Origin of the sequence: Rhodococcus sp. Leaf278, from assembly GCF_001426085.1 — a bacterium.
GTDB lineage: Bacteria > Actinomycetota > Actinomycetes > Mycobacteriales > Mycobacteriaceae > Rhodococcoides.
In genome coordinates, this window is sequence record NZ_LMRR01000001.1 from 169563 (window position 1) to 398088 (window position 228526).

The window sequence follows — 228526 nt, forward strand, 5'->3', positions numbered from 1 at the left end:
CAACACGCCCAACAACCCACCCTCGCAACCGGATTGGCAGCGCTGGGAGCTCGAGCACGGGTTCCCGCAATCCGGCCCGGAGCTGGAGCCGATCGCGCGACCGGCACCGGTCGACGTGGAGACGGCTCGCCATCTGTGGTGGGGAGTGGCGCTGATCGGTGCTCTCTCGGCGCTGTATTCGGTTTGGACTTTGTTCGGGGCGCGTGAGGAATTTGCGCAGTCTCTTCTCGACGAACTCGCGGCGCAGGACGCGGCAGCGGACATGACCGTCGAATCCACGCAGTCGATGGTGACGGTGATGCTGGTCGTCACCATGTTCGTCGTGATCGGGTTCGGGGCGTTGTTCCTGTTCTGGGTCAAGCGGATGCGTGCAGGCAAGATGTGGGCCCGGATGCTGCTGACCGTCATCGGCTCGTTCATCGTGTTCACCACGATCCTCGATCTGTTCGCCATGGCATCGACGTCGGGCGCGATGAACATCGTGATGGGCGTCCTCAGTATCGGCCAGGGTGTACTCGCCGCCGGGGCGATCTACCTGATGCATCGACGTGAATCCAACGAATACTTCTTCGCGTCCAAACGGGCGTAGTTGTCGGAACTCGGTAGTTTCGGGCGTGTTCTCGGCTACCAGCACGGCTGTGTGACTAGCATCACTCTCGATATCTTTTCGAGTGATCGGATCCGACATGGCAGAGAACACCCCTGCAGCAGCGAGCGTCGCCCAGACAGTCGACCCTGAGGCCTGTCCCCGGGAGAGCGGCCGACCCGGTTGGGCTCTGCTCGGGTTGCTCCTTGCCGTCTCGGCCGCAATCGCCATCATGGCGCTGGGGATTTCCGCCGGCTGAGTGCTCGGTGACCGTCCGGAATTTCTGCCGGCGGAACTCTGTGTCACCCCGCGGTGGCAGGATGTCTGACGTGAGCGCAGACACAAACGGATCGATCGTCCGTCCTCGGGTGGTCTCGGCCGCCTACTGGCTGTGGCTTGCCTCGGCCGTGTTGCTGATCGTCGTCTGCATGATCGCCCTGACGCTCCCCGCCGATCAGATTCGCGCCTCGTTCAGCTCGGAGGCGCAGGGCAATTCGTTCCTGACCGTCTTTCGCGGTCTCGGCGTGATCTCCGGAGTGGTCGGATTGGCCGTCGGGCTGATGTCGAGCCACGTCCGCGGCGGTGATCCCAGATTTCGACGCGCTCTGGTGACGCTGTCGGGAATTGCCGCTCTGCTGCTGATCTTCGCGGCACTGGTGTTCCCGTTCGTTCCGCTGGTGATCACCATCGGCCTCGTGCTCGCCGCTGTTCTCGTCTACCGACCGTCGGCGCGGGAGTGGTTTCAGCGTGAGCAGTGAGATGTCGACGAGCGAGACCGTGCTGTTCCACGAACCCGGTGGTCGCTGGCGCATGCTGGCGTGGGGGCCCGTGTTCTGTCTCGTGGTCCTGGCCGTCGAGATCGCGTCCGGTCCGGTGATCCACTGGTTCGCGCTGGTGCTGTTCTCGCTCATCCTCGTCGGTCTCACCTATGTCCAGCTGCGCGCCGCTCGCATGCACGTCAGTGTCGAACTCACCACCCGGGCGCTGCGCCAGGGAACCGAGACGGTCGACGTCGCCGATATCCACGAGATCTTCCCTCCGGCCGAATACGCAGACGACGAGTACGAGCCGAAGAGGTGGGAGACGGCGCGAGTGCTCGGGGAGCTCTCGGGTGTGCCGCGTAAGCGCCACGGCATCGGTCTGCGGCTGGTGGGCGGTGGGATGGTTCAGGCCTGGGCCAAGGACGACGACGGGTTGCGCGCGGCCCTCGAAACGGCCAAACGGGAGTACCTGTGAGCAAGTCCGTCGGCTGGGTGGAACTCGTGGTTGCGCTGCTGGCGGCAATCGGAGCCGTGGCGTGCTGGAACGTGGGCGTGCGAACCACCGAGTTCCCCGCGGTTCCCGACGTGTCTCCGGCATATCAGGGGACGTTCTACTCGGGGTCCTGGATCGCGCTCGGTGCGCTTGCCGTCATCGTCGCGGGTTTGCTGTTCGTCGACGGTGTGCGCCGAGTACGGACGGACGAGACACCCCCTACCGGGTAGGGGTATCGTTGGCGGTATGAGCAGCTACACCGCAGAGCAGGACGACCTGCTGAAGCGACTGCGTCGCATCGAAGGTCAAGTAGCCGGGATATCCCGCATGGTCGCCGACGACCGCTACTGCATCGACGTTCTCACCCAGGTCTCTGCCGCAACCAAAGCGCTGCAGTCGGTCTCGTTGAAGTTGCTCGATGCCCACCTCGCCGGCTGCGTGGTGGAGGCCGCCAGGCAGGGCGGGCCGGAAGCAGACGCAAAAGTGAAAGAGGCGTCCGAGGCCATCGCGCGTCTCGTGCGCTCCTGACGACGGAAGGGGAGTCGACGATGCACACGACATATTCGGTCGAGGGCATGACGTGCGCACATTGTGCTGCGTCGGTGAAGGAAGAAATATCGGAGATCTCGGGAGTCACCGGCGTCGACGTCGATGTGGATTCCGGTGCGGTCGTGGTGAGCAGCGATTCGACGCTCGATACCGCGGCGGTGGACGCCGCCGTCGCCGAAGCCGGGTACCGACTGGTGTCGTGAACACCACCGCCCTCCGACGGTGGTTCGGAAACGGCGAAAACGGTGATACCGGAGAAATGGGACTCACCGAAAATCGTCAGGAGGGCTCGTGAAGAAACCGGTCACCGGCGCAGCGGTCATCGCTATGAGCGTCGCCCTGGTAGCGGCCTGTTCGGCGGACACCACCGAACAGGAAGGTAGCGCAGAGTCGGCTACCTCATCGTCGCAGGGATCTGTTTCCGAAGATGCCCCCTCACAGGCCGCGCCTGCCGGGCCGCTGCCGAACCTGTCGGTCACCACTGTGCTCGACGGCCTCGACAAACCGTGGGACGTGGTGGTTGCTCCCGATGGCACGGTGCTGACCGGGGAGCGCTCCGGCCGGTTCGTCATCCGCGACTCCGCAGGAGTGCAGCGTGAACTGGACGCGGACCTGGGCGATCTCTACGCCGCCGGGGAGACCGGACTCATGGGAATCGCACTGGCTACCGATTTCGCCGCGTCGCGAACGATCTACACCTGTCAGGGTGTGCGCGGCGACGCAGGCAACCGCATCGGCGTGATGTCGTGGACCGTGGACCCGGAGTGGACTCGGCTCTCTCGAACCGGAACCATCGTCGACGACATTCCCGTCGCCGACGGCGGGCGGCACGGTGGCTGCCGCATCTTGGCCCACCCCGACGGCACGCTGTACATCGGCACCGGTGACAACGCGAAACCGACCTTTCCTCAGGATCGGAACTCGCTGGGCGGCAAGGTGTTACACGTCAACGCCGACGGCACCGCCGCAGCCGACGCACCGGATCGCATCTTCACTCTCGGTCATCGCAACGTGCAGGGACTGGCGATCCGTCCCGGAACCGATCAGATCTTCGAGGTCGAGCAGGGAACGAGCCGAGACGACGAGCTGAACCTGTTGGTGCCGGGCGGCAACTACGGCTACAGCCCCGATCGACGCGCGTCGGTGTACGACGAATCGGTCCCTATGACCGACCCCGACCGGGTTCCCGGTGCTCTGCCTGCAGTGTGGAGTTCGGGTGATCCGACCATCGCCACCCCCGACGTCACCTTCACCGACGGTGAGCAGTGGGGCTCCTGGAACGGTGCCGCGGTGATCTCGAGTCAGCAGGGTGAGAAGCTCGTCTTCCTGGCACTGTCGGAGGACGGAACCGAGTACGTCGCCGAGGCGGAGGCGCTGAACGGCACCTACGGCAGGCTGCGTTCGCTCACCCCCTTCGGAAGCGACGGCGGCTTCCTGCTCACCACCGACAACGGATCCGACGATCAGGTACTGCTCGTCACGCCCGAGATCGGCTGAACCGAGGTTGCCCTGACCGCGCGTGACAGCTGGTGCGGTCGGTGGGTGAGCTGGCGGTTCACCTCCCGAGTGTGTTTAAAATCATGTGATACCGGTCATATCGGGCTGGTCGCGGACCGTCAGGAGTGCCGATGAACAAGCTGGTGTCCAGTTCCGGAGTAATCGCCGCCAGCGTCCTTCTGACGCTTGCCGGTACGACCACCGCCACGGCTCAGGGCGATCCCCTCCCCGGCCTGACGGTCACCACGGTCATCGACAAACTCGCGAAGCCGTGGGACGCGGTGGTCGCGCCGGACGGAACGGTGCTGACCGGGGAGCGGTCCGGCCGGTTCGTCATCCGCGCCGTCGACGGGACCATCCGCGATCTCGACGCGGACCTCGACGATCTCTACGCGTCCGGCGAGACGGGCCTCATGGGCATTGCCCTCGCGACGGATTTCGACACGTCCAGAACGATCTACACGTGCCAGGGTGTTCAGGGCAGCGGCGGCGGCACCGGTAGCGCCGGAACTGGAAGTGCGGGCGGTGGCAGCGACAACCACATCGCCGTGGTCTCGTGGACCGTCGACCCGGGGTGGACGGCGCTGACGCGCACCGGCACGCTGATCGACGACATTCCCGTCGCCGACGGTGGCCGCCACGGTGGCTGCCGCATACTGGCCCACCCCGACGGCACCCTGTACGTCGGCACCGGGGACACTGCAACGCCGACGGTGCCGCAAGATCGAAACTCGTTGGGCGGCAAGGTTTTGCACGTCAACGCCAATGGTTCACCGGCGGCGGGTTCACCGGATCGCATTTTCACTCTGGGACATCGGAACGTGCAGGGGCTGGCGGTTCGTCCCGGGACCGGGCAGATCTACGAGGTGGAGCAGGGCACGACCCGAGACGACGAGCTGAATCTGCTGGTGCCCGGCGGCAACTACGGCTATCGCCCCGATCGACTTCCGGTCATCTACGACGAATCGGTACCGATGACCGATCCCACCCGGGTGCCCGGTGCGCTCGAGGCGGTTTGGAGTTCGGGTAGCCCCACCATCGCGACGCCCGGCCTCACTTTCGCGAACGGTGCGGGATGGGGCTCGTGGAACGGTGCAGCCGTGGTGTCGAGTCAGCAGGGCGAGAAACTCGTGTTCCTGAAGCTGTCCGAGGACGGCACCGAATACGTCGACGAGGCGGATGCACTGGTCGGCACGTACGGACGCCTGCGTTCGCTGACCAGCTTCGGCAACAACGGAGCCTTTCTGCTCACCACCGACAACGGATCCGACGACAAGGTCCTGCTCGTCACTCCCGCTGCCCGCTGATGTGTGGCCCCGAGGTCGTCGAGACGGTTCACCGCAGAATTGGCCGTAGGGCTTTGTTCGGATCGTTGGGGGCGGCTGCGCTCACGGTCGCGGCGAGCGGACCGGTGCGTGCCGAACCTGGTGTCGCCGCTGCTGTTCCGGCCGGTCGACTGGTCGACCTGACGCATACCCTGAGCCCCACGTTTCCGGTGTGGCCGGGCAACGAACCGTTCTCGATGCGCCCGGTCGCGGCCTACGAGCTCGGCGGATTCCTGGTGAACAAGCTCTCGTACTGGGAGCACACCGGCACGCACATCGATGCCCCTGCGCACCGTGTTCGAGGCGGGGCGACGGCCGACGTTCTGCCGCTGGAAGATCTGATTGCCCCGCTCGTCGTCCTGGACATATCGGCGCGGGCCGAAGTCGATCCGGAAGCTGTGGTGACACCCGAGGACATCGACCGGTGGGAGCGCGAACACGGCCGGATACCCGAACGAGCGTTGGTTGCGATGCACAGTCGGTGGCAGACCCGACTTGCCGAGCGTGCCGCGCCCGGCTTCGGCGCAGACGCGGCCCAGTTGCTGGTACGCGAGCGCAACATCGTCGGAATCGGGGTCGACACATTGAGCCTCGACCGAATGAACGACCGCGAATACCCAGCGCACACAGCGGTTCTCGGCGCAGGCCGGTACGGCATCGAAGCGCTGGCCAATCTCGATGATGTGCCCCCGGCAGGGGCGACGGTCGTCGTCGGCGCGCCCAAGCACGCCGGCGCGACCGGAGGCCCCTGCCGGGTTTTCGCGATCGTCCCCTAGGGGGTTTCGATCCCGCTACGCGTCAGTGCGCGTGACTGGGGTTGGCAGCGGGCTCTTCCTCGGTTCCCGCTCCAGGCTCACCGAGCATCGCCGCACCGACCAACGCGTCGGGCACCCCGAAACCGTCGACGAGCAATTCCGCGTGCGGACGCAGCGTGCGGCAGCGCTCGTTGATGGCGCGGGTGACGGCCTTGGACCGCTCGGTCGACAGGTAGCGGTGCTCGATGAACCAGGCCTTGTCCTTCTCGATCACCGACAGGGCGTACAAGTCGCAGACCTCTTCGAGGAGATCCTGGGTGGTGGGATCCTCGCACGATTCGATGCCGGCGATGAAGGCCTCGAAGATGATGCGATCGATGTGTGCGCTCGCCGCGTGCAGCACGTGATCCTGCACCGCATTGAACGCTTCGAACGGAGTGGTCTCCTTGGACTTGGACTGCAATCGCCGCGCAACGGTGGAGAGCAGGTACTCCTCGCGATCCTCGAACATCTTGACCTGAGTACCGCGGTTGAACAACGAGCCCTCTTCCTCGTTGTCCTGACGGCGGTCCAAGATGGTCTGCATGATCGCTTGTGCTGCAGTGCGTTTGACCACTCGGTCGCCGACCATGTCCGCGGCGAACTTGACCCATTCGACCGGGCTCATGGACTTGACGTCGTCGGCGTACGCGGTGAGTAGTTCCTTGGCCACCAGCTGGGTGAGCACATGGTTGTCACCCTCGAATGTGGTGAACACATCCGTGTCGGCCTTGAGCGAGATCAGCCGGTTCTCGGCGAGATAGCCTGCACCGCCGCATGCTTCGCGGGCTTCCTGAATTGCGGCGGTCGCATGCCAGGTGTTCGCCGCCTTGAGGCCGGCCGCACGCGCCTCGAGTTCGCGCTGCTCCTCGGCGTCGGGGCTGTCCGCGGTCTGCAGCTCGTGCATCTTCGAGACGAGCTCGTTCTGCGCGAACTGCAGGGCGTAGGACTTGGCGATGAGCGGGAACAGTCGACGCTGATGCACCAGGTAGTCCATGATCAGAACTTCCTGATCGGAATCGGGTGCAGCGAACTGCCTGCGCTGCAAGGCGTATCGCGTCGCGATGTCAAGAGCGACTCGCGCTGCAGCGGCGGCACTGCCGCCCACCGTGACACGGCCGCGGATCAACGTACCGAGCATCGTGAAGAACCGTCGAGACTTGTTCTCGATGGGGGAGGTGTACGTGCCGTCGTCGGACACGTCTGCGTACTTGTTGAGCAGGTTGTCGCGCGGGATGCGGACGTGATCGAACATCAGGCGGCCGTTGTCGACGCCGGGGAGACCGCCCTTGTACTGGCAGTCCGACGTGGTGACACCGGGCAGATCATCACCGTTCTCGTCTCGGAGCGGAACGAAGAAGCAGTGGACGCCGTGGCTCTCGGGCTCCTCGCCCGGGCCTGCGGTGATGAGCTGAGCGAACACCGCAGCGACGGTCGCGGTTTCGGCGGCACCGCCGATGTAGTCCTTGCGCGACGAGGGCGTCGGGGAGTTGATGACGAACTCGTCCGTCTTCGGGTCGTACGTTGCCGTGGTCTCGAGCGACTGCACGTCGCTGCCGTGACCGGTCTCGGTCATCGCAAAGCAGCCGAGTAGATCGAGGCTGATGATCTTGGGGACGTAGGCCTCGTGGTGACGTTCGGTGCCGAGATTTTCGATGGCGCCGCCGAACAGTCCCCACTGGACGCCGGCCTTGACCATCAGCGACAGGTCGCTCATCGCGAGCATCTCGATCATCGTCACCGCGGCCCCGACGTCGCCGGTGCCGCCGTGTTCCTTCTTGAAGCCGTTGTCGGCAGCACCGGCAGCAGCGAGCAACTTCATTTGCTCCATTGCTTTGGTGCGGGCGATGACGGTGTTCGGCGTGTAGTGCGGTCGGAACTCTTCGCGTGCAAGTTGCTGCCGCGCCTGGTTCTTCACATCTCGCCAGCGGCCGTCCAGAGTGTTCCGAAGGTGATCCGTTGTGGTTGCCATACTCGACGGTAACCTTTTGCCGCCGCCCGTGAGGGCCGGAAACTCAGACCGGCCAGACGAATTCTCTGAAGATCGCTCCACAGGTGCGCCAGAAGCCCGTTTTCGCGTAGGGACCGTCACGGAACAGCGATGCGCAGTTGTCCTCCAGAGCCCTGTCGACCAGGGGGCTGAAGTCGGTGAATTCGCTGACCAAGAACTCTTTGAAGCCCGACGGCCATGCGTGCTGGGCTGGTTCGTGTTGTGCCTCCACGACCGCGAGTGTAATGCAGCAGTAACATCGATGTTACAAATCACACCTACTTCAGGAGCGCGAATGCTTCCTGAGCGATGAGGAACGCGTAACTGGACGGAATCAGGTCTATCGCTCCGTCGGCCTGAAATTGTTCGGTGACGATCCAGTCCTGACCGGACGCATCGGTGGCCAGAAATGCGCCGGCGAGGTCACCGGGTGCATTGCCACCCTTGAAGCCGGAGTACGGCCACAGCGCCGGGTCCAACTGCACGCCCGGAGTGATCGCCAGAATCCTGCGGTTCTCCTCCGCTGCCGGACCCGAGGCCAGGTAACCCATCGCCGCACAGACGTCCTGCGCATTGGCAAACCACTCGACGCCGTCGGCCGACGCCGGATTGTCGAGGAAGTTCTCGAAGTCGATCTCGAGCGGCCGCGCGTCCGCCTGCTCGAGCAGCTCGACCCGTGCGTCCGGATCTGCACCGGACCACTCGGCCCGCATGTTCGGATCGCCGAATCCGATGACGAAGAACTGCCGGGTGTCCATCATCGGCGTCATGACCGAGGGATCGTGATGTCCCATGACGCTGAGCTGGCGTTCGACTCTGTCGCGGCCGAGTCGTTCCATCAGCAGATCCGTTGCGGTGTTGTCGGACAACGAGATCATCTTCTCGGCAGCCTCCCGAACCGACACCGCGGTGCCGTCGGGCAGATTCTGTAACTCGCCGGACGGCGCGCTCTTGGTCGCATCGCGAACGGTGAGCTGCTCGTCCCACCGGACCGTGCCCGCCTCGATCTCGTCGGTGAGCGCGCCGAGGACGTACAACTTGAACACCGACCCCAGCGGGAGCACGGCGTCCGCATCGGTGGAGTAGACGGCCTCGCAGTCACCACCGTTGAGACGAGACGCACTGTAGGAGTACTTCGGGGCCACCTTCGACAGCGCCGCATCGAGGTCGTCGAACGACGAGATCTCGGGGGTGTCGGGTCTGGCCAGGAATCCGTCGAGCTTGCCATCGGCACCGACGGAGGTGGAAATCGTGGCCGGGATACCCGCGGTGGTGAAGCGCAGGACGCCGGTATCGGGGCCGGCCTCGAAGCCGGTGGCCACGTTCGGTGCACCGGCGCGCAGTTGTTCGAGTGGGGTGACGAGTCCGCCGAGCGGAGCGACCGCCTCGGTCAACTCGGGGCCGACGACAGCCTCCACTTCGGTGGGATCGGGTGCATTCTCGCCGTTGATCCACTGCAGAATCCGGTCGTTGAGCGCACCCAGTGGAGTAGAGGTATCGACGACGAAGGCCGGTGCGTCGGTGGTGCTCGTGGGCGACGGAACCTCGGCTGCACCCCCGCAGGCAGCGAGTGTCAGAGTTGCCACCAGGGCGGCACCTGCGAATCTCGTCGGCGTCATCATGTCGCAATGCTAACGGATTCGGACATTTCGCCTTCTGCGGTGAGGGAGTCGGTACGGCTCGGCCGCTGTGGCAGGGTGCTGTGGCGTGCTGACTCCCCACGACGTCCGTCGAATCGATTCCGACCACCTGTGGCATCCCTACAGCCGGTTTCCGGCGAGCGCGACGCCGCTGGTGGTCGAGAGTGCATCCGGCGTGCGACTGAGCCTCGCCGACGGCCGGCAGCTGATCGACGGGATGAGTTCGTGGTGGGCGGCGGTGCACGGCTACCGCCACCCGGTGCTCGACGCCGCCGCGCACGACCAGCTGAGCAGGATGAGTCACGTGATGTTCGGTGGACTGACTCACGCTCCAGCCGCGAGATTGGCCGAGCTGCTGGTCGAGATCACTCCCGCAGGGCTCGACAAGGTGTTCCTCGCCGATTCCGGATCGGTCTCGGTCGAGGTCGCGGTGAAGATGGCGTTGCAGTACTGGCGTGCCCGCGGCGAGCACGGGCGCACACGTCTGTTGACCTGGCGGGGCGGATATCACGGCGACACGTTCGCTCCGATGAGCGTGTGCGATCCGGACGGCGGGATGCACACTTTGTGGACCGACGTGCTGGCGAAGCAGGTATTCGCGCCTGCTCCGCCCGCGGAGTTCGACGCCGGCTACGTCGCCGAATTCGAGCGGGTACTGAGCGAACACTCCAGCGAACTTGCGGCGATCATCGTCGAGCCGATCGTCCAGGGTGCGGGCGGGATGCGGTTCCACGATGCGCGCTATCTACGAGAGCTGCGCCGGCTGGCCGACGAGTACGGCATTCTGCTGATCTTCGACGAGATCGCCACCGGTTTCGGCCGCACCGGGGAGCTGTTCGCCGCCGATCACGCCGGTGTTGCGCCCGACATCATGTGCGTCGGCAAAGCTCTGACCGGAGGATATGTGACCCTCGCGGCGACGCTGTGCACCACCGAGGTAGCCGAAACGGTGTCGGGTGGCGAGGCTGGAGGCCTCATGCACGGGCCGACGTTCATGGGTAATCCACTCGCGTGCGCGATTGCGGTGGCCTCGGTGGAACTGTTGCTCTCACGCGACTGGCGAGCCGAGGTCGCAGGTTTGGCATCGGGGTTGGCTCAGGGGTTGGCACCTGCTCGTTCGCTGCCGGGGGTCGCCGACGTCCGGGTCCTCGGCGGGATCGGGGTGATCGAGATGCACGCTCCGGTGGACATGGCACGGGCGACCGCCGCGGCCGCCGGGGCGGGAGTGTGGCTGCGTCCGTTCGGTCGTCTGGTGTACGCGATGCCGCCGTTCATCTGCACCGATGCGGAGGTGGCTGCCATCGCCGAAGCCCTGGTGGCGGTGGCGCAGCACCATACTTGAACGGTGTTCAAGTATGGTGCTGCCATGACCGCTCTGGAATGGCTCGACGCCGCCGCGCACGCCCGACGCGAGGCCGGCCTCGAGCGCATCGTGATCCCCCGCACCGCCGAGGACGCGGTCCTCGATCTGGCGTCGAACGACTACCTCGGTCTGGCCCGGCACCCGGCCGTCATCGAGGGGGCCTGCGCGGCGGTGCGCCGTTGGGGCGGTGGATCCACCGGGTCTCGTCTGGTCACCGGCACCACCACGGCACACGAGCGCCTCGAGGAGGATCTCGCGGATTTTGTCGGGGCCGAGTCCGGGCTGGTCTTCTCCTCCGGTTACACCGCCAATCTCGGTGTCGTGTCGGCACTGGCGGGACGCGACGCGCTGGTGATCTCCGACGCCGCGTCGCACGCGTCGTTGATCGACGCCTGTCGTCTCTCCCGAGCTCGGGTCGCTGTCGCGCGACACTGCGATCCCGAGCACGTCGATCGACTTCTTGGCGAGCGAACCGAGACGCGGGCCCTGGTGCTGACCGACTCGGTGTTCAGCGCCGACGGCGATCTGGCTCCGCTGGCCGAGTTGTACGCCGTGTGTCGGAGACGGAGCGCGGTGCTCGTCGTCGACGAAGCACACGGACTGGGTGTACGTGGGGACGGCGGCCGGGGAGCTGTTCACGAAGCAGGCCTGGCCGGTGCGCCGGACCTGGTGATCACCGCAACGCTGTCCAAGGCGCTCGGATCGCAGGGTGGAGTGGTGCTCGGGTCGGCAGCGGTTCGCACTCAGGTGCTGCACGGTGCGCGCACGTTCGTGTTCGACACCGGGCTCGCCCCGGCATCGGTGGGTGCAGCATCGGCCGCGCTGGAAGTTCTGCGCGCCGAACCCGATCGCGTGGCTGCAATCGGTTCTCGGGCAATACAGTTGGCCTCTGCAGCGGGAGTGGAACCGACTGTATCGGCGGTCGTTCCGGTGATACTCGGCGATGCCGAGCGTGCCGTCCGCGCAGCCGGTGACTGTCTGAACCTCGGCGTGCACGTCGGGTGCTTTCGGCCGCCATCGGTTCCCCCGAACGCATCTAGGCTGCGATTGACCGCCCGCGCCGACCTCACCGACGCCGACATCGACCGTGCCACAGTCGTTCTGGCGACGGTGTTGAATGCTGCGGTGCTGAGATGACCGTGCTGCTTGTCACCGGAACGTCGACCGGCGTCGGCAAGACGGTGATCACCGCTGCACTCGCGGCGGCAGCGCTGGCAGGCGGACGGTCCGTCGCGGTATGCAAGCCCGCGCAGACGGGCGTCGGAGATGACTGCCTGGACGAAGCTGATATCGATGTGGTGCAACGTCTTTCGGGGGTACCGGGAGTCGAGTTGGCGCGGTACCCCGAGCCGCTTGCGCCCGATGTCGCCGCCCGTCGATCGGGTCGGCCGATGCTCGAACTCGCCGCCGTGGTCGACGCGGTTCTGGCACTCGACGAGACCCACGACCTCGTTGTGGTCGAGGGTGCGGGCGGAGTGGCAGTGCGCTTGGGTGCCGGAGGGTTCACTGCGCTCGACATCGCCGGTGCCGTCGGAGCATCGGTGCTGGTCGTTGCAGGGGCCGAGTTGGGGACGCTCAATCACAGCGCATTGACTGTCGCGGCCGTTCGCGCCTCGGGTGTGACATGTTCCGGCCTGGTCGTCGGGTCGTGGCCGACCGAACCGAGTCTGGCGGCGCGGGTCAACCTGGACGAGTTGCCGCTCGTGACGGGCGTCGAGCTGATCTCGAGTATGCCTGCCGGGGCCGCCGCGTTGGACGAGAAGGAATTCGGTGCGCTCGCTTGCACGATGTTCGGCGAGTTTACTGAATCGTTACTCGGGTAAGCGGTCGGGAACGTCTGCCGCTTCGGCATTCGAAACAGATCGGGAGTTCCAATTATGAGTACCGCAGTGTGGATCATTGTTGCAGTAGTCGTCGTAGTGCTGGTCGTTGCCGTCGCCATGGTTGTGGCGCGCAAGGGCAAAGAGCGTAAGAGGTTGGAAGCGAACGACATTCGCGAGAAGGCGGCCGATCAAGCGGCCATCGTAGAGGAGCGTGAGCTGCTGGCCCGCGAAAGTGAGGCCAAAGCGCGTCGGGCGCAGGCCGAGGCCGACGTCAAAGCCGCCGAGGCGGAGAAACTTGCGCAGCAGGCGCAGTCTCATCAGGGTGTCGCCGCGTCGTCCCGCGACGAGGTCGACTCGGAGTTCGAGCGCGCGAATCGGATCGACCCGGACGTGAAGAACGGCCGGAAGATGACACACGACCGCGACGTGCGAGATGACCGGAACGTCGCAGACGACCGCGACGTTGTGGGCGACCGCACTGCGACGGGCGATCGGAACGTCGTGGGCCGCAATGCAACAGATGACCGGGACATCGCAGGCGACCGCACTGTGGCGGACGACCGCAACGTCACAGGCCACCGGAACGTCCTGGGCGATCCGGACGTGCCCCCGGCAGCACCCCGGCACGAGCGAAACTAGTCGGTCGAATTGTGAGGTAGTTCGAGTTCGACTACCTCGTGTTCGCCCAGGTTCGGCCGCTCGTTGGTGATCTTGGCCTTGGCGTACGCCATGAGATTCGAGACCTTCGATCCGGGGGTCGACCAGTATTCCGCCCCCTCGGCGGCCACGTGTATCAGTGCCACCTCACGGGAATCAGGGTTCTTCTCGAACCACGTGGCCGCCCGGGTGTTCCACAGTTCTTCGGCCTTCGTCCGATTCTCGACCACAGCCGCGGTGCCGGACAGGGACACCCAGCCTTCGCCGGACTGAAACGAGACGTTGACCGTCGGATTCGCCGCGATGTCGGCCACCTTGCGTGAGTCGTGCGCGGCGAAGAACCACAGGTCGCCGTCGAACTCGGCTTCCTGCAACGCCATCGGACGTGAGATGAGGTGGCCGTCTCGGCCGACCGTGGTGAACATGCAGAGTCCGGCTTCGGAGATCAATTCAGCGACCTTGGTGACGCCGTCCGCGGAGTTGTCGATGTTCGTTCTATCGGTGTTCGTCATCGAAACCAACTACCCGGTGTGCAGCTCACCCAACCTTTGAGGTGACACAACATCCGATGGACCTGCGCGTGAGCAACGAACTGTGATCCCTCGGCATGTGGGCCATCGTCGTTATCGCGATGGTGACCATGCCCGATCGAAGAAAACCGACACTGACCGACGCCGTCGGGCGAGCGCATTATTACGCCCTGTAGTTGGCGATTTCGCCGAACCTGGGACACTGGAAGTCGTGACTGCTTCTACCGGCGACGACGCCCCCGTATCGGCCCAACTCTTCGCTCGCGCGAGCACGGTGATCCCCGGCGGCGTGAACTCGCCTGTGCGGGCCTTCGCGTCGGTCGGCGGAACGCCCCGCTTCATCACGCAGGCCAGCGGATACACGATGACCGACGCGGACGGGAAGTCCTATGTCGACCTCATCTCGTCCTGGGGTCCGATGATCCACGGACACGCCCATCCCGCCATCGTCGAAGCCGTCCAGAAGGCAGCGGCAACCGGCCTGTCGTTCGGTGCACCAACCGAGCGCGAAATCGAGCTCGCCGAGGAAATCGTCCGTCGAGTCGGCCCCGTCGACCAGGTTCGCCTTGTGAATTCGGGCACAGAGGCCACCATGAGCGCGGTGCGCCTGGCTCGCGGCTTCACCGGCCGCACCAAGATTCTGAAGTTCTCTGGCTGCTATCACGGCCACGTCGATGCGCTCCTCGCCGACGCCGGTTCGGGTCTGGCCACCTTCGGACTCCCCACTTCGCCGGGAGTCACCGGCGCACAGGCGTCGGACACGATCGTCGTTCCCTACAACGACCTCGCCGCCGTCACCGCCGCGTTCGAGGCCAACCCCGGCCAGATCGCCTGCATCATCACCGAGGCCGCCGCGGGCAACATGGGCGCGATCGCCCCGGTCACCGGCTTCAACGAGGGGCTGCGCCGTCTTGCGACCGAGCACGGCGCGCTGCTGATCATGGACGAGGTGATGACCGGGTTCCGCGTCAGCGCCGCCGGTTGGTACGGCATCGACGGTGTCGCAGGCGACCTGTACACCTTCGGCAAGGTCATGTCCGGTGGACTGCCCGCTGCCGCTTTCGGTGGCCGAGCGGACATCATGGCCTACCTCGCGCCGGCCGGACCGGTGTACCAGGCGGGCACGCTCAGCGGTAACCCCGTGGCCGTCGCAGCCGGTCTGACGAGCCTGCAATTGGCCGACGCAGCCGTCTACGAGAAGTTGCAGGCGAACTCGTACCGGCTCGGAACGCTGCTCGGAGATGCCCTCACCGCCGAAGGCGTCACCCATCAGGTGCAGTTCGCGGGCACTATGGTGAGTGTGTTCTTCGCCGATGGACCCGTCACCGACTATGCGCAGGCCAAGGCCGCGCAGACGTGGCGCTACCCGGCGTTCTTCCACGCTTTCCTCTCGCGCGGTGTGTACCCGCCGCCGAGCGCGTTCGAGGCCTGGTTCGTCTCGGCCGCGCTCGACGACCGAGCCTTCGAGATCATCGCCGACGCGGCCCCGGCAGCAGCGAAAGCTGCAGCAGCCGCTACCGCACCGCACTGATCACCCCGACCACCCGACTAGCGAGAAACAGGACCCCGACGTGACCGAGGCCCCCGCAACACATCCGCACTCGACGACGCGCACCATCGTGCACGTCCTCCGGCACGGCGAGGTGCACAACCCCAAGGGCATCCTCTACGGGCGGCTGCCTGGCTTCAAGCTCTCGGTGACCGGCCAGTCGCAGGCCAAGGCAGTGGCGGACGCGCTCGCGGGCCACGACATCACCCACGTCGTGGCATCACCGCTCCTGCGTGCTCAGGAGACCGCCGGACCCATCGCGGCGGCTCACGGCCTGACCATCGCCGAGGACGAGAACCTCATCGAAGCAGGAAACGAATTCGAGGGGCTGCGCGTCGCCGTCGGTGACGGAGCGTTGCGTCGTCCACGGCACTGGTGGAAACTGCGCGATCCGTTCACGCCGTCCTGGGGCGAGCCGTACCTGCAGATCGCCCACCGCATGCTCGCCGCTGTCAACGCAGCCCGCGTCGCGGCCGTCGGGCACGAGGCCGTCTGCGTCAGCCACCAACTCCCGGTGTGGACGCTTCGCCGCTTCCTGCAGGGCGATCGGCTCTGGCACGACCCGCGGAACCGTCAGTGCGGGCTCGCGTCTCTGACGTCGCTGGTCTACGAGGGGGACCAGCTCGTCGACCTCGTCTACTCCGAGCCTGCAGGAGCGTCCGACCCGAGGATCTCCGGTGCGTAGGTTTCTGCTCGCGGTTGCCGCTGTGGCCCTCGTCGCCGGTTGTTCGACCGGCACCGACGCGGTTGCTCAAGGCGGTACCTTCCAATTCGTCTCGCCGGGCGGGAAGACCGACATCTTCTACGATCCGCCGTCCGAGCGCGGTGCCCTCGGCGAACTGTCCGGGCCCGACCTGATGACCGAGGGCAAGACGACCTCGCTGTCGGACTACGACGGTGACGTCGTCGTGCTCAACGTCTGGGGTCAGTGGTGCGGCCCCTGCCGCGGTGAAGCCGACGATCTCGAGAAGGTCTACGAGGCCACCAAGGCCTCGGGTGTCGAATTCCTCGGCATCAACGTGCGCGACGAATCACAAACTGCCGCACAGGATTTCGTCGTCAGCAACAACGTCACCTACTCCTCGATCTACGACCCGCCGATGCGCACCCTGACCGCGCTCGGTGGCGTTCCCACCTCCGTCATTCCGACGACCGTCGTGCTCGACCGACAGCACCGCGTCGCCGCAGTGTTCCTGCGTGAACTGCTCGCCGAGGATCTGCAGCCCGTCGTCGAACGGATAGCAGCCGAGGAGCCAGTGCAGCCGTGAACGAGATCTACCTTGCCGGGGTCGGCGCGAGTTTCCAGGAAGCCGCGGCCTCCGGGCCGCTCGTCCTGGCGCTCGGAGCGTGCGTCCTGGCCGGTCTCGTCTCTTTTGCGTCCCCGTGTGTCGTACCGCTGGTGCCGGGCTATCTCTCCTATCTCGCCGGAGTCGTCGGGGCCGACGCCCCGGCCGTCAGTGCCGACGAAGCTGCCGTCAAGACGAAGGTGCGCAACGGCCGGGTTCGAGTAGCCGGAGCGGCGGGACTGTTCGTGCTCGGATTCACCGTGGTGTTCGTCCTCGCCACGGCGTCGGTGTTCGGGGCCATCTCGGTGCTGGCGATCAACCGCGAGCTGCTCATGCGCATCGGTGGCGTCGTCACCATCGCCATGGGACTGGTGTTCGTCGGACTGATCCCTGCGCTGCAACGCGACGTGCGCTTCGAGCCGAAGCAGATCGGTTCACTGGCCGGCGCGCCGTTGCTCGGCGGCGTGTTCGCACTCGGGTGGACCCCGTGCCTCGGGCCGACACTCGCAGGCGTCATCTCGCTCGCCGCAGGCACCGACGGTGCGACGGCAGCGCGCGGCGTCGTGCTGATCGTGGCGTATTGCCTCGGTCTGGGACTGCCGTTCGTGATCCTCGCGTTCGGTTCGGTCAGTGCGCTTCGAGGCGTCGGCTGGCTACGTACACACGCACGACAGATACAGGTATTCGGCGGAATCATGTTGATAGCGGTAGGAATTGCACTGGTCACCGGTGCCTGGGATCAGTTCGTCGGTTGGGTGCGCGACGCCTTCGTCTCCGATGTGGTGTTGCCGATATGACCGCCGACACCGAAGAGCGCACCGAGGCGTCGCCGCCCCACAAGCAGTCGGTCATGGGCAGGGGAGTGGCCCTGGTCCGCAACACCTGGCGTGGGCTGACCAGCATGCGCACCGCGCTGGTACTGCTGTTCCTGCTGGCGTTCGCCGCGGTGCCCGGTGCCCTGGTGCCGCAGCGCAGTCTCAACGCGGGCAAGGTCGACGAGTACATCGCCGACCGTCCGACTCTCGGTCCGATCATGGACAAGTTCGAGCTGTTCGACGTCTTCGGCAGCTTCTGGTTCACCGCGATCTACGCCCTGTTGTTCGTCTCGTTGATCGGCTGCATCCTGCCGCGGTGCATCGAGCACGCAAAGCAGTTGCGTACCAAGCCTGTTCGCGCGCCCCGCAATCTCTCGCGGCTGCCGCACCACAGTCGGTACGAGGTCGACGGCACACCCGAGGACATCGCCGGGCAGGTGCGTGCTCAGCTTCGCGGTTGGCGCGTGGCCCAGCGATCCGAGGACGGCGGAGCAGTGACGCTCTCGGCGGAGAAGGGCTACGTTCGCGAACTCGGAAACCTCGTCTTCCACCTCTCGCTCGTCGGGCTGTTGGCCGCGATCGCCATGGGCAAGCTGCTCGGCTACGAGGGAAACCGCATCGTCATCGCCGACGACGGCCCCGGATTCTGCACTTCCACACCCGCCAACTACGACTCGTTCCGGGCGGGCAACCTCGTCGACGGCACCGAGCTCGAGCCACTGTGCGTCCGCGTCAAGGACTTTCAGGCCGACTACCTGGACAACGGCCAAGCCGAGATGTTCACCTCCAACATCGAATATCAGGCAGGCGACGACCTGACCAACAACGTGTGGCGCGACGATCAGCTTCAGGTCAACCACCCGTTGCGCGTGGCAGGCGACCGCGTCTACCTGCAGGGGCACGGCTACGCACCGACATTCACCGTGACGTTCCCCAACGGTGAGACCCGCACCGACACCATCCAGTGGCAACCCACGGACGCCACGACCTTCCTGTCCAGTGGCGTACTTCGCGTCGACCCGCCCGGCGGTTTGTATCCCGATGCGTTGGATCGCCGGAAGAACCAGATCGCCATCGAGGGACTGTTCGCACCGACGGCGTCGTTCCACGGCAGCCTGCTGTCGTCGAGCTTCCCGGCCATGAACGACCCCGCCGTCGCGATCGACATCTACAAGGGCGACACCGGACTCGACACCGGACTACCGCAGTCCATCTTCTCGCTCGATCAGGAAATGATCGCCCAGGGTCGGTTGGTCAAGCAGGATCGCGTCAACCTGATGCCGGGAGAGTCCGCGACGCTGAGCGACGGCACCGTCGTCACGTTCGACGGGGCGAAGGAGTTCGTCAACCTCCAGGTCTCGCACGACCCGGCCCAGACCTGGGTGCTCGTCTTCGCACTCACGATGATGGGCGGCCTGCTCGTCTCACTGGTGATCAAGCGTCGCAGAATCTGGGTCCGGCTCACTGCCGACACTCAGGCACGACGTACTGTAGTAGACCTCGGCGGACTTGCACGCACCGATCAGGCGGGGTGGGGCGAAGAGTTCGACCGCCTGTGCACCCGCCTGCTCGGCGACACCTCGAAACAGGAGAACTGACCGATGCCGATCAATGAGACCCTCTCGCAGTACAGCGACTGGTCGTTCGAATCAGCGTTCACCATCTACGTGCTCGCATTCGTCCTGCTCATCGCTCAGTACGCGTCAGCCAAAGCCACGGCTGCCCAGGCCAAGGAACTCGTCGGCGCAGGTGCCCCGGTGGTCGAGACCCGGCCGGGTCGCGTCACCGAAGCGCCGAAGCGTCCGCTCTCCGAACGTCTGGCAGGCATGGGCTTCGCATTGCTCGCGCCGGCCCTCCTCCTGCACGTCACCGCGGTGGTGCTGCGCGGGTTCGCCACGCACCGCTTCCCGCTCGGCAACATGTACGAGTTCGTCACCATGGCCACCGCAGCCGCCGCTCTGACCTCGGTGATCGCCCTGCGTAAGAAGGTCATGCGTCCGATGCTGGTGTTCGTTCTCGCACCGATCATCGTGCTGATGTTCTTCGCCGCCACCAAGCTCTACGCCGACGCCGCCCCGGTCGTCCCGGCACTGCGCTCGTACTGGCTGCCCATCCACGTCACCATCGTCAGCGTCGGCAGCGGCATCCTGTTGGTCTCCGGCGTGGCGTCCCTGCTGTTCCTGCTGCGCATCAAGCAGCCCCTCGGTGAAGAAAGCATCGGGTTCTGGGGCAAATTCGCATCCAAGCTGCCCGACGCCCAAGCCCTCGACCGACTCGCGTACAAGACGACCATCGTCGCGTTCCCACTCTTCGGTGCAGGCGTCATCCTCGGCGCGATCTGGGCCGAGGCTGCATGGGGACGCTTCTGGGGCTGGGACCCCAAAGAAACGATGTCGTTCATCACCTGGATCATCTACGCCGCCTACCTGCACGCTCGCGCCACCTCCGGCTGGCGGAACACCCGCGCCGCGTGGATCAACGTTGCCGGATTCACCGCCATGCTGTTCAACCTGTTCATCATCAACATGGTGGTCTCGGGGCTGCACAGCTACGCAGGCCTGAACTAGCACTCGGCCTCTGCGCAGGCCGCTCAGCTGGTAGCGTCCGATCCGGCTCGATGGGGGAGACATCCGAGCCGGATTCACGGATGTAGGACGCGAACTGGGGGGATTCGGTCATGGCCGATCGGCATGAGAACAATTGGCAACCCGTCCGACCGTTGGACGACGATGTGCCTGACGACCGCAGTCCGGACCTGGTGGTGAATGGAGAGCCTCCTGCTCCTGCAGTAGCCGTCGACACTGCGCCGGTCCCTGACGCGAAGCCCGCGGTGCAGCGGGAACCGTTCCGTTCGATACCTATCGCTATGCCGCCCGAGAGCGCGGACAAGCTACCGGTAGCGCCACCCGAGGCCGTGCCCATTCCGCCGCCGGTTCCCTCTGAACCTGCGGCTGTGTCGACAGTCGATCCCGAAGTCATCAGCCCAGACGCGCCTCATACGGGTCCGGGTGTCGGTGAGGTGGCGGGTGTCGGTGAGCCGGCGGTCGTCGGTGAGGTGGCGGTTGTCGGTTCGGTGGCGGAGAGCACCAGTGGTAGAGCGGCGACGATGCCCGTCGTTCCACCGGCCGAGCCGAGGCCGATCCAGAGTCCTCCAGGACCGTCGGGGCCACCTCCGCCTGGACAGCGGATGCCGCAGAACCAAGCGCCGCCGCAGAACAATTGGGTCCCGCGAGGACAGATGGCACCTCCGGGGCAGATGCCGCCTTACGGGCAGGGTGGGCCACAGGGTCATTGGGGTCCGCAGGGTCAGTGGGGTCCACAGAATCAGTGGTCAGCGCAGCCAGGTCAGTGGCCGCAGCCTCCGTATCCCACCGCACCGCACCCGCCGCACCCACCGGGTCAGGTGCCGCCGTCGCCGCAGCAGACGCAGCAACGCGGCGCGGTCGACCCGCCGGTTCTGGTTCCCCAGGTAGTGGCGGTCGGTCAGGGCCTGCCCGCCGATCGTGCCATGCTGCAGCCGGTCTCCGCGCGCGATCTCGGCAACTCGTTGCTCGTCCGATCGGCAAATGTGCCACCGGTTTCCGGGTGGCGTCGGGCGTTGTATGTGATGTCCGGCGGCCGCATCGATGTCGGTAACAGCGCCGCGCAGCAGCGTCGGCTCGAGCTGACCGCACAGGTGGATCGGACACTGGTGGGGTGCTATCGCGTCGCGGTGCTCTCACTGAAAGGCGGTGTCGGCAAAACGACCACCACCGCGACGCTCGGCTCGACGTTCGCCCACATCCGCGGTGATCGAGTGATCGCGATCGATGCCAACCCCGACCGCGGAACACTGGGGCAGAAGGTTCCCTGCGAAACAACTGCAACCGTCCGAAACTTGTTGCGTGACATAGATTCTGTGGACCGCTACAGCGATGTGCGTGCCTACACGTCGCAGAATGCCAACCGATTGGAGGTGTTGGCATCCGATTCGGATCCGGCTGCGTCGGAGGCGTTCAGCGGCGAAGACTACGACCGAGCGGTCGCCATGTTGGAAAAGTTCTACAGCATCGTGATCACCGATTGTGGAACCGGCTTGATGCATTCGGCCATGGAGAGCATTCTCGAAGGCACCGACACTCTGGTGGTCGTCAGCTCGGCATCGGTGGACGGTGCCCGGAGCGCGTCGGCGACGTTGGACTGGCTGGATGCGCACGGGTATCGCACGTTGGTGGCCACGTCGGTAGCCGTGGTCAACGGAGTCAGACCCAGAGCGGGAAAAGTCGACTTGCAGAGGGTCATCGAGCACTTCGAGCAGCGATGTGCCCATGTACTGACGATTCCCTTCGACCCGCATCTCGAGGAAGGTGCGGAAATCGAGCTGGACCGCTTGCACGGACGTACTCGCACCGCGCTTCTGGAAGTGGCGGCGGCGGTAGCGGCCGGGTTTCCGGACTCGCCCACCGCCTCTGACCCCAGTTGAAACTGCCGAACCTCTACTCGGTCGGTTCGGTGCCGGCCTCGGTTCCGTCTTTCCCGCCACGGCGAGCTTCACGATTGATTCGCCAAAGAAAATCGGGATCGTCATCGGGTCCGACTGTGCGGGTCGGTGCAGCACCTGCGCTGGGTCCGAAGGCCTTCCAGAACAGAACCACTACTGCCACCAAGCCGATCAACGCCAATAGATAGATCACGACGCACCTCCTCCTACGAGGGTAGCCGCGATGCAACAAGCTCCGCACCCGTCGAGCGTCCAAGATTCCTGAGAATGTTCGATGAGTTCTTCCAGGTGCGGATATTGCGCGTGTTTCGGTTACGCAGGCGTCCGAATCAGTGGTGTGCGCCGGCTTCTGTCGTCAGGGAGGTCAGCAGCTGCATGACCTCGGTCTCACGGAATCGACGATGCCCACCGGGAGTGCGTAGCGATCCGAGGCGTCCGGCATGTGCCCACCGAGTCACGGTCTTGGGGTCGACGTGAAAAAGCGCGGCTACCTGACCCGGCGTGAGCAGTGAGTCCTGAGCCTTGTGGAATGTGGGTGCGCTCATCTGTCGTGTCCTCCTACGGTGCGGTTCGTCGCATGTGCAACGAATCGGAGATATCGGTCTGCTGCGTTCGAAGCCCATGGTTGCACTCGAACCCCTAGGTACTCGACTGATACAAGGTTGGTAAAGGGGAGGTAATGGACAAATCGGTCACTGCAGGGGCGGGTCGGAATGCCCGGCCAGCCCGGTAACCTGGAGGCCGTGAGTGAAGCGACGAATGCCGACAGCAGCGAACCGAGCAGCGGAAATGCCGTTCCAGCTAGGTCGGCCAAGAAGTCCCTCGCCGTGAACCTCGGCGTTTATACCTTTGCGCGGCTGGCGCTCGTCATCGTGATCGCTGTGGTCATCGTCGGCGTCGGTTTACTGTTCGGTGTGGAGGTTCCGGTTCTCGTCGCCGCGATTTTCGCAGTGCTCATCTCATTGCCACTGTCGCTGCTTCTGTTCAAGAAGATGAGGATCCGCGTCAACGAGTCCATCGCAGCAGTCGACGAGGACCGGCGCACCGCGCGTGCGGACCTTCAGTCGAAGCTGCGTGGTGAAGACGGCAAGAAATGACCGCAACGGTCGATCACTCGGCATCGCGAACATGGGTCGACAATGCAGTCCGGTTGATCGAGGCCGATTCGCAGCGCAGTGCCGACACGCACTTGTTGCGTTACCCCCTGCCACCGGCTTGGGGAATTTCGCTATATCTCAAAGACGAGTCCACCCACATCACCGGCAGCCTGAAGCATCGGCTGGCTCGGTCCCTGTTCCTCTACGCGATTTGCAACGGGTGGGTCACCGAGCGTACGACGGTGATCGAGGCATCGTCGGGCTCAACTGCCGTCAGTGAGGCGTATTTCGCTCGATTGCTGGGCCTGAAGTTCGTCGCAGTGATGCCGCGGAGCACCAGCCCGGCCAAGGTTGCGCTCATCGAGTCTCATGGTGGGAGTTGCCATTTCGTCGATCGACCGGGCGAGATGTACACCGAGGCGCACAGGCTCGCGGCCGAACCGGACTCCCACTACATGGACCAGTTCACCCATGCGGAGCGAGCTACCGACTGGCGCGGCAACAACAACATCGCCGAGTCGATCTTCGAGCAACTCCAGCTCGAGGAATGCCCCGTTCCCGATTGGGTGGTGGTGGGCGCAGGGACCGGTGGAACGAGCGCAACAATCGGTCGCTATATCCGATATCGCAGGCACGCAACGCAACTGGCTGTGGTGGACCCAGAGAATTCGGCGTTCATCGGTGGTTACGAGACCGGCGACGCAGGATTCGAGACCGGCTTGTCCTCCCGCATCGAGGGCATCGGACGACCGCGCGTCGAACCGTCGTTCGTCGGCCAGGTGATCGACCGCATGATCGCCGTTCCCGATGCCGCATCGGTCGCCGCTGCGAGATTCACCTCGGAGGCACTCGGAAAGCGGGTGGGCGGATCGACGGGCACCAACATCTGGGGAGCCTTCGGATTGATCGCGGAGATGATCGCCGCAGGTCGACGCGGCAGCGTGGTGACGTTGCTGTGTGACGGTGGAGATCGGTACTCGCAGACGTACTTCGACGACACCTGGGTCGCGGACCAAGGCATGGATCTCGACGAACCGACCGCCACTCTCGAAACGTTCATTCGTACCGGAGCGTTCTGATTCGGCGTTCGGTAGACCTACCTGCTCACCACCAACGATGCCACCGCAGTTGCAGCGGCGACCGTGCCCACAGCCGGCCACGCACCGATCTTCTTCGCAAGCGGGTGCGATGCGCCGAACGCGACGAGGTAGGTGCCGAGCAGTGCGCCGGCGCGAGCCGAGCCCGACGACTTCTGCCACTGCGCTGTGCACGCAACCCCGACCGCCGCAAGGACGGCTCCGCCGAACTGCCGGTTGCCCGATTGCCGGGCTACGGCGAAGCCGCCGAGCAAGCCACCTGCGGCGAGAGCAGAAGTGGCAATCGACCGTCGAGCATCGTGATCGGGCATGTTCGTCACCCTAGCCGGGCCTGGACGCGCAGACTCCGGGCCAGGTGGTCTCGCTGCTCGATCACCAACCGCCGTAGCGCAGCAGGTGCCCATTCGTGGTCGGCGAGCCACGCGTCCGCGGTGTCGGTCGACGACTGCTGCGGGAACAGGCGGACGACGATTCGACGTGCGATCTCGATACTGCGTGAGGTCCACAACGACGAAATGGACTCGAAGTATCGGACGTCGTAGGGCTGAGTGAGGTCCGGTCGGTGACCCGCCCCGAAGCCGGTGATGAACGCGTCGAGCACATCGTTGGAGATGTCCTCGCGTTCGGTGACGGCGGACCACGCGCTCGCCTTGACCGCGGCGTCGGGTATCGCCGTCGACGCCGCAGTATGAGCGGTGCGCCCCGACGAGGTGTCGTCCGAGGCCAGTTCACGATCGAGGTCGTCGGTAGTCGCGTGGCCGGTGGCGGCGAGTGCCAGCCAGAATGCCCAGCGGAGATCAGGATCGAGTCGCAGCCCCGCGATGGTGAGAGTTCCATCGAGAAGCGAGCGCAGATCCTCCGCCAAGAAGTCGTCGAGCGGCGCAGTCGATGCGACAGCACGCGCCCACACCAACTGTGCGTCACTCCCGGGTTCGCTCGACTGCAGTTGCGCCCACGACGCCTGCAGCCATTGCCGGGTGGGTTCGTCCCGCAGATCCTCGGGGAGGTAGTGCTCGAGGGTGTAAGCCACGTTGGCCGTGACCGCGGAGAGAAGGCCGATCTTGGGCTCGTTGGGCGCGAATCTGGTTGCGATATCGATGTATTCGAGTGGTGAGAGCTCGCCGTCACGGGTGGAGTTCCACAGCGCAGACCACACGAGCCCTCGCGCGAGTGGGTCGACGATGCGGTCGAGGTGAGCCCGCACGGTGGCGGTGGAGCGCTCGTCGAATCGGATCTTGGCGTAGGTCAGATCGTCGTCGTTGAGCAGAACCAGTGCGGCATCGTCGAAGTCGACCGGTGTTCGCGCCTCGGTGATGTCGAGTTCACGGCGGTGCGTTCGCGTCAGATTTCCGTCCTCGTCCAGGTTGTAGAGTCCGACGGCAATGCGGTGCGGACGCGGATCCGTCTGTTCGATGGCATCACCCGTATAGGACAGGGTGGACACGCCGGTGGTCTGCAGCCACGCGGCCGCCCAGGTGTCGAGATCGCGCCCGCTGGCGGTGGACATCTCGGTCAGCAGATCCGTCAGAGTCGTGTTGCCGTAGGCGTGGGTACGGAAATAGTTGCGAGAGGACGCGAAGAAGGCATCGGCACCGACGAATGCTCCCAATTGTTTGAGCACGCTCGCGCCCTTGGCGTAGGTGATGCCGTCGAAGTTGAGCTTGGCGGCCTCGAGATCGGTGATGTCGGCAACGATCGGATGAGTGGTGGGGAGTTGATCCTGCAGATAGGCCCAGGCTTTTCGGCGGTTCGCGAAACTGACCCAGGCATCGGTGAAACGAGTGGCCTCGGCCGACGCGTAGGCACCCATGTAGTCCGCGAACGACTCCTTGAGCCACAGATCGTCCCACCACTGCATCGTGACGAGATCGCCGAACCACATGTGCGCCATCTCGTGCAAAATCGTGTTGGCACGACCCTCGTACTGGGCTTCGGTTGCCGCCGAACGGAATACGTACGATTCGGTGAACGTGACGAGCCCTGGGTTCTCCATCGCACCGAGGTTGTACTCGGGCACGAAGATCTGGTCGTACTTACCGAACGGGTACGGATAGTCGAACTTGTCGTGGAAGAAGTCCAGGCCTCGCTTCGTGATGTCGAAGATGTCCTCGGCGTCGAAATGTTCGGCGAGTGAGGCTCGGCAGTATGCGCCGAGGGGAACGGTCAGTTCGCCTCGCGTCCATGATGATTCGACGCCGTGATACGGCCCGGCCGCGACCGCGGTGATGTAGGTCGATATGGGCAGGGTCGGGGCGAACGTAGTGACTGTGTCGTCGGTGACCCCCGCGCGGTTGGACAAGACCGTCCACGTCGATGGTGCCGTGACCGTCAGCGTGAACGAGGCCTTGAGGTCCGGCTGCTCGAAGTTTGCGAACACTCGGCGCGCATCGGCCGGCTCGTATTGGGTGTAGAGGTACACGCTGTCGTCGGCGGGGTCGACGAACCGGTGCAGCCCTTCACCCGACCTGCTGTATCGGCCGCGTGCACGTATCCGAACGGTGTTGTGCTCGGTGAGTCCGATCAGCTGGATGCGAGCGCCGTCGTAATCGACCTGACAGTCGGTGCCGTTGACGGTGACCTCATCGACAGCGGCACCGATGAAGTCGACCCATGTCGCGGCGGTGGTGGCGTCGAACTCGATCGTCGTGACCGTCTCGAAGGTATCGACATCCATGTCTTCGGCCCGCAGGAGATTCAGATGGACGAGATACTTCACCCCGTCGATGTGTCGGGATCGCCTGCGAGTTTCGGTCCGGGTCAGATTTGCGGTGCTCACCGAATCAACCCTAGGTGATTCATTTTCACAGGGCTGGCGGGGTGAAGTAGTGATTTCCGAGTGGATCGACTATGTGTAGGACTCCTTCCGGGAGTAGTTCGGTGCGCCACAGCTTCCGCGTTTTGAGGTTGTGGTGGAGCCGACAGCGCGGACCGATGTTCGTGAAGATCGTCCAGCCGCCTTTCTCGGGTTGTTGTCTGTCGAATTCGACGATGTGGTCGAGGTCGCAACGTTCCGAAGGCACGTTGCAGCCAGGATGAAGGCAGTACGGCTGTTCGGCACGAACTCGAGCCGAAAGTGCTCGACTGGGCGCGTAGCTCAGTGCGCCCGGAGGCGGAAGTTTCATGCCCCCATGGCCGTCGGGGTACAAGGCATGGACGCCGATGGGGTCGTCCCCGACGATGGCACGCCACCGTTCGATCAGCGTTCCTCCGCCCGGCCGCGAGCGCGGCACTGTATCTGGGTCTGCAGCATCGGGCGCAGCAGGTTTGGGTGGAGGCACGGCCGGTGCCATTCTCTTTGCAGTGGGACTCGAACTGTCGCTTGATGTTTCATCGGCGGCGTCGCACTCTGTGCCCGAGGGCTCGACTGTCTCCGAGCTCGGAATCCCGTGCTCGTGCGCATCAGGAACTTTCTGATCCGTCACATCTTCGCGAGACACCTGGCACGTGGGGCACTCGCACAGCAGCGCCTCCCCCCGCATCAATGCAGTCTGCGCGTCGCCTCGCCGTTGGTCGTCCGAACGCGGATCCTCCGGGTGCAGGCGCGTGACCTCGGCGTCGATCCGCGAAAGCTGTTCGTCGGCCTCGCCGTCGGTCATCAGCGTGGTCAGGCTCGACAGCCCGCGCGCCCGGCGACGAAGGCGGATTCGCTTCTCGGTGCGCGCAGCATGCTTGCGCACCGCGCGGTCCCAGTCGGCGTCGGCCTCGATGAGCAGTCGGTCGATCTCGCGACCCAAGGTACCCGGAGCCATCTCCTTGGCGGCTTTGAGTATTTCGGACTCCAGAGCGACGACTGTCTCCGGCCGGGCATGAAGCAGATGATCGTGGATCGTCCTGACTCGCTCCAGATCGAGCGCGCCGTCGATGAAACCCTGCCGTACGAGAGGGCGAAGCTGACGCCACATCTGCAGCTTGTTGTTCACAGCGGCGAAGGTGGACGACAGCGCCGCCGCCAGTTCACAGATCGCCGAGCTGTACAAGTCTTTCTCGGTCACCCCGGAGTCCCACGGAGATGCGGAAGCCGTTCGGCTGCGGACGTACTCGTCCATGAATGCAAGTTCCGACGCCACGGAAGCGTTGACAGCGCGGCGCGCGCCCAGAACGTCGGTCAGCGCAGAGTGGTGCTCGGTCACCCACGCCACTTTTCGTAGCCCCATGTCACCCCCCAGCGACAGAAGATCGAACACGTATTCGACCTCGTTGCCACGAGCGTAGACCAAGGCACCGACACATTCTCCGGCCCTGGTGGACGGCCTTCAGGGCCTCGATCACCCCGACCGATCGGCGAAAGCGCGTTGTCGACGAGGTCTTCCCTCGCGAACTCGATGCTCATGGACGAGTGTTCGACGCACCGGGTGCGCAACGGACCCGTGTTCTCGAGTCCTTGACCACTCTCGCCGAGTCGATGGAGATCGGTCTGTCGTCGCAGTGAGCCCCCCGTCGACATGAACCCGGGGGGCTACGCTCGCCATCAAGTGCGGGGAGTGATCTCGGAGGTGGGCTTGATGAACACATTTCAGAAGTCGGCGGCAGCGTTCAACAAAGTCTTCATGGTTCTGATGAAGGCACCTGTACTCGACAGGGTGCTCGGGCGGTCGATGGGCATCTTGACCTACACCGGCCGAAAGTCCGGCAAGAAGATCTCACTGCCGGTCGCGATCAGCCGGAAAGGTGACCACCTGAAGATCGGGGTTGCGATTCCCGACAAGAAGAACTGGTGGCGAAACTTCATGAACGATGGCAGTCGGGTCGACGTCGACCTGGGTGGAGTTCGGTACACAGGCTTCGCGAAGGCGACCCGCGACGATCGCGGGCGAGTGTTCGTCGACATCGCCGTGGATCACTGAGCGACGCGAGCATCCCCGGCTCCGGCTGAGATGAGCGCTGCTCGTTCGCGCGCCGTAGCCGCCCAACGCCGCGAACCCTACGATGGCGGCCATGAACTTTCTGATCAGGCTCGTGATCAACGCTGTTGCCATTTGGGTCGCCAAGGAATTCGTCGACGGGATCACCGTCACCAGTTCGGGTCGCGGTGACGGGTGGGACATCGTGGTGCTGCTCGGTATCGCGGCCGTGCTCACGATCGTCAACGCGTTCATCAAGCCGATGGTGAAGCTGCTGTCGCTACCGTTGCTGATTCTGACTCTCGGACTGTTCACTCTCGTGATCAATGCGCTGATGCTGCTGTTGACGGGTTGGTTGTCGTCGCAGACCGGCTACGGTCTCGAGATCGTCGGATTCGCGGCTGCGTTCTGGGGCGCGATCATCATCTCGATCGTGAACTTCCTACTCGGCGCGTTCGTGCCCGAGAAGCGTTAGGCGAACAAGCGTCAGGCGAAGGCCAACGCAACACCCGTGCTCGCTCCCCAGACGAGCATCGCCAAGCCCGAATCGCGCAGTGCGGGAATCAATTCGAACCCGTGGGCACCCTTGCGTACCGGGGAGTTCGCGCGGGCGGCGAAGGGGAGTGCCAGCAAGCCCACCAGGGCCCACGGAGTTCGGGCAATGAGAACCACTGTCATCGCGAACGGCACCACCAGCAATGCGAGATGCAGGTAGCGAGTGCGAGTGTCACCCAGTCGCACTGCGAGCGTGAGCTTTCCGGATTCGGTATCGGTGGGGATGTCTCGCAAGTTGTTGGCGACGAGTACCGCGCTCGAGAACGATCCGACGGCCACCGCGGCCAGCACGCCGGCCCAGTCGATCTGCTCGGCTTGCACGAACTGCGTGCCGAGAACCGCGACGAGCCCGAAGAACACGAATACTGCGATCTCGCCGAATCCGCTGTAGCCGTACGGTTTCGAGCCGCCGGTGTAGTACCAGGCACCGGCAATGCAAATCAGTCCTACGACGACCAACCACCAGGCACTTGTGGCAGCCAACACCAATCCGGCCACCGCACCGACGGCGAAGCAGCCGATGGCGGCCCTTTTGACCGCGACTGCGGAGGCCGCCTTGGAGCCGACCAGTCGCAAAGGTCCGACTCGATCGTCATCGGTGCCGCGGATTCCATCCGAGTAGTCGTTGGCGAAATTGACGCCGACGATCAGGGCCAGCGAGACGATCAGGGCCAGCAGCGCCTTCCACCACACTCCGGCGTCCAGTGACACAGCTGCACCGGTACCGACGAGGACGGGAGCGATCGCATTCGGGAGTGTGCGCGGTCGCGCACCTTCGATCCATTGCGCAGTGGTGGCCATGAGCGACGATCTTTCCGTATGTGTTCGACGGGTGAGGACGCGGCCGGTCAGAACGGCAGGCGCGGCAATACCGGCAAGGGAATGACCGGCATCTGGACGCCGGGAATCTGCGGCAGCGGCACCGTGGGAGCGGGTGCAGGTGCCGGTGGGTAGTAGTGCGGTTGGTACTGAACATACGGGGCCGGGTCGGCCGCGGGTGCCGGCGCGGCGGTCGTCGTAGGGGCCGGCGGCGGCACGTCCGGCGTGGGTGCCGAGGTCGAAGCCGAAGTCGAGGTCGAGGTCGTCGTGTTGCCGGCCGCGGGCGATGTGGTCTGTGAAACGCGCTCGCCGACGCTGGCGGGCGTGCTCAGCGGTTGGTCCCCCTCGCTGGACCCGAGCGCGGTGAACAGCCCGATGACCGCGATGACGCCGACGATCGGCAGCGCGATCATGGCCAGTCGCGTCAATGCCGGTCGGTGTGAGACGAGGGGCGGCACGTGGGCCGCGTCCACGCGGGTGGCGTGCACGGCCGCGCCACCGGCGACCACCAGCTCGGGCCGGTCCGGGACGATGACCGGGAGCTGCAGAAAGCGTTCCAGCGTGGCCCGGACCAGCGGAACATTGGATGTTCCACCGATCGCGACGACCGCGTCGGGATAGAACTCGGCCTCGAGACCGAGTTGGCGCACCGTCGCGGCGGCCTGCTCGGTGGAGCGCGCAATCGACAGCTCGAAGATGTGCCGTTCGAGGAGCACGTGCTCGCCGTCGGGTGTGCTGGTGGTCTGGTGGGAGGACAGCGCTTCCTTGATTCCCCGGCAGAATGCCGTCAGGGCAGCGTCCTCGTCGTGGGTGTGTGGCTCCCGCACTATGCCGAGGCCCAGAATGTGCTCGCGGACCACCGCATCGAACGACGCGCCGCTGATCGCCGTGGTTCGGGTCGAGCCGTAGGAGCGGCCCGATTCGACGTCGACGATGTCGATGTCCACGCCGGTCTCGCCCGCGTCGAACAACGCGATCGTTCGGTGGTGGGTGGGCAGGCCTGGGCGCAGGTACTCGAGCGCAGCATCGGTCTCGTCGATGAGGTGGACGTCGGAGACGTACTCCTCGGCTAACGCCGCGGCAATCTGTTCCCGTTCGGCGGGGGTGCGGTGGGCGACGCCCAAGGACTGCGGTGCGTCGGGCCGATCGACGATGCCGCGGACCATCCGCGCGACGTCCTCGGCGGAGGGGGAGAGCTGCCAGTCGTCGAACGGGGTGCCATCGGTCCAGGTGCCGTCTTCGGTGGTTCGGGCAGTGCGGATGCCGCATGTGCCCAGTGACACACCCACGGACGAACGCATCGCTTCTCCGGCCTCTCCGATTCGATGACGGGAATCAGGTACACAGTGCGCGCCTTCTGGGCACGCGACGAGGCCACTCTACCGTCTCACGGTTTGGTTAGGGTCTCAAAACAATCCAAACGTCAATTCGAGGGGTTCGGCCTCGCGGCCTACGATCGGAGACAGTGCCCAACGACATCGCGTATCCCGAGACGACGCACCTCACGGCCGGACTTCCGGTGGTGGGGATTCTCGGCGTCGTCACCACCGTGATCGACGGCAATGCCGTGCCACTGTCGGGTACACGGGCGCAAGCTCTGCTGGTGGCGTTGGCGCTGGATCCGGGGCGGGCGCGTTCTTCGCTGGCGCTCATCGAGCAGGTGTGGCCCGAAGAGCCTCCCCGATCGCCGAAGAATGCTCTGCAGACCCAGATCTCCCGGCTGCGATCGGCACTGCCCAGCGGCGCTGTCGAGAGTGGCCCAGGGGGATATCGGTTGGTTCTGAGTACCGAGGACGTCGATCTCGGCCGGGCCCGCGCTCTGCTCCGAGGCGCGGAGGGCTGCCTCGCTCAGGAGCACTTCCAGGATGCACTCGACCTGGTGGTCGAAGCCCTCGGTCTGTGGCGCGGTGACCCAATCGACTCCGTTCGGGTCGAGGCCGACGCGGTGGGGACGGCTCTGAAATCACTTCGGGTCGCGGCCCTCCTCGGTCTGCAAAGGTTCGGCGATGCCCTGCCGTATGCGCAGGCTCGCGCGGCCGAGGATCCAACAGACGAGCGCGCTGCCGCCGACCTCATGCGCGCGCTGCACGGTGTCGGCCGACCCAACGACGCGCTGGCGGTGTTCGCGGAATTGCGTACCGATCTCGCTCGACGGTTGGGAACCGATCCGTCGTCGGCGACGACTGCACTGAATGCCGAAATTCTCGGCCACGACGCTCCGAAGGTGCTACAGACCATCGGTCTTCGTGCCGCGCCCAATGCCTTGATCGGTCGAGGCGACGACATCGATGCGATCGAAGAACTGCTGCGCACCTCTCGCGTCACCACCGTCCTCGGTCCTGGCGGCGCGGGCAAGACACGCATCGCGCATGCCCTGGGCCATCGAGCTGCCGATTCGATGCCGGTGGCGTTCGTGGAGTTGGCATCGCTGCGCAGTGGCGAGGACGTCGCCTCGGCGATCGGAGCCACCCTCGGATTGACCGAGGCGGATTTCACTGTCGGCAGTCTTCAGGTCGCCCGGGTGCACTCGATTCACGAGCGTCTGGTCGACGTCTTCTCGACCCGCCGAGGCTTGTTGATCCTCGACAACTGCGAGCACGTGATCGACGAGGTGGCGGCAGTCGTGGACGAGCTGGTGGCCGCAACGGATCTGGTGACGGTATTGGCGACCTCTCGTTCGCCGATGGGGTCGACGGCCGAATCGGTGTTTCCGCTGCCCTCGCTAGGCATTCTCGGCCCGAATTCGCCTGCAACAGAGCTCTTTTGTATCAGAGCTCGCGCTGTTCGCCCGTCTGTACGACTCGAACCCGACGCGGTCGCGGCTCTGTGTCGCACTCTGGACGGCCTGCCCCTGGCTATCGAGCTGGCTGCAGCGCGAGTGAAGTCGATGAGTGTGGAGGACATCGGCAGTCGGTTGCACAAACGATTCGCGCTGCTGCGATCGACGGACCGAACCCGTCCGGAACGTCATCGAACCCTGCACGCAGTCATCGACTGGAGTTGGAATCTGCTCGACGGCACAGAGCAGGCAACTCTTCGCCGGCTCTGTCGTTTTCCTGCGGGCTTCGATCTCGACGCGGCGCGAACGGTGGCGGAATGGTCCGAGGTCGAGGATGTGTCGTTTGCGCTCGACGGTCTGGTGAATCAGTCCATGCTGGCCGTTGCCGAGACGTCTACGGGCGTGCGCTACCACATGCTCGAGACCGTCCGCGAGTACGGCGAGGAGCAGCTGAACGCCAGCGGGGAGGACGAGCAGGTCGCCCTACGCCTGCGAGCCTGGTCGACTGCAGTGTCGACGAGGATTTCCGCGGGCTATGCCGGTGGGCGTCCGGCGGAGATGGTTCTGCTGCTCGAGGCGGAGCACGACAACCTGCTCTCCATGATGAGACATTCTTTCGCGCATGATATTTCGGAGCACGTCTGCACTCTTTTCTCGGTACTGGGCTACTTCTGGGCCATGCGCGGCGCGCATTCCGAGGTGCTGAACTGGGCCGACCGGGTGCAGAGCAGTATTCGCCGCGGGATCGCCGAGACACCCGACGACAACGCCGTCATGTGCATGCTGGTTCTGGCGGCGCATTTCGCGTACGGACGACAACTGCGTCGAGTAGCTCGAGTCCGAGTCGATCTACGAAATCTGTTGCGCCACAGAACCTTCATCGCACCGGGGTTGCGGTTCAATGCCGAGGTGCTCGTGCACCACATCGGGGGTCAGGGTTTGGCGCGAAAACTGGCTCTCGCCACTCGCTCCGAGTACGACGATGTTCGCTGCAACGCGTACGTGGTTCGCGCGATGCTGGCACAGAATTCGGGGCGATTGCACGAGTCGATTCGAGACGGTGAGCGCGCTCTCGCCATCGCGCGTAGTCGCGGTGACCTGTGGGCAGTGGGGTCCACCTCGCAAACACTTGCCAGCTCCTACGGCTTGGCAGGTGATCAAGCCACGGCCGCCCAGTACTACCGAACCTCCGCCGATGTCATGTGGGCGATGCATGCCTACGAGGAGAGCATGCAAACCCGAACCTTCCTGGCAATGGCTCTGATCGGCGCGGGTCGGGTGGACGAGGGGCGGGCGCTGGTGGAGGAATTGGCGTCGGGAGGTATGGCACAGGACTGGAGCCCGGGCAATTCCGGTGACACCGCTGAACGGGGTCCTGCCCACGATTCCGGCGCTCGGTGGGATCGTGCGCAGCAGCAGTCGACGTCTGCGTCGCTGACCGCGGCTCGGGCAGCGGCGGATGTGGAAGACGGTCACGTCGAACGAGGTTTGGCGCAATTTCGGGAAGCACTGGCCATCGGGGGCTGGCCGTCGCAGGACGCGAGCGATCCGTTCATGACGATTCTGGTGTGCGCGGCCGTCGGAGCGCATGTATTGCACGGTCGTGCAAGGGATATGCGCGAGGCGGTGGGGGAGCTGGTGCGCACGCCGTGGGATGCATTGGTGCCGGGAGGTTTCTACGACATTCCCATGCTGGGTGCTGTTGCGTGTGCGGTGGGGTCCTTCGAGGTGCAGTGCGGGGACCGCGGACGCGGAGTTCGGTTGCTGGCCGCGTCGGACCGGGCGGTGGGTCGCCAGGATTTTCCGTCGATGCGCATCGATCGGCACGTGGCCGCAGCCCGCGCGGTTGTCGGTGACCCTACGGTCGATGCCGGTATCGCGCGGGCTGCTGGTATCACCAGACATGCTGCACTGCAGGAAATTTTGAGTTCGCTTCCGTTGTCCTAGGCCTTGCGCATGTACGACTTGACGGTCAGTGGGGCGAAGATGGCGACGATGACCACGGCACCGACGAGTGAGTACACGACGTGAATACCGAAGTGCCCGTTGTTCGCCAGCTCTCGGACCGCCGTCACCAGGTGTGAGACGGGGTTGACGTCGGCGAATGTCTGCAGCCAGTTCGGCATCGTGGAGGTGTCGACGAAGGCGTTGGACAGGAAGGTCAGTGGGAACAGCACCAGCATCGAGATGCCCTGGACCGATGAAGCTTTGCTCATCAGGGTGCCCAGCAGCGCAAAGATCCAACTGATCGCCCAGGCGCAGAACATCACCAGCAGGACGGCTCCGGCGAGGCCGAGTGCGCCACCTGCGGGGTGGTAACCCATCGCGAACCCGGTGAGGAAACAGACGACCGCGGCGATCAAGTAGCGGATGACGTCGGCCATCAATGCTCCGGCAAGCGGGGAGATTCGGGCGATCGGAAGAGAGCGGAATCGGTCGAAGACGCCCTTGTCCATATCTTCTCGCAGCTGTGTGCCGGTAACGACGGAGCCGGTGATGACCGTTTGCACCAGGATTCCAGGCACGATCATCGGTAGGTAGGACGTGACGTCGCCGGCCACCGCGCCGCCGAATATGTAGCTGAACATCAGGGTGAAGATCACCGGTAGCAGCACCACATCGGTGAGTTGCTCGGGATTGTGGCGAAGCTTGAGCAGCCCGCGATATCCCATGGTGACGGACTGGGCGGCGGTGCGGGCCAGGCCGATGTGTCGGACGACCGGACGGTCGGCGGGGTCGACGTACGTCGACGATTGCGGAGTGAGAGTAGTGGTCATGCTGCGTCCTCGTCTGCGCTCTTGCCGGTGAGGGTCAGGAAGACCTCGTCCAGGCTGGGTTTGGTGACGGTGATTTCACTGACGTCGATGCCGAAGTCGCGCAAGCGAATCAAGATGTCGGGGGTGATCGATGTGTCGGTCATGGGTGCGGTCAGACGAGCGGACTCGGGGCTGACCGACACGTCTGTGCCCAGTTGCTTCGCGACCAGAGCTCGAGCGTCGTCGATCTGGTGTCGGTCCGTGAGAGTCAGTGACAGCGCGGAAGTCCCTACCGAGGACTTGAGCCCGTCGGCGGTGTCGTCGGCGATCACGCGGCCGTGATCGATGACGGCGATTCGATCGCACAGTTGGTCGGCCTCGTCGAGGTACTGAGTGGTCAGTAGAACTGTCGAGCCCTGCGCGACGAGCCGACGGATGGTGTCCCACATCTGGGCTCGGGTGCGGGGATCGAGACCGGTGGTCGGCTCGTCGAGGAACAGCAGTGGCGGTGCCGAGATCAGACTCGCGGCCAGATCGAGGCGTCGACGCATGCCGCCGGAGAACAACTTCAGCGGTCGCGACGCCGCGTCCGTCAGTCCGAATTCCTCGAGCAGTTCGACGGCTTTGGCTTTGCTGGCGCGTCGGCTGAGGCCGAGGAGTCGGGAGAACACGACGAGGTTTTCGGTCGCGGTGAGATCCTCGTCCACCGAGGCGTACTGACCGGTGACGCCGACGAGAGACCGGACCGCGGTGGCGTCGGCGACGACGTCTCGGCCGAAAACGCGGGCCGAGCCGCCGTCGGGTCGAAGCAGGGTGGCGAGCATGCGGACCGTTGTGGTCTTGCCTGCTCCGTTGGGACCGAGGACGCCGTAGACCGCCCCAGTGGGGACGGTCAGGCTGACGCCGTCGACCGCGCGTTGCTTACCGAATGTCTTGACGAGGCCGTCTGCCTCGATAGCTGGTGTGGTCATGGGACAACGATCGCCCCGACCGCTTGCACGCTGCGTACGTCGCGCTTGCGTCACCTGTCATGTGCCGCGTGGTGTCACAGCTTTCGTGGTGTCACAGCGGCAGTGACGTCTCCGTCAGGCCGACGCCTCCGCTGCCGCGCAACTTCCTGAACCATTCGGTGCCGAAGGCGGTGGTGAGTTGTTCGATGGGCATCTTCAGAAACGGACCGAAATCGCCGACCTGAGTCTCGTGCGCCTCCATGGCTGCCCGTTTCGCCGCGATCACGCTGGACACGTCGACCACCGTGGTGATCTCGGTTTCCGGCAGTCCGAACGTCTCCATGTCCGGCGGTGACGCCTCCTCGCCCCAGTGCGGGTTCGCCTCCATCAGCCGGCGCATGTGGTCGCGGTTGGTCGTGGTCTCGTACACGTTCCGGGTCTCGGCGATCTCGGTGGCGCGCTTGCCGACGACGTGCACCTGAATGTGGTCGGGGTGGCCGTAGCCACCGTTCGGGTCGTAGATGGTGACGACGTCGGCCTGCTCCTCGCGCAGGACCTCGGCCAAACGCTTCGCGGCGGTGTCGACGTCGACGTTGCAGAAGGCTTCCGGATTCGCATTTTCGGCTGTGCCCGCCATGCCGGAATCGGCGTAGTGCAATCGAACGATGCGGTCCACCCCCAGAACGGCGGCCGAACGATCCAGCTCGATGCGTCGGCGCTCGGCCAGTGTCTCGCCGTCGGTGAGGATCCCGTCCGGAAATTCTCCGAGGGCACCGTCGGTTGCCGTGACGAGTACGACGCGATGGCCGGCATCGGCAGCCAGACGCATCACCCCGCCTGTACCGAACACTTCGTCGTCGGGATGTGCGTGAAAGCAGACCAGAACACTCATGCGTTGAATGCTTGCACGTCGAAGCGGGTGCGGCCCAGTCGGCGGGCCAATACGATCGATTGGTGACCACACAGCGGTCGACCTCGATTCGTTCGTATTGGCGCGAGTCACGAGCAGGTCGGTACTGCCGCGCACTACATCCGGTGGGGATCTTCTTCGCCTTGGTGTTCTTCGCGCTGTCGATGACTCCGTCTCTCCTGCCCCGTGTGTGGTATCTGCAGGCAGTGGCCACCGGAATCAGTGTCGCGATCGGGTACGGCGTGGGATGCCTCATCGCCTGGGTGGTCCGGCTCTGCGGAGTGTCACCGGACTGGTCGGAGCAGTGGCGTCGACGCGGGTGGTGGGCGTTGGCCGCGGCTGCGGTGGTGGTGATTCCGCTGTTCCTCATCCTCGGTTCGTGGTGGCAGCAGATCGTCCGCAGGCTGGTCGGAGTGGAGGACGCCGGCAGACCCCTGTACATCGCGGTGCTGGTGCTCTCTTCGGTGGTGGCCGTGGCCGTGCTCGCTCTCGGACGCCTGCTGCGGCGAGCAACCCGTGCGTTGACTCGACGGGGAAAGCAATACGTGCCGAGGCCGGTGGCGAGGATCGCCAGCGTGATCGTGGTTGCGCTGCTGGTGGTGTTCGCCGTCAACGGTGCGCTGATTCGCGGCATTGTGGCCGTCGCGGAGAAGTCGGCATCGACTGCCGATCGCGGCAACCACGATGGAGTGGAAAAACCTACGGAAGAGGAACTTTCGGGATCGGATGCCTCGAACGAGGAATGGGAGTCGCTGGGGCAGGAGGGGAGGCGGTTCGTGGTCTCGGGAGCATCGCCCGACGAGATCGGTGACTTCACCGGAAGGCCTGCAGTGCAACCGATTCGCGTGTACGCCGGCGTCGAGTCCGCCGACACGGTCGAGGGCGTCGCAGAGCGGGTGGTGGCCGAACTCGAACGTACCGACGCATTCTCGCGGGCCGTGCTCGGTGTCGCGACCACCACCGGACGTGGGTGGGTCAACGAATCCGTGGCTGGACCTTTGGAGTATCTGTACGACGGCAATTCGGCGATCGCGTCGATGCAGTATTCGTTCCTGCCGAGCCCGATGGCATTTCTGGCCGACCGTCAGACCCCGCAGGATGCCGGACGAGCCCTCTTCGAGGCGATCTACGCGGTGTGGAGCGAGCTTCCGGAAGATGCACGACCCAAGTTGGTGCTCTTCGGCGAGAGCCTCGGTGCCTACGGCGGGCAGGACGCCTTCAGTGGTGCCCAGGACATGATCGCGCGCATCGACGGTGCCCTGTGGGTCGGCAATCCGAATTTCACTCCGCAGTGGGCACGCATCACCGGTGGACGTGACGCCGGTTCCCGCGAGATCCTGCCTGTCGTCGACAGCGGCGAACACGTGCGTTTCGCCGGGTCTTCCGGTGACCTCGACATCGGCGGTCCGTGGGAAGAGCCGCGAATCGTGTACTGGCAGCACGCATCCGACCCCATCGTGTGGTGGTCGCCAGATCTGATTCTGGGCCGACCCGACTGGCTGCGCGAACCACGCGGTGCCGACGTCGACCCTGGCGTGCAGTGGTTCCCGTTCGTCACGTTCTGGCAGTTGACCTTCGACCAGGTTTTCTCCACCGACGTCGACGACGGTCACGGCCACAGCTACGGGGCCGACGCGGTGCGCATGTGGGCCGACATCCTCGATCCGCCGGGTTGGTCCGACGCCGACGTGGAGCGCCTGTACGAGAAGATGGCGGGTTGAGCTGGTCGTTCGCTGAACCTGCCCCGGACCCTGGTCGAGTGCAAACGCGAGCGCGTTTGCCGGACGTGCGCGGGTTCGCCGACTATCTCGCGCGCGCCTGGCGAATGCGCTGGCGTTTGTGCGTGAGACAGTGACTCATGTTGCCCAACGACGCCGGTCGTACCGAGTTCGACCCCGATCTTGCGACTGTTCTGGCGCTCGAGCGAGAGTTGCAGACCCCAGAATGTCGACGGAACCCCGGGCGGCTGGTCAGTCTGCTCGCCGACGACTTCACCGAAGTGGGAGCCTCGGGCGCGGTATGGGACAAGACGTCGATCCTCGACCTACTGAGCAGAGAAGATTCTGTGGAGATCGAGGTGCTCGAACTGAGTGGTCGAGCAATCAGTGCCGATTTCGTTCTTGTGCAATGGATTTCGCAAACATTGGGCAAGCGAGCGCGTCGAACGTCGCTGTGGCGACGCACGGCATCGGGATGGGAATTGATACACCACCAGGGCACGCCGCTGAACTGACCGCCGCAAACGCGAGCGCGTTTGCCGAACGCGCGCGGGTTCGCCGACTATCTCGCGCGCACCTGACAAACGCGCTCGCGTTTGCGCCCGAACGAGCCGAGCGGCGGCCCCCTCAACGCTTCCCCAGCACAGCCCGCAATTCTGCTCGATTCAGTTTTCCCGGGCCTCGGGTCGGCAGTGATTCGACCAGAAACAACTCACGTGGCGCGGCCGTGACGTCCAACGACGATGCGACGTGAGAACGCAACTCCGCCAACGTGACCGGCGTAGAGGCGACCACAGCGACCACCACTCTCTGGCCGAGGCGTTCGTCCGGCAACCCGACGACGGCGCACTCTCGGACTGCGGGATGCGTGGCCAGTGCTGCTTCGACAACCTGCGGTACGACGGTCAGGCCACCGGTCGAGATGGCCTCGTCGAGTCGGCCGGTAATGCTCAGAACCCCGTCGACCATGGTTCCCGCGTCGTCGGTGCGGAACCAGCCGGGCTCGGCGAACGCCGGGTGATCGGGTAATCCACGATATCCCGAGGCCAGGGTTCTTCCGCCCAACACGACCCGGCCGTCGTCGATGCGTACCACCGTCTCGCGCAGGGGAACCCCGTCGTACACACAGCCACCGGCGGTCTCACTCATCCCGTAGGTGCGCACCAATCGAATACCCTCTGCAAAAGCTCTCTCGCGCAGAGGGATTGGCGTTGCCGCCCCACCGAGCAGAACGGCATCGAGAGACGACAACGCAGCCACAGCCTCGGGGTTCTCGAATGCCTTCACCAACTGGCCGGGAACCAGGGATGTGTAGCGCAGGGGGCCCGACATCCGTCCCACGGCCTCGATCAACGCGGCCGGATCGAAACCGTGGGACACATCCATGATCACCGGCGACGTTCCGGCGAGCACGCTCCGCAACAAGACCTGCATTCCGGCGATGTGGTGTGCAGGCAGCGCCAGCAGCCACGAGCCCGGCCCGCCGAGTCGCTCCTCGGTGGCCGTCGCCGACGCGACCAGAGCAGACGCAGACAGCATGGCTCCCTTGGGTATTCCCGTCGTGCCGGACGTTGCGACGACCAGTGCGACGCCGTCCTCGATAGGTGTGCCGGGTGCCAACGCGTCGTGTAGGCGTCGGATCTCGCGTGGATCGTCGGCGGGAACAGGAAGTAGGGCCGGTCCGTCACCGGCCAGCACACGGCTCAGCCGCGGCAGGATGTCTGCCGCGGCCGGTCCGGTAGGGATGGGAACGCTCTCGAGCACAGGTGCGAGGTTAGTCCTCGCGGCGGAGCGTGAACGGGTCGGCCAGGGGCCAGCCACCGGCGGCGAGGTTCGCGCGTACCCGGTTGACGTCCTCTTCCCGCGGCATCTCGTTGGTGACCTTGGTGATGGTGACGGAAATACCTGCTTTGTCGGCGGGCAGTTGGCCGTCGGCGATGAGGGCATCCATCACCGACTGCACTTCGTCGTCGGACAGTCGCCGATTCAGAAGAGCAAGGAGGGGAACGTAATCCGCTTCGGGTACCCCGTCGGGATACCCGCCGCGAAGCCACCCGACGATCGAGTGGAGGAACGACGGGACCGACATGGCCTTACAGGGCCGCCGGATCCGCGAGCGGCCAACCACCGGCGGCCAACCGCGCCGAGACACGAGTGATGTCCTCGGCTGTCGGCTCGGCGTCGATCTGTCCGCGGATGTAGGTGGCGATCTCGTCGGTCGAAATGGCACCGTCGTCGAGCGCGCCAGTGGCGGGAGATACCAGATCGAGGACGATCTCCTGCACCTGAGCGTCGGTGAGTGCGGCGCGACGCAGAAGTGCGACGAGCGGGAAGCGGTCCTTGGGCGGAACGCCCTCGGGGTATCCGGCTCGGAGCCATTCGAGCACCGAGGCCGGAAAAGCGGTCTTGGTGGAGTCGGTCATGAGAGTTGAACCCTTCTCAGAAGACGGAGATGCCGAAGGTGCTGTCGAGGAAGTTCTTCATGATGAAGAGGATTCCGGCCACGATCGCGACGACCACTACTGCGAAGCAGAGGACGGCCGCGGCGGTGGCGACTGCGGGGCGCGCCACCCGGGTGGTCCCCGGCGCGGCGTCATCGGCAACGTCACCGACCGAGAGCGCTTTGAGTCCGAACGCGAAGATCGCGGGCAGTCCGGCACCGAGCAGGAGTCCGACGAGAACGACCTGCCAGAGCGAATCAAGTGTGTGCTTCAGGGTTTCCATGGTGTTCAGACCTTCGCGGGGGAGTCGGCTTCGGTGGCGGCAGGGACGAGTCCGCCGTCCCACTCGGCGTTCACGTTGTTCGGATCGACGGGCTCGCGGCGCGAGCGGATGTACATGACGGTGGCCAGGCCGACGAGGATGGCAAAGACCACGAGGACGCCGGGTAGACCGCCGATCGTGTGTGCGAGCAGCCAGCACGCAGCGCCGACCACTCCGGCGAGCGGCAGAGTGATGACCCAGGCGACGGCCATCCGGCCTGCGACGTTCCACCGCACGGCGGCACCGGGCTTGCCGAGTCCCGATCCGAGGATCGAACCGGTGGCAACCTGGGTGGTCGAGAGCGGGAGGCCGAGGTGGCTGGAGGTGAGAATGATTGCTGCAGAGGAGGACTCGGCGGCCATGCCCTGTGGAGATGCGATCTCCACCAGGCCCTTGCCCAGAGTGCGGATGACGCGCCAGCCGCCGAGGTAGGTGCCCAACGCGATGGCGAGCGCACAGGTGACCTTGACCCACAGGGGCATTTCGGCGTCGGGCGAGACGGTGCCGTAGGCGACGAGTGCCAGGAAGATCACGCCCATCGTCTTCTGGGCGTCGTTGGTGCCGTGTGCGAGCGAGACGAGCGAGGCCGAACCGATCTGGCCCCAGCGGAATCCGCGTTCCTTGGACTTCTCGGGAACTGCGTTGGTGATGCGGTAGATGATCCAGGTGCCGACGGTGGCTACGAGGCCGGCGACGATGGGGGCCAGCACGGCGGGCAACACGATCTTGCTCCACACCCCGTCCCACACGACGCCGCTGGTTCCCAGGCCCGCCATGGTGGCACCGATGAGGCCGCCGAACAGTGCGTGCGAGCTGCTCGACGGGATGCCGAGCAGCCAGGTGGCGAGGTTCCACAGGATGCCGCCGACAAGGCCGGCGAAGATGATGGTCAGCAGGTCCTGGCCGCCGGTGTCGCCGAGGTTGACGATGCCTTTCGCGACGGTGGCAGCCACCTCTACGGACAGGAAGGCACCGACCAGGTTGAGGACGGCAGACAGGGTGACCGCGACCTTGGGCTTCAATGCCCCCGTTGCGATCGACGTCGCCATGGCGTTGGCGGTGTCGTGGAAACCGTTGGTGAAGTCGAAGGCCAGTGCCGTCACGACCACCACGAGAAGTACGAGAAATTCAGCGCTCACGGTGGAAAGTGTGGGACACAAACGGTCTGTCGTGGAAATTTCTTGCGAAGTGTTCTTCTTGGGTGCCGTAAAGTCGCCCGCAGTTCACCTACCGTTCACCTATTTGCCTTATATGTCCAATTTCCCTGTGCCGCCCGACACACGGTGGTCGTCGCCTCGAATCGACCCGTTGTGGAACAGTGGAAACCGTGAAGGGATCGGGCATGGACGACGCAGTGTCGGCCGCTCTGTCGTATTTCGATTCCGTCGATCCCGCGCTTGCTGCCGATGCGCGTTTGGGGTGGGACGGTCTGATCGGTGTGTCTCCGCCAGCGGGCCCCACTCAACATTCTGTGCAGTCCTTTCTCTGGGTCTATCTGCGGCATGCCGCAGAAGGTCCCGATCGCGGCGTCGACATTGCCCGCGCACTCGGCGAGTTGCTCGACCGCCTCGGCCGCGTCGGATATGCGGATATCGCCCGCAGTGCGGTGACCGAGGAACTCGTCCGAACTGTCGACGACGCTGCCTGGTTGCAGAAGTATCGCGCGGCCACCGAACAGTCGGGCATCGGTGCCCTCGACACCGAACTTGTCACGTGGCAGGACGCCCCCACCGGCATCGAACGTGTCATCGTCGAAAAAATCGGCGAGACACTGGAAGTGGCGACGATCGCCGGCGAGTTCGAGCCGTCCAGGCCGGGTGGTAGACCACTCGGTGCCAACGCGCGGGCCATGCGACGACGCGGAGTCACCGACGCGGTGTTGACCTCCGATCGCGGGAGGGACCACTCCGAAGCCGTTCTGCTGGAACAACTTCTCGACCACCGCATCGAACTCTGGAGCAGTTACAGCGCACCGCGCGCAGAGCTCTATCTGGGGCTGCGCGACGCGCTGCACGATGCCGTCGAACCGATGTACGGCTGTGTGCGCAGGCTGGAGAACTTCATCGGATGCATCGGCGAGGGTGTCGCGCTGACCGATGCCGGGTACCTGCCGGACGAGCTCGTGGCAACCATCGCATCCACCGTTTTCCCCCCGAACGAGCGTCCCTCCCATGTCGGACGTGAACTCGACACCGAGAAAGTTCTCGTGCTCCGACGCCTCCTCATGCGGGTGCGTCTGCTGCGTCGTTCGGCCGGGCGATTGGTGCCCACCGCCCGCACCCGGCAGCTGAGCTCCGACGGGCTGTGGCGCGTGCTCACCGGCGGCATCGTCGGCACCGGATATCACCCGGACACGATCGCCGCCGAGGTGATTCTTGCTCGCATGATCGTCGGTCAGGACGTCGCCGATGTGGAGACCAGCGCCGACGATCTGGCGAGACTGTTGCGCGCCGAGGGATGGACCCACGCGGGCGAGACCCCGGCTCCCGAGCACGCCGAGCCCTTGGCGAGGACGCTGGTGGCCGAGCTGAGTGCACTCGGAGCAGTCGAATTCTCGGAAAGCGATCGCACGTCCGGGTCGCAGACCGCCGGATCGATCGCAACGGAGGAAGGCAAGCGGCTCGCCGCTGCGGTGCTGCGGCACCGGCTTCTGCACACCCGTTATCCGTCGTTGTGACCACTCGGTGTTGGGCTATCGGTCGAATCTGCCGAACTCGCCCGGTTAAGCTCACCTGTATCCGGTTCCAGAACGGGCCCGGTCGTCTTGGGTGAGGAGAAGCCGGTGGACGGTGAGGTCGCGGACACCGCGCGCTCCCAGTCTCGCCGACAGAGCGACTCCGCTCGCCGATATCTCGATGTCGAGGCAACCACTCCCGCGCTGCGTTCGACGGTCGAATTCGCCGCTCGCAGCGTCGGATTCGCGATCGCCCAGCTCAACGTGCTCGACGAAAACACCCAGTACACGCTGGTCAACGTCGGCGGACCGCCCGTGTCCACCGTCGAGCGGGCCGACACGCTGTGCGACGACGTGGTGCGCACCGGGGAGCCCGCGGTCGTCGCGCACGGGCGCGTGCACGCCACCACCCGGCAACGCGCCATCCTCGACGACAACGGCATCGCGTCGTACGCATCCGTTCCGTTGCGAGGCCGAGAAGGCCTGGTCATCGGCACCCTGTGCTTGCTCGATCGCACGCCGCGATCACTCTCGGGTGAGCAGATGCAGGAACTCGAACAGTTCGCGTCGGTGCTCGAGGAGCAACTCGATCTGCATCGCCGCGTCGGATCCGGCGTCATTCGGCTGGGCAGCGACAACGACATCGCCGACTCCATCGCCGACGGTCACATCGTGCCCTGGTTCCAGTCGATCGTGGATATGCGAACCGAGGAGATCGTCGGTTTCGAGGCGTTGGCGCGCTGGCACCACCCCACGCGCGGGCTGGTGGTGCCGGCGGATTTCGTCCCGTTCGCCGAGGCCAGCGAACTGATCATCGATGTCGACCTCAGTGTGCTCACCCAGGCCGCGGCCGAAATGAAGAAGTGGCACGTCCATCGTCCTGACCTTCGACTGACGGTCAACATTTCGGGACGCCACCTCGCCCACCCCGACGGCGTCATCCACCTCGAACGCGCCATCGCGTCGTCCGGGGTGTCCCCGTCGTCGATCTCGCTCGAGCTCACCGAAACCACCGCCGTGACACCGGGGCCGCTGCTGCGTAGGCACATCGACGACGTGCACGCGTTGGGCTTCCGCGTACTGCTCGACGATTTCGGTTCGGGCTGGTCCTCGCTCGAACGGTTGGTGACATTGCAGCCCGACGGGATCAAGATCGACGGTCACCTGACGCGGTTCGTCGATACCGTCGCCGGGCGGGCGATGATCAGGTCGTTGGCCGGAGTCGCGAAGGACCTCGATCTGACGATGATCGTCGAGGGCATCGAAAGCCGCGAACAGGCCGACGCTGCACTCGAACTCGGGTGCACCCTGGCACAGGGGTATCTGTGGTCGCGGCCGCAGTCGGCGCAGTCGGTACTGCGGACGATCGCCGACAGCGCCGGCAGTAGTTAGCGGTTGTCGCGTCGGAGCGGATGATCCTGCGGGATCTGAACCAGCACGATCGAAATCCCGTCCGGATCCTCGATCCACATTTCGATCAGGCCCCACGGCTCCGTTCGCGCCTCGCGCACGATCGGGATCCCCGCTGCTTCCAATTCTTCTGTTGCCGACTCGATGTCGCGTACCTGCAGCCACAGCGCGCCGGCAAACGTTCCTGGCCCGTCGCCGCGATGATGCGACGCGATCTCGAGCAAACCCTGTCCCGCGAACAACACCGTGCCGCCGGGATACTCCCGAAACACGGCAAGGGAGAGGCCATCGCGATAGAACTCGAGGGTCTTCCGGTAGTCGGCCGGCCGCAGAATTGTCCGAGAGGCGAGGATGTCCACCCCGCATGGATACCACGGTCCTGTTACAGCACGCTCTTCATCACCCGATCGCCGCCCGCAGCTTTGGCCTCGTACATCATCGAGTCCGCCACCCGTGTTGCGCGCGTGACGATGTCGCCGTCCTGATCCCACACCGTCGAATCCCAGTACACGATGGCGGCCCCGATGCTGATGGTCACCGAGACGGTGTCGGTCGGGTCGCGCAAGGCTCGCCGGACCCCGTGGATGAGGGCGTCGACGTGCAATCGAGACGTCGAGACCACCGCGAGGTACTCCTCACCGCCGGTGCGGGCGAGCACCCCGTACTCGCCGAGATGGGTACCGAGCCGCTCGGCGACGCGCACGATGACCGCGTCTCCTTCCTCGTGCCCGTACTGGTCGTTGATGGATTTGAAGCGGTCGATGTCCACCACCAGCACCGCCACGCATCGATCCTGTTCCCGTCCGAGCTGCCACACGTCGTCTACTGCCGCATCGAGTCCGCGCCGATTGAGCAGCCCGGTGAGTGGATCGAGCAACGAACTTCGAGCGTCATCGGTCAGGACGGTCACCAGCAGGTGCGAGGTCAGCGGAACCCCGGCAATGACCAACAGCACCACGTTGGTCCGGAAGATCAATGATGCGATGTCCACCTCGGTGTTGCCGTAGGTCGCCGCTGCGGCCACGACAGTGCAGACCACAGCGAAGAACAAGTGGGCCACCAGCCAGCGCGGGCTGAGGAAGAACGTGCAGAAGGTGCCGATCACGGCGAACAGCGCGCAGGTGAGTACCGCGTCCGCGAGCGGATTGATCAGGAGAGTGGAGGCCGTGCCCAGGTCGGCGAAGACGGCGAACGCCACCACTCCGAATCGGCCGGGGAACGGCTTGGTGATCCACGCGGCTGCGACCACCACGACCATGACGAGCAGGACGGCTTTCCAGCCGATTGCCACGACGCTCCGCGAGGTGTCGACGGAGAACAGAGACACCACCGCAAGAGCGCCGTAGTTCAGCGTCAGGACGGCCATCACCCAACGGATGGCCCGGCCGGTGGGACGCGAGTTCTGGAAATCCGCCATCCAGGCGTAGTCGAACGGCTGCAGAAACCACCGTACGAGCGCGTTCCGAGAGCCGCCTGGCGAGTTCACGAGCAGGTCAGAAGTAACGAGGGAACGGCGACCAGTCGGGCTCGCGCTTTTCGAGGAACGCATCGCGTCCCTCGACGGCCTCGTCGGTCATGTACGCCAGGCGAGTCGCTTCACCGGCGAACAGCTGCTGGCCCACCAGGCCGTCGTCCTGGAGGTTGAATGCGTACTTCAGCATCCGCTGCGCCTGCGGCGATTTGGCGTTGATCTTCGCGGCCCATTCGATGGCCGTGTTCTCGAGTTCGGCGTGATCGACGACCTTGTTCACGGCGCCCATGCGATGCATCTCCTCGGCCGAGTACGTCTCGCCGAGGAAGAAGATCTCTCGGGCGAACTTCTGGCCGACCATCTTGGCCAGGTACGCACTGCCGTAGCCACCGTCGAAGCTGCCGACATCGGCGTCGGTCTGCTTGAACCGAGCATGCTCGCGGCTCGCCAGCGTCAGATCGCACACCACGTGCAGGCTGTGGCCGCCGCCCGCTGCCCAGCCGTTGACCAGACAGATGACGACCTTCGGCATGAATCTGATCAGCCGCTGCACTTCCAGAATGTGCAGGCGCCCGGCGCGAGCCTTGTCCACGGTCTCGGCCGTTTCACCGTCCGCATACTGGTAGCCACTGCGTCCACGGATGCGTTGATCTCCGCCGGAGCAGAAGGCCCAGCCGCCGTCCTTGCTGCTCGGCCCGTTTCCGGTGAGCAGCACCGTGCCCACGTCGGAGCTCACCCGCGCGTGCTCGAGCGTGCGGTACAACTCGTCGACGGTGTGCGGCCGAAACGCGTTGCGGATCTCGGGACGATCGAACGCAACTCGCACGGTCGCGTCGGACACGTGTCGGTGATAGGTGACGTCGGTCAGATCTTCGAAACCGGGAACGGGGAGCCACAGCTCGGGAGTGAAGGTCACGGTCGTCAGCTTAACGGTGGTCGGGGTGGCATCCGTGCCGACCGGTCGGTGCAGCTAGCGTGCAGGTCATGACCGATCCGATCGAGCTCGACCGAGAATCCGACCCCGATTACGACCATCACGGCGGCTTCCCGCGTTTCGTGCCGGCGAAGGTGGGCCCGGAGTACGGGCAGCTGCTCGAGGCCTTGCGCACGGTGCAGGACCTCGCGGTGTCCACCTCGCTGCCGGCCGAGGTCGCCGAGGCGGCCGCAGGCAAAGCCCGAGAATTGATCGAGCTGATGACTCCGCACGTGGTTGCCGAAGGCCGTCAGACGGCCGGGCGAGTTCCGCGTCTGCCGGGACGAGGCTCGCTGTTGCTGATGCCCTGGATCATCGAGAAGATCGACGCCGACGGCGTCCGCAGCCGGGGCATGTTCCGGCGCTTCCATCTCGGTGGTAACTCCGCCGCGCACGGTGGCACGCTGCCTCTGCTGTTCGACGACCTCTTCGGCCTGATCCAGCACGCCTACGGCAGGCCCATCAGCCGGACGGCGTACCTGCACATCAACTATCGCAAGGTGACTCCACTGAACACCGAGCTGGTCGTCGAAGGCGCGGTGGACAGGGTGGAAGGACGTAAGACGTTCATCAACGCCCGGCTCACCGATCTGGACGGCAACCTCCTGGCCGACTGTGAAGCGTTGATGGTGCAGTTGCTTCCGGGGCAGCAATGATCCCGGCGGTCGACGACCTGCTCGACGGCGCACACGTGCTCTCGATGCCGATGCGGACGAAATTCCGCGGCATCACCACGCGTGAGGTGATGTTGATCCGGGGGCCCGCCGGGTGGGGTGAGTTCTCGCCGTTCACCGAATACGACGACGGCGAATCGGCTCCGTGGTTGGCCTCGGCAATCGAGGCTGCATGGGAGGGACCGCCGAGCCCGCTGCGTCGACGTATCCCGGTGAACGCAACGGTTCCTGCGGTGCCGGCCGCCGACGTGGCGTCGGTGCTGAGTCGGTCTCCCGGGGCCGAGACGGCGAAGGTGAAGGTGGCCGAGAAAGGTCAGACCCTGGCCGACGACGTCGCTCGCGTCCGCGCGGTGCGTGAGCTGGTGCCGCGGGTCCGAATCGACGCCAACGGCGGCTGGACCGTCGACGAGGCGGTGACGGCGCTGGCGGCCCTGACGGCCGACGGCCCGCTGGAGTACGCCGAGCAACCGTGCGCCACCGTTGCCGAGCTCGTCGAACTGCGGCGTCGGACACCGGGGGTACGGGTGGCCGCCGACGAGAGCATCCGCCGAGCCGAGGACCCGATGAAGGTCGTACGAGCAGGCGGGGCCGACATCGCGGTAGTGAAGGTCGCTCCGCTCGGCGGGATGCGGGCAGTGCTCGAACTGGCAGGCGAGTTGGCGGAGTACGGCGTGCCGGTGGTGGTGTCGAGTGCACTCGATTCTGCGGTCGGCATCTCGGCCGGGTTGGCCGCAGCCGCTGCAATTCCGCATCTCGAATTTGCATGCGGGTTGGGGACGGGCAGTCTGTTCGTCCGTGACGTCGCCCCGGCACTGGACGTGGTCGACGGAACGTATCCGGTCGGGAGCGCCGAACCGGATGCGCAGGCCCTGATCGAACTCGGTGCCGACGCCGAGCGCACACAGTGGTGGATCGATCGAGTTCGGCGCTGTCACGCCCTTCTGCGGTAGTCTTGCGCCCGGTCCGCGTGGGACCGCTGAATATCTGGGAGGAACTTCGAAGTGGTTGCTGCACTGAAGGATTCGCTGCTCGACGAGTCGAAGGCCGACGCGCTGCGCGTCGATGTCCTGGCGCTGATCGACGCCGAGGTTGCGGACAAGAAGGGCGCGAGCGGGCTCGCGGTCAAGGGGGGATACGGCGCAGTGAAGAAGGTCGGGCCGTCGTACATCGACAGCGCGGTCTCTGCCCTGTGGCCCGATTTCGTCGACAAGCTCGACCCGTTCTGGCAGTCGTACAACGCCGCCCCGCAGGGCACGTTCGGTCAGTACCTCGCCGCCAACGGCGACGCCGCATCCGACGCCCTGCTCTCGGTCACCGATGCGCGTATCGAGGAAACCGACAAGTCCGTCGTCAAGAAGTTCTACGGCAGCCTGCGTGGCTCGGCGAAGAAGAACGTCACCGAGGCACTGCCGCGCGTGGGTGACCTGGTCGCCAAGCACGCCTGAGCGGCTTCGCCGCATGTGAGCAGAAATTCGTAGCCTGCTACGAATTTCTGCTCACATGCGCGTAGCGCTCAACCGCTCCCAATCGGCCTCGGTTTGATCGGCATACAGTCGCGCGAATCGGCCCAGAGCGACGTCGAGTTCATCGGAATCGCCGGTGTATCCCGAGATCATCGACGCGCCGCTGGTGCGGGCATGTCCCTTGGCCAGGAGCCGCCCCACCACCCGTGCGTAGTCCACCAGGGCCGGCGCATCGATCGACGAGAGATCGATCGTCCCCTTCATGTTGCGGAACTGCCGCACGTAGTACTGCCGGCCGGCGATGGTGGTCCAGCCCAGCAGCGGATCGCTCACCGTCTGCAGATCCTGTTGATACTCCACGACGCGTTGTCCCTGGTGGTCGTGCCACGCAGACTCGCCGTGCACGTACGGTGCGAGCACCGACCGCCTGGCCTGCTTGAGCTGCAGGAACACCACATCGTCCTCGCTGGTGCCCTCGAGTAGCGCCACGTACGCCCGAAGCCCGACACTTCCCACCCCGACGACGCGATGCGCGACGTCGATCAACGTGTATCCCCCCAGCACCCGACGCCAATGCGGGGTGAGGGTGAGCAGGTACTCGTCCAGCCCGACGGCGAGCAGCTCTTCGTCCTTCGCCGAGATACGGGTGGTGATCGGCGGCTCCTCGACGATCCTGCGCGTGCCCTCGTGCTCCTCGGTGAATCGAGGTAGCACGCGATCGCTGGTGCGTCGACGCGCTTTCTTGGTGGCGCGCTTGATCTCCTTGCGCAACGATCCGGCAGTGGCGTCCCGTTGCAATTTCTCTGCCGTCAGACGCTGGAACGAGCGCGACATCAGCGGCTCGTCCGCCAGCCTGGCCACCTCGATGCGATACGAGGACACACAGGCGGTGACGGCATCGCGACACTGATCCTCGCTGCGTCCGTTCTGCCGCCCGGCCACCCAGATGCTGGCGGCGAGGCGTCGGAGATCCCACTCCCAGGCTCCCGGATGTGCCTCGTCGAAATCGTTGAGGTCGATGACGAGGTCACGTTCGGGGGAGGCGTAGAAGCCGAAGTTGCCGAGGTGGGCGTCGCCGCTGATCACCGGATTGATTCCGGTCGAGGGCAGCATCGCGACGTCCCGAGCCATGACGATGGCTGTTCCGCGCAGAAATCCGTAGGGGGATTCGACCATCCGCTCGAGACGGGTGGGGATCAACCATTCGATTCGGCCCTGGTGCGAGTACTCGATCTGTTTGACCGGGTCGGGGCGATCCGGCGGCGCTGCCCACTCCCCGAGCGAGGCGATCGGGACCTTCTCGCGTAGCCGTCGACCCAGTTCGTACCGTTCGGCACGGGGGAGCGGCCGAGCGCGCAGCGACGCGTACGGTGCGCTGTCGACTCCTGCCGAGTCGGTGACGACGGTGTGACCTTTTCCGGAGCCGGACATGTGAGATCACACTAATCCAGCGCTACGGGGCAGCCTTACCGAACTTCCAGTATCCGGTGAAGCAGATCTGCGACTTGGGCACGGAACGCTCGTTCACCAGGTACCGGCGCAGTCCTGTGGCCAGTGCCTGTTCACCCGCCACGTAGACGACGGGATCGCCGTCCGGAAGCTCGGCTTTCTGCACCGCGGCCAATGCAGCCTCGCCCGGCTTGGCCAGGGCGTTGGGACGCACGATCCATTCGATCTCGACGCCTGCCTGCAGGTCCTGCTTCTGGATGTCGGCCTCGCTGGGCACTTCGATGAACGCTCTGACCCGAGCATCCTCCGGCAACGACCGCAGAATGCCGAGAATTGCCGGGGCCGCGCTCTCGTCGCCGACGAGCAACTGCCAGTTGGATCGGCGCTCGAAGGTGTAGATGCGCCCTTCGTCGAAGATCGCGACGTGATCGCCTGGAGCGGCGTTTTGAGCCCACGTCGACGCCGGACCTGCCTGCGCGTCTCCACTCCCGCTCTCATGGGTCGTTCCGCCGGCTTCACTCCCGCTCTCATGGGTCGTTCCGCCGGCTCCACTCCCGTATTCATGGGTCGTTCCGCCGGCTCCACTCCCGTGCACGACGAAGTCGATGTCCAGCTCGGCACCGTCCCCATGCCTGCCCTGCCCGGCCGGTCGGAAGTCGCTGACGGTGTAATTCCGAACCACCGGCCTGGTGTCCTTGGAGAACGTCAGATATTGGGCGTACATGAGCATCGAAGTAGCGCTGGGGATGCGCGGCTCGTTCTGGCCCGGCTGCGGTAGGAACAGGCGGAACCAGTGGTCGTAGCCCATGTAGCAAAACTCTGACAGTGACTCGCTGCCGAGGGTGACCCGGATGAAACTGGGGCTGAGTCGCTCGCTCCCCAGCACGGTCAGGCGATAATAAGCGGGCTTGTTCGGCTTGAGGTACTTGCTCATGCCGCAAAGGTTAGCCGACCCTAAGTAGCGGTGGGGCTGCGTCGATTTCTATCGGTCGGGCCGGCCGCGCCGGTACCGCTGAACCACCTTGGCTCCGACGGGTACTGCGAACAACATCATGAAGACTCGGATGACCTGGGCAGCCACGACGAATGTCACGTTCGCGCCGGTCGAGGCCGCGATGGCGAGTACTGCGTAGACGCCGCCCGGAGTGGTCGCGAGGTAGCCCTCGTACCCGCTCGTCCCGGTTGCCGACGCCAACCACAATCCGAGCATCGCGCAGCCGACCGTGACGGCGATGATCAACATCAGCGATGCGGGCAGGACGCGCGAGATCGACTTGAGGCTGGCTACGGTGAAGCGCAGTCCGGCCTGCCAGCCGATGACGATGTACGCCGCCCACAGCAACAGCGTCGGAACGGATGCGTCGAACGAGACGCCGAGCACGTCGGCGAGCGTGGCCATGATCAGCGGGCCGAGCAGGGCGGGGGCGGGCAGCCGGATCACCTTGGCGAGCAGCACACCGATGACGCCGCAGATCAGGACGAAGGCGAGATCGATCCACAGTGCTTCGTGAACGTCGGCGGTGACCGACGACTGTCCGGGCTGGGCGTCGAACACCAGGGTCGCAACCAGCGGCAACGTGGTCGTCACCAGTACGACGCGCAGGTACTGCACCACGGCGACGACTCGTTCGTCGCCGCCGAGCTCCTGCGTGATCGCCACCAGTCCCGACGCGCCTCCCGCGACGAGCGCCAGCGAACCGGTCAGCGAATCGATGTCTTTGCGAAGTCCGAGCAGCGCTCCTGCCGCGATCGACAACAGTAGGGTGCCGATGCACGCCAGCAGCACCGGTAGCCATGTGTCACCCAGCGAGCTCAGGGTCTCGCGCTGTACGAGCGTTCCGATCTCGACGCCGAGTATCGCCTGCGCCGCCATCCCGAGTCGACGCGGTAGGGGTGCCCGCTCGGTGCCCGTCGTCGGAGCCCAACCGGCGAGTGCGAACACGATGGCCACCAACAGCGCAACGAACAGTGCCGCCGACGGCACACCGAGCGCATCGGCTCCGACGGTCAGTCCGACCGTGACGGCTATCAGCAGCAGCCAGCGAATCAAGAAGGTCGCTCGATCTCACGAACCTCGGGCGGCAATCCCCACTCGGTGCGGCCGAGGCGACTGAGCGGGGCAATGGTCTCGAACTCGGGGAGTCCGTCCTCGGCGAGGAATTCGGGGCGTACCGACAGCGCGACGACGGTGCCCATGACGACGAAACAGTTTCCCACCTCGACGACGCGATGCAGCGTCGCTTCGATGGCGATCGGTGCGGCCGCCACGCGCGGCGGCGTCACGATCGCACTGGGTTCGCTCTCGATGCCGACCGCCTCGAACTCGCTGACACCGTGATCGAAGCTCGCCGAGCTGTCGTTGACCTGATCGACCAACGGTGCCGTCGCCAGATTGACGACGAACTCGCCGGTGGCCTCGATGTTGCGCAGACTGTCCTTGCGGCTCACCGACGTGAACTGCACGACCGGCGGCTCCACCGAGGAGACCGTGAAGAAGCTGTAGGGCGCGAGGTTCGCCACACCGTCGGCGGAGACGGTGGACACCCACGCGATGGGCCTGGGCACTACCGACGCAGTCAGCAGCTGGTAGAAGCGACGTGGGGTGACCTCTTCGGGTCGAAAGACTGTACGCACCTCTCAATACTGTCAAAGCCCGGTTGCGGCGGCCGACCGGAGCATCTGACACTCTGGAAACTGTGAATCCGTCCACCGCTCAGGCCACTGCTGTCGTCGACGAACTGGCGCGCAGCGGCATCGAAGACGTCGTGCTGTGCCCCGGCTCGCGCAACGCCCCGTTGGCGTTCGCGTTGCAGGAAGCCGATGCGGCCGGACGTCTGCGATTGCACATGCGGATCGACGAACGGACCGCCGGATTTCTGGCCATCGGACTGAGCCTGGGTAGCGGCCAACCCGTACCGGTGGTGATGACGTCGGGAACGGCGGTGGCAAACCTCGGGCCCGCCGTACTCGAAGCGAACTACGCCCGCATCCCGCTGATCGTCATCAGTGCCAACCGGCCCTACGAGATGCTCGGCACCGGAGCCAACCAGACCATCGAGCAGCTCGGCCTCTTCGGATCCCAGGTTCGCGCAACCATCAGCCTCGGGCTGGCCGAAGAGGAGCCGAAACAGAACAGTCAGTGGCGCAGCGCGGTCTCGCGAGTCATCGCTGCTGCGCGCGGCGCACGCTCGGGCAACGCCGGACCCGTGCACTTCGATATTCCACTGCGTGAACCCCTGGTTCCTGCCCTCGGCGATCCGGGGGCGCGGCCCGAAGGGCGTCCGGACGGGATGCCGTGGACGACGACCACCCAGGCGACGCTGGACGTGCCGGTCGAGCTGGACCTGACGATCGACACCGTGGTCGTCTCCGGACACGGCGGCGGCGTCCGTCCGGAGCTCGCCGGCTTGCCGACCGTCGCCGAGCCGACCGCGCCGCTGCACGGAATTGCGTTGCACCCCTTGGCTCTGGCGCAGTTGAAACCGCGTCAGGCCGTCATCACCGGACGCCCGACACTGCACCGCCAGGTCTCGGCGCTGCTGGCCGACCCCGCCGTCGACGTCATCGCGCTCACCACCGGTCCGCGTTGGCCCGACGTCTCGGGCAACGTGCTGGCCACCGGCACGCGAGCGATCACCACCGGTGCGCCCGATCCCGCCTGGATCGCCCGCTGCGCTGCGCTGTCCGAGCGCGCTGAAAAGGCTGTGCACGAACAACTCCGAGAGCATCCCAAGCCGACGGGGCTGCACGTGGCCGACGTCGTGATGTCCGCGCTGCAGCCCGGCGATCAGCTGGTGCTCGGAGCCTCCAACCCTGTGCGCGACGCGGCCCTGGTCTCGACTCCGATCCCGGGGGTGAAGGTTCTGTCCAACCGCGGCGTTGCCGGCATCGACGGCACCGTCTCGACGGCGATCGGCGCCGCGATGGCCGGAAAGCGGCGCACGATAGCGCTTCTCGGGGACCTGACGTTTCTGCACGACGCGGCGGGCATGCTCATCGGAACCGGCGAGCCGCGTCCCGACGATCTGACGATCGTCGTCGCCAACGACGACGGCGGTGGCATCTTCGAGCTGCTCGAGCAGGGGGATCCGCAGTATGCGGGCGTGTTCGAGCGAGTATTCGGCACGCCACACGGAATGGATCTCGGAGCGTTGTGCGGGGCCTATCGCGTCGAGCATCGGTTGGTCGAATTACCCGAGCTGGCAACCGAACTCACCGCGCATGCCGTGGGAATCAGGGTGTTGGAAGTGACCACGGAGCGGTCGGGATTGCGGGATCTGCACGCGGCGATCCGCGCCCGTCTCTAACTCTGTTGCGCCGCCACCCATTCGAGTGTCTCGCCGGTTTCCTGATCGATCATGTCCTTGATCATCTTGTTGATCAGGTCCTCGATCTTGCCGCCGACGAGTGGGATCTTGACCGTCGATTCACCCACGATGATCAACTTCGCGCCGGTGCCGTCGGGCTGCAGTGACAACGTGCCGGTGATCTTCGCCGGAAGGCCGGTGGTGCTACCGGTCAGCGTTCCCTCGGCGTGGTCGCCCTCGAGCGGACCCCAGTAATCGGTGCGGGAGACGATCAGCTTGCCCTTGATGACCTTGGTGACGAATCCGGGGAGCTCGTTGGTGCCGACCTCTTCGGAGATGTCGACCGTCAGGCCGCCGTCGTCGTGCTTGGTCAGCTCGTACCCGTCTGTCTTCTTCGCCTTGGCGAAGCGCGCCATCCACTGGTCCTCACTGGTCAGTGCTGCGTGCACTTCTGCGGGAGGATTGGACGCGCGGAGTGTGTGTTCGAAGCTGCGAGACATGAGAGCAGACGCTACCCGAGCCGAGCTCGATCGGCTGCGAAGTAATCTGTCGAAGTGACCGATACAGCCCGAGGCAGCCGAACCCTGCGCAGGTCCCGGCTGATCGTGCTCGTGGTCGCTACCGCGATCTCGGTGCTGGCGGTGTTGCTGGTGGTCGGAGCGTGGCGAAACGACGTCACCATCGATTCCGACAAGGGCACCGCCACCGCCGAGGTGCTGTCGGCTGGCAAGTTGCGGTCGGCCGTCAGCTTCATCACTCCGGACGGCGTGACGCACAACCCGGCGCTCGGCGTCCTGTATCCCACCAACCTCGTCGCGGGCCAACGCATCGAGGTCGAGTACTACAAGGCCGAACCCGACGACGTCGAGCTGCTGGTGCGGGTTGCAGGCCGTGACGCCACCGTCGCCATCGTCCCGGCAGGATCGGTCATCGTCGTCACCTGGCTCATCGCGGGGCCCGTATTGTTCTGGCTCCGTCGCAAGGAGACCCAGCGTAAGGAGGCCGAATATGCGTAATGCCAAGCAGTGGGTCATCGCCGTTCTCGCCGCAGTGGCCGGGTTCGCGTTGGTGAACTTCGGCAACATCGCGTCGTCGATCGTCGTGATGGTGCTTGTCGTGGTGTTCCTTCTCGTTCTGACGACTCCGGTGCTGTATCCGCGTTCTCTGCCGGACGATGCTTCACGCGTGCTCGCCGCGGACCGGTCCGTTCCGCTGATCTACTGGCGGCCGGGCTGCATCTTCTGCCTGCGGCTGCGGTTGGCTCTGCTGCTACGCGGGAAGAAAGCAGTGTGGACGAGCATCCGCCAGGATCCGGCAGCGGCAGCGCGGGTCCGGTCGGTCAACGACGGCAACGAGACGGTCCCGACGGTGTTCGCCCCGTCCGAGCACCGCACCAACCCCGATCCGTCGTGGGTGATCACGCAATTCGTGTGACGTTGGCCCACACGTAACGTTGTCCATACCTGGTCGACGGCGAGGCCGCCCACACTGAGGACCGTGCGAGTAGCCATCGTTGCGGAATCGTTCTTACCCAACATGAACGGCGTCACCCACTCGGTGATCCGTGTCCTCGAACATCTCGACAGGACCGGGCACGATGCCATCGTCATCGCCCCGGACAATCCGTCCGGCCCGAAGGCCGAAACGTGGCACGACAACGTTCCGGTGTATCGGGTGCCGTCCGTGATGGTTCCGAAGGTGAGCTCGTTGCCCGTCGGGGTGCCCGGACTCGGGATGGTCTCGGCCTTGCGCGAATTCGCCCCCGACGTCGTACATCTGGCCTCGCCGTTCCTGCTCGGAGCCGGCGGCCTGGCCGCCGCCAACCGGTTGGACGTGCCCGCAGTTGCCGTCTACCAGACCGATGTCGCCGGTTTCGCCGCGAGTTACGGCCTGGGCCTGACCTCGAAGGCGGCGTGGCGCTGGACCAGGAGACTGCACCGCGGCGCGGCCCGCACCCTGGCACCGTCGACGTCGGCCGTCGATGCACTGGAGCTGCACGGCATCCCGCGCGTCCATCGGTGGGCCAGGGGAGTGGACGCGGTCCGCTTCGCACCCTCTGCCAAGTCGCAGACGCTCAGAACCCAGTGGGGAGCCGGAGACAAACTGATCGTCGGCTTCGTCGGCAGGCTCGCCCCCGAGAAGCACGTCGAGCGGCTTGCCGTCCTGGCCACGGATCCGTCGATCCAGCTGGTGATCGTCGGCGGCGGACCCGACACGGCAACCTTGCAGGCGCTGATGCCGAACGCCATCTTCACCGGCCAACTCGGCGGAGCCGAACTCGCACAGGCCTACGCCAGCTTCGACATCTTCGTGCATCCAGGCGAACACGAAACCTTCTGCCAGGCAGTGCAGGAAGCACTTGCCAGCGGAGTGCCCGTCATCGGACCGGACGCCGGCGGCCCGCGCGATCTGATCTCGCACTGCCGCAACGGCTATCTGCTGCCGGTCGACAAGTTCACCGAATTGCTGCCGAGCGCAGTCGGAGCCCTCGCCGAACCCGTCACCCGCGCCCGTTTCGGCGACGCCGCCCGCAAGTCGGTTCTACACCGCACCTGGCCGGCCATCTGCGACGAGCTGATCTCCCACTACTACGACGTGCAAGGCATCACAGCACCCCGGATACAAAAGATTGCTTGAGTAGTCTGGACCTCGTGGCCCAGACATCACGCGCAACCCTGGCAAAAGAGCCCCACGAGGTGGCGTCGATGTTCGACGGCGTCGCTCGGCGATACGACATCACCAACACGGTTCTGTCGTTCGGGCAGGATCGCAGTTGGCGCAAGCTGACGCGTCGAGCCCTGGACCTGAAGCCGGGTGAGCGAGTACTGGACCTTGCCGCGGGCACCGGCGTTTCGACGGTCGAACTCGGCCGCAGCGGAGCGTGGTGCGTGGCCACCGACTTCTCCAAGGGCATGCTGCAAGCCGGGCTGCAACGCGGCGTGCCGATGGTTGCCGGTGATGCCATGGCACTGCCCTACGCCGACGCGAGCTTCGATGCCGCCACCATCTCGTTCGGTCTTCGTAACGTCTCGGATTTCGATGCCGGGCTGCGCGAGATCGCCCGCGTCACCAAGCCGGGTGGGCGCCTCGTGGTGTCGGAATTCTCCACTCCGGTGTTCGGCCCGTTCCGCACCGTGTACATGGAGTACCTGATGAAGGCGTTGCCGAAAGTCGCTCGCACCGTGAGTAGTAACCCCGATGCCTACGTCTACCTCGCGGAGTCGATCCGCGCCTGGCCCACGCAGGAACAGTTGGCTCAGCGCATCACCGACGCCGGCTGGACCGACGTGCAGTGGCGCAACCTGACCGGCGGAATCGTGGCGCTGCACAAGGCAATTCGGCCGTAGGACGGTTCACGAAAAAGGCGGCCGGGAATCGATTTTCAGTGAACCGGTTCCCGATGCCCGCCAGGTGCGGGCTACGAGGTCGCTGTCGGCTTCGGTGATCAGGTTGCCCATGCATCGGACGGCGACCTTCATCAGGGCCCGCGAGCGCATGCCCACCGGTCCCGCTGCGGGCAGGAATTTCGGCACGGTCAACAGGCCGGCGAGTCGTCGCGCGATGGAGAAGGCCTGTCCGTAGTGCTCGCGCAGCAGAGTGGGCCAGGCCTCGGTGAGGTCGGGGTGATCGAGCAGGTCGACGACCATGCGGCCGCCTTCGAGTCCGTAGTCGATGCCCTCGCCGTTGAGTGGGTTCACGCACGCTGCGGCGTCGCCGATGATGGCCCAGTTGGTGCCTGCGACGCCGGAGACCGCTCCGCCCATCGGTAACAGCGCCGACGCCACCGCCCGCAGCTCGCCTGTCAACGCCCATTCCGGACGCCGCTGCTCGGTGTAGAGGTCGAGCAGCGGCCGTAACGCGCCGGTTGCCGGTCTCGTGGCGGTGGCGAGCGTGCCGACGCCGATGTTGATGTTCCCGTCGTTGAGTGGGAAGACCCAGCCGTAACCAGGCTGGAGAGTGCCTGCGGCGTCACGTAATTCGAGGTGCGAACTGATCCACTCGTCGTCGCTGCGTCCCGAGGTGATGTATGCGCGAGCCGCGACGCCGAACGCGGTGTCCCGATGCCATTGCCGGCCGAGTTGTTTGCCCAGGGTGGAGCGGACGCCGTCGGCGACGATCAGTGTGCGGCAGGAGATCTCGTGGGCGCCGGTAGCGGTCTGCAGAGTCACCGATCGGACGGAGTTGTCCTCGCGGGTGACGGCAACGGCCTTCGAGCCCTCGGCCATGACTGCCCCGGATTCGACGGCGACAGCGCGAATGCGATCGTCCAATTCGGTTCTGGGTACGGCACTTCCGACGGTCGGCAGGGATTTGCTCGGCCACTCGAGTTGCAGTTCCTGGCCGAATCCGCTTAAGCGCAGACCGCGATTGCGCGCTTTCCCACGCACCCATTCGCCGAGGCCGAGCTGATCGAGTTCGGCGACGGCGCGAGGCGTCAGGCCATCGCCGCAGGTCTTGTCGCGAGGAAAGACGGCTGCGTCGACGAGGACGACGTCGCGGCCGGATCGCGCTGCCCATGCCGCTGCGGACGATCCTGCTGGGCCCGCACCCACGACCAGGACGTCGGTCGAGGTGGGAGGGGGCTGCGGGGGAGTGCTCACACACTCCAGTATCCCGATTTTGCGCAGGCGTGCGGCGAGGGCCTCCGGTTAACGCCGTGTGAACGCTTGTTTCATAGATTCAAAATCTATGGACGGATCGTTCATGGCGGGTCTAGCGTCTCCCACGTGCACCGACCGATCCTCCTTCTCGACTTCGACGGCACCGTCTGCCTCGGAGACGACCCAGTGTGGGCGTACGCCGACGCTGTTGCCGACTCTCTCGACGCGGCCTCTGCCGACACGCTGCGCGCCGGGTTGACGGCTTTCTTGGAAACCGGAGCGGGTGAGTACGTGGACGGCTACTCCGCCGTTCAGCAGCTGTCGGTGGGCGTCGATGCTGCCACCCTTGCCGCTGCGTACGCGCACTCCCGCGAACGACTGGCGACGGGTGAGCTCGAGGTGTGGGCTCCCGCCGGACTCGCGGAATTCCTCGGTCGTGTCTCGGCCGAGGTGGTCCTGGCCACCAATGCCCCACAGCGTGGCGTGGTGGAAACCCTCGAGCGTCTCGGCCTGATCGGGCGCATGGACCGTGTGTTCACCGATGCAGGTAAGCCCGAGAAGATGCCCGAGCTGGTGGGCTCATTGCTGGACACGCGGTCACCGCATGAACTGGCCAGCGTCGGCGACATCTGGCGCAACGATCTCGACGCCGCGCATCGTCGCGGTGCCGTCACCGCCTACATCGACCGTCACGGTCATCCTCGGCCCGAGGCGACATTCTGCGCCTCGACGTTTCCGGTCATGTACGACGCACTCCTCGAATGGTCCACCGATCCAGCAGCATTCGCACCCACTCACGAAGGACAGTCATGAGAATTCGTACACCCTTGCTCGCGGTGGTAGCCACCGGACTGCTCACCGCCTCGTTGGCCGGATGCGGTGCCCGCGACGAGTCCACCACCGAGTCCTCGGCTGCGTCGCCCTGCACCGGATCCAGTGCTGCAGATGCGGCCGACCCGTCCGAGCTGACGCTGGCCCTCGTTCCCTCGGGTGACGCGAACAAGCTCGTCGAGACCGTCAAGCCGTTGCAGGACGCGCTGACCGAGCGCCTCGACATCCCCGTCCGCGGCGTCATCACCCAGGACTACCAGGCAGCGGTAGAGGCCATCGGTGCGAACCAGGCGCAGATCGGCATGCTGCCGCCGCTGCAGATGGTGCAGGCCTGCAACAAGTACGGCGCCGAGCCGGCTCTGCAGACCGTCCGCAAGGGCAAGACCACGTACGCGGCGCAGTTCTACACCAACAACCCCGACAAGTACTGCGACGACGCTCCCGTCACCGGAGCCAACGGCTTGCTGTACTGCAACGGCACCGAAGGTGGCACGGGCCCAGCAGGACTCGACTCGCTGGGCAAGATGAAGGACGCCAAAACCGTCATGCTGCAGTCCGCGTCCTCGGCCGGATTCGTCTTCCCCTCCGCCGCCCTGAAGGCTGCGGGCATCGACTCGACCACCGACCTCGACCTGACGCAGGTCACCTCGCACCCGGCGGCAGTGCTGTCGGTGAACAATGGCGACGACGAGGTGGGTGTGTCGTTCTGGGACGCCCGCGAGACCGTCGTGAAGGACACCCCCGATGTGGCGAAGAATCTGGTGGTCTTCGCGCTGACCAACGAGATCCCCAACGACGGTGTCTCGATCAGCAGTTCGCTCAGCCCTGATCTGCAGCAGCGCATCTCGGACGCGATGGAGGATTACGCGTCCACCCCCGAGGGTGTCGATGCCCTGACGGCGATCTATCAGATCACGGGGCTCGACAAGGCCGATCCCGCCGCGCTGCAGCAGGCGCAGACCGAGGCGGACTCCATCGGCCTGGGGAACTGACTCGGATGAGCGGCGACAGCATCGCATTCGACAACGTCTCGGTCACCTATGCGGGCGGCCATACCGCGCTCGACGGCGTGACGCTGGAGATTCCAGCGGGCCAGATGGTTGCCGTCGTCGGATTGTCGGGCGCAGGAAAGTCCACGCTGATTCGCACCGTCAACGGCCTCGTTCCGGTCACCTCCGGCACCGTGACGGTCGGTGATCGCGCCGTGAACAACCTCAGCAGCAAGGGGTTACGGGATCTGCGCGGCGACATCGGAATGATCTTTCAGGGCTTCAACCTCGCCAAGCGCACCAGCGTGTTGAACAACGTGATGATGGGACGACTGCACAGCTCGCCGATGTGGCGAACGCTGCTCGGTGCGTGGTCGGCGGAGGACACCGAGCTGGGAATGCAGGCCCTCGAACGTGTCGAGATCGTCGGCAAGGCCTACGAGAAGGCGTCGTCGCTCTCCGGTGGTCAGCAGCAGCGGGTCGCCATCGCGCGAGCATTGGCGCAAGGGCCGCGGGTGATCCTCGCGGACGAACCGGTGGCGTCGCTCGATCCGCCGACCTCGCACGTCGTCATGCGGGATCTGCAACGTATCAACGCAGATCTCGGCATCACCGTCGTCGTCAATCTGCACTTCCTCGATCTGGCCCGGCGCTACGGCGACCGGCTGATCGGGCTGCGCGACGGGAAGGTCGTGTTCGACGGTCATGGCCGCGACGCCGACGAATCGGTGTTCGAGAGCATCTACGGTCGCTCGCTGACCGCCGAGGACGTTCTGGAAGCTAAGGCCGAACTGTGACGAGTCCGGTAGTGGAACGGCCGCGCAAACCGCGGAACGCTTGGAAAACCGTTGTTGTCCTTGCCATCATCGCCGCGATCACGATCTGGGCGGGCATCGGTGTCGGTGCCGACCTCGGTGACATCATCGACAATTGGGGCAATGCGACCGGCAAGCTGATCCAATTGGTGCAGCCCGACTACTGGTTTTTCCCCGAGACCGTCGATGCGATCCTCGAGACGCTGCAGATGGCCGTCATCGCGACGGCGATCGGAGCCGCGATCTCTTTCCCGCTCAGTTTTGCGGCCTCGCATGTCACCAACCCGAATCGACCGTTGCTGACGGCCGTGCGCGGAATCATGAATGTTGTACGCGCAGTGCCGGATCTGCTGTACGCGGCGGTGTTGGTCGCGGTGGTCGGCACCGGAGCTCTTTCGGGAATTCTGGCGCTGATCCTGTTCAACGTCGGCATCATCGTCAAGCTCGTCTCCGAGGCACTGGACTCCGTCGATCGTGGTCCGCAGGAAGCGGCCCTCGCTGCCGGCGGTACCTGGATCGCGGCCGATCGGAGTGCTGTTGCGCCGCAGATCTTTCCGGCGTTCGTCTCGCAGAGTCTCTACACGTTGGAGCTGAACGTCCGCGCCTCGGCGGTCATCGGGCTCGTCGGTGCAGGAGGCCTCGGCATGCTCATCGACAACGTCCGCACCTTCTACAAGTATCACCAACTCAGCCTCATCATCCTCGAGATTCTCGTCATCGTCCTGGCGCTGGAACTGATCTCGTCCTGGGCCCGTCGAAAGTTGGTCGGATGAGCGTCATCGACCGCACCGCGCGCGTCACCCCGGCTCGGCCGCGGAAACCGCGCAACCCCCTGCGCACCGCGGTGTGGGTCGGCATCGTCGCACTGTTCGCACTGTCGTTGTACGGCATCGAGATTCGCTGGGACAGGCTGCTGGAGCTACCGCAGAACCTGGTGCGCTACGCAGAGCTGATGTTCGTGCCGCCCGACGTCTCCGCGCTGGGCAAGGCCGTCTCGGCCACCATCGAATCGGTGCAGATGGCGTGGTTCGGAACGGTGCTCGGCATCATCGTGTCGTTTCCGCTCAGCTTCCTCGCGGCCGCGAACATCGGGCCGCTCTGGCTGCGGTGGCCGCTGCGTGTGGTGTTCGCCGTCATCAGGGCGGTGCCCGAGGTCGTCATCGCAATTCTCATCCTGTCGGTCACCGGGCTCACCGCGTTCACCGGAGCGCTCGCCATCGCCATCGGCTCGGTGGGCACCCTCGGCAAATGGGGATACGAGGCCATCGAAGGTGCCGAGAAGGGGCCGATCGAAGCGGCCCGGGCCGCCGGAGGTTCGACGGCGCAGATCGTGCGGTGGGGACTGTGGACCGACGTCGCCCCCGAGGTGTTCGCGTTCTGGCTCTATCGATTCGAGATCAACGTTCGGGCGTCGGCCATCCTGGGTCTGATCGGTGCAGGCGGAATCGGCAGCATGCTGGTCGACAACGTGCAGTACCGGCAGTGGGGTGCCGTGGGCATGCTGCTGATCGTCGTCGTGGTCATCACCGTGATCATCGATCAGATCTCCGGGCGGGTGCGTCGCCGCATCATCGACGGACACTGGGGCCGGCAGAGAAAAGTATGAGCAAGATATGAGCATGGATCTCGCGCCGGGTGGAGTCGTCCCGCACATCAGATCGATCATTCCCTCGTTGCTGCCGGCCGAGCGAGCCGTCGCCGAAGTCTTTCTCGAACGTCCCGCCGACATCGTCGAGATGTCCTCGCAGCAGGTGGCCGATGCAGCAGGCGCATCGCGGGCGTCGGTGGTGCGCACCTGCCAGAGTCTCGGCTTCGGCGGGTATCAGCAACTCCGGGTGCTGCTCGCGCGCGACGCGGCGCGCGCCCTGCCCACCCAGGAACGTTCGGCAGACGGCCCGTTCGCGATCGTCACCGAGACCTTCGCCCACGTCGGAGAGTCCATCGCGGCGATGACGGCTCTACTCACCACCGAGGACGTCACGCGCGCCGTGTCCACCCTCGCCGGTGCCGAGTCGATCGTGGTCATCGGAAACGGGCTCTCGGCTGCGCTGGCCGCCGATACCGATTCCCGGATGCGGTCGCTGGGTCTGCGCTCGCACGCACCCACCGACTCCATTGCCCAACAGGTTGCCGTTCGGCTTCTCACCGACCGTGACGTCGCCCTGATCATCAGTGGATCGGGCGCGACGAGCGCGTCGACCAAGGCCGCGCAGGCCGCTCGGGAGCGCGGGGCCACCGTGGTGTCGGTGACGTCGTTCGCTCGCTCGACTCTCGCGGCCGCGTCGGACATAGCCCTGGTGGTGGGCATGCGAGATCTCAGTTTCCAGCGTGAACTCGCCGTCACCAGCCGGATTCCGCACGTGATCCTGCTCGAGGGACTGATGGCGGCGCTGACCGACGCATTGGGGGACAGGGCGTCGGCGGCGATGGCCGCGACCCTCGAAGTCATTTCCGGCAACCTGGGTGAGTGAAGCGTCACCTGTGGTCGGTGACACCGTCGCACCTGTGTGCACGCTAGGTTCACTACGGTAGAAGGCGAGCAGTGGCGCAATTGCTGCTCCCGCCGGCATGTCGACGACAGGACAGGGACCAACATCGTGAGTACAGACGACGCTGCCGTAGCAACGGTCGTTGCCGGAGTCGACCTGGGTGACCCGGAGCTCGCGCGATCCGTCGCCGACGGCCTCGCACGCGTCGAAGAGCTGATGATCAGCGAACTCTCCGATGGAGAAGAGTTCCTGACCGAGGCCGCGCTGCACCTGGCCAAGGCCGGCGGAAAACGCTTCCGGCCCCTGTTCACGGTGCTCACCGGCCAGCTCGGGCCGTCGCCGACCGATCCTGCGATCGTCACCGCCGCCACGGTCGTCGAACTGGTTCATCTCGCCACGCTCTATCACGACGACGTCATGGACGAGGCGTCGATGCGCCGAGGTGCGGAGAGCGCGAACTCACGCTGGGGCAACAGTGTGGCGATTCTCGCGGGCGACTACCTGTTCGCGCACGCGTCGAGGCTGGTGTCCACCCTCGGTCCCGACGCCGTTCGGATCATCGCCGAGACGTTCGCCGAGCTGGTCACCGGTCAGATGCGCGAGACGATCGGAGCCAAGGGCACCGAGGATCCCGTCGCGCACTACCTGAAGGTCGTGTGGGAGAAGACCGGATCGCTCATCGCCTCGTGTGGACGCTTCGGTGGAACGTTCAGTGGGGGCGACGCCGAGCACGTGGGACGCCTCGAGCGCCTCGGTGACGCCGTCGGCACCGCGTTCCAGATCTCCGACGACATCATCGACATCTCCTCGGCCACCGAGCAGTCCGGCAAGACCCCCGGCACCGACCTTCGTGAGGGTGTACACACTCTGCCGGTGCTGTTCGCGCTCCGCGAAGAAGGTGCCGACGGCGATCGGCTGCGCGAGATCCTGGCCGGCCCGGTCACCGAGGACGCGCTCGTCACCGAGGCCCTCGAGCTGTTGAAGCGCTCGCCGGGAATGGTCTCGGCCAAGAAGACGCTCGGCGAATTCGCAGCTCGGGCTCATGCAGAGCTCGCGCAGCTGCCGCAGGGACCGGCCAACGATGCGCTCGGACGGTTGGTGAACTACACCGTCGAACGCGTCGGCTAGCGACCCTCCAGGCGGGAACTGCAGGTCCTGGTGTTTTCGTTGAATCGGGTAGGAACACCCGGTACGAGGAGGCACCAGTAACAGTGAACAGTTACGCGAACGGCGCGAAGACTTTCGGCCTGCTGGTCGGGATGTCCGCACTCATCGTTTTCATCGGCTCGTTGTTCGGCAATTCGATGATTCTGATCGGGTCCGTCGTCCTGGCCGTGGGCGTGAACGGCTACGCGTATTTCAACAGCGCGAAGATGGCCTTGCGGTCGATGCATGCGGTGCCGGTGACCGAGCTCGAGCAGCCGGCGATGTATCGCATCGTGCGCGAGTTGGCTACGGCCGCTCATCAGCCGATGCCCGCGCTGTACGTGAGCCCCACCAACAATCCCAACGCTTTCGCCACCGGGCGAAACCCACGCAACGCAGCCGTGTGCTGCACCGAGGGCATTCTGCGAATTCTCGACGAGCGGGAACTGCGCGCGGTGCTCGGCCACGAGCTGTCGCACGTCTACAACCGCGACATCCTGATCTCGTCGGTTGCGGGTGCGATGGCGTCGGTCATCTCGGGTCTGGCAAACCTGGCGTTCTTCGCCAATGTCTTCGGCGGCCGCGGCAACGGGGGACCGAACCCGCTCGCGCTGCTGCTGGTGTCGATGCTGGGACCCATTGCGGCCAGCCTGGTTCGCCTCGCGGTCTCCCGCTCGCGTGAGTACCAAGCCGACCAGTCCGGGGCCGAGCTGACCGGCGATCCGTTGGCGCTGGCGTCGGCGCTCCGCAAGCTCGAGCAGGGAGTGCAGCTGGCACCGCTGCCACCGGAGCCGCGGCTGGCCGCAGAGTCACATCTGATGATCGCCAATCCGTTCCGGCTCGGCGACAAGGCGGGTGCGCTCTTCGCCACCCACCCGCCGATGGCCGACCGAATCGAGCGACTCGAACGGATGGCCGGCCATCGGCCGTATTGAGCGGCTGCGCCGCACGTGAACGAAACTTCGACCCCTGCTACGAAGTTGTACTCACGTGCGGCGCAGGAGTGGAGCCTGCGGAACGACCCAGGTGAGGAGCCGCTCTACCGGTAGTTGACGAACTGCAGTGCGATTCCGAAGTCCTCGCTCTTGAGCAACTGCTGGATGGCCTGGAGGTCGTCGCGCTTCTTGCTGCTCACGCGCAGCTCGTCGCCCTGGATCTGCGCTTTGACGCCCTTGGGGCCGTCGTCGCGGATCTTCTTCGAGATCTTCTTGGCGTTCTCGGTGCTGATGCCCTGGACGAGCTTGCCGGTGACCTTGTAGACCTTGCCCGACGCGGCAGGATCGTTGGTCTCGAACGCCTTGAGTGAGACGTCGCGGCGGATCAGCTTTTCCTTGAACACGTCCAGGGCCGCTTTGACCTTCTCCTCGGATTCGGACGTGATGACGATGGTCTCCGCCTCGCCGCTACCGGACCATTCGATGCTGGTGTCGGATCCGCGGAAGTCGAAGCGGGTCGCCAGCTCCTTCGCGGCCTGTCCCAGAGCGTTGTCCACTTCCTGGCGGTCGACTTTGCTCACTACGTCGAAGGACGAATCAGCCACTTCTCACACTCTCCAGTCGAATCGAAATATTTGATGTGGCGATGGTGTCGGACCACATCCTGCAGGGACTTTATCGGCCCGCTACCGACCGTATCCACCCGGTTTGCGTTCCGGGGGGACGTTCGTTGTATTCTTCTCACCGCGCCGAAGAGCAGTACGAGCTTCGATCGCAGCACGGCAGATTGCCCGAGCGGCCAATGGGAGCGGACTGTAAATCCGTCGGCTTATGCCTACGTAGGTTCGAATCCTACATCTGCCACACCTGGAACCCCGGCGAGTGTTTCTCTCGCTGGGGTTTCCATGTGAAGAGGACATGCATGGGCCGCTGACCACGTAATTTGGTACTGGGCGCTCGGAATGTGTAACCTCTTGGAGGCTTCAGCGCACGGCATGCGAGTGCTGATCCCGCCCCCTTAGCTCAGTCGGTAGAGCGTTTCCATGGTAAGGAAAAGGTCAACGGTTCGATTCCGTTAGGGGGCTCGCTGGATTGGATTGCTCGACGTCGAGTTCCTCACGTGGGATGGTAGACGATGAGCACCTGAGGCGGTGTAGCTCAGTTGGTAGAGCAAACGACTCATAATCGTTGCGTCGCCGGTTCAAGTCCGGTCACCGCTACACAGTAGGCAAGCACGACCAGTAGCACCCATGAACAGTCCTGATTGACCCAGATCAGATTTACCCGAAAGTAGGCGTCCAGTGGCCTCCTCCACCGATGTGCGGCCCAAGATCACCTTGGCCTGCGAGGTTTGCAAGCACCGCAACTACATCACCAAGAAGAACCGTCGGAACGACCCCGACCGCATCGAGCTGAAGAAGTTCTGCTCCAACTGCGGAACGCACCGGGCTCACCGCGAATCTCGCTAGATTGCACGGCTCGCTGGTTCGCAGTTCCGATCTCTAGTCGGCGCCCGGCGTTAGGTCACATTTTCTCCCCCTAACGGCTCTTGCGTCCAGGGTAGAAAAGGTTTTCCGTGTCACAAGCTCCACACGATGTCCCGACCATGGATGCATCCGCACACGCGGCGTCCATGGTCGGTTCTCATTTCCGCGTCGACGACTTCTACGAGGTCGGCCGCGAGAAGGTTCGTGAATACGCGCGTGCCGTCCAGGATTTTCATCCCGCGCATCACGACGAGGACGCAGCGAAGGGCCTCGGTTACGACGGTCTTCTCGCGCCCTTGACCTTTATTTCCCTGCTCGGGATCAGTGCGCAGACCCGGATGCTGCAAGAGGTCATCACCGGTTACGATCCGAGCCAGATTCTGCAGACCGACCAACGACTGGAATTCCATCGCCCGATTCAGGTCGGCGATCGAATCTTCTGCGACGTGTACCTCGAGTCCTTCCGGCAGATGAGCGGCAGCGACATCATGACCACGAAGAACATCATCACCGACCAGAACGGTGATCTCGTACAGACCACGTGGACGACCATCGTGGCGCGGACCGGCGGGGAGATCGACGAGAACATCGCCCATGCGGTCAAGGAAGTGATCAGGCATGGCGCTTCGTAGTTTCGACGACGTGTCCGTCGGCGAGGAGCTGCCCGAGCGAGTCGTGTCCTTGACCCGCGGCGACCTGGTGAACTACGCCGGTGTGTCCGGCGATCCCAACCCGATCCACTGGAGTGACGAAGTTGTCGCGCTGGCCGGATTGGACAACGTGATCGCGCACGGAATGCTGACGATGGGCCTCGGTGCCGGCTTCGTCACGTCATGGCTCGGCGATCCGGGTGCGGTCACCGAGTACAACGTGCGCTTCACCAGCTCGGTGTTCGTCCCGGCGGATTCGGCGGCGCAGGTCGAGTTCACCGGCAAGATCAAGACGATGGACGCCGAGGAGCGAACTGCCGTGATTGCCATCGTGGCGAAGTTCGAGGGCAAGAAGATTTTCGGGCGAGCTACCGCAACGGTACGTTTGGCCTGAGCATGTCGATCCGGCAGAAGTAGTTCGTGGCCGGGACGACGGGATTTATCTGTTCCGAAGAGTGTGCAGTACACTGAGATTTCTGGGGTAATCCGGCGCTCTGCGCTGCCCGCGTCCTCTTTCCGAGGTGACGTGGGCTCGAGCGTGTGAGTCGGATCGACACCAGAGCGGCCGAGAAGTTTCGGCCGAAGGGGCGTAGCTCAATTGGTAGAGCAACGGTCTCCAAAACCGTAGGTTGCAGGTTCAAGTCCTGTCGCCCCTGCCCAAGGTGTCAGCAACTGAGAGGAACGACGTGAGCGAGGAGCGCGGTAAGCGCGACGGTCGATCGGGGGAGTTCGAGGACTCTTCGGCCCCAGACGACGTCGTACCTGGCTCCGAGGGCCGTCTCTCCGATGCTGATACGTCTGCCGGTGGATCTTCTGCGGAGGCTGTCGTACCCACCGGTAAGCGATCGTCGAGCAGGGCACGCAGCACCGGTGCTTCCTCGGTGTCGATGACGAAGACTGCGACCGCGTCCACGAAAGCCACGTCCGGCAAGGGACGTTCGGGCAAGGCCAAAGCAGACAAGCGGCCCAACGTTTTTCTGCGGCTGCTGCAGTTCTTCCGCGAGGTTGTTGCCGAACTGCGCAAGGTCATCTGGCCGAACAAGAAGCAGATGGTCACCTACACCACCGTCGTGCTCGTCTTCCTGACGTTCATGGTCGCGTACATCAGCGGTCTCGACGTGTTGTTCATCAAGGGCGTCGGCTGGCTGTTCGGCTGACCGAGACGGCCGACTTTTCGACGATCGAACCGAGCAGGAAACTAGAGAAAGGGTGCTGACGTGAGCACGCCGCACAACGACGCCACCGAAGTGGCCGCATTCGACGCCGATGTCGAGGCGACCAAGCAGGGCCTCGAAGCGGAGCAGGCCGCTCAGGACCGCGAGACCGACGAAGCAATCAAGGCCGACGTGGCCGCTGCCGCCGGGGACGACGTTGCCGCCGAAGGCGACGAGGCCGCTGACGCCGACGTCACGGCAGAGCCCGAGGATCCCGTCGCCGAGATGAAGGCGGCTCTGCGTCGCGCTCCCGGCGACTGGTACGTCATCCACTCGTACGCCGGATACGAGAACAAGGTCAAGGCCAACCTCGAGACCCGTGTGCAGAACCTCGACGTCGGCGACTACATCTTCCAGGTGGAAGTTCCCACCGAAGAGGTCACCGAGATCAAGAACGGCCAGCGCAAGCAGGTCAACCGCAAGGTTCTGCCCGGCTACATCCTGGTCCGCATGGAACTCAACGACGAGTCCTGGGGCGCAGTGCGCAACACCCCCGGCGTCACCGGATTCGTCGGTGCGACGTCGCGTCCGTCACCGTTGACCATCAACGAGGTCGTCAAGTTCCTCATGCCGCAGGAAGGCGCCAAGAAGGACGCGAAAGCGACCGCAGGCGCAAGCGACCAGAGCGGCGACACCACGTCGAAGCCGACCATCGAGGTCGACTTCGAGGTCGGCGAGTCGGTCACCGTCATGGACGGCCCGTTCGCGACTCTCCCCGCCAGCATCAGCGAGGTCAACGCAGAGCAGCAGAAGCTCAAGGTGTTGGTATCGATCTTCGGCCGTGAAACCCCGGTCGAGCTCGGCTTCACCCAGGTCTCCAAGATCTAGAAGCCGCGCGCACAGACTTGCAGTAGCAACCGCAAGAAACCCGAGCGAATACAAGGAAAAAGAAATGCCCCCGAAGAAGAAGAAGCTAGCCGGGATCATCAAGCTTCAGATCCAGGCCGGTGCCGCCAACCCGGCACCGCCCGTCGGCCCCGCATTGGGCCAGCACGGCGTCAACATCATGGAGTTCTGCAAGGCGTACAACGCCGCGACCGAGTCGCAGCGCGGCAACGTCGTGCCGGTCGAGATCTCGGTCTACGAAGACCGCACGTTCGACTTCAAGCTCAAGACTCCTCCCGCTGCCAAGCTGCTGCTCAAGGCTGCAGGCGTGGCAAAGGGCTCCGGCGAGCCGCACAAGACCAAGGTCGCCAAGGTGACCATGGATCAGGTGCGCGAGATCGCCAAGACCAAGCAGGAAGACCTCAACGCCAACGACATCGATCAGGCCGCGAAGATCATCGCCGGCACTGCTCGCTCGATGGGCATCACGGTCGAAGGCTGATTACCAGCTCTCTGCAGTAACCGAAGTACACGTGGGAGAGCCGGCCAGGCTCGTCAACCACACTGAACTCGAACGAAGGACAGCAAGACATGGCAAAGCGCAGCAAGGCCTACCTCGAGCAGGCCGCAAAGATCGACCAGGACAACCTCTACTCGCCTCTCGAAGCCGCCAAGTTGGCCAAGGAGACCGCGTCGAGCAAGTTCGACCCCACCGTCGAGGTTGCAGTGCGACTCGGCGTCGATCCCCGCAAGGCGGATCAGATGGTGCGCGGCACCGTCAACCTTCCCCACGGCACCGGCAAGACCGCTCGGGTTATTGTTTTCGCCGCTGGTGAGAAGGCTGCAGAGGCCGAGGCAGCAGGAGCCGACGTCGTCGGAGCAGAAGATCTGATCGAGCGCATCCAGGGCGGATTCCTGGACTTCGACGCCGCGATCGCCACCCCCGATCAGATGGCCAAGGTCGGCCGCATCGCCCGTGTCCTCGGACCGCGTGGCCTGATGCCGAACCCGAAGACGGGCACGGTCACCAACGATGTGACCAAGGCCGTCAACGACATCAAGGGCGGCAAGATCAACTTCCGCGTCGACAAGCAGGCCAACCTGCACTTCGTCATCGGTAAGGCCTCGTTCGACGAGACCAAGCTGGTGGAGAACTACGGCGCTGCGCTGGACGAGATCCTGCGTGCGAAGCCGTCGTCGGCCAAGGGTCGTTACGTCAAGAAGGTCACCGTCTCGACCACCACCGGACCCGGCGTCCAGGTCGATCCGAACCGCACGCGCAACCTCCTCGAGGACGACGCGAACGCGTAATTTCGTAACTGCGAACGAAGGCCGGTCTCCCCAGGGAGGCCGGCCTTCGTCGTAGGGTCTTGCCGAGGATCTAGGCCGCGTTCGCGCGAGCGAAGTTGGCCAGGACGATGCCGCTGATGCGGTCGAGCAACGCGGCGGGTAGGTCGTGGGCCATGCCGTCGATCAGCGTCAGCTCGGCACCGGGAACGGCGCGGGCGATGGCCTTGCCGCACGAGGGTCGGACCAGTCTGTCGGCGGTCCCGTGAATGACGGTGGTCGGCGCGGTGATCTTCTTCGCGTACGGCCGCAGGCTGCCGGTGCCGGTGATCGCAGCCATCTGCCGCACGACGCCCGAGGGGTTGTAGTTCCGCTCGTACATGACCTGCGCGATCTCCAGTTGTTCCTCGAGCGGAGTGCGGAAGCCGGGAGAGCCGATGGTGGACAACGTCTTTGCCGAATGCGCGATGATTTCCTCTTTCGTGGCGTCCTTCCCGACGCCACCGAGCAGGGGCAGCAGGGCGCGTGGGTCCGGCGGAGGCAGGAACGGCTCGTTGGTGCTCGAGAAGAGAATGCCCACCGATTCGGTTCGTTCGGGGTAACTACCGGCGAAGACCTGAGTGATCATGCCGCCCATCGATGCACCGACGACGTGCACGGTATCGATGCCGAGGTGATCGAGTACTCCTACGGCGTCGGCGGCCATGTCGACGATCGTGTAGGGCACGTCGGAAGACATCCCGAGCTCGTGTCGGATCATCCGGAGGATCTGGGATCCCCGCACCTTCTGCCCGGTCATCTTCGTGGACAATCCGATGTCGCGGTTGTCGATGCGGATCACTCGGTATCCCGCATCGACGAGGCGGGTACAGAAATCCATGGGCCACAACGTCAATTGCGCGGACAGGCCCATGATCAGCAGGACCGCAGGGTCATCGACCGAACCCATGTCCTCGTACGCGATCTCGACGGAGTTCGCCGGCGCGATGCCTTGTTCGATTCTCATGGTGTCGTTCCTACCAGCCCGGCTCACCGAGTATGGGCACCACCAGGTAGCTCGGGCTTTCCGGGTCGATGCTGATGTCCTGTTTGCGTAGTCGAGTGCGCAGTAGGTCCGGCAAGATCGGGATGAACCGTGGTGTGTCGGTGGCGAATACGTCGACCCGGAGTCGGTGGCCAGTGGCGATGACGGCCTCGGTGGTGAGAATGTCGATATCGAGAACGATGGGTTCGCCGATGGGTACCGGAAGCAGCGCCGCTTCGGTGAGCGGGTGGTAGGGCCGGGTGTAGTCGCCGTTCGGCGCGAACAAGGAACGTTCGTCGTCCACGGCTCGACGCGAGGCCAGAAGAGCGCCGTTGCTGAGCACCGTCGAGGTCCCGTCGGGAGCGACGTCGCAGATCATGATGGCCCACAACGCTTCCCGTGCGTGGCAGATCACCCGAAGATGCAGATTCATCGGACCGGACAGGACGGCGTCCGACTCGGCAGCATCGGTGGTGAAGGTGACTGCGGCGCCCTCGGCGAATCGGTTGTCGTAGGTGAATCCACCACCGAACACGGCCGTCACCCCGGCCAGCACCTGCGTGGTGTCACGCGAGACGACGGCCCGCAACGAGGGCCGCACCGTCAGGACGTCGCGGGCTGTGGCAGGTTCGGTGGTGAGGCTGCCGTCGGCGACGGCATGGGCCGCGGTGCCCGAGGACGCTGCCGACAGGTACAGCCTTCGTGGCTGGGCCCGAGGGGCCGGAAAGCGGCCGTGCGCAGTCCAATTTCCGCCCTGTTGCCGCAGTGTGACGGGACCGTAGTTCTCTATTCCGTTGTCGACGTCGCGCAGCCACTTGTCGAACCAGGCCCGCTCGAGTACGTCGAGGCGCGGTGGAAATCCTGGTTCGCCGAATCCGATACCGGGGTTGCCGTGGTAGCCGTCGCCGACGAGCAACTGCTTCGATCCACGTTCGAGGGGGAGCCGGTTGTAGATGTCGGGAGCGGATCCGCCGAAGATGTCGTGCCAGCACCCGTACAGAAAGGTCGGTACCGCGATGTCCTCGATGACGGCGTCGATGGTGTCGTAGTACTCGTCGTCGTAGATTCGCGGATCTCGGCCTGTGACAAAGCCTTTGGCCAGATCGAGCAAATTGGTGGCGGGGGATCGCACGCGATCTCGGAGCCAGGTGAACGTATCGACTCCGCCGACGGCCGGTGCCCACTTCAACCCGTTGACGGCGGCGAGCCACAGCGGGATGAACGCCGATGTCGCGCCTCCGGTCGCGAAGATTTCGCGGACGATGTCCACCGAGCCCTCGACGGCGAAGATGGCGTCGAGCCCGGCGGGTTGCTTGGCCGCGGCCTGCAGCGAATTGATCGCGGAATACGAAATTCCGGCCATTCCCACCCTGCCGTTGCACCAGTACTGGCGTCGGGCCCACTCGATCACCTCGAGCGAATCGAGTTGTTCCCTGGGTCCCAGCACATCCCAGGTGCCCGAGGAACTACCGGTGCCGCGGACGTCGACGATCATCTGTACGTACCCACTGCGCACGAGGTGACGGTTCACCGAGAAAAGGTCCGCCGCCCCGCCTGCCACCACACGGGTGATTTCGGTGATGCCGTCGAATGCCGTTCCGGTGAGATCGAAGGCGGCCGAGAAGGCTCTGACAGCACGGCCGAGAACCGGCGTTTCGAGGATCGTGTCGATCCCCTTGATGAGCAGTTTGTTGTAGGGCGTGAGATTGAGGACGGTGGGAAAACTGCCCTCCACCGCGTGACCCGCTGCGTCCGCGGGGCGGATGACGTACGCGCGCAGCGCCGTGCCGTCGCTCATCGGGATACGAACGTTCGCCGAGACGGAGACCCTCGGAAAGCGCGGTTGTTCGCGCACGATGTCCGCCCACGCCGCTGCTGCGTCGCCGCCGCTGGGATCGCGTACGGGTTGCAGGAGGGGGTGGGGCGCCGTGGCAGTCATGAAGGTCGATTAGACCTTCGAACGACCCCGTTTGTCCTGCGGAACGCGGATCGGTCGTAATCTGCTCCAATAAATCTTGCGGTCTGCTGTGTTTGTTTGGGAACCTTCTCAACAAAAGTTGAGCGAGGCTATGGGGGGTACCAGACTTTTCTGGACAGCGAGTCGTGAGCCCGGGGGATTGCTACCTTCTGGCGGTCCGAAGTGACATGGGACACCGATCGTTGCAGGGGAGCGGGAATGCACGTAGAAGCACTGTTCGGAGATGGTTCGTTGCGTCCGGTCTGGCCGCACGCGGATGCACTGATCACCAATGAATGCCCGGGGCTTCGCTTCGGCGGGAAGTACGCGGACGTCGTTGCCTTGAGCAACGGCGATCCAACGGCGCTGCGGCCTTTCATCGACGAGGAAACCCGCCGCCGGGTCGCCGCGATGGCACCCGCGCGTACCGACACCGCGCTGGTGTTCGGTGCCAACGGCTTTCTCGGTGCTCACCTGATCGGTCGACTGACCCGCGATGCGGCAGTCGACGTCGTCTACGCGATGGTGCGCCCCACCGAGGAGGAATCGGCTCTCGAGCGTCTTCAGCGCACCTTCGACCAGTACGAGATCGCGGTGGATGCCGACAAGATTCGCATCGTCGAGGGCACACCCACGAAGTTCCGGTTCGGTCTCGACAAGGCTGCCTACTTCGATCTTGCTGCCGGAGTGGGGCAGATCTTCAATTGCGCCAGCTCGACCGATTACACCGAGAGCTATGCCGATCTGCGCGACGACTGGTTCGTGAGCGTCCTGCGCATTCTCGAATTCAGCATCACCTCCACGCGTAAGCACCTCACCTACGTCGGCAGCATCGGAGCGCACCTCTACCAGAAGCCCGAGGATTTCCGCCGCCCGGATTCGTGGTGGTACTCCGGCTACGCGCAGATGAAGTGGGTCAACGCAACGCTTCTCGGGTGGCTCTCGATGTCGGACACCTACTCCGTCACCCTGTGCGAGGCCCCCTACATTCTCGGAAGTACCGAACTCGGCCGTGATCCAGGACGGGTGTACAGCTTCTGGCGCATCATCGAACTGGCCATCGCCGCCGGTGCCATCTGGGACGGCCCGGGAATGAACTACGTTCCGGTGGACGTGATGTGCGACGTCATGGCCGGCAATGCGCTGCGCAGTCACCCGTTGACGCGGCTCCTACCGAGCAACCCCACCGGTTACGGCCACGACCTCTACGCCGAGCTGCTCGGACTCGACCTGGTGAGCTGGGACGAATTCAAAGAGCGCGTCAGTTCACGCATTTCGCCTCGATTTGCCGAGACGATGCTGGCCGACAACATCGATCAGCTGATGCGCCTGGTGCACAAGCCCGAGGCCATTCTGCCTGTCGACCATGACATCTCGTGGTGCGATCACCGTCGACTCTTCGAGCTCTACTTCGAGAAGGCGCAGCTCAAGACGCTCACGCCCGCCGTCGCTCACTGACGTGGCGGACGAATTCGAGCCGACGTCGGTACGTCTGCGCGATGTGTCGATGCACCGCGAGGTGACCAATGGCGTTCTCTCGCTCGGCTTCTACCTCGTCTGCGGGTTGATCGGACTCCTGCCCGGCGCGGCGAGAACGAGGGCGGCCGACGCATTCGTCGGCTGGTCGGAGAGCATCGACGAACAGCGGCACGCCTGATGTCTCTGGCACGGTGGGGCGTCGGTGCCGCTGCCGCGACGGCAGCTCCGTTCGCGCTGTTCGTCTACTGGCGAACCCGGTTCTTCTTTCGCGATCCGCATCGAGTACCGCCCGCCGATCCGCGGGCGGTACTGGCTCCTGCGGACGGCTTCGTCACGTACGTCAAACGAGTGGAGGCAGGCAGTACCGCGTTCGCAGTCAAGAAGGGGCGAACCATTGCCCTCGACGAGATCGCCGGCGTCGCCGCAGCCGACAGCGGGTACCTCATCGGCATCTACATGTCCGAATACTCGGTACACCGCAATCGAATTCCGATCTCGGGCATCGTCAGGATGCGCCGACACCGATCTGCGGCACCGTTCAACAAGTCGATGGCCCGGGTCGGGGCCAATCTGTTGACGCGGCGAACTCCGTACGACGTGGGCTGCGACTACCTGCTCACCAACGAACGACTCACTGTGTCGATCGAGCATGCGTGCGGAGCCGTGGTGACGGTGACGCAGATAGCCGACCTGTGGGTCAATCGCATCGTTGCGCACATAGTGGTGGGCGACACCGTCGAACGCGGAGAGCAGTACGGGATGATCCGTTTCGGTTCTCAATGCGACGTGTTCGTCCCCGACGCGCTGGTCGAGAGCATCTCCATCCGGCCGGGGCAGTACGTGTTCGCGGGGGAGACGGTCGTAGCTCGCTCGCCGATATCTGTGTCCGACACACCATCTCGTGAGAAGGAACGATGATCACCGTCGAACAAGTCGTGTCCGGAAAAGACTGGAAGGAATTCCAGGCCGTCACCGATCTGGTGTACCGGGACGATCCGCACCGATTGCCGGACGAGCCGATGGATCTCGATCGCATCCTGATCTCCCCGCCGGCCGCCATCGCGTCGACGCGGGATACGTGTGCGTTCGTCGCCCGTGAGAACGGCGTCGCCGTCGGCCGGATCGTGGCCATCCACGACACCGGTTTCACCGACTACACCGGTGAGTCGATCGGATTCTTCGGGTTCTACGAGGCGATCGACGACCACGAGATCGCGGCGGGTCTGCTCGATGCCGCCGCGGCCTGGTTGGCGGCGCGCGGGCTGGCGACCATGTCCGGGCCGTTCGGGCCGTCGATGTTCTACAGCGCGGGCATCGTCGTCGACGAAGTACCCGTTCTGCCACTGGTGGGAATGCCGCACAACCCGCTGTACTACGCCGCCCACTTCGAGAAGTGGGGCCTGGTGGGCATCAAGGACTTCTACAGCTACCTGTTCGACGATCCGTGCGTCATCTACAACCGTCCCGAATACGCCCGGCACATGCAGATTTTCGAGAAGATCAAAGCGCGGTCCGAGGTCACGTTCCGGTCGATGAAGTATCGGACGGTACGTCGCGACGCGCGCATAGTGCAGGACCTCTACAACAAGACGTTCGTGAACTTCTGGGGTTACTCGCCGCTGTCGTTCGTCGAGCTGTTCGAGCTGTTGAAGATGATGTTGCCCGTCCTCGATCGCCGCCTCACCCTTTTGGCGGAGTTGAACGGCAAGCCCGTCGGATTCCTGATGGGCATACCGGACGTCAACCAGGCCGCGGCCAAGGCGGCACACCTGAAGTCCAGGTGGCTGCGAGACCTCGTGACGCTCTGGCACGTCAAACGGCCCGGTCGAACCGACGTGATCGACGGCGTTCGCGTCGACATGTTGTTCGTCGATCCCGAGTGCCCCGATCGAGCGGTGTCGTCGCTGCTCATCATGGAGATGTCGGTGCGGATGCGCGATCTCGGATTCACCAGGGTCGAGGCCGCTCCGGTACTCGACGACAGTCCCTGGATGAAAGGGTCGGTGCTCACGCGCATGGAGCAATCACCGCACCGCACCTACCGAATCTTCAGCCGCGAGCTTCCGCAGACATGACCGGGGTGGCAGTGCTGGAATCCCCTCGACGACGGCGCAGCATCGGTGATCGTTGGGGCCGAACGGTCGCGCGTCATCGCTGGGCGGTGCTGGCCGTCTGGCTGGTGCTGGCCGTGGGGTCTGCGATCCTGTATCCCGCGCTGCAGAACTCCTTGGTGGGAGCCAACTTCTCCGTTCCGGGAACCGAGTCCAGCCGCGCCGACCAACTCCTCGAACAGCACTTCGCGTCCTTCGGTTCCGAACAGCTCGTCGTCACGTTCACCTCGGATGCGGTCGACAGCCGGAACCCCGCCTTTCGCGAACGGGTGGGGGAGGTCGTCTCCTCGCTGAGGCAGTCACCGGACGTAGTGCGTGTGGTCGATCCCTACGAGAGCGCCGGATTCGTCCCGACGATCTCCGCGGACGGAACGTCGGCGTTGGCGTTCGTCGGCGTGGGCGGAGACCCGCGTGATCGCATTGCCGTGGCCGAACGGATCCAGGAGCTGATCGACGGTGCATCCCGCGACGGCATCGAGGTCGCGGTCACCGGCTATTCCCCGATGACGGTGGACCTGACGAAGGTCGAATCCGACGACGCCGTGCGCGCCGAAAGCATCGGACTGCCGATCGCGTTGGTGTTGCTGATCCTGGCCCTGGGTTCGGTGGTCGCCGGCGTCGTTCCGCTCGTCACCACCGGAATCGGAGTGCTGGCCGCCTTCGGTGTGTTCGCTCTCCTGTCCAACGTCATGACCTTCGACGTGCTGGTGACGACGGTGGCGTCGATGTTCGGGCTCGGCCTCGGGATCGATTACGCACTGTTCATCGTCAGCCGATTCCGCGAGGAGATGAACCGGGCCGTTCCGGGCGAGCCCGGGGGCCGTGCTCGAACGGAGGCTGCCGTCGGTGCTGCGATGGGAACGGCCGGGCATACGATCGTCATCTCCGGCTTGGTGGTGCTCATTGCTCTCGGTGCGTTGGCCATCGTCGACGTCCCTGCGGTGCAGAGCATTTCGTTCGTCGTCGCCTTGACGGTGGCGTGTGTCGTCATCGTGGCGTGGACCTTGTTGCCCGCCATCCTCGCCGTGCTCGGTTCGAGAATCTCCGGACTGTCACTCCCACAGCGCTTCCAACCACCATCGGTGGGTGAACACGCCGCAGCCGTCCCCACGTGGTGGTCGCGGTGGGCTCGCCACGTCATCGAACGGCCCTGGCGCTACACCGCCGTCACCGCGGCAATCCTGTTCGCCTGCCTCGCACCGATCGGTTCCATCCAGTACGGCGTCGATCTCGGAGCCGACGCGCTGAGTGCCGAACCGAGCGGTAGAGCGAACGCGGTACTGACCGACAAGTTCGCTCCCGGCACCATCTCGCCGATCACCGTGGTGTTCACCGGCGAGGACGACCGCCCTCTCGACCCAGTCCAGACGGCAACGGTCGCGTCCTTCGCCGACGACGTTCGCGCCGATGGTCGGGTCGAGTACGCATTGGCCCAGCAGGACGACGGTCGGACGCTGTTGATCGTGGTCCCGTCGGTGCCGATCGATTCGACCGACGCCTCCGACCTCGTCACGTCGATCAGATCGCAAGCGCTGGTGGCGGGGGAACGTGACGGGACGAACGTCTCGGTCGGTGGGACCACCGCGCTGGTGGTCGACGCCTCTCGGGAGATCTCTGGCAAATTCCTCTGGGTCGTCGCCGCAGTCCTGGCCTTCTCCCTGGTGTACCTGGGCATCGTCTTCCGAAGCGTGGTGATTCCGGTGAAGGCAGTGGCCATGAACGTACTGGTGACCGGTGCCGCGTTGGGAGCCACGGTGGCGGTGTTCCAGTGGGGTTGGGGTTCGTCGCTCCTCGGATTCGAGAGCCCGGGCTACATCCAGGTCTATCTGCCGGTCACCGTCTTCGCGGTCGTCTTCGGGCTCTCGATGGACTACGAGGTGTTCCTGATCGGCCGCATGCGAGAAGTGTTCGTGCGCAACGACGGAACCGACACGGGTGACGCCAACGACACCGCAATCGTCGACGGGCTGGAACACACTGCCAGGCCGATCACCGCGGCAGCAGCGATCATGATCGCGGTGTTCGCGAGCTTCCTCACCGCCGACGTACTCGAGCTGCAACAGTTCGGCTTCGCGCTCGCCGTCGCTGTGCTGTTCGACGCCGTGTTGGTCCGGATGATGATGGTGCCCGCGATGATGAAGCTGTTCGGCGCGCGAAACTGGTGGCCCGGTTCGCGGGATCGTCAGGTGTTCGGCAACTGAGCCGACGCCAGCACGGAGCCGTCGGAACTGCGGATCTCGATCTCGGTGACGTCGCCGCGCAAAACGGCTGCGTTCATGCGGCACTCGATGGTGACGTCGCTTCCGAGGAACGTGCCGGACGGGAGTTCGGTGCCCGACCGATCGACGAGAACAACCTCGTACGGACCCCGCTCGGATATGCCGTCCATGTCGAGGAAGGTCTCCGTGCCCCAGGTATGGGCAACGAGGCCGCCCTCGATGTCCACGTTCGGCCTGCTCGTGGTGAAGGCGACCTGCTCGTAGGCACCGAGGGTTCCCGGAGGGCCGGTGATCGCGGCCGCCGGCTGCTCGGGTTTCGCTCGAAAGGCGTCGACGCCGAGGACGACGCCACCGCCGACCACCAGTCCCACTACTGCCGCTGCAGCCATCAGGCCGGTAGACCTGCGCCGCCCGCCGAATCGCGGCGCGTCCTTTCCTCGATCACGCGGTGGCCACACCGAGTCGCCCGTCGAACCCAGAACTCGCTCGCGCAGATCGGGTGACGCCGAAAATTCGAGCCACGGTCCGGCCGGACCGCGAGAACCGACAGTCTCGGTCAACGCACGCAGTTCGGCGATGTCGATGTCGACGGTGGGATCGGACGCTGCGAGCTCGCGTAGTTCTGCACTCTCGGTGTCGTCGAGGTCGTCGGCGACGGCAGCGGCGATCAGTTCGGCTCGGCGATCGTCTCGGGCGTTCATGCTTCCTCCTGTCCGTCGAGGTGGTCTCGGAGCGCCCTCAATGCGTAGAAGGCGCGGGTGCGCAGTGTTCGGACGGCCACTCCCGTCGACTCGGACAGCTCCGCATAGGTCGTTCCGGCCAGATGAACGGCCACGACGACCTGCCGGTGATCGGGAGAAAGCAGTGCGAGCGCGGCGATGATGCGCAGCCGCTCGTCGACGTCGGGACTGGTGTCTCGCGAGATCGCGACCGACCAACGGTCGACGTCCTCGATCCGTTCCGACGCCGGCATCGGCATTCTGGTGAGCGACCGTTGCACGTCGACGATGACGTTGCGTTCGATGGCGAACAACCACGTTCGCAGCGATCCACGTCCGGGCTCGAAGCGGGAACGCGCCCGCCATGCGCGCAGGAACGTCTCCTGAACACAATCCTCGGCGAGCGTCCGGTCGCGCAGAGCGTTGACGGCGAAACCGAGCATGGCCGACGCGTGCTCGTCGTACGCGGCAGTGACGTCGAAGTCCAGTTCGATCACGCTCCCGATGCTCATGACAGTGATTACGTCGACGGACACCCGGGCGTTCATTTCCGGGACTGGAATATTTCCTTACCGAGCTTTGAACATCGTGGCATCAGCGGTCGTACTCCACCGCGAGGGGCGCCTGGCGCGCGCCTCGAACAGTGCCTACCGCGAGTACAACTACTCAGTTGTGATCGGGCTGCCCGACTCGGAATATTTGTTCGACGGACGCGACTAGCGTGTGGATCGAGTCCACGAAAGGTGCACCTATGTCGTTCACCGATCCGGCTGCGCCGGTTCCAACCATCCTGCGGACCGACCAGTTCCTGCTCCGCCCGATCACCCCAGCTGACGCGCCCGCCGATCACGCAGCGCTGATGGAGACGCGGGAACAGCTGAGGCGTTGGGAGCAGGCGACGTGGCCCGAGGATGACTTCAGCGTCGAAGCGAACCGAGAAGACCTCGTCGGCCTCGAGGAGCGCCATGCAGCGCATCGGGCCTTCACCTACACCGTCGTCGATCCAGTTACCGACGAATGCCTGGGCTGTGTCTACTTGTTCCCCACAGATGCGACGTTCCTGACGAAGGCCACCGTGACGCCTACCGGTGAGGGCGGGTGGGATTCCGTCGATGTCGTTGTCTACTTCTGGGTTCGCAAGTCGCGTATGCAGACGGGTATGGACTCGAAGTTGCTCGACGTGCTGCGCGCCTGGCTGATGGGGGAATGGAAGCTGAGCACCGCGGTCTTCGTTGTGAGCGACCAGTTCGCCGAGCAGATCGAACTGCTCGAGCACACCGATCTGACCAAGCAGTTCGAGATCGTCGAACCCGGAAAGGTCGGCAGATTTTCTGCCTACGGTTGAGATCCACACTGCCGCACTGTGGTCGACATCAGGCAGGACCCCCGATCCAATAGCCCGGGCAGGCAGGAGGGATGGAGTCTAGTATTTACTCATGCGAGTAAAACTGTCGGACCGGGCAAGCGGCCGTCGGGCCCAGATCATCGAAGCGACCATCCGCACGCTCGCCGAGGACGGATACGACGGGACTTCGTTCGCGGCCATCGTGCGGCGTGGTGGGCTGAGCAGCACCCGAATGATCTCGTATCACTTCGAGGATCGCGCCGAGTTGATGACGCAGGTCGCGCTCACCGTCATCACCGATCTCGGTCACGCTGTCGCCGAGCGAGTCCGCGCGGCAACGACGAAGACGACCGCTGTCCGCGCCTACATCGAGGCAAACTTGGCGCATATGGCCGATCACCGAGCCGAGATGGTCGCGCTCACTATCCTGCTCGGTGCCGGTGCGCTGCATGTTCCTGCAGGCTCCCGGCCCTCGGGAATCGAAGCGCTGCAACAGATCATCGATGACGGATGTCGATCCGGCGAGCTGCACACGAGCGATCCGCGGGTCGCCGCCACCGTCATCCAGCAGTCGATCGAAGCGGTCCCGCACCTGCTGCGGCACGAGCCGGATGTCGATCTGGTGGCCTATGCCCGCGAGATGACGGAGTTTTTCGAAACCGCACTCAGGGCCGACCGAACCGACTGGCGAGAGTCGTGACCAGCCCCGTGACCCCCGAGGCGCCACGGCAGCCTGGCTTCCCGGTACTCACCGCGATCGTGGCCGGAGTGACGCTGCTGATCAGCCTCGTCGCCCAACTCTCCCCGGGGTTGATGGACCTACTCGTACGTGATCGGCCGCAGCTGCTGGCGGGCCAGTGGTGGCGAGCCGTGAGCCCGATCCTGGTGCAACCGGACGGTTGGGGACAGCTCGCCTTCAACCTGGTCGGCATCGTTCTGGTCGGCACGGCTGTGCAGCGTCGAGTCGGCGCGATGTCCTGGCTGTCCGCCTACCTCGTCGGCGGTGTGGCAAGCGTGGCCATCTACAGCGCCTGGCATCCGACCGACACCGGAGGCGGCTCCTCCGCTGCCGTCGCGGCCCTGATCGGGGTCTTGGTCCTGACGTCCCGGACCGATGCGCCACCGCAACGTCCCGTCGAGTTCGCCCACTGGTACGCGATCTTCTTCAGTGTCTACCTGACCGCTTTGGATCTGGGCGGGGTGACAGCATCGGTGATCGCCGGGAACCTCTCGATCGTCGCCGTTGCGGTAGGGCGGCGTGCTCTGGGCGCGGACGGCATCGTCCGGATCGGTGGGCCGGTAGTCGTTGTCGCCGCCGTGGTGATGACGATGATGCGGGACGATCACGGCACCGGACTCCTGATCGGCCTCGCGGTCGGCCTGCTGGTGCTGCTCCGGCGCTACAGACCGCCGGCCGTAGCTCCGTCGGTCGCCGTGCTCGCTGATCTCCTCGCCCCGATCGCGATGTACTACTTGTTGCGGCACTGGGGATCCGACACCGGAACCGCGTTGTTGGCAGGTGCTGTTATCCCGGCTGTCTCGGTGCTCGTCCGGGCCGTCCGGCACCGCCGGATCGACGCGCTCGGCAGCTCGGTCCTGGTGGTGCTCGTGGTGAGTGCTGCGGCCGAGGAGTTTTCCGGCGATCCGCGCATCCTCCTGTTCAAGGACGCGCTACTGACGGCTGCGTGGGGCTGCTGGTTTCTGGTCAGCGTGCGCGCCCGACGCCCGCTGAGTTACCGGTTGACCCGTCCGTTGCTCGACCGGTCCGTCCATCCCAGCGCGACTGACGTGACCGGGAGTGGTGATCCTGGCCGCTGGGAAGCGTTGTGGGAAAACGAGCCTGGGTTCCGACGTGCCTGGCGGGTGACGTCGTTGATCTGGGCGGGTGCTCTGTTCTTCGACGCGATGATCCGAATGCTGATGGCGGTCATGTTGCCGATCGACCGGGTGCCGGCCCTGTCGGGCATCCTCTGGATCGTCACCTTGGTGGCGCTACAGGTCGTCACCAACATCCATCTGACAAGGTCCGGCACCTGGACGCTGTTGCGGCAGCAACGACATCGAGAAGGTGCGGCCGCTCCGAGTGACGCAGGCTCGTGACTCGACGAGACCGGCATCTGCGGTCCATCGGAGCCCCTCGGTCAGCGGGACGATGTCGCCCGGCCGGACACCCGGGCGTCATATCCGGGACTGGAATATTTCTTTACCGAGCTTTGAACATCGTGGCATCAGCGGTCGTACTCCTCTGCACGGGCTCGCTTGCCCGATACTCCCACGGAAGGCACACGAGATGACCAGACGCTCGATCACCCGCCCGGCACTGTCCGTCCGCGGCACCGCCACCGCAGTCGTCGGTGGCACGGCCGCCGCGCTGATGCTGTTCACCGCCGCCCCGGCCGGTGCCGATACTCCTGTTGCCGAACCGGATTCGTTCACCAGCGCCTTCACTGCAATGGCAACCCCCGACCAGGTCCTCAACGGCGAGGGTGTGGCCACTCCGGGTCAGCCGGGCGCAACGGGAACCTTCACGCTGCGTATCAATTCCGACCTCGACATCGTGTGTTACGACATCGCGCTCGACGGAGTCACCGGCGACTACATGAGCCCGGCCAAGACCGCTACCCACCTTCACCAGGCTGTAGCGGGTGCCGCAGGGCCGCCGCGGCTGGCCTTCCCGAACCCGACTCCGATCGGTGACGGCCCACGTACGAGCAGTGGATGCATGCAGGGACCGTTCACCACCGGTCTGACGCCGGCCGGTGCCGCGGCCGACAGCGGTACCGGATTCACTCTGGACCAGATCGAAGCCAACCCGGCGGGCTTCGCCGCCGACACCCACACCGTCGACTTCTCGGCCGGGGCCGTGCGCGGACAGCTGACCCAGATTCCGGTCGGATCCGTGGCGACCGGAGGTGGCGGTTCCGCGCTGGCGGCATCCGATTCCGCGACCATTTCCGCCGTGCCCCTCGTCGGCGCGGTAGCCCTCGGCGCAGTAGTCCTGGGTGCAACGGCGATCGCGGGAGTGACGTTGGTAGCTCGCCGCAACGGGACGGCACGCAGCTGAGATACCGGCATCTGGTTGCTCTGACGGCAGTGGTGGTGGTGACGGGCTGTACCGCCGAACCATCACCACCTGCCGCTCCACCACCGCCGGCTGTGCCCGTTTCCTCGCAGCCGTCGTCCGGCATGTCCACTCCCTCCCCCGTGGTGGACTCGGTGTGGCCTGCCCCGGCACGGTTGAGCGCCCAGACCATCGAACTCGACGAGCCTCTGATCGGCCTCGGTCTCACCGGGGACGGGCAGATGCAGGTACCGAGCGACTACGACGACGTCGGATGGTTCACCGGCGGCGGTCGGCCCGGCGTGATCGGGAGTCCGACGGTGCTCGCCGGCCATGTCGATTCCACGAACGGCCCCGCGGTGTTCGATCGATTGTCCGAGCTGCGACCGGGAGATGTCGTCACGGTGGCAGACGAGACGGGTGGTCGAGCCGACTACCGTGTCGATCGGATCGGCGACTACGGCAAAGCGGAGTTCCCGACGGCCCTCGTCTTCGGAGCGGTGGCTGCCGACGAGATCCGATTGATCACGTGCTCGGGTGACTTCGATAGGTCCGTGGGCAGCTACGAGCGGAACCTGGTTGTGTACGGGGTGCGGCAGTAGCGGGTGGATTCGGTGGAAGCGGCGTTTTGGAGTTGACACCGAGAGTGTTGTAGTCTGGTCGACGGTTCGGATCACGAGTGCATGCACTCCAGTCCAGATCGCCCAATCAAGTTCTACCCAAGACCGTTGGTCACCGCCTTCTCGAAGGATTCACTTCCGGGAGTTGCGCGGTTGAAGGTTCGAGATCTCTTCGGACGGCCCACGCAGGAGAACGAGGTAGGGAACCTGTGTGCAGCCCTTGCGGTTGCCCGCTCGTTCACGCCCCGTGTGCTTCTTGCGCCGGGGCGTTCGTCGTTTTCCGGCCCTCTCGCGATCGACACAACTTCCCACGAGAGGAGGCGAAGTATGGCAAAGCCCGAAAAGGTCTCAGCAGTATCGGAGATCACCGAACAGTTCAAGGGTTCGACGGCTGCCGTCGTCACGGAATACCGTGGCCTGTCGGTGTCCGGTCTGACTCAGCTCCGGCGTGCGCTCGGCGAAGGTGCCACGTACTCCGTCGCCAAGAACACCCTGGTCAAGCGCGCAGCCGCCGAAGCCGGTATTACCGGCCTCGACGATTTGTTCGTCGGACCGACCGCCATTGCATTCATCAAGGGCGAGCCGGTCGACGCTGCGAAGGCCATCAAGGCCTTCGCGAAGGACAACAAGGCCTTGATCGTCAAGGGCGGCTACATGGACGGCGCAACGCTGTCCGTGGACGAGATCAACAAGATCGCAGACCTCGAGTCGCGCGAAATCCTGTTGGCCAAGCTCGCCGGCGCCATGAAGGGCAACTTGTCGAAGGCTGCAGGCCTGTTCAACGCTCCCGCATCGCAGTTCGCGCGTCTGGCGTTCGCGTTGCAGGAGAAGAAGGCTGCCGGCGCACCCGCCGCAGCCGAAGCGCCTGCAGAAGCAGAAGCACCGGCGGAAGCTCCCGCCGAAAGCTGATCCGCTGGTATTGGCGAACAGCTCAGCTCCACACCACCAACACCAAGTCGCGGATCAGCGACCAGGTACTTACAGGAAGGACCCGCCACCATGGCGAAGCTCAGCACCGAAGAATTGCTCGACCAGTTCAAGGAGCTCACCCTCCTCGAGCTCAGCGAGTTCGTGAAGGCATTCGAGGAGACCTTCGAGGTCACCGCAGCTGCTCCCGTCGCTGTTGCTGCTGCAGGCGGCGGCGCTGCCCCCGCCGAGGCTGCTGAAGAGCAGGACGAGTTCGACGTCGTCCTCGAGTCGGCCGGCGACAAGAAGATCCAGGTCATCAAGGTCGTCCGTGAGGTCGTTTCCGGCCTCGGCCTGAAGGAAGCCAAGGACCTCGTCGAGAGCGCTCCGAAGGCCATCCTGGAGAAGGTCGCCAAGGACGCAGCCGAGGCTGCCAAGGAGAAGCTGGAAGCTGCCGGCGCAAAGATCTCCGTCAAGTAAGACCGCTTCGCTGCAGTCGTACTTCGTGCTCTGATCAAGAGAGCGCAGAAGGGCCGTTCTCACCTCGGTGAGAGCGGCCCTTTTCTGCGTTTCGGGCTCCAACTGTTTCTGGGTTCGAGGTGCTGCTTCGGCCGTCTCGTTGTGATCGGTCACTGACTCTGCCGGATTTCGTGACACCCGGATTGCGCCCCTGTTTACTCGATCTCGCCGAAGTCTGAAGCATGTCGAAGGGTTTCGGTTGGGTTCACTTGTGGTGTCTCACAGCATTGCGTCACTGGTACTTGTCACAGTTCTGGCGAGTCGCCGACCGTGTCGCGTGAGATGAGCCACACTGATGCAAGCTCTACAGCCTGACTCGGGGAAGTTCTTACTGGGCGGTAAGCTCCTGTGTCGGTGCGGACACCTGCATGGGATACAGTGACGCAACCCACATCCGGGTCGATGTGTACGAATTGTGGAGGTCAGCGTGGGAGTCGAGGTTTCGGTCGAAGGATTGACCAAGTCTTTCGGTGTACAGAAGATTTGGCAGGACGTGACGTTGACCCTGCCGAAGGGTGAAGTCAGTGCGCTCCTCGGTCCTTCCGGTACCGGTAAGTCGGTCTTCCTGAAGTCTCTGATCGGTCTGCTGCGTCCCGAGCAGGGCAAGATCTTCATCGACGGAACCGACATCCTGCAGTGCTCCTCCCGTGAGCTCTACGAGATCCGCAAGCTGTTCGGGGTGCTGTTCCAGGACGGTGCGCTGTTCGGCTCGATGAACCTCTACGACAACGTCGCGTTCCCGCTTCGTGAGCACACGAAGAAGTCCGAGTCCGACATCCGCAAGATCGTCATGGAGAAGCTCGAACTGACGGGTCTGCTGGGAGCGGAAGACAAGCTGCCCGGCGAGATCTCCGGTGGTATGCGCAAGCGCGCCGGTCTCGCCCGCGCCCTGGTGCTCGACCCCGAGATCATTCTGGTCGACGAGCCCGACTCCGGCCTCGATCCTGTTCGTACCACGTACATTTCGCAGACTCTGATCGACATCAACGCCAACATCGATGCCACGATCCTGATCGTCTCGCACAACATCAACCTCGCACGTACGGTGCCGGACAACATCGGCATGCTCTTCCGCCGTCAGCTGGTCATGTTCGGCCCGCGCGAGGTGCTCCTCACCAGCGACGAGCCGGTGGTCAAGCAGTTCCTCAACGGAACGATGATCGGTCCGATCGGTATGTCGGAGGAGAAGGACGAGGCGCAGATGGCGCACGAGCAGGCCCTCGTCGATGCCGGGCACCACGCCGGTGGCGTCGACGACGTGGAAGGCATCGTGCCGCAGATGAAGGCGACCCCCGGTACCCCGGTGCGTAAGGCCGTCGGTCGCAGGCAGGAGCGGGTCCGCCAGATCATGCACACCCTGCCTCACAATGCGCAGGTCGCGATCCAGGAGAGCCTCGATACCACCGACCCCGGGCATCAGTACCCCGCGTACGCCGGCCAGCAGGGTCACGACCAGCAGGGCTACGACCAGCAGGGCTACGACCAGCAGGGCTACGACCAGCAGGGTTACGACCAGCAGGGCTACGGCCAGCAGGGATATGACCAGCAGGGATACGACCAGCAGGGTTACAGCGGGCAAGGACATGATCAACAGGGCTACCAAGCTCCTACGCAAGGTCGGGGTCAATAGCAGACATGGGGGGATCGAAGAAGTCCGCGTTCGCTCCGGCGAACGCCGCTCTGACACAAGCCGGCAATATCGTCGAACTTCTGGTCGAGGTCGTTCGGAACACCTTTCGGAGGCCGTTCCAGTTCCGTGAGTTCATCGAGCAGGCCTGGTTCATCGCCAGCGTGACGATTCTGCCGACTGCGCTCGTCGCCATTCCTTTCGGCGCGGTGGTCTCACTGCAGACCGGATCGCTCATCAAGCAACTCGGTGCCGAATCGTTCACCGGTGCAGCCAGTGTGCTCGCGGTCATCCAGCAGGGTTCGCCTCTCGTGACGGCTCTGCTCGTTGCCGGCGCCGCGGGCTCGGCCGTCACCGCCGACCTGGGCTCCCGGACCATTCGTGAAGAAATCGACGCGATGCGAGTCCTGGGTATCGATCCGGTGCACCGCTTGATCGTTCCGCGTGTGCTCGCCATGATTCTCATCGCGCTGTTGCTCAACGGCCTGGTTTCGGTCGTCGGCATCGCGGGTGGCTACTTCTTCAACGTGATCCTGCAGGGCGGTACCCCCGGTGCGTACCTGGCGTCGTTCTCGGCGCTGGCGCAGCTTCCGGATCTCTATGTCGCAGAAGCGAAAGCGGCGATCTTCGGCCTGATTGCGGGCATCATCGCCTCGTACAAGGGGCTCAACCCCAACCCCGGCCCCAAGGGCGTCGGCGAGGCAGTGAACCAGACCGTGGTCATCACGTTCCTGCTGCTCTTCTTCGCCAACCTCATTCTGACCCTGGTGTACCTCCAGGTCGTTCCAGCGAAGGGAGCGTAACCGCGATGACTATCGCAAGAGGTCGCGGTGACCGCACACTGATGCGCGTCAAGCGCGTCGGCAATGCTCCGCTCAACGTGCTCGATCGTGCAGGCGAGCAGATGTCGTTCTATCTGCGGGCAATCGGGTGGATTCCCAAGACTGCAGTCCATTACAAGAAGGAGGTGCTCCGCCTGCTGGCGGAGGTCACCTTCGGCAGCGGCGCGCTGGCCGTCATCGGTGGCACCATCGGCGTGATCGTGATGATGTCGGGCTTCACCGGCATCGTCGTCGGCCTGCAGGGATACGCAGCGCTCGAACAGCTCGGTAGCTCCGTGCTCACCGGATTCCTGTCGGCGTACGTCAACACCCGTGAAATCGCACCGATCGTCGCGGGCCTGGCGCTCTCGGCAACCGTCGGCTGTGGCTTCACCGCTCAGCTCGGTGCCATGCGGATCTCCGAGGAGATCGATGCGCTCGAGGTCATGGCGGTGCCGAGTGTGCCGTTCCTCGTCACCACTCGCATGATCGCCGGCTTCGTCGCGGTCATCCCGCTCTACATCGTCGGTCTGCTGGCGTCCTACATCGCGTCCAGGGGGATCAGCACGATCTTCAATGGGCAATCGTCGGGTTCGTACGACCACTACTTCAATCTGTTCCTACCCCCGGAAGATGTGCTGTATTCCTTCCTCAAGGTGCTCATCTTCGCTTTTGTGCTGATCATGATCCACTGCTACTACGGCTACCACGCCTCCGGTGGACCGGCCGGCGTCGGTGTCGCAGTGGGCCGTGCAGTGCGTACGGCCATCGTCACGATCGCTGTTCTCGACTTCTTCCTGAGCCTCGCCATCTGGGGCACGACCACCACAGTGAGGGTTGCCGGATGATCGACTCGCCGTCGCGACTGCAGCGAGTACTGCTCGGACTTGCATTCTTTCTGGTGCTCATCCTGTTTCTGGGATGGAGCATCACCTCCTACAACAAGACGTTCAAGGACGTGGTGAACGTCAGCCTCGAAACCGACTCGGTAGGAAACGCTCTACCGATGAACGCCGACGTCAAGGTGCGCGGAATGATCGTGGGCGAGGTGCGATCGGCGTCGAGTGTCGACGGCGTGGTCACGTCGCAGTTGGCCATCGATCCGGACAAGGCACCGCTGATTCCGTCGAACGCGACAGCTCGACTGCTCCCGAAGACATTGTTCGGCGAGCGATACGTCTCGCTGATCGTGCCCGAGAACGATTCGGCGTCGCCGATCACCGACGGCACGGTTCTGCGTCAGGACACGAGCGGAAACGCGATCGAGGTCGGGCAGTTGCTCGACGGCTTGCTCCCACTGCTGCAGGCAATTCCGCCGCAGGATCTGGCCAACACCCTCGGGTCGCTGGCGCAGGGCCTCAGCGGACGCGGCGAGCAGCTGGGTCAGACCATCGACAATCTGACGAACATCGTGTCGGGTCTGAACACGGAGCTGCCGAACATTCAGCAGACCCTCGTCGGTCTCGCAGATTTCTCCCAGACCTACGCGGACGCGGCACCGGAGCTGATCTCGGCCCTGGACAACCTGCGTACGACGGGTAACACCGTCGTAGAGCGTCAGTCCGGTCTCGAGACGCTCTACGGATCGCTCACGTCGGCGTCGAACGTCACCGCGGACTTCCTGCAGGCGAACTCGGAGAATCTGATCAGCTTGGCGTCGAATTCCCGTGAGGCACTCGAACTGCTCGCCGAGTTCTCGCCGACGTTCGGCTGCACGTTCAGCCAGTTCGCCGAAGGTGCCAGGCGAGGCGCGGTCGTGCTCGGTGAGGGCGACGAGTATCCCGGCATCAACGTCTCCGCATCGTTCGTCAACCCGAAGGGCCGTTACTTGCCGAACCAGGACGAGCCGCGCTTGTTCGACGATCGCGGAGCTACGTGCTTCGAGCCTGCTGCACCCGGAGAGTTCTTCCCGCAGTACCCGGGAGGTTCCATCAACGACGGTTCGTACCAGGTCCCGACTCGCAACCCGGGCCCGCAGACGATCCCAGGACAGGGCCCCCCGAAGTCGGCTCAGAGTTCCATCGTTCCGGCCATCGCGGAATCCGCCGAGCCGGCGAGCTACGAGGGCTCGGACTTCGAGCGCGACACTCTGGCCGTGATCTACGGACAGGCGAGTGGTGTTGCACCGGACAGCATTCCGTCGTGGGCTGCCGCTATCGGCGCTCCGGCACTGAGAGGAGCGGAGGTGAGCGTGAAATGAGAGGCCTTCTCGCGCCGATCATCAAGTTGGTCGTGTTCGCTGTGATCACGATCATCGCCACGGCCACCCTTGCCTTCACCATCGCCAATTCGAGTGGCGGCGGCGGTACCACGTTCTCGGCAATGTTCACCGACGTCACCTCTCTCAACGAGGGCGACGAGGTTCGTATCGCCGGCGTTCGCGTCGGCCAGGTGGACAAGATCGAGATCGCCAACGAACGCGAAGCGAAGGTGGACTTCACGCTCAGCAGCCGTGACTGGCTACCGGCGAGTTCGACGGCGACCATCCGCTTCCGAAACCTGGTGGGCCAGCGCTACATAGCCATCGAGCAGGGCTCGGGCGATCAAGGTCAGAAGATCAACGGGGGTGCGACGATCCCGTTGGAGCGGACCAAGCCGGCGGTCAACCTGACCACGCTGTTCGACGGCTTCCGGCCGTTGTTCACCACGCTGAGTGCAGACGACGTCAACAAGTTGTCGTACCAGATCATTCAGGTGTTCCAGGGGGAGTCGGGCACCATCAACGAGCTGGTGACCAACACTGCGAGTCTGACGAACACGGTTGCAGACAAGGATCAGGTCATCGGCCAGGTCATCACCAATCTCAACAACGTTCTGGCGACGGTCAATCAGAACGACGGGCAGCTCGACAGTCTGATCGTCAACACTCAGAAGTTGGTCTCCGGACTGTCGGCCGATCGTGACGTGGTGGGCTCGGCCGTCACGTCGTTGGCCGGTCTGACCAACGCAACGGCCGATTTGCTCGAACCGACCAGGCCGTCGATCCAGGGATCGGTGACGGCCCTGAACACGGTGTCGGAGACCGTGAACCGCCGCAGCGACGACGTCGACAAGGTCCTCGGAATTCTGCCGAACAAGCTGGACAAGCTCATCCGCACGGCCCAGCAGGGATCGTGGTTCACGTTCTACCTCTGCGGCATCGATATCGTTGCCGGACCGGGGTATTCGCCGAACCTGAACTTGCCGACCGGGCTTCCGACCGTAAACCAGCCGCTGTACACGAACTCGGCAGAGCGCTGCAAAGCTGGGGGGATCAAGCAATGAAATCTCGTCGTAGTCCGGCAACCATCGGTGCGCTGGGAATCGCCGTCATCCTGCTCGCCACACTGTCGGTCTTCTTTCTCGACCGGCTTCCGATCATCGGTGCCGGCTCGGTGTACACCGCAGAGTTCAGCGAAGCAGCAGGTCTCAAGCCGTCCAACGAAGTCCGCATCGCGGGCGTCAAGGTCGGCAAGGTGACCGATGTGCGTCTCGACGGCGACCGGGTACTCGTGGACTTCACGGTGCAGGACGCCTGGGTCGGCAACGAGTCGCGAGCGGCCATCGCCATCAAGACATTGCTCGGCCAGAAATACTTGGCCCTCGACCCCAGTGGCCCGGAAACCTTGAGCCCCAAGGACACGATTCCGCTCGATCGCACCACGTCTCCCTACGACGTGATCGATGCGTTCTCGGCTGCGGCATCGACCATCAACGACATCGACACCGACCAACTCGCCAACAGCATGCGAACCCTGTCCGAGGCCTTCTCGGAGACCCCGGCGAACATCCGTGCCTCGTTGGACGGTGTGACTCGGTTGTCTCAGACGGTGGCAAGCCGCGACGAGGAGCTCAAGAAGCTGTTCGCTGCCACCGGTGAGACATCGAAGGTGCTGGCCGACCGCAACGAGCAGTTCAACAAGTTGATCACCGATGCAGGCCCGTTGCTCGAAGAGCTCAACAACCGGCAGCAGGCCATCTCGCAGCTCCTCACCGGCACCCAGCGGGTGTCTCAGCAGCTGACCGGTCTGGTCCGCGACAACGAAGCCACCATCAACCCGATGCTGCAGCAGCTCAACGGCGTCATCGAGATCCTGCAACGCAACAACGACAATCTCGACCGGGCACTCAAGCTGTACGAGCCGTTCATTCGCCTCTACACCAACGTGACCGGTAACGGCCGGTGGCTCGATATCGTCCTGGCCAACCTCACACCACCCGGAGTTCCGTTGATACCTGGTTACCGCGAGCCCTCGGTCGACAAGTTGGCGGGGAACTGATGACAGACACTCAGGCAGCGCCGCGAAACAAGAACAAACTCGCAATCATCGCCGTCGTCGTGGTGGTGGCACTGGTCGTAGCGGTCGCCGGTTGGTGGCTGTTCACCAGAGCCGGAACAACCAAGATCACCGCCTACTTCGACAAGTCGGTCGGCATCTACTCCGGCTCCGAGGTCCGTGTACTCGGCGTCAAGGTGGGCACCGTCGACTCCGTCACCCCGATGGGTGACGACGTCGAGGTAGTCCTCCGAGTCGACCGGGGCATCGACATTCCCGCCGATGCGAAGGCAGTACAGGTGACCCCCTCGCTCGTCGCCGATCGTTACGTTCAGCTGGCACCCGCCTACACCGGCGGCGACACAATGGCCAGTGGAACGACGATCGGTCGCGATCGCACGGCCACCCCCGTCGAGGTCGATGAGCTGTACTCCTCGATCAACGACCTGTCCCAGGCTCTCGGACCTGACGGTGCCAACAAGGACGGCGCGCTCACGGACTTCGTGAACACCGGTGCCGCCAACCTCGACGGCAACGGTGAAGCGCTGGGCAACAGCATCACTCAGCTCTCGGCGGCCGGCCGGACCTTGAGCGACTCGCGCACCGATGTGTTCGACACGATCAAGAATCTGCAGACCTTCGTCAGTGCTCTGGCCGTGAACGATCAGCAGGTACGCAACTTCAATACTCAGTTGGCGGATCTGACCGGCTTCCTGTCGGGTCAGCGTGAGGATCTCGGTGCTGCGCTGCAACAACTTTCGGTGTCGCTCGGTGACGTCGCAACGTTCGTCGCGGACAACCGCACCGAACTGACCGACGCGGCCAACGGCCTCGTCCAGCCCACTCAAACCCTGGCCGACAACCGCGAGCAGCTGGTGCAGACCTTGACGTTGCTGCCGCTGGCCATCAGCAACTTGGTCAATGCCTACGACGCCGAGTCGGGCACGCTCGCCTCGCGCGCCAATCTGCAGAACGAGACCCAGGACCCCCTCGGCACCGTCTGCCGGCTGATCGACCTCGGCAAGCTGGTACCCGGTGATCCGCGCTTCGAGGCCCTCGGTGCGCAGATCCAGCCGATCATCGACCAGTGCGCCAACATCACCACCATGATCCAGGCACCTCTCGCCGACCAGAACCGGATCGTGCTGCCGTTCGGTGTTCTCACCAACGACATCCAGCAGAACCAGTCCGTGCCGGGCACGGTCCCGGGCGTGGTCTCGCCCAAGCTCGGAACCAGCTCGATGCCGGGTCTGGAGCAGTCGTACATCGGAGGTGGGGGACAGTGAGTACCTCTGTGAATCGGAATCGAGCCCGCGTGAAGCGTTCGTTGTCCCTCGGCGCAGGACTGTGCGTGGTGGCAATTTCTGCCGGTGCATGCTCGTCGGCCGGCATCTACGCCATTCCACTACCGGGTGGTGCCGATGTCGGGGACAACCCGTTCAACCTGACAGTTCAGTTCGACGATGTGCTGGACCTCGTCCCGCAGTCGACCGTCAAGGTCGACGGTGTGGCCGTCGGCCGCGTCGACTCGATCACTGTTCCCAACGACGGTTGGACCGCCGACGTCAACGTCATCTTGAACTCCGCCGTCGACCTGCCGGCCAACGCGATGGCGTCGGTGCAGCAGACCAACCTGCTCGGTGAGAAGTTCGTGCAGCTGTCCGCGCCTCCGGGTGACGAGGAAGCCGCACGCTTGCAGGACGGTGACACGATCCCGCTCGATCGAACTCGCCACGCCACCGACATCGAGCAGGTCCTCGGCGCGCTCTCGCTGCTGCTCAACGGCGGCGGCGTGGGTCAGCTCTCGCCCATCGTCAAGGAACTGAGCACGGCGTTCGACGGTCGAGAAGGTAGGACCAAAGAACTTCTGCAACAGGCGAACACGCTGATCGACGGACTCAACCAGCAGCGCGACGACATCACCCGAGCCATCGACGGTCTCGACGCGCTCAGCGGGCGCGTCAACTCGCAGACCGACAAGATCGACGGAGTGCTCAAGGATCTGCCGATCGCCACCGACGTGCTCGAGCAGCAGCGACCGCAGTTGACGGAGATGCTTGGTGCGCTCGATCGCCTCGGCTCGGTCGGCACCGACGTGATCAACCGATCCAAGGACGATCTGATCGCAGACCTGCGGGCGCTACGTCCCACTCTGCAGGCACTGGCAGATTCGGCGGACGACGTGGTGACGTCACTGTCGGTGATCCCCACGCTGCCATTCGCCGACGGCACCGAGAAGATCATCGAGGGCAATTCGGCCAACCTGTTCCTGTCGCTGGACCTGTCGATCGGAACTGCGCTGCGTAACTTCGGTGTGGGCGAGGGAAATCCGGTCTACGTCCAGCCGAAGTACGGCAACACACTTCCCGTCGTCGACCCGTCCAATCCGTACTACAACGGAAACGGACCGCGTCCGGGCTGGCCGACGATCTCGTTGCTGCCGTTGCCGCCGATCATCCCGTCACCCGTTCCCGGGCCGGGTGCACCGGCTGGACAGGCCGCCGCGGTAGAGCCTGCGCCGTTCGACCCGTTGGCCCCGTTGAATGATCTGCTCGAACAGTTCGGAGTTGGCCAGTGAGATCGAAGCTCGTTCGGTACCAGTTGGTGGCATTCATCGTGATCGCCCTGCTCGGGTTGATCTATGTGGGCGGAAAGTACGTTCGTCTGGACAACATGCTCGGGTTCGGGCAGTACAAGGTGGCGCTGAATCTCGCTGATTCCGGTGGAATCTTCTCCAATGCCGAGGTCACCTACCGAGGGGTGCCGGTGGGTACCGTCGGCGACCTGCAGTTGACCCCGGACGGTGTCCAGGTGGAGCTCAAGCTCGACAACGGTGGTCCCGATATCCCGTCCGACACGAAGGCCGTCGTGGCGAACAGGTCCGCGATCGGCGAGCAGTACGTCGATCTTCAGCCGCAGACCGATCAGGGACCGTTTCTGGTCGACGGCTCCGAGATAGCGGCCGCCGACACCTCGACACCCGTCCCGGTGGAGGATGTGCTGGCCAACACCAACACGCTGGTCAGGTCGGTACCGCTGGACAACCTTACGAAGGTCGTCAACGAGCTCGGTGTGGCATTCGACGGCAAGGGCAACGATCTGCAGTCGCTCGTCGACTCGCTCGGTAACATTTCGGAGGCGGGCAACGAGGCGCTCCCGCAGACGCTGGCATTGGTGCGCGACGCCGTTCCGGTGCTCGACACACAGTCCGAGCAGTCGGATCTGATCCGCGAGTTCAGCACCAGCCTCGATCAGGTGACGGCTCAGCTGAAGTCCAGCGATCCCGACATCCGTCGGCTCATCGACACCGGTACCGCTGCGGGTGATCAGCTCGGTGGTCTGATCACCGAAGCCGGTCCGGCCTTGACGACCGACATCAACAACCTCGCACTGGTGGCCGCTCAGGCCGAGCCGCGGTATCTCGCTCTGCGACCGTTCCTGACGTTCCTGCCCGCGCTCGGTGCCGGTATCTCCACCATCGTCCCGAACGACGGCACGATCCATCAGGGTCTGCTGCTCGAGGTCAACAACCCGCCGCCCTGCACCGTGGGTTACGAGGGCTCGCAGGCGATCCTCGACGAGGAGAAGCGGAAGAACCCGAACTTCGACCCGACCCGGGAGAACTACCCGCTGAACCTCGACGCGAACTGTGCAACGCCACAGGGCAGCGTGACGGGTGTTCGCAGCGCGAACCGAATCGTCTTTGCCGATCCGGACGTGCCGCAGCCGTGGGACCTCAACCCCAAGGTCGATCCCGAGAAGCTCAACCTCAACCCCATCGCCACCCAGTTGGCACCGCTCATCGGCGTCACGCCGAAGTAGCGGGATCGGAAGAACTGCTGCTCAGCACTGTCGTCGGGCCGAGAGTGGTTCGGCCGGATATTACCGAGTAGTAGGGTGAAATTGTGAACTCGAGCACCGAAGCCCTGGAGTCCCCAGCGACTCCAGGGCAGAACAAGACAGCGAAAATTCTTCTTGCCGTCGTCACGGTGATCGCCGTGGCCGCTCTCGCGGCGGCAGTGTTCTTCGGTTACGGCTGGGGCACGGCCCTGTTCAGCCAGAAGCCGACGGAAGATACTCGCGACTCTGCCCTCACCGGTGCCCAGCAAGCGGCCGTCAACTTGAACACGGTCGACGCCGCAAACATCGATCAGTCGTTCGACAACATGAAGTCCTCCATCACCGGCGACTTGATGCTCAACGACCTCGAGCAGACACGGTCGGGCATCACCGATCAGGTACGTCAGTCCGGTGCCAAGAGTGAGGCCGAGGTGTTGCACGCCGCGGTGACCGAGCTCAGTACCGACGAGAACACCGCCGAGGCTCTCGTAGTCATCAAGACGACTACGACGTGGCCCGACCGCGTCGAGCAAAGCAAGCTCACGATGCGACTGGCCATGGAAGAAGTCGACGGGGTGTGGAAGACCAACAAGGTCGACCCCATCGGTTCGCGCATCTCGCTGGACAACCCGAACACCAATCCCGTCATCCCGACCGAACCGGGTGGCGCTACCGACCCGAATGCCGCCGACCCGAACGCCGCCGATCCGAATGCGGCCGACCCCAGTGCGGAAGCGACGCCGGCCCCACAGCCGGATTCCGGTGGCAACTGACGTTCCCCGGGCAGTGTCGTTTCCGTCTGTAGTGCAGTGCGTTTCAGTGCAGTGAGTTTCGAAGGAGTTCTGTAGTGCCTCCCCAGCGTCGCAAGATCGTCCCACCTACCACCACCAGCAAGGTGCGCCGCAAGGTGGCCGGCACCGGTAAGCCCACAGCCTCCGATGCGGATTCGACCACCGCGGAGGGTTCGGACGTGGCCGAGACGACCGCGATCACAACGCCGGCCTCGAGCGCACCTCCAGTCGACAAGACTGCGGTCGACAAGACTGCGGCCGACAAGGCTGCGGCCGATGAAACGGTTGCGGACGAGCCTGCGGCCGACAAGCCCGTGGCCGACAACTCCGTGACTTCGAAGCCGTCACTGGCCAAGGCTGCCACCAAGCCCGAGACCACCAAGCCTGAGACCACCAAGCCCGAGACCGCCGAGCCCGACGCCAACGAGAAGACCGCCACCAAGCCCGTGTCCGCGACGGTAGGGGCTTCGGACGCGAATCCGGCAGCCGATTCGGCTGTCACCTCTCGCGAGGCGTCCACCTCGCGAGAGACGTCGAAGTCGGGAATCGGCTACAAGCACGTGATCGTCGTCGCGATCATCGCCGTGGTGCTCGGTGCCTTTGCCGCCGTTGCGGCGTTCAAGCCGTTCGCCACCATCGACAATGCTGCCTGGGTGGATTCTGCAGCCACCCAGGAAGTCACCTCAGCGGCGACCGATGCGCTTCAGACTCTGTACACGTACAAGGCCGATACGATCGATGCCGATTTCGATGCGGCCCGTGCGGTGCTCAATCAGTCGATGCTCGATGAGTTCAATTCCACCGCGGACACCACCAAATCCGCTGTGGTGCAAACGAAGACGGGAACCGAAGCCATGGTTACCGACATCGGTGTCTCGCGGCTCGAGGACGACAAGGCCGAGTTGATCGCCAACGTGAACATCAGTGCCACTCAGGACGGTGTGGCATCGGGTAGTGCCGAGGGCCCGTTGACGGTCAACATGGAAAAGGTCGACGGCACCTGGAAGCTCTCGGCAATCGACGATCAGTAGTAACGGCACCCCTTCGCCGCACAAGCCCCGTTCGACGCAGATCTCCTGCTCGGACGGGGCTTTTTCGTGCGTCGGCCGCTGATCTGTCGTTAGCGAAGGACCGGATTACCATCGCGATTGCGTCCTGGCTTGGGACGAGCCCTGGTTGTTCGGGACAACCATTTCGACGCTCGACAGCCAGGGGTGGATCCGATGAAAACGGAGCATGCTGGTCATGACTGACACAACTATCGATCTATCCATGCTGGAATCGAGGTCCGGTCGATCGGGCTTCGCCGAGAACGTCAATCCCGAACTGTACCGATTGTTGTCTTCCCTGAATCTCGATCGCGAGTACGTGCGCGGCGACGGAACCGTCCTGTTCGACGCCACGGGCCGACGCTATCTCGATTTCGCCGGCGCGTACGGGGCCCTTCCGTTCGGTCACGGTCCCACGCCGATCTGGCAGGCGATCAACGATGTTCGATGCAGTGGAGAGGCAATTTTCGTACAGCCCTCGGTGCTGACGGCGGCAGGTGAACTGGCAGATCGGTTGGGAAGCATCGCTCCCGACGGGTTGACGCGAACGACGTTCGTCAACAGCGGTGCCGAGGCCACCGAGATTGCGCTCAAGCTCGCGCGTGCGCATACCGGGCGATCGGGAGTGTTGACCACCGGCAACAGTTTCCACGGCAAGACGCTCGGTGCGCTGTCGGCGACCGGAAACGTCAAGTACCAGAGTGGATTCGGGGCCCCGGTGGCCGGGTTCGATCACATTGCCTTCGGTGACGCGGACGCTCTGGATGCGGCGCTCACGTCGGCACCGGACCATTATGCGGTGTTCCTCGTGGAACCGATTCAGGGTGAGGGCGGAGTGGTGTGTCCGCCCGACGGCTATCTGCGTCGGGTGCGGGATGTCTGTGATCGGCACGGGGTGCTCCTCGCGTTCGACGAGGTACAGACCGGGCTCGGCCGGACCGGGCGGATGTTCGCAGCGGACCACGAGGGGGTTGTACCCGACATTCTGACTCTGGCCAAGGCGCTCGGTGGCGGCATCGTTCCGGTGGGTGCGGTGTTGTGCAGACCGGAGTTGGTGGACGAGAGCTTCGCACTGCGCCACACGTCGACGTTCGCGGGCAATGCGCTGGCGGCTCGGGTGGGCATTGCAGTCATCGACGAGCTGACCCGGGACGACTGTGCGGTGGTGACGAATGCGGCCGTGCTCGGTCGGCAGTTGACGAAGGGTCTCGGTGCGTTGGCCGAGAAGTATCCGTCCGTGGTCACCGACGTCCGCGGCCGCGGCTTGTTGCTCGGAATCGAGCTGACCGCGGACGTGAACTTCGTAGGGCGTCAGTCGTTGCTGGGTTCTATTGCCCAGCAACACAATATGACTGCGGTGATCTGCTCGTACCTGCTCAATGTCGAAGGGATCCGAGTTGCTCCGACCCTGTTCGGGACCAGAGTGATTCGGATCGAGCCGCCACTGACGGTGTCCGCGGCGCAGTGCGCGCGTGTGGTGGCCGCGTTGGATCGGGCGCTGGGATACGCGGCGGTAGGGGACTTGGATGGATTGTTCGGGCACCTGTTGGGTCGGCCGACCGTCGCCACCCCGCCCTCACTCACCGCGCTGTGTCCGGGACGCGTCCCCGATATCGCTGTACGCCGGACGGATCGACGGTTCGCGTTCATCGCGCACCCTCTGGATCTGGGGTTCTTCGCCGCCTTCGATCCGGCGCTCGACGTGTTCGATCATTCCGAACGACAGGATCTGCTACGCCGGTTCGCGGCATCGACGTCCGAGCTCGACCCCGCCTCGTTCGTCATCGGCAGTGGCCGGGTCGTCGGGGGAGGGGATGCGACGGCTCACGGTGACCTGATCGGGCTGCCCTACACGTCGGAGCAATTGCTGCATCTGCCGACCGAGCAGGCACTGCGGGTAGTGGGCGGTGCCGTCGAACTCGCGATCTCGCGCGGTGCGACGGTGATCGGGTTGGGCGGCTATTCATCGGTGATCACCGGGAACGGGTTGGGTCTCGGTGCCACGTCTCGGCCGATCACCACCGGCAACACGTTCACCGCTGCGGCGAGTCTGCGGGCTGTTCGACGCGTGTGCCGTGAACGCGGAATCGACGTCGGTCGTGCCAGGGTGACGATTCTCGGTGCTGCCGGGGCGATCGGGCGGACGATCGGCAAGCAGTTGGCGGGCGAGGTCGGCAGTATCGCTCTGGTGGGTCGACGCGGTGAGAGCTCGGTCATCGCGCCGAAGTTGTGGGCGGCCGCCCAGGAGATGGTGGCCAGCGCGACGAGCGGATCCGGCTCGGGGGATCTCGCCGGTGCTGCGCTCGAGGTCAATGGCGACCTGGACGATCTGATCAGGTCCCGGCATATCGAGTTCTTCACTGATCCCGTTGCTGCGGTGCATGATTCGCTGATCGTCATTGCCGCCACGTCGGCACCGCACGCACTGATCGATCCGACCGATCTGATGGAGGGTGCCATCGTCTGCGATGTTGCGCAGCCGCCGAATATCGGCCGCGATGTGCGCGGTGAGCGGCCGGACGTGACGGTGTTCGACGGCGGCATCGTGAGGGTGCCGTCGGGTTCGGATTTCGGGTTGACCTACGGGTTGGCTCCGGGACTGACCTATGCCTGCATGGCCGAGACGATGCTGATCGCATTGTCGGGTGAGTTCGACCTCCGCAGCATCGGCACGAGTCTCGACGGAGACAGCGTCGAACGATTGGGCGAGCTGGCCGACGTTCACGGGTTCGCTCTCGCCGAGGCCACTCGATGGCGCGAAGGTAGTCAGTAGTCGGCGGGTGCCGGGGTTCCCGGGAGTTCGGGAACCCCGGCCCCGTCCCGCCCCGTCCCAGTCGGTCGTGTCGGGGTGGGATGCAGCCACCAGTTCGCGTTTCCCATCAGCGCGACGAGGGCGGGCACGAGCATCATCCGCACGATGGTGGCGTCGATGACGAGACCGACGATGATGCCGATACCCACCAGTCGCATCATCGACAGTTCGGACAACGAGAAGAACGCGGTGACGGTGATGAGCAGCAGCGCTGCGGCCGTCACGATGCGTCCGGTGTGAGCGGCCCCGAGGCGGACTGCCTCTCTGGTGCCGGCTCCGTTGTCGTGGGCCTCCACGATGCGTGAAAGCAGAAAGATCTCGTAGTCGGTGGACAGGCCGAACACCACCGCCATGACGAGGATGCTCATCGTGGACTGTAGAGGGCCGGCAGTGACGCCGATCGGCCCGGCACCGTAGCCGTCGTGAAAGATCCAGGTGAGCACACCGAAAGTGGCCGCCAGGCTGACCATCGCCATGGCAATTGCCTTGAGGCTGAGCACGATCGAACGAAAGGCCAGTGTCGTCATCGTGAATGTGGCCAGCACCATGATGGCCAACATCCAGGGAATGGTGGAGTAGATCGCGTCGATGCCGTCCTCGCTCTGCGCGGTGCTGCCGCCTACGCCGAGCGTGGTCCCGGCAGGAGCGGGGATCGATCGAATCGCATCCAGTGTCGCGAGTGCAGCGGGGGTGCGATCGGCCGAGTTCATGATGGCATCGACCACGGTCAGATTGTCGGTGCTGCCACTGGGAAACGCGGCCGTGACTCCGTCCACGCGGCCGACTGCAGCGGTGACTTCGGAGACCGCGGCAGGGCTCGGCGGTTCGTCGTTGACCGATTCGACGACGACGGTGACGCTGCTGTTGGCGAGGGTGAATTCGGTGATCAGCTTCTGCGTGGCGATCCGGGCGGGTGAGTCCGCCGGCAGGCCCGTGTGGTCGAGGTCGCCCAGAGCTACTCCGGAGATGGGTGCGCTGAGGACGGCCAGCACGCCGATGATGGCAACGGCCACGAGGACGGGCCTGCGCATCACGCGGTCTGCGACTGTGCCCCAGAACTTCTGCGCCCGTGCCTCGCCGCGGTCGATCGCACCAGTGCGCCAGCTCAGCGAATCGATGCGGGGGCCGAGGAGGGCGAGTGCGGCGGGCAACGCGGTCAGCGAGATCACGGCGGCGACGGCCACCGCTGCCATGCCGCCGATGCCCAGTGAGCGAATCATTGCCTGCGGGAAGATGAGCATGCCGATGAATCCGCAGATCAACAGCAATGCCGAGAACGCCACGGTTCGGCCGGCGGTGGACATCGTGCGGCGTACCGCATCCACCGTTCCGTGCCCGTTGCGCAGCTCCTCGCGAAACCGCGTGATCACGAACAGGCTGTAGTCGACGGCCATTCCGAGTCCGACGAGGGATGCAATGTTGGTCGCGAACACCGACACCTCGGAGACGCTGTTCACCGCTCGCAGCACGGCCAGGGAGGCCAGCACGCTCAGTCCGCCGATCACCAGCGGAGTTCCTGCGGCGACGAGTCCGCCGAACACGATCAGGAGCAGGACCAGCAGAATCGGGAAGGTGATGATCTCGGCTCGCACCAGATCTGCCCGCGCTTGCTCGTTGTACGCGTCGAAGACGGCCGAGAATCCACCGAGCTGCACGTCCGCGCCATCGATCGTCAACTTCTCACGCAGGTCCTGGTAGGACTTGACGCGCCGATCCTCGTCGCCGGTCAGAGTCAGCACCGCGAGGGCAGAATTGCCGTCCGACGATCGAAGTCCGGGAGCAAAGGCGTCGGGCACCGTCCAGTAGGTGACGGGGTCGCGGGCCAGTACACCCGCGTCGATTCCGGCCAGGCTTGCCGCCACCGCGTCCCTGATCCCGTCGACAGTCCGCCCGTCCGTCGGGGTGTAGATCACCGCGATGTCCGGAACGTCGCGACCGAAACGGGATTCGACGAGTCCGTCGATTTTTGCCGACTCGCTCCCGGGATCGCTGTAGCCACCGAGGCTGAGTTCGTCGACGACGCCCAGGCCCCAGGTTCCGGCGAGCAGGACGGTTGCCACCACGGCAGCGAGGACCCAGCGCGCACGGGCGATGACGAACTCGACGACGGGCGAACCCCTGCTCACGCGAGGCTGCCGAGGGCTCGACACCTGCATGCAGCGCCGATTTTTACCACCGTGACCATGTTGTCCCCCCGCGAGACGTGATGTGAGTGCTCCGTGAATCTGCCTGTGGCACAGAGGAAGATCTGTCACACAGCACGTCCGATGACAGAACGACGCCGCCCCCGGTTGCGACAGAAGAAATACAATCAGAAGCGGCGGCCGATTGCCATAGCGGCAGCGGATTCCCGCGGACCTCTTGACGAAGGAAGGCGCAGGGGTCACTCTTGTCGTGAAGGAGCACCCCCGTGGTGACCGACCGTTGCCGGTCGTCAGCCACAGTCTTCTGTCACCGTTGCTGTTCGTTCGGGCCTCGGCGAGGAAGGCCGACACGCTGCTGCCGACTCGGCGCGCGAACGGACCTCGGGTGCTACTTTTGATGCCCCCGTTGCGCTGTGCGCACATTTGGGGTACCTTTGGACGTTGCGCTGGCTGCCTCCTGTCCACCTCTCGATCGCTGTTACCCGAAAGCACGTTTTCGGGCCGCTGTGATGGGGATTCGGTCTGGTTGCGACCAGCCGAAATTCGCCCCACATATAGCAAACAGATACAGCGGCGGTCGCCATGTCGTGTCAGCTGACAGGTCCTGTCAGTCGACGGAACGGCGCGACCCGCGTGAGGTGCTGGAAGGACGCATCTTGGCAGTCTCTAGCCAGACCAAGGCAGTTGTCGGAACACCGGGAGCCCCGAGGAGGGTTTCGTTCGCGAACATTCGCGAGCCGTTGGAGGTACCCGGTCTCCTCGATGTACAGACGGATTCGTTCGAATGGCTGGTAGGTGCGCAGAGTTGGCGCGACCGTGCCGCCGCCCGCGGAGACAGTGGTGTCTCCGGCGGACTCGAGGACATCCTGACCGAGCTCTCTCCGATCGAGGACTTCTCGGGCTCGATGTCGCTTTCCTTCTCCGACCCACGATTCGACGAGGTCAAGGCCTCGACCGATGAGTGCAAGGACAAGGACATGACGTACGCAGCTCCGCTGTTCGTCACCGCCGAGTTCATCAACAACAACACCGGCGAGATCAAGAGCCAGACGGTCTTCATGGGTGATTTCCCGATGATGACCGACAAGGGCACCTTCATCATCAACGGCACCGAGCGTGTCGTCGTCTCGCAGCTGGTGCGTTCTCCGGGCGTCTACTTCGATCATTCGATCGACAAGACCACCGAGAAGGACCTGCACAGCGTCAAGGTCATCCCCGGCCGTGGTGCTTGGCTCGAGTTCGACGTCGACAAGCGCGACACCGTCGGTGTCCGCATCGACCGCAAGCGTCGCCAGCCCGTCACGGTGCTGCTGAAGGCTCTCGGCTGGTCCACCGAGCAGATCACGGAGCGCTTCGGCTTCTCCGAGATCCTCATGGCCACGCTGGAGAAGGACAACACCGCCGGTACCGACGAGGCTCTCCTCGACATCTACCGCAAGCTGCGTCCGGGCGAGCCGCCGACCAAGGAGTCGGCGCAGACCCTGCTGGAGAACCTGTTCTTCAAGGACAAGCGTTACGACCTCGCTCGCGTGGGTCGCTACAAGATCAACAAGAAGCTCGGCCTGAACTCGGGCCAGCCGATCGTGGCGTCGACCCTCACCGAGGAAGACATCGTTGCGACCATCGAGTACCTGGTGCGTCTGCACGCAGGTGAGACCTCGATGACCGCACCCGAGGGCGTCGAGGTTCCCGTCGAGGTCGACGACATCGACCACTTCGGCAACCGCCGTCTGCGTACCGTCGGCGAGCTCATCCAGAACCAGATCCGCGTGGGCCTGTCCCGCATGGAGCGCGTCGTGCGCGAACGTATGACGACTCAGGACGTCGAGGCGATCACGCCGCAGACCCTGATCAACATCCGTCCCGTCGTCGCTGCGATCAAGGAGTTCTTCGGAACCTCCCAGCTCTCGCAGTTCATGGACCAGAACAACCCGCTGTCGGGTCTGACGCACAAGCGTCGCCTGTCGGCACTGGGACCCGGCGGTCTCTCTCGTGAGCGCGCCGGCCTCGAGGTCCGCGACGTGCACCCCTCGCACTACGGCCGCATGTGCCCCATCGAGACCCCGGAAGGCCCGAACATCGGCCTGATCGGATCGCTGTCGGTGTACGCACGCGTCAACCCGTTCGGCTTCATCGAGACCCCGTACCGCAAGGTCGTCGACGGCAAGGTGACCGACGATGTCGATTACCTGACCGCCGACGAGGAGGATCGCCACACGCTCGCGCAGGCGAACTCTCCGGTCGACGATTCGGGTCACTTCATCGAGGACAAGATCCTCGTCCGTCGTAAGGGTGGAGAGGTCGAGTTCGTCTCGTCCGACGACATCGACTACATGGACGTCTCGCCTCGCCAGATGGTGTCCGTCGCCACCGCGATGATTCCGTTCCTCGAGCACGACGATGCCAACCGTGCCCTGATGGGCGCGAACATGCAGCGTCAGGCTGTCCCGCTGGTTCGCAGCGAGGCTCCGATCGTCGGTACCGGTATGGAGTTGCGTGCCGCTGTCGACGCCGGTGACGTCGTCATCACCGAGAAGACCGGTGTCGTCGAAGAGGTCTCCGCCGATTACGTCACGGTCATGGCCGACGACGGATCGCGCAAGACCTACCGGATGCGTAAGTTCGCGCGTTCCAACCAGGGCACGTGCGCCAACCAGCGTCCGATCGTGGACGAGGGACAGCGCGTGGAGTCCGGCCAGGTCCTCGCCGACGGCCCCTGCACCGAGAACGGTGAGATGGCACTCGGCAAGAACCTGTTGCTGGCGATCATGCCGTGGGAAGGCCACAACTACGAGGACGCGATCATCCTGTCGCAGCGCCTCGTGGAAGAGGACGTTCTCACCTCGATTCACATCGAGGAGCACGAGATCGACGCTCGCGACACCAAGCTCGGTGCCGAAGAGATCACTCGCGACATCCCGAACGTCTCCGACGAGGTCCTCGCAGACCTCGACGAGCGCGGCATCATCCGTATCGGTGCCGAGGTTCGTGACGGCGACGTGCTGGTCGGAAAGGTCACGCCGAAGGGCGAGACCGAGCTGACCCCCGAGGAGCGCCTGCTGCGCGCCATCTTCGGTGAGAAGGCTCGCGAAGTTCGCGACACCTCGCTCAAGGTTCCGCACGGCGAGAACGGAAAGGTCATCGGCATCCGCGTCTTCTCGCGCGACGACGACGACGATCTGCCTCCCGGCGTCAACGAGCTGGTCCGCGTCTACGTGGCTCAGAAGCGCAAGATCCAGGACGGCGACAAGCTCGCCGGCCGTCACGGCAACAAGGGCGTCATCGGCAAGATCCTCCCGCAGGAGGACATGCCGTTCCTGCCCGACGGCACCCCGATCGACATCATCCTCAACACCCACGGTGTTCCGCGTCGTATGAACATCGGTCAGGTCCTCGAAACCCACCTGGGTTGGATCGGCAAGACCGGTTGGAACGTGCAGATCGCCGCGGACGGCACGAAGCCCGATTGGGCCGAGCGTCTGCCCGAGGAGATGTTGGCGGCTCCGGCCGACAGCAACATCGCCACCCCGGTATTCGACGGTGCCAAGGAGAATCAGCTCGCCGGCCTGCTGGAGAGCACGATTCCCAACCGCGACGGCGAGCAGATGGTCGGATCCGACGGAAAGGCCACGTTGTTCGACGGCCGCTCCGGCGAACCGTTCCCGTACCCGGTGTCGGTGGGCTACATGTACATCATCAAGCTGCACCACTTGGTCGACGACAAGATCCACGCTCGTTCGACCGGGCCGTACTCGATGATCACGCAGCAGCCCCTCGGTGGTAAGGCCCAGTTCGGTGGACAGCGCTTCGGTGAGATGGAGTGCTGGGCCATGCAGGCCTACGGCGCCGCGTACACGCTGCAGGAGCTTCTCACCATCAAGTCGGACGACGTTGTCGGCCGCGTGAAGGTGTACGAAGCGATCGTCAAGGGCGAGAACATTCCCGAGCCCGGTATCCCCGAGTCCTTCAAGGTGCTCCTCAAGGAGCTTCAGTCGCTGTGCCTCAACGTGGAGGTGCTGTCCTCGGACGGCGCTGCCATCACGATGGCCGACGGTGACGACGAAGACCTCGAGCGTGCCGCAGCGAACCTGGGAATCAACCTCTCCCGCAACGAAGCTGCAACGGTCGACGACCTCGCTCAGTAGTTCAGTGGTCTGCCGGATCCGCGTAGTGCGGATCCGGCAGGCGTTCTTCTCATTTGCTCTTCCAGCACAACACCCATAACGGGGAAAGGAAGTTACGTGCTCGACGTCAACTTCTTCGATGAACTCCGCATTGGCCTTGCCACTGCAGACGACATCCGTCAGTGGTCCTACGGCGAGGTCAAGAAGCCGGAGACCATCAACTACCGCACGCTCAAGCCCGAGAAGGACGGCCTCTTCTGCGAGAAGATCTTCGGCCCCACTCGGGACTGGGAGTGCTACTGCGGCAAGTACAAGCGCGTCCGCTTCAAGGGCATCATCTGTGAGCGCTGTGGCGTCGAGGTCACTCGCGCCAAGGTGCGTCGTGAGCGCATGGGCCACATCGAACTGGCCGCTCCGGTCACGCACATCTGGTACTTCAAGGGTGTGCCGTCACGTCTGGGCTACCTGCTCGACCTGGCTCCGAAGGATCTCGAGAAGATCATCTACTTCGCTGCCTACGTCATCACCACGGTCGACGACGAGCTCCGTCACAACGAGCTCTCGACGCTCGAGGCCGAGATGGAGGTCGAGAAGAAGGCCGTCGCAGATCAGCGCGACGCCGATCTCGAGGCTCGTGCGCAGAAGCTCGAAGCCGACATCGCCGAGCTCGAAGCCGAGGGTGCCAAGTCCGACGTGCGTCGCAAGGTCAAGGACGGCGGCGAGCGCGAGATGCGTCAGCTCCGTGACCGCGCGCAGCGCGAGCTCGATCGTCTCGAAGAGATCTGGACGACGTTCACCAAGCTTGCTCCCAAGCAGCTCATCGTCGACGAGCTCATCTACCGCGAGCTCATCGACCGGTACGGCGAGTACTTCACCGGTGCCATGGGTGCCGAGTCGATCCAGAAGCTCATGCAGACCTTCGACATCGATGCCGAGGCGGAGTCTCTTCGCGAGACCATTCGCAGTGGCAAGGGTCAGAAGAAGCTGCGCGCGCTCAAGCGTCTCAAGGTCGTCGCTGCATTCCAGGCCGGCCGTAACTCGCCGATGGGCATGGTCCTGGACGCTGTCCCGGTCATCCCACCGGAGCTTCGTCCGATGGTGCAGCTCGACGGTGGCCGTTTCGCGACGTCCGACCTCAACGATCTGTACCGCCGCGTCATCAACCGCAACAACCGCCTCAAGCGTCTGATCGACCTCGGTGCTCCCGAGATCATCGTCAACAACGAGAAGCGGATGCTGCAGGAGTCTGTCGACGCCCTGTTCGACAACGGCCGTCGTGGACGTCCGGTCACCGGACCGGGTAACCGTCCGCTGAAGTCGCTCTCCGACTTGCTCAAGGGCAAGCAGGGTCGATTCCGTCAGAACCTCCTCGGCAAGCGCGTCGACTACTCGGGCCGTTCGGTCATCGTCGTCGGCCCGCAGCTCAAGCTGCACCAGTGTGGTCTGCCGAAGCTGATGGCTCTCGAGCTGTTCAAGCCGTTCGTGATGAAGCGTCTGGTGGATCTGAACCACGCGCAGAACATCAAGTCGGCCAAGCGCATGGTCGAGCGTCAGCGTCCGCAGGTGTGGGACGTTCTCGAAGAGGTCATCGCCGAGCACCCCGTGCTGCTGAACCGTGCACCCACCCTGCACCGGTTGGGCATCCAGGCGTTCGAGCCGCAGCTCGTCGAGGGCAAGGCCATCCAGCTGCACCCGCTCGTGTGTGAGGCGTTCAACGCCGACTTCGACGGTGACCAGATGGCTGTCCACCTTCCGCTGTCCGCCGAGGCTCAGGCCGAGGCACGCGTGCTGATGCTGTCCTCGAACAACATCCTCTCGCCGGCATCGGGCCGTCCGCTCGCCATGCCGCGTCTGGACATGGTGACGGGTCTGTACCACCTGACGCGTCTGGACGCCGGTGCTGTCGGCGAGCGCGTCGACGCATCGACCGACCAGGCCGAGTTCGGGGCGTACTCCTCCCCGGCCGAGGCTCAGATGGCCGTCGATCGTGGATCGCTCACGGTGCAGTCGCAGATTCGGGTTCGTCTCACCACGCAGCGCCCGCCGCGTGACATCGAGAACGAGCTGTTCCCCGAGGGCTGGAACCGCGGCGAGGCATGGACCGCGGAGACCACTCTGGGACGCGTGCTCTTCAACGAGCTGCTTCCGGCGGACTACCCGTTCGTCAACGAGCAGATGCCGAAGAAGCGTCAGTCGACCATCATCAACGATCTCGCCGAGCGTTACCCGATGATCGTCGTCGCTCAGACCGTCGACAAGCTCAAGGACGCAGGCTTCTACTGGGCCACGCGTTCGGGTGTCACCATCTCGATCTCCGACGTCCTCGTGCCGCCGGAGAAGCCGCAGATCATGGAGACCTTCGAGGCTCAGGCCGATCAGATCGAGAAGAAGTACCAGCGTGGCGCACTCGACAAGGTCGAGCGCAACTCCGCACTGGTCAAGATCTGGCAGGACGCGACCGAGCAGGTCGGTAAGGCCATGGAGGCCCACTTCCCCGACGACAACCCGATCCCGATGATCGTGAAGTCCGGCGCAGCCGGAAACATGACTCAGGTTCGCTCGCTCGCCGGCATGAAGGGCTTGGTGACGAACCCGAAGGGTGAGTTCATCCCGCGTCCGATCAAGTCTTCCTTCAAGGAAGGCCTGACGGTCCTCGAGTACTTCATCAACACGCACGGTGCTCGTAAGGGTCTGGCCGACACGGCGCTTCGTACCGCCGACTCGGGCTACCTGACGCGTCGTCTGGTCGACGTCTCGCAGGATGTCATCGTTCGGGAAACCGACTGTGGCACCGAGCGCGGCATCGTCACGACGATCGCCGAGAAGACCGCCGACGGCAAGATGATCCGCGACGCTCACGTCGAGACCAGCACGTACGCCCGCACGTTGGCGAACGACGCTGCCGACGAGAACGGCACGGTCATCGTCGCTCGTGGACACGATCTCGGTGACCCGGCCATCGACGCGCTGCTCGCTGCGGGCATCACGTCGGTCAAGGTTCGCTCGGTGCTCACCTGCACCACCGGCACCGGCGTCTGCGCCACCTGCTACGGCCGTTCGATGGCCACCGGCAAGCTGGTCGACATCGGTGAGGCCGTCGGTATCGTTGCCGCACAGTCCATCGGTGAGCCCGGAACCCAGCTGACCATGCGTACCTTCCACCAGGGTGGTGTCGCCGGAGATGACATCACCGGTGGTCTGCCTCGCGTGCAGGAGCTGTTCGAGGCACGTGTGCCGAAGGGCAAGGCTCCGATCGCGGACGTGTCGGGACGCATCCAGCTCGAGGACGGCGATCGTTTCTACAAGATCACCATCGTCCCGGACGACGGCGGCGAAGAGGTTGTCTACGACAAGCTCTCCAAGCGTCAGCGTCTGCGCGTCTTCAAGCACGACGACGGCACCGAGCGCCTGTTGGCGGACGGTGACCACGTCGAGGTCGGCCAGCAGCTCATGGAAGGTGCTGCCGATCCGCACGAGGTGCTGCGTGTGATGGGTCCTCGCCAGGTGCAGATCCACCTCGTCAACGAGGTCCAGGAGGTGTACCGGTCGCAGGGTGTGTCGATTCACGACAAGCACATCGAGACGATCGTGCGTCAGATGCTCCGTCGCGTGACGATCATCGACAGCGGCTCCACTGAATTCCTGCCCGGTTCACTCACCGAGCGCAGCGAATTCGAGTCGAGCAACCGTCGCGTCGTCTCCGAGGGTGGCGAGCCCGCAGCCGGACGTCCGGTCCTGATGGGTATCACCAAGGCGTCGCTGGCCACCGACTCGTGGCTGTCGGCAGCGTCCTTCCAGGAGACCACTCGTGTGCTCACCGATGCGGCTATCAACTGCCGTTCGGACAAGCTCATAGGTCTCAAGGAGAACGTCATCATCGGTAAGCTCATCCCGGCTGGTACCGGCATCAACCGGTACCGGAACATCACGGTGCAGCCGACCGAAGAGGCGCGTGCCGCGGCATACGCGGTGCCGTCGTACGACGATCAGTACTACAGCCCGGACGGCTTCGGCCAGGGAACCGGTGCTGCAGTGCCGCTCGACGACTACGGTTTCTCCAACGAATACCGCTAGAGCGACTTCGTCGCACGTGCATAGAAATTCGTAGCCCGCTACGAATTTCCGTTCACGACGACAGAGCCCGCAGACAAAGCCCCGCATCGACTTCGGTCGGCGCGGGGCTTTGTTGTATCCGGTAGTGAGGTTGTATCCGGGCAGCGGTGAGTTTTCCGCGTGACGCGAGTCGGTACCGACATGACCAACCAGGCACCCAGCACCATCGTGAATATCGGCGTGGCCATGTTCACCGTCACCGATCAGGACGCAGCCCTCGACTTCTACTCCCGCACGCTCGGGTTCGAGATTCGCGGCGATCTGCGGTTCGGTCCCGAAAATGAGTATCGCTGGTTGGAGGTGGCACCTCCCGGTTCGACGGCGCGGCTCGCCCTGAACCCGCCGATGGGAGGCACACCCGGTGGCGGCTCCATCGGCGTCGAGACGGCCGATGTCGCGGCCGAGCATGCGCGGCTCAGCGCTCTCGGCGGCGTCGATCTGGACGACTTCATGGAAGAGGTGGACGGCGTCCCGCCGATGTTCGCGCTACGGGATCCCGACGGCAATTCGATCTGGGTCGTTCAGGCCTGATCCGGATGCTGCGCTGGGCTGCTTCGGAGATGGTTCATCCGTGGTGACAGACAGCCTCGAGGTCGATGCCGTTGAGGTCCCGCACGAAAGATCCGTAGTACGTCGCGTGGTATTCCGGCTGTAGTCCCGGTGCCCGGAGTTCGACAGCTCCTGCCGACAGTGCTGCGGTGTGGAAGGCGTCGACGGTGGCGCGGTCCGGGGCGCTGAAGGCGAGATGCGTATGCGGGCCGATGGCCGAACCCGGTGCGTCGACGATCCAGAAGAAGGGCTTCACCTCCGCCCAACCGAAGGCGATCAACGCGAGCTGGTGTGCCTCGGGGGTGTGCGGTACCCGCATGATCTCGGTGATCCCGAGCGGCGCGAGTGCAGCGCCGTAGAACTCGGCGCTGGCGGCGAGATCGGCAACGCCGATGTTGAGGTGGTCGATTTGGGAGCCGGTGCGGTCTGGGTTCGTCATGCGGGCCAGTCTCATCGATGTCGAGGACATTTTCGGTCCTGAATCGAATGGATCCGTCGTGTTCACTTTGCCGTCGAATCGATGACGGGCGCAGTTTGCCGGGGCGCGAGAGTCTCGACCAATGGTGAGACGGGGTAAAGACATTCGGATCGGGCAGGACATTTCCTTGCGGGCGGGGGCCACGCGCCGACAGTTTCTGACGTGGAGTGCGTTGGTCGGGGCGATCGCCTTCACTCCTGAACTCGCGGGAACCACGGCGCACGCACAGTCCGTCGTGACCCCCGACTACCCCTTCCGCCTCGGCGTGGCTTCGGGTGATCCGTTGCCCGATTCGGTGGTGCTGTGGACCAGGCTCGCCACCGATCCTTTTGCGCCGCTGGGCGGGATGACTCCGGGCGTCGTGCCGGTGCAGTGGCAGATCGCAGCCGACGACAAGTTCGGCCGCATCGTCGCGCAGGGCATCGAGCTCGCCACCGAATTCGACGGATGGTCCATTCACGTCGACGTCCGCGGGCTGGAACCGGCACGAGAATACTTCTATCGGTTCCTCGTCGGCCCACACGCCAGCCCGGTCGGCCGTACCAAAACGGCACCGGCATCGGGTCAGCCGCTGAGCAAACTCGACTTCGCCTGGGCGTCGTGCCAGAAGTGGGAGGACGGGTTCTTCGGCGCGTACGGGGACCTGGCGGCCTCGAATCTCGACGTGGTGTTCTTTCTGGGCGACTACATCTACGAATATGCGATCAAGGACGAGGGCGCCCGAAAGGGTGAGCCGCGAACCGAGTCGGCGGCCCGAGAAACGATGGTGCTCAGCGACTATCGCGATCGATACGCGATGTACAAGGCAGACCAGAACCTGGCTGCCGCGCATGCGTCGGCACCGTTTGTCTCGACGTTCGACGACCACGAGGTGGACAACAACTGGGCGTCACAGATCAGCCAGGACAACGACGATCCGACGCAGTTCCTGCTGCGCAGAGCCGATGCCTTCAAGGCGTGGTGGGAGAACACTCCGGTGCGCGCGAATCTGAAGCCCGCGGGCCCGGACATGAAGGTCTATCGCCGGTTCTCGTTCGGCGATCTGGTGGATTTCTCGGTACTGGACACTCGGCAGTACCGCAGCGATCAGGCGCACGGCGACGGCGAGCACGCGCAGGACGCCGAGACGGCCGATCCGTCGCGCACCATAACCGGTGCGGCACAGGAACAGTGGATTCTCGATGGTTTCGCATCACCGTCGAGGTGGAACTTCCTGGCGCACCAGACGGTCATCGCAGATCTCGCTCGGGGGCAGGGTAACGACCGCAAGGTCGGCATGGATCCGTGGAGCGGGTACGAGGCCTCGCGGCATCGAATCCTGGACGGTGCCCGGGATCGCGGTACGAAGAACGTGGCGTCGATCGTCGGCGACATTCACCGCACGATCGTCTCGGAATTGCGCCGCGATTACCAGGATCAGGTGTCGCCCATCCAGGGTGTCGAGATCGCAACCACGTCCATCGCGTCGGGCAAGGACGGTGCCGATGTCGATTCCGCCGGAGCTGCCATCGCCGACGGTTCGCCGCATGTGAAGTACGGCAACGCTCGTCGCGGCTATCTTCGCAGCACCCTTACGCCCACCGAATGGCGTTCGGAGGTAAGGGTTCTCGATCGTGTGTCCACCCCGGGCGCGTCGGTGCGAACCGCAGCAACGGTGACGGTCCCCGAAGGTCGACCCGAAATCCAGCTGAGCTAGCGCCCGTGTCTCAGCGCCCGTCGGCGATGATCTGGGCGACGTTGCGTTCGGCCAGCGCGGTGATCGTCAGTGATGGGTTGGCGGCACCGGTGCTTCCCGGGATCAGCGCACCGTCGACAACGTAGAGGCCGGGGTGACCCTTCACGCGGCCGTAGTTGTCGGTGGCGTCGCCCAGTACCGCGCCGCCGAGGGGGTGGGCGGTGAAGGTGTCGTCGACATCGCGGGTGAACGGTTCGGCAGCGACGATGGTACCGCCGGCCTGCGCCATCCGATTCTGCACTGCGCGTAGGGCTTCCACGGTGTCGCGGCTGCCGCCCTTGGGCCAGTTCAGGGTCAATCTGTTTGTGGCGGAATCGAATCCGAAGTTTCCCCGCAGTGGGTCGATGGTCATGCCGAGTGAGCCGAGGAACCCGAGGTTCACGGGAACGCCTGGCACATACCAGTTTTCGACGGTCAGTGGCAGGCCGGAGTCGTCGGTTATGCGGGATGCGCACGGCGCTCCTTGAGGGCCGGCAGACATCGGGCCGAGCGACCGCGTCATCGAGGCGTCGCCGTTGGTACCCCAACCGGTGCCGACGAACTCGTTGAGGTTTCCCAGCGCTCCGGTGGTGCGGGCGCGCATCAGCAATTCGGTGGTACCGATGGATCCGGCCCCGAGGACGAGGGTGTCGCAGGTGACGGTGCGAGTCTCGACGACGTTGCCGAACGGGTCGAGGCGTTCGATCTCGACGCGGTAGCGGCCGCCGGATTCGCTGCCGATCGCGGCGACGCGGTGGCTGTGACACACCGTTGCGTTACCGGTGGCTTCGGCTTGGGGAATGTAGTTCTGCGTCAGGTCGTGCTTGGCACCGTTGGAGTTGCCGAATGTGCTGGCACCGACGGTCGCGGACGGTCGGGAGCGGCCGGCGATCTCGTCGCGCACGACGTTCCAGTTCCAGTTGCCGTCCACCGCTTCCGGCGTGAATCCTGCCCGTCGGGCGTGGTCGTCCCAGGTGCGCGAGTGCGCGAAGTTCGGGCTGTTGTACACGTCCTCGGGCATCGTCGACGGCCGAAGCATCGACCGGGCCTTGGGGTACCAGCTGGCGGCCATCTCGTCGTAGTTCAGACGCCCGCCGAACGAGAGGTCGAAGAATTTCTTGTTCGGTGCGATGGTGACGCCGGTGTAGACCACGGAGCCGCCGCCGACGGCCGCTCCGCGCCAGACCGAGAGGTTCTCGTAGCGGGTGGTGTCGAGGACTCCGCCGAAGAGATCGACCGGTCCCACCGGGAGCCCGGTGATGTTGGTGAACGACGTTTGTTGCCACAGGCCGCGTCCGTCGGCGGTCATGTCGGCGGTGAAGATCTCGCGCCAGGGGTCGCGCGGCCAGCGCAGCCCGCGCTCGAGCACGGTCACCTGGGTGCCGGCCTGGGCCATACGCAGGGCGGCAGCGCTGGCGCCGAATCCGGAGCCGACCACGATGACGGACGAGTGGTCCGGCGGGCGCGGTGGGTCGGCGAACAGTTCGGGGACGAGCGATCGAATTCGGTCGGCACCGAGGGGGAGGGCACCGGCGGGGGCGGAACCCGGCATGCCGGCGGAGCTCAGGACCGGAGCGGCGGCAGCGCCGAGCATTCCGGCAGCGGCCAGCCGCAGCAATTGCCTTCGGTTCACGGAAAGTCCCCCTACTTGACTCACGGACAGCGTTGTCGATTGTGTCGTGTTTGCCGCGAGAAAGCGAACAGTTCGGTCGGTCTCGAGGATGCTTCCCAGCTCGGCCTCAGGTTTGCCTGTCAGACTTCCGCTCATGGTTTCGGCTTCGGTGGCTCTGTTGTTGCTCGTCGCAGCGGTGGTCGGCATCGTGGCGCACCTCCGTGACTCGCGGGGGCAGGGGATGCTCGTGGCCGCCGCGTTGGCACATGTCCTCATGCTCGCTGCTGTGCCCGGCGCTCTTCTCGCGGCCGTGGCATTCGGTTGGTGGGGGCTGGCAGCGGGCACCGCGGTACTGGCAGGGGCTGCCGCGACCCAGCTTCCTCTACACAGGCACCGCTCCCGGACGACGGCCAAGGCACCGACTCTGACAGTGCTGCACGCCAACATCTGGCTTGGTCAGGCCGATCTCGACGGGTTGGTCGCGCTGGTCGAGCAGCACCGACCCGACGTGCTCACTCTCGTCGAGTTGACGCCCGAGGCCGACGCCCGGCTGCGGCCCAGACTGTCCGGCTCGTTGCCGCACGCGTACGTCGGTGCCGCTCCTGGCGGCGAAGGAACCGGCATCTACAGCCGGTTCCCGCTTGTCGACGAACAGCGCCACGACGGCTTCGTGACCGAGCTGCTCTCTGCGCGGGTGGACATGCCGGGCCGGCCGCTCGTGTTCGCGGTGCACCCGGTGCCGCCGTGGCCGCGGGAACCGTCCGAGTGGGTCCGCGAGCTCGGGCTACTACGACAACTGTTGGCCAAGATCCCCGCAGAGGACGGACCCGTGGTGGTGGCGGGCGATTTCAATGCGACGCAGGATCATCGGCGTTATCGCGATCTGCAGGACGACCGATTCGTCGACGCGGCGGTGGCGACCGGAGCAGGCATGCTCAGGACGTACCCGGCGCACACCTGGCACCCGCCGGTCATTGCCATCGACCATGTTCTGGTGGCGGACATGGCGGTTCGATCGGTGGAAGCGGTGACCGTTCCAGGCTCCGACCACCGCGGCATCGTTGCCAGGCTGGCGTTTCGGCCGGTTTAGGACCGGGCCGGCAACTGCTGCACCGACCACGTGTTGCCGTCGGGGTCGGCGAAGTACACGAAGGTGCCCCAGCCCTCGTCCTTGGGCGGATCGATGGTCAGACCGGCTGCGGTGAGGTGTTCGTAGGCCTCCTGGACGTTGTCGACGACCATCAGGATTCCTGCTCCCTTGCCCGGTTCGGCGTCGGTGATGTTTTCGCCGATCGCGATGGAACACGCCGATCCCGGGGGAGTGAGCTGGACGTACCGCATCCCTTCCCAAGGCCGAGCGTCGTGGTCGGCGTTGAAACCGATCGAGACGTAGAAATCTTTGGCGCGGTCGACGTCGGTGACGGCCAGGGTGACGAGTTCGATCTTCATGGTGAGGTTCATGACGCAATGATGACCGCCATCGCGGACACATTCGGTCCGCTATGAGGCTTCGTCGAAGAACGTTTCGAGAATTTTTCGACCGTCCTCGGCGACTCCGGCCAGAACCTGTGCGCTCGGCGCTGTTCCCGCAGGCATGTGCGCGTCGAGCATCGGCTGCTGCGCCGGTGTGAGCTCGACATGGAACTGCAGACCGAGACCGCTGCCGAAGCGGAACGCCTGATTCCGGTAGAGATTCGAGCTCGCCAGGAGCACCGCCCCCGCAGGCAGGTCGAACGTATCGGTGTGCCAATGAACGACCAGGATTCGATCCGGTCCGAAGACCGGTTCGCCGGCCTCGGTCGCAATCACCTCACCGGCACCCAACTCCGCAACCGGCCCTCGATACACCGCACATCCCTGCGATGCCGCGAGCAATTGAGCACCGAGGCACACTCCGAGCACGGGAATGTCACGCCCTAGACACTCGGCAATCAATTCTCGTTCGGCCTGCATGTGAGGGTGAGCGACATCGCCCCACGCATCCATCGGCCCGCCCAACACGACCAACCCCGTCACCGCGTCGGCTGGGGGCAACGGGTCCCCACTTGCCGCCGAGACCACCGTGTACTCGATTCCGCGCTCGGTCATGATCGTCCCGATCAGCGCCGGCCCTTCGGCATCGACGTGCTTCACCACCCACCAACTCATACCCAGAAATATGCCCGACGCCCCGGCGGTTGTCCTAGCTGTGTTGCTTTCGCTTCTCGACAGATCCCGCACTCGATCCGGTATGGACGACGCCTCCGCGCTGCGTCACACCGTCGACAGGGCGGTGCACGCGGAGAAGATAGGACTGCATCGGTTCTGGGTGGCCGAGCATCACGGCGTACCCGGCATCGCGTCGGGCGCTCCGGCGGTACTGGCCGCGGCAGTGGCGTCGCGCACCTCGCACATCCGTGTCGGATCCGGCGGCGTGATGTTGCCCAACCATCAGCCGCTGATCGTGGCCGAACAATTCCTGATGTTGGAGTCCCTTTTTCCCGGCCGGATCGATCTCGGGGTCGGCCGCTCCCTCGGATTCACCGAGCCGGTACGGGCCGCGCTCCGACGAGACCGTGATGCGCCCGATACGTTCGAGGCCGACATCGCCGAGTTGCGTTCGTATCTGGACGGCTCGGCACCGGTGACGGCGCGCCCTGTCACCACGCCTCCGCCGGTGTTCGTTCTCGCGACCGGTGCGGGCCTCGAGGTCGCTGCCCGCGCCGGGCTTCCGGTGGTCGTGGGTGGACCGGTGATTCAGCAGCCCGACCCATTGGCAATGTACCGCAGGAGTTTTCGGCCCACTGAGTCCAATCCTGAACCACACGTGATCATCTCGCTCGACGTGACAATCGCAGCCGATACCGCCGATGCGCGCAGGCTTGCGCTGCCGGAGGCTTGGGCGATGGCGAGGTCGCGGCGGGAGGGTGAGTTCCCAGCGTTGGAACCGGCGTCGGCCGTCGACGATTCCCGGTGGACGCCGCGGACGCGGGAGCGCATCGAGACCTCGCTCGCATCGACTGTTCTCGGCACCCTCGGTCAGGTGCGTCCGCGACTGGAGGAGTTGATCGGTCGCACCGGCGCACGCGAGATCATGGCGTCGACATCGACGTTCGATCGTGCCGAGTTGTTCGACGCAGACGCCGCTTTCGCTCAGCTTGCCGGTACCGTTGGTTGAACCGGTGCCGTGGGTTGAACAGGTGCTGTTGCCGCCAGGGCTGCCACGAGGTCGCGTTGAATATCGGTGACGGGCACGGTGGCGTCGACCACGGCCGAGACCGGTAGTTGCAGTCTTCGGTCGGCCTCGGTGCGGAAGACGAGACCGGTCTTGGGGGTGCTGTCGGCGGTGCTGGCGTACAGAATCGTCCAGCATTGCGGGTGGTTGAGTAGTTCGGCGCTGGCGGTGTGATCGGACGCGACCGGCGGCCCGAAGGTGAGTGGAAGCCCGCTGCGCTTCATCTCGCGTTCGATCACCCGGTGCAGCAGGATCTGTTCGCTGCGTTTGGGCAGCAGCAGCGGGTAGTCGGCCAGTTGACTCAGGCTCGGGTTGTCCACGCCGGCCAGCGGATGGCCCTCGGCGAGCGCGACGACGAGGTCCTCGGTCCACAGTTCGGTGACGTGCAGTCCCGAACGTTCGACGCTGCCGCGAATAAGCGCCACCTGGCAGTCCCCGGACGTCACCGCTTCGATCTGTTCTGCGAATCGTTTCAACACGAAGTCGATCTCGGCGTCGGGATGGCGTTCGCGTACCGAGACGATGGCCGCGATGGCGTTCGCGGCGAAGGTCATGTTTCCGGTGAGGCGCAGTTGGTTTCGGCGGCGCGCCGTCAGTGCCAGGGCGGCTTGCTCGAGCTCCACCATGTGCCGCGCGATGGATACCAATTGTGCTCCCACAACGGTCAATCGGACGGTCCGTGAGGTTCGCTCGAACAGCGGCTCGCCGATCTCTCGCTCCAGCTTGCCGATCTGCAGACTGATCGCCGATTGTGAGACGTAGCAGCGCTCGGCAGCGCGCGAGAAGTTCAGTTCCTCCCCGACAGCAAGGAAGTACTTCAGCTGCCGCAGTTCCACGTGCATCTCCATCCATGAGTTCTACTCATGGATACTATTCCAACTTTCGCGTTGATAGACCAGCGATGTCGGAGTTTCATGGAGGTAGTTATTCGCCAAGGGAAAGACTCGAGCCGAAAAGGAAAGTGCTGTGCAAACGTACGACGTCGTCATCGTGGGATCGGGATTCGGAGCATTGGCTGCTGCCAAGTCTCTGGGCAAGGCCGGTGTGACGTTCTCGCTCATCTCCAGCACCACCGAGCACCTCTTTCAGCCGCTGCTCTACCAGGCCGCCACGGGAATGCTCTCGACGGGTGAAATAGCCCCGCCGATCCGTCGCATCCTTTCGCAGTACGATTCCGCCGACGTCCGTCTGGGACGCGTCGTCGACGTCGATCCAGACGCTCACCAGGTCACCTACATCGGCGCGGGGGAGAGCCACACCATCGGCTTCGGTCGGCTCATCGTCGCAACGGGTGCCACGCAGGCGTACTTCGGTCGCGACGAGTTCAAGGACCGCACATTCGCGCTCAAGACCGTCGACGACGCGATCGCTCTGCGCGAGCAGATCCTGAGCTGCTACGAGACCGCGCATCTGACAACCGATCCGGCCGCTCGCAAGGAGTTGCTGAGCTTCGTCGTCGTCGGTGCCGGTGCAACGGGCGTCGAATTGGCCGGTCAGATCAGGGACCTCGCGCATCGCTACTTCGCCGGATCGTTCCCCGACATCGAACCGGGCGACGTCACGGTCACCCTTGTCGACGGTGTGAAGGAAGTTCTGCCCGCATTCGGCGGCAAGCTCAGCGCCTACGCCCGCACGAAGCTCGAGAAGTCCGGCGTCGACGTCGTCACCGGGGCCATGGTCACCGACATCGCCGACGATGTCGTCACGGTGCAGGATGTGGACACCAAGACTTCACGGACCTTCGCCGCCAAGACGGTCATCTGGTCGGCAGGAGTGCAGGCCAGCGACTTGGCCGCGACAGTCGCCGAGCGGACCGGCTGCGAAACAGACCGTGCCGGACGCCTTCTCGTGCACGAGGATCTGACCGTCGGCTCGGCAAAGGACATCTACGCGATCGGCGACGTGACGTCGTTGAACAAGCTCCCCGGACAATCGCCCGTGGCGATGCAGCAGGGCAGGCACGTCGCGAAGATGATCATCGGCAAGGTCGACGCCGGAACGCCGTTCAAGTACACCGACAAGGGCAGCATGTCGATCGTCGGCCGATTCAGTGCTGTGGCACGGCTGTTCGGCAAGGTCGACATGTCCGGTCCGATCGCCTGGCTGATGTGGCTTGCTGTGCACCTGATGTACCTGGTCGGGTTCCGAAACCGCTACGTTGCAGTGGTGTCGTGGATGACCTCGTACATCGGCGACAAGCGACCGCACTTCCAGTACACCGATCACTCTGCCTCGCTGGCCGAGCGGACCGGTAAGACTGCGGATGACGAGGAGCGAAAGGCCGCCTAGATCGCTTGCTGCTCACTGATTGCTGCTCGCAAGGCCGTTGCGGTAGGCCCAGATCACCACGTGGACTCGGGTGTTGACGTCGAGCTTGCGACAGATGTTTCCGATGTGAGTTTTCACCGTGCTCTGTTCGAGTTGCAGCGCCCGGGCAATGTCGTTGTTGCCCAGGCCCTGCGACAACAGTTGCACCACTTCCATCTCGCGCAGACTCAAGTCGTGTTGCGGTGCAACGGAAGTGGGTCGACTCGTTGCACCCCGGCGGGCGAATTCCGTCATCAGACGCGGGGTCAGGTGGGGTGAGAGCGCCGCACCGCCGCCGGCCACGGTGACGACCGCATCGGCGAGCTCATCGGGATCGGTGTCCTTGAGCAGGAAGCCGGATGCACCACTGTCGAGTGCCGCGAACACGTATTCGTCGAGGTCGAAGGTGGTGACCACGATGACGCGGGTGGTGTCGAACCGCGCCAGAATCTCGCGGGTTGCGGTCAGCCCGTCTCCGTTCGGCATTCGGATGTCCATCAGTACGACGCCGGGTCGGAGGTTCTCAACCTGTTGTACGGCATGCTTTCCCGAGGTTGCGTGTCCGACGACCTGGATATCGGGATGTCCGGCGAGGAACAACTCGAACCCCTGTCGAACCACGGGTTGATCGTCGGCGATCAAGACGGTGATCATGCCGGCACCTCGAGCGGCCGGGAGATCTTTCCACCGACCGGCAGCCGAGCACGCACGAACCAGGTGGATCCGTCGGCCGACAATCCGGCGTCGAGAGTGCCTCCGAGCAGTGCGGCTCGCTCCTGCATACCCGGGATACCGAAGCCCTGTCCGGCCGATTCGCCCCGGCCGGACGCGTCCGAGGTAATCGTGTTGCTCACGGTCACTTCGATGTTCGACGAACGTTCGGATACCTGCACGCTCACATCGCAGTCGGGCGCGTGGCGTCGGGCATTGGACAACGCCTCCTGGACGATGCGATAGCACGTCAACTGCACGGCGCTGTCGGTGTCGTCCCTGTTCACCCCGGTGTCGATCGTCATGGACGCGAACGACATTCGTGATTGCTCCAGTAGCTCGGGGATGTCGGCGATCATCGGCTGCGGTGCGCTGTTGTTTCCGTGTCCGTCGGTCGCTGTGCTCGGGCGCAGGATGCCGACGATCTGACGCAAGCTGTCGAGGGTGCGTTGACCGTGTCCGATTGCGTCGGTGAGCAGTTCGCGCGCCTGCTCGGGATTGCTCACGATGAGCGTCTTCGATGCCTTGGCCTGGATGAGCATGCCGGTCAGGTGGTGCGCAGCGACGTCGTGGAGTTCGCGAGCCATGGCTTTTCGTTCGTTGTCGAGCGCGGCCTCGAGCTGTCTTCGGTGTTCGAGCTCGGCTCGACCCAGTGCCGCCTCGTTCTCGAGTTCCTGGGCCCGGTTGCGCGCGATGTACTTTCCGAGGGCGATGAGCACCGTGTAGTTGATGATCAGGTTCGCCACCTGTTCGGCTACTACACCGATCGTGCCACCGGGGCCTGCTGCGGCATCCGGGAAAGACAGGCGGGTGTCGACGCTGACCAAAATTTCGAGGATCAGCCCCAGTGCGAGGGGTGCGAACAGGCGCGGACCGGTCACCCGAATCGCCAACGCGGCGATGGCAAACCAGTACAGCGGGGTGAACCCGAGGGTGCGGTCGGGCAGCACCATAATCAGCGCGACACTGATCGCCACCACGCTAAGATAGGACGTGACGGGAAACGACCGGCGTACACACGTCACGGCGGTCATCGCGATCAGGGCAACAACACTCGCCGCGATGAGGGGTGGGCTGCCGACGAGTTCGTCTCTGGTGTCGCCGACCATGCCCGTCGAGAGCTGGAACCCGGCATAGACGACGGTGGCCAGCAGCATCTCGATCGGCAGTACCGCGGGATTGCGCGGGCGCCACGCGGGGCGAAAGGTATGCGGCAGTCGGTGAAAACCCAGCATCAGAGTCGACTCCGTTCTCCTGCCGCATCTTTCGAGCTCGAGTTCTTCTTGCCCACTACCCACAGCGGTCCGGTGACGAACCAGAAGAACGTGATGACGCCGAGTGGTTGGATCACGGTCTTCAGTGCTGCAGCCTGCTCCGAGTCTGCCACGGTGAACGCGAGTCCGTAGGTGATCGCCAGAGCGATCGCCGCTGCACACAGCCACTTCACGAATCCTCGGATCTCGTTGCGGTAGGCCTGCGGACCGGTCTTGGGAGGCTTCACCGGCGCGGGGCCGCCGGCGAATCGGTGCGCGAAGCGCACGTCGAGCCACGCCACGGTGGAGTGCGCAAACATGACGGTCCAGCCGAGGTAGATCCCGGCGAGGCGGTGAGCGAATTCGACCTCACCGCCGCGGTGTAGATCCAGTGCCACCGCTGCGATCAGGACAAGATCGAGTACCGGGAGCAGTGCGAGCGTGATCGTGCTCGCGTGTCGCATGCGGGCCACGTACCGCAGGCACAGTCCGCCGATCACCAGTACCCAGAAGCCGACCTCGCAGATCGCGATGGTGAGCAGGATTGGATTGTTCATAGGCGCGATTTCACCGCAGCCGACGTGCGCGCGATACCCCCGCGGAGGCGTCGTACCTGGTGGTTCGGCCGAAGGTACGACGCTGCGCTCCACCGAAAGTCGTAGCCGAACGCGCTACTGTGGAATCACGCATACAGGACACGTAGGCAATACCAGGGAGTCCGCCATGGCAGGCAAGAAGATCGACAGAGTGCACGCACAGTCCGCGTTGGAGACGGTTCGTGAGAATCCCGGCATCGCACTGATCGCTGCCGCACCTGCACTGGTGGTGTTGGCGGTGGTGTGGTGGCTACTCGGGTTCCCCGCGGCCCTGATCCTGCTGCTCGCAACAGGCGGTGCCGGATACCTCTACCTCAGGAACCGCTGATCAGATAGCGCGCTGACTGGGTGATGTGCTGACTACTGATCGGCACGCGGGATGCAGAACTCGGTGATGGTGGCCGAGCTTGCGGTCAGCTCAGCCCACGACTTCTCCGTGGTCAGTACCGCAATTGCCGAGGTCGGGAAGCGGTGCCGAACCTCGCGGGCTACGTCGGTGTCGTCGTCGGTCGCCAGTTCGAGTGCAGTCCAAGGGATTCCGGGCTCGTGCCCGACAACCAGCAAGGTCGATACCGTCACGTCGTCGAAGTACGTGTCGGCGAGTCGGATCTCGTCGATGATCTCGTCGGCGGATCCGCCGTAGATGTCGCGCTCGAAGCGAGTCGGTGTGTCACCGAGGCCGGTGGCGGCGAGGGTTTCGCGAGTGCGCAGGGCCGTCGAACACAGGACTGCGTCGACCTGGCCGACGTGCTCGGCGATCCAGGCCCCGGCAAGTCCTGCCTCGCGTTCGCCACGCGCCGCCAGAGGCCGCTCGTGGTCGGGGACGCCGTCGGGGTAGCCGGATTTGCCGTGCCGCATCAGCACGAGGGTCCTAGTGGTCGCCATGCCGTCCACCGTAAACGGTCGAGGCTGGAGTATTGGAAACAGCAGCATCGGGATCAGGGAGCACGTTCACTGGCTCTGGGAAGACGAACTTGCGCATCGCCCACCATCGGAATGCGGTCGCCAGCAGTGTGCCGATGATCGAACCGCTGACGAAGTCGGCGATGTTCTCGGTGAGGAAGGACACGTTCGGCGCACGCAGATCCAGCATGTAACTGGACACCCACAGCGGTAGCTGGTTGATTGCCAGGCCGGTTCCGGCGACCGCGAAGAACAGCGCTGCCTCGTGGTGTCGGCGACGTCCGCCGCGGGCGGTGAACGACCATTCGCGGTTCAGAATGTACGACACGATCGTCGCGATCAGCACGGCCAGAACGTTCGCTGTCACCGGCTTGTCCTGCAGGATCGTCCATTTCAGACCGAAGAACAGTACGACGGTGACGACGAAGGTGATGGCTCCGACGATGAGGAACTTGAGGGCCTCGGCGTGCTTGACGAGGGGCTCGAGCCAGCGCTGGGGAACGTGGTCGGTGAGGCGGTCGGACACATGCATCCCATCGACGTTACCTCGAGTAACGGACTGGCCCGTATTCGTCGCAGCGGCGACGATGGCTCACGGCCGCGTGTTCAGGTAGTCCCGGAGCAGGCGACCGGCAGCCATATCGCCGCGACGGTACTGAATTTTCGGTCCCCGCGTGATAAACAAGTCCGGGGGTCGACAGCTGTTTCGTAGCAGGCTTTGCGGTGATTGGTGGTGACCTGGTGGCGAGCAGTCGCGATGCGGGCTTCGTGGCTCACTCGCGTCGGCGTGGCCTGACCGCAGTCGGCACTGCAGTGATGGTTCTGTGCTTGGTGGCCGGTTGGGGCGTCCTCTACTTCATCTCTCTGGTGGGTGCGCTGTGGCGTTTCCGCGAGCCCAATGCTCCTGCTCCCGTACTCACGCTGTCGGATCAATGGACGGACCTTGCTGTGGGTCTGATTCAAGTGGCAGTAGGGGCCGCGGCAATCGCTGCGGTGTACTTCGTTCGTCGTCGCACATTGCCGGTGGTCTGGCCCCTGCGTCGCGGTACTGCGCTCGAGGCGGCGATCACCTGGTGTGCCGCGATCGGTGCTGCGTCCGCGTTGCTGCTCGTGCTGTCTCGGATGGACGTGCTGCGCTTCAGCTTCTCTGTTCCGGCATCGGTCGAATCCGATTGGCTTGCAGTAGTTTCCGCGCTGGCCGTGGGTCTGCGCGAGGAACCGATCCTCGTGGCGCTGCCGGTGTTGCTGCTCGTGGGCAGGGTGCCGATCTGGGCGATCATGGCGTTGTCGGCGACGATGCGGGGCTTCCTCTATCTGTACTTCGGCGGTGGCGGATTTCTCTGGGCAGTGTGCTGGGGTGCTGCGGCCGTGTGGGTCTTTTATCGCTACCGACGGCTGTGGGTGTTGATCGCAGTGCACGGTCTGGTGATGAACGTTCAGGTGTTCGATCGAGTGATTCCGTCCGACAACGCCGCAACGATCATGCAGTGGGTCAACATCCTGATCCTGTTCACCGCGTTGCTGTGGTGGCTGACCCCGAGGGCGCTGGAGGCGTTTCTGCCGAACACGGTGGCTGTTCGCTACGGCGATTCGACCGTCGAGACAACGCCGATGGTGGCCGAGGTCGTGCTCAATCCCGAGAAGCTCGATCCGGATACCCCCAGAACGAACCCGCCAGTCAAGCCCTGACCATGCGGGCTTCGAGGCAATCCCAGTCCGGGTCGAACCGGGTGGTGCCGTCCAATCCGAACCGATGCTTGCGATAGAACGCAATCGCGCGGTCGTTTCCTGCAGCGACCCAGAGATACACAGAACCTATTCGGTGACCGATTGCGTCGACCATTAGTTCGGTGGCGACGCCAGTGCCGTGATGACTGGGCAGAACGTTCAGCGACCACAATTCCGTTGCAGCCGGTGGTTTTTCGTCCCGCGGCGGGCCGCCGGTGGCGAAGCCCACGATGCGAGAACTTGCGACGTCCACAGCGCACCGGGTCCGGATCCCGCGTGCGGACGCGTCGTCGAGACCGGCGATGATCCGCTCCCACCGTTCGATGCGGTGTTCGGGCCTCATCGCATCGAGCTTGGCGTCATTCATCATCCCCGAATACGTTGCCTTCCAGATGGCCACGTGTGCGGTGCCGAGTTGCTCCTCATCGCCGGGCCGGACGTCACGAATCGAGTAGCTGACCACCGCTCCGTTATACCGATCCTGCCGTCGAAAGCGCGCGATATTTTCTTGTCGTACCCCTCTCGTAGTATCGAATACATGTTCGATACCGGGGGGTGGGGAGCGGCGGAAACGCCGTCGGTCGATGACTGCATCGCGGGATTTCTCGATGTCATTGCGCTGAGCCGTGTTCAGGAGAACCTCGCACGGGCGGCGACGTTGATCGCGTACTGCGACGTCCTCGAGATGCGTCTCGAGGCCGCCGAGGCCGCCGATGGCGATCCGGGTGAGACGGTCCGAGGTGCGCTGTGTGATTTGGCCGTGACGATGACCGGCACGCGTCGCGATGCATCGGTGGTGCACGACGTCGCGGAGCGTCTACATCGAATGCCGTTGACCGCCTTGCGTTTCGTGACCGGAAGCTTCGATTGGTCGACGGTGGTCACCATCACGTCGGTGTTGCATCGGGCCAGTGACGAGACCATCTCGAAAATCGAATACGAGGTCTGCGCTGCAGGCGGCCGAATGCGCCCGCAAGCCTTGCGGAACCGAATCTGGCGGTTGTGGATGAAGGCAGATCCGGACGGCGCCGCGCAGGCTCGCGAGACCGCGAAATCCGAGGAAGTCGGAGTGCGGATCGACCGAACCGGTCCTGGCGGTATTTCGACGCTCATCGCGAAGATCACGGATCTGGAATCGGCCGAAGCGGATGCGCTCATCGTCGAGATCGTCGGTACGGTCTGCAAGGACGATCCGCGGTCGACGGGGATGCTGCGGGCCGCCGGACTGATGGCATTACTGCACGGTGAGCACTCGCTGGTCTGTCAGTGCGATCTCGGTGACGATTGCCCGGTTGCCGGTGCCGCCGATGATCTCCCTCCTCGGCGCGGGCACCTCCTGCAGATCGTGGTGGCGGTAGAGACTCTGCTGGGGCTGTCCTCGGAACCTGCGACCTTGGCGGACGGAACTCCCATCGATCCCGAGGTGGCGCGCATCGTCGCCGCCGACGCGAAGTGGCAGGCAATGCTGACCGAGTTGGTCGACATGCTGAAGCCCGAGCAAGACAAGCCGGAACAGGGCAGGCACGATCAGGACAGGCACGAGCAGCGCAGTCCAACGCGCAAGAACCCGAACGACAACAGTCCGGATGACGACACCCCGAATGACGACAGCCCGAACGGCGACGATCCGGATGACGACGACCCCGACGGTTCCGGCGACGACCCCGACGGTTCCGGCGACGACGACCCCGACGGTTCCGGCGACGCCGATCCTGACGACGATGATCCTGACGACAACGGTCCCGACGACGAGGGTCCCGACGATCCTGACGCCGATCCTGAAGACGATGGTCCCGACGATCCTGGCGGCGACGATCCCGACGGACCACTCGGCGACAACGACTCCGACCGGAATCGCAGTCCGTCGACCGAGGATTCGTACTTCTGGGCTGACCCGCGAGACCGTAATGATCCTGAAAACGCGCAGGACCCGGCCGGTCAGTCTCCACCCGGCTTTTGTTTGCTGCGCACAGTGCTGGGTATCGGCCGGGTGCGCAGTGCCGCTCAGCTTCCACCGATGCGGGGCCCATGTGCCCAAGATTGTCCGCCTGCCGATCAGATTCTGGGGGAGGAGTCTGTCCGGGATGGGCTTGTCGCACGTTGGCTCGGGTGGATTGCCGAACAGCCCGAGCGTGCGCTCGGCATTTTCCCCGACGGTCATGGCGGACAATGCGTTCCGTCGCGAGCCGCGGTGACCTATCGGCCCAGCGCGCGCGTTGCTGCCTTCGTGCGGACGGCCTATCGCACGTGCACGTTCCCCCACTGCGACGTGCCGTCCGCCCGGTGCCAGATCGATCATCTGGTTCCGTTCGACAAAGACGACCCGCGGCGCGGCGGGTGGACGATCGTGACCAATCTTCAGCCGGTGTGCGTGTTCCATCATCAGGCGAAGACTTCGAAAGCGTGGTCGGCGGTGATGCTCGCCGGAGGGGCAATTTTGTGGTCGAATTCTGTCGGTTTACGCGCGGTCACGTTGCCGGAGTTCTCGACCACATGTTCTCCCCGACGCCGCCGTCGCCGGAAGAAATCGGCCGACAATGCGCCGTCCCCGCTCGAATCCACCAGATGGGAGCTCGAGTTCAGCGGTTCTGTACCGCCGACACTCGCGGACTTTCGTGCTGCGTCTTCGGACAGTGCGAGGAAGGAACTGGCAGACAAGAGACGTGCGTACCTCGAGCACTGTCGCGTCGTGCACGCGCGCATCCGGCTCGATCGGAGCAGATACGATCCTGCGCCCTTCTGAAAAATAGACCGTCCAGAGTGTGGTCAGAACCGCACACCTGCTACCTTGAACGCCGTTCAAGTCTCTGGGGCAGGTGACCGCCCCACTCCTCGAGGAGCCACCCGTGTCAGATGTCGACAGCAGTACCCGCCCGCCGAGCCGTAAGGTCAGCCGAATGAACGTCTCCGCCCGGGATATGGCGCAGATCGCGGTGTTCGCAGCGCTCATCGCTGCTCTCGGCCTGCCGGGATCGATCACGGTCGGCTTCTCCGGCGTCCCCATCACCCTGCAGACCCTCGGCATCATCCTGTCCGGAGCGATCCTCGGTGCCAGGAAAGGCACTGCTGCGGTCCTGGTATTTCTCGCGCTGACCATGATCGGCCTCCCCCTGCTGGCAGGTGGACGTACCGGTCTGTCGGCGATGGCCGGGCCCACCGTCGGTTACCTCATCGGTTGGATCCCGGCGGCGCTGCTGATCGGCTGGCTCACGGCCCGCATCCTGCCGAAGTACTCGATCGCGCTCGGTCTGGCGATCAACGCCGTCGGCGGCATAGTGGTCGTCTACGTCTTCGGGATCATCGGTCTGATCCTGCGCACCGACGTCGGAGTCCTGGCCGCAATCACGTCCAACGGCCCGTTCCTGCCCGGTGACATCGCCAAGGTCGTCGTCGCGACCGTCGTCGCCAAGAGCGTGCACCGCGCATACCCGGGCCTGATCAAGGCGTGACTCTCGAGCTGGGAGGTCGAGGCGCGGTGCCTGCCATAGTTTGGCGTGGTCGCACCTTTACCTACGCCGACCTCGACGCAGCCGTCGAGCAATGGCCACACCTCCCAGCACGAGACGCCCACGCGCACGACGCCTCAGCACTCGAACTACCCGAGGCGCTGATCTGCGTCTTCGCGGCTGCGCGGCAGGGACGTGCGGTGCGCGTCGAAGATCCGGCTACCAGGCCAGACCGCACCGAACACCCGAATCCCGACGCTTTTCTACTGGTCGCGACGTCCGGCTCCACCGGACGCCCCAAGCCGCTCGCCCGCACCGCCGCGTCGTGGGTCGACAGCTTTCCCGAGTTCACCGACATCTCCGGTATCCGACCGACTGACACAGTGCTGATCACCGGACCACTGCACGCGACGATGCACTTGTTCGCCGCGGTGCATGCACTGTGGTTGGGGGCCTGCGTCACCGACAATCCGGCCGACGCCACGGCTGTGCACGCGGTGCCTGCGGTCCTCCGTGATGTCCTTCGCCGAATGCCTCATGCGCGGGTTGCCGTCGCGGCCGGGTCCGGCCTCGATGATGTTGCTGCACAGACGATCTCGGCGCAGGAAATCAGGCTGATCGAGTACTACGGCTCGGCGGAGCTCTCGCTGGTGGCGGCACGGGTAGTAGGCGAACAGGCGTCGCTGCAGCTCTTTAGTGGCGTCGAGGCTCGCACCGAAAACGGGTACCTCTCCGTGCTCTCGCCGTACTCTGCGCTCAGTGCCGCCGGCTGGTTCGGGGTCGGCGATCTCGCTGAGCTCACTGGCCGCGAACTCGTCGTGTACGGCCGCGGCGACGCTGCGATCAACGTCGGCGGTACCACCGTCATCGCCGAGGATGTCGAACGGATCCTGACCACGCTCGACGGCGTCCGGGCCGCGGCAGCGATCGGCGTACCACACGCGGTTCTAGGCGAAACAGTCTCTGCCGTCATCGAACTCGACGGGACCCGCGACCTCGACCTCGTTCGTGCCGACGCCCGCGCAATCATGACCAAAGAGGCGCTGCCCAGGCGGTGGACGGTGGTGCAGCAACTGCCCCGCACCGCAAGCGGCAAGATTGCCCGGAAAGCCCTCCTGTGACAACTCCCGTGATTGTCGCAGCAAAACGGACCGCGATCGGCATTGCGGGTCATGGTTTCGCCGATGTCACCGCCCCCGAGCTGGCTGCACCAGTCCTGAAATCCGTTGCAGCAGAGGTTAGTTCACTCGACCTGCCCATCGACGACGTGATTCTCGGCAACTGTCTCGGCCCCGGCGGCGACGTTGCACGCGTGTCGGCCCTGCTCGCGGGACTCGGTGTCGACATCCCCGGCGTCACCGTCGATCGCCAGTGTGGATCCGGCCTGGACGCCGTGATGCAGGCCGCGTCGCGCATCCGTAGCGGCGACGAGACGTTGCTTCTGGCCGGTGGCGTGGAATCGGCGAGTACGAGTCCGTGGCGGTTCTGGCCCCCGGTCGACGGCGGCGAACCGGTTCGCTACACCCGAGCGCCGTTCGCTCCGCAGGGTTTCGACGATCCTGACATGGGCGTTGCGGCAGACGAACTCGCGCGTAGACGTGGAATCGACCGGCAACGGCAGGACGAGTACGCCGCACGGTCCTTCGCACGAGCCGCGGCGCACGACTTCTCCGCCGAAATCATCCCGATCGGACGGATGAGCGCCGACGAGCGCATCCGTCCCAACATGACTGCCCAGCGCCTGGGCAGACTGCGTCCCACGTTCACTTCCGACGGCACAGTCACCGCGGGGAACTCCTGCGGAATCTCCGACGGTGCAGCGGTTCTGGCGATCACCACGGCCGAGATAGCTGCCGGAAGGCCGACGCTGCGCATCCTCGGCAGCGCGGTGGCCGGGTCGGATCCGGCTCTTCCCGGCCTCGGCCCGGTACCTGCTATCGAGAAGCTTCTCGCCCGCACCGGGGTGTCACTGAGCGACATCGGGGTCATCGAAATCACCGAGGCGTTCGCGTCGGTGGTACTCGCAGTCTCGGATGCGCTGGGTCTCGACGAGGAGCGCATCTGCCCGGATGGCGGTGCCATCGCGATGGGTCATCCGTGGGGCGCGTCGGGCGCAATACTGCTGGTGCGATTGGCATCCCAGATGCTGCGACCGAACGGTCCGGCACTGGGGTTGGCGGCCTGCGCCATCGGCGGCGGGCAAGGAATAGCGATGTTGGTGGAGCGAGTGACATGAGCACTATCAAGTTCGAGAACATTTCCCACTCGTTCGGGGAGCGGCAGGTACTGACTGGCATCGACCTCGAATTCGACGAGCGTCGGATCGGCATCATCGGATCCAATGGTTCGGGAAAGTCGACGCTGGCCAGAATGATCAACGGGCTGATCAAGCCCGATTCCGGCCGCGTCACGGTCGACGGCGTCGACGCCGCGAAGAAAGGTGCGCAGGTTCGCAAGAAGGTCGGGTTCGTCTTCACCGACCCCGACTCGCAGATCGTCATGCCCACTGTCGCAGAGGATCTCGCGTTTTCGCTGCGTCGGTCCGGGCTGAGCAAAAACGAAGTAGCCGACCGCGTCGACGAAATCCTCGTCCGCTTCCGTCTCGATCAGCATCGCGATCACCCGGCGCATCTGCTGTCCGGTGGGCAGAAGCAACTACTCGCCATCGGTGCCGTCCTCATCAGGCGACCGGAGGTGGTTGTTGCGGATGAGCCGACCACGTTGCTCGACCTCCGCAACGGACGCGTCGTCGCGCAGGCTCTGGATTCCATGGACCAGCAAGTCGTCGTCGTGACTCATCAGCTCGCTCTTCTGGACAGCTTCGAGCGTGTCATCGTCATAGACGACGGCCGCGTCGCATTCGACGGTGCACCTGCCGCAGCGGTTCCGGCGTATCGGGAGCTGATCGGGTGATCGGTCTCTACCGCCCCGGTACATCGCTGCTGCACCGAATGAGCCCGGGCTGGAAACTGCTGTCGCTCATCGTTGCAATCCTGGCGACCGTTGTCTTTGCGCGCACCCCGATCGAGGTCGGCCTGGTGGCGCTGATCGTCGCCGCTCTGTTCGCGGTGGCCCGTATACCGGCGAAAGTCGGACTGGCGCAACTACGTCCGGTGCTGTGGATGCTGCTGATCATCGGCGTGTTCCAGGTGCTGATCACCACATGGCAGCGCGCGGTCGTGGTGTGCGGAGTGCTGGTGATCTCTGTTGCCCTCGCGGCACTGGTCACGCTGACCACCCGGGTGACCGACATGCTCGACACCGTCACACGAGCCCTCGGCCCGATTCGACGCTTCGGAGTCGATCCGGATCGCATCGGACTGCTGCTGGCCCTTGCCATTCGGTGCATCCCACTACTGGCCTCCATCGTCCAAGAGGTGTCCCAGGCTCGTAAGGCTCGAGGACTGCAATGGTCGATGACGGCTCTGGCCACTCCGGTTCTGGTGCGCGCCCTCCGCACTGCGGACGCGATGGGCGATGCCCTCGTCGCGCGCGGTGTGGACGACGACGGTGCAGACGATGACAGTCCAGACGATGACGAGTGAGCTGCTCGCTGCGCGGGTTGCTCGGCATTCTGGACGACGGGACGCAGCGATCGTCGACGCGACCGGCGAGATCAGCTATCGCGAATTGTGGGATCGGGTAGAGCGCACCGCGGGATCGTTGACGGGAATGCGTCGGGTGGCGGTACTGCCGTCGTCGGACATCGGGTCGCTGATCGTGGTTCTGGCGGCAATGCATGCCGGTGTGAGTGTCGTTCTGCTGCATCGCCATCTGTTGCCCGAGGAATTCTCCGACGCCATTCGAGTGTGCCGACCGTCGCTGATCATCGCGCATCCGCGACAGCACGCACGGCTGCACAGGTGGGGTGCGGACACTGTTGTGGCACCCGAGCACCTCACTGCCGGCCGTGTCACCCCGATCGAGCCGCCGACCCCTGACGCCGAACTCCTGGTCGGCATCACCTCCGGAACGACCGGACCACCCAAATTGTTCGTCCGTGATCAGGCGTCCTGGGCTGCCACGCTCGACCGTTCCGATTCACTGTTCGAGCTCGGGCCGGGCGATCGAGTGTCTGCATCGGGCACCCTCGACCACACGCACTTTCTGTACGGGGCACTGCACGGGCTCACTCGCGGTGCGACGGTGGATCTACGCGCAGCGGTACATGCTCTCGAAGATGCTCCGACACATCTGTATTCGGTACCGACCATCGCCTGGGACATCGCACATTCCAACGCCCGTCACCCCGGCGTCCGCGAGGTGCTCTCGTCCGCGGCACGATGGCCGCTGTCGGGTCGCGCGGCATTGGCGACGGTACTGCCGAACGCAACCCTGACGCACTTCTACGGTGCGTCGGAGCTGAGCTTCGTCTCGTACGACCGTCGAACTCCCGATGGTGTCGAAGTGGTGGGCGCATTGTTCGACGGGGTCGAGGTGGAGACCAGGAACGAACTGCTGAACGTGCGTAGCGACATGTTGTTCGACGGCTATTTATGTCGAGTGGGCGAGCGCACCACTCTGACGAACGGGCCGGTCGACGGGTGGATGACGGTCGGCGATCGCGGCAGTGTCGAACAGGGTCGACTGACGCTACTCGGCCGCGGCAGTGAGACGATCGTTCGAGCCGGACTCACAGTCGAACTGGCCCCGATCGAAGCGGCACTGTTGTCGATCCCCGGTGTTCTCGACGCCGGAGTGGTCGGCATTCCCGATGATCGTGCCGGCGAGGTATCTGCAGCGGGAGTGGTTGTAGCCAAAGGGGACTCACCCACAGCGGCGCAGATACGTCGGCACGTGCGCTCGATGTTGCCGAGCCCGAGCCTACCCGTGGTGATTGCCGTCCTGGACGCCTTGCCCCGCACCCCACGCGGCAAGCTCGACCGTCAGGCCTTGGGGGCAACCTTGGCCACGGTGCGGACCGTCGGCTCGCCCGATGCGCCGGTGACCACGAACCAGACGGTCAACGCGCCGCCGTCGTAGCGGTGGCGCAGTGTCACCTGCTCGCCCGCAACGACCGGGGTCAGGTACTCGATCACAGCTCGGTGTGGAGACGCCGCAAGCTCGGGAACGCCGACCAGAAGCTCCTCGATCGCGTGCCAGTATGCTGCATTGTTGAGGTGGTCGAACGGGTCGATATCGGTTGCGCGCAAAGGGAACTGCACGTCCGTGTCCGATTCCGCCGGTACCGGCTCGGTCAGCCAGGCCTTCCATCGCAATCGGTGTTGATCGGTGGTTCTGGCCAGCATCTCGAGTGCCCCGTCGCTGATGCGGGTCGGCATGCCGGTGTCCTTGCTGATGTTGATCCAGAAGCCCTCGGTTTCGATGCGTCCACCCTTGGGGGTCGTCAGCGCCACTCGCATGTTGGACCAGCGCGTCGACATCGACGAACACCACCGGCGCATGTGCACGTGGTCCGGAAAGTGGATGGGCTCGAAGACGTCGATGACGGTTCGCCGGACGATCCACATCGGATCGGTCTTGCCCAGGGAAGTGGCGTCGAGGTTGTCGGTGCCGACGTCCTGCAGGTAGCGCGCAACCCCGTCGAAGCGCAGTCGGTTGGTCGGATCGATGTCGCCCGTCCGCACCGGCCAGCTGGTCTCGAAGCCCTCACCGGGAGGCGGCTGCGGTGCCAGTTCGTCGTCGAAGCCGGCCGGTTCCACGCGTGCATTGGTCACGTTCGCACTGTACGCGGACCGGCCGACTGTGCACTGTCAGACGATGTGCCGGGCACGCATTCCGTCGAACACCGGAGCCACCCGCACGACGTCGCCGCGTTGGGGTGCATGCACCATCTGGCCGTTGCCCATGTAGATCGCTACGTGTCCGGGTCCCGCCGGTCCCCAGTTTGCGAACAGGAGATCGCCGGGCTGCGCCAGTTCCATCGGAATCTCGGTGCCGACGTTCCACTGTGTTTCGGAGGTGCGGGGCAGCGTCACTTTGCCGCCCGATGCCTTGAACAGGGCGTACGACGTCAGACCGGAGCAATCGAACCCGCCGCCGGACGGACCGTTGATGTTTCCGCCACCCCACACGTAGGGCAGCCCCAGGTAGTCCATCGCCAATTGCACTGCCCGGCCGCCCATCCCGGTGAGATCGAGCCCCGCGAACGGTGTCAGAATGGCACCGAATTGGGCTTCGGTAGCCCTGATGCGGGCAACGTACGGCTTGGTCTGTGTCTCGTAATCGAAAGTGCCCGAGGGCATTCCGCCTGATCGCAGCACGGCACCCGCGCCCGCGTTGTATCCGGCGAGGGTGAGGTCCAGTGTGTCACCGGAGACCTTGCCTTCGCGCTTCCAGCCGTCGACCTGCCCGTAGATATCGCACAGCATCGTGCCCGACGCCATGACCGCGTCTCCGATGCTGTTGACGTCGACCACGCCGTTGCCGTCGTAGTCCTTGCCGTAGGTCGCCCACGTGCCTGGCATGAATTGCCCCGGTCCCTGGGCGCCGGTGCTCGAGACAGGCGCGGTCGGCCCGTACCGAAAGCCGTTCTCGGCGGCATAGAGTGCGGCGATCGTGGTGCCTTTGACGCCCCCGCAGATGTTGCCCGCCTTCTGCAACCACGGCACGAAGGCGGTGATGGCTCCCACCGCACCCAGGCCGATCGGGCCCACATTGATACCGGTGAACGTCACGGGCAGCCCGGGAAAGAGTGCGCGCCGAATGGCCTCGGCCGACGCCATGAAGGCCGTCTGGGTGGCGATATCGGCTGCGGTGTACGTGCGGCCGGCGAACTGGACTGCGCCCGCACCCAGAGCAGCGGCAGTCGTCGAGAGAGCACTGGACGAGAGAGCACTCGGTGAGAACACACTGAACGGAAGTGGGGCAGAGGAGGAGCCGGCAGCAGATACTGCCGCCGCTGCGGTGGGGAGGGCGGCCAGGGCCCCTTCCGCGGCGGTCGGCACCGCTGCATCGGCTGCTTCTGCGTCGGCTGCGTCGATGTCTTCCACGGTCGGCAGGTTCGGGAGCATCGGTTCGACGGCAGTGTGCAGGCCGTCGGCGGCATCGGACAACGTGCGATCGGCGATGTCGGCGGCCGGCTCGGGCATGGTGCCCAGGAGTTCGGTCCACTGATCGCTCATCGTCTTCGCCTGGTCCTCGGCGTTGGCAGCGATCTCTGCGGCCTGGTCCGTGACGGCCTTGTCCGGAATCGGAGCCGGGGCGTCGGTTCCGGCAACAACACCGGCGGCGGACACGATTACGGCAACGATGACTGCGAATGGATCGCCTGCCATGTTTCGACTCCTGATACTCGAACGATCTTCCCCGAGCCAGGAGCTGTGATCAGTCTCACTCGGATGCTGTACCCATCATGCACGGTGCAGTCGATCGACTCATGAGATTCGCAAAAGGAAATGCAGCGAAACTCAGAGAAGCGTGGTCCAGTAATCCGAGAAGCGGATTCCGATGAGCGCGATGACGATTGCGTACCACACGGCCAGCAGCGTCCACCGCCATTCGAGGAAAAGACGGCCGATTGTGCCGCCGTTGTTCGGGCCGGTGCCGATCAATCGGCTCAGGGCAAGCACGAACAGCGGCATCGTCACCGCCCACACCACCATGCAGTAGGGGCACAGAGCGCCGATCTCGTACAGGCTCTGGACTATCAGCCAATGTACGAACACTTCACCGAGCAGCAGACCGCCACTCATGCCGAGCCAGAACCAGTGGGGCAGTTCGACGCGGCCGAGCCACAGCACCCCGGCGACGAGCGCAATCGAGAACGCGACGATACCCAGGATGGGATTCGGGAAGCCGAAGAGCGCAGCCTGTTTCGTCACCATCACCGAACCGCACGAGAGCACCGGGTTCAGGCTGCACGACGGTACGTACGACGAGTCCTCGAGCAACTTGAACCGCTCGATCGTCAGCGTCAGTGCAGCGAGCAACCCGATCGCGCTGAAGACGGTGAATACTGCAGCGCCTGCGCGTGTTCTCATGTCGGTTACCGGTTGCTGCTCAATTACCGGCTGCTGCAGCGGCGGCGAGGATGTTGTCCGGAGTCGGGTTCGAGACGTCGGTGCCGTTGACGCGCACGCTCGGTGTTCCGTTGATGCCCTCGCCGATGACGGACTGCGTCTGGCTGGTGACCCAATCGGTGTAACTGCCGTCGGTGATGCACGACGCGGTGGCGGGGGAGTCGGCACCGGCGGAGGCGGCGATCTCGACGAGCTTGTCGTCGGTCAATCCGGTGCCGTTCTCGGCGGGCTGTTCCGCGAACATGGCGTTGTGCCAGTCCATCCAGCTGTCCCGGTCGTTCTCGGCAACACAGATCGCAGCACTCGCGGCACGCGTCGAATACATCGTGCCGTTCGAGAAGCGGTCGAGAATGGAGATGGGCCGGTAGTCGACCGCGACGTTGCCCGCGTCGGCCACTTGCTGCAACGTCGAACCGCTGATGGACTCGAAGTTCTTGCACGCCGGGCACTGGAAGTCCTCGACGACGCTGATGACGGTGGTGGCGTCGGGATTACCGAAGCGAATGGCACCGTTCTCGGTCAGCGACGTGGGTGTCAGCTGCGTACCCGGTGTCGAGTTGGCGGAGGGTGACGCCTCGCCCGACGTCGAATCCTTGTTGACGATGAACAGAGCGATCGCAGCAACGAGCGCGATCAGAACGACAGCGACGACGATCTGGATGAGAGTGCGGCGATTCTTGTCGCCGTTCTGCATTGCCCTGATGTCTTTCGATGCCTTGTTGCTCGTGTTCACGCGGCCAGTCTAGGCAGGGCAACCTGAGTGTCAGATGAGAGCAGTATCAGATGAGGGCAGTATCAGATGAGAGCAGCCAGTCTCTCGATGGCGAAGCGGTATCCGTCGATGCCGAGTCCGGCTATGACGCCGCTGGCGATCGGTGACACGAAGGAGTGGTGCCGAAATTCCTCGCGGGCGTGCACGTTGGAAATGTGCACCTCGATGATCGGTACCTCCGGAATGACGAGTGCGTCGCGCAGTGCCACCGAGGTGTGTGTCAGTCCGCCGGGGTTGATGACGATGCCCGACGCCACCCCACGGGCCTGGTGGATCCAGTCGATGATCTGTCCTTCGTGGTTCGACTGTTCCGCGTTCACGGTGAGTCCGTGGTCGGCGGCGGTCTTCTCGCACAGGGCGACGACGTCGGCGAGGGTGGCGTGGCCGTAGACCTCGGGCTGGCGGGTACCGAGCATGTTGAGATTCGGACCGTTGAGCACCAGCACCTGCTTGGCCATGACGTCACTCACTTTCTTGCTGGGCGAACTACCGAGTCGATCATTTCACAGCGTGGTTGACACAATCGTCCCGTGACTACAGGGAGAACCGTCTGGGTGGTGTGGGGTGTCGGTGTCTTCGCATACGTCATCGGGGTGCTCCATCGAACGTCGTTCGGAGTCGCGGGGCTCAGCGCTGCAGACCGATTCTCGGTCTCGCCGTCACTGCTGTCGTCGTTCGTGGTGTTGCAGGTGATCGTGTATGCGGCGATGCAGATCCCGGCCGGAGTGCTGTTGGATCGGATCGGTTCGCGCAGGATGATCGCCGCGGGCGCGCTCATCATGGCGTCGGCGCAGATCACGCTCGCACTCACCGAGTCGCTCCCGGTCGCCGTGGCCGCTCGCGCGTTCGTCGGCGTGGGCGATGCTCTCACGTTCATCTCGGTGTTGCGGTTGGTGCCGCGCTGGTTCTCTCCGCGGCGGGTGCCGATCGTTTCGCAGCTGACCGGTCTGCTCGGCCAACTCGGGCAGGTGCTCTCGGCGGTCCCGTTCCTGATTCTGTTGAACGGGCCGGGCTGGACGTTCGCATTCGGCAGTGCGGCCGCCCTCGGGCTACTCGCCCTCGTGTTGGTTCTGGCGCTGGTCAGAGATCGCCCCGACTCGGACACGGCACCGGAACCCGACCCCACGTCACTGCGGCAGACGCTCGCCTCCATCGCGGAGGTGTGGCGACGCCCCGGCACTCGGCTCGGCTTCTTCTCCCACATGGGCAGCCAATTCTCGATCACGGTGTTCGCACTGCTGTGGGGTGTGCCGTATCTGACGTCGGCGCAGGGCCTGTCTGCGCCGACGGCCGGAGCGTTGCTGTCGGTGTCGGTGGCGGCCGCGGTGGCGGCGGGCATCGTGTTGGGTCTGCTCACGGGGCGTTACCCGATGCGACGGTCGTGGTTGGTGCTGGCGATCATGGTCAGTAACGCCGCGATGTGGGCCATCGTGCTGTCGCTTCCCGGCCCTGCGCCGCTGTGGTTGCTGGTGCTGCTCGTGGTGGTGATCTCGGTAGGCGGCCCCGGTTCGGTGATCGGTTTCGACCTCGCCCGCACCTTCAATCCGAGCGCCAATCTGGGGACGGCTCAGGGAATGGTGAACATCGGTGGGTTCTTGGCGTCTCTGTTGGTCATCGCGGCGATCGGCTGGATTCTCGACGCGATGGGCGGCTACACCTTCGACAGCTTCCGCGTCGCCTTGCTCGTTCAGTTCCCGGTTTGGATCGTCGCTATCACCGGAGTTCTGCTGACGCGCCGCAAGACCAGGCGAGTGCTCGCGGCGGAGGGAATTCACCCACACACGATGCGTGAGGTCCGAGACCGGATTCGCGGCAAATAAACCTTTGCTTCAGCGGAGTTCTGCGAGCATGCTGGTGGTCCGAATATCGTTGTAGGACACAAGCAAACGCTACGTAAAGGTGCACTAAAGAGATGGTAACCGAGCGAGAAGTGACTCCCGTGAGCGGCGAATATTCGCACCGTGAGATCATGACCATTCTGTCGGGCCTGATGATGGGCATGTTCCTTGCTGCCCTCGACCAGACCATCGTGTCGACGTCCGTGCGCACCATCGCCGACGATCTCAACGGGTTCTCGGTTCTGGCCTGGGTGACCACGGCCTACCTCATCACCTCGACGGTCTCGACCCCGCTCTACGGCAAGCTCTCCGATCTGTACGGGCGCAAGCCGTTCTTCATGACGGCCATCTCGATCTTCGTCGTGGGGTCCATGCTGTGCGGCATCGCGACGTCGATGTACGAGCTCGCCGCCTTCCGTGCGATCCAGGGCCTGGGTGCGGGTGGTCTGATGTCGATGGCACTGGCCATCATCGGCGATATCGTGCCGCCGCGTGAGCGAGCCAAGTACCAGGGCTACTTCCTGGCCGTCTTCGGCACGTCCAGTGTGCTCGGGCCGGTGATCGGTGGGCTGCTCGCCGGGCAGTCGTCGATCCTCGGAATCACCGGTTGGCGTTGGGTCTTCTACATCAACGTGCCGCTCGGCATCATCGCACTCGTCGTCGTGTGGCGGGTGCTGAACCTGCCGGTGTACCGACGCGAAGCGCGCGTCGACTGGTGGGGCGCAGTACTTCTGAGTGTCGGGCTCGTACCGCTGCTCATCATCGCCGAGCAGGGTCGTGTGTGGGGTTGGAGCTCGCCACGAGCGTTGCTGTGCTTCGGAATCGGCATCGTCGGGGTCATTGCGTTCGTGCTCGCCGAGATCAAGATGGGCGACGACGCCTTGATCCCCATGCGGTTCTTCCGGAACCCGTTGTTCTCGTTGTGTATTGCCGTCAGCGTCATCGCCGGTGCAGCAATGTTCGGTGGCATTTCTCTACTGCCGCAGTATCTTCAGGTCGTCAAGGGATCCTCGCCCACTCTGGCCGGCTACCAAACCCTCCCGCTGGTGGGTGCACTGATGATCGCGTCGATCGTGTCGGGTCGAATGATCTCGAAGACGGGACGTTACAAGATCTTTCCGATCGTCGGCACCGCGTTGATGGCCATCGCCATGTTCACCTTCCACTACGTCCACGCCGATACTCCGCTGTGGCAGACCATGGTCGTGATGGGTGTGTTCGGCCTCGGTCTAGGTTCGATGATGCAGCCGCTGACACTGGCCATCCAGAATGCGATGCCGCCGAAGGACATGGGTGTATCGACTTCTGCCGCAACGTTCTTCCGCCAGATCGGTGCGACGGTGGGTGTTGCGGTGTTCCTGTCGATGCTCTTCACGCAGCTGACCCCGAAGACCGGTGATGCGCTGATTGCCGCGAGCTCGACGCCGGCGTTCCAGCAGGCGGTGCAGACTGCGGCGAGCAGTCCCGATCCACTGGAATCCGGTTTCGCCCGGGCCATCGCGTCGGGTGACGCCTCGGTCGCCGGTAGTGCGTTGCAGGACAGCTCGTTCATTCAAAAGCTTGAACCTGCATTAGCCGAACCGTTCCGAATCGGGTTCTCCGATGCCATGGACTACGTGTTCCTGGCCGTGTCGATCCTGATGGTCATCGGGTTCGTGCTCGTGCTCTTCCTGAAAGAGGTTCCGCTGCGCACGATGTCAGGGCTGGCCGCCGCTCAACAGCAGCGAGACGAAGAAAAGGCGAACGAGACCGGGCCCGTCCTGTAAATCCGGTGAGTTGCGATGCGGGCGTACAGGCCAGTCGGTGAGAGGTGTTCAGCTTTTCGGAGTGTTTCCGAGGCCGTCGAACAGGACGTCCAACCCCCGGTTCAGTTCGTGGGCACCGTCGTATTCCGTGATGAGCGAGGGTATGACGGACATGATGGGAAAGTCATCGATCGGCAGTCTGCGCAGCGCAAGGCTCAACCGGTCCACCGTCTCGTCCGGATGATCTGTCGTCTCTTGGGTCTCGCTGAGCACGTGTCCGCGTAGCAGGGACATCAGTAACCGGTAGGCAGAGAGTGCCTCGGGCACGGTGAATCCGGAGGTGGCCAAGAGGCTCAGGATGCCCTCGAGTGATACCAACGACCTTGTGGTCCCCAGTCCGAGTGGCGTCGCCCGGGGCCGAGTCGCCAGCAGAACCGCCGCCCGCGGGTGCTCGAGGGCCAGCTCGCGGTAGTGCCGAGCGAAGATGGTCAGCTGACGTCTCCAGTCGGTGTCCGACCCGTCCACCGCTACGAGTCCCCCGAGAATCGAATCGGCAATTGCATCGAGGAGCGCCTCTTTGGTGGCGACGTATCGATACACGGTCATGGGGTCGCGGTCGATCGACACGGCCAAGCTGCGGATGGTCAGGCTGTCGAGTCCGGTGTTGTCGATGATGGACAGGGCAGCTGATACGACGTATTCGCGGTCGATTCTGTCGCGTGGAGGTTGATTGAGTCGGTCCGAGGGTGTCATGAATGCTTCACCATTTTCGGTAAATCAGGTAAGCGGCACGCCGATCGGCTTTCGGCTGACAAACAAACTTGTTGTTCACCAACGTCTTTCGCTTGACCTGTGACCCTACACGTGGTCAGCTGTAGCTCTACACCGTAGAGATACGGAGAAACTCTTTTCTGCGAAGTGGGCATGAGCCTTCGCTGGTCTTTCACTCCTTTCGCCCGGTTGCAGACAGTCGACCGGCGATCCGCTGATGTACAGAATGTGCGAGACCTCGACGCCCCTGGAGATTTCCAGTGAATATCGTCGACCGTCGCCCAATCTCCGAAGCACAGTCGAATCTCGTCGGGGGAATCGATGCACACAATTCGTTGTGAGACAACAATTCTCATGCGAATCCCCCTCCAGCAGATCGGTACACATCATGTACGCTCCGCAACACCGCCCTGCGTCCTCCACCTCTCGACGCAAGGGCTCTGCGTTTATTCCTCTCGTCGGCACCGTAGCGCTGGCAACCAGCGCGCTCATGCTGGTCAACGCGTCGGCGGCCGACGCTCAAGCAGCTGCAGTCGTCGTTCCCACCGTCAACCTCGGTGCAGCAGATCCGTACGCAATACTTGCCGGCTCCACCGTGACCGACGCGGGCGGATCTGCCATATCCGGATCCGTGGGTGTGAGCCCGGGTGACGGGCAACCTTCCAGCGTCAGCGGCTTGCTGCAAGGCCAAATTACCAACGGCGTCATCGACGACAAGAACGAACGGGCTCGGAACGCGAAAGCCGCTCTGCAAGTTGCGTATACCGATGCTGCCAACAGGTCGGGTCCCGAACTGGTCCCAGTCGAGCTAGGGGGCACCACGCGGTATGCCGGTCTGTACAAGGGCGACACACTCGGACTGACCGGTCCTCTACCACTGACGCTCGACGCCCAAGGAAACTCCGCTGCCGTCTTCATTTTCCAAGCTGGATCCACTCTCATCACCGGGTCGAACAGCAGTGTCTCCCTGATCAACGGGGCCAGCCCGTGCAACGTGTTCTGGCAGGTCGGAAGCTCGGCCACTCTCGGTACCGACACAGATTTCGTCGGCACGGTCATGGCACAGGCGTCGATCACTGCGACCAGGGATGCCGATGTGCGCGGACGGCTTCTGGCTCTGACCGGCGCAGTCACCCTCGACTCGAACACGATCAGCAATGCAGAGTGTGGGATCACCGAGCCTCCGGTGACCACGACTCCTCCGGTGACCACGACTCCTCCGGTGACCACGACTCCTCCGGTGACCACGACGCCTCCGGTGACAACGACCCCTCCAGGTGACGGTGGCGGCACACCGGGCGATGGCGGCGGTACACCGGGCACCCCGGGTGACGGTGGCGGCACACCGGGCACACCGGGCGATGGCGGCGGTACACCGGGCACCCCGGGTGACGGTGGCGGAACGCCGCCGATCGTCATCGAAGTACCCCCGATCCCAGGCCTGCCTCCGATTCCCGGCATCACGATCCCGACGATTCCGGGTATCCCCAACGTGCCTGAGCAGCCGAACACCCCGGGCGTGCCTGAGCAGCCGAACACCCCGAACACTCCCAACACCCCGAACACTCCCAACACCCCGAACACTCCCAACACCCCGAACACCCCGAACACCCCGAACACCCCGAACACCCCGAATCAGCCCAACCAGCCGACCACACCCGGTGGCCCGGATCAGCCGGGTACGTACAACCCGGGTGGGCAGATCACACAGATTCCCAACGGCGGTGTCGATACCGGTGACGGCAGTACGGTCACGCAGTCGACCAACTCGGCGGCCGTGACGATGTGGACTCTTTTCGCTCTACTCACTGTCGGCGCGGTGTCGGTCACGTTGATGACGCGTCGTCGGCGCTGATCTGTGAAAGCCGTAGCCAGGGAGTACGCACCTCCGGCTGAATCTGCCCGCACCACGATCCTTTCCCGGGTCGTGGTGCGGGCAGTAGCCGCTGCCTGCTTCATGCTCCTGTTGTTTCTTACCGGTTGCGAAACGCCTTCGGACGAAGCGCCTCCGGAGCGCACTGCACCGTCGTCGGCCATGTCTACGCAGGCACCGGATACTTCTACCGATGAGGTTGCAGCGCAGGCAAATTCATCGGTGGCCGGGTCACCTCCCGCCCGTATCGACATTCCGGCGATCGACGTCGACTCCGACGTGATGGATCTGGGTCTTCGTTCGGACGGTTCGATGGAAGTTCCGCCGGGTGGTTTTCCCGCGGGCTGGTACACGGGGTCGCCGATCCCTGGCCAACTGGGGCCGTCGATCCTTGCCGGACACGTGGATTGGGGCGGCAGCCCGGGAGTCTTCTACCGACTCCGGGATCTCGCGCAGGGTGACGACGTCACCGTCACGGACCAGAATGGCGGTACGGTTCGCTTCGTCGTCAGCGCGGTGGAGCAGTATCCGAAAGACTCGTTTCCCACCGACAAGGTCTACGGCGACATCGATCATCCCGGCCTGCGTCTGATCACCTGTGGCGGACAGTTCGACTCGGATATCTCGAGTTACGACGACAACATCGTCGTGTACGCCGATCGCGTCTGACCGAGCTCCCTCGCTCACAGCAACCTCGCAGGCTGCTCCCAGCCGGACCGGCGGTCCATCGCACATTCTCGTAGTCGACAACTTCGACGAACAGGATCTGCGATGACCGCCCAAATCGACCGACCGGCCGCGATGCCCCCGTCGCATGCCCGCCAGCCGTCCAGGCAGGATCGGGGGTGGTATCGCCGCCGACACCTGCTCGGGCTTCTTGTTCTGCTCGCGGCCACCGCAACGCTGTACCTGTGGAACCTGACCGCCAGTGGCTATGCGAACACGTTCTACGCCGCGGCGGTGCAGGCCGGTACCAAGGACTGGACTGCGTGGTTCTTCGGATCACTGGATTCCGAAAACTTCATCACCGTGGACAAGCCTCCGGCCGCGCTATGGGTGATGGGACTGTCGGCCCGTCTGTTCGGGTTCTCGAGCTTCAGTCTGCTGCTTCCCCAAGCCCTGATGGGTGTCGCCGCGGTGGCGACGGTGTATGCCGCGGTCAAGCGAGTCGCGAATCCCACCGCCGGCTTGCTCGCCGGCTTCACGCTGGCGTCGGTTCCTGCCGCTGCGCTGATGTTCGACTTCGACAACCCCGACGCGCTGCTGGTTCTCCTCATGACGCTCGGCGGCTACTTCGTCGTGCGGTCTCTGCAGACCTCGGCCGGTCGACGGGCCGCCATGTGGCTCGCCTTCGCCGGCGTGGCGTTGGGATTCGCGTTCCTGACCAAGATGCTGCAGGGCTTGTTGGTACTACCAGCCTTCGGGTTGACGTATCTGGTTGCCGGACACGCACAATTGCGCGCCAGACTGCTGCATCTGATCGGTGCGTTCGCGGCATTGGTCGCCGCCGCCGGCTGGTGGGTGGTGGCGGTTCAGCTGTGGCCGGAAGGTGCGCGCCCGTACATCGGCGGGTCCACCGACAACACCGTGATGGATCTGGTGCTCGGATACAACGGTCTCGGCCGAATCTTCGGTAACACCGGGGGAGGCGGGGGCGGGGCACCGGGCGGATTGAATTCCGGTGCAGCCGGATCGAGCTTCGGCGGGTCGACCGGCTTGGATCGATTGTTCGGCAGTGAGATGGGAATCCAGATTTCGTGGCTGATCCCTGCGGCATTGGTGGCAATGGTCTTCGGTCTGATCGCTCGGGGACGAGCACCGCGGACCGACCTGCTGCGTGCATCCCTGATTCTGTGGGGCGGTTGGTTCCTGGTGACGGCGCTGATCTTCAGCTACATGTCCGGCACGATCCACCCGTACTACACGGTTGCGCTCGCTCCTGCACTTGCGGGCATGATCGGAACCGGCGGCTACGCACTCTGGCTTCGACGCGAATCAATATGGGCCAGAGCAGGTATGGCGACGATGATGCTTGCGGCGGGTGTCTGGAGCTGGGTGCTGCTGCATCGCAACGCGGACTGGCTGCCGGCCTTGAAGTGGATCCTGTTGGTGGGAACCGTTGTTGCGGCCGTGATGATCCTGCTCGCCGGGCGGTACCGAAAGCTCACTGCGGCAGCACTGATCCTCGGAGCAGTGGCCGGTCTCGGCGGTGGCGCGTCGTATGCCATCGCTACGACGACGAACGCGCACAGCGGATCCGTCCCCACCGCAGGCCCGACCGGTGCAGTCAGCGACAGCGGCATGGGCGGGATGCCGACCGGTGGGATGCCGAGTGGAGCAGTGTCGGGCGACGCAATGCCGGGCGATGATGCGGGCATGCCTGCTGATGCTGCCGATCTCCCAGCAGGCTTCGGCACCGGCACTCTGCCCGGCGGTATGTCCAGCATGGGCGGTGGCATGGGCGGTGGCATGGGCGTTGAGACCAACGAGGAGTTGACGGCTCTGCTCGAGTCCACAACGACGAGATGGTCTGCTGCAGTGAACGGTTCGCAGTCTGCAGCGGGGTACGAGCTTTCGTCCGATACCGCGGTGATGGCGATCGGCGGCTGGAGCGGCGATCCCGCACCCTCGCTCGACGAGTTCATCGAGTACGTCTCCAATCACGAAGTCGCGTACTACGTATCCGGAGGCATGGGTGGTGGAATGGCACGCGGGGTCATGGGCGGCGACTCGACGAGCACCTCCTCGCAGATTCAGGAGTGGGTCGAGGCGAACTTCACCGCCAGCACTGTCGGCAGTGCGACGGTGTACGACCTCAGCACTTACACCGGCTGACACCGACCGAACAGAACGACGCCCAGAAGGCACAGCTGTTCCACCGCAGACACGTCGACTGCGGTGGAACTTCTGTGTGCTGACCCGAGATCGATCAGAAAGGCGGGGGATCATCGTCGGGTGCTGATGTAGGTACCGGAGCGGGCAGCGGCTGGACAATCTCGAGGCTCGAGGCATCCGCCTGCATCGCTTCACCTCTGGGCCTGCGGTATACGACGGGCAGATTGCTCATGTCTGCGAGTTGGGTCGTTCCGGGAACAGTGATCGCTGTGGTGCCGGCGTTCGAGAGCCAGAACTCGACGCCATCGGCCAGCATCACGGGAGTCCACAAACCCATGGTCTTGAGGCTGTGGTGATAGCGGCACAGACAATGCAGATTGGAGTCGATGGTCCACCCGCCGTTCGCAGGATCGCGATGAAAGTACGGCACGATGTGGTCGATTTCGCATTGCCGAGCCGGGACGTCGCAGCCCGGATGTCGGCAAGTGCGATCGCGGTACCGAATGCGTTCTGCGAGTGCGGTACTGGGCCGATAAACAAGCGCTCCGGGTGGTGGCGGCACGAGACCGCCGTGACCGTCCGGATACAGCGCGAACCCGAGTGAGGGATCGGCGGCAATCGCCGCTTCGAGTTCGGCTACGAAGGTGTATGTGCCGCGATACGGCGTGGCGACACAGTTGTTCCGCGGTGGACGCGGGGCATTCTGCGGACGAGGCGGTCGAGGCGGTCGAGGCGGTCGAGGAACTGCACCGCCCGTTCGGCGACGTCCACGCCCCAGTGCGTGAAACACCATGTGTGAGGGCTTGATAGAGCAGCTACCCCTGGTCTCGGTGTCCGACGGTGCAGACGTGCTTTCGGACGCGGACTCTGCAGTGTCGGACTCCGTAGTGTCGGATCCTGCAGTGTCGGTTTGTTGTGTGTCGGTCCGGTCTGTCTGCTCGACACCATCCGTTGCGGTGCCCTCCTCCACGTCGAGGTTGATGAGCGATTCCAAGTCTTCGCCGTATCCGAGGGTCTCGGCCAGATTGCGGGCTTCGGTAAGGAGGATCTGCCAGTGCGCGTTGTCGGCCAATTCTCGGGCGTACTCGGCATCGATGGTGCCGTGGCCGGCCAGGTGAGCAGGATTGGACAGCAGACCGGCGAGAGTGGCGAGGTCGACCGTGATGACCGTGAGCGGCGTGCGCCGATCTGGGCGCGCGGTGTCGGCCGTGCAGGGGTTGTCGTCATCGGGTTCGCACATGCATGCCATCGATGACTCCTGATGCAGCAGAGCAACATACGCTGCGGCACGCTTCTGTCCTCGAGTACGTGGATCGTGTCGGCAGACGGTGGCGGCCATCTCGTTGATGAGTTGCCAGGCAGCGGCGGCGTCGGCGGCAGTGAGGTCGGCCTTCAGCGTCGACAGCACATCTTTGTCGATGTAAGTGACATTGGTGTGCCGTTCCAAGTCCTTGCGTAGAGCGGCAGCCTGCTCGGGTGCGATGCGGTACATGATCGACCAGATTTCGGTCGCGAGCGGACCGGGCGACAGGCGTCGGGCAGCGCACAGAATCTCGCCTTGGACAGCTGCCGCCGCGTCGTGCGTCAGATTATGGGTGCAGCGGTATATCGCGCGGACGCGAGGCAGATCGAGTTCGCCTGCTTCGAACGCGGCGGCGACGGCGGGAAGCCGAAGCCGAAGGTCCATCCCGACCTCGGCGTACGTGTTCGCGACGGTCTTCGAGCAGCCCAGAACGTGTGCAATTTCGGAGGCTGCATAGTTGCCCGCATCTTGAATGACGTCACCGACGAGCACGTTCTGATGAATGCACATGTCCCAGATGGCGGCGGCCAGAGCGACCTTGCGTGCGCACGCTTGATTCTCCAGAATCGTGACATCCCGAATCTCGGCCAACGAAGCAGGCGCGATGTACGGCTTCGATTGCGGCCCGAGATAGGCCGCGAATCGGCTGCGCGCAGATGTGGTCACTGTGTCTTCGCCCCCCGGCAGATGTTCAGCGATTAATAGAACGTACGTTCGATAGTACTGGCGTGTGAACGATCCGTCAAACTCAATTACTTTGCAATGGATAAGGATTGGCGTGCAACTGCCTATACACCCACCCACCGACAACACCGTTTGACCCTGACACCGCGTCAGGCTTCAGGATGGTGGACATGACCGAGAACTACCCCGCCTTCGAGGTGAGCCCAGTACCGATTCCGGGCCCACACACCGCCGCGCCCGAGCTGTTTCGTGGCTTGTACGGCATGCCGATGTTCGTCACCGTCCCCACCGCGAATCTCGCCGAATCGACCGAATTCTGGACCCGAGCTCTCGGTTTCTTCGAACTCTTCACAATTCCCGGTCAATTGGTTCATCTGCGCCGCTGGGTGTTTCAGGATGTTCTGCTCGTGCCGACGGAGCGGTCGGCCGGACTGCCGGCAATGACGGTGAGCTTCGCCTGCGTCCTCGACCAGCTCGATTCCATCGCCCAGGCCTGCGCCCAAATCCGACCCGGCTCGGCTACCGGGCCGCACACTCGACTGTGGAATTCCGTCGAGCTCGAGATCCACACTCCGGAGAATGTGCAGGTCATCATGACAGCGGCACGGCCGTATGATCCGGACAGCGCTGAAGCGGCAACCCTCCGAGCAGTAGGCATCGAACCGACGGAACACGGCGGACCCTGACTTCACACGAGGGTGAATCGCTCCAGCACCACCTGAGTGTCGTCGTTTACCGTGAAGTTCGGATCTCCCAATTCCGCGCGAACCTCGGCCGACTGCCAGAATCTTTCGTGTCCGGCTCGCCACTGCGCCACATCGGCGTACCCCTCACCCTCGTCAAGGGCATGTCGCAGCGAAACATCTTTCAGCGCAACGATATCGACACCCGTGGTCTCGGTGACTCCGACCACGACACCCGCCGAATCCACCACCGCGCCGAGCTCGCCGACTCTCGGCAGCTCCTCGTCGGTGTACTGAACCAACAGGCTTGCCGTGCTGGTCTTCGCGCCGGACAGCACGGCCGCAACCAGCGTGTCTCGAAGTGGGCCGGGGTAGGCGAACTCGACTATCGGCAGATCCGTCACTTACTCATCATAGTTCGAGATCTGCCCACACCAGTCGGTGGTCCGAGGGGTGCTCGGCCTGGTTCGGCCAGTACACCTGGGAGTCGACCACGGTGAGATCGTCGGACGGCAATACGTAGTCCACGCGAAGGTCACCCGGCTTCGGATCCGCAAAATCGGCTGTGTCCGTCCCGTGTTCGTCGGACACAGGCGCGGGATCCTGAACGCGGGGCAAATCCAGAACCTGCGCAATGGAACCGGCCACCGAGTCCCCGTCGACCGGATCACTGTTCTGATCGCCCAGCATGACGAACGACGCTCCTTCGTCGAGTCCGCCGCGCACGCCCTTGTCGTCGTACAGGTAGTCCGCACCCGAGATGTAGTCGGCACTCAGTCGGATCTCGTCGTGATTACGTTTGCCGTTGCGATTCTCAGGTCCATCGAACGACGGGGGAGTGGGGTGCGAGGCGAGAACGTGCAGCGTCTTGCCATTCACGTCGATCGGCACGTCCCAGTGCGATTTGCTGGACAATCGCAGCGCGTCGGACGCCTCTCCGTAGTAGTCACGCGGCAGCAGGGAATCCGGCATGTCCTTCCACAGAAAGTTCTGGAACGTGCGCACCGATTCGGTGTCGATCGGATACTTCGAGTACACGACCATGCCGTACTGACCCGGAAATTGGCCGAATCCCCAGGCATCGCCCGGGCCGCCGAGCTTGCCGTCCTTGTCGAGGTCGAGTCCGGAGTCGACCCCGGTGTTCACGGGGGCCGTGAACCAATATGGGTACTGCTTGTCCAGATAGTTGTCGTTGAACAGTTTCACCGCATCGTCACCCGAGTAATCGAACTCGTTGACCAACAACACATCCGGCGAGTTCGCGGCGATCACATCGGCTGCCGCGCGGGCCTGAGCGTTTTCGCCCTGCAGGTCGGTCACCAGCTGCCCGGCTGCGGATCGATTGAGGCTGGCGTTGAATGTCGCCACCCGAATGCTCGACGGTTCGTCGGGGGTCGGGTCTGCAGGAGACGGATCCGCAGAAGAGCAGCCGGCAGTCATGAAGGCGAGGGTAACGGCGACGGCTGCGAGTCTCGGCATTTTCACATTCCGCACCGTAGAGACGGCAAGCGAACGTAAGGTTACGAATTAACAAGCAAGCGTGCTTGCTTTTTTCTCGTGCCTTTGTGAAGCTGGACCCATGGCAGACCTCGACACACTCGTCGGCGACCTCCGTGCCGAGGGCGACGACCTCGATGCGCTCGTCGCCCAACTGACATCGGAGCAGTGGGCGGCACCGACACCGGCCGAGGGCTGGACGATCGCGCACCAGATCGCACATCTGTCGTGGACCGATCACGTCGCGGAGCGAACCACGTCCGCAGCATCCGGCGATACCGCGGCCAAGGAGGAGTTCGCGCTCACTCTGAAGAAAGCGTGGGAGAACCCCACCGGGTTCGTCGACGAGGCTGCGGAGGAAGAAGCCCGCAATCCCGAACTGTTGAGCGCATGGCGAACCCGCCGTCGAGCCATGACCGATGCTCTCGTGCAGGTGCCGCCCGGAACCAAGATCGACTGGTTCGGACCGCCGATGAGTGCGGCGTCCATGGCCACAGCGCGATTGATGGAAACGTGGGCCCACGGCCAGGATGTCGCCGACGCATTGGGCGTCACGCGCGTTCCCACCGACAGAATCCGCGGAGTCGCTCATATCGGCGTCCGCACGAGGGATTTCGCCTACGCCGTCAACCAGCAGACTCCTCCCACCGACCCGTTTCGCATCGAACTCACCGCGCCGTCGGGCGAGCTATGGACCTGGGGACCCGAGGATGCTGCGCAACGCGTGACTGGCCCGGCCCTCGACTTCTGCCTCCTCGTCACCCAGCGCGCTCATCGCGACAACCTCGACATCCGTGCAGAGGGACTCGACGCCGCACACTGGCTCACCATCGCCCAAGCCTTCGCAGGCCCTCCGGGAGTCGGCCGTACACAGTCGGGACGAGAGCACGCATGACCGTACGAATCGGCAACTGCTCGGGCTTCTACGGGGACCGTCTTTCAGCCATGCGCGAGATGCTCGAGGGCGGCGAACTCGACTACCTCACCGGTGATTACCTCGCCGAGCTGACGATGCTCATCCTCGGCCGCGACCGGATGAAGGACGCGACTCGTGGCTACGCCAAAACCTTTCTGCGCCAGGCCGAGGACTGCCTCGGACTGGCACTCGACAAAGGCGTCAAGATCGTTGCCAACGCCGGTGGTCTGAATCCACGTGGCTTGGCCGAGGCGCTGGAGAAACTCGACTCCGGTGCGAAAATCGCGTACGTCGACGGCGACGACCTTCTCGGCGGAGCTGCCGAACTCGGCCTCGGTAACCCGCTGACCGCAAATGCCTACCTCGGCGCGTGGGGCATCGTGGAATGCCTGAACTCCGGTGCCGACGTCGTCGTCACCGGGCGCGTCACCGATGCCAGCGTGATCGTGGGACCCGCTGCGGCGCACTTCGGTTGGACGCCGACCGATTACGACGCCCTGGCCGGTGCCGTCGTCGCGGGCCACATCATCGAGTGCGGAACTCAGGCGACCGGCGGCAACTACTCGTTCTTCACCGAGATCGCCGACATGTCCCGTCCCGGGTTCCCCATCGCCGAGATCGAGTCCGACGGTTTGTCCGTCATCACGAAGCACGAGGGCACCGGCGGTGCCGTCAGCGTCGGTACCGTGACCGCTCAGCTGCTGTACGAAATCACCGGCGGGCGTTACGCGAACCCTGATGTCACCGCGCGGATCGACTCAGCGATCCTGACGCAGGAATCCAGCGATCGGGTCTCCATCGCCGGCGTGACCGGCGAAGCGCCGCCGCCCACCTACAAGGTCTCGCTCAATGCACTCGGCGGTTTCCGCAACGAATTCACGATGGTGCTCACCGGCCTCGACATCGAGGCCAAAGCTGCACTGGCACAGCGTCAATTCGAGTCCTGGCTCCCCGCACGGCCAACCGAACTCGAATGGACGCTTGTGCGCACCGACAAGCCGGACGCCGAGACCGAGGAGACGGCCAGCGCTTTGCTGCGCTGCGTTGCCCGCGACAGCAACCCCGATGCCGTCGGACGTCAGTTCTCTGCGGTTGCAGTCGAACTCGCACTGGCCAGCTACCCCGGATTCTCGGTGACTGCGCCGCCGGGAAACGGAGCGCCGTACGGAGTATTCACGGCAGGATTCGTCGACGCGGCCCAGGTGCCGCACATCGCGCATCTCGCCGACGGTTCCGAAAGCATCATCGCTCCGTCGACAGAAACGCGGGCATTGGAGCCCCTCGACGAACCGACGCTCCCCGCACCGAGAGCAGACGAAGCGACCATCCGACTCCCGCTCGGAACCATCGCGGCCGCCCGAAGCGGCGACAAGGGCGGCAATGCCAACGTCGGGGTCTGGGTCCGCACCGACGACGAATTCTCCTGGCTCGTCCACGCATTGACGGTCGACAGACTGAAGCAGATGTTGCCCGAGGCGGAGAAACTCACCGTCACCCGACACGTGCTGCCCAATCTGCGGGCCGTGAACTTCGTCATCGACGGCATCCTCGGCCAAGGCGTGGCATCGCAGGCCAGATTCGATCCACAGGCCAAGGGGCTCGGTGAATGGCTGCGGTCGCGGCACATCGACATCCCCGAAACACTCGCTTACAAGGGAGCACTCGTATGAGTATCTGGACGACGCCCGAGCGTCAGCAGCTTCGGAAGACCGTGCGCAGCTTCGTGGAGCAGGACATCGCGCCGCACATGAATCAGTGGGAGACCGACGGAGAGATTCCGCGTGAGCTGCACAAGAAGGCGGCAGCTCTCGGTCTGATCGGTGCCGGCTTTCCCGAGGAGGTCGGTGGGGACGGCGGAGATCTGGCCGACGCGGTCGTGATCTGTGAGGAGATGCACCAGGCCGGTGCGTCCGGGGGACTTTTCGCATCGCTGTTCACCAGCGGAATTGCGTTGCCGCATTTGGTTGCAGCACGCGACGCCGACCAGATCGAGAAGTGGGTGCGGCCCACGCTGGCCGGAGAGAAGATCGGCTCGCTCGCGATTACCGAGCCGGGCGGCGGTTCCGATGTCGGCCACCTCAGGACGAAGGCGGTCAGGGACGGCGAGCACTACGTCGTCAATGGATCCAAGACGTACATCACCTCGGGCTGCCGAGCAGACTTCGTCGTCACTGCGGTTCGCACCGGAGGAGACGGTGCGGCCGGTGTCTCGCTGCTCGTCATCGAGAAGGGCACACCCGGATTCGAGGTCACCAGCAAGCTCGACAAAATGGGCTGGCGCGCATCCGATACTGCTGAGCTCTCGTTCGTCGACGCCCGAGTGCCGGTGAGCAACCTCGTCGGTGCGGAGAACAGTGGGTTCGCGCAGATCGCACAGGCATTTCTCACCGAGCGCATCGCCCTCGCCGCCCAGGCCTACGCCAGCGCGCAGCGCTGCCTCGATCTGACTCTGCGTTGGGTCCGCGATCGGGAAACGTTCGGAAAACCGCTCATCGCACGGCAATCCGTACAGAACACCGTCACCGAGATGGCCCGCAAGATCGACATCGCCCGCGTCTACACCCGCTCCCTCGTCGAGAGATCGATGGAGGAGGACGCCGACTTCATCGCCGAGGTCTGCTTCGCGAAGAACACCGCCGTCGAATCCGGAGAGTGGGTCGCCAATCAAGCGGTGCAACTCTTCGGCGGACTCGGCTACATGCGCGAGAGCGAAGTCGAACGGCAGTACCGCGACATGCGCATCCTCGGTATCGGCGGCGGGACCACAGAAATTCTCACCGGACTGGCCGCAAAACGATTGGGGTACCAGGCATGAGCGTGCTGAAGTCCACCCTCGACACCGCGTCGGAGCAGTATTCCGGTGCCACCGAGGCCATGCACACCAAGCTGGCCGAGATCGACGCCGAGCACTCGAAGGCTCTGCTCGGCGGGGGTCAGAAGTACGTCGAGCGCCACAAGAAGCGGGGCAAGCTACTTGCCCGTGAACGCATCGAGCTGTTGATCGACGAGGATTCCGCCTTTCTGGAACTGTGTCCACTTGCAGCCTGGGGCAGCGACTTTCCCGTCGGAGCCAGCACCGTCATGGGTATCGGCGTGGTGTGCGGCGTCGAATGCCTCATCGTCGCCAACGATCCGACCGTCCGCGGCGGGGCGAGCAACCCGTGGACCCTCAAGAAGGGGTTCCGCGGCAACGACATCGCCACGCAGAACCGGCTTCCGGTCATCTCCTTGGTCGAGTCCGGTGGAGCCGATCTACCGACGCAGAAGGAGGTGTTCATCCCCGGCGGTCGAATGTTCCGTGATCTGACGCAGCTGTCGGCGGCGGGCATTCCGACGATCGCGTTGGTGTTCGGTAACTCCACTGCCGGCGGTGCATACATCCCCGGAATGTCCGATCACGTGGTCATGATCAAGGAGCAATCAAAGGTGTTCCTCGCCGGGCCACCGTTGGTCAAGATGGCCACCGGTGAGGACTCGGACGACGAGTCGCTCGGCGGTGCCGAGATGCATGCTCGAAAGTCAGGTTTGGCAGACTATTTCGCCGTCGACGAGCAGGATGCGATCCGTATCGGACGCAGCATCGTCTCGCGGCTGAACTGGAAGAAGAAGGGCCCGGAGCCGCGCGCCGAGATCATCGAGCCGCTGGCCGACCCCGAGGATCTGCTCGGCATCGTCCCCACCGATCTGAAGATCCCGTTCGATCCTCGCGAGGTGATCGCCCGCATCGTCGACGGCTCCGATTTCGACGAGTTCAAGCCCATGTACGGCGGCTCGCTCGTCACCGGATGGGCCGAGCTGCACGGCTATCCCATCGGCATCCTGGCCAATGCCCGCGGTGTGCTGTTCAGTGAGGAATCGCAGAAGGCGACGCAGTTCATTCAGCTCGCCAACCGCTCGAACACCCCACTGTTGTTCCTTCACAACACCACCGGCTACATGGTCGGCAAGGAATACGAGGAAGGCGGGATGATCAAGCACGGCTCGATGATGATCAACGCCGTGTCCAACTCGACGGTTCCGCACATCTCGATCCTGCTCGGTGCCTCCTACGGTGCCGGTCACTACGGCATGTGCGGTCGCGCCTTCGACCCGCGGTTCCTGTTCGCCTGGCCGTCGAGCAAATCCGCAGTCATGGGTGGCGCGCAACTCGCCGGTGTCATCTCCATCGTCGGACGTGCCGCCGCCGAGGCCCGTGGCCAAGCATTCGACGCCGAGGCCGACGCCGGAATGCGCGCGATGATCGAAGCGCAGATCGAAGCCGAGTCGCTGCCCATGTTCCTCTCCGGACGCCTCTACGACGACGGTGTCATCGACCCTCGTGATACCCGCACGGTAGTGGGAATGTGCCTGTCGGCCATTGCCTCTGCCCCGATCGAAGGCACCGCCAACTTCGGTGTCTTCCGGATGTGAAGCCATGACCGTAACCTCCGTCCTCGTAGCCAACCGCGGCGAAATCGCCCGCCGTGTCTTCACTACCTGCCGCGCCGAGGGCATCGACACCGTCGCGGTATTCGCCGACGCCGACGCCAACTCCCCGCACGTGCGTGAGGCCGATGCGGCCGTGCGATTGCCCGGCAACAGCTCGAGCGAGACCTACCTTCGTGGTGAGCTCGTTATCGCCGCTGCAGTACAGGCCGGGGCAGACGCGGTGCATCCGGGCTACGGCTTCCTCTCCGAGAACGCCGATTTCGCGCAGCAGGTCCAGAATGCCGGCTTGACGTGGATCGGACCGCCGGTCAAGGCGATCGAACTGATGGGCTCGAAGGTCGAGTCCAAGAAGATGATGGCCGACGCCGGAGTGCCGGTACTGACGCAGCTCGATCCCGAGTCGGTCACCGAGAACGAACTTCCGGTGCTCATCAAGGCCTCCGCGGGTGGCGGTGGGCGCGGCATGCGGATCGTGCGCAGCCTCGACACACTGCAGTCCGAAATCGAGGCAGCGGGTCGAGAAGCTCTGTCGGCGTTCGGTGACGGAACGGTGTTCGTCGAGCGCTACATCGAGACCGGCCGGCACATCGAAGTACAGGTCATGGCCGACAGATTCGGCACCGTGTGGACCGTGGGCGAGCGTGAATGTTCGATCCAGCGTCGTCACCAGAAGGTCGTCGAAGAAGCGCCGTCACCACTCGTCGAACGCATAGACGGTATGCGCGAGAAGCTCTTCCATGCGGCGACGCTGGCCACCGAGGCCATCGGCTACGAGGGCGCGGGCACCGTGGAATTCCTCGCCGACGAGAAGGGCAACTTCTTCTTCCTCGAGATGAACACCCGTCTGCAGGTCGAGCACCCGGTCACCGAATGCACGACAGGTCTGGATCTGGTCTCGCTGCAGATTCGGGTGGCAGCGGGGGAGCGTTTGCCCGCCGAGCAGCCGGCGACGCGCGGTCACTCCATCGAAGTTCGCCTGTACGCCGAGGATCCGGCTCAGGATTGGCAGCCGCAGAGCGGTGCCGTGCATCGATTCGAGATTCCCGGTGCGCAGTTCGAGGTGTTGGACAAGGCGAGCAGGAGTGGAGCCCGCGGAACGACCCGGGGATACATCCGAGTTGATTCCGGCGTCGAGTCCGGCAGTGTGGTGAGCACTCATTACGACCCGATGCTCGCAAAGGTCATCTCGTTCGCGCCGACGCGAGACCAGGCAGCGAACCTGCTGGCGAAAGCACTGCAGCGAGCCACCATTCACGGCCTGAAGACCAACCGAGATCTGTTGGTCAACATCCTGCGGCACCCTTCGTTCCTGGCCGGCGACACCGACACCGCCTTCTTCGACACCCACGGCCTCGATGTGCTGTCGCTACCGATCGCGCAGGGCCGCGGCGTGGAGCTGTCGGCTCTCGCAGCAGCTCTGGCCGACGCGGCGAACAACGTCGAGCGAGCCCGGGTGAATCGAGGGCTCCCGGGCGGGTGGCGCAACCTGCGGTCGCAGCCGCAGCGCAAGACATACGACGACATCACCGTCGAATATTCCATCGGACGCAGCGGACTCACCTCCGCGGTAGATGGGGTCACGCTGGATGGCGTCGAACTCGTCGAGCACACGCCGACCTCGGTGACGTTGGATGTCAACGGTATTCGACGTACCTTCGCGGTGAGCAGCTATGGGTCGGATGTATTCGTCGATTCTTCGCTCGGGCCGGTCCGTCTGGTCCGCGCCCCGCGGTTCACCGACCCCAGCGACGAGGTGGCTGCGGGATCGCTACTGGCGCCGATGCCGGGCAGCGTCGTCAGAATCGCTGCTGCGCAGGGCGATACCGTCACCGCCGGTCAGCCCATCCTGTGGCTCGAGGCGATGAAGATGGAACACACGGTGACCGCACCCGCGGACGGTGTCCTTACCGAACTGAACGTGCAGCAAGGTCAACAGGTCGAAGTCGGCGCAGTTCTGGCCGTGGTCTCAGAAGGAGCAGAGCAAGCATGAGTTTCATCGAAACCGAAGAGCAGAAGGGGCTGCGCAACGCGGTCTCGTCACTGGGCAAGCGCTACAACTACATCGACTACGTGTTGCCCAAAGCGCGCAAGGGCGAGCCGCTGACCGAACTGTGGAACGAGGCGGGCAAGCTCGGCTTCCTCGGCGTCAACCTGCCCGAGGAGTACGGCGGCGGCGGGGCAGGCATCTACGAACTCGCGCTCGTGCAGGAGGAGTTGGCCGCGCACGGAGCCGGTCTGCTGTTGGTCGTCGTCAGCCCGGCCATCTGCGGCACCATCATCGGCAAGTACGGCACGGTAGACCAGAAGCAGGAGTGGCTCACCGCTCTCGCCGACGGGTCCAAGATCATGGTCTTCGGGATCACCGAGCCCGACGCGGGATCCAACTCGCATCAGATCACCACCACCGCGCGCCGTGACGGCGACGAGTGGATTCTCAAGGGCAACAAGATCTACATCTCCGGTGTCGACCAGGCCGACGCGGTATTGATCGTCGCCCGCACCGAGGATTCCAAGACCGGCAAGCTCAAGCCGGCCCTGTTCATCGTGCCCACCGACGCTCCGGGACTGCAGAAGACGCAGATGGAGATGGACATCGTCGAGCCCGATCACCAGTTCGTACTGTTCCTCGATGACGTCCGGTTGCCCGCCGAGGCACTCGTCGGCGAGGCCGACGCCGCCCTGATGCAGCTGTTCGCCGGCCTGAACCCCGAGCGCATTCTCGGTGCCGCGATGGCTGTCGGTATGGGTCGCTACGCTCTGGACGCGGCGGTCAAATACGCCAACGAGCGGACGGTCTGGAAGACGCCCATCGGCGCACACCAGGGCTTGGCGCACCCGCTGGCGCAGTGCAAGATCGAGCTGGAGTTGGCGAAATTGATGATGCAGAAGGCAGCGGTGCTCTACGACTCCGGCGACGATTTCGGTGCCGCCGAGGCCGCGAACATGGCCAAGTATGCCGCCGCCGAGGCCAGTATCAAGGCGCTGGATCAGGCGATCCAGACCCACGGCGGTGCCGGCTTGAGCAGTGAGTACGGCCTGGCGGCGATGCTCGGAGCTGCCCGCATCGCCCGCGTCGCGCCGGTGAGCCGGGAGATGATCCTCAACTTTGTCAGCCAGCACTCGCTCGGACTGCCCAGGAGCTACTGATGGCCGTTCTCGCCGAGAACTCCGCGAGCACGGCGTATTTGACGTTGGATTCGCCGGAGAACCGAAATGCGTTGTCCTCGGTGTTGGTCGACGAGCTCAGCGCCGGCCTCGTCGCCGCGGCCGAAAACGATGACGTCAGAACGATCGTGCTCGGCCACACCGGCACGACGTTCTGTGCGGGAGCCGATCTCCGAGAAGCGGGATCATCACCGGAACTTCGCACCCGGCAGATGCTCGACCTGATGCGGTTGATCATCGACACTCCCAAACCCGTCGTCGCGCAGATCGACGGGCACGTGCGAGCAGGCGGGATGGGACTCGTCGCGGCCTGCGATGTCGCGGTCGCCGGCCCGGAGAGTTCGTTCGCGTTGACGGAGGTTCGCCTCGGCCTCGCCGCGTCGGTCATCTCGGTGGCCGTGCTGCCGCGATTGAGCTCCCGAGCAGCGAGTCGGTACTTGCTCACCGGGGAGACGTTCGACGGTGCCACGGCCGAATCGATCGGCCTGATCACCGTGGCCGATGCCATCCCAGCGGCTGTGGTGGCCGACTACATGATCATGTTTCGGAAGTGCTCGCCGCAGGGCTTGGCCGAGTCGAAGCAGCTCACCACGGCTGCCATCAGGCGCGAGATCGACGAGCGGGGAACGGCCGTCGCCGAGCAATCGGCCAGGTTGTTTGCATCGGACGAGGCCCGAGAGGGGATGATGTCCTTTCTGGAGAAGAGACCTCCGTCCTGGGTCCTCGAGAAGTAGGGCGGGCGAGAAGGAGTAGGGAAATGGTGATGGCGCGCGAACCCAAGCAGGACCGCAGCAGGGTGACGCGTCAGCGACTGCTCGAGGCGACAATCGACTCACTTGCCGAGCAGGGCTGGGTCGCAACCACGGTCGGTGTCGTCGCCGAGCGCGCCGGCGTCTCACGCGGCGCGACCCAACATCATTTCCCGACGCGTGAGGACCTCATCACCGGGGCCCTCGAGTACATGTTCGACACCCGAATGGACGACGCGCGGCGCGAAGCCCAGGACATTCCTCCGGGTCCAGGACGGACGAAGCTCGTCGTCGAGCGGCTCGTCGAGTACTACACCGGGCCGATGTTCAAAGCGGCACTGCAGGTGTGGACGGCCGCTTCCGCAGATCCCGAGTTGCGCGATCGAATCGTGCCCCTCGAAGAACGGTTCGGCCGCCGTGCCCACCAGATGGCCGTCGAGAACCTCGGTGTCGACGACAACGATCCCGTCACTCACCGCCTCGTGCAGGCGACACTCGACCTCGCCCGTGGCCTCGGACTCGCGGATGTGCTCACCGACGATGCGCGACGACGCGTCGAAATCGTCCGCACATGGGCCGACGTTCTCGATGCCTCGCTGGGCGCGCGGCACTCCGTCGTCGCCGGTTCGGTAGCGGGCTAGACCTCACTGGCTCTGCAACGCCGCCGAACCTGTGCTTGAGTCTGGCGGGTGACTTCCGATATCGCACGCGTGCACCGCGGCCACATTTTTCACGTCGCAGGCTCGCCCACCGTGCTCGACGCTGCCGCATCGTTGGTGTCGATTCCCGACGGCGCGCTGGTGGTCTCCGCCGAGGGCGTCATCGAGTTCTGTGGCGAGTTCGATTCTCTTCCAACGCAATACGCGCGTAGTGAAATCGCTGATCACCGTCCCGGGTTTGTCCTGCCAGGATTCGTCGACACCCACATTCACTTTCCGCAGACCTATGCCGGTGATTCCTACGGCGGCGGGCAGCTTCTCGAATGGCTGAACACGTGCATCTTCCCGTCCGAGTCGCGTTTCGTCGATCCCGAGTTCGCCGACGCGGCCGCCAGGGACTTCTGCGCCGCCCGCATCCGGGCCGGGACCACGCAGGCGATGGTCTTCGGCTCGGCCTTCCCACACGCACAGGATTCGCTGTTCTCCGAAACGAGGAAGCACGGACTACGCATCGTCAGTGGACGCGGGGTCCAGACCACCGGCCCGGCGTCGGCGCAGGCCTTGATCACCGGTGAGGACGAGGCCATCCGGCTGGTCTCGGAAGAAATCGAGAAATGGCACGCGGTAGATACCGGCGACGTCGACACGGCGATGGTGCACGTGGCCGTCGTCCCGCGGTTCTCGCTCTCGGTGACGATCGAGACGCTGAAGAATCTCGGTGAGCTCTACGACTCCGTCCGCGCGCGGGGCGTCTACTTCCACACGCACCTCAACGAGAACAACCGGCCGGGCACGGGCGAGATCGATGCCACCAAGAACGCCTACGGGGTGGACACCTACCTCGACACCTACGACGGCAAGTTTCTGCCGGGCTCGCAGGTCGGCGGTAAGAGCTTCCTCGGCAAGCGGACCATCCTGGCCCACGCGGTGCACTGCCAGGACGTCGAGCTGGCACGGATGGCCGAGACCGGCACCTCCATCGCGCACTGTCCTACGTCGCAGCAATTCCTGGGCTCGGGCACGATGCCGTGGAAGCGCACCGTCGCCGCAGGAATGAACATCGCCATCGGGTCCGACTTCGGCGGCGGTGACGAGTGGTTGCTACCGCAGGTGCTCGCCGATGCCTTCAAGGTGCACATCTCCGAACCGAGAGACGACGGGTTGTCGCTGCACCCGGCGGAATTGCTGTTCACCGGAACCCTAGCCGGGGCGCGTGCCTTGGATATGGAGAACCGGATCGGCAACTTCGACCCCGGCAAGGAAGCCGATTTCGTCGTCGTCGATCCGTCCGCCTGGCCGCAGTTGGCGGCTGCGATCGACCACGGTGTTCGCGCCGAGGACGCCGACTTGGCCCGAGACCAGACCTTGTTCGCCCTCCTGATGGCCATGCGCGAGCCTGCCATCGTCGGCGTGTATGTCCAGGGACGCGCACTGCACGGCACATGACTGGATGACCGTCCGATTGATAGGTTCACTGCGACGTCGAACTGCTGTAAACGTCGAACTGCAGGATCGGACAACACGCGAAGGACGGCATGAAGCGAGTGGCCCTGGTGATCACCGCAGTCGCCGCGCTTCTCGCGGGCTGCGGTAGTTCCGATACCGACGCTGCCGATACCTCGACCGAGGCAACGCCGACGACCACCGGCGCCTACGAGCCCGGTCCGTTCTTCGGTGAATGCGGATCGATCACCGACGCCGAGGTACAGACGGCGTTCGGAGCCGGACCGTTCGGTCAGATCACCCGCAACTCCGTCGGCTGCCAATGGGAAACCGTGGGCTTCGGTGGGCCCGGTGTCAGCTTCTCCTGGTATCGCGGTAGCCCCATCGGCCGCGAGCGCGCAGGCTCCGAGCTGATCGGCCGGCCGGCCAAGGACATCGAGATCGACGGGAATCCCGGGTTCGAGGCCGAGCAGGGCGCGCTGTGCGAGATCGGAGTGCAATTCGGCGACGACTTCTTCCACTGGTCCATCACGTACTCCGACTCACCGGCGGCGCGTCCGCCGTGTGATGTCGGAAACGAACTCGCGACACTGACCGTGGAGCGCAAGCAATGACGCCGCAAACATCGAGAACGAGACGAGTGATCGCGGCCGCCGCGACCCTGCTACTTGCAGCCGGCTGCTCCCAGACGGTCGAGGGCACGCCCCGCCCGGCGAGCTTCGGCGGCTCGGGAGGCGAAGAATTCACCAAGTTGTTGACCGAGTGCGACGCCGTCTCCGAGGACCAGATCACCGAGACCGTCGGTGCGGACCTCATCGCCCAGGGATTCCTCGGGGCCATCTGTAGGTGGGATCTCGTGGGGTCCGCGGGCACGGTGAAGGTGACGTTCAACTGGTTCGAATCCGGCACCCTGGCGGCCGAGCGTGCCGCCGACGAGAAAATGATGTACACCGTCAGCGACACAACAGTGCAGGGCCGCAAGGCAATACAGGCCCAGCGTCCGAACGATTCCGCGTCGTGCGGAGTCTCGGCCGGTGCGGATCAGGCGGGCATCTTCGGGTGGTGGGTGCAGTATCGACCGGATGTCGCCGGCCCCGATCCCTGTCAGGCCGCGGCGAAGCTGGCTGACCTCACACTCAACCTGAGCAGATAGGTTGCGTATCGGGGCGAAGGGTGTTTTGACCCGAGGCCGCGCCGCCGGGTATCGTTATGGGTCGTGTCCGGCCTGGCCGGACCGTTTGTGTGCCTATGCGAGGTACAGCCGTGCGCACGTTCGCTCGAAGAGCGCGCAACCGGCTGGACGTGTGGGGGTATGCGACACACCCGACCGCGGGGTGCAAGAGACCCGCGACAGCAGTACTGGAGCAGGCGCAGTACCGGGTGAGGAGCAGTGTTCTCTTGCTCCAACTGCTAGATCCCTGTTTATCGACACGAAGAAAGCCGGTTTATGCCAACGATCAACCAGCTGGTCCGTAAGGGACGCACCGACAAGGTCGCGAAACTGAAGACCGCTGCCCTCAAGGGCAGTCCCCAGCGCCGTGGCGTGTGCACTCGCGTGTACACCACCACCCCCAAGAAGCCGAACTCCGCTCTCCGTAAGGTCGCGCGTGTTCGCCTGACCTCCTCGGTCGAGGTCACCGCATACATCCCCGGTGAGGGTCACAACCTGCAGGAGCACTCGATGGTGCTCGTTCGCGGCGGTCGTGTGAAGGACCTCCCGGGTGTGCGTTACAAGATCATCCGCGGCTCGCTCGACACTCAGGGTGTCAAGAACCGCAAGCAGGCTCGCAGCCGCTACGGAGCCAAGAAGGAGAAGAGCTGATATGCCACGCAAGGGCCCAGCACCCAAGCGGCCGCTGATCAACGATCCGGTCTACGGATCCCCGTTGGTCACGCAGCTCGTCAACAAGATTCTTCTCGACGGCAAGAAGTCGACCGCCGAGCGCATCGTCTACCAGGCGCTCGAGCAGGCTCGCGAGAAGACCGGCACCGACCCCGTCGTCACGCTCAAGCGTGCACTCGACAACGTCAAGCCGGCCCTCGAGGTTCGCAGCCGTCGCGTCGGTGGTGCCACCTACCAGGTGCCCGTCGAGGTTCGTCCCGGCCGCTCCACCACGCTGGCACTGCGCTGGCTGGTCACGTTCTCGCGCGCTCGTCGCGAGAAGACCATGGTCGAGCGTCTGGCGAACGAGTTGCTCGACGCCAGCAACGGCCTCGGTGCCGCTGTGAAGCGTCGTGAGGACACTCACAAGATGGCCGAAGCCAACAAGGCGTTCGCCCACTACCGCTGGTGATCTCCTCGCTCGGGCGGTATTCGGAACTATCCGATACCGCCGGAGCGTTGATCAGCTCAGGCAATACCTCTTCCAACACCAAGGCGGGTTAACTCGTGGCACAGGACGTGCTGACCGACCTACTCAAGGTCCGCAACATCGGCATCATGGCCCACATTGATGCCGGCAAGACCACCACTACCGAACGCATCCTCTTCTACACCGGTATCTCCTACAAGATCGGTGAAGTTCACGATGGCGCAGCCACCATGGACTGGATGGAGCAGGAGCAGGAGCGTGGCATCACGATCACCTCTGCTGCCACGACGTGCTTCTGGAACGACAACCAGATCAACATCATCGACACCCCCGGTCACGTCGACTTCACCGTCGAGGTGGAGCGTTCGCTCCGCGTCCTCGACGGCGCTGTCGCAGTGTTCGACGGCAAAGAAGGTGTCGAGCCGCAGTCCGAGCAGGTCTGGCGTCAGGCCGACAAGTACGACGTGCCGCGCATCTGCTTCGTCAACAAGATGGACAAGCTCGGCGCGGACTTCTACTACACCGTGCAGACCATCATCGATCGTCTCGGTGCCAAGCCGCTGGTCATCCAGCTGCCCATCGGCGCAGAGAACGACTTCGAGGGCGTCATCGACCTCGTGCAGATGAAGGCGCTCGTGTGGAGTGGCGAGACCAAGCTCGGTGAGAAGTACGAGATCCAGGAGATCCCGGAAAACCTCAAGGAGCGCGCAGACGAGTACCGCACCATGCTGCTCGAGACCGTGGCCGAGTCCGACGAAGCGCTTCTGGAGAAGCACTTCGGCGGCGAAGAGCTCACGATCGACGAGATCAAGGCTGCCATCCGCAAGATGACGGTCAACAGCGAGCTGTACCCGATCCTGTGTGGATCCGCGTTCAAGAACAAGGGCGTTCAGCCCATGCTCGACGCGGTCATCGACTACCTCCCGTCACCCCTCGACGTTGCCGAGACCATCGGACACGCCGTCGGCGACGAGGAGAAGGAGATCACTCGCAAGCCGTCCGCAGACGAGCCGTTCGCAGCTCTCGCGTTCAAGATCGCGACGCACCCCTTCTTCGGCAAGCTGACCTACGTCCGGGTGTACTCGGGCAAAGTCGACTCCGGCGCTCAGGTCATCAACTCGACCAAGGGCAAGAAGGAGCGTCTGGGCAAGCTCTTCCAGATGCACTCCAACAAGGAGAATGCGATCGCGACCGCGTCTGCCGGTCACATCTACGCCGTCATCGGCCTCAAGGACACCACGACGGGTGACACGCTCTGCGATCCGCAGAACCAGATCATCCTCGAGTCCATGAGCTTCCCGGACCCGGTCATCCAGGTGTCGATCGAGCCGAAGACCAAGTCCGACCAGGAGAAGCTGGGAACAGCAATCCAGAAGCTCGCCGAAGAGGATCCCACCTTCTCGGTGAAGCTGGACGAGGACACCGGCCAGACCGTCATCGGCGGCATGGGCGAGCTGCACCTCGACATCCTCGTCGACCGTATGCGTCGCGAGTTCAAGGTCGAGGCCAACGTCGGCAAGCCGCAGGTCGCGTACCGCGAGACCATCCGCAAGACGGTCGAGAAGCACGACTACACGCACAAGAAGCAGACCGGTGGCTCCGGCCAGTTCGCGAAGGTCATCATCAAGCTCGAGCCTTTCGAGGGCGAAGACGGCGCGACGTACGAGTTCGAGAACAAGGTCAGCGGTGGTCGTGTGCCCAGGGAGTACATCCCCTCGGTCGACGCTGGTGCTCAGGACGCCATGCAGTACGGTGTTCTCGCCGGATACCCGCTGGTCAACGTCAAGGTCACACTGCTCGACGGTGCGTACCACGACGTCGACTCGTCGGAAATGGCCTTCAAGGTCGCCGGCTCACAAGCGTTCAAGGAAGCCGCCCGTAAGGCCAGCCCCGTCATTCTCGAACCCGTCATGGCCGTTGAGGTCATCACGCCCGAGGATTACATGGGTGAGGTCATCGGCGACCTGAACTCCCGCCGTGGTCAGATCCAGGCCATGGAGGAACGCAGCGGTGCCCGTATCGTCAAGGCACTGGTTCCGCTGTCGGAGATGTTCGGCTACATCGGAGACCTTCGGTCGAAGACGCAGGGCCGCGCTAACTACTCCATGGTCTTCGATTCGTACGCAGAAGTTCCCGCGAACGTAGCGAAGGAAATCATCGCGAAGGTCAACGGAGAGTAATTCTCTTCGTTTGCTGGACCACGCTCGACCTGTAATAAGTAACAACACATACGCGTGCTTGCCCCGCAGGGGTACGCACAGATCAGTCCAGGAGGACACACAGTGGCGAAGGCGAAGTTCGATCGGACGAAGCCGCACGTCAACATCGGCACCATCGGTCACGTTGACCACGGTAAGACGACGCTGACGGCTGCAATCACCAAGGTTCTGCACGACAAGTTCCCGGACCTGAACGAGGCATCGGCTTTCGATCAGATCGACAAGGCTCCGGAGGAGAAGGCTCGTGGTATCACGATCAACATCTCCCACGTCGAGTACCAGACCGAGAAGCGCCACTACGCGCACGTCGATGCACCGGGTCACGCCGACTACATCAAGAACATGATCACCGGCGCGGCTCAGATGGACGGCGCAATCCTGGTCGTGGCAGCTACCGATGGCCCGATGCCGCAGACCCGCGAGCACGTGCTGCTCGCCCGCCAGGTCGGTGTTCCTTACATCCTGGTCGCACTGAACAAGGCCGACATGGTCGACGACGACGAGATCATCGAGCTCGTCGAGATGGAGGTCCGCGAGCTCCTCGCTTCGCAGGAGTTCGACGAGGACGCACCGGTCATCAAGGTCTCCGCACTCAAGGCACTCGAGGGTGACGAGAAGTGGGGCGAGTCGGTTCTGGAGCTCATGCAGGCCGTCGACGATTCGGTTCCGGACCCCGTCCGTGAGACCGACAAGCCGTTCCTCATGCCCGTCGAGGACGTCTTCACCATCACCGGTCGTGGCACCGTGGTCACCGGACGTATCGAGCGCGGCTCGGTCAACGTCAACGAAGAGGTCGAGATCGTCGGCATCCGCCCCGGCTCGACCAAGACCACCGTCACCGGAATCGAAATGTTCCGCAAGCTGCTCGACTCGGGTCAGGCAGGCGACAACGTCGGCCTCCTCGTTCGTGGCATCAAGCGCGAAGACGTCGAGCGTGGACAGGTCATCATCAAGCCCGGCACCACGACTCCCCACACGGAGTTCGAGGGCAACGCCTACATCCTCTCGAAGGACGAGGGCGGCCGCCACACGCCGTTCTTCAACAACTACCGCCCGCAGTTCTACTTCCGTACCACGGACGTTACGGGCGTTGTGACCCTTCCCGAGGGCACCGAGATGGTCATGCCCGGTGACAACACCGAGATGTCCGTCACGCTGATCCAGCCGGTCGCCATGGATGTCGGCCTCCGTTTCGCAATCCGTGAGGGCGGTCGTACCGTCGGAGCCGGTCGCGTCACGAAGATCGTCAAGTGATCTAGTTTCACCCTGCTGTACCGAAGCGGCACTCACCCGAAAGGGTGGGTGCCGCTTTTGCGTGTGTGCGGCTCCGTCGCCCGTGTCAATGGACCCTTGCACCGCTCGGACGTATGCAGTGGTTCATTCACGCGATCGAGGTGGCCACCCAGAAGCACTCCCGTTGGGATCAATGTGGGTTTCAGTCGGTCAGAGTGCAACAAAGGCGCATTGATCCGGACCGGGGGAGGGTGGCGGCGGGAGCTAGTCTGTCGGCGACGCGAATGGGCTGATGCCGGCACTGATCGGTGCCGCGATTGCAGCAACTACCGCGATGGACCCCCAGAAGGTCTGCGAGTCCAGCATCAGGCCGCCGGCCAGACCGCAGACGGCAACGACGACGCCGCAACCGCAGAGCAGCGCTGATCCCACAGCGGCATGTGCCAGCTCGGGGGTGCGGCGCCCTTTGAGCCAGATCATCGTTCCGGTCGCCGCGAACACCAGAGGGACGTAGAAGTAGAGCGAACTGTCACCGAGTGTCGAGGCGAATGCGGCAATCACCAGCACCGCTCCGAATGCCACGGGGACCGCGAGAGGCGTTCCGCCGGACCATCGCTCGAACCTATTGCGCGTCGAAGCCGTCATGACAACACTATCCCCGCTTGTCGACGTGCAACTGAATGCGGGTAGCAACATATGTACCAGCGAGAGATTCAGCGACGAACGCAGCGCGAGACTCGGCTTCGGCAGTGAATCCGACGACATCGAAATCTGCTGCGACATAGACCGATACAGCGATGGTGGGCATACCGCGATCATCGATCGCAGTGCCGCGAGCGCGTCGAACCCCGGGGAACCGAGCCAACTCAGCGGCCACGCCCGACGCGATTGCACTCAGGTCCACATGCGCCGAGAAGTGCGGCTCCTCGATGACGCTCGCCGTGCCGGTTCGGCGGGGAGAAAAATTGCCCACGAGCAGAAGCAGTCCCACCACAGCGGCCACCGCGACGACGATCACCAGTGTCGGCACCCACCACCCCTGCTGCGGCAACTCGGCAATACGCGCACGATCGAAGCGAGACAACATCTCTCGCGCCCACGGAACGTCGTAGTGCCAGGCAAGGGCGAAGCCGCCACCGGCCACGAGCACGACCCCGGCGACGACGGCGAGAAGCCGATCCACCCCGGCGACGAATGTCTTCATCACGAGACCCTTGTCGGCTGCGCTACCGAATGTCGAACCTTCAGCCCGCGCCCAGCCGCGGCGACGGACAGGACCGGAGCGAGCGCTTCACGGACTGCAGCGTCGACACTGTCGACTTCGAAACCAGGATCGCGCTCCACCCGCACGTCGATCTTCTTCCGCGTGACGACGGTGTGGGCGTCCGTGACGCCGCGGGTGGACTGCGCTGCAGCACTGCACAACCGAGCGATATCGGTGGGTGTCGCCCACACGGTCGGAGCCCCGCCGCCCAGGCCGGAATGTGTTCTCGTGCGCGGCTTCACTCCGGCGAACACCAGCGATAATCCGACGACGACGGCACCGATCGCCGCGGCGATCATCCAACTCTGCCAGTGCAATCGGGACACCCAGCCGATCCCGTCGGCGATCCACGGACTGCCGCCGATGCTCCCGTTCGCGATGAAGAACTCGCGGCCCGCAACGAAGGCCACGCCCAGCAGCAACAATCCGAACAGCAGCGCCACCGGCATCGCGGCCGGTCCTGCCGTGGGTGGACGGGGTGAAACAGTCTGCGAAACATCGGCTTTCGCCACCGGTGCGGACCCGCTGTCGAGGATGGTGTCGGATACCAGCACGTTCACCCGATGCACGTGCAGACCCGTCATCGTCGCCAGTGCCGCTTCGACCGCTGCATGCACCGCCTCGGTGACCTCGGTGATCTGTGACGGCCACCGGACACCGATGTAGAGGTTGACGGCAACAGTGTCCGCGCCGAGGGTGACATCGGCGCGGGGGAGCTCTCGCCCGGTCAGTCGCGAGAGCCCGCCGGTGGTGCGGGTGACCCGAGGGTCTTTCAAGGCCGCGGCGATGGCGGTGCGAGAGATGGCCCGATCCTTTATTTCCACGCTGCCGCGCGAGCCGGGGTCGTCGCTGACCTCGTCGGATGCAGCCTGCGTCGTCACCGAGAATCCTTTGCGCCGGTCGCGGCTCGCTCTGGTGCGGCTCGCGCTCCACAACTGTAGTGACGACCGACCTCGGATGCCGTCGTGGGAGTAATTGTTCCTGGCATACTGCGACTGTGTCGGAAATAGTGCGGGTGACCGCGTCGGATATCGCGTCGGCCGAGGAGCTGCTGGAACCGGTCATGCGACGGACTCCGGTGGTGGCCTCGCGGATTCTGTCGGATCTGACCGGCCACGAGGTGCGCCTCAAGTGCGAGAACCTGCAGCGAACGGGGTCCTTCAAGCCACGCGGGGCCTACAACCGCATCGCCAGGCTCGACGCCGAACAACGCGCCCACGGGGTGGTCGCGGCCAGCGCCGGGAACCACGCACAGGGGGTCGCCTGGGCCGCGTCGCAAGTGGGAATCGAATCGACGGTGTTCATGCCTGTCGGGGTGTCGCTGCCGAAGCTGGTGGCCACCAAGGCATACGGAGCGACGGTGCACCTGGTGGGCAGTACCGTCGACGAAGCTCTGACGTCTGCACGGGAATTCGCCGACCGCACCGGGGCCACGCTCATTCACCCGTTCGACCACCTCGACATCGTCGCCGGACAGGCGACTCTCGGAACCGAACTGCTGCAACAGATGCCGGACGTCGGCACCATCGTGATTCCCACCGGCGGCGGCGGACTTCTGGCGGGTGTCGCCGCAGCGGTCAAGCTGACGAAGCCGGACGTCAGAGTCGTCGGAGTGCAGGCCGAGGGCGCGGCCGCGTGGCCGGCGTCGTTGAAGGCAGGTCATCCGATCGCGTTGACGTCGATGTCCACGATGGCCGACGGCATCGCCGTCGGACTCCCCGGATCGGTGCCCTTCGATCATGTACAGGGCTGGGTCGACGACATCGTCACCGTCAGTGAGGACGCGCTGTCGCGCGCCTTGGTGCTGTGCATCGAGCGCGCCAAACTCATCGTCGAACCAGCGGGCGCGGCAGCGGTGGCGGCGTTGATGACGCACTCGGCCGAGCAATTGGGCCTGACCGGCTCGGTATGCGCCGTGCTGTCCGGTGGAAACATCGATCCGCTGCTGCTCACCCACGTCATCACGCACGGTCTCCGGGCGGGTGGACGCTATCTCGCTGTGCGCGTCACTATTTCGGACCGGCCGGGTGGACTCACCGGAGTGCTCGGGGTGGTGCGCGACGCCGGCGCAAGTGTGGTCGACGTCGTCCACTCGCGCACGGGTGGCCGGCTCGGCCTCGAGGAAGTCGACGTGATGTTGACCGTCGAGACGCGCGGACCCGATCACCGAGGCTCGGTACTCGAAGCCCTCGGTGCGGCGGGATACGCGGTGCACGTCGAGAACTGATCTCCCGGGCCGCACAGGTGGCACTGGTACCTTGATCAGCGACCTGGACCAGGACATCGGTGGGAGATATTTGCATGGCTCGGCTCGTCGCGATCGTCTCTGCTCTCCTGGGCATTCTGCTGACGATCTCGATACCGCTGTTGCCGATCGAGCAGCAGCAGTCGTCGTTGACCTGGCCGCAGGGCGACACCGTCGGCAACGTCGAAGCTCCTCTTGTCGGCTACACGCCGATCAGTGTCGACGCGACCGTCCCGTGTGACGCCGCGGCCAGGCTTCCAGGCGGCGGGCTACTGCTGTCCACCTCGCCCAAGGGATCGCCCGACGCCTATCGATACGGTCTTGTCGCGGAAGTGACCGGCGGTGAGGCGTCGCAACTGAAGGTGACGCTGCGAGATTCGGTTCTTCTCGAGAAGCCGGTCTCCGAACTGAGCCCATCGACTGCGGGCGACTGCTCGTTGACGATCACCTCCAACGGCACTGCGACAACCGTCGGACTGACCGGCGAAGAGACCGTGACGCGCGACGGCGATGTCCGGCCACAGCTGGTCGGCGTCTTCAGTGATCTCGAGGGCAGCGTTCCCGGTCTGCAGCTGCAGGCCGAGCTGGACAGCCGCTTCTCCTCGACGCCGAGCGTCCTGAAGTGGTTCGCGATGATCGTCGGTGTGCTCGCTACCATCGTCTCGCTGGTAGCGCTGCACCGGCTGGACCTGTCCGACGGCAGGCGCGCCCGACGCTTCCTGCCGCGTCGCTGGTGGACCTTCGGGCCGGTCGACGCGGTGGTGATCGGAACGCTGCTGGTATGGCACATCATCGGCGCGAACACCTCCGATGACGGCTATCAACTCGGCATGGCCCGCACGGCGGATCATGCCGGGTACATGGCCAACTACTTCCGGTACTTCGGTGTGCCCGAGACACCGTTCGGCACACCGCTGTACGACATGTTCACGCTCATGTCGCACGTGTCGACGGCCAGTGTCTGGATGCGGTTACCCACGCTGATCTGTGCCGTCGTCGCGTGGCTCGTCATCAGTCGTGAGGTGATCCCGCGTTTCGGTGCCGCGGCTCGTGCGTCGAAGACTGCGCTGTGGACCGGTGGTCTGGTGCTGCTCGCATTCTGGTTGCCGTACAACAACGGTCTGCGACCGGAACCGTTCGTGGCGATCGGTGTGCTGCTCACCTGGTGCTCGGTGGAGCGATCCATCGCGACCCGCAGGTTGCTCCCCGCAGCGGCGACAATTCTGATCGCGGCCTTGACGGTCACCTGCGCACCCTCCGGTTTCATCTGTTTTGCGCCGCTGATCGCCGGAGCCCGACCGGTTCTGCAGATCGTCGTCGCACGAGCACGGCAATTCGGCACTACAGCGCTGGGCGCGGCAACACTGCTGGCTCCGTTGGTGGCGTCGGGCACGGTGGTGCTGGTGTTCGCCTTCGGCAACCAGACCGTGGCGGGCATGCTCGAGATGCAGCGGGTGCACACTATTGCCGGGCCGAGTCGGGCCTGGTTCGACGAGTATCTGCGCTATCAGTGGTTGATGAACATGGACATCGACGGCTCGCTCGCACGCCGGTTCGGGGTGTTCGTCATGATCGTGTCGCTGATCGCGGTAGTCGTCGCGATGCTGCGCAAGGGCGGCAAGATCCCTGGCACCGCAACCGGTCCCGCGCGTCGGATCGTCGGTATCACCGTCGGGTCCATGGCGCTGATGATGATCACCCCCACCAAGTGGACTCACCATTTCGGAGTGTTCGCCGGTCTGGCCGCCTCGGTTGCGGTCCTGGCGGCCGTGGCGACCGGCGCGGCAGTGCTGCGCTCGCGGCGTAATCGACTGTTGTTCGCTGCCGCTGTGTCGTTCCTGATGGCCGTCGCGTTCACCGGAACCAACGGCTACTGGTACGCCTCGGCATGGGGAGTTCCGTTCTGGGACAAGCCGATTCTCGTCGCAGGCCTGGGTATCTCGACGATGTTCCTCGGACTGACGCTCCTGCTGCTGCTCGCGTCCGTGTGGTTCCATCTCCGCGCGCCGTACGTCAGCTCCGACAAGCCGTTGGCGCGATGGTGGTCGGTGCCGCCGATCGCCGTCGCGGCCGCATTGATGGTGCTGCTGGCCGTGGCGTCGATGGCCAAGGGCGCTGTGGCGCAGTGGCCGTCGTACTCGATCGCCAAATCGAACCTGTCGGCTCTGGCCGGAAACACGTGCGGTCTGGCCAACGAGGTGCTGCTGGAAACCGACCCCAATGCCGATGTGCTGCAACCGGTCAGCGGGGACGCGTTCACCGCACTCGGTGCCGAGAACGACGGGTTCACCCCCGACGGCGTGGCGCGCGACCTCACCGCGGACAAGGAGTCCTCGGCGTCGGGCACCTCGAACACCGTCGATACCGAGGAACAACAGCAGCCGACGTCGACCACCGCAGCCGGAACCGGTGGCAGCGCACTGCCGTTCGGTCTGGACCCTCGAGAAGTCCCGGTGCTCGGCTCGTTCGGATCCGACACGCCCGCCACGTTGACCACCGGCTGGTATTCGCTGCCGGCAGATCCGGGCGATCTGATCTCCATCGCCGCTGCCGGACGCATCCGCTCGGTGGATTCGGACGGCATCGTCACGTACGGCCAGAGCCTCGAGCTGGAGTACGGAGTCGACGGTCGCGCGCAGGGGCGAGTGACGCCGATCGACATCGGCCCGACGCCGTCGTGGCGCAACCTGCGAGTTCCGATGGATCAGATTCCGGCCGGTGCCAACACGATTCGCCTGGTGCTCTCCGACACCGATCGCGATTCGGACCAGTGGCTCGCGGTCACCCCGCCGCGAGTACCGCGCACCCAGACACTGAACGACGTCGTCGGGCGGGAGACTCCCGTGCTGCTGGACTGGGAGGTCGGCTTCAACTTTCCGTGCCAGCATCCGTTCGACCATCGCTTCGGCGTCGCCGAGGTGCCAGAGTACCGAGTGCTCCCCGACCGCAGCGGTGCTGTCATCACCAATGCGTGGCAGGACCATTACGGCGGCGGGCCGCTCGGGTGGATCGACATCGTGGCCTCGGCCCGCACCATCCCGTCGTATCTGAAAGACGACTGGGACCGTGACTGGGGATCGATCGAGCGGTACACCCCGTACGACGACACGGCCGAGTCGGCGGATATCACCACCACCGAGGTGCAGCGTTCGGGCCTGTGGACGCCGGGGCTGATCAAAACCGGTTAATCTCTACGCGTTCGGAAGTCCTTATACCGACAGTGGAAGAAACGGGGAGAGGGCCATGGCGAACGCTATAGAAGTAGAGGATCTGGTACTTCGGTACGGAAAGAACGTCGCGCTCGACGGAGTCGATTTCACCGTTCCCGAGGGCACGGTGCTGGGTGTGCTCGGCCCCAACGGTGCCGGCAAGACGACGGCTGTCCGTATTCTGGCCACGCTGCTCAAGGCAACGTCCGGTTCGGCGAAGATCTTCGGTCTCGACGTGCTGAAGCAAGCGAACGAGGTACGCAGCACGATCGGTCTGACCGGTCAGTTCGCAGCCGTGGACGAGTATCTGACCGGATACGAGAACCTCGAGATGGTCGGACGACTGTTCGGCCTGCGCAAGGCGGAGGCGAAGAAGCGTGCCGAGGAATTGCTCGCGCGATTCGACCTGGAATACGCACGCGATCGCACCGCCAAGCAGTACTCGGGCGGTATGCGTCGGCGGCTCGACATCGCGGCCAGCCTGATCGGTCGACCACGGGTGGTGTTCCTCGACGAACCCACCACCGGCCTCGATCCGCGCAGCCGAATCACCATGTGGGAGTTCATCGCAGACCTCGTGCGCGACGGTACGACCATTCTGTTGACCACGCAGTATCTCGAAGAGGCCGATCGGCTGGCCGATTCGATCATCGTGCTCAACAAGGGCAAGATCATCGCCCGCGGCACGGCAGACGAGCTCAAGGCCCAAACCGGCGGCGAGCGACTCGAATTCGTGCTGACCGACCGATCCCAGGCCGATCGTGCCAAGGAGATCCTCACCCCGCTCGGCGTCGAGCCGCCCACCTTGGACGAGCAGGTGGGACGCATCGTCATGCCGGTCAACGGTGGATCCAAGGATCTGTCCTCGGCGCTCGGTCACCTCGAAGCGGCGGGGATCGGGGTGGTCGACGTCGGTCTGCGTCGGCCGAATCTCGACGATGTGTTCCTGAGTCTGACCGGTCAGTCCACCGGTGAGCCCGAGACGGCGGAGGAAGAGAAGTGAGCAACGTTCTCCTGGATTCCGCGATCATCACCAAGCGAAATCTGATCAAGCTCAAGCGAGTTCCCGATCTGCTGTTCTTTGCAGCGCTGTCGCCGATCATGTTCGTGCTGCTGTTCGCTTACGTTTTCGGCAGTGCGATCGACGTGCCCGGCATCGACTACAAGAGCTTCCTGATGGGTGGCATCTTCGTACAGACGATGATCTTCGGGTCCTCTCTCACCGGGTCCTCGCTCGCCGAGGATCTGCAGAAGGGCGTGATGGACCGGTTCCGATCGTTGCCCATGGCGCGCTCGGCAGTGGTCATCGGGCGTACCGCGGCCGACGTAGGAAACAACATCGTCACCATCACGATCATGTCGATCACCGGACTCATCGTGGGCTGGCGCATCACATCGTCGTTCTTCGACGCCCTCCTGGGGTACGTACTGCTGCTGTTGTTCGCGTACTCGATCTCGTGGGTGATGGCCTTGGTGGGCCTGACCGTACGTTCGCCCGAGATCTTCAACAACGCGTCGTTCATCGTGGTCTTCCCGCTGACGTTCATCGCGAACACGTTCGTGCCGATCGACAACTTTCCGAGCGTGCTCAAGACCATCGCGGAATGGAACCCGATCTCGTCGGTGACGTTGGCGGTACGCGAGCAATTCGGCAACACCAATCCGATGGCACCGCCGCCGGAGGTGTGGCCACTGCAGAATCCGGTGCTCTACACCTTGATCTGGGTTGTGGTGATGCTCGTGGTGTTCGTGCCGTTGTCGGTGCGCAAGTACCAGAAGACGATGACCGCCTGATGCGCACCGCGGCGGCGGGAGCATGGCTGCTGGCCGCCGCGGTAGCGATCGGGGGATGCAGTTCCGAACAGCCACACACCGACCCGACACGGACCGACCCGACACGGACCGAACGATTCGACTACCAACTCGGTGCGGCGTACGACGCACCCGGAGGGCTCGATACCGTCGTCCGCGATGCCACCGCCGAGCCGCTGCCCGGCGCACTGTCGATTTGCTACGTCAACGGTCTGCAGACTCAACCCGGTGTCGAGTGGAACCCGGATCTACTGCTGCGCGATGCGGGCGGTGAACTCGTGGTCGATCCGGATTGGCCCGACGAGCACATTCTCGACCCGGGTACACCCGAGAAGCGTACGGCGATCGACGCGGTCATCGGGCCGATCATCGAAGGCTGCGCTGTACGGGGATTCGACGCCGTCGAAATCGACAATCTCGACAGCTGGACCCGGTTCCCGGAGTCGATCGACGAGGATTCGGTACTCGCACTGGCGCGCGTGTACGCAGACCGTGCCCACGCGTCGGGCATCGAGATCGCGCAGAAGAACACCCCGGACGGAGCCGGGCGGATCAGGGACGACGTCGGATTCGATTTCGCCGTTGCCGAGGAGTGTCTCGCGTACGACGAATGTGGTTCGTACACTTCGGTATACGGTGCGCGGGTGTACGACATCGAGTACACCGACAACCTCTCGGAGCCGTTCGATCGGCTGTGTGCCCGCCAGGATCGACCGGCCGTCACGATACTGCGAGATCGCGGCCTGGTGTCCCCGTCCGATCCGTCGTACGAGTACGAACAGTGCTGAGTCACTCGGACGACAGCACCCCCGGCCGCTGAGCGTCCGGGGGTGCGTCACATCTTCGCTGAGCAGGCTTACGTGTGGTACGGCTCCGCGCTCACGAGCGTGACCTTCATGGTCTTGCCGTTGGGCAGCGTGTACTCACGGGTGTCGCCGACCTTGGCGTCGATGAGCGATCCGCCCAGCGGCGACGCGGGGGAGTACACCTCGAGCTTGCTGTCGCGGGCACCTTCCTCGCGGGTGGCGATGAGGAACGTCTCGGCGTCGGACTCGTCGCCGTCGTAGTAGACCTTGACGACCGAGCCGGGCAATGCAACGCCGGACTGGGTGGGTGCCTCGCCGACCTTCGCGTTGTTGAGCAGCTCCTGCAGCTGACGAATGCGTGCTTCCTGCTGGCCCTGCTCCTCGCGCGCAGCGTGGTAGCCGCCGTTCTCCTTCAGATCGCCCTCTTCGCGACGCTCGTTGATCTCGGCGGCGATGACGGGGCGATTGGAAATGAGCTGGTCGAGTTCGCTCTTGAGCCTGTCGTGTGATTCCTGGGTCAGCCAGGTCACCTGGGTCTCGGTCATCTCGATCACTCCCTCGTAGTCGGAATCTCGATATCGATTCCGTTTTCTGAGCAGGTAGGGCACGCAACGAACAGGGGACTCCAATGGTTGGATCCCCTTGGTCGGCCCGCATCCTGGAGCCGTCGTCATCGTTCGCAGGTGAACCCTGCCCGCAATGCAGCAATACACGGCACCTGTTACGGCGGCCGTGTATGACCCGAGCTTACCACGAACAGGCAGTTCGCCTATCGGGCTCGTAAATACTCGGGAACATCGAGGCTGCAGCCGTAGACGTCGCCGACGGCAGGCGCAGACGACGTCGTCACCTCGGTGGTCAGCTCCACGGTGCCGGACGCGGACTCCGGCGGGATGTAGACCTCGCGTCTGCCGGTCTCGGAACCGTCGCGCGAACGGACACGGACGATGCACACGGCCGGTTGCTCGGGATCCTGCCGGGTGACGCTGAAACGGATGGACATCGTGGAGTCGTCGACGATGTCGAACGACAGCTGGCTGCCTTCGATGGGTTTGACGGAGAACTTGGAGTACGCGTAGTAGGCCACGCCCAGTCCGACCAGCAGGACCAGGGCCACGAGTGCGATCTTCGTCGCACGTTTCGGGGCCCGCCGAATTCCGCTGGGACCGGAACCCGACGGGTACCTACCTGCGGGAAGTGCGTTGGTCATGGCCACTCTCGGGGTCGGTTCGGGGGTGCCGCTGGGGGCCTGTCGGCGTCAGGTGGAACTATAGGGCAGGCAAGAACCAGGCGAATCCGAGGTGAGGAAGAACGTGTCCGGACTGCGGCTCATGGCAGTACATGCCCATCCCGACGACGAGTCCAGCAAAGGTGCTGCGACGACGGCTCGCTATGCGGCCGAAGGGCACGACGTACTGGTCGTCACTCTCACTGGTGGCGAGCGGGGCGACATTCTCAATCCCGCAATGGACATTCCGGGAGTGCACGAGCGTATCCACGAGGTTCGGCGCGAAGAGATGGCCGAGGCCGCTCGCGTGCTCGGCGTCCAGCAGACCTGGCTCGGTTTCGAGGACTCCGGTTTGCCCGAGGGAGATCCGCTACCGCCTCTTCCGGAGGGTTGCTTCGCGCTGGTGCCGTTGGAGGTCTCCACCGAGGCGCTGGTCAAGGTGGTTCGCGAGTTCAAGCCGCACGTTATCACCACCTACGACGAGCGCGGCGGCTACCCGCATCCCGATCACATCCGCTGCCACGAGGTCTCGATGGCGGCATGGGAGGCAGCGGGCGATCCCGAACGCTTCCCCGACGCGGGTGAGCCCTGGACTCCGCTCAAGCTGTACTACTCCCACGGGTTCATCCGTAAGCGCATGCAGCTGTTCCACGATTGGTTCATCGACCGCGGTGAGGAGAGCCCGTTCGTCGACTGGCTGAAGCGATGGGACGGCCAGCGCGACGAGATCATCGGCCGCATCACCACCCAGGTGACCGTCGGTGACTGGTTCGAGCAACGCGACGACGCGCTCCGAGCGCACGCGACGCAGATCGATCCCAACGGATCCTTCTTCGCGGTGCCGCTGGACGTCCAACGCAAGTTGTGGCCCACCGAAGAGTTCGAGCTGGCCCGTACCCGGGTGACGACCTCGCTGCCCGAGACGGATCTGTTCGCCGGAATCGAAGAGACCGACCGGTGATCGTCTCCTTTCTCGCCCAGCAGCCCACCGGCCCCGAGTTCGGCAAGTCCTCGCCGATCGGGCTGGTGATCCTGGTGGCGTTGTTGGTCGGAACAGCCTTGCTGATCTGGTCGATGAACAAGAAGATCAAGCGGCTGCCCGCCACGTTCGAGCAGGAGGATCCGACGTTGGATCAGGCGCTCGACGAGGGCACCGATCGCGGCGGAATCGCCACCACCACCCCACCGGAACAGAGTCCGGCAAAACCTGCCGCAACCGACGAGACCTGATGCTCGACGCCACGGTCCTGAACTCCAACGCGCTGAACGAGTCCACCAGCCCGTATCTGCGGCAACATGCGGACAACCCGGTGCATTGGCAGCAGTGGGGACCGCAGGCTCTGCAGTCCGCTCGGGATCGTGACGTTCCGATCCTGCTGTCGATCGGCTATTCCGCATGTCATTGGTGCCACGTCATGGCCCACGAGTCGTTCGAGGACGAGGCAACCGCGGCGCTGATGAACGCGAACTTCGTGTGCATCAAGGTCGATCGCGAGGAAAGGCCGGACCTCGATTCGGTGTACATGAACGCCACCGTCGCGATGACCGGCCAGGGCGGGTGGCCGATGACCTGCTTCCTCACCCCCGAGACCGAACCGTTCTACTGTGGCACCTACTACCCACCGACCCCGCGGCAGGGGATGCCTTCGTTCGAGCAGCTGCTCACCGCCATCGCCGACACTTGGTCGACTCGCCGACAGGACGTGTTCGACGCGTCCGCGGCCATCGTCACCGAACTGCGCAAGCAGAGCGCCGGGATTCCGGCCGGCGGACGACCGATCGATGCCGAGCTTCTGGCCGCGTCCGTCGCGGCGGTCTGCGCCGACGAGGACACCACCTTCGGCGGCTTCGGCAAGGCTCCGAAGTTTCCGCCGGGCGCATTGCTGGAGGGTCTGCTTCGGCACTACGAGCGCACCGGCAACGGTGAGGTTCTCGACGTGGTTCGACGTACCGCATCGGCGATGGCGCGCGGGGGCATCTACGACCAACTCGGCGGCGGGTTCGCGCGCTACTCCGTCGATGCCGAGTGGGTCGTCCCGCATTTCGAGAAGATGCTCTACGACAACGCGTTGCTGCTCCGGTTCTACGCCCACGCGGCGCGGGTCGACGACGATCCTCTGATTCGGCGGGTGGCGTCGGACACTGCGGAGTTCATGCTCCGTGAATTGCGCACGGCCAACGGCTGTTTCGCGTCGGCACTCGATGCCGATACCGAGGGCGTCGAGGGCCTGACCTATGCATGGACGCCGGAGCAATTGACCGAGACCCTCGGGTTCGAGGACGGGGTGTGGGCAGCGGGGCTGTTCGCAGTGAATTCGGCGGGCACGTTCGAGGCGGGCATGTCGGTATTGCAACTGCCCGCCGAACCCGAGGACTACGACCGGTTCGCCCGGGTACGTCGGGTGCTGTCCGAGGCTCGCGCCATCCGGCCGCAGCCCGGCCGCGACGACAAGGTGGTCACCGCGTGGAACGGGCTGGCGATCACCGCGTTGGTCGAAGCCGGAGTCGGGTTGGACACGCCGAAGTGGGTGGATGCGGCGGTCGAATGCGGCGAGCAACTCTTTGCCACCCACGTCGAATCGGGGCGGGTGCGTCGCGCATCTCTCGGTAGCTCGGTGGGGGACGCCACCGGAGTGCTCGAGGACTACGCGTGTCTCGCCGTTGCCGCGACTGCACTGTTCCAGGCCACCGGAGACGCGGTGTGGATCGAGCGCACGGTTGCACTTCTAGACGCAGCGATCGAGCACTTCGCCGATCCGGACGAGGCCGGCAGTTGGTTCGACACCGCCGACGACGCGGAGACACTCGTGACCCGGCCCCGAGATCCCATCGACGGTGCCACCCCATCGGGAGCATCCACGATGGCAGAGGCGTTGCTGACGGCTGCTGCTCTGGTGGATCACACGTCCTCGGCGCGGTACGGCGAACTGGCGGCGGCGTCGTTGGCGCGAGCGGCGTTGATCCTCGAACGCGCGCCCAGGTCCGGCGGGCACTGGCTGGCGGTCGCAGAAGCGTCCGCATTCGGCCCGATCCAGATAGCGGTCTCGATCGCGCCCGGTGGCGACCTGATGTCTGCAGCGCGACGATTGGCACCGGGTGGGTCGGTGGTCGTTGCGGGCGTGACGGATTCGTCCGAATTGCTGATGGACCGTCCGCCCGTCGACGGCCTCGAAACGGCGTACGTGTGTCGCGGTTTCGTCTGCGACCGTCCTGTGACTTCCGCCGAAGATCTCTCGTTCGCATTGCGGAGATGACGAAGCTCGTCGATGCTTTTGCCCGAGAACAGTATGGTTGCGGGAACTTGTTCGGCCTGGGGCGGAAACTTCTAGCAGTGGATCGATGGTGCGTGTGATGAGCGAAGGCGTCACCAGGAGCAGTGTCGTGAGCGACGGCATCCTCGACGAGGCGATCACCGACGAGCAGCGTGCGGCCGTGGCAATTTTCGTTGCCTGTGTCCCGATGGCAGCCATGGTCCACTCGATGCAGTTCGAGGTGGTCGGTGCCAACGGACTGTGCGAAGAGGTACTCGACTGCCCGGTGGCGAGCATGGTCGGTCGGCCCGTGGCCGATTTCGTACCTCTCGGGGATCGCGCGTCGGCCAAGCAGATGGCGGCGCAGCTCGAACACCGTTACCCCGCGACCGGCTCACCCGATGTCGTGCGGCCGATCGGTGCCCTGCGACGAGTACGGCGAAGCGACGGTGAGGTCGTCTCGTGCTGGATGCACGTCGGGATCTCGACCATCGCCGGTCGGCGGTTCATCGTCGCATTGCTCGACCTGGTGAACCCCGTCGTCGACGACACCGTGCACTGGCGCGACCGCGCCGAACGCGACGATCTGACCGGTCTGCTGCGCCGCGGTCCGCTGTTGGCCCATGTCGACGAATGGGTCGTGGCCGGTCGTCCGGTCGCCCTGGCGTTCGTCGATGTCGATCGATTGAAGTCGATCAACGATTCGCATGGTCATGCTGCCGGGGACGCTGTCCTCGAGGCAGCGGGTCGTCGACTGCAGCAGTGGTCGCCGCGTGGCAGCATCGTCGGGCGATATGCGGGTGACGAGTTCGTGTTCGCGGTGACGGACGGGGTCGGCGGTACTTCGTTCGACGGCGCGAGACTTGCGGAATCGGTACGGTCCGCTATCTGCAGTGAACCGGTGCCGTTCGGATCTCGATTGCTCGGGGTGTCGGTGAGCGTGGGAGTAGCGGTGCGAGAGCCCGAAGAATCGAGCGAGCGCCTCATCCAGCGGGCCGACGAACTGATGTACCGAGACAAGGCGTCCCGACCCACCTGAGGGTGCTCAGAACAGAACGAGCCAGACCGCGATCAGGTGGCAGGTCGCCGCCAATACCGTTGCGGCATGGAAGAACTCGTGATGGCCGAATGTCGTCGGCCAAGGATTGGGCCATTTGGTTGCGTACAGCACGGCCCCGACGCTGTAGAAGATTCCGCCGACGAGCAGCAGTAGGAACGGTGCAAAGCCGACGTGGTCGATCAGGGCGGGCGCAACCGGAACGATCGCCCAGCCGAGAACGAGATACAGCGGTACACCGACCCAGCGGGGAGCCGTGGGCCACAACATCTTCAGAGCCACTCCGGCGAAGGCCCCGAGCCACACGACGATCAGCAATGTGCGTCCGGTGGAGGCGGGCAGGCCCAACACGGCGAACGGGGTGTAGCTGCCGGCGATGAAGAGGAAGATCATCGAATGATCGGCGCGCTTCATCCAGATCTGCGACGCCGCGGTCTTCCACGACACGCGGTGGTACGTGGCACTGACTCCGAAAACCCCGCAGACGGTGATGGCATACACGCCCGTCGCCAGGCCCGCGCTCACCGAGACCATGCTGAACGCAAGCGTGACGAGCGTGATCGCACAGACCACCGCCACGCAGAACGCGTACAGGTGAATCCAACCGCGCATACGAGGTTTGACGGGTATCTCGTCGAGTCCGAACATCGTCATGTCGATTGCCTCCCGTGCCGCAGTCCGAACCTACGCAACCGTAGGTTCAGACGCTACTGTACCGTCCGCCCGCCCGCAGACGTCGGCGTAAGGTGATCCCGCAGTGCCGAAGGAGCAGCGGTGACGGGAACAGTGGTGACGGAGCAGTGGTGACGAAGCAGTGGTGATCATTCCGCAGAAGGTGCGCGGCGTTCTCTACAACGTCTACGAGCGGCGGCTACTGAGCCAGCTCGAAGGCGTGCAGCACCCGCGACACGTCGCGGTGATGTGCGACGGCAATCGCCGCTGGGCGCGTGAGAACGGGTTCACCGACGTCGCACACGGACACCGCATGGGGGCTCTGAAGATCGCCGAGATGCTCGGCTGGTGCGACGCCGCCGGAATCGAGATGGCCACCATCTACCTGCTCTCCACCGAGAACCTCCGCCGGGAAGCCGACGAACTCGATTCGCTGCTCGATATCATCACCGACGTCGTCGAGGAGATCTGCGGGCCGGAGATGAACTGGGGCGTCAAACTCGTCGGCACCCTCGATCTGCTGCCCGCCTCCACCTCGCGCCGTCTGAAGGAAGCGGCCGCGCTCACCGAGGGACGGACAGGAACACACGTCAACGTTGCCGTCGGATACGGCGGTCGGCAGGAAATCGCCGATGCCGTGCAGTCACTGGTGAGCGAGAAGATCGCCGAGGGTGTGACCGGAGACGAGCTGATCTCCTCCATCAACGTCGACGGCATCGACAGTCACCTCTACACCTCCGGCCAGCCCGATCCCGATCTCGTCATCCGTACCTCGGGCGAACAGCGACTCTCCGGGTTTCTGCTGTGGCAGAGCGCCTATTCGGAAATCTGGTTCACCGAGGCCTACTGGCCCGAATTCCGACGTGTCGACTTCCTGCGCGCGTTGCGTGACTTCGCGGCCAGACACCGTCGTTTCGGTATCTGACGTGCACGACTGGACCGTCTGGTCATTCCGCAGGCTTCACTCCTGCTCGTAGCCTGCTACGAACTTCCGTTCACGACCTGCGGTCTACAACTTTCGCAGGCGCAGCCTGTTGATCGTATGGTCGTTGTCCTTGCGCAACACCATGGTCGCGCGCGGCCGGGTCGGCAGGATGTTCTCCACCAGGTTCGGCAGGTTGATCGAATGCCACAGATCCTCCGCGGCGATCTGCGCGTGGTCGTCGGACAGGCCGGCGTAATGGTGGAAATGCGAGGACGGATCGGTGAACGACGTCTTCCGTAACGCGAGAAAGCGTTTGACGTACCAGCTCTCGATGTCCTCGATGCGCGCGTCGACGTAGATCGAGAAGTCGAACAGATCCGAGACCATCAATCGCGGTCCGGTCTGTAATACGTTGAGCCCCTCCACGATCAGGATGTCGGGTTGCCGGACCATGTGGTACTGGCCCTTGACGATGTCGTACGAGACGTGTGAATAGACCGGCGCGCCGACCTCCTCGGTACCGGATTTGACCTCGGTGACGAACCTGAGGAGTTTGCGCCTGTCGTAGCTCTCGGGAAAACCCTTGCGGTGCAAGATTCCTCGACGCATGAGCTCGGCCGTCGGATACAGGAATCCGTCGGTGGTGACCAGGTCGACCCGCGGATGATGGTCCCACCGGGCCAGGAGTGCTTGCAGCACACGGGCTGTCGTCGACTTGCCGACGGCGACGCTGCCCGCGACACCGATGACGAAGGGGACCTGACGATCGGGATGCTTTTCGCCGAGGAAGGTCGCAGTCGCTGCGAAGAGCCGCTGCCGGGCCGCGACCTGGAGGTGGATCAAACGCGCCAGGGGTAGGTAGACCTCGGCCACCTCGTCGAGGTCGATCTGTTCACCGAGACCGCGCAGCCCGATCAGCTCTTCCTCGGTGAGCACCAAGGGCGTGGATTGGCGCAGCGTGCGCCACTGCACACGGTCGAACTCGACGTACGGGCTGGACTCACTCACGCGCGACTCCCCTCGTGCGCCTTTTGCGTACTTGGGGGTACGCAAAAGGCGCACGATGAGTCCGGAAGTCGCATGGCTTCAGATTGTGCTCGGTCGCTGACGTTCGCGCACGGGCGGGGTCGTTCGCCGTACTAGGGTTCGGGTATGGATGCTGCTTCCCTCGTTCGTGAATACCTGCTGCTGGGCCTGAGTTTCGACCGGCTCGAAGACGGATTCGTCGACGCGTACACCGGCGATCCCGAGTTGCGTCGCATCACCGAGAACGCCCCGGCACCCGAGCCTCGTGAGCTGGTCCGTCGAGCACAGACACTGCGGGCGGAGCTCGGCAACGTCGATCTGACGCCCGAGCGCACGACGTTCCTCGACGTCCACCTCCGCGCACTCGAATGCTCCGCGCGCAAGTTCGCCGGCGAGGACATCGGCTTCGTCGACGAGGTGTACGCGTACTTCGACGTCCGCATCGCCGCGGGCGATCAGGACCAGTACCTGCAGGCCCACCGCAAGATGGACGAGGTCCTCGCCGGGCCGGGTTCGTTGAGCGAACGGTTGATCGCCCATCGCCGCGCTGACGTCATCCCCGCCGACCGCCTGCAGGACTGCGTCGAAGCGTTCTCCTCCGCGCTACGCGACCGCGTCCGCGCCGAGTACGCGTTGCCCGACACCGAGAAGGTCACCTACGAGGTCGTCGGCGACAAGCCCTGGTCCGGATTCAACTATTACCTCGGCGACTTCCAGTCCACCGTCGCGATCAACTCCGACATCGAGCAGCAGATGGCCAATCTGCCGCACCTCATCGCGCACGAGTCGTACCCCGGCCACCACACCGAGCACTGCCGCAAGGAAACCGGGCTCGTCGGTGCAGGGCAGCTCGAGCAGACTCTGTTCGTGGTCAACACTCCGCAGTGCCTGATGGCCGAGGGACTGGCCGACCATGCTCTCGGGGCGATCGTCGGCGAAGGCTGGGGCGCGTGGGCGCAGGAGATCTATGCCGACCTCGGACTGCGCTTCGACGGTGAGAAGGCCGAGCGACTCTCTGCTGCGTCGAGCCAGTTGTTGGGGGTTCGTCAGGACGCCGCGCTGTTGCTGCACGATCAGCACAAGAGCGAGGACGACGTGGCCGCTTACCTGGAGCGGTGGTCGTTGGCATCGCCGCAGCGCGCCCGGCACAGCCTGCGCTTCCTGTCCTCCCCACTGTGGCGGGCGTACATCAGCACCTACGTCGAGGGCTACAAGCTGTTGGCCGGTTGGCTGGATCAGGGAACGACCGTCAGCGAGCGCGCGCAGCTGTTCGGCAGGCTCCTCGACGAGCCACTGACACCGGGCGCAGTACGCGTCTCGTAAACTGGGCCTCGCCCCTCTCATTCTGCTGTCCCTTGGAGACTTTCGTTATGACTGACGTCAACAACCTGTCACTGGCCGAACTCGATCCCGAGGTCGCCGAGGCGATGGCCGGTGAGCTGGGACGTCAGCGTGACACGTTGGAAATGATCGCGTCGGAGAACTTCGTTCCTCGTGCGGTTCTGCAGGCCCAGGGCAGCGTCCTGACCAACAAGTACGCCGAGGGTTACCCCGGACGTCGCTACTACGGCGGTTGCGAGCACGTCGACATCGTCGAGGATCTCGCACGCAACCGCGCCAAGGAACTCTTCGGTGCCGAGTTCGCCAACGTGCAGCCGCACGCAGGCGCGCAGGCGAACGCCGCTGTGCTGATGGCGCTGATCAACCCGGGCGACAAGATCATGGGCCTCGATCTCGCGCACGGCGGCCACCTCACCCACGGCATGAAGCTCAACTTCTCGGGCAAGCTCTACGAGGTCGAGTCCTACGGCGTGTCGAAGGAAGACCACCGCATCGACATGGACGAGGTGCGGAAGCAGGCCATCGCAGCCAAGCCGCAGGTACTCATCGCCGGCTGGTCCGCGTACCCGCGCCACCAGGATTTTGCGGCCTTCCGTTCCATCGCCGACGAGGTCGGAGCGCTGCTGTGGGTCGACATGGCGCACTTCGCTGGACTCGTCGCAGCAGGGGTGCACCCCTCGCCCGTGCCCTACGCCGACGTCGTCTCCTCCACCGTGCACAAGACCCTCGGCGGACCCCGCTCCGGCATCATCCTGGCCAAGAAGGAATGGGCCAAGAAGCTCAACTCCGCAGTGTTCCCCGGACAGCAGGGCGGGCCGCTGATGCACGCCATCGCCGCCAAAGCCGTCGCCTTCAAAATCGCGGCGACGCCGGAGTTCAAGGAGCGCCAGGAGCGCACCCTGCTCGGTGCCTCGCTGCTCGCCGAGCGCCTCACCGGTGCCGACGTCGCCGACAAGGGTGTCTCGGTCCTCACCGGCGGCACCGACGTCCACCTGGTACTCGTCGACCTGCGCAACTCCGAGCTCGACGGCCAGCAGGCCGAAGACCTGCTGCACGAGGTCGGGATCACCGTCAACCGCAACGCTGTGCCCTTCGACCCGCGTCCGCCGATGGTCACCTCGGGCCTGCGCATCGGCACTGGTGCACTGGCAACTCGCGGATTCGGTGAGGCCGAGTTCACCGAGGTCGCCGACATCATCGGTACCGCGCTGGCTACGGGTCAGGCCACCGACGCTCTCAAGGAACGCGTCGTGAAACTGGCGCAGAGCAAGCCGCTGTACGAGGGCCTCGAGGACTGGGGATTGCTGGGCTGACCCTGGTTCACCGGCCTACCCTCGCCCGCCCGGTCCGCGTCAATGGACCGTTGCACCGCTCAGACGTATTCAGTGGTTCATTCACGCAGCATGCTGGTCTGCGTCAACGGACCGTTGCACCGCCCAGACGTATGCAGTGGTTCATTGATTCACACCCACCCCGGTCGGATCAATGTGGCTTTCAGTCGATCTGAGTGCAACAAAGCCACATTGATTCACCCGGGGAGGGCACTTTCAGCACAGGCTGCCGGCCGACCTGGGGCGACGTCGACGTAACGCGTTGTTCACCGACACGCCAGACACTTAGCGAGCCGAACCTGGGTTTCGGCGGTACCGTCGGCAGTAACAGGCAGCGGGGAAGTTGCCTGTGCGGGAGGTTCTGATACGTGACTGAGCTAGTGAGCGCGAGAGGGCCGGTACCCGGTCCTCGTGTCACCTGACACATCGGACCCGACCGGCCGAGCGACAGAGTTTGCGCGGTGCCGCGCAGACGTAGGAGCCCCACGTGACCACTTCACGCTCCGTTTCCGCCCCTCTTCGGACATTCGTGCTCGATACCTCGGTCCTGCTGTCGGATCCGTGGGCAGTCATCCGGTTCGCCGAGCACAATGTGGTACTTCCGTTGATCGTGATCAGCGAGTTGGAGGGCAAACGCCACCATCACGAACTGGGATGGTTCGCGCGGGAATCCTTGCGCATGCTCGACGACCTTCGCGTCGAATTCGGCCGACTCGACCAGCCGGTTCCCATCGGAACATCAGGTGGCACACTGCAAGTCGAGCTCAATCACACCGATCCTTCGGTGCTTCCCGTCGGGTTCCGTACCGACTCGAACGACTCCAGGATCCTCGCGTGCGCCCTCAACCTGGCGGCCGAGGGCAAGGATGTGGTGTTGGTCAGCAAAGACATCCCGCTGCGCGTCAAGGCCGGTGCTGTCGGGCTTCCCGCCGACGAGTACCACGCTCACGATGTGGTGCCGTCCGGCTGGACCGGCATGACCGAGCTCGACGTGCCGTCCGATGCCGTCGACACGCTGTTCAACGACGGCGTCATCGACCTGGCCGAGGCGCGAGACCTACCGTGCCACACGGGAGTTCGACTGCTGGCCGGACGGCAGAGTGCGCTGGGCCGCGTCACGCCCGACAAGCAGATTCAGCTCGTGCGCGGTGAGCGAGAGGCGTTCGGTCTGCACGGTCGTTCGGCGGAACAGCGAGTGGCGCTGGATCTGCTGCTCGACGAGAGCATCGGCATCGTCTCGCTCGGTGGAAAGGCAGGCACCGGTAAGTCCGCTCTGGCGCTGACCGCCGGTCTCGAGGCAGTCCTCGAACGTCGCTCGCATCGGAAAGTTGTTGTCTTCCGGCCTCTGTACGCCGTCGGCGGCCAGGAGCTCGGCTATCTCCCCGGCAGCGAGAGCGAGAAGATGGGGCCGTGGGGTCAGGCGGTGTTCGATACCCTCGAAGGGCTCGCGAGCCCGGAGGTCATGGAGGAGGTCATCGCCCGCGGAATGCTGGAAGTGTTGCCACTGACGCACATTCGTGGTCGATCGCTGCACGATTCCTTCGTCATCGTCGACGAGGCGCAGTCCCTCGAGCGCAACGTGCTGCTGACGGTCCTGTCCAGGCTCGGTAGCGGCTCACGCGTCGTACTCACCCATGACGTCGCGCAGCGAGACAACCTTCGTGTCGGGCGGCACGACGGCGTAGCTGCCGTCATCGAAAAGCTGAAGGGGCACCCGCTTTTCGCGCACATCACGCTCACCCGTAGCGAGCGTTCACCGATCGCCGCACTGGTGACGGAGATGCTGGAAGAGTTCGGTCCGTCAGGAGCCTGAGCGCTGCGCCCACGTGCACGGAACTTCGTAGCCCGCTACGAAGTTTCGTGCACGTGGGTCACCGGCCGGTCAGCGCTCGAAATACCGCTCGCGCAACACCTTTGAGAAAATCGGTAGTGTCGAAGTAATCTCGCCACACGGCCACTTTGCCGTCGCGCACCTCGAATGTGCCGCACACCCAGAATTCGATTCTGATTCGACGCCAGATCAGGGCGTCGGTTCGCTCGGTGAGAACGATGTCTCCATCGGCCGCGATGTTGTGCATGACGACATCGAATCCGAAGGTCGGTTCGGCCAGCAGCGACAGGAATCTGCCGACGTTCGAGGTGCCGCGCACCTTCGGAAGCCCCACGTTGTGCCACACGACGCGATTGTCGAGTAAAGCCAGTGCGCGATCGGTGTCGCGAAGCCTCAACGCGTCGAACAGATCTTCCACGATCTTCGTTGCCTGCTGTGTGTCTGTCACTTGGTGAATCGCCTCAATTCGTCGACGTCGAAGATGTCCATTGTGACCGTGTTCGACTCGGATGTCTCACGAGAGAGTGCCACCATCGCAGAGCGGTGACTCCTGGGAATACCGTCCGCAACGGCCGAGGACAGACCTGCATCGACCTGGCCTTTGGGAGAATTCACAGAGGTCAGGGGCGCGACGTCGGGCGCTTGGGCGCAGGCGCTACGGTTATCGCATGTCTACGAACCTGTCCGACGGTGATCTGCTGGTCCGTTTGGAGCCCGCGGTCGAAGAGAATCTACGACGCCATATCGAGGCCGCGAGCGACTGGCACCCCCATGACCTCGCGCCGTTCGACGACGGCAAGAACTTCGCGTTCCTCGGCGGCGAGGACTGGTCGCCCGAGCAGTCGCACCTCAGTGATGTCGAAATCCTGGCCTCGACGGTCGCAGTCCTGGTGGCCGACAACCTACCGGCCTACCACCGCGAGTTGGCTCACGCGCTCACCGGCCTCGGGGCCTGGTGGAAGTGGACCGGCCGGTGGACGTCGGAGGAGAACCGACAGTCGATCGTGCTGCGTAACTACCTGGTGCTGACCCGCGCCGTCGATCCGGTGGCACTCGAGCGTGTCCGGATGGAACACATGACCCTCGGCTACGACGCGCCGAGTCATCATCTGCTCGACATCCTGGCCCACTTCGCCATCGAGGAAGCTGCCGCCGCGCTGCGTCACCGCAACACCGTCGCTCTCAGCAAGGATCCCGTGCTGGCTACCATCCTCGGCAAGATCGCCGACGACGACGCCCTGCAGTCGACGTTCTACGTCAACATCCTGAACGAGGCCTTTGCCGTTGTGCCGGACCAGGCCGCGCGCGCAATCGCCGACCGCGTGAACGGGTTCGCGATTCCGGTCGTCGACCTGCCCGAGCGCGGTAACAGCACCGCTGCACTCGCCGAAGCCGGCATCTACGACGCCGACCAGGAACGCGAGAAGGTGTTCAAGCCCCTGCTCGCCGAGTGGAAGATCTTCGATCGCACCGATCTGGGCGAGGACGGACTGAAGGCACGCGAGGAACTCGCACACCTGGCCTGAGGTTCGGCCCCATTCGAAAGCGCCCGCCCCCGGCGGATCAATGCGACATTGTTGCAGTCAGAGTGACTGAAACAGACATTGATCCAACCGGGGGCGGGCGCGTTCAGCGGTCCGGCGAGGCGAACGGGGAAGCTAGTCCTTGACCTTCGCCATCGCGAGGACGTCGAGGCGCTTGTCGAGCTCAGCCTCGCTGAGCTTGTCGCCGATCAGTCCGCGGTCGATGACCGTCTGACGGATCGTCTTCTTTTCCTTCAGCGCCTGCTTGGCGACGGCGGCCGCTTCCTCGTAGCCGATCGCGGAGTTCAACGGCGTCACGATGGACGGCGATGACTCGGCGAGGGTCTTGAGGTGATCGACGTTCGCAACCAAGCCGCTGACGCACTTGTCGGCGAAGAGCACCGAGACGTTGGCGAGCAGCTTGAACGACTCGAGGACGTTGCGCGCCATCATCGGGATGTAGACGTTGAGCTCGAATGCACCCGATGCGCCACCGAATGCCACCGCGGCGTCGTTGCCGATGACCTGTGCGGCGACCTGCGTAACAGCCTCGGGCAGAACGGGATTGACCTTGCCGGGCATGATGGAGCTGCCGGGCTGCAGGTCGGGGAGGGCCAACTCGCCGAGTCCGGTGAGCGGTCCCGATCCCATCCAGCGAATGTCGTTGGCGATCTTGGTCAGTGACACCGCGATGGTGCGCAGTGCGCCCGATGCCTCGACGAGTCCATCGCGTGCGGCCTGAGCCTCGAACGAATCCTTGGCTGCGGTGAGTGCATCGATGCCGGTCGACTTGACCAGTTCCGCAACAACTTTCGGGCCGAAGCCGTCGGGTGCGTTGAGGCCGGTGCCGACGGCGGTGCCGCCGATGGGCAGCTCACCCAGTCGGGGCAGGGTGGCCTCGACGCGCTCGATGCCTGCCTCGATCTGACGGGCGTAGCCGCCGAATTCCTGGCCGAGGGTGACCGGTACGGCATCCATGAGGTGGGTGCGGCCGGACTTCACGACGGTCTTCCACTCGACCGCCTTGGCGGCGAGTGCCTCGTGTAGGTGCTTCAGGGCGGGCACCAGTGAGGTGACGGCTGCCTCGGTCGCAGCGACGTGCGTGGCCGTCGGGAAGGTGTCGTTGGAGGACTGCGACATGTTCACGTGGTCGTTGGGGTGCACCTCGACGCCTGCAGCCTTGGCGATCGACGCGATGACCTCGTTGGCGTTCATGTTGGAGCTGGTGCCCGAGCCGGTCTGGAAGACGTCGATCGGGAACTGGTCGTCGTGCTTGCCGTCGGCGATCTCGGTGGCCGCCGCGATGATTGCGTCGGCCAACGTGCCGTCGAGCAGACCCAGGTCCTTGTTGACCTGTGCGCAGGCTGCCTTGAGCAGGCCCATCGCGCGGATCTGAGTGCGCTCGAGCGGGCGGCCCGAGATGGGGAAGTTCTCCACCGCACGCTGCGTCTGGGCACGCCAGAGAGCGTCGATGGGGACGCGAACCTCTCCCATGGTGTCGTGTTCGATCCGGAACTGCTGTTCGTCTGTCTGCGTCATGAGCCTTACTTTGCCAGTCGTGGTTTCGGGGATCAGAAGGACGGTGCCTGGCCGGATTCGTCGGCGTCGAAGTCCACCGAGGAGTATTCGCGCAGCTTCTCGAGGCGGTGGTAGGCGTCGATCATGCGTACGGTGCCGGACTTCGATCGCATGACGATGGACTGGGTGTGCGCGCCGCCGCCTGCGTAACGAACGCCGCGCAGCAGGTCACCGTCGGTGACACCGGTGGCGGTGAAGAAGACGTTCTCACCCGAGACGAGGTCCTTGGTGTCGAGGACGCGGTCCAGGTCGTGGCCCGCGTCGATGGCCTTCTGCTTCTCGTCGTCGTCCGTGGGTGCCAGACGCCCCAGGATGGCACCGTCCATGCATCGCATCGCGGCGGCGGCAATGATGCCCTCGGGCGTGCCGCCGATTCCGATGAGCATGTCGGTGCCGGAGTCGGGACGGGCGGCAGCGATGGCACCGGCAACGTCACCGTCGGAGATCAACCGGATGCGGGATCCGGCGTCGCGCACCTGCTGGATCAGTTCGGCGTGCCGCGGGCGATCGAGGATGCACACCGTGACGTCCGACGCGGATCCCTTCTTGATCTTGGCGATCCGAGCGATGTTCTCGGCGACCGGGACGGTGATGTCGATGACGTCGGCGTAATCGGGGCCGACGGCGATCTTCTCCATGTAGAAGACGGCGGAGGGGTCGAACATCGCGCCACGCTCGGCAACGGCGAGAACCGAGATGGCGTTGGGCATGCCCTTGGCCATCAGCGTCGTTCCGTCGACGGGGTCGACAGCGAAGTCGACGTCGGGACCGTTGCCGTTACCGACCTCTTCGCCGTTGTAGAGCATCGGCGCTTCGTCCTTCTCGCCCTCGCCGATGACGACGACGCCGCGCATCGAGACAGAACTGACCAACTGCCGCATGGCGTCGACTGCTGCTCCGTCGCCACCTTCCTTGTCGCCGCGACCGACCCAGCGACCCGACGCGAGTGCACCGGCCTCGGTGACGCGTACGAGTTCGAGTGCGAGGTTGCGATCTGGCGCCATGGCGCGAGTGGACTCGGTGCTGGCCGTCATCGGTTTGTAGCCTCCTGGTTGGTGGGGTGTTACCCAGGCGCGATTATCTCACTTCTGTGATGTCTGCGGTGGGGTCGGGTCGACTGTGAGGTACGCGCCGACCGAGCACTGCCGCGCAGAGGGGATACTGGAGATGTGGCGAACAGCAAACCCCGGATTCTCAACAACAACCGCGACATGGTCTGGTCGCTCATTCCGCTGGTCATTGCGTGTTTGCTGATCGCAGGCGTGGCCAGCCAGTGCTCGCTGAGCCCGGGCGGCCCCAAGCAGGGGCCAATTCCTAATTTCGACGTGAACACGGCGTTGCAGTACGACGCGCCGGAAATCGGCTTCCCGGTGCGTAATCCGAGTGTTCCCGAGGGCTGGACGCCCAACTCGGGCAGTCGCGCGACCATCTCCGGCGACAACGGCGGAGCGGTGTCGACTGTCGGATACATCACCGGCACCGGTGCCTACTTGCAGCTGACCCAGTCCTCGGCGACCGAGGAACAGCTGGTTCCGTTCGTGGCCGGAAGTGAGACGGCGTACGCGTCGGGCGCGCAGAACGTGTCGGGTCGGGACTGGGTGGTCTACGGCGAAGAAGGTTCCCGAAACTACTGGGTCTCCGACTTCGGTGACGTCCGAATACTGCTGGGCGGCACCGCAAGCACCGAGGACTTCACCACTCTCGCGTCGATCCTCGAGGTCACCGAACCGCTCGCTCCCTAGCTGTCCTTCTCGGTGCTCGCGAGCGCGGTCTCGATCCGCTTGCGCGCGCCGGCAAGCTGTTCCTCGCAGCGCGCCGCCAGCTGCTCACCGCGTTCCCACAAGGCCAGCGACGCATCGAGATCGAGCCCGCCCTGCTCGAGAATCCGCACCACCCCCACCAGTTCGTCGCGAGCTTCCTCGTAGCCCAGTTCCGATACCGGCTTGTCTTCGTTCTCGCTCATCGAATCTCCCTCTGCCGTTTCACTCGGCATCATTTCACTCGGCCCATCACTGCGGCGGTGACGGCACCGTCGGCCACCCGCACTCTGATCTGTGTACCCGGCGGCGCGTCGTCGACCGAACGCAGCACTTGGGGATCGGAGCCCGCCACCACCCGCTGCACGACGGCATAGCCCCGAGCAAGTGTGGCAGCCGGTCCCAGTGTCGACAGCCGCGCCCGCAGATGTTCGACGAGCGTGTCCTGGGTGGTGAGTTCGCGTTGTACATCGCGTCGGGCCGCCTCGGTCAGGCGTCGGACTTCCTCACGTCGCTGCTCGAGTGCGGCGAGTGGATCTGCCAACACCGGTCGGTGCCGGAGCATATCGAGGCCACGTGCTTCGCGATCGACCCAGTTACGCAGGGCAGCAGCGCTTCTGGACTTCAGCTCCGACACCAGCGCTTGCTCGGCGACGGCGTCGGGAACCACGATTTTGGCGGCATCGGTGGGAGTTGCGGCGCGCAGGTCTGCGACGTGGTCGCTGAGCGGACTGTCGGGCTCGTGGCCGATCGCGCTGACGATCGGTGTGGTGGCCCTGGAGATGGCGCGACACAGAGCCTCGTCCGAGAACGGCAGCAAGTCCTCGACGCTGCCGCCGCCGCGGGCCAGGATGATGACGTCGACAGCGGGGTCGTCGTTCAGGTCCTTCAGTGCGTCCAGAATCGCCGGCACCGCCTGGGGTCCTTGGACCGGAGTGTTACGTACCTCGAATCGAACAGCAGGCCAACGCCTCTGGGCGACGGTGAGGACGTCCTTCTCGGCTGCGCTGGCCCGGGCGGTGATGAGTCCGATGGTGCCGGGCAGAAACGGCAACGGTCGCTTCAGGCGTGGGTCGAACAACCCCTCTGCAGCGAGCAGGGCTCGGAGTCGTTCGATGCGGGCGAGAAGTTCGCCGACACCGACAGCGCGAATGTCGGTGGCGCGCAGCGAAATGGTTCCGCGCCCGGTGAAGAACGACAGTTTTCCGTAGAGAATGACGCGTGCGCCCTCGGTCAGCGGAACAGGCGAGCGATCGAGTAGCTGCGGTGAACATGTCACCGACAACGACATGTCGGCCGACGGATCTCGCAGTGTCAGAAAGGCAGTGCGGGTGCCGGGTCTGGCGTTGATCTGCGTGAGCTGCCCCTCGACCCAGATGCTGCCGAGTTTGTCGATCCAGCCGGCGACCTTCATGGCGACGGTACGCACCGGTAACGGCTGTTCGGCGGAACTCGCGGCAGCCTGAGTGGAACCAGGCTGGGTGGGACCGGACTGGGTTGGGGGAGTGCTCACTTGGCCTTGGCTGTGGTGATTCGGTTGGCCAGCATCGTCTGGAACGGTGCGCGGGCGAGCGTGTCGTTCTCGTAGTCGAGCAGAGCCTCCAGGTCTTCGACCGAGAGAGTGCGCAGCCGCGCGCGCAGTTGTGCCAGTGCGAGGGTGTCGAAGTCGATCATCTCGACAATCTCGGGCTTGTCGACGGCCGGCGCTCGCTTGGCCGAGGTGTCCTGCACGGGCTCGTCCAGCGGAGGCGTCGAGTACAACGCGAAGCGGCCGTTGGCAGCGACCGGCTCGGCCACGGGCGCATCGGGTACGTCGACGTCGTCGGTGATCACAGGGGTGATCACAGGGGTGTCGACGGCATCGTCCTCGTCTTCGTCGAAGGAGGCCCACGCGGGCTGCTCCTCGCGCGGAGTACCGACGACCGGCAGAGTGGCGATGATCAGATCGCCCTTGATGGCCAGTGCCGTCACCTGCTGCTGGAATCGCATACCGCGCGCCAGCGCTTCACTGACAACCGTCATCGGCAGCATGAGGGCGGAACCGGGAAGCTTGCGAGCCTCTTCGACCACGGTCACTGCGACGCCAGCGGCCACGCGAGCTGCAAAGGGGACTCGAGTCATGTCCACAAGAGTGCCCGAAGTCGTGAATTTTGGGTAGCCGACAGGCTGGAGACGCAGCGAGGTGCATGAGTGGAGCCTGCGGAACGACCTTGTTGCATGAGTGGAGCCTGCGGAACGACCTTGTTGCAGGAGTAGAGCCTGCGGAACGACCTTGCTGCTGCCCTACACGTATCCTGGAGTCATGTCTTCGGCCGTTCCTTTGAATCTTGGTATCGCACAGTCCGCCGGCGCGAGTAAGTCCGCGTACGCCGGGGGTAAGCGAGTGCTTCTCGCGGAACCCCGTGGCTATTGCGCAGGCGTCGATCGTGCGGTCGAGACCGTCGAGAAAGCCCTGGAACAGCACGGTGCGCCGGTGTACGTGCGCAAGGAGATCGTGCACAACAAGCACGTGGTCGAGACTCTGTCCGATCGCGGCGCGGTGTTCGTCGAAGAGACCGACGAGGTGCCCGAGGGTTCCTTGCTCGTGTTCTCGGCGCACGGCGTCTCACCGGCCGTGCACACCTCTGCGGCAGAGCGGAACCTGCGCACCATCGACGCCACCTGCCCGTTGGTGACCAAGGTGCACCAGGAAGCGAAGCGATTCGCGCGCGACGACTACGACATTCTTCTCATCGGCCACGAGGGTCACGAGGAGGTCGAAGGCACCGCAGGAGAGGCTCCCGAGCACATTCAGCTGGTGGACGGCCCCGAATCTGTCGCCAACGTCACCGTCCGGGACGAGAACAAGGTGATCTGGTTGTCGCAGACCACGCTGAGCGTCGACGAGACGATGATGACGGTCGCCAAGCTGCGCGAGCGATTCCCGACGCTGCAGGACCCGCCGAGCGACGACATCTGCTACGCCACCCAGAACCGTCAGGTCGCGGTGAAGGCGATGGCTCCGGAATGTGATCTGGTGATCGTCGTCGGCTCGAAGAACTCGTCGAACTCGGTGCGTCTGGTCGAGGTTGCCCTCGGTGCCGGCGCACGGGCGAGCTACCTCGTCGACTACGCCAAAGAGATCGACCTGGCCTGGCTCGACGGGGTCGAGACCATCGGCATCACCTCGGGTGCGTCGGTGCCGGAGATCCTGGTGCAGGGCGTCATCGACCTGTTCGCCGAGCACGGATACGCCGACGTGCAACCGGTCACCACGGCCAACGAGACGCTGGTGTTCTCACTTCCTCGCGAACTTCGTCCGGCTCGCTAGGAACTGAAGCCGCGACCGTCGACCCCCGCGGGACTCGTTCAGTCCGTGTGGCGGTCGCGGTAACGAACCTGCGGCACCGGATGCGGCGGAATGTCGTCTCGATGGGCACCAGGCAGCGAGTGGTTGCCAGGAGCCTGATCCGCGTCGAGCGGTGAGGTGGTCCTTCTGGGTGAAGTGGTCTGGGGAGTGGCGACGGGCCGGGGACCGGTGGTGTACGGCGCGGGGACCTCGCGAGGAGGCTCGACCTGGGCCGACCGCTGGCGGCGAGGCTCCGTCGAGTACCGGGATTCGCCCGACTGCGGCCGCTGTGTCGACCGGGCCTGAGGCTGCTGAGGCTGAGCCTGTGGGTATTGCGGGCGCTGGTACTCGGGCTTCTGGTGCTCCGACCTGGCGCGCTCCTGCCGAGGTGAGTCGGTTCCGGAGTGTCGACTTGGCGGCGCTGGTACCGCCCTGGACGAGCGTCGCTGGCCGGCGCTCGGATCCACGGCCCGTGACGCGCGCGGGTTCGGACCGGAACGAGGGTCGGTGCCTCTTCGTCCTACGTACGGCTCGGACACGATGTCGGTGGCCTCGGTAGCGGACACGCCGCTGCGATCGGGCGACGGGGTAGCGCGCCTGCGGGTGCGTTCGGGGCGCTCTTCCTGAGCCCGGCGCTGCGCACGGGTGAGCTTGTCGTCGCCGGTCTTCGGGCTGCGTCGAACGGCACTCTCGGCCTTCTGGCTGCGCCGCAGGGTGGGGGCATGGGTGTTCTGCCGCTTGAGCACGATGCGCAGTGCTCCGAGTCCGACGGCCACGACGGTACCGAGCAGCATCAGCGGAAAGCGATTGACCAGCGGAATCGCGACGTTGAGAATGATGTCCTTGAGGCTGGTACCGGCGTTGTCGGTGAAGTATTGGTACGACAGCGGTACGGCGACGAACAGGATCAGCGGGGCTTGCACCATCGCGGTGAACAGTCCGCGGTAACGAACGAGCACTACGGCAGCGATGCAGCCGAGGATGTAGAAGAACGCGAACGCGCCTGTCAGTTCGGTGCCGCGGGCGGCATCGATGAGGAACCCGAGGAAAGTGAGTCCTGCGGCAATCGCGACGGCACCCCAGGCGGGCACACCGGGCAGAGTCGCGAGGATGGATCGGTGATCCAGCGGTACCCCGGATCGGGCACGTTGGGAGGTAGACACCCCTCGAGGTTAGCCGTAGTTCAGCCGACTGCATCGTCGACATGACCGAAGTCGTGGCGGTAGCGGGACGAATCGGACAGTGTGGGGCGGCCGTCCACCCGACCGATCGTCACCGGCTCGGCGTCGAACAGCTCGAGTTCGTGCAGTTTTCTCGCCGTCACGCTCACCCTGGAGTCGACCGATCCGACGGTGGAGTTGAACGAGTCCACGGCCTTGCCGAGATTGGCCCCGAGCTTGTCCAGGTGCGTCGACACGACTCCGATGCGGGTGTACAGCTCGCGCCCCAACTGCTGAATGCGCGCCGCGTCCTCGGCCAACGATTCCTGCTTCCAGGTGTAGGCCACCGTGCGCAACAGCGCGACCAGGGTGGTGGGGGTGGCCAGGATCACGTTCCTGCCGAAGGCGTACTCGAGCAGTCCGGTGTCGGACGTCAGTGCTGCGTCCAGAAACGGGTCGCCGGGAACGAACAGCACGACGAATTCCGGCGTCGGCTCGAACGCCTCCCAGTACGCCTTGTCGGCCAACTGATCGATGTGGGTTCGCAGCTGTTTGGCGTGACGACGCAGGTTCTTCTCGCGAGCGCCCGGGTCCTCGTCCTGAGCGGCATCGAGATAGGCCGCAAACGGCACTTTGGCGTCGACGACGATCTGACGACCGCCGGCGAGCCGGACGACCATGTCCGGTCTGATGCCGTCCTTGCTGACCTGGGTGTCGAAATCGCAGTGCTTGAGCATGCCGGCGAGTTCGACGACCCGCTCGAGCTGAATCTCGCCCCACCGTCCTCTGATCTGCGGTGCGCGCAGCGCCGTCACCAGCTGACCGGTTTGGGTGGACAGATGCATCGACGCTCGGTGCATGCCGGTGACCTGCTCGGACAACCCTGCGTACGCCCGGATCCGGTTGTGCTCGACTTGCCGGACGTGCTCGGACAATGCATCGACGGCGTCATGCAACGGCTCGACCAGGTGCGAGACCTGTTGCCCGATCACGGTGGAGTTGCGTCGAGCGGAATCCTCGTTGACCGCACTGAGCGACTGCCGAAGCATGCCTTCGTGCTCGCGCAGAGCAGCCAGTTGCGCCTCCGCCCGGACAGCTCTGTCTCCCATCCGCGAGGCGTGCAGCAACCAGCCCACTACCGCTCCGATGCCGAGGGCGACGAGCAGGCCGAGCGCCGTGAGAATGTTCATGGAGCCGATGATGCAGTACGGCACCGACAAGTTCGGTCGGGCAACACTGTGGGTCAACTCTGTGGGTCGATGCTCACGTCCGACAGGCCGACAAGCCTCGAATAGTTTGTCGGTGGCACCCGATAGCGTCGTTCCCATGAGAATCCTGCACACCTCGGACTGGCACATAGGTCGCACCTTTCACGGTGTCGACTTGTTGGCGGATCAGGCTGCAGTGCTGGAGTCCATCGCGGAACTGGTTGCGACACAAGCGATCGATGTGGTGGTGGTACCGGGCGACATCTACGATCGTGCGGTGCCGAGCGCGGACGCCGTACTCGTCTGCAATCGCGGGCTGGAGGCAATTCGAGCAGCGGGTGCAGTCATCGTCGCGACGTCGGGAAACCACGACTCTCCGGCTCGGCTGGGCGCCGGTGCTGCGTTCGCTTCGGCGGGAGGCCTGCACCTGATGACTCGGGTGGGCGATGTTGCGACACCGGTCGTCATCGACGACGAGCACGGCGGCGTTGCGTTCTACGGCATTCCGTACCTCGAGCCGGAGACCACCCGACTGGAACTCGATGTTCCCGCAGCGCGTACCCACGCCGAGGTCCTCGGAGCCGCGATGGATCGCGTTCGTGGCGATCTGGAGTCGAGAGGCGCTGCAGGACAGCATGTTCGGTCGGTGGTGCTTGCTCATGCGTTCATCGTCGGTGGTGAAGCGACCGGTTCGGAGCGGTCCATTTCTTCCGGCGGCATCGAAACCGCACCGGCGTCGGCGTTCGACGGTGTCGACTACGTGGCGCTCGGTCATCTCCATTCTCCGCAGGTTCTCACCGAGCGAGTGCGGTACTCGGGGTCTCCGCTGCCGTATTCGTTCGGCGAGCGATCGCACCGCAAGGCCGTGTGGATTCTCGAACTCGATGCGAACGGGCTCGGCACTGTCGAGCGGGTCGACCTGCCGGTGGTGCGCGGGCTCGCCCGTATCGAAGGCACGGTCGAGGAATTGCTGTCGGATGCAACCTATTCCGACGTCGAGGATCACTACGTCTCTGCCGTGCTCACCGACGATGTCCGCCCGGTCGACGCAATGCGATTGCTGCAGCAGCGGTTTCGGCACGCGATACATCTCGAGTGGCGTCGCCCCGAGGGGTCGGGAGAGCTTCGCTACCGTGACAGGGTGCGCGGTCGCAGTGATCTTGCCATCGCCACCTCGTTCCTGACGGACATGCGTAGCGAGCCCACCGCAGCGGAGTCCGCATTGATGGCCCGGGCGCTGGCGTCGGTGCATCGCGAGGACGAAGCCACCGACGGTGCTGCTGCAGACCGCGGTGCTGCGTGAGACTGCATTCGCTCGAGATCACCGCTTTCGGACCTTTCGCGGGTACCGAGACGGTCGATTTCGACGCTCTCGGAGCCGACGGGCTCTTCTTGTTGCACGGGCACACGGGGGCCGGCAAGACGACGGTGCTCGACGCCGTGGCGTTCGCGCTGTACGGAACCGTTCCCGGAGCACGTCGTGAGGGCAAGCGACTGCTGTCCGACCACGCGGCCGTGGGAGCGGTCCCGAAGGTGACCCTCGAGGCGACCCTCGGTGGACGACGCATCCGAATCGTGCGTAGTCCGGAGTTCCTCCGTCCCAAGCTCAGAAGTACCGGAACAACCAAGCAACACGCCAAAGCCAGTCTCACCTGGCTCGACGGTCGCGGGCAGAACCTCACACGGCTCAGCGAGATCGGCGATGCAGTCAATGCGTTGCTCGGAATGAGCGCCGACCAGTTCTTCCAGGTGGTGCTGTTGCCGCAGGGGGAGTTCGCTCGATTCCTGCGAGCCGACAGTGACGAGCGCGGAAGCCTGCTCGAAAGGCTCTTCGACACAGGCCGATTCGGTGATGTCGAAGAGTGGTTCGCGCAGCGCCGCCGAGAGTTGGCCGCCGGTCTCGCCGATGCCCACCACCACATCGACATCATGCTGGGGCGGGTATCGCAGGCATCGGGAGTTCCCGAGCCCGTCACCGATGACCGCGAACAACAGGACCCGCTCGACTGGGCTGCCGACGTCCTGGCAGACGCCCGCCAGAATCGAACACTGGCTCAGGGGCGCGCGGTGCTGGTCGACGCGGCGGCTCGGCGTGCGTCCGAGGCGCTGGCTCGGGCCACGACGGTTCTGGATCTGCAGCGCAGACGCGCTCGCGCCGAGGAGCAACTCGCACAGCACCACGACGGCGAGTCGGCGCGGGCAGCGCGCAGAATCGAGCTGGCCGACTCCGTGGCCGCAGGACCGATCGCCGAAGCAGCTGCAGACCTGTCCCTGGCTCGCGCGGCGGGCGAGGCGGCTACCGCCGCGCTGGCAGCAGCGGAGCGCGAGCTGCCGACATCGCTGGAGGGCAAGCGGTTTCACGACGCACTGCATTGGCCACCCGCGCCGGGCGATCCTGCGGACGAGCGCACCGTCGTCGCGCAGTTCGTGCGCGACTGGACCACCGACGTTGCAAGAATGCAGTCGTTGCTCGGCGTCGTTCGCGAAGCAGACAAGCTCGACGGTGCCCTGGTCGATTATCGAGCGCAACAACGCAGCGCTGTAGCGCAGATCGAGAAAACCGAGCAGCGACAGGCCTCGATGCCAGAGAAGATCGTGGCCGCCGAAACCCGGGCGGCGCGAGCCGAGGCCGCCGCGGCACAGTTGGCGAGCCTCGAGGAGCGTTGCGAGCGTGCCCGCGCGGCAGCTGAATCCGCAATCGAATTGGTGCGTAAGCGTGCCGCGCTCGTCGAGTGCGAACGTTCCCGCGACACCGCCGCTGCCGCACACAACACCGCATGGGAGCACCTGCTCGATCTTCGTGAGCGCCGCATCGAGGGGATGGCAGCGGAGCTGGCGGCCCGCTTGAAAGACGGCGAGCCGTGCCAGGTGTGTGGATCGGCAGCGCATCCGCACCCCGCAGCGGCCTCGACGTCGACGGTCACCAAAGCACAGGAAGACAAGGCAGCCGCCGCCGAACGTAAGGCGGCCGCCGCCCTCGATCAGGCGGTCGGGGCTGTCGCCGAGGCCAGACTCGCAGTGGACCTGCTGCACGATCGCACCGGGGGAGCCACTCTCGCTGAGCTGACTCAGGCCCTCGATACCGCAACGAGTTCGGTGCAGGATGCCCGTGCGATCGCCGCGGATGCCGACCCGGCGACAGCGGAACTGAGCCGACTGCGCCGCGAGAAGGACGAACTGGCGGTCACGCTCAACAACCTCGTCGCTTCACGCGTAGCCGTGGACGAGCGAATATCGGCCACCGAGGAATCGTTGGCGCAGATGCGTGCGTCGGTGTCGCAGGAAGTGGGCGAGGGCGAGTCGCTGATCGATCGAATTGCCGAGCGCGAGGCCTTGATCGACGGTGCACGGCGAATTCAGGAGGCGCGGATCGTCTGGCTCGATGCCACCGCGCAGTCCGATGCGTTGCGCGCAGAGCTCGACCGACGAGTTGCCGCATCGAGTTTCGAATCCGTCGAGGCTGCGGCAGCGTCCGCTCTCACCGCCGATCGCGTCGAGCACATCGAGGCCGAACTCCGCGCCGCCGACGAGCGTCGAGCGCATGCCGAACACGTACTACGCGAGCCCGCCATCGTTGCGGTCGCCGGGCACGCACCGGTGGACCTGGATCCGTTGCGACAGGCCTGTACCGAACTCGACAGTCAGGTCAGGTCCACTGCCGCCGCAGTAGCGGAATCCCGAAGGCGCGCAGACGATCTGGAACGACTGATTGCGGAACTGTCGACTGCGGCCGAGGCCATCGCGCCGCAACGCGCGGAATTCGACGAGCTCGCCAATCTGGCGGACGTGGTGGCCGGGCGGGGGCAGAACGCACGAAAGATGTCGCTACGGTCCTACGTTCTCGCATCCCGGCTCGAGGACGTCGCCGAGTCGGCCTCCGCGCGCCTGCGTCGGATGTCCTCGGGTCGATACGAATTCGTCCATTCGGACGAGGCAGGTGCCAGGGGCAAACGCGGTGGCCTCGGCCTCGATATCCGCGACGATTACACCGGCGTCGTCCGCTCGGCGAAGACACTCTCCGGTGGCGAAGCGTTCCTTGCCTCGCTGGCACTGGCGTTGGGCCTCGCTGACGTCGTGGCCGCCGAATCCGGTGGCGTCGTACTCGACACCATGTTCATCGACGAGGGGTTCGGTACCCTCGATGCCGACACGCTCGAGCAGGTGATGGCCGTCCTCGACGAACTACGCGCAGGCGGCCGCGTCGTCGGCGTCGTCAGCCACGTCGACGAGATGCGCCAGCGCATTCCCAGCCGTCTCTACGTCAAACGCGAGCGCACCGGGTCGACGCTTCAGGTCGTCGCGTCCTGACCTGAAGCAGGCTTGTCCGGCTTCGACTCGCCCTCGTCGTCCAGACCGGCCTGTTCCTCGGTCAGTCCCTCGGGCGGCGGGATTTCGTCCTCGAGTTCGTCCTGGTCCGGTTCGTTCGAGCGCGCGTCGATCTGTTCGGACAGGTACCGGATCAGCACTGCGGCAACAGCAGCGGCCGGGACCGCGAGAAACGCACCGATGATTCCGAACAACGAGCTGCCGCCCGCCACCGCCAGGAGCACGATCGCCGGATGCAGGTTCATGCTTCGACTCTGCAGAATCGGCTGCAGCACATTGCCTTCCAACTGCTGGACCGCGACGATGATGGCGAGCACGATCAGCGCCGTCGTCAGTCCGTTCGCCACCAGGGCCACGAGAACTGCGAGTGCACCCGCGACGAACGCGCCGACGATCGGGATGAACCCACCGAGGAACGTCAGCGTTGCGAGTACCAGCGCCAGCGGAACGCCGAGAATGACGAGTCCGAGGCCGATGAAGAAGGCGTCGATCAAACTGACGATGGCCTGCGTTCGGATGAAGCCGCCGAGCGTCGCCCACATCCGCGAGAGCACCTCGCCCAGATGGCGTCCGGCGCGGCCACCGGAGAATCCGTGCAACCACGGCAGGAACTTCGGTCCGTCCTTGACGAAGAAGAACGACAGCACCAGCACCAACGCCAGGGTGACCAGCAGCGAGCCGGCCGCCGATACGCCACTGAACACGCCGGTCGCGATGACGTCTCCGCTGTCCTGCAGCCGCGAGATGATGGCCGACACGGCCGTGTCGATCTGGTCGTCACCGATGTTCAGCGGCGGCCCCTTCAGCCAGTCCTGAACCTGCGCAATGCCGCCCGATGCCTGGTCCACCAGCTCGGGGGCCTGTTCGGCCACCGACGGAATGATCAGGGTGATGACGCCGCCGATGACGACGAAGAACACCACGAGCGAGACCGACGCGGCCAGCGCGGGCGGAAATCCGAGCCGCATCATCAACTTTGCCGGCGGCCACAAGACCGTCGCGACGATGACCGCCAGCAGGACCGGCAACAGGATCACCCACAGATGACCGATCAGCCAGCCGAACACCCATGCCCCGGCCGCGATCGAGACGAGGATGAGCGACCATTTGGCGAGCCACAGGCCGCCGACCCCGATGAGGTCACCGCGGTCCTTGCCGGACGTGGCGGAGGCCGTGGATTTTCCTGGCACTGCCGATTCGGTCACGGGGGTTTCCTCACAGTCGGCGGATGGCGGATCGTGAAGAACCATATCGCCCGGGACCGTTCGGCCGTGGGTCACCGCCCACCCGACGCGGCAGCGTTCAGGCCGCCTCGTGCGCCAACAGCCATTTCTTCGCGGGCAGCCCCCACCGGAATCCGCCGAGCGCGCCGCCGATGCGGACCACCCGGTGGCACGGCACGAACAGCGCGGCGGCATTGCGCGCACAGGCGGACGCCGCACCGCGGATGGCAGCGGGTCGGCCGGACAGCTCCGCGAATTCGGAGTAGGTCACCGGAGTTCCGGGCTCGACGGTGCGCAATACATCCCAGGCGTGCATCAAGAATTCGCCGGACCGTTGGGCGACGGGCACCTCGTCGATACGCGTCAGCTCGCCGCGGTGGTAGGCGTCGACGGCTGCGGTGACCGTACCGAGGTCGGCGGCACTGCGAACGGCGTCGGGCCGCATCGTCGGGTGAATCAGGATTCGCAGCTCCTCGACATCATCGGTCCATCCCGACGCGAGCACGCGCTGATCGTCGTCGACGATGGTGGTGAACGGGCCGATCGGGGTGTCCTGGGTGGCGGACATAGCGGTCATGACTGTCTTCTTTCCAGTGCGGTGATCCACAGGTGCATCGAGACGTAGGAACGCCACGGAGCCCAGCGGGCGGAGTCCTTCAACGAGATGTCCAGCGCAGCCGCACCTTGGCGAACGACCAGGTCGGTGTCGAGGAGAACGTCGGGGTCACCGAGCAGCCGCATCACGACGTAACGAGCCGTCCACGGCCCGATTCCTTTGAGCGCGAGCAATTCTCGCTCCAGCTCGGGACCCTCTCGCGCGGGATGCAATTCGACGGTTCCCGACGCGATGGCGTCGGCGACGCGGATGACGGTCTGGACGCGGGCTGCAGGGCCGGTGAGGACCTCGTGTCCGCGTTCGGCGATGACGGCGGGCTCGGGAAACAACCTGGTGACGGTTCCGTCGCCCAGGTCCAGCGGTGTGCCGAGGGCGTCGACGAGCCGGGCGGTGTGGGTGGCCGCAGCCTTCAACGAGATCTGCTGCCCGATCACGGTGCGCAGCAGCATCTCTGCGCCGTCGACCACACCGAGGGCCCGAATTCCCGGGTGAGCCTCGACGCTCGGCGTCAACTGTGGGTCGGTGCGTAGGGCCTCGTCGACGGCGAGTGGATCGGCGTCGAGATCCAGCAGCTGGCGGATTCGGGCGACGGCGGGAGCGAGGTCGCGCATGTCCTGCAATGTCACTGCGGCACTGACGAATCCGTCCAGGACCCGCAGAGCTACCAACCCGCCGGCGTGCGGCAGGCGCAGTGATCGGACGTATTCTCCGTCTTCGGAGAACGACTCGATGCCCTCGACCACGTGACCTCGAAGGAACCACTCGATCCAGCCCCGGTCCAGCGGCTGACGATAGGGCAGACGCAAGGTGACCGTGCCACCCGCGGTCGCCACCGCGGTGCGGTGTGCTTCGCGGCGCAGCGTGGACGGATCGACCGCGAACACTTCCTTGACGGTGTCGTTGAACTGCCGGACGCTGGAAAAGCCTGCTGCGAAGGCGATGTCGGCCATCGCCATGTCGGTGGTCTGAATCAGAGTTCGGGCGGTGTGAGCGCGGTGCGCGCGGGCCAGTGCCAGCGGGCCTGCCCCGACCTCGGCCGTCAATACCCGCGTCAGTTGCCTGCTCGAGTAGCCGAGGGTGCTGGCGAGGCCGTCGACGCCGCCGCGCTCGACGGCTCCGTCCGAGATGAGCCGCATTGCACGGGAGCTGAGGTCGAAGTGGATGTTCCAGCGTGGGGAACCGGGGGTGGCGTCGGGCTGGCAGCGGCGGCACGCGCGGTAGCCGGATTGTTGAGCTGCAGCGGCCGTGGCCAGGAACGAGACGTTGTCGGGCTTGGGTGTCCGAGCCGGACAGGACGGGCGGCAGTAGATGCCGGTGGTACGAACGGCGGTGAAGAACTGGCCGTCGAACCGTGCGTCACGCGAGGAGACCGCGCGATAACACCGCTCGAAGTCCAGTTCTTGCACCTGCCGTTCGTTGCTCATGTACCTACTGTGTCAGCGCAACCCCGTCAGTGCTAGCGGGAATCGGACATCGCCGCGATCGTGCGCGTTTTGCGTACCTGGAGGGGCGCAAAACGCGCACGAGGGCAAAGCCCCTAACAGCAGCGTGCCCCTGGATTCCGGTCCGCTTCCGCGTGCCGGTCCTTCCAGTACTGCCGCACCGTCGGTGGTTCCTGACCCGGATGGTGCCGAGCCAGGTGGGCGACGTACCGGTCGTAATCGTGGTCGCCCATCACCGAGGTGATCCACCACCAGAGCCCGCGCATCTAGTGCGCCGATCCAGGTCTGCGGACGGTGCCCGCGTCGATCAGTTCGTCCCACTCGGCCTGGATCTGCTTCTCGGCGGGGGTGAGAACGAATCCGGCGGGACCGAAGATCTTCGACGGCACCTCCGGTTCCTCGTTGTCCGGCAGATCGGCTCCACGAACGGCCCTGACACACACGATGACTCCGGCAACGACGACGACCAGGACGAGTACCGCGAAGATGATCGACAGCGTGCCCTGGATGAAGGTGTTGCGGATAACGGCATCGATGGCCTCGGGAGTCTTCGCGCTGCCGAAGCTGCTCAGGCCCTGATCCTTTGCATCACGGAACTGCGAATGCTGGGTCCAGTAACCGATGGCTGGGGTGGAGGAGAAGATCTTCTGGTACGAGGCCGTCATCGTGACGATGAGGTCCCACGCCAGCGGAACTCCGGGAATCCAGGCCCACTTGTAGAGGCCACGCTTGACGACGATGACCATCACCACCGTCAACGCGATCGCTGCGAGCAACTGGTTGGCGATACCGAACAGCGGGAACAGGGTGTTGATTCCGCCGAGGGGGTCGGTGACGCCCATGAGAAGGATTGCACCCCAGGCTGCGACGACGATGACGGAGCAGATCCAGGCGCCGGGACGCCAGGACGGGTCCTTGAACTTCTTGGCCGAGGCACCGGGCAGGTTGCCGATGCTGTCGGAGAGCATGAAGCGTGCGACGCGGGTGCCGGCGTCGACCGTGGTGAGGATGAACAGGGCCTCGAACATGATCGCGAAGTGGTACCAGAACGACTTGAGCGATTCGCCGCCGAACACCTGGTGCAGTACCTCGGACATGCCGAACGCGAGTGTCGGTGCGCCGCCGGTGCGCGAGATGATCGATTCCTCGCCCACATCGGCTGCCGCCTGACTCAGTTCGTTCGCCGAGATGTCGCCGCCGCTCAGTCCCAATCCGTTCACATACGTTGCCGCGGTCTCCGGAGTGCCGCCGGTCAGCGTCGCCGGTGCGTTCAGCGCGAAGTAGATGTGCTGATCAAGAACGCAGGCGGTGATCAGAGCCATGATGGCGACGAACGACTCGGTGAGCATGCCGCCATAGCCGATCATGCGCATCTGCTTTTCCTTCTCGAGCAACTTCGGCGTGGTGCCGGAGGAGATCAGAGCGTGGAAACCGGAGAGTGCGCCGCAGGCGATGGTGATGAACAGGAACGGGAACAGCGATCCGGCGAATGCCGGGCCGTTGCCCTCGGTGGCGAAACTCGTCATGGCGGGCATCTGAATCTCGGGGCGCGCGATGAGAATTCCGACGGCCAGCAGGGCGATGGTGCCGACCTTCATGAACGTCGACAGGTAGTCGCGCGGCGCGAGCAACAGCCAGACCGGCAGGATGCAGGCGAGCAGGCCGTAGCCGATCAGCAACCAGGCGACGGTGACCTTGGACAGGGTGAACCAGTCTGTGCCCCATTCGGTTTCGGCGACCCAGCCGCCGGCGACGATGGCGAGCAGCAGCAGGACGACACCGATGAGCGAGACCTCGGTGACGTTGCCCGGTCGCAGGAAGCGCAGGTACACACCCATGAACAGTGCGATGGGGATGGTCAGCGCGATCGAGAAGACGCCCCATGGGCTTTCGGCGAGCGCGTTGACGACCACGAGTGCCAGCACTGCGATCAAAATGATCATGATGACGAACACCGCGACGAGCGCCGCGGTGCCGCCGACGACACCGAGTTCGTCACGGGCCATTTGGCCGAGGCTGCGGCCGTTGCGACGCGTCGAGATCCACAGCACCAGGAAGTCCTGGACGGCACCGGCGAACACGACGCCGATGATGATCCACATCGTGCCGGGTAGGTAGCCCATCTGGGCGGCGAGAACGGGTCCGACGAGAGGGCCGGCTCCGGCGATCGCGGCGAAGTGATGGCCGAACAGCACCCGACGATCCGTCGGCATGTAGTCCTTGCCGTTTTCCAGTATCTCGGCCGGTGTCGCCCGGTCGTCACGAGGAAAGACGATCTTGCGTTCGATCAACCTGGCGTAGAAGCGAAACGCGAAGATGTAGGTGCAGACGGCGGCGATCACGAACCAGACGGCGTTGGGGTTCTCCCCGCGCACGATGGCGATGATCGTCCACGCGACACCGCCGAGCAGGCCGATCGCGACGAGCATCAGACGCTTGATCGGGGTCATCGGATGTGATTCGACGACCCCGACGGGCGGCAGGTCTGGGTCTGTCTTCAGCAGTTCGACGTGCGGATCGTCGGGCGCTTTCAGTGACATGTGTGGGGTCTCCAGGATCGCAGGTGTGACTGCGATCACCCTATGTGGGCAGCCGGTGTGCGTCCTCGAATCGACGCATCGCGGTGCGCCCGGCGGTCGCTGGAGTGCGACGAACGGAAAATGTGGCCGGGGCGTCAGCTGCCGAGAGCGTTGTCGACGGCCCGGGCGCTGAGTACCTGATCCAACACCAGTGCTGCGCTACCGATGACGCCCGAGAGGTCGCCGTGCGTGGTCGCCTGGATGGTGAGTGCCTTGGTGGCCAGCGCAGTTGCGTTTCCGTAGACGGTCTCGCGCAGTCCTGCGACGAAGATGTCGTAGGCGTTGGCCATGTCGCCGCCGACGATGAGGACCTCGGGGTTGAGTAGATTGACCGCTCCGGCCAGGGTTTCGCCGATGTGTCGTCCACTGTCACGGATGAGTCTGCGTGCTTCGGGGTCACCGCTGACCGCGAGGTCGACGACACCGCGGATGTGGCCCACTTCTCGGCCCTGCTCGTTGAGTGCGCGGACCAGTGCCCAGCCGCCTGCGATGGCCTCCAGGCAGCCGCTGTCGCCGCACCGGCACGCGACCCCTGCGGCGGCTGCGGTCTTGGTGTGGCCGAATTCGCCTGCAGCGCCCAGTGATCCACGCTGCAGCGCGCCGCCCGCCACGATCCCGGCACCGAGACCCGTCGAGGCTTTGACCAAGAGGGCGTTCTGGAATCGATCTCGATTGTCCCGACGTTCGGCGAGGACCATCGCGTTGGCGTCGTTGTCGAGAAAGACCGGAGCAGATGTGGTGTCGGCGAAGTACGGGGCCAGCGGCACTCCGTCCCAGCCGTGCATGATCGGTGAGTCCAGGCTGCAGCCGCGTGCTGTGTCGGCGGTGCCAGGGATGGACAGGCCGACGCCGAGGATGCGATGTTCGGTTCGGTGCGATTCGTCGAGCAATGCCTGCAAGCGCTTGGTGATCTGCGGCATCAGCTCGTTCGGCCCGATGCCGATTTCCTGATCGACGGTATCGCCGGCGAGGAATTCTCCACCGAGAGTGAAGACGCCGAGTTGCGAGCGGCTGCGTCCGATCGCAGCGGCGAGCACGACACCAGCGTCGACGTCGAAGGACAATCGCGCCGGGGGACGTCCACCCGTCGACTGCGTGTCCTCGGTTTCGATGATCAAGCCGAGTCCGGCGAGTGCGGCGACACGGGAGGCGACGGCCGACCGCGACAGTCCGGTGATGCGGCCCAATTCGGCACGGGTATCGGCTTCGCCGTCGCGAACCAGCGCAAAGATCTCACCTGCGGTCGCAGGTGGAGCGCTCAGGCGCGGCATCGACATATACGCCATTCAACCAACTGGCAACTTCTACGGCAACACCCTAAGAACTGCTACTTAGAACTTCAAAAAACATAAGTTGGGTTGCTGATGGACTTAACGGGCTTTAGGCTGGGGCGTGAGAGACCGAACATCGGAGATACTCATGGACACACTTCATCCGGTCCTGCGTCAGGTCACCGACCACATCGCAGACCGCAGCCAATCCGGCCGCACCGCATATCTCGCTCGAATCGCTGCCGCCGGTGATCAGGGCCCGGCCCGTGGCCGACTCGCCTGCGCCAACATCGCCCACGGCTTCGCGGCCTCCGGCAAGGCCGACAAGCAAGCGCTGCGCGGCATGGTCAAGCCCAACATTGCGATCGTCTCCGCCTACAACGACATGCTCTCGGCGCACAAGCCGTTCGAGACCTACCCGGCCGTGCTGAAGAAGTCGGTCATCGACGCCGGCGGCATCGCGCAGTTCGCCGGTGGCGTCCCCGCTATGTGCGACGGCATCACGCAGGGCCGCGACGGCATGCAGCTGTCTCTGTTCAGTCGGGACATCATCGCGATGTCGACAGCAATTGCGTTGTCCCACGACATGTTCGACGCTACCCTGATGCTCGGCGTGTGCGACAAGATCGTCCCCGGAATGCTCATCGGCGCACTGAGTTTCGGCCATCTTCCTGCGGTGTTCGTGCCCGCCGGCCCGATGACGTCCGGTCTTCCCAACGGCGAGAAGGCAAAAGCTCGTCAGTTGTACGCCGAGGGCAAGGTGGGCCGGGAGGCTCTGTTGGACGCCGAGGCCGCGTCGTATCACGGCAGTGGCACGTGCACGTTCTTCGGAACGGCCAATTCCAACCAGCTGCTCATGGAGGTCATGGGTCTGCATCTGCCCGGCTCGTCGTTCGTCAACCCCGGAACCGCGATGCGCGACGCGCTCACCCGCGAGGCCGCCCATGTCGTCACCGGTCTGACGTCCCTCGGAGACAACTACACCCCGGTGGGAGAGGTCGTCGATGTCAAGTCGATCGTCAACGGCTGCGTCGCACTGCTGGCCACCGGCGGCTCGACCAATCACACAATGCACCTCGTTGCCATCGCGAAAGCTGCCGGTATCACGCTGACGTGGCAGGACCTGTCCGATCTGTCGGCCGTGGTGCCGCTGATGGCCCGGATCTACCCGAACGGCAAAGCCGACGTGAATCACTTCCACGCGGCCGGTGGACTCGGGTTCGTCATCGGGTCTCTGCTCGACGCCGGGTTGATGCACGAGGATGTGAAAACCGTTGCCGGGCAGGGCCTGCGGCGCTACACGCAAGAGCCCAAGCTCGACGGCGACGGGGTGATGTGGCAGGACGGTACTCGGATGAGCCACGACGACAGCGTGTTACGTGGTGCGAACGAGCCGTTCAGTGCCGACGGCGGACTGAAGATGCTGACCGGACCGATCGGAAAATGTGTCATCAAGACTTCTGCCCTGGCACCCGAACACCGCGTGGTCACCGGACCGGCGCGAGTGTTCGACGATCAAGCCGACTTCCTCGAAGCGTTCGACGCCGGGCTTCTCGACGGCGACTTCGTTGCCGTGCTGCGTTATCAGGGCCCGCAGGCGAACGGCATGCCCGAGTTGCACAAGCTCACTCCGGCTCTCGGAATTCTGCAGGACAAGGGACGGTCCGTCGCGCTGATCACGGACGGCCGGATGTCCGGTGCCTCCGGCAAAGTCGCTGCGGCAATTCACCTCACGCCCGAGGCCGCGAGTGGGGGACCGATTGGGAAAATTCTCGACGGTGACATCATCACCCTCGACTCTCTCGACGGCACGTTGTCGATCGACGTACCGCTCGACGAGTTCGAGGCTCGACCGGTCACCGGTCGAGTGTTGGACGCCGACGAGTGGTCCAGCACCGGTCGTGACCTGTTCTCGGGCATGCGTGCGCTCGTCGGCCCCGCCGACGAGGGTGCCATGTTCGTCATGCGCTGAGCCCCCACAACTCCGAACAAAGGTAGAAACGTGACTGCATCTCTGCTCGACCGCGTACCCGTCATCCCCGTGGTCGTCATCGAGAACCTCGATCATGCTGTTCCTATCGCTCGTGCCCTGGTGGCGGGAGGAGTGCCCGTCATCGAGCTGACGTTGCGGACTCCGGTGGCACTCGACGCCATCGAGCGCATCGCGGCGGAAGTCCCCGAAATCCTCGTCGGCGCAGGCACGATCATCACTCCCGGCCAGGCCAAGCAGGCCGCCGACGCGGGTGCTCAATTCCTGGTCTCGCCCGGTTGCACGCCGTCCCTGACGAAGGCCATGCGAGACACCGGACTACCGCATTTGCCCGGTGCCGCAACAGTGTCCGAGGTGCTCACGCTGCTCGAAGCCGGCTACACCGAGCTCAAGTTCTTTCCGGCCGAGGCATCCGGCGGCGCGAACTTCTTGAAGTCGATCCACTCGCCTATCCCGGCGGCACGATTCTGCCCGACGGGTGGAATCTCCACCGCCAATGCCTCGGCGTACCTGGCGCTGCCGAACGTCGGATGCGTCGGCGGATCGTGGCTCATTCCGGCCGCGGCTGTCGCAGAACAAGATTGGGATTCAATCGTCGCTCTTGCGGCAGCCACGGCCGAACTGGTCTGAGATTCCCCCTCCTCCGAGGGAACCAGACGTGACGATGCGGCGTCCTACTGGTTGTCCGTCATCGAACAATCGGGGGAGATTCTCATGTCAGGTCCGTACGAGCAACCGTTCCCAGCCGCACAACCGTTCCCAGCCGCACAGCCGTTTCCACCTGCGCAGCCCTATATCCAAACGCCCACCCTGCCGTCCTCGAACGCAGGCTGGGCCGTCGTGGCCATCATCTTCTTCTGGCCGCTGGCCATTCCCGCGTTCAACCATGCACTGAAGGTGCACCCGCTGTGGATGATGGGAGACGTTCAGGGAGCAGAGTATTCGTCGAGTCGCGCCGCGTTCTTCGGGAAGCTGTCGCTGATCATCTTCGGTGCCTTTATCGTTCTCTACCTTGCGTTCATCGGCTTGGTCGTCTCGACCATGTGACGGGTCGGCGGCGGATCACTGCTCACCCGCGGGTGACCGAGATGCCGCCGTCGACGTACAGGGTCGTTCCGTGAACCATCGCGGCGTTGTCCGAAACCAGAAACAGCACACCGTCGGCGATGTCCTGCGGAGAGAGCACTGTGCCCGCCGGTGTGCCGGCAGTCATGGCGTCGAGAACTCGACGAGCATCCTCGTTGCCCGGGGTGAGAGTTGCCCCGGGTGCGAGCGCGTTCACTCGCACGCCGTGTGGTCCGAACTCGGCGGCCCAGCTGCGGGTGAGCTGTTCGTCTGCGGCTTTGGTGGCGGAGTACATCGCGGCGAACGGGCTGCCCATCGTGGCCATCCACGACCCGATGTTGACGATGACTCCAGTGCCCCGCTCGGCCATGGCCGGGGCCAGCGCGCCGACGAGCACGTGTGGGGCCCGTACGTTGACGGCAAGCATGGCGTCGAGCTGGTCGTCGGGCAGGTCGGCCGTCGAGGTGGCCGGATAGATGCCGGCGTTGTTGACGAGAATGTCGACGCGGCCGCTGAGAGCGTCGGTGCTGCGGGCGGCGAAGTCGCGGAGCTCCTGGTAGTTGCCCGAGAGATCGACGTCGATGAAGGTCGCAGTGCCGCCTGCTTCTGTGATGCGGTGCGCCAGGGCCTTTCCGCGCTCGGCATCGCGGCCGCTGACGACCACTGATGCCCCCTGGGCGGCGAGAGTGAGTGCGATGGCAGCACCGATCCCACTGGTCGATCCGGTGACGACGGCGGTGCGTCCGAGGAGCTGGGATGAAGTAGAAGATGTCATGACGCCATGTCTACGGTCGGTCGAGGCCGTGAACCAGGCGTCGTTCTGCCTAGGTCTGTCATGACCAGGTTGGCGATCGCCCGTGTGGTTACTGTGGAATTCGTGAACAAGGACAGGTCCGCTCTCAGCGCGTTTCTGCGTGATCGGCGCGATCGCATGACCCCGATCGAGGCTGGGATTCCTACGTATCCCGGTGCCCGACGGGTGCCTGGGCTTCGGCGAGAAGAGCTGGCGTCGCTGGCCGGAGTGAGTCCGGATTATTACAGCAAACTCGAACAGGGTCGCCAGGCCAACGTCTCACCCGAGGTGCTGCGGGCAATCGCCGGTGCGTTGAAGCTCGATGAAGTCGAGTGTGCGCATCTACTCGATCTCGCGTCCCCGGCTGTGCCCACCGAGGACGTTGCGCAGCTACCGAATCCGGGTCTGCTTCAGGTCATGAAAACCCTCGACCACGTTCCGGTGATTCTGCTCGGGCGCAACGGGGTGATCCTGGCCGGCAACTCGCTGGTTCGATCCGTTCTGAGTCTGCAACCGTCCGCTGATCGCTCGTTGTTCCACTATCTCTTTCGCAATCCCATCGCCCGTGAGCGAATCGTCAATTGGTCGCAGTTCGCGGCGGCCTCGGTTGCGGCGCTGCGTCGCGATCTTGCTCGTCGACCGGGAGACCCGACCTTGAGTGCGATGATCGACGAATTACGTTCATCGGAGCCGTGTTTCGAGCAATGGTGGTCCGATCACGAGGTCGCCGAATTTGCAGGCGCAACCAAGATCATTCAGCATCCCGCGGCAGGCACCCTGCAATTCGGGATCGAGTTTCTGACGTCGCCGAGCGCACCGGATCAAAGTCTGATCGTCTACACAGTCGAGGAAGGATCGAGCACGGCGAAAGTCCTGCCGATCCTGGCGAGCTGGGACCCGAGTTCGGCGATCACCTCTTGACCTGAACAACGCTCGAGGTTTTAGCGTCGTAGCCATGGACACACGCGGACTCGGCACAATCGGCATTTCCATCGACGTGTCACCGTCGTATCTCGACGATGCACGCGCGTTGGAATCACTCGGATTCACCTCGTTGTGGCTGCCGGGTGGGCAGATCGATCGGCTCGGCAGGCTGGCCGATCTGGTTCACGCGACCGAGACCGCCACCATCGTTCCGGCAATCGTGCCGGTCGATGTGTACTCGCCTGCGCAGGCCGGTGGACTGTTCGACGAGCTCTCGGGCACCGGTCGATTCGTCCTCGGCCTGGGCGGACCGCAGAGTGCTCGGCCTCTGGCCGGGTTGGGGAAGTACCTCGACGAGCTCGAGGTCCCCACCGATCACCTTCTGCTCGCAGCGCTCGGTCCGAAGAAATTGGAGATGGCGCGGGACCGTGCTGCCGGTGCAATCGGGTTACTGGTGACGCCTGACTGGACGGCGCATACGCGCGGTGCACTCGGTGAGTCGACGCTGGTGGTCGACCAGTTCGTCGTGGTCGAGTCCGATCCGGATCGAGCCCGCGCCGCAGCTAGGGAGCCACTGAGCTTTCTCGCGACAGTCCCGGGCTATCGCCAGAACTTCCTGCGGATGGGCTTCACCGAGGCCGATGTCGACGAGCTCAGCGACCGACTGGTCGACGGCCTGGTGGTGTGGGGGAGCATCGACGACATTGCCGAGAGGGTGGCCGCCCACCACGCTGCCGGCGCAGATCACGTGGTTCTCGCGCCCCTGGGTGCGTCGAGTATCGACGCTGGCCGGGCACTGTCCGAACTGGTGGCGACGTCAAAGTAGACTCCATAGACCGTGAGCCTCACCCTCGGAATCGTCGGACTGCCCAACGTCGGCAAGTCCACCCTCTTCAACGCACTGACCAACAACGATGTGCTGGCCGCGAACTATCCGTTCGCCACCATCGAGCCCAACGTCGGTGTGGTCGCGCTGCCGGATCCCCGGCTCGAGAAGCTGGCCGAGGTGTTCGGTTCGGAGAAGCTGGTGCCTGCGCTGGTGTCGTTCGTCGACATCGCCGGCATCGTCAAGGGAGCGTCCGAGGGCGCTGGCCTGGGCAACAAGTTCCTCGCCAACATTCGTGAGGCCGACGCCATCTGTCAGGTCGTTCGGGTTTTCGCCGACGACGACGTGGTGCACGTCGATGGTCGCGTCGACCCGACCGCAGACATCGAGGTCATCGAGACCGAACTCGCCATCGCCGATCTGCAGACTCTGGAGAAGGCCATCCCGCGCCTCGAGAAAGAGGTGCGGATCAAGAAGGATCGCAAGCCTGCACTCGACGCGGCCCTGGCTGCCCAGGCCGTGCTGAACGACGGCAAGACGTTGTTCTCGGCCAAGGCGAAGCTGGACTTCGAGCTGCTGGGTGAATTCCAACTGCTCACCACCAAGCCTTTCCTGTACGTCTTCAACGCCGACGAGTCGGTGCTGACCGACGATGCGAAGATCGGCGAACTGGCTCGTCTCGTTGCCCCCGCCGATGCGGTGTTCCTCGACGCCAAGATCGAGTCCGAATTGCTCGAACTCGACAAGGAGTCGGCAGCGGAACTGCTCGAATCCGTCGGACAGACCGAGCCCGGTCTCGACGCGTTGGCTCGCGCCGGCTTCCACACCCTGGGCTTGCAGACCTACCTCACCGCAGGCCCGAAAGAGGCTCGGGCGTGGACAATTCATCGAGGCGACACTGCGCCGCAGGCCGCCGGAGTCATTCACACCGACTTCGAGCGCGGCTTCATCAAGGCCGAAATCGTTTCCTACGAAGACCTCATCGCGGCGGGTTCCATGGCCTCGGCCAAGGCTGCCGGCAAGGTGCGCATCGAGGGCAAGGACTACATCATGTCCGACGGCGATGTCGTGGAGTTCCGCTTCAACGTCTAGGTCTGCTGGTCAGCAGGTATTTTCGGGTTTCCGGTCCGCAGTGCGTCCGCAGTAGCCTCAACGAACATCGCGTCCGCAGCATTGCGTGTGCGGTCATCGGCGTTCGGCCACAGGTGCGCGTACGTCGACAGTGTGACGTTGGGCGAGCTGTGACCCAGAGCTTCCTGGACCGTCACCACATCGCAGCCGGCGTAGATCAGACCCGACGCGTAGTAGTGGCGTAGGTCGTGCAGGTGCCAATCCGGTTGTCCGGCCAATTGCTTGGTCTTGCGCCAGCGGTACCCGACCGAGTTCTGATGCCACGGGTGTCCGTGCTCGCCGGGGAACAGCCATCCCGTCGGCTCGCTGCTCGGCAGCCACAGTCGGACGTGCTCAGCGACTATCTCGAGCAGGCCATCCGGTGCCGGAATTGTGCGCTCGCTGCCATACTTGGGAGCGCGGATCTCGACAGTGCCGCCGTTGGCTCGCTGCACCTGGCGGCACACGTGGATCTCGCGGCGTAGGAAGTCGACGTCGTGGATCTGCAAGGCTGCGGCCTCGCCGAGCCGAAGTCCGGCGAATGCGGCCAGTGCGACGAAGGCCTTGAATTCGCCGTCGGCCGATCGGATCAGTTCGCCCACTTGTATGGGCTCGGGAATCGTCATCGCGGCCTCTGCACGACGACGGCGGGGGAGTGTGATGCGCTCGGTCGGATCCTCACCGAGTATCTTGTCTCGCTTCGCTGCTTTGAGCACCGAGCGGACGTTGTTGAATCGTGTTCCTATGGTCGATGGCTGCAGTGGCTTGTCCTGCATTGCCTTGACCCACGACTCGATGTGCGACGGGCGGAGATCACACAGCGCAACCGCGCCGAACGTGACTCCGTTTGCTGCCAGATTCATTGCCTGCTCCGTGCCCGGAACCCACACCTGACGGGAGCTCCATTCTCTGTAGAACGACGCAAACGTGATCTCACCGCGCACCGGGTCGATGTAGTTGCCGGATACTTGGCTCGAGACGATCGTGTCGAGCCACTTCTGTGCGTCGACCTTACGGGTGAACGACTTCGCGTGTTCGGTCGACTCGTCGTCGACATACCCTGCACGCCAACGCTTTCCTTTGCCGAATGCCTTTGGCTTAAGTTTCATTACGGGAAGCCCGTCAGTATTGAACATTGGATTGCCGTCGCCGTCTACATCGTGGCGTGGCTTTGGAAGATCGCGCCACCGGTCCTCGACACCGGCCCGTCGGTTTCTGCGTGCGGTCATCGGTGGGGAGGTTCGCTCGGAAAGATCTCGTCGAACTCGTTCTCGGTCAGCAAGATTCGATCGAAGACCGCTTCAACAATGCTGCGCTTGGCGCGATCGTCGGCATCGTCGTAGGAGAGGGCGCAGCTGTCTGGTCCGGGACTGCCTGGCGTCGGTACCCATGACCTCCTGAGCTGCGACGCCAAATCAACAAAAACGTCTGCGATGGTTGCCTTCTTGAGCTCGCGGAGGAGCCTCAGCTCGGATTCGTCATTGAGGCTGTTGACGCCATGATCCACTGCTCGAAGAGCGCGCAGAACGGCCTGGCGGGCCTCACGCATGCAGGAAGCAGCCACCATGCCGCCACCGAACAACAGGGAGCAGCTACCGCACCGGAGCCGGCCACAAGAGGCGCAAGGCCCTCGTGCTGAAGCGAGACGAAGGCCAGTGCCAGCTGCGCTACCCCGGCTGCACCGGCAAAGGCACTGAAGCGGACCACATCATCATCAACGTCGCCGCCGCGGCACCGAGACGGTGGACAACATGCAGGCCGCATGCCCGAGCTGCCACACACAGAAGACCCAAGAAGAGTCAGCGATTGCTCGTCGGGCGAACCAGAAGAAGCGCAAGCATCCGGGGATCTATGACCAACACCCAGGTCTGAAGTAGCGCATGCAGACCTGAACCACCCGTTAGAGTCCGATCATGGCACTCAAAGAAGGTATCGAGGCACAAGATGTCTTGGCCTGGGCTCTCTCCCGCGTCGGGACTGCATTCGAGCTGAGACGCATTGGGGACGCCGACGGCGATGAGCGCACAATGGCCCGGGCAGCAGGGCAAGCTGGTGCCTTCATGGAAGTCGTTAGGTATCTCGACGACGAAGAGGGCAAACGAGTTCACGATGAGTGGACGCAGCTAATCGGCATCAGCGACGACGACAAGCCATGACTGAGACTGTGTTCGAGCCGACCGACAAACGTTGCCCCAACTGCCACGGCCAGCTGGTGAACGAAGTCGAGATAGACCGTGACTTCCTCGGCGGGCAGACGGCAGACCGAACGGACAGAGGCTACAACTGCACCGAACCGGGGTGCGGGCGCAAGTTCCATCCTCACGAGGTCCCCGATGTCTAGGTACCCCGTCCACCTCCCCCCCGTGGGGGTAGGGCCAAGCCGCAACGCTCTGTGGCTCAGGACGCCTACGGGTCTGGGGATCCTGATTGCGAACGGCCCCTGGGGCCTCTGGAGGTCATGTAGGCAGCTTGCCGTGGTCGGCAATGTGGCTGGTCAGAGCATTTTGTCGACTCGGCAACATGATCGGCCCGGTGGGGGTAAGGGGGTTGCGTCAACTGACGCAACGACCTAATCTGTACTTACACGACGCGCCGGCTCCCGGCCGCGTTGTCCCGCCTAGAGCCCTCCCTTGTGGGGGCTTTAGTGCTGTCTAGGGCTCCCACTTGCGATTACTGCGCACCGCCGGCCACACGGTCTCGAAAAGCATCCGTGACGCCCTGAGCGCTTTCGGGTGAGCAACCTGCACTTCGAGGTGTCGGCGAAGTACGTAGGTGACGACGTCGGCGGCCTGGATGCCCAGATGATCGCGCGAGTCGGCGTACTGGATCGGATGCACGATGGAGGTCAGGTGCATAGGTCGATAGCCCGGTGTCTTTCGCCGTACGTAGCCTGCGATGGCAGCCGTAGCAGTGTCGGACTCGTCGAGGATGTCCAGAAGCACCTCGGACCTCTCACCGAGCCGCACGCAATGCTCTTCGACGCGCTCAAGCATGTGCCTGAGCGAGACCGCGTACGGGCTGTCGGGGTATCGGTACCTCGCATTGAGCCGACGCACGTTGACGCCTTGCAGATGCACGACGGCTCCACTCGCGACTACTGCTTCGAGAACCTGCTTGCAGATGTAGACCTGTTCGTGAGGCGAGCCTTTGAGGCATCTCCACAATCGCTTGCATTGCATGATCTCGTGCGCGTGTAACTCGATGTCCTCGGGAACTCCGAACTGGGCGCTCGCCCTGCGTTTCAGGTCGAGTAGTTCGCCCTCGAGGTAAGCCAATTGCTGATCGTTCAGGATGATTCCGCCGACGTAGTAGTCGTTTGCGCCGTAGGACTCGTCTACGAATGTTTGCAACACGAGGCACATCGTTGCAACTTGTTCGTGGCTTTGGCCGCGCGGGGCATCTGACCTTTGTGAAGTTCATGGATCGCGTACTGGGAGCAGCTTCTCTGCGAACGTACTCAATTCGGCGTGGCGGTTGTCGAATGTCAGCCGAGTGACCCCGAGTTCGTGCATCTGCTGGCTGTTCGACCACTGGTTTGCCGGGTTTCTCGTTCGGTGAGGCCTCGCGTCCAGCGTGGACGTCAACCGCGCGCAGGCGGCGAGGTCAGAAAAGCAAGCGAGCTACGACGCTACCGGACCCACCGGGGCAGGTGGGGCAGATCTGCCGCCATCAGTTGGTGCAGTAGAAGCTCTGCGGCGGGGTGCCGGCATCGAGCTTGCCGCGGCACCACTTGCAGTTGTAGTCGTGGTCGATGCGACCCATGACGCCCTCGGCCTCTTCGATCAACAGGGGAAGTTCGGCGGCGGAGGCGAGAGCAAGGGCGGTGATGGCCTGCTCCCATGAGCCGAGGTCGACGTTGCGGTGCATCTCGATTGCGGCTTCGAGGTGGCTGGTGATGATCTGGTGGGTGTTCATGGCGGGCCTTCCGGTCGGGGGTTCGCCAACCGCAAACCCTTTTGGGGGTCCAGTCAACCCAGTCCCCTAAAGGGATAGACTCGTCGGCATGCCCACGACTCGATACCTCTCACGCGGTGAGATCGCCGACAAGCTCGGCATCTCCCTCGACGCAGTCAAGGGGTACCAACGCAAAGGACTGCTCCCAGAACCGGACGCACTCGTAGGACGCAACCAAGGATGGCTCGAGACCACCATCGACGACTGGCACCGCAGCCGGCCCGGACCAGGAGCTCGAACGGACCTCAGGCGCAACTGAATAGCGTCTACTCTGGCCCGACAATCTCAGCGGCCATTGGTTGCCCAATGTTCGACCGCAGTAACGGCCTAAGGTTGCCGCATGGTCGATTGGGGATCGGTGCCAGCGTGGCTCGGTGCGGTTGGAACTTTGGGTGCTGTTGTTGTAGCTCTCACGCCTGCCGTACGCGACAGCCGGCGATACGCCGAAGACGCGGACCTGCGAGCTGCCGAACGGCGTGACCTCGAGGCAGCGCAGGCACGTCTGGTTTTCTTCGAGCTGGATTCTTTCGGCGGCGTCAAGGTGACAATTGTGAACAGCAGCGATGCACCGATCCACCACGTGTCAC

The 228526-nt window shown here is 64.5% G+C and carries 222 protein-coding genes, 4 tRNA genes and 2 pseudogenes (2 of these 228 only partly in view); 146 read left to right on the forward strand and 82 right to left on the reverse strand.

Features of this window, described 5'->3' with window-relative positions:
* The 10 genes from ASG84_RS00855 to ASG84_RS00895 all read left to right on the forward strand — a co-directional run.
* Window positions 1–589, forward strand: the 3' portion of a protein-coding gene (locus tag ASG84_RS00855) for a hypothetical protein (protein WP_057475161.1). 35 nt of this gene lie to the left of the window's left edge; 589 of the gene's 624 nt are visible here — the last part of the coding sequence; its start codon lies beyond the left edge, outside the window; the stop codon is at window positions 587–589.
* A gap of 97 nt (window positions 590–686) precedes the next feature.
* Entirely contained in the window at window positions 687–845 is a 159-nt protein-coding gene (locus ASG84_RS27310) for a hypothetical protein (RefSeq protein ID WP_156399334.1), read from the forward strand.
* 70 nt (window positions 846–915) lie between these two features.
* A complete protein-coding gene (locus tag ASG84_RS00860) occupies window positions 916–1344 on the forward strand; it encodes a hypothetical protein (RefSeq protein WP_156399335.1) in 429 nt (142 codons plus the stop codon).
* Between the two features lies 1 nt (window position 1345).
* On the forward strand, window positions 1346–1822 hold the full coding sequence (locus ASG84_RS00865) for a hypothetical protein (protein ID WP_057475163.1): 477 nt from the start codon (window positions 1346–1348) through the stop codon (window positions 1820–1822).
* On the forward strand, window positions 1819–2070 hold the full coding sequence (locus ASG84_RS00870; RefSeq protein ID WP_235581478.1) for a hypothetical protein: 252 nt from the start codon (window positions 1819–1821) through the stop codon (window positions 2068–2070). Before ASG84_RS00865 ends, ASG84_RS00870 begins: the two co-directional genes overlap by 4 nt.
* Before the next feature lie 16 nt (window positions 2071–2086).
* Entirely contained in the window at window positions 2087–2368 is a 282-nt protein-coding gene (locus tag ASG84_RS00875) for a metal-sensitive transcriptional regulator (protein WP_057475165.1), read from the forward strand.
* Window positions 2369–2388: 20 nt separating this feature from the next.
* A complete protein-coding gene (locus ASG84_RS00880) occupies window positions 2389–2592 on the forward strand; it encodes a heavy-metal-associated domain-containing protein (protein ID WP_057475166.1) in 204 nt (67 codons plus the stop codon).
* A gap of 88 nt (window positions 2593–2680) precedes the next feature.
* Window positions 2681–3886: a PQQ-dependent sugar dehydrogenase gene (locus tag ASG84_RS00885; RefSeq protein ID WP_057475167.1), complete on the forward strand. Its 1206-nt coding sequence runs from the start codon at window positions 2681–2683 to the stop codon at window positions 3884–3886.
* Between the two features lie 131 nt (window positions 3887–4017).
* Window positions 4018–5193 carry a PQQ-dependent sugar dehydrogenase gene (locus tag ASG84_RS00890; protein ID WP_057475168.1) on the forward strand — a complete coding sequence of 392 codons (1176 nt, stop codon included), beginning with the start codon at window positions 4018–4020 and terminating at the stop codon, window positions 5191–5193.
* Entirely contained in the window at window positions 5193–5987 is a 795-nt protein-coding gene (locus ASG84_RS00895) for a cyclase family protein (protein ID WP_057475169.1), read from the forward strand. Before ASG84_RS00890 ends, ASG84_RS00895 begins: the two co-directional genes overlap by 1 nt.
* 22 nt (window positions 5988–6009) lie before the next feature.
* Here the strand turns inward: ASG84_RS00895 and ASG84_RS00900 are convergent, their stop codons facing one another.
* Genes ASG84_RS00900 through ASG84_RS00910 form a run of 3 tightly spaced genes read right to left on the reverse strand, consistent with a single transcriptional unit; the run spans window position 6010 to window position 9617 of the window.
* Window positions 6010–7977: an acyl-CoA dehydrogenase family protein gene (locus tag ASG84_RS00900; protein ID WP_057475170.1), complete on the reverse strand. Its 1968-nt coding sequence runs from the start codon at window positions 7975–7977 to the stop codon at window positions 6010–6012.
* A gap of 43 nt (window positions 7978–8020) precedes the next feature.
* Window positions 8021–8227, reverse strand: coding sequence for a hypothetical protein (locus tag ASG84_RS00905; RefSeq protein WP_057475171.1), 207 nt, complete (start codon window positions 8225–8227; stop codon window positions 8021–8023).
* 46 nt (window positions 8228–8273) lie between these two features.
* On the reverse strand, window positions 8274–9617 hold the full coding sequence (locus tag ASG84_RS00910; RefSeq protein WP_057475172.1) for a serine hydrolase: 1344 nt from the start codon (window positions 9615–9617) through the stop codon (window positions 8274–8276).
* Between the two features lie 85 nt (window positions 9618–9702).
* Here ASG84_RS00910 and ASG84_RS00915 point away from each other — a divergent pair, with 85 nt between their 5' ends.
* From ASG84_RS00915 to ASG84_RS00930, 4 genes are read left to right on the forward strand one after another with little or no spacing between them, the layout of a single operon-like run.
* Window positions 9703–10977: an adenosylmethionine--8-amino-7-oxononanoate transaminase gene (locus ASG84_RS00915; RefSeq protein WP_057475173.1), complete on the forward strand. Its 1275-nt coding sequence runs from the start codon at window positions 9703–9705 to the stop codon at window positions 10975–10977.
* 24 nt (window positions 10978–11001) lie between these two features.
* Window positions 11002–12135: an 8-amino-7-oxononanoate synthase gene (locus ASG84_RS00920; protein ID WP_057475174.1), complete on the forward strand. Its 1134-nt coding sequence runs from the start codon at window positions 11002–11004 to the stop codon at window positions 12133–12135.
* Entirely contained in the window at window positions 12132–12821 is a 690-nt protein-coding gene (bioD, locus tag ASG84_RS00925; protein ID WP_057475175.1) for a dethiobiotin synthase, read from the forward strand. The genes ASG84_RS00920 and bioD overlap by 4 nt, the downstream gene beginning before the upstream one ends.
* 54 nt (window positions 12822–12875) lie before the next feature.
* Entirely contained in the window at window positions 12876–13460 is a 585-nt protein-coding gene (locus tag ASG84_RS00930) for a hypothetical protein (protein ID WP_057475176.1), read from the forward strand.
* On the opposite strand, the gene ASG84_RS00935 is transcribed toward ASG84_RS00930, so the two are convergent.
* Entirely contained in the window at window positions 13457–13990 is a 534-nt protein-coding gene (locus ASG84_RS00935) for a pyridoxamine 5'-phosphate oxidase family protein (RefSeq protein ID WP_057475177.1), read from the reverse strand. The genes ASG84_RS00930 and ASG84_RS00935 overlap by 4 nt on opposite strands.
* Before the next feature lie 229 nt (window positions 13991–14219).
* On the opposite strand from ASG84_RS00935, the gene hemL reads away from it, so the two are divergent.
* The 7 genes from hemL (at window position 14220) to ASG84_RS00970 (ending at window position 22120) form a co-directional block, all read left to right on the forward strand.
* Entirely contained in the window at window positions 14220–15539 is a 1320-nt protein-coding gene (gene hemL / locus ASG84_RS00940; protein ID WP_057475178.1) for a glutamate-1-semialdehyde 2,1-aminomutase, read from the forward strand.
* A 40-nt stretch (window positions 15540–15579) separates the two neighbouring features.
* Entirely contained in the window at window positions 15580–16242 is a 663-nt protein-coding gene (locus ASG84_RS00945; protein ID WP_057475179.1) for a histidine phosphatase family protein, read from the forward strand.
* Window positions 16235–16825 (forward strand): TlpA disulfide reductase family protein, encoded by a 591-nt coding sequence (locus ASG84_RS00950; RefSeq protein WP_057475180.1) that lies wholly within the window; start codon window positions 16235–16237, stop codon window positions 16823–16825. Before ASG84_RS00945 ends, ASG84_RS00950 begins: the two co-directional genes overlap by 8 nt.
* Window positions 16822–17640 carry a cytochrome c biogenesis CcdA family protein gene (locus ASG84_RS00955; RefSeq protein ID WP_057475181.1) on the forward strand — a complete coding sequence of 273 codons (819 nt, stop codon included), beginning with the start codon at window positions 16822–16824 and terminating at the stop codon, window positions 17638–17640. Before ASG84_RS00950 ends, ASG84_RS00955 begins: the two co-directional genes overlap by 4 nt.
* Window positions 17637–19256, forward strand: a complete 1620-nt coding sequence (gene resB / locus ASG84_RS00960; protein WP_057475182.1) for a cytochrome c biogenesis protein ResB — start codon at window positions 17637–17639, stop codon at window positions 19254–19256. Before ASG84_RS00955 ends, resB begins: the two co-directional genes overlap by 4 nt.
* Before the next feature lie 3 nt (window positions 19257–19259).
* Window positions 19260–20225: a c-type cytochrome biogenesis protein CcsB gene (gene ccsB, locus ASG84_RS00965; RefSeq protein WP_057475183.1), complete on the forward strand. Its 966-nt coding sequence runs from the start codon at window positions 19260–19262 to the stop codon at window positions 20223–20225.
* Window positions 20226–20914: 689 nt separating this feature from the next.
* Window positions 20915–22120, forward strand: a complete 1206-nt coding sequence (locus ASG84_RS00970) for a MinD/ParA family ATP-binding protein (protein ID WP_442970896.1) — start codon at window positions 20915–20917, stop codon at window positions 22118–22120.
* 13 nt (window positions 22121–22133) lie between these two features.
* Here ASG84_RS00970 and ASG84_RS00975 read toward each other — a convergent pair whose 3' ends face one another.
* Window positions 22134–22331: a hypothetical protein gene (locus ASG84_RS00975; RefSeq protein WP_032380405.1), complete on the reverse strand. Its 198-nt coding sequence runs from the start codon at window positions 22329–22331 to the stop codon at window positions 22134–22136.
* Window positions 22332–22467: 136 nt separating this feature from the next.
* Window positions 22468–22683: a BldC family transcriptional regulator gene (locus ASG84_RS00980; protein WP_037187021.1), complete on the reverse strand. Its 216-nt coding sequence runs from the start codon at window positions 22681–22683 to the stop codon at window positions 22468–22470.
* 168 nt (window positions 22684–22851) lie between these two features.
* Between ASG84_RS00980 and ASG84_RS00985 the strand changes: the two genes are divergently transcribed.
* Together ASG84_RS00985 and ASG84_RS00990 are read left to right on the forward strand one after the other, a co-directional pair.
* Window positions 22852–23235, forward strand: a complete 384-nt coding sequence (locus tag ASG84_RS00985; protein WP_082520714.1) for a DUF4229 domain-containing protein — start codon at window positions 22852–22854, stop codon at window positions 23233–23235.
* Window positions 23232–24314 carry a PLP-dependent cysteine synthase family protein gene (locus ASG84_RS00990; protein ID WP_057475184.1) on the forward strand — a complete coding sequence of 361 codons (1083 nt, stop codon included), beginning with the start codon at window positions 23232–23234 and terminating at the stop codon, window positions 24312–24314. Before ASG84_RS00985 ends, ASG84_RS00990 begins: the two co-directional genes overlap by 4 nt.
* Window positions 24315–24331: 17 nt before the next feature.
* Here ASG84_RS00990 and ASG84_RS00995 read toward each other — a convergent pair whose 3' ends face one another.
* The 3 genes from ASG84_RS00995 to ASG84_RS01005 are packed head-to-tail and all read right to left on the reverse strand — an operon-like array spanning window position 24332 to window position 28516.
* A complete protein-coding gene (locus ASG84_RS00995) occupies window positions 24332–24643 on the reverse strand; it encodes a hypothetical protein (RefSeq protein WP_057475185.1) in 312 nt (103 codons plus the stop codon).
* Between the two features lie 5 nt (window positions 24644–24648).
* Window positions 24649–27108, reverse strand: coding sequence for an aminopeptidase N (pepN, locus tag ASG84_RS01000; protein ID WP_057475186.1), 2460 nt, complete (start codon window positions 27106–27108; stop codon window positions 24649–24651).
* A 25-nt stretch (window positions 27109–27133) separates the two neighbouring features.
* Window positions 27134–28516: an HNH endonuclease signature motif containing protein gene (locus tag ASG84_RS01005; protein ID WP_235581479.1), complete on the reverse strand. Its 1383-nt coding sequence runs from the start codon at window positions 28514–28516 to the stop codon at window positions 27134–27136.
* A 318-nt stretch (window positions 28517–28834) separates the two neighbouring features.
* Between ASG84_RS01005 and ASG84_RS01010 the strand changes: the two genes are divergently transcribed.
* Together ASG84_RS01010 and ASG84_RS01015 are read left to right on the forward strand one after the other, a co-directional pair.
* A complete protein-coding gene (locus ASG84_RS01010) occupies window positions 28835–29176 on the forward strand; it encodes a nitroreductase/quinone reductase family protein (RefSeq protein ID WP_057475488.1) in 342 nt (113 codons plus the stop codon).
* A gap of 91 nt (window positions 29177–29267) precedes the next feature.
* A complete protein-coding gene (locus ASG84_RS01015) occupies window positions 29268–29648 on the forward strand; it encodes a phage holin family protein (protein ID WP_057475188.1) in 381 nt (126 codons plus the stop codon).
* An 11-nt stretch (window positions 29649–29659) separates the two neighbouring features.
* Here ASG84_RS01015 and ASG84_RS01020 read toward each other — a convergent pair whose 3' ends face one another.
* A complete protein-coding gene (locus tag ASG84_RS01020; protein WP_057475189.1) occupies window positions 29660–30529 on the reverse strand; it encodes a 1,4-dihydroxy-2-naphthoate polyprenyltransferase in 870 nt (289 codons plus the stop codon).
* Between the two features lie 47 nt (window positions 30530–30576).
* On the reverse strand, window positions 30577–31848 hold the full coding sequence (locus tag ASG84_RS01025; RefSeq protein ID WP_057475190.1) for an Hsp70 family protein: 1272 nt from the start codon (window positions 31846–31848) through the stop codon (window positions 30577–30579).
* Between the two features lie 164 nt (window positions 31849–32012).
* Between ASG84_RS01025 and ASG84_RS01030 the strand changes: the two genes are divergently transcribed.
* Window positions 32013–35273, forward strand: coding sequence for a BTAD domain-containing putative transcriptional regulator (locus tag ASG84_RS01030; RefSeq protein ID WP_235581480.1), 3261 nt, complete (start codon window positions 32013–32015; stop codon window positions 35271–35273).
* Here ASG84_RS01030 and ASG84_RS01035 read toward each other — a convergent pair.
* From ASG84_RS01035 to ASG84_RS01045, 3 genes and pseudogenes are all read right to left on the reverse strand, one after another.
* Complete coding sequence (locus ASG84_RS01035) at window positions 35270–36103, reverse strand: ABC transporter permease (RefSeq protein WP_057475191.1); 834 nt, start codon at window positions 36101–36103, stop codon at window positions 35270–35272. The genes ASG84_RS01030 and ASG84_RS01035 overlap by 4 nt on opposite strands.
* Window positions 36100–36996, reverse strand: a pseudogene (locus tag ASG84_RS01040) (ATP-binding cassette domain-containing protein); the annotation flags it as partial. The gene ASG84_RS01035 and the pseudogene ASG84_RS01040, both read right to left, overlap by 4 nt.
* A 148-nt stretch (window positions 36997–37144) precedes the next feature.
* The gene (locus ASG84_RS01045; protein WP_057475193.1) at window positions 37145–37924 is read right to left on the reverse strand and encodes a PIG-L family deacetylase; all 780 of its coding nucleotides are present in this window, start codon (window positions 37922–37924) and stop codon (window positions 37145–37147) included.
* A gap of 62 nt (window positions 37925–37986) precedes the next feature.
* Between ASG84_RS01045 and ASG84_RS01050 the strand changes: the two genes are divergently transcribed.
* Together ASG84_RS01050 and ASG84_RS01055 are read left to right on the forward strand one after the other, a co-directional pair.
* Entirely contained in the window at window positions 37987–39663 is a 1677-nt protein-coding gene (locus tag ASG84_RS01050; RefSeq protein WP_235581481.1) for an alpha/beta hydrolase, read from the forward strand.
* A gap of 137 nt (window positions 39664–39800) precedes the next feature.
* The gene (locus ASG84_RS01055; protein WP_057475194.1) at window positions 39801–40175 is read left to right on the forward strand and encodes a nuclear transport factor 2 family protein; all 375 of its coding nucleotides are present in this window, start codon (window positions 39801–39803) and stop codon (window positions 40173–40175) included.
* Between the two features lie 112 nt (window positions 40176–40287).
* Here ASG84_RS01055 and menE read toward each other — a convergent pair whose 3' ends face one another.
* From menE to ASG84_RS01080, 5 genes are read right to left on the reverse strand one after another with little or no spacing between them, the layout of a single operon-like run.
* Window positions 40288–41424, reverse strand: coding sequence for an o-succinylbenzoate--CoA ligase (menE, locus tag ASG84_RS01060; protein ID WP_057475195.1), 1137 nt, complete (start codon window positions 41422–41424; stop codon window positions 40288–40290).
* A 10-nt stretch (window positions 41425–41434) separates the two neighbouring features.
* Entirely contained in the window at window positions 41435–41749 is a 315-nt protein-coding gene (locus ASG84_RS01065; protein WP_032380420.1) for a DUF3349 domain-containing protein, read from the reverse strand.
* Window positions 41750–41753: 4 nt separating this feature from the next.
* Window positions 41754–42083: a DUF3349 domain-containing protein gene (locus ASG84_RS01070; protein ID WP_057475196.1), complete on the reverse strand. Its 330-nt coding sequence runs from the start codon at window positions 42081–42083 to the stop codon at window positions 41754–41756.
* Window positions 42084–42099: 16 nt separating this feature from the next.
* On the reverse strand, window positions 42100–42384 hold the full coding sequence (locus tag ASG84_RS01075; RefSeq protein ID WP_057475197.1) for a hypothetical protein: 285 nt from the start codon (window positions 42382–42384) through the stop codon (window positions 42100–42102).
* A 5-nt stretch (window positions 42385–42389) separates the two neighbouring features.
* Entirely contained in the window at window positions 42390–43562 is a 1173-nt protein-coding gene (locus ASG84_RS01080) for an inorganic phosphate transporter (protein ID WP_057475198.1), read from the reverse strand.
* Window positions 43563–43765: 203 nt separating this feature from the next.
* Between ASG84_RS01080 and ASG84_RS01085 the strand changes: the two genes are divergently transcribed.
* Together ASG84_RS01085 and ASG84_RS01090 are read left to right on the forward strand one after the other, a co-directional pair.
* Window positions 43766–45100: a hypothetical protein gene (locus ASG84_RS01085; protein ID WP_235581482.1), complete on the forward strand. Its 1335-nt coding sequence runs from the start codon at window positions 43766–43768 to the stop codon at window positions 45098–45100.
* A 105-nt stretch (window positions 45101–45205) separates the two neighbouring features.
* Window positions 45206–46489 (forward strand): sensor domain-containing phosphodiesterase, encoded by a 1284-nt coding sequence (locus tag ASG84_RS01090; RefSeq protein ID WP_057475199.1) that lies wholly within the window; start codon window positions 45206–45208, stop codon window positions 46487–46489.
* Here ASG84_RS01090 and ASG84_RS01095 read toward each other — a convergent pair.
* From ASG84_RS01095 to ASG84_RS01105, 3 genes are read right to left on the reverse strand one after another with little or no spacing between them, the layout of a single operon-like run.
* Complete coding sequence (locus tag ASG84_RS01095; RefSeq protein ID WP_057475200.1) at window positions 46486–46866, reverse strand: VOC family protein; 381 nt, start codon at window positions 46864–46866, stop codon at window positions 46486–46488. The two genes, ASG84_RS01090 and ASG84_RS01095, sit on opposite strands and share 4 nt — an antisense overlap.
* 23 nt (window positions 46867–46889) lie before the next feature.
* Entirely contained in the window at window positions 46890–47993 is a 1104-nt protein-coding gene (locus ASG84_RS01100; RefSeq protein WP_235581483.1) for a GGDEF domain-containing protein, read from the reverse strand.
* A gap of 7 nt (window positions 47994–48000) precedes the next feature.
* A complete protein-coding gene (locus ASG84_RS01105; RefSeq protein WP_057475201.1) occupies window positions 48001–48894 on the reverse strand; it encodes a 1,4-dihydroxy-2-naphthoyl-CoA synthase in 894 nt (297 codons plus the stop codon).
* Between the two features lie 68 nt (window positions 48895–48962).
* On the opposite strand from ASG84_RS01105, the gene ASG84_RS01110 reads away from it, so the two are divergent.
* Genes ASG84_RS01110 through ASG84_RS01120 form a run of 3 tightly spaced genes read left to right on the forward strand, consistent with a single transcriptional unit; the run spans window position 48963 to window position 51070 of the window.
* Window positions 48963–49607: a PaaI family thioesterase gene (locus ASG84_RS01110; protein WP_057475202.1), complete on the forward strand. Its 645-nt coding sequence runs from the start codon at window positions 48963–48965 to the stop codon at window positions 49605–49607.
* Window positions 49604–50575 carry an o-succinylbenzoate synthase gene (locus ASG84_RS01115; RefSeq protein ID WP_057475203.1) on the forward strand — a complete coding sequence of 324 codons (972 nt, stop codon included), beginning with the start codon at window positions 49604–49606 and terminating at the stop codon, window positions 50573–50575. The genes ASG84_RS01110 and ASG84_RS01115 overlap by 4 nt, the downstream gene beginning before the upstream one ends.
* 51 nt (window positions 50576–50626) lie before the next feature.
* Complete coding sequence (locus ASG84_RS01120; protein ID WP_057475204.1) at window positions 50627–51070, forward strand: DUF6918 family protein; 444 nt, start codon at window positions 50627–50629, stop codon at window positions 51068–51070.
* Between the two features lie 51 nt (window positions 51071–51121).
* On the opposite strand, the gene ASG84_RS01125 is transcribed toward ASG84_RS01120, so the two are convergent.
* The 4 genes from ASG84_RS01125 to ASG84_RS01140 are packed head-to-tail and all read right to left on the reverse strand — an operon-like array spanning window position 51122 to window position 55171.
* Window positions 51122–52519, reverse strand: a complete 1398-nt coding sequence (locus tag ASG84_RS01125) for a DUF2252 domain-containing protein (protein ID WP_057475205.1) — start codon at window positions 52517–52519, stop codon at window positions 51122–51124.
* Window positions 52520–52541: 22 nt separating this feature from the next.
* Window positions 52542–53471, reverse strand: coding sequence for a siderophore-interacting protein (locus ASG84_RS01130; protein ID WP_057475206.1), 930 nt, complete (start codon window positions 53469–53471; stop codon window positions 52542–52544).
* 48 nt (window positions 53472–53519) lie between these two features.
* A complete protein-coding gene (locus ASG84_RS01135) occupies window positions 53520–54587 on the reverse strand; it encodes an AbrB family transcriptional regulator (protein WP_057475207.1) in 1068 nt (355 codons plus the stop codon).
* Window positions 54584–55171: a flavin reductase family protein gene (locus ASG84_RS01140; RefSeq protein WP_057475208.1), complete on the reverse strand. Its 588-nt coding sequence runs from the start codon at window positions 55169–55171 to the stop codon at window positions 54584–54586. The genes ASG84_RS01135 and ASG84_RS01140 overlap by 4 nt, the downstream gene beginning before the upstream one ends.
* A 62-nt stretch (window positions 55172–55233) precedes the next feature.
* On the opposite strand from ASG84_RS01140, the gene menD reads away from it, so the two are divergent.
* Window positions 55234–56844: a 2-succinyl-5-enolpyruvyl-6-hydroxy-3-cyclohexene-1-carboxylic-acid synthase gene (gene menD / locus ASG84_RS01145; protein WP_057475209.1), complete on the forward strand. Its 1611-nt coding sequence runs from the start codon at window positions 55234–55236 to the stop codon at window positions 56842–56844.
* Here menD and ASG84_RS01150 read toward each other — a convergent pair.
* Entirely contained in the window at window positions 56841–57344 is a 504-nt protein-coding gene (locus tag ASG84_RS01150; RefSeq protein ID WP_057475210.1) for a DUF2505 domain-containing protein, read from the reverse strand. The genes menD and ASG84_RS01150 overlap by 4 nt on opposite strands.
* 54 nt (window positions 57345–57398) lie before the next feature.
* On the opposite strand from ASG84_RS01150, the gene ASG84_RS01155 reads away from it, so the two are divergent.
* From ASG84_RS01155 to ASG84_RS01170, 4 genes are all read left to right on the forward strand, one after another.
* Window positions 57399–57860: a hypothetical protein gene (locus ASG84_RS01155; RefSeq protein WP_057475211.1), complete on the forward strand. Its 462-nt coding sequence runs from the start codon at window positions 57399–57401 to the stop codon at window positions 57858–57860.
* The gene (locus tag ASG84_RS01160) at window positions 57853–58278 is read left to right on the forward strand and encodes a glutaredoxin domain-containing protein (protein WP_057475212.1); all 426 of its coding nucleotides are present in this window, start codon (window positions 57853–57855) and stop codon (window positions 58276–58278) included. Before ASG84_RS01155 ends, ASG84_RS01160 begins: the two co-directional genes overlap by 8 nt.
* Window positions 58279–58341: 63 nt before the next feature.
* On the forward strand, window positions 58342–59481 hold the full coding sequence (locus tag ASG84_RS01165) for a glycosyltransferase family 4 protein (RefSeq protein WP_200936474.1): 1140 nt from the start codon (window positions 58342–58344) through the stop codon (window positions 59479–59481).
* 14 nt (window positions 59482–59495) lie between these two features.
* Window positions 59496–60191, forward strand: a complete 696-nt coding sequence (locus ASG84_RS01170) for a demethylmenaquinone methyltransferase (RefSeq protein WP_082520716.1) — start codon at window positions 59496–59498, stop codon at window positions 60189–60191.
* Window positions 60192–60197: 6 nt separating this feature from the next.
* On the opposite strand, the gene ASG84_RS01175 is transcribed toward ASG84_RS01170, so the two are convergent.
* Window positions 60198–61445: a geranylgeranyl reductase family protein gene (locus tag ASG84_RS01175; RefSeq protein ID WP_082520717.1), complete on the reverse strand. Its 1248-nt coding sequence runs from the start codon at window positions 61443–61445 to the stop codon at window positions 60198–60200.
* Between the two features lie 126 nt (window positions 61446–61571).
* On the opposite strand from ASG84_RS01175, the gene ASG84_RS01180 reads away from it, so the two are divergent.
* From ASG84_RS01180 to htpX, 8 genes are all read left to right on the forward strand, one after another.
* A complete protein-coding gene (locus ASG84_RS01180) occupies window positions 61572–62258 on the forward strand; it encodes an HAD family hydrolase (protein WP_057475214.1) in 687 nt (228 codons plus the stop codon).
* Window positions 62255–63268 carry a phosphate/phosphite/phosphonate ABC transporter substrate-binding protein gene (gene phnD, locus ASG84_RS01185; protein WP_057475215.1) on the forward strand — a complete coding sequence of 338 codons (1014 nt, stop codon included), beginning with the start codon at window positions 62255–62257 and terminating at the stop codon, window positions 63266–63268. Before ASG84_RS01180 ends, phnD begins: the two co-directional genes overlap by 4 nt.
* Window positions 63269–63273: 5 nt before the next feature.
* Window positions 63274–64062 (forward strand): phosphonate ABC transporter ATP-binding protein, encoded by a 789-nt coding sequence (gene phnC, locus ASG84_RS01190; RefSeq protein ID WP_057475216.1) that lies wholly within the window; start codon window positions 63274–63276, stop codon window positions 64060–64062.
* Window positions 64059–64853: a phosphonate ABC transporter, permease protein PhnE gene (gene phnE / locus ASG84_RS01195; protein WP_057475217.1), complete on the forward strand. Its 795-nt coding sequence runs from the start codon at window positions 64059–64061 to the stop codon at window positions 64851–64853. The genes phnC and phnE (ASG84_RS01195) overlap by 4 nt, the downstream gene beginning before the upstream one ends.
* The gene (gene phnE / locus ASG84_RS01200; RefSeq protein WP_057475218.1) at window positions 64850–65686 is read left to right on the forward strand and encodes a phosphonate ABC transporter, permease protein PhnE; all 837 of its coding nucleotides are present in this window, start codon (window positions 64850–64852) and stop codon (window positions 65684–65686) included. The genes phnE (ASG84_RS01195) and phnE (ASG84_RS01200) overlap by 4 nt, the downstream gene beginning before the upstream one ends.
* A gap of 13 nt (window positions 65687–65699) precedes the next feature.
* The gene (locus ASG84_RS01205) at window positions 65700–66551 is read left to right on the forward strand and encodes a MurR/RpiR family transcriptional regulator (protein WP_162248300.1); all 852 of its coding nucleotides are present in this window, start codon (window positions 65700–65702) and stop codon (window positions 66549–66551) included.
* A gap of 126 nt (window positions 66552–66677) precedes the next feature.
* Window positions 66678–67697, forward strand: a complete 1020-nt coding sequence (locus ASG84_RS01210; protein ID WP_057475220.1) for a polyprenyl synthetase family protein — start codon at window positions 66678–66680, stop codon at window positions 67695–67697.
* Window positions 67698–67780: 83 nt separating this feature from the next.
* A complete protein-coding gene (gene htpX / locus ASG84_RS01215; protein ID WP_082520718.1) occupies window positions 67781–68650 on the forward strand; it encodes a zinc metalloprotease HtpX in 870 nt (289 codons plus the stop codon).
* A gap of 104 nt (window positions 68651–68754) precedes the next feature.
* On the opposite strand, the gene ASG84_RS01220 is transcribed toward htpX, so the two are convergent.
* Window positions 68755–69255 carry a YajQ family cyclic di-GMP-binding protein gene (locus tag ASG84_RS01220; protein ID WP_057475221.1) on the reverse strand — a complete coding sequence of 167 codons (501 nt, stop codon included), beginning with the start codon at window positions 69253–69255 and terminating at the stop codon, window positions 68755–68757.
* Between the two features lie 176 nt (window positions 69256–69431).
* Here ASG84_RS01220 and ASG84_RS01225 point away from each other — a divergent pair.
* The 11 genes from ASG84_RS01225 to rplA all read left to right on the forward strand — a co-directional run bounded on the left by ASG84_RS01225 (window position 69432) and on the right by rplA (window position 74137).
* Window positions 69432–69514: transfer RNA gene (locus tag ASG84_RS01225), tRNA-Tyr, on the forward strand.
* Window positions 69515–69662: 148 nt separating this feature from the next.
* Window positions 69663–69735 (forward strand) — tRNA-Thr (locus ASG84_RS01230).
* A 62-nt stretch (window positions 69736–69797) separates the two neighbouring features.
* Window positions 69798–69870, forward strand: a tRNA-Met gene (locus ASG84_RS01235).
* Window positions 69871–69951: 81 nt separating this feature from the next.
* A complete protein-coding gene (gene rpmG, locus ASG84_RS01240; protein WP_027498281.1) occupies window positions 69952–70119 on the forward strand; it encodes a 50S ribosomal protein L33 in 168 nt (55 codons plus the stop codon).
* A gap of 137 nt (window positions 70120–70256) precedes the next feature.
* Window positions 70257–70769 (forward strand): (3R)-hydroxyacyl-ACP dehydratase subunit HadA, encoded by a 513-nt coding sequence (gene hadA / locus ASG84_RS01245; RefSeq protein ID WP_057475222.1) that lies wholly within the window; start codon window positions 70257–70259, stop codon window positions 70767–70769.
* A complete protein-coding gene (gene hadB, locus ASG84_RS01250; RefSeq protein ID WP_057475223.1) occupies window positions 70756–71181 on the forward strand; it encodes a (3R)-hydroxyacyl-ACP dehydratase subunit HadB in 426 nt (141 codons plus the stop codon). Before hadA ends, hadB begins: the two co-directional genes overlap by 14 nt.
* 189 nt (window positions 71182–71370) lie before the next feature.
* Window positions 71371–71443: transfer RNA gene (locus tag ASG84_RS01255), tRNA-Trp, on the forward strand.
* Window positions 71444–71473: 30 nt separating this feature from the next.
* A complete protein-coding gene (secE, locus tag ASG84_RS01260; RefSeq protein ID WP_057475496.1) occupies window positions 71474–71944 on the forward strand; it encodes a preprotein translocase subunit SecE in 471 nt (156 codons plus the stop codon).
* Between the two features lie 60 nt (window positions 71945–72004).
* Window positions 72005–72829: a transcription termination/antitermination protein NusG gene (gene nusG, locus ASG84_RS01265; RefSeq protein WP_027498277.1), complete on the forward strand. Its 825-nt coding sequence runs from the start codon at window positions 72005–72007 to the stop codon at window positions 72827–72829.
* Between the two features lie 64 nt (window positions 72830–72893).
* A complete protein-coding gene (rplK, locus tag ASG84_RS01270) occupies window positions 72894–73328 on the forward strand; it encodes a 50S ribosomal protein L11 (RefSeq protein WP_008713829.1) in 435 nt (144 codons plus the stop codon).
* Between the two features lie 89 nt (window positions 73329–73417).
* Window positions 73418–74137, forward strand: a complete 720-nt coding sequence (gene rplA, locus ASG84_RS01275; protein WP_027498276.1) for a 50S ribosomal protein L1 — start codon at window positions 73418–73420, stop codon at window positions 74135–74137.
* Window positions 74138–74207: 70 nt separating this feature from the next.
* Here rplA and ASG84_RS01280 read toward each other — a convergent pair whose 3' ends face one another.
* The gene (locus ASG84_RS01280; RefSeq protein WP_057475224.1) at window positions 74208–75119 is read right to left on the reverse strand and encodes an alpha/beta fold hydrolase; all 912 of its coding nucleotides are present in this window, start codon (window positions 75117–75119) and stop codon (window positions 74208–74210) included.
* Between the two features lie 10 nt (window positions 75120–75129).
* Complete coding sequence (locus ASG84_RS01285) at window positions 75130–77076, reverse strand: CocE/NonD family hydrolase (RefSeq protein WP_057475225.1); 1947 nt, start codon at window positions 77074–77076, stop codon at window positions 75130–75132.
* A gap of 237 nt (window positions 77077–77313) precedes the next feature.
* Here ASG84_RS01285 and ASG84_RS01290 point away from each other — a divergent pair, with 237 nt between their 5' ends.
* The 5 genes from ASG84_RS01290 to ASG84_RS01310 are packed head-to-tail and all read left to right on the forward strand — an operon-like array spanning window position 77314 to window position 82885.
* Window positions 77314–78552: an SDR family oxidoreductase gene (locus tag ASG84_RS01290; RefSeq protein WP_057475226.1), complete on the forward strand. Its 1239-nt coding sequence runs from the start codon at window positions 77314–77316 to the stop codon at window positions 78550–78552.
* Between the two features lies 1 nt (window position 78553).
* Window positions 78554–78751, forward strand: a complete 198-nt coding sequence (locus ASG84_RS01295) for a hypothetical protein (protein WP_057475227.1) — start codon at window positions 78554–78556, stop codon at window positions 78749–78751.
* On the forward strand, window positions 78751–79491 hold the full coding sequence (locus ASG84_RS01300; RefSeq protein WP_057475228.1) for a phosphatidylserine decarboxylase: 741 nt from the start codon (window positions 78751–78753) through the stop codon (window positions 79489–79491). Before ASG84_RS01295 ends, ASG84_RS01300 begins: the two co-directional genes overlap by 1 nt.
* A complete protein-coding gene (locus ASG84_RS01305; protein ID WP_057475229.1) occupies window positions 79488–80648 on the forward strand; it encodes a hypothetical protein in 1161 nt (386 codons plus the stop codon). The genes ASG84_RS01300 and ASG84_RS01305 overlap by 4 nt, the downstream gene beginning before the upstream one ends.
* The gene (locus ASG84_RS01310) at window positions 80645–82885 is read left to right on the forward strand and encodes an MMPL family transporter (protein WP_057475230.1); all 2241 of its coding nucleotides are present in this window, start codon (window positions 80645–80647) and stop codon (window positions 82883–82885) included. Before ASG84_RS01305 ends, ASG84_RS01310 begins: the two co-directional genes overlap by 4 nt.
* On the opposite strand, the gene ASG84_RS01315 is transcribed toward ASG84_RS01310, so the two are convergent.
* Together ASG84_RS01315 and ASG84_RS01320 are read right to left on the reverse strand one after the other, a co-directional pair.
* Window positions 82867–83604: a hypothetical protein gene (locus ASG84_RS01315; RefSeq protein ID WP_057475231.1), complete on the reverse strand. Its 738-nt coding sequence runs from the start codon at window positions 83602–83604 to the stop codon at window positions 82867–82869. The genes ASG84_RS01310 and ASG84_RS01315 overlap by 19 nt on opposite strands.
* Window positions 83601–84158: an RNA polymerase sigma factor gene (locus tag ASG84_RS01320; protein ID WP_235581484.1), complete on the reverse strand. Its 558-nt coding sequence runs from the start codon at window positions 84156–84158 to the stop codon at window positions 83601–83603. The genes ASG84_RS01315 and ASG84_RS01320 overlap by 4 nt, the downstream gene beginning before the upstream one ends.
* Window positions 84159–84373: 215 nt before the next feature.
* Here ASG84_RS01320 and ASG84_RS01325 point away from each other — a divergent pair, with 215 nt between their 5' ends.
* The 19 genes from ASG84_RS01325 to ASG84_RS01415 all read left to right on the forward strand — a co-directional run bounded on the left by ASG84_RS01325 (window position 84374) and on the right by ASG84_RS01415 (window position 105230).
* Complete coding sequence (locus ASG84_RS01325; RefSeq protein WP_057475497.1) at window positions 84374–84967, forward strand: GNAT family N-acetyltransferase; 594 nt, start codon at window positions 84374–84376, stop codon at window positions 84965–84967.
* 91 nt (window positions 84968–85058) lie between these two features.
* Window positions 85059–85667, forward strand: coding sequence for a TetR family transcriptional regulator (locus tag ASG84_RS01330; protein WP_057475233.1), 609 nt, complete (start codon window positions 85059–85061; stop codon window positions 85665–85667).
* The gene (locus ASG84_RS01335; protein ID WP_057475234.1) at window positions 85664–87067 is read left to right on the forward strand and encodes a VC0807 family protein; all 1404 of its coding nucleotides are present in this window, start codon (window positions 85664–85666) and stop codon (window positions 87065–87067) included. Before ASG84_RS01330 ends, ASG84_RS01335 begins: the two co-directional genes overlap by 4 nt.
* 190 nt (window positions 87068–87257) lie before the next feature.
* Window positions 87258–88031, forward strand: a complete 774-nt coding sequence (locus ASG84_RS01340; RefSeq protein ID WP_057475235.1) for a CHRD domain-containing protein — start codon at window positions 87258–87260, stop codon at window positions 88029–88031.
* A gap of 122 nt (window positions 88032–88153) precedes the next feature.
* Window positions 88154–88630 (forward strand): class F sortase, encoded by a 477-nt coding sequence (locus ASG84_RS01345; protein WP_082520745.1) that lies wholly within the window; start codon window positions 88154–88156, stop codon window positions 88628–88630.
* Window positions 88631–88975: 345 nt separating this feature from the next.
* Entirely contained in the window at window positions 88976–89557 is a 582-nt protein-coding gene (gene rplJ / locus ASG84_RS01350) for a 50S ribosomal protein L10 (RefSeq protein WP_032380459.1), read from the forward strand.
* 90 nt (window positions 89558–89647) lie between these two features.
* Window positions 89648–90034 carry a 50S ribosomal protein L7/L12 gene (gene rplL / locus ASG84_RS01355; protein WP_057475236.1) on the forward strand — a complete coding sequence of 129 codons (387 nt, stop codon included), beginning with the start codon at window positions 89648–89650 and terminating at the stop codon, window positions 90032–90034.
* A 466-nt stretch (window positions 90035–90500) separates the two neighbouring features.
* A complete protein-coding gene (locus ASG84_RS01360; RefSeq protein ID WP_200936475.1) occupies window positions 90501–91703 on the forward strand; it encodes an ATP-binding cassette domain-containing protein in 1203 nt (400 codons plus the stop codon).
* A gap of 5 nt (window positions 91704–91708) precedes the next feature.
* Complete coding sequence (locus tag ASG84_RS01365; protein ID WP_057475238.1) at window positions 91709–92503, forward strand: MlaE family ABC transporter permease; 795 nt, start codon at window positions 91709–91711, stop codon at window positions 92501–92503.
* 5 nt (window positions 92504–92508) lie between these two features.
* Entirely contained in the window at window positions 92509–93369 is an 861-nt protein-coding gene (locus ASG84_RS01370) for an MlaE family ABC transporter permease (protein ID WP_057475239.1), read from the forward strand.
* Window positions 93366–94721: an MCE family protein gene (locus ASG84_RS01375; RefSeq protein ID WP_057475240.1), complete on the forward strand. Its 1356-nt coding sequence runs from the start codon at window positions 93366–93368 to the stop codon at window positions 94719–94721. The genes ASG84_RS01370 and ASG84_RS01375 overlap by 4 nt, the downstream gene beginning before the upstream one ends.
* Window positions 94718–95785: an MCE family protein gene (locus tag ASG84_RS01380; protein ID WP_057475241.1), complete on the forward strand. Its 1068-nt coding sequence runs from the start codon at window positions 94718–94720 to the stop codon at window positions 95783–95785. The genes ASG84_RS01375 and ASG84_RS01380 overlap by 4 nt, the downstream gene beginning before the upstream one ends.
* Window positions 95782–96780 (forward strand): MCE family protein, encoded by a 999-nt coding sequence (locus ASG84_RS01385; protein WP_057475242.1) that lies wholly within the window; start codon window positions 95782–95784, stop codon window positions 96778–96780. Before ASG84_RS01380 ends, ASG84_RS01385 begins: the two co-directional genes overlap by 4 nt.
* Window positions 96780–98063 carry an MCE family protein gene (locus ASG84_RS01390; RefSeq protein ID WP_057475243.1) on the forward strand — a complete coding sequence of 428 codons (1284 nt, stop codon included), beginning with the start codon at window positions 96780–96782 and terminating at the stop codon, window positions 98061–98063. The genes ASG84_RS01385 and ASG84_RS01390 overlap by 1 nt, the downstream gene beginning before the upstream one ends.
* Window positions 98064–98092: 29 nt before the next feature.
* The gene (locus ASG84_RS01395) at window positions 98093–99355 is read left to right on the forward strand and encodes an MCE family protein (RefSeq protein WP_156399353.1); all 1263 of its coding nucleotides are present in this window, start codon (window positions 98093–98095) and stop codon (window positions 99353–99355) included.
* Window positions 99352–100599, forward strand: coding sequence for an MCE family protein (locus ASG84_RS01400; RefSeq protein ID WP_057475245.1), 1248 nt, complete (start codon window positions 99352–99354; stop codon window positions 100597–100599). Before ASG84_RS01395 ends, ASG84_RS01400 begins: the two co-directional genes overlap by 4 nt.
* 83 nt (window positions 100600–100682) lie before the next feature.
* Window positions 100683–101390 carry a hypothetical protein gene (locus tag ASG84_RS01405; protein WP_156399336.1) on the forward strand — a complete coding sequence of 236 codons (708 nt, stop codon included), beginning with the start codon at window positions 100683–100685 and terminating at the stop codon, window positions 101388–101390.
* Window positions 101391–101464: 74 nt separating this feature from the next.
* Window positions 101465–102439, forward strand: a complete 975-nt coding sequence (locus ASG84_RS27315) for a hypothetical protein (protein ID WP_156399337.1) — start codon at window positions 101465–101467, stop codon at window positions 102437–102439.
* Window positions 102440–102653: 214 nt separating this feature from the next.
* On the forward strand, window positions 102654–105230 hold the full coding sequence (locus tag ASG84_RS01415; RefSeq protein WP_057475501.1) for an aminotransferase class III-fold pyridoxal phosphate-dependent enzyme: 2577 nt from the start codon (window positions 102654–102656) through the stop codon (window positions 105228–105230).
* Here the strand turns inward: ASG84_RS01415 and ASG84_RS01420 are convergent.
* Window positions 105224–107395 (reverse strand): MMPL family transporter, encoded by a 2172-nt coding sequence (locus tag ASG84_RS01420; RefSeq protein ID WP_235581485.1) that lies wholly within the window; start codon window positions 107393–107395, stop codon window positions 105224–105226. The genes ASG84_RS01415 and ASG84_RS01420 overlap by 7 nt on opposite strands.
* A 656-nt stretch (window positions 107396–108051) precedes the next feature.
* Between ASG84_RS01420 and rpoB the strand changes: the two genes are divergently transcribed.
* The 3 genes from rpoB to ASG84_RS01435 all read left to right on the forward strand — a co-directional run bounded on the left by rpoB (window position 108052) and on the right by ASG84_RS01435 (window position 116181).
* Window positions 108052–111558 (forward strand): DNA-directed RNA polymerase subunit beta, encoded by a 3507-nt coding sequence (gene rpoB / locus ASG84_RS01425; protein WP_032399433.1) that lies wholly within the window; start codon window positions 108052–108054, stop codon window positions 111556–111558.
* 96 nt (window positions 111559–111654) lie between these two features.
* Complete coding sequence (locus tag ASG84_RS01430; RefSeq protein ID WP_057475247.1) at window positions 111655–115611, forward strand: DNA-directed RNA polymerase subunit beta'; 3957 nt, start codon at window positions 111655–111657, stop codon at window positions 115609–115611.
* 159 nt (window positions 115612–115770) lie between these two features.
* Complete coding sequence (locus ASG84_RS01435) at window positions 115771–116181, forward strand: VOC family protein (RefSeq protein WP_235581486.1); 411 nt, start codon at window positions 115771–115773, stop codon at window positions 116179–116181.
* Between the two features lie 34 nt (window positions 116182–116215).
* On the opposite strand, the gene ASG84_RS01440 is transcribed toward ASG84_RS01435, so the two are convergent.
* Window positions 116216–116638 (reverse strand): VOC family protein, encoded by a 423-nt coding sequence (locus ASG84_RS01440; protein WP_057475249.1) that lies wholly within the window; start codon window positions 116636–116638, stop codon window positions 116216–116218.
* A gap of 121 nt (window positions 116639–116759) precedes the next feature.
* On the opposite strand from ASG84_RS01440, the gene ASG84_RS01445 reads away from it, so the two are divergent.
* Window positions 116760–118373, forward strand: a complete 1614-nt coding sequence (locus ASG84_RS01445; RefSeq protein WP_057475250.1) for an alkaline phosphatase D family protein — start codon at window positions 116760–116762, stop codon at window positions 118371–118373.
* A gap of 10 nt (window positions 118374–118383) precedes the next feature.
* Here the strand turns inward: ASG84_RS01445 and ASG84_RS01450 are convergent, their stop codons facing one another.
* Window positions 118384–120024: a GMC oxidoreductase gene (locus ASG84_RS01450; protein ID WP_057475502.1), complete on the reverse strand. Its 1641-nt coding sequence runs from the start codon at window positions 120022–120024 to the stop codon at window positions 118384–118386.
* Window positions 120025–120157: 133 nt separating this feature from the next.
* On the opposite strand from ASG84_RS01450, the gene ASG84_RS01455 reads away from it, so the two are divergent.
* Complete coding sequence (locus tag ASG84_RS01455) at window positions 120158–121093, forward strand: endonuclease/exonuclease/phosphatase family protein (RefSeq protein WP_057475251.1); 936 nt, start codon at window positions 120158–120160, stop codon at window positions 121091–121093.
* Here the strand turns inward: ASG84_RS01455 and ASG84_RS01460 are convergent.
* Together ASG84_RS01460 and ASG84_RS01465 are read right to left on the reverse strand one after the other, a co-directional pair.
* Window positions 121090–121464: a VOC family protein gene (locus ASG84_RS01460; RefSeq protein ID WP_057475252.1), complete on the reverse strand. Its 375-nt coding sequence runs from the start codon at window positions 121462–121464 to the stop codon at window positions 121090–121092. The genes ASG84_RS01455 and ASG84_RS01460 overlap by 4 nt on opposite strands.
* A gap of 39 nt (window positions 121465–121503) precedes the next feature.
* Entirely contained in the window at window positions 121504–122151 is a 648-nt protein-coding gene (locus ASG84_RS01465) for a type 1 glutamine amidotransferase (protein WP_057475253.1), read from the reverse strand.
* 40 nt (window positions 122152–122191) lie between these two features.
* Between ASG84_RS01465 and ASG84_RS01470 the strand changes: the two genes are divergently transcribed.
* Entirely contained in the window at window positions 122192–123160 is a 969-nt protein-coding gene (locus tag ASG84_RS01470; protein ID WP_200936488.1) for an MsnO8 family LLM class oxidoreductase, read from the forward strand.
* On the opposite strand, the gene ASG84_RS01475 is transcribed toward ASG84_RS01470, so the two are convergent.
* A complete protein-coding gene (locus ASG84_RS01475; RefSeq protein WP_057475503.1) occupies window positions 123136–124053 on the reverse strand; it encodes a LysR family transcriptional regulator in 918 nt (305 codons plus the stop codon). The two genes, ASG84_RS01470 and ASG84_RS01475, sit on opposite strands and share 25 nt — an antisense overlap.
* Before the next feature lie 130 nt (window positions 124054–124183).
* Here ASG84_RS01475 and ASG84_RS01480 point away from each other — a divergent pair, with 130 nt between their 5' ends.
* Window positions 124184–125506 carry an NAD(P)/FAD-dependent oxidoreductase gene (locus ASG84_RS01480; protein ID WP_057475255.1) on the forward strand — a complete coding sequence of 441 codons (1323 nt, stop codon included), beginning with the start codon at window positions 124184–124186 and terminating at the stop codon, window positions 125504–125506.
* A gap of 12 nt (window positions 125507–125518) precedes the next feature.
* Here the strand turns inward: ASG84_RS01480 and ASG84_RS01485 are convergent, their stop codons facing one another.
* The 3 genes from ASG84_RS01485 to ASG84_RS01495 are packed head-to-tail and all read right to left on the reverse strand — an operon-like array spanning window position 125519 to window position 128045.
* On the reverse strand, window positions 125519–126178 hold the full coding sequence (locus tag ASG84_RS01485; protein WP_057475256.1) for a response regulator transcription factor: 660 nt from the start codon (window positions 126176–126178) through the stop codon (window positions 125519–125521).
* Window positions 126175–127470: a sensor histidine kinase gene (locus ASG84_RS01490; RefSeq protein WP_057475257.1), complete on the reverse strand. Its 1296-nt coding sequence runs from the start codon at window positions 127468–127470 to the stop codon at window positions 126175–126177. The genes ASG84_RS01485 and ASG84_RS01490 overlap by 4 nt, the downstream gene beginning before the upstream one ends.
* Window positions 127470–128045 carry a hypothetical protein gene (locus ASG84_RS01495; protein ID WP_057475258.1) on the reverse strand — a complete coding sequence of 192 codons (576 nt, stop codon included), beginning with the start codon at window positions 128043–128045 and terminating at the stop codon, window positions 127470–127472. Before ASG84_RS01495 ends, ASG84_RS01490 begins: the two co-directional genes overlap by 1 nt.
* Before the next feature lie 166 nt (window positions 128046–128211).
* On the opposite strand from ASG84_RS01495, the gene ASG84_RS01500 reads away from it, so the two are divergent.
* A complete protein-coding gene (locus ASG84_RS01500) occupies window positions 128212–128412 on the forward strand; it encodes a hypothetical protein (RefSeq protein WP_057475259.1) in 201 nt (66 codons plus the stop codon).
* Window positions 128413–128444: 32 nt separating this feature from the next.
* Here ASG84_RS01500 and ASG84_RS01505 read toward each other — a convergent pair whose 3' ends face one another.
* Together ASG84_RS01505 and ASG84_RS01510 are read right to left on the reverse strand one after the other, a co-directional pair.
* On the reverse strand, window positions 128445–128969 hold the full coding sequence (locus tag ASG84_RS01505) for a SixA phosphatase family protein (RefSeq protein WP_057475504.1): 525 nt from the start codon (window positions 128967–128969) through the stop codon (window positions 128445–128447).
* Complete coding sequence (locus ASG84_RS01510; RefSeq protein ID WP_057475260.1) at window positions 128956–129519, reverse strand: GtrA family protein; 564 nt, start codon at window positions 129517–129519, stop codon at window positions 128956–128958. Before ASG84_RS01510 ends, ASG84_RS01505 begins: the two co-directional genes overlap by 14 nt.
* A gap of 209 nt (window positions 129520–129728) precedes the next feature.
* Here ASG84_RS01510 and ASG84_RS01515 point away from each other — a divergent pair, with 209 nt between their 5' ends.
* Window positions 129729–130676 (forward strand): CPBP family intramembrane glutamic endopeptidase, encoded by a 948-nt coding sequence (locus tag ASG84_RS01515; protein WP_057475505.1) that lies wholly within the window; start codon window positions 129729–129731, stop codon window positions 130674–130676.
* Here ASG84_RS01515 and ASG84_RS01520 read toward each other — a convergent pair.
* Window positions 130666–131178 (reverse strand): GNAT family N-acetyltransferase, encoded by a 513-nt coding sequence (locus ASG84_RS01520; RefSeq protein WP_057475261.1) that lies wholly within the window; start codon window positions 131176–131178, stop codon window positions 130666–130668. The genes ASG84_RS01515 and ASG84_RS01520 overlap by 11 nt on opposite strands.
* Before the next feature lie 75 nt (window positions 131179–131253).
* Here ASG84_RS01520 and ASG84_RS01525 point away from each other — a divergent pair, with 75 nt between their 5' ends.
* The 7 genes from ASG84_RS01525 (at window position 131254) to ASG84_RS01555 (ending at window position 139144) form a co-directional block, all read left to right on the forward strand.
* Window positions 131254–133458, forward strand: a complete 2205-nt coding sequence (locus ASG84_RS01525) for an HNH endonuclease signature motif containing protein (RefSeq protein WP_057475262.1) — start codon at window positions 131254–131256, stop codon at window positions 133456–133458.
* Between the two features lie 154 nt (window positions 133459–133612).
* A complete protein-coding gene (locus ASG84_RS01530) occupies window positions 133613–134164 on the forward strand; it encodes a biotin transporter BioY (protein WP_200936476.1) in 552 nt (183 codons plus the stop codon).
* Window positions 134161–135282, forward strand: a complete 1122-nt coding sequence (locus ASG84_RS01535) for an AMP-binding protein (protein WP_057475264.1) — start codon at window positions 134161–134163, stop codon at window positions 135280–135282. Before ASG84_RS01530 ends, ASG84_RS01535 begins: the two co-directional genes overlap by 4 nt.
* Entirely contained in the window at window positions 135279–136397 is a 1119-nt protein-coding gene (locus ASG84_RS01540) for a thiolase family protein (protein ID WP_057475265.1), read from the forward strand. The genes ASG84_RS01535 and ASG84_RS01540 overlap by 4 nt, the downstream gene beginning before the upstream one ends.
* Window positions 136394–137074 (forward strand): energy-coupling factor ABC transporter ATP-binding protein, encoded by a 681-nt coding sequence (locus ASG84_RS01545; RefSeq protein ID WP_057475266.1) that lies wholly within the window; start codon window positions 136394–136396, stop codon window positions 137072–137074. Before ASG84_RS01540 ends, ASG84_RS01545 begins: the two co-directional genes overlap by 4 nt.
* Window positions 137071–137706, forward strand: a complete 636-nt coding sequence (locus ASG84_RS01550) for an energy-coupling factor transporter transmembrane component T family protein (RefSeq protein ID WP_057475267.1) — start codon at window positions 137071–137073, stop codon at window positions 137704–137706. The genes ASG84_RS01545 and ASG84_RS01550 overlap by 4 nt, the downstream gene beginning before the upstream one ends.
* Window positions 137681–139144, forward strand: coding sequence for an AMP-binding protein (locus ASG84_RS01555; protein WP_235581488.1), 1464 nt, complete (start codon window positions 137681–137683; stop codon window positions 139142–139144). The genes ASG84_RS01550 and ASG84_RS01555 overlap by 26 nt, the downstream gene beginning before the upstream one ends.
* Here ASG84_RS01555 and ASG84_RS26770 read toward each other — a convergent pair.
* The 5 genes from ASG84_RS26770 to aroQ form a co-directional block, all read right to left on the reverse strand.
* Window positions 139048–139839 carry an acyl-ACP thioesterase domain-containing protein gene (locus ASG84_RS26770; RefSeq protein ID WP_082520721.1) on the reverse strand — a complete coding sequence of 264 codons (792 nt, stop codon included), beginning with the start codon at window positions 139837–139839 and terminating at the stop codon, window positions 139048–139050. The genes ASG84_RS01555 and ASG84_RS26770 overlap by 97 nt on opposite strands.
* Before the next feature lie 36 nt (window positions 139840–139875).
* The gene (locus tag ASG84_RS01565) at window positions 139876–141399 is read right to left on the reverse strand and encodes a C40 family peptidase (RefSeq protein ID WP_057475270.1); all 1524 of its coding nucleotides are present in this window, start codon (window positions 141397–141399) and stop codon (window positions 139876–139878) included.
* Window positions 141400–141531: 132 nt separating this feature from the next.
* Entirely contained in the window at window positions 141532–142104 is a 573-nt protein-coding gene (locus ASG84_RS01570; RefSeq protein ID WP_057475271.1) for a vitamin K epoxide reductase family protein, read from the reverse strand.
* Between the two features lie 19 nt (window positions 142105–142123).
* Window positions 142124–142876 carry a DsbA family protein gene (locus tag ASG84_RS01575; protein ID WP_057475272.1) on the reverse strand — a complete coding sequence of 251 codons (753 nt, stop codon included), beginning with the start codon at window positions 142874–142876 and terminating at the stop codon, window positions 142124–142126.
* Window positions 142877–142938: 62 nt separating this feature from the next.
* Entirely contained in the window at window positions 142939–143373 is a 435-nt protein-coding gene (gene aroQ, locus ASG84_RS01580) for a type II 3-dehydroquinate dehydratase (RefSeq protein ID WP_200936477.1), read from the reverse strand.
* A gap of 72 nt (window positions 143374–143445) precedes the next feature.
* Here aroQ and ASG84_RS01585 point away from each other — a divergent pair, with 72 nt between their 5' ends.
* Window positions 143446–144735 (forward strand): MFS transporter, encoded by a 1290-nt coding sequence (locus ASG84_RS01585; RefSeq protein ID WP_057475274.1) that lies wholly within the window; start codon window positions 143446–143448, stop codon window positions 144733–144735.
* Window positions 144736–144827: 92 nt separating this feature from the next.
* Window positions 144828–146519: an MDR family MFS transporter gene (locus tag ASG84_RS01590; RefSeq protein ID WP_057475275.1), complete on the forward strand. Its 1692-nt coding sequence runs from the start codon at window positions 144828–144830 to the stop codon at window positions 146517–146519.
* Between the two features lie 48 nt (window positions 146520–146567).
* On the opposite strand, the gene ASG84_RS01595 is transcribed toward ASG84_RS01590, so the two are convergent.
* A complete protein-coding gene (locus ASG84_RS01595) occupies window positions 146568–147251 on the reverse strand; it encodes a TetR/AcrR family transcriptional regulator C-terminal domain-containing protein (protein ID WP_057475276.1) in 684 nt (227 codons plus the stop codon).
* A 406-nt stretch (window positions 147252–147657) separates the two neighbouring features.
* On the opposite strand from ASG84_RS01595, the gene ASG84_RS01600 reads away from it, so the two are divergent.
* The 3 genes from ASG84_RS01600 (at window position 147658) to ASG84_RS01610 (ending at window position 151977) form a co-directional block, all read left to right on the forward strand.
* Window positions 147658–149124 (forward strand): ice-binding family protein, encoded by a 1467-nt coding sequence (locus tag ASG84_RS01600; protein WP_162248302.1) that lies wholly within the window; start codon window positions 147658–147660, stop codon window positions 149122–149124.
* A 180-nt stretch (window positions 149125–149304) separates the two neighbouring features.
* Window positions 149305–149811 (forward strand): class F sortase, encoded by a 507-nt coding sequence (locus ASG84_RS01605; RefSeq protein ID WP_235581490.1) that lies wholly within the window; start codon window positions 149305–149307, stop codon window positions 149809–149811.
* Between the two features lie 102 nt (window positions 149812–149913).
* On the forward strand, window positions 149914–151977 hold the full coding sequence (locus tag ASG84_RS01610) for a glycosyltransferase family 39 protein (protein WP_200936478.1): 2064 nt from the start codon (window positions 149914–149916) through the stop codon (window positions 151975–151977).
* 94 nt (window positions 151978–152071) lie between these two features.
* On the opposite strand, the gene ASG84_RS01615 is transcribed toward ASG84_RS01610, so the two are convergent.
* On the reverse strand, window positions 152072–153946 hold the full coding sequence (locus ASG84_RS01615) for an HNH endonuclease signature motif containing protein (protein ID WP_200936479.1): 1875 nt from the start codon (window positions 153944–153946) through the stop codon (window positions 152072–152074).
* Window positions 153947–154134: 188 nt separating this feature from the next.
* On the opposite strand from ASG84_RS01615, the gene ASG84_RS01620 reads away from it, so the two are divergent.
* Window positions 154135–154650: a hypothetical protein gene (locus ASG84_RS01620; protein ID WP_057475509.1), complete on the forward strand. Its 516-nt coding sequence runs from the start codon at window positions 154135–154137 to the stop codon at window positions 154648–154650.
* A 2-nt stretch (window positions 154651–154652) separates the two neighbouring features.
* Here ASG84_RS01620 and ASG84_RS01625 read toward each other — a convergent pair whose 3' ends face one another.
* Both ASG84_RS01625 and ASG84_RS01630 read right to left on the reverse strand, forming a co-directional pair.
* Entirely contained in the window at window positions 154653–155051 is a 399-nt protein-coding gene (locus ASG84_RS01625; RefSeq protein ID WP_057475278.1) for an ASCH domain-containing protein, read from the reverse strand.
* Window positions 155052–155058: 7 nt separating this feature from the next.
* Window positions 155059–156126, reverse strand: a complete 1068-nt coding sequence (locus ASG84_RS01630) for an endonuclease/exonuclease/phosphatase family protein (protein WP_235581501.1) — start codon at window positions 156124–156126, stop codon at window positions 155059–155061.
* Between the two features lie 100 nt (window positions 156127–156226).
* Between ASG84_RS01630 and ASG84_RS01635 the strand changes: the two genes are divergently transcribed.
* From ASG84_RS01635 to tuf, 15 genes are all read left to right on the forward strand, one after another.
* Entirely contained in the window at window positions 156227–157039 is an 813-nt protein-coding gene (locus tag ASG84_RS01635; RefSeq protein ID WP_057475279.1) for a TIGR03084 family metal-binding protein, read from the forward strand.
* Entirely contained in the window at window positions 157036–158730 is a 1695-nt protein-coding gene (locus ASG84_RS01640) for an acyclic terpene utilization AtuA family protein (protein ID WP_057475280.1), read from the forward strand. Before ASG84_RS01635 ends, ASG84_RS01640 begins: the two co-directional genes overlap by 4 nt.
* Window positions 158727–159875, forward strand: coding sequence for an acyl-CoA dehydrogenase family protein (locus ASG84_RS01645; RefSeq protein WP_057475281.1), 1149 nt, complete (start codon window positions 158727–158729; stop codon window positions 159873–159875). The genes ASG84_RS01640 and ASG84_RS01645 overlap by 4 nt, the downstream gene beginning before the upstream one ends.
* On the forward strand, window positions 159872–161470 hold the full coding sequence (locus tag ASG84_RS01650) for an acyl-CoA carboxylase subunit beta (RefSeq protein ID WP_057475282.1): 1599 nt from the start codon (window positions 159872–159874) through the stop codon (window positions 161468–161470). The genes ASG84_RS01645 and ASG84_RS01650 overlap by 4 nt, the downstream gene beginning before the upstream one ends.
* Before the next feature lie 4 nt (window positions 161471–161474).
* A complete protein-coding gene (locus tag ASG84_RS01655) occupies window positions 161475–163478 on the forward strand; it encodes an acetyl/propionyl/methylcrotonyl-CoA carboxylase subunit alpha (protein ID WP_057475283.1) in 2004 nt (667 codons plus the stop codon).
* The gene (locus tag ASG84_RS01660) at window positions 163475–164635 is read left to right on the forward strand and encodes an acyl-CoA dehydrogenase family protein (RefSeq protein WP_057475284.1); all 1161 of its coding nucleotides are present in this window, start codon (window positions 163475–163477) and stop codon (window positions 164633–164635) included. Before ASG84_RS01655 ends, ASG84_RS01660 begins: the two co-directional genes overlap by 4 nt.
* Window positions 164635–165387 carry an enoyl-CoA hydratase family protein gene (locus tag ASG84_RS01665; RefSeq protein ID WP_057475285.1) on the forward strand — a complete coding sequence of 251 codons (753 nt, stop codon included), beginning with the start codon at window positions 164635–164637 and terminating at the stop codon, window positions 165385–165387. Before ASG84_RS01660 ends, ASG84_RS01665 begins: the two co-directional genes overlap by 1 nt.
* Before the next feature lie 29 nt (window positions 165388–165416).
* Entirely contained in the window at window positions 165417–166043 is a 627-nt protein-coding gene (locus ASG84_RS01670; protein ID WP_032380839.1) for a TetR/AcrR family transcriptional regulator, read from the forward strand.
* A gap of 60 nt (window positions 166044–166103) precedes the next feature.
* A complete protein-coding gene (locus tag ASG84_RS01675; RefSeq protein ID WP_057475511.1) occupies window positions 166104–167507 on the forward strand; it encodes a guanine deaminase in 1404 nt (467 codons plus the stop codon).
* A gap of 89 nt (window positions 167508–167596) precedes the next feature.
* Window positions 167597–168118 (forward strand): DUF3558 domain-containing protein, encoded by a 522-nt coding sequence (locus ASG84_RS01680; protein ID WP_057475286.1) that lies wholly within the window; start codon window positions 167597–167599, stop codon window positions 168116–168118.
* Window positions 168115–168657, forward strand: coding sequence for a DUF3558 domain-containing protein (locus tag ASG84_RS01685; protein ID WP_057475287.1), 543 nt, complete (start codon window positions 168115–168117; stop codon window positions 168655–168657). Before ASG84_RS01680 ends, ASG84_RS01685 begins: the two co-directional genes overlap by 4 nt.
* A 294-nt stretch (window positions 168658–168951) precedes the next feature.
* The gene (gene rpsL / locus ASG84_RS01690) at window positions 168952–169326 is read left to right on the forward strand and encodes a 30S ribosomal protein S12 (protein WP_008714048.1); all 375 of its coding nucleotides are present in this window, start codon (window positions 168952–168954) and stop codon (window positions 169324–169326) included.
* A 1-nt stretch (window position 169327) separates the two neighbouring features.
* Window positions 169328–169798: a 30S ribosomal protein S7 gene (rpsG, locus tag ASG84_RS01695; protein WP_003941856.1), complete on the forward strand. Its 471-nt coding sequence runs from the start codon at window positions 169328–169330 to the stop codon at window positions 169796–169798.
* A gap of 95 nt (window positions 169799–169893) precedes the next feature.
* On the forward strand, window positions 169894–171996 hold the full coding sequence (fusA, locus tag ASG84_RS01700) for an elongation factor G (protein ID WP_057475288.1): 2103 nt from the start codon (window positions 169894–169896) through the stop codon (window positions 171994–171996).
* Between the two features lie 102 nt (window positions 171997–172098).
* Window positions 172099–173289 (forward strand): elongation factor Tu, encoded by a 1191-nt coding sequence (gene tuf / locus ASG84_RS01705; RefSeq protein WP_032380840.1) that lies wholly within the window; start codon window positions 172099–172101, stop codon window positions 173287–173289.
* A gap of 243 nt (window positions 173290–173532) precedes the next feature.
* Here tuf and ASG84_RS01710 read toward each other — a convergent pair whose 3' ends face one another.
* Genes ASG84_RS01710 through ASG84_RS01720 form a run of 3 tightly spaced genes read right to left on the reverse strand, consistent with a single transcriptional unit; the run spans window position 173533 to window position 175413 of the window.
* Window positions 173533–173913 (reverse strand): hypothetical protein, encoded by a 381-nt coding sequence (locus tag ASG84_RS01710; RefSeq protein ID WP_057475289.1) that lies wholly within the window; start codon window positions 173911–173913, stop codon window positions 173533–173535.
* A 7-nt stretch (window positions 173914–173920) separates the two neighbouring features.
* Window positions 173921–174472, reverse strand: coding sequence for a hypothetical protein (locus ASG84_RS01715; RefSeq protein ID WP_057475290.1), 552 nt, complete (start codon window positions 174470–174472; stop codon window positions 173921–173923).
* On the reverse strand, window positions 174472–175413 hold the full coding sequence (locus ASG84_RS01720; protein ID WP_057475291.1) for a DUF6286 domain-containing Asp23/Gls24 family envelope stress response protein: 942 nt from the start codon (window positions 175411–175413) through the stop codon (window positions 174472–174474). The genes ASG84_RS01715 and ASG84_RS01720 overlap by 1 nt, the downstream gene beginning before the upstream one ends.
* Window positions 175414–175595: 182 nt before the next feature.
* Between ASG84_RS01720 and ilvA the strand changes: the two genes are divergently transcribed.
* From ilvA to ASG84_RS01745, 5 genes are all read left to right on the forward strand, one after another.
* The gene (ilvA, locus tag ASG84_RS01725) at window positions 175596–176759 is read left to right on the forward strand and encodes a threonine ammonia-lyase (RefSeq protein WP_268793473.1); all 1164 of its coding nucleotides are present in this window, start codon (window positions 175596–175598) and stop codon (window positions 176757–176759) included.
* A gap of 74 nt (window positions 176760–176833) precedes the next feature.
* Window positions 176834–179965, forward strand: a complete 3132-nt coding sequence (locus ASG84_RS01730; protein WP_057475293.1) for an arabinosyltransferase domain-containing protein — start codon at window positions 176834–176836, stop codon at window positions 179963–179965.
* Window positions 179966–180020: 55 nt separating this feature from the next.
* Window positions 180021–180989 (forward strand): ATP-binding cassette domain-containing protein, encoded by a 969-nt coding sequence (locus ASG84_RS01735; protein WP_057475294.1) that lies wholly within the window; start codon window positions 180021–180023, stop codon window positions 180987–180989.
* The gene (locus ASG84_RS01740; RefSeq protein ID WP_057475295.1) at window positions 180986–181780 is read left to right on the forward strand and encodes an ABC transporter permease; all 795 of its coding nucleotides are present in this window, start codon (window positions 180986–180988) and stop codon (window positions 181778–181780) included. Before ASG84_RS01735 ends, ASG84_RS01740 begins: the two co-directional genes overlap by 4 nt.
* Window positions 181780–182586 carry an endo alpha-1,4 polygalactosaminidase gene (locus ASG84_RS01745; RefSeq protein ID WP_057475296.1) on the forward strand — a complete coding sequence of 269 codons (807 nt, stop codon included), beginning with the start codon at window positions 181780–181782 and terminating at the stop codon, window positions 182584–182586. Before ASG84_RS01740 ends, ASG84_RS01745 begins: the two co-directional genes overlap by 1 nt.
* A gap of 68 nt (window positions 182587–182654) precedes the next feature.
* On the opposite strand, the gene greA is transcribed toward ASG84_RS01745, so the two are convergent.
* Window positions 182655–183149: a transcription elongation factor GreA gene (gene greA, locus ASG84_RS01750; RefSeq protein WP_057475512.1), complete on the reverse strand. Its 495-nt coding sequence runs from the start codon at window positions 183147–183149 to the stop codon at window positions 182655–182657.
* A 224-nt stretch (window positions 183150–183373) separates the two neighbouring features.
* Entirely contained in the window at window positions 183374–183814 is a 441-nt protein-coding gene (locus ASG84_RS01755) for a DUF4307 domain-containing protein (protein WP_057475297.1), read from the reverse strand.
* 103 nt (window positions 183815–183917) lie between these two features.
* Here ASG84_RS01755 and mca point away from each other — a divergent pair, with 103 nt between their 5' ends.
* The 4 genes from mca to ASG84_RS01775 all read left to right on the forward strand — a co-directional run bounded on the left by mca (window position 183918) and on the right by ASG84_RS01775 (window position 188122).
* Window positions 183918–184793 (forward strand): mycothiol conjugate amidase Mca, encoded by an 876-nt coding sequence (gene mca / locus ASG84_RS01760; RefSeq protein WP_200936480.1) that lies wholly within the window; start codon window positions 183918–183920, stop codon window positions 184791–184793.
* Window positions 184790–185062 carry a hypothetical protein gene (locus tag ASG84_RS01765; RefSeq protein ID WP_057475299.1) on the forward strand — a complete coding sequence of 91 codons (273 nt, stop codon included), beginning with the start codon at window positions 184790–184792 and terminating at the stop codon, window positions 185060–185062. The genes mca and ASG84_RS01765 overlap by 4 nt, the downstream gene beginning before the upstream one ends.
* A complete protein-coding gene (locus tag ASG84_RS01770) occupies window positions 185062–187086 on the forward strand; it encodes a thioredoxin domain-containing protein (protein ID WP_057475300.1) in 2025 nt (674 codons plus the stop codon). Before ASG84_RS01765 ends, ASG84_RS01770 begins: the two co-directional genes overlap by 1 nt.
* A gap of 127 nt (window positions 187087–187213) precedes the next feature.
* A complete protein-coding gene (locus tag ASG84_RS01775) occupies window positions 187214–188122 on the forward strand; it encodes a GGDEF domain-containing protein (protein WP_162248303.1) in 909 nt (302 codons plus the stop codon).
* 6 nt (window positions 188123–188128) lie between these two features.
* Here ASG84_RS01775 and trhA read toward each other — a convergent pair whose 3' ends face one another.
* Window positions 188129–188794, reverse strand: coding sequence for a PAQR family membrane homeostasis protein TrhA (gene trhA / locus ASG84_RS01780; protein ID WP_057475302.1), 666 nt, complete (start codon window positions 188792–188794; stop codon window positions 188129–188131).
* Window positions 188795–188954: 160 nt separating this feature from the next.
* On the opposite strand from trhA, the gene ASG84_RS01785 reads away from it, so the two are divergent.
* Entirely contained in the window at window positions 188955–189737 is a 783-nt protein-coding gene (locus tag ASG84_RS01785) for an isoprenyl transferase (protein WP_057475303.1), read from the forward strand.
* A gap of 84 nt (window positions 189738–189821) precedes the next feature.
* Here ASG84_RS01785 and coaA read toward each other — a convergent pair whose 3' ends face one another.
* Window positions 189822–190790, reverse strand: a complete 969-nt coding sequence (gene coaA / locus ASG84_RS01790) for a type I pantothenate kinase (protein ID WP_057475513.1) — start codon at window positions 190788–190790, stop codon at window positions 189822–189824.
* A 99-nt stretch (window positions 190791–190889) separates the two neighbouring features.
* Between coaA and ASG84_RS01795 the strand changes: the two genes are divergently transcribed.
* From ASG84_RS01795 to ASG84_RS01805, 3 genes are all read left to right on the forward strand, one after another.
* On the forward strand, window positions 190890–192086 hold the full coding sequence (locus ASG84_RS01795; protein WP_057475304.1) for a hypothetical protein: 1197 nt from the start codon (window positions 190890–190892) through the stop codon (window positions 192084–192086).
* A gap of 47 nt (window positions 192087–192133) precedes the next feature.
* The gene (gene glyA, locus ASG84_RS01800; RefSeq protein WP_057475305.1) at window positions 192134–193417 is read left to right on the forward strand and encodes a serine hydroxymethyltransferase; all 1284 of its coding nucleotides are present in this window, start codon (window positions 192134–192136) and stop codon (window positions 193415–193417) included.
* Window positions 193418–193922: 505 nt separating this feature from the next.
* Window positions 193923–195248, forward strand: coding sequence for a PhoH family protein (locus ASG84_RS01805; RefSeq protein ID WP_170945933.1), 1326 nt, complete (start codon window positions 193923–193925; stop codon window positions 195246–195248).
* A gap of 58 nt (window positions 195249–195306) precedes the next feature.
* On the opposite strand, the gene ASG84_RS01810 is transcribed toward ASG84_RS01805, so the two are convergent.
* Together ASG84_RS01810 and ASG84_RS27320 are read right to left on the reverse strand one after the other, a co-directional pair.
* Entirely contained in the window at window positions 195307–195714 is a 408-nt protein-coding gene (locus ASG84_RS01810; protein ID WP_235581491.1) for a limonene-1,2-epoxide hydrolase family protein, read from the reverse strand.
* The gene (locus tag ASG84_RS27320; protein ID WP_156399341.1) at window positions 195711–195881 is read right to left on the reverse strand and encodes a hypothetical protein; all 171 of its coding nucleotides are present in this window, start codon (window positions 195879–195881) and stop codon (window positions 195711–195713) included. The genes ASG84_RS01810 and ASG84_RS27320 overlap by 4 nt, the downstream gene beginning before the upstream one ends.
* Window positions 195882–195934: 53 nt before the next feature.
* Here ASG84_RS27320 and ASG84_RS01815 point away from each other — a divergent pair, with 53 nt between their 5' ends.
* Window positions 195935–196792, forward strand: a complete 858-nt coding sequence (locus ASG84_RS01815) for an acyl-ACP desaturase (protein WP_057475306.1) — start codon at window positions 195935–195937, stop codon at window positions 196790–196792.
* Window positions 196793–196924: 132 nt separating this feature from the next.
* Here the strand turns inward: ASG84_RS01815 and ASG84_RS01820 are convergent, their stop codons facing one another.
* Window positions 196925–198328 (reverse strand): class II fumarate hydratase, encoded by a 1404-nt coding sequence (locus tag ASG84_RS01820; protein WP_057475307.1) that lies wholly within the window; start codon window positions 198326–198328, stop codon window positions 196925–196927.
* Between the two features lie 32 nt (window positions 198329–198360).
* On the reverse strand, window positions 198361–199401 hold the full coding sequence (gene glpX, locus ASG84_RS01825; RefSeq protein WP_057475308.1) for a class II fructose-bisphosphatase: 1041 nt from the start codon (window positions 199399–199401) through the stop codon (window positions 198361–198363).
* Between the two features lie 135 nt (window positions 199402–199536).
* Between glpX and ASG84_RS01830 the strand changes: the two genes are divergently transcribed.
* On the forward strand, window positions 199537–200109 hold the full coding sequence (locus tag ASG84_RS01830) for a DUF4245 domain-containing protein (protein WP_057475309.1): 573 nt from the start codon (window positions 199537–199539) through the stop codon (window positions 200107–200109).
* Here the strand turns inward: ASG84_RS01830 and ASG84_RS01835 are convergent.
* From ASG84_RS01835 to ASG84_RS01845, 3 genes are all read right to left on the reverse strand, one after another.
* Window positions 200106–200330, reverse strand: coding sequence for an exodeoxyribonuclease VII small subunit (locus ASG84_RS01835; RefSeq protein ID WP_156399342.1), 225 nt, complete (start codon window positions 200328–200330; stop codon window positions 200106–200108). The genes ASG84_RS01830 and ASG84_RS01835 overlap by 4 nt on opposite strands.
* Window positions 200331–200359: 29 nt before the next feature.
* On the reverse strand, window positions 200360–201538 hold the full coding sequence (xseA, locus tag ASG84_RS01840) for an exodeoxyribonuclease VII large subunit (protein WP_235581503.1): 1179 nt from the start codon (window positions 201536–201538) through the stop codon (window positions 200360–200362).
* 95 nt (window positions 201539–201633) lie between these two features.
* Window positions 201634–202245, reverse strand: coding sequence for a lipid droplet-associated protein (locus ASG84_RS01845; RefSeq protein WP_057475516.1), 612 nt, complete (start codon window positions 202243–202245; stop codon window positions 201634–201636).
* Between the two features lie 181 nt (window positions 202246–202426).
* On the opposite strand from ASG84_RS01845, the gene ASG84_RS01850 reads away from it, so the two are divergent.
* Window positions 202427–203434 (forward strand): 4-hydroxy-3-methylbut-2-enyl diphosphate reductase, encoded by a 1008-nt coding sequence (locus ASG84_RS01850; protein WP_057475311.1) that lies wholly within the window; start codon window positions 202427–202429, stop codon window positions 203432–203434.
* A gap of 38 nt (window positions 203435–203472) precedes the next feature.
* On the opposite strand, the gene ASG84_RS01855 is transcribed toward ASG84_RS01850, so the two are convergent.
* Together ASG84_RS01855 and ASG84_RS01860 are read right to left on the reverse strand one after the other, a co-directional pair.
* The gene (locus tag ASG84_RS01855) at window positions 203473–204615 is read right to left on the reverse strand and encodes a DUF6542 domain-containing protein (RefSeq protein WP_057475312.1); all 1143 of its coding nucleotides are present in this window, start codon (window positions 204613–204615) and stop codon (window positions 203473–203475) included.
* A gap of 20 nt (window positions 204616–204635) precedes the next feature.
* A complete protein-coding gene (locus tag ASG84_RS01860) occupies window positions 204636–205802 on the reverse strand; it encodes a DNA recombination protein RmuC (protein WP_057475313.1) in 1167 nt (388 codons plus the stop codon).
* Window positions 205803–205938: 136 nt separating this feature from the next.
* On the opposite strand from ASG84_RS01860, the gene ASG84_RS01865 reads away from it, so the two are divergent.
* Window positions 205939–207123: an exonuclease SbcCD subunit D gene (locus tag ASG84_RS01865; protein WP_057475517.1), complete on the forward strand. Its 1185-nt coding sequence runs from the start codon at window positions 205939–205941 to the stop codon at window positions 207121–207123.
* The gene (locus ASG84_RS01870; RefSeq protein WP_057475314.1) at window positions 207120–210128 is read left to right on the forward strand and encodes an AAA family ATPase; all 3009 of its coding nucleotides are present in this window, start codon (window positions 207120–207122) and stop codon (window positions 210126–210128) included. The genes ASG84_RS01865 and ASG84_RS01870 overlap by 4 nt, the downstream gene beginning before the upstream one ends.
* On the opposite strand, the gene ASG84_RS01875 is transcribed toward ASG84_RS01870, so the two are convergent.
* The 6 genes from ASG84_RS01875 to ASG84_RS01895 form a co-directional block, all read right to left on the reverse strand.
* The gene (locus ASG84_RS01875) at window positions 210110–211351 is read right to left on the reverse strand and encodes an AI-2E family transporter (protein WP_057475518.1); all 1242 of its coding nucleotides are present in this window, start codon (window positions 211349–211351) and stop codon (window positions 210110–210112) included. The two genes, ASG84_RS01870 and ASG84_RS01875, sit on opposite strands and share 19 nt — an antisense overlap.
* A 97-nt stretch (window positions 211352–211448) precedes the next feature.
* Entirely contained in the window at window positions 211449–211946 is a 498-nt protein-coding gene (locus tag ASG84_RS01880) for a methylated-DNA--[protein]-cysteine S-methyltransferase (protein ID WP_057475315.1), read from the reverse strand.
* The gene (locus ASG84_RS01885; RefSeq protein WP_057475316.1) at window positions 211943–213409 is read right to left on the reverse strand and encodes an AlkA N-terminal domain-containing protein; all 1467 of its coding nucleotides are present in this window, start codon (window positions 213407–213409) and stop codon (window positions 211943–211945) included. The genes ASG84_RS01880 and ASG84_RS01885 overlap by 4 nt, the downstream gene beginning before the upstream one ends.
* Window positions 213410–213522: 113 nt before the next feature.
* Window positions 213523–213693: a YbdD/YjiX family protein gene (locus tag ASG84_RS26775; protein ID WP_072692145.1), complete on the reverse strand. Its 171-nt coding sequence runs from the start codon at window positions 213691–213693 to the stop codon at window positions 213523–213525.
* On the reverse strand, window positions 213694–215967 hold the full coding sequence (locus tag ASG84_RS01890) for a carbon starvation CstA family protein (RefSeq protein ID WP_057475519.1): 2274 nt from the start codon (window positions 215965–215967) through the stop codon (window positions 213694–213696).
* 134 nt (window positions 215968–216101) lie between these two features.
* Window positions 216102–217292 (reverse strand): ROK family protein, encoded by a 1191-nt coding sequence (locus ASG84_RS01895; protein ID WP_442970892.1) that lies wholly within the window; start codon window positions 217290–217292, stop codon window positions 216102–216104.
* Window positions 217293–217425: 133 nt separating this feature from the next.
* On the opposite strand from ASG84_RS01895, the gene edd reads away from it, so the two are divergent.
* The 3 genes from edd (at window position 217426) to ASG84_RS01910 (ending at window position 220314) form a co-directional block, all read left to right on the forward strand.
* Entirely contained in the window at window positions 217426–219249 is a 1824-nt protein-coding gene (gene edd / locus ASG84_RS01900) for a phosphogluconate dehydratase (RefSeq protein ID WP_057475318.1), read from the forward strand.
* Between the two features lie 30 nt (window positions 219250–219279).
* Window positions 219280–219897: a bifunctional 4-hydroxy-2-oxoglutarate aldolase/2-dehydro-3-deoxy-phosphogluconate aldolase gene (gene eda / locus ASG84_RS01905; RefSeq protein ID WP_057475319.1), complete on the forward strand. Its 618-nt coding sequence runs from the start codon at window positions 219280–219282 to the stop codon at window positions 219895–219897.
* 84 nt (window positions 219898–219981) lie between these two features.
* Entirely contained in the window at window positions 219982–220314 is a 333-nt protein-coding gene (locus ASG84_RS01910) for a CD225/dispanin family protein (RefSeq protein ID WP_057475320.1), read from the forward strand.
* Between the two features lie 22 nt (window positions 220315–220336).
* On the opposite strand, the gene ASG84_RS01915 is transcribed toward ASG84_RS01910, so the two are convergent.
* Window positions 220337–221107, reverse strand: a complete 771-nt coding sequence (locus tag ASG84_RS01915; protein WP_057475321.1) for an SDR family NAD(P)-dependent oxidoreductase — start codon at window positions 221105–221107, stop codon at window positions 220337–220339.
* A 102-nt stretch (window positions 221108–221209) separates the two neighbouring features.
* Here ASG84_RS01915 and ASG84_RS01920 point away from each other — a divergent pair, with 102 nt between their 5' ends.
* The 3 genes from ASG84_RS01920 to ychF are packed head-to-tail and all read left to right on the forward strand — an operon-like array spanning window position 221210 to window position 223967.
* Window positions 221210–222046, forward strand: coding sequence for a helix-turn-helix transcriptional regulator (locus tag ASG84_RS01920; protein WP_057475520.1), 837 nt, complete (start codon window positions 221210–221212; stop codon window positions 222044–222046).
* Between the two features lie 34 nt (window positions 222047–222080).
* A complete protein-coding gene (locus tag ASG84_RS01925) occupies window positions 222081–222875 on the forward strand; it encodes a TIGR03620 family F420-dependent LLM class oxidoreductase (protein WP_057475322.1) in 795 nt (264 codons plus the stop codon).
* 12 nt (window positions 222876–222887) lie between these two features.
* Complete coding sequence (gene ychF, locus ASG84_RS01930; RefSeq protein WP_057475323.1) at window positions 222888–223967, forward strand: redox-regulated ATPase YchF; 1080 nt, start codon at window positions 222888–222890, stop codon at window positions 223965–223967.
* On the opposite strand, the gene ASG84_RS01935 is transcribed toward ychF, so the two are convergent.
* Window positions 223964–225094 carry a tyrosine-type recombinase/integrase gene (locus tag ASG84_RS01935; RefSeq protein WP_082520748.1) on the reverse strand — a complete coding sequence of 377 codons (1131 nt, stop codon included), beginning with the start codon at window positions 225092–225094 and terminating at the stop codon, window positions 223964–223966. The two genes, ychF and ASG84_RS01935, sit on opposite strands and share 4 nt — an antisense overlap.
* 116 nt (window positions 225095–225210) lie before the next feature.
* Window positions 225211–225567 (reverse strand): hypothetical protein, encoded by a 357-nt coding sequence (locus tag ASG84_RS01940; protein WP_162248304.1) that lies wholly within the window; start codon window positions 225565–225567, stop codon window positions 225211–225213.
* Between the two features lie 136 nt (window positions 225568–225703).
* On the opposite strand from ASG84_RS01940, the pseudogene ASG84_RS28665 reads away from it, so the two are divergent.
* The 3 genes and pseudogenes from ASG84_RS28665 to ASG84_RS01950 all read left to right on the forward strand — a co-directional run.
* Window positions 225704–225862 (forward strand): annotated as a pseudogene (locus tag ASG84_RS28665) (HNH endonuclease); the annotation flags it as partial.
* A gap of 36 nt (window positions 225863–225898) precedes the next feature.
* Window positions 225899–226141: a hypothetical protein gene (locus tag ASG84_RS01945; RefSeq protein WP_057475325.1), complete on the forward strand. Its 243-nt coding sequence runs from the start codon at window positions 225899–225901 to the stop codon at window positions 226139–226141.
* A complete protein-coding gene (locus tag ASG84_RS01950; RefSeq protein WP_057475326.1) occupies window positions 226138–226326 on the forward strand; it encodes a hypothetical protein in 189 nt (62 codons plus the stop codon). The genes ASG84_RS01945 and ASG84_RS01950 overlap by 4 nt, the downstream gene beginning before the upstream one ends.
* Before the next feature lie 310 nt (window positions 226327–226636).
* On the opposite strand, the gene ASG84_RS26785 is transcribed toward ASG84_RS01950, so the two are convergent.
* The gene (locus tag ASG84_RS26785) at window positions 226637–227338 is read right to left on the reverse strand and encodes a DUF3800 domain-containing protein (protein WP_162248305.1); all 702 of its coding nucleotides are present in this window, start codon (window positions 227336–227338) and stop codon (window positions 226637–226639) included.
* A 316-nt stretch (window positions 227339–227654) separates the two neighbouring features.
* On the reverse strand, window positions 227655–227900 hold the full coding sequence (locus ASG84_RS01960) for a hypothetical protein (RefSeq protein WP_057475327.1): 246 nt from the start codon (window positions 227898–227900) through the stop codon (window positions 227655–227657).
* An 88-nt stretch (window positions 227901–227988) separates the two neighbouring features.
* On the opposite strand from ASG84_RS01960, the gene ASG84_RS01965 reads away from it, so the two are divergent.
* Window positions 227989–228198, forward strand: coding sequence for a helix-turn-helix transcriptional regulator (locus tag ASG84_RS01965; RefSeq protein WP_057475328.1), 210 nt, complete (start codon window positions 227989–227991; stop codon window positions 228196–228198).
* 68 nt (window positions 228199–228266) lie between these two features.
* On the opposite strand, the gene ASG84_RS28670 is transcribed toward ASG84_RS01965, so the two are convergent.
* Window positions 228267–228526, reverse strand: the end of a protein-coding gene (locus ASG84_RS28670) for a helix-turn-helix domain-containing protein (RefSeq protein WP_442970897.1). Its footprint extends 448 nt past the window's final position; 260 of the gene's 708 nt are visible here — the last part of the coding sequence; its start codon lies off the right edge, out of view — the gene reads right to left on this strand; the stop codon is at window positions 228267–228269.

Bases quoted from the DNA above. Each gene is read 5' to 3' on its own strand.
- ASG84_RS27310 (WP_156399334.1), top strand. From the start codon at position 687: ATGGCAGAGAACACCCCTGCAGCAGCGAGCGTCGCCCAGACAGTCGAC.
- ASG84_RS00865 (WP_057475163.1), top strand. From the start codon at position 1,346: ATGTCGACGAGCGAGACCGTGCTGTTCCACGAACCCGGTGGTCGCTGG.
- ASG84_RS00875 (WP_057475165.1), top strand. From the start codon at position 2,087: ATGAGCAGCTACACCGCAGAGCAGGACGACCTGCTGAAGCGACTGCGT.
- ASG84_RS00880 (WP_057475166.1), top strand. From the start codon at position 2,389: ATGCACACGACATATTCGGTCGAGGGCATGACGTGCGCACATTGTGCT.
- ASG84_RS00890 (WP_057475168.1), top strand. From the start codon at position 4,018: ATGAACAAGCTGGTGTCCAGTTCCGGAGTAATCGCCGCCAGCGTCCTT.
- ASG84_RS00895 (WP_057475169.1), top strand. From the start codon at position 5,193: ATGTGTGGCCCCGAGGTCGTCGAGACGGTTCACCGCAGAATTGGCCGT.
- ASG84_RS00900 (WP_057475170.1), bottom strand. From the start codon at position 7,977: ATGGCAACCACAACGGATCACCTTCGGAACACTCTGGACGGCCGCTGG.
- ASG84_RS00910 (WP_057475172.1), bottom strand. From the start codon at position 9,617: ATGATGACGCCGACGAGATTCGCAGGTGCCGCCCTGGTGGCAACTCTG.
- ASG84_RS00920 (WP_057475174.1), top strand. From the start codon at position 11,002: ATGACCGCTCTGGAATGGCTCGACGCCGCCGCGCACGCCCGACGCGAG.
- bioD (WP_057475175.1), top strand. From the start codon at position 12,132: ATGACCGTGCTGCTTGTCACCGGAACGTCGACCGGCGTCGGCAAGACG.
- ASG84_RS00930 (WP_057475176.1), top strand. From the start codon at position 12,876: ATGAGTACCGCAGTGTGGATCATTGTTGCAGTAGTCGTCGTAGTGCTG.
- ASG84_RS00935 (WP_057475177.1), bottom strand. From the start codon at position 13,990: ATGACGAACACCGATAGAACGAACATCGACAACTCCGCGGACGGCGTC.
- resB (WP_057475182.1), top strand. From the start codon at position 17,637: ATGACCGCCGACACCGAAGAGCGCACCGAGGCGTCGCCGCCCCACAAG.
- ccsB (WP_057475183.1), top strand. From the start codon at position 19,260: ATGCCGATCAATGAGACCCTCTCGCAGTACAGCGACTGGTCGTTCGAA.
- ASG84_RS00970 (WP_442970896.1), top strand. From the start codon at position 20,915: ATGCCGCCTTACGGGCAGGGTGGGCCACAGGGTCATTGGGGTCCGCAG.
- ASG84_RS00980 (WP_037187021.1), bottom strand. From the start codon at position 22,683: ATGAGCGCACCCACATTCCACAAGGCTCAGGACTCACTGCTCACGCCG.
- ASG84_RS00985 (WP_082520714.1), top strand. From the start codon at position 22,852: ATGCCCGGCCAGCCCGGTAACCTGGAGGCCGTGAGTGAAGCGACGAAT.
- ASG84_RS00990 (WP_057475184.1), top strand. From the start codon at position 23,232: ATGACCGCAACGGTCGATCACTCGGCATCGCGAACATGGGTCGACAAT.
- ASG84_RS00995 (WP_057475185.1), bottom strand. From the start codon at position 24,643: ATGCCCGATCACGATGCTCGACGGTCGATTGCCACTTCTGCTCTCGCC.
- ASG84_RS01010 (WP_057475488.1), top strand. From the start codon at position 28,835: ATGAACACATTTCAGAAGTCGGCGGCAGCGTTCAACAAAGTCTTCATG.
- ASG84_RS01015 (WP_057475188.1), top strand. From the start codon at position 29,268: ATGAACTTTCTGATCAGGCTCGTGATCAACGCTGTTGCCATTTGGGTC.
- ASG84_RS01020 (WP_057475189.1), bottom strand. From the start codon at position 30,529: ATGGCCACCACTGCGCAATGGATCGAAGGTGCGCGACCGCGCACACTC.
- ASG84_RS01025 (WP_057475190.1), bottom strand. From the start codon at position 31,848: ATGCGTTCGTCCGTGGGTGTGTCACTGGGCACATGCGGCATCCGCACT.
- ASG84_RS01035 (WP_057475191.1), bottom strand. From the start codon at position 36,103: ATGACCACTACTCTCACTCCGCAATCGTCGACGTACGTCGACCCCGCC.
- ASG84_RS01045 (WP_057475193.1), bottom strand. From the start codon at position 37,924: ATGAGTGTTCTGGTCTGCTTTCACGCACATCCCGACGACGAAGTGTTC.
- ASG84_RS01055 (WP_057475194.1), top strand. From the start codon at position 39,801: ATGTTGCCCAACGACGCCGGTCGTACCGAGTTCGACCCCGATCTTGCG.
- ASG84_RS01065 (WP_032380420.1), bottom strand. From the start codon at position 41,749: ATGTCGGTCCCGTCGTTCCTCCACTCGATCGTCGGGTGGCTTCGCGGC.
- ASG84_RS01070 (WP_057475196.1), bottom strand. From the start codon at position 42,083: ATGACCGACTCCACCAAGACCGCTTTTCCGGCCTCGGTGCTCGAATGG.
- ASG84_RS01075 (WP_057475197.1), bottom strand. From the start codon at position 42,384: ATGGAAACCCTGAAGCACACACTTGATTCGCTCTGGCAGGTCGTTCTC.
- ASG84_RS01085 (WP_235581482.1), top strand. From the start codon at position 43,766: ATGGACGACGCAGTGTCGGCCGCTCTGTCGTATTTCGATTCCGTCGAT.
- ASG84_RS01110 (WP_057475202.1), top strand. From the start codon at position 48,963: ATGACCGATCCGATCGAGCTCGACCGAGAATCCGACCCCGATTACGAC.
- ASG84_RS01115 (WP_057475203.1), top strand. From the start codon at position 49,604: ATGATCCCGGCGGTCGACGACCTGCTCGACGGCGCACACGTGCTCTCG.
- ASG84_RS01125 (WP_057475205.1), bottom strand. From the start codon at position 52,519: ATGTCCGGCTCCGGAAAAGGTCACACCGTCGTCACCGACTCGGCAGGA.
- ASG84_RS01130 (WP_057475206.1), bottom strand. From the start codon at position 53,471: ATGAGCAAGTACCTCAAGCCGAACAAGCCCGCTTATTATCGCCTGACC.
- ASG84_RS01150 (WP_057475210.1), bottom strand. From the start codon at position 57,344: ATGTCTCGCAGCTTCGAACACACACTCCGCGCGTCCAATCCTCCCGCA.
- ASG84_RS01160 (WP_057475212.1), top strand. From the start codon at position 57,853: ATGCGTAATGCCAAGCAGTGGGTCATCGCCGTTCTCGCCGCAGTGGCC.
- phnD (WP_057475215.1), top strand. From the start codon at position 62,255: ATGAGAATTCGTACACCCTTGCTCGCGGTGGTAGCCACCGGACTGCTC.
- phnC (WP_057475216.1), top strand. From the start codon at position 63,274: ATGAGCGGCGACAGCATCGCATTCGACAACGTCTCGGTCACCTATGCG.
- phnE (WP_057475218.1), top strand. From the start codon at position 64,850: ATGAGCGTCATCGACCGCACCGCGCGCGTCACCCCGGCTCGGCCGCGG.
- ASG84_RS01205 (WP_162248300.1), top strand. From the start codon at position 65,700: ATGGATCTCGCGCCGGGTGGAGTCGTCCCGCACATCAGATCGATCATT.
- hadA (WP_057475222.1), top strand. From the start codon at position 70,257: ATGGATGCATCCGCACACGCGGCGTCCATGGTCGGTTCTCATTTCCGC.
- hadB (WP_057475223.1), top strand. From the start codon at position 70,756: ATGGCGCTTCGTAGTTTCGACGACGTGTCCGTCGGCGAGGAGCTGCCC.
- rplK (WP_008713829.1), top strand. From the start codon at position 72,894: ATGCCCCCGAAGAAGAAGAAGCTAGCCGGGATCATCAAGCTTCAGATC.
- rplA (WP_027498276.1), top strand. From the start codon at position 73,418: ATGGCAAAGCGCAGCAAGGCCTACCTCGAGCAGGCCGCAAAGATCGAC.
- ASG84_RS01280 (WP_057475224.1), bottom strand. From the start codon at position 75,119: ATGAGAATCGAACAAGGCATCGCGCCGGCGAACTCCGTCGAGATCGCG.
- ASG84_RS01285 (WP_057475225.1), bottom strand. From the start codon at position 77,076: ATGACTGCCACGGCGCCCCACCCCCTCCTGCAACCCGTACGCGATCCC.
- ASG84_RS01290 (WP_057475226.1), top strand. From the start codon at position 77,314: ATGCACGTAGAAGCACTGTTCGGAGATGGTTCGTTGCGTCCGGTCTGG.
- ASG84_RS01300 (WP_057475228.1), top strand. From the start codon at position 78,751: ATGTCTCTGGCACGGTGGGGCGTCGGTGCCGCTGCCGCGACGGCAGCT.
- ASG84_RS01305 (WP_057475229.1), top strand. From the start codon at position 79,488: ATGATCACCGTCGAACAAGTCGTGTCCGGAAAAGACTGGAAGGAATTC.
- ASG84_RS01310 (WP_057475230.1), top strand. From the start codon at position 80,645: ATGACCGGGGTGGCAGTGCTGGAATCCCCTCGACGACGGCGCAGCATC.
- ASG84_RS01315 (WP_057475231.1), bottom strand. From the start codon at position 83,604: ATGAACGCCCGAGACGATCGCCGAGCCGAACTGATCGCCGCTGCCGTC.
- ASG84_RS01325 (WP_057475497.1), top strand. From the start codon at position 84,374: ATGTCGTTCACCGATCCGGCTGCGCCGGTTCCAACCATCCTGCGGACC.
- ASG84_RS01330 (WP_057475233.1), top strand. From the start codon at position 85,059: ATGCGAGTAAAACTGTCGGACCGGGCAAGCGGCCGTCGGGCCCAGATC.
- ASG84_RS01340 (WP_057475235.1), top strand. From the start codon at position 87,258: ATGACCAGACGCTCGATCACCCGCCCGGCACTGTCCGTCCGCGGCACC.
- ASG84_RS01345 (WP_082520745.1), top strand. From the start codon at position 88,154: ATGTCCACTCCCTCCCCCGTGGTGGACTCGGTGTGGCCTGCCCCGGCA.
- rplJ (WP_032380459.1), top strand. From the start codon at position 88,976: ATGGCAAAGCCCGAAAAGGTCTCAGCAGTATCGGAGATCACCGAACAG.
- rplL (WP_057475236.1), top strand. From the start codon at position 89,648: ATGGCGAAGCTCAGCACCGAAGAATTGCTCGACCAGTTCAAGGAGCTC.
- ASG84_RS01365 (WP_057475238.1), top strand. From the start codon at position 91,709: ATGGGGGGATCGAAGAAGTCCGCGTTCGCTCCGGCGAACGCCGCTCTG.
- ASG84_RS01370 (WP_057475239.1), top strand. From the start codon at position 92,509: ATGACTATCGCAAGAGGTCGCGGTGACCGCACACTGATGCGCGTCAAG.
- ASG84_RS01375 (WP_057475240.1), top strand. From the start codon at position 93,366: ATGATCGACTCGCCGTCGCGACTGCAGCGAGTACTGCTCGGACTTGCA.
- ASG84_RS01380 (WP_057475241.1), top strand. From the start codon at position 94,718: ATGAGAGGCCTTCTCGCGCCGATCATCAAGTTGGTCGTGTTCGCTGTG.
- ASG84_RS01385 (WP_057475242.1), top strand. From the start codon at position 95,782: ATGAAATCTCGTCGTAGTCCGGCAACCATCGGTGCGCTGGGAATCGCC.
- ASG84_RS01390 (WP_057475243.1), top strand. From the start codon at position 96,780: ATGACAGACACTCAGGCAGCGCCGCGAAACAAGAACAAACTCGCAATC.
- ASG84_RS01415 (WP_057475501.1), top strand. From the start codon at position 102,654: ATGACTGACACAACTATCGATCTATCCATGCTGGAATCGAGGTCCGGT.
- ASG84_RS01440 (WP_057475249.1), bottom strand. From the start codon at position 116,638: ATGACGAACCCAGACCGCACCGGCTCCCAAATCGACCACCTCAACATC.
- ASG84_RS01445 (WP_057475250.1), top strand. From the start codon at position 116,760: ATGGTGAGACGGGGTAAAGACATTCGGATCGGGCAGGACATTTCCTTG.
- ASG84_RS01455 (WP_057475251.1), top strand. From the start codon at position 120,158: ATGGTTTCGGCTTCGGTGGCTCTGTTGTTGCTCGTCGCAGCGGTGGTC.
- ASG84_RS01460 (WP_057475252.1), bottom strand. From the start codon at position 121,464: ATGAACCTCACCATGAAGATCGAACTCGTCACCCTGGCCGTCACCGAC.
- ASG84_RS01465 (WP_057475253.1), bottom strand. From the start codon at position 122,151: ATGAGTTGGTGGGTGGTGAAGCACGTCGATGCCGAAGGGCCGGCGCTG.
- ASG84_RS01485 (WP_057475256.1), bottom strand. From the start codon at position 126,178: ATGATCACCGTCTTGATCGCCGACGATCAACCCGTGGTTCGACAGGGG.
- ASG84_RS01490 (WP_057475257.1), bottom strand. From the start codon at position 127,470: ATGCTGGGTTTTCACCGACTGCCGCATACCTTTCGCCCCGCGTGGCGC.
- ASG84_RS01495 (WP_057475258.1), bottom strand. From the start codon at position 128,045: ATGAACAATCCAATCCTGCTCACCATCGCGATCTGCGAGGTCGGCTTC.
- ASG84_RS01500 (WP_057475259.1), top strand. From the start codon at position 128,212: ATGGCAGGCAAGAAGATCGACAGAGTGCACGCACAGTCCGCGTTGGAG.
- ASG84_RS01505 (WP_057475504.1), bottom strand. From the start codon at position 128,969: ATGGCGACCACTAGGACCCTCGTGCTGATGCGGCACGGCAAATCCGGC.
- ASG84_RS01510 (WP_057475260.1), bottom strand. From the start codon at position 129,519: ATGCATGTGTCCGACCGCCTCACCGACCACGTTCCCCAGCGCTGGCTC.
- ASG84_RS01525 (WP_057475262.1), top strand. From the start codon at position 131,254: ATGTTCGATACCGGGGGGTGGGGAGCGGCGGAAACGCCGTCGGTCGAT.
- ASG84_RS01530 (WP_200936476.1), top strand. From the start codon at position 133,613: ATGAACGTCTCCGCCCGGGATATGGCGCAGATCGCGGTGTTCGCAGCG.
- ASG84_RS01545 (WP_057475266.1), top strand. From the start codon at position 136,394: ATGAGCACTATCAAGTTCGAGAACATTTCCCACTCGTTCGGGGAGCGG.
- ASG84_RS01555 (WP_235581488.1), top strand. From the start codon at position 137,681: ATGACAGTCCAGACGATGACGAGTGAGCTGCTCGCTGCGCGGGTTGCT.
- ASG84_RS01565 (WP_057475270.1), bottom strand. From the start codon at position 141,399: ATGGCAGGCGATCCATTCGCAGTCATCGTTGCCGTAATCGTGTCCGCC.
- ASG84_RS01570 (WP_057475271.1), bottom strand. From the start codon at position 142,104: ATGAGAACACGCGCAGGCGCTGCAGTATTCACCGTCTTCAGCGCGATC.
- aroQ (WP_200936477.1), bottom strand. From the start codon at position 143,373: ATGGCCAAGCAGGTGCTGGTGCTCAACGGTCCGAATCTCAACATGCTC.
- ASG84_RS01590 (WP_057475275.1), top strand. From the start codon at position 144,828: ATGGTAACCGAGCGAGAAGTGACTCCCGTGAGCGGCGAATATTCGCAC.
- ASG84_RS01595 (WP_057475276.1), bottom strand. From the start codon at position 147,251: ATGACACCCTCGGACCGACTCAATCAACCTCCACGCGACAGAATCGAC.
- ASG84_RS01600 (WP_162248302.1), top strand. From the start codon at position 147,658: ATGTACGCTCCGCAACACCGCCCTGCGTCCTCCACCTCTCGACGCAAG.
- ASG84_RS01605 (WP_235581490.1), top strand. From the start codon at position 149,305: ATGTCTACGCAGGCACCGGATACTTCTACCGATGAGGTTGCAGCGCAG.
- ASG84_RS01610 (WP_200936478.1), top strand. From the start codon at position 149,914: ATGACCGCCCAAATCGACCGACCGGCCGCGATGCCCCCGTCGCATGCC.
- ASG84_RS01620 (WP_057475509.1), top strand. From the start codon at position 154,135: ATGACCGAGAACTACCCCGCCTTCGAGGTGAGCCCAGTACCGATTCCG.
- ASG84_RS01630 (WP_235581501.1), bottom strand. From the start codon at position 156,126: ATGCCGAGACTCGCAGCCGTCGCCGTTACCCTCGCCTTCATGACTGCC.
- ASG84_RS01635 (WP_057475279.1), top strand. From the start codon at position 156,227: ATGGCAGACCTCGACACACTCGTCGGCGACCTCCGTGCCGAGGGCGAC.
- ASG84_RS01640 (WP_057475280.1), top strand. From the start codon at position 157,036: ATGACCGTACGAATCGGCAACTGCTCGGGCTTCTACGGGGACCGTCTT.
- ASG84_RS01645 (WP_057475281.1), top strand. From the start codon at position 158,727: ATGAGTATCTGGACGACGCCCGAGCGTCAGCAGCTTCGGAAGACCGTG.
- ASG84_RS01650 (WP_057475282.1), top strand. From the start codon at position 159,872: ATGAGCGTGCTGAAGTCCACCCTCGACACCGCGTCGGAGCAGTATTCC.
- ASG84_RS01655 (WP_057475283.1), top strand. From the start codon at position 161,475: ATGACCGTAACCTCCGTCCTCGTAGCCAACCGCGGCGAAATCGCCCGC.
- ASG84_RS01660 (WP_057475284.1), top strand. From the start codon at position 163,475: ATGAGTTTCATCGAAACCGAAGAGCAGAAGGGGCTGCGCAACGCGGTC.
- ASG84_RS01665 (WP_057475285.1), top strand. From the start codon at position 164,635: ATGGCCGTTCTCGCCGAGAACTCCGCGAGCACGGCGTATTTGACGTTG.
- ASG84_RS01670 (WP_032380839.1), top strand. From the start codon at position 165,417: ATGGCGCGCGAACCCAAGCAGGACCGCAGCAGGGTGACGCGTCAGCGA.
- ASG84_RS01680 (WP_057475286.1), top strand. From the start codon at position 167,597: ATGAAGCGAGTGGCCCTGGTGATCACCGCAGTCGCCGCGCTTCTCGCG.
- ASG84_RS01685 (WP_057475287.1), top strand. From the start codon at position 168,115: ATGACGCCGCAAACATCGAGAACGAGACGAGTGATCGCGGCCGCCGCG.
- rpsL (WP_008714048.1), top strand. From the start codon at position 168,952: ATGCCAACGATCAACCAGCTGGTCCGTAAGGGACGCACCGACAAGGTC.
- rpsG (WP_003941856.1), top strand. From the start codon at position 169,328: ATGCCACGCAAGGGCCCAGCACCCAAGCGGCCGCTGATCAACGATCCG.
- ASG84_RS01710 (WP_057475289.1), bottom strand. From the start codon at position 173,913: ATGACGGCTTCGACGCGCAATAGGTTCGAGCGATGGTCCGGCGGAACG.
- ASG84_RS01715 (WP_057475290.1), bottom strand. From the start codon at position 174,472: ATGAAGACATTCGTCGCCGGGGTGGATCGGCTTCTCGCCGTCGTCGCC.
- ilvA (WP_268793473.1), top strand. From the start codon at position 175,596: ATGCGACGGACTCCGGTGGTGGCCTCGCGGATTCTGTCGGATCTGACC.
- ASG84_RS01730 (WP_057475293.1), top strand. From the start codon at position 176,834: ATGGCTCGGCTCGTCGCGATCGTCTCTGCTCTCCTGGGCATTCTGCTG.
- ASG84_RS01735 (WP_057475294.1), top strand. From the start codon at position 180,021: ATGGCGAACGCTATAGAAGTAGAGGATCTGGTACTTCGGTACGGAAAG.
- ASG84_RS01745 (WP_057475296.1), top strand. From the start codon at position 181,780: ATGCGCACCGCGGCGGCGGGAGCATGGCTGCTGGCCGCCGCGGTAGCG.
- greA (WP_057475512.1), bottom strand. From the start codon at position 183,149: ATGACCGAGACCCAGGTGACCTGGCTGACCCAGGAATCACACGACAGG.
- ASG84_RS01755 (WP_057475297.1), bottom strand. From the start codon at position 183,814: ATGACCAACGCACTTCCCGCAGGTAGGTACCCGTCGGGTTCCGGTCCC.
- ASG84_RS01770 (WP_057475300.1), top strand. From the start codon at position 185,062: ATGCTCGACGCCACGGTCCTGAACTCCAACGCGCTGAACGAGTCCACC.
- trhA (WP_057475302.1), bottom strand. From the start codon at position 188,794: ATGACGATGTTCGGACTCGACGAGATACCCGTCAAACCTCGTATGCGC.
- ASG84_RS01795 (WP_057475304.1), top strand. From the start codon at position 190,890: ATGGATGCTGCTTCCCTCGTTCGTGAATACCTGCTGCTGGGCCTGAGT.
- glyA (WP_057475305.1), top strand. From the start codon at position 192,134: ATGACTGACGTCAACAACCTGTCACTGGCCGAACTCGATCCCGAGGTC.
- ASG84_RS01815 (WP_057475306.1), top strand. From the start codon at position 195,935: ATGTCTACGAACCTGTCCGACGGTGATCTGCTGGTCCGTTTGGAGCCC.
- ASG84_RS01820 (WP_057475307.1), bottom strand. From the start codon at position 198,328: ATGACGCAGACAGACGAACAGCAGTTCCGGATCGAACACGACACCATG.
- glpX (WP_057475308.1), bottom strand. From the start codon at position 199,401: ATGACGGCCAGCACCGAGTCCACTCGCGCCATGGCGCCAGATCGCAAC.
- ASG84_RS01835 (WP_156399342.1), bottom strand. From the start codon at position 200,330: ATGAGCGAGAACGAAGACAAGCCGGTATCGGAACTGGGCTACGAGGAA.
- xseA (WP_235581503.1), bottom strand. From the start codon at position 201,538: ATGAAGGTCGCCGGCTGGATCGACAAACTCGGCAGCATCTGGGTCGAG.
- ASG84_RS01845 (WP_057475516.1), bottom strand. From the start codon at position 202,245: ATGACTCGAGTCCCCTTTGCAGCTCGCGTGGCCGCTGGCGTCGCAGTG.
- ASG84_RS01850 (WP_057475311.1), top strand. From the start codon at position 202,427: ATGTCTTCGGCCGTTCCTTTGAATCTTGGTATCGCACAGTCCGCCGGC.
- ASG84_RS01860 (WP_057475313.1), bottom strand. From the start codon at position 205,802: ATGAACATTCTCACGGCGCTCGGCCTGCTCGTCGCCCTCGGCATCGGA.
- ASG84_RS01865 (WP_057475517.1), top strand. From the start codon at position 205,939: ATGAGAATCCTGCACACCTCGGACTGGCACATAGGTCGCACCTTTCAC.
- ASG84_RS01880 (WP_057475315.1), bottom strand. From the start codon at position 211,946: ATGACCGCTATGTCCGCCACCCAGGACACCCCGATCGGCCCGTTCACC.
- ASG84_RS01885 (WP_057475316.1), bottom strand. From the start codon at position 213,409: ATGAGCAACGAACGGCAGGTGCAAGAACTGGACTTCGAGCGGTGTTAT.
- ASG84_RS26775 (WP_072692145.1), bottom strand. From the start codon at position 213,693: ATGCGCGGGCTCTGGTGGTGGATCACCTCGGTGATGGGCGACCACGAT.
- ASG84_RS01890 (WP_057475519.1), bottom strand. From the start codon at position 215,967: ATGTCACTGAAAGCGCCCGACGATCCGCACGTCGAACTGCTGAAGACA.
- ASG84_RS01895 (WP_442970892.1), bottom strand. From the start codon at position 217,292: ATGGCGTATATGTCGATGCCGCGCCTGAGCGCTCCACCTGCGACCGCA.
- edd (WP_057475318.1), top strand. From the start codon at position 217,426: ATGGACACACTTCATCCGGTCCTGCGTCAGGTCACCGACCACATCGCA.
- ASG84_RS01910 (WP_057475320.1), top strand. From the start codon at position 219,982: ATGTCAGGTCCGTACGAGCAACCGTTCCCAGCCGCACAACCGTTCCCA.
- ASG84_RS01915 (WP_057475321.1), bottom strand. From the start codon at position 221,107: ATGACATCTTCTACTTCATCCCAGCTCCTCGGACGCACCGCCGTCGTC.
- ASG84_RS01925 (WP_057475322.1), top strand. From the start codon at position 222,081: ATGGACACACGCGGACTCGGCACAATCGGCATTTCCATCGACGTGTCA.
- ASG84_RS01935 (WP_082520748.1), bottom strand. From the start codon at position 225,094: ATGAAACTTAAGCCAAAGGCATTCGGCAAAGGAAAGCGTTGGCGTGCA.
- ASG84_RS01945 (WP_057475325.1), top strand. From the start codon at position 225,899: ATGGCACTCAAAGAAGGTATCGAGGCACAAGATGTCTTGGCCTGGGCT.
- ASG84_RS01950 (WP_057475326.1), top strand. From the start codon at position 226,138: ATGACTGAGACTGTGTTCGAGCCGACCGACAAACGTTGCCCCAACTGC.
- ASG84_RS01960 (WP_057475327.1), bottom strand. From the start codon at position 227,900: ATGAACACCCACCAGATCATCACCAGCCACCTCGAAGCCGCAATCGAG.
- ASG84_RS01965 (WP_057475328.1), top strand. From the start codon at position 227,989: ATGCCCACGACTCGATACCTCTCACGCGGTGAGATCGCCGACAAGCTC.